Source organism: Mycolicibacterium helvum, assembly GCF_010731895.1.
Lineage (GTDB): Bacteria > Actinomycetota > Actinomycetes > Mycobacteriales > Mycobacteriaceae > Mycobacterium > Mycobacterium helvum.
Window position 1 is genome coordinate 1,260,523 of sequence record NZ_AP022596.1, and the last position, 230,686, is coordinate 1,491,208.

A 230,686-nucleotide genomic window follows, 5' to 3' on the forward strand; every position below is an offset into this window, starting at 1 on the left:
ATGGCTGTGCGCGCCAAGTTCTTCGACGACTACTTCATCTCGTCGACCGACCGCGGGATCCGGCAGGCGGTGATCCTGGCATCGGGCTTGGACGCACGCGCCTACCGGCTGCCATGGCCGGCAGGCACGACGGTGTACGAGATAGACCAGCCCCAGGTGATCGAATTCAAGACCAGCGTGCTCGAGGATCTCGGCGCCCAGCCCACCGCACAACGCCACACCATCGGCATCGACCTGCGCGAGGACTGGCCCGCAGCGTTGCGTGCAGCCGGTTTCGACGTGACAGCACCCACCGCATGGGTGGCCGAAGGACTGTTGGTGTACCTGCCGCCCGAGGCACAGGACCAGCTGTTCGACACCATCACTTCGCTGAGTGCGCCCGGCAGCGCCGTAGCCACCGAATACGTGCCCGGCATCATGGATTTCGACCCCGCGAAGGCCACCGAGATGACGGCCAAGGCCCGTGATCAGGGCCTGGATCTCGATATGGGGTCGCTGGTCTATCCCGGCCCACGCAGCCACGTGATCGATTACCTGGACAGCAAGGGCTGGGATGTCACCGGCACCCCCGGCGATGAGCTATTCCGGCGCCTCGGCCTGCCCGCGTCCCCCGAACACGACGACAACGACCCGTTCGGCGAAATCGTCTACGTCAGTGCCACTCTGGATTGAACCCCAGCCACAACAGGCTGGTGCCGCTCAGCGCCCGCTGACCCTGATCCAGTAATCCGCTGACCGACTGCCCGAGCAACGCCGTGACGGCATCGGGCAACGACGCAGCCGCAGGCTGCGAAGAGGGTTTGGGGCGCAAGAAGTCCCGCAATGACGAACCGGGATAACTGGCCAGGTCGACCTCGGCGTCGACGTCGATTCCGGCGAGCACCTTGGCCCGCCGCACCGCCGTCCTCAGCCCACCGAGTTCGTCCACCAGCCCACGCTCCAGAGCATCGGCACCTGTCCACACCCGGCCACGGGCCACCGCGTCGACCGCCTCGACCGACATGTGCCGCGCCTCGGCCACCCGCTGGACGAAGTCGCTATAGAACAGGTCAGCCTCGGCCTCCACCAGAGCCTGCTGCTCTGGGGTGAACGGCGCGTTGACCGACCACGCATCGGCGTTGTCGTTGGTCCGCACACTGTCCGACCCGACCCCGAGTCGCTCTTTGAGTTCACGAGCCACCAGCTTGCCGGTCAGCACGCCAATGGAGCCGGTGATGGTGCCCGGGTTGGCGACGATGGCATCGGCCCCCATCGCGATGTAGTAGCCGCCCGAAGCCGCCACCGCACCCATCGAGGCGACGACGGGCTTGCCCTTGGCGCGCACCCGCGTCACTTCCCGCCAAATGGTCTCCGATCCGGTTACCGACCCGCCTGGACTGTCCACCCGCACCACCACAGCGGCCACATCGTCATCGGAAGCGACCTGCCGCAGCGCGGCACCGATGGTGTCGCCGCCGGCACTGGAGCGCCCGAACGGAAGCCCCTGCGGGCCGCCGCGGCCGCTGACGATCGACCCCGCGACCGTGACCACCGCGATCCTCGGGCGCTTCTTGCGACCCGGGACGGACGGCAGCGGCGGCATGGGCGCACTCTTGCGAACCTGCGCGTAGCGGGACAGGAACAGCCGCGGCGGAGCGTTGTCGTCGGAGTCGGCGTCACCGGTCTCGGGTGTAACACCTTCCGGAGGGCACGACCCGGGAATAGATTGAGTGCCAGTCAGTTCGGCGATGCGACCGTAGGCCTCGTCACGGAATCCGATGCGGTCGACCAAGTGGCCGGCGATCGCGTCGTCGCGCAGCAGCGGCGCGCGGTTGGCCAGTTCGTCGACGGCCGCGACCTCGATATGCCTCGACTCGGCGATGGCCTGCCACACCTGGCTGTGCAGGCTGGCGATCAGCCGGGCATCGGCCTCGCGGTGGGCGTCGGTGTAGTGGTCCTGGGTGAACATGTTGACCGCCGACTTGTATTCGCCGCGGGCGACGAACTGGGCCTCGATGCCGGCTTTGCCCAGTGCATCGCGCAGGAACAGCGCATTGGTGGCGAACCCGATCAGGCCGACGGTGCCTGTGGGCTGCATCCACACTTCGGAGAATGCCGAGGCCAGGTAATAGGACAGCGTGCCCGGGTAGGTCTCGGCCCAGGCCAGCGACGGCTTCGCCTCGGTGAACGCGGCGATGGCTGCCCGCAACTCCTGTACCGCGCCGGGCGGTGCTGCCGAAAGCTGGACGCGCGCAATCAGTCCGGCGACCCGCGGATCCTCGGCGGCGCGATGGATCGCAGCGACGGCATCGCGCAGCAGCATCGTCCGGCCGCCACCGGTGATGAAGGTCAGCGGGTCGAACCCGCTGACCTCCGGCGGAACGGCCTGCAGGTCGAGCTCCAGGACGCAGCCATCGGGCACTCCGTGATGCCGGGCGGTGTCGATGCGGCGCAGCGCGTCGCGGATGTCGTCGGCGCCCGGGACGGCGGGCAGAAAGGCGAACATACCGTCGAGGCTACCGGCGCTGGGAGCGGCGCCGGCCGGCACGCTCGTACGGTGGAGGGGTGAGGTACTCCATCTCGATACCGCAATTCGACGTCGACGGCTTCGACGGCGAGGCGCTGCGAAGCTACCTGGTCCGTGCCGAGGAGCTCGGCTTCGAGGGCGGCTGGACGCTGGAGCAGGTGATCGGGCCTGCGCCGTTGATCGCTCCGCTGGAGCTGCTGTCCTGGGCCGCGGCGGGCACCACGACACTGCGGCTGGGGGTGGCGGTGCTGATCACCTCCCTGCACGACCCGCTACAGCTGGCCTCCTCGATCACCGCGGTGGACCGGCTCAGCCACGGCCGCCTCGAGCTCGGCGTCGCACCCGGTGGCGGACGGCGTCAATTCCAAGCCTTCGGCGTCGACCCCGACACCTTCATCAGCAGCTTCACCGAGGGCCTGCAGTTGATGAAGGCGGCGTGGTCCGATGATCCGCGGGTTACCTTTCACGGCCGATTCCGCCATGTCGACGATCTGCCGATCTCACCCAAGCCGGTGCAGCGGCCACACCCGCCGATCTGGTTCGGCGCCAACGCTCCTCGCGCGATCGCCCGGGCAGTCCGGCACGGCGATGCATTCATGGGCGCGGGATCGTCGACAACGGAGAACTTCGCGACGGCGGTACAGACATTGCGCACCGAGCTGGCCGCGCAGGACAAGGATCCGGCGACATTCCGGGTCGGCAAGCGGGTGTACCTGATCGTCGACGATGACAGCGCCACGGCACGGGAGCGGGTGCTCGCGGGGCTGCGCCGGATCTACGGGACGATGCCGGGGGTGGACGCGGTCCCCGTCTCAGGCACCCCGGCAGAGGTTGTCCGCGGGCTGCGTGAGGTGATCGACGCGGGCGCGCAGACTCTGCTGCTGAACCCGACCGGTGCGAACGTCGCCGAGGATCGCGAGCAGATGGAACGCCTTGCCGCCGAAGTGATTCCGCAACTGAGTTAGCAACGAAAAAGGCCCCCTGACACGCAGTGCGTGCGGGGACCTCTTTCTTGAGTACTAGCTCAGAGCTCGGTGGCCGAACCGCCTGCGGCGGTGATGGCCTCGCGGGCGCTGCCGCTGAACTTGTGAGCGGTGACGTCGATCTTGGCGGTCAGCTTGCCATCGCCGAGCACCTTGACGAGCACGTTCTTGCGAACCAGGCCCTTGTCCACCAGTTCATCGACACCGACGGTGCCGCCCTGCGGGAAGGCCTTGTTGATGTCGCCGACGTTGACGACGGCGTACTCGGTGCGGAACCGGTTACGGAAACCCTTGAGCTTGGGCAGCCGCATGTGGATCGGCATCTGCCCGCCCTCGAAGGTCACCGGCACGTTCTTGCGGGCCTTGGTGCCCTTGGTGCCACGACCGGCCGTCTTACCCTTGGAGCCCTCACCGCGACCGACGCGAGTCTTCGCGGTCTTGGAGCCGGGAGCCGGCTTCAGGTCGTGCAGCTTGATGACGCTCATGATTTTGCCTCAACCGCTTCTACTTCGACGAGGTGGTGCACGGCGTTGATCAGGCCGCGCGTCTGCGGCGTGTCCTCGCGAACCACCGACTGGCGAATCTTCTTCAGCCCCAGGGTCCGCAGGCTCTCACGCTGCTTCCAGCGGGCACCGACGATGCCGCGCACCTGGGTGATCTTCAGGTCTGCCATGGTTATGCGCTTCCTTCACGCGCGGCTGCAGCAGCCAGCGCATCGCTTTCCCGACGCGCGCGCAGCATTCCGGCCGGCGCAACATCTTCGATCGGCAGCCCGCGACGGGCGGCCACCTCTTCGGGACGCTGCAGCAGCTTCAGCGCGGCAACGGTGGCATGCACCACGTTGATCGCGTTGTCACTGCCCAGCGACTTGGCCAGAACGTCGTGCACGCCAGCGCATTCCAGCACGGCACGGCACGCGCCACCGGCGATGACGCCGGTACCGGGGCTGGCCGGACGCAGCATCACGACACCGGCCGCAGCTTCGCCCTGCACGGGATGGGTGACGGTGCCACCGATCAGCGGGACGCGGAAGAAGTTCTTGCGCGCTTCCTCCACACCCTTGGCGATCGCGGCCGGAACCTCTTTGGCCTTGCCGTAGCCGACGCCGACCAGTCCGTTGCCGTCGCCGACGATCACCAGTGCGGTGAAGCTGAACCGACGACCACCCTTGACCACCTTGGAAACACGGTTGATCGTGACAACGCGCTCCAGGTAATTGCTCTTCTCGCCGCCATCGCGACCGCCGCGGCCGCCACGGTCTCCACGATCGTCGCGGCGGCCTCGGCCACCGCGATCGTCACGTCCGCCGCGCTGCACGTCGGTCCGGGTGCCGGCCGAGGGTGCGCCGGTATCCGGCGCTGCGCTCTGCTCCGACATCATGCGGTCCTTCCGTTGTAAGTCATTAGAATTTCAGTCCGTTCTCGCGGGCGGCATCGGCCAGCGCCGCGATCCGGCCGCCGTAGGTGTTGCCACCGCGGTCGAACACGACAGCGTCGACACCGGCGGCCTTGGCGCGCTCGGCGATCAGCTGACCGACCCGCACGCTGTGCGCCTTCTTGTCGCCCTCGACCGCACGGACGTCGGCCTCGATGGACGAGGCCGCGGCGACCGTAATGCCTTCGGCGTCATTGACCAGCTGCACGTGGATGTGCCGCGAGGAGCGGTTGACCACGAGGCGCGGCCGCTCGGCGGTGCCGACGACCTTCTTGCGCAGCCGGTTGTGCCGACGGAGGCGCGAAACCCGGCGCGCGGCCGAGACACTCGTACCGACCGGAGTGCGATCGGTGGCTGCCTTCTGTGCTTGAGCCATGGCTTACTTACCTGTCTTTCCGACCTTGCGGCGGATCTGCTCACCCTCGTAGCGCACACCCTTGCCCTTGTACGGGTCCGGGCGACGCAGCCGACGGATGTTGGCCGAGATCTGGCCGACCTTCTGCTTGTCGATACCCGTGACCGAGAACTTGGTGGGCGTCTCCACCGCGAAGGTGATGCCCTCCGGAGCCTCGATGATCACGGGATGGCTGAACCCGAGCGCGAACTCGAGGTTGCTGCCCTTGAGCTGCACGCGGTAACCGACGCCGAAGATCTCCATCTTGGTGGTGTAGCCCTCGGTCACACCGGTCACCAAGTTGGACACCAACGTGCGCGACAACCCGTGCAGCGAGCGGCTGCGCCGCTCGTCGTCGGGCCGGCTGACCACGATGGCGCCGTCGTCGTTGCGCGCTACGGAGATCGGCTCAGCGATCGCCAGTTGCAGCGTGCCCTTGGGGCCCTTGACCGACACGTTCTGGCCGTCGATCGTCACATCTACACCGGCGGGAATCGCCACCGGCTGCTTTCCAATGCGTGACATGTTTAAGTCTCCCTCACCACACGTAAGCGAGGACTTCGCCGCCCACGCCCTGTCGGGACGCCTGGCGGTCGGTCAGCAGGCCGGAGGATGTGGAGATGATCGCCACACCCAGGCCGCCGAGCACTCGCGGAAGATTGGTGGATTTCGCGTACACCCGCAGACCGGGCTTGGACACCCGGCGCAACCCGGCGAGACTGCGCTCGCGGTTGGGGCCGTACTTGAGTGAAACAACCAGCGACTTGCCGACCCGAGCATCCTCGGTCCGGAAATCGTTGATGTAGCCCTCGCGCTTGAGGATCTCGGCGATATTCGCCTTGATCTTGCTGTGCGGCAGGGTCACCTCGTCGTGATACGCCGAATTGGCGTTGCGCAGACGTGTCAAGAAGTCTGCGATCGGGTCCGTCATGGTCATGACTGGGCCTGTCTACCTTCCTCGCAGCGGTTCCCACTCGGGTCGATTCCCTTGGGGGCCTGCTGCGCACCTGTTCTGTAGGGGTCTGTTACCAGCTGGACTTTTGCACGCCGGGCAGTTCGCCGGCATGCGCCATCTCACGCAAGCAGATACGGCACAGGCCGAACTTGCGGTACACGGCATGGGGACGCCCGCACCTGTTGCAGCGGGTGTAGCCCCGCACGGCGAACTTCGGCTTCTTGTTGGCCTTGTTGACCAGTGCCTTCTTTGCCATCTGCTCAGTTCTCCTTGAAGGGGAAGCCCAGCGCGCGCAGCAGCGCTCGACCTTCGTCGTCGTTCGTCGCCGAAGTGACGACCGTGATGTCCATGCCGCGGGGCCGGTCGATCGAGTCCACGTCGATCTCGTGGAACACCGACTGCTCGGAGAGCCCGAAGGTGTAGTTGCCGTGGCCATCGAACTGCTTGGGGCTCAGACCGCGGAAGTCGCGGATACGCGGCAGCGCGATCGACACCAGCCGGTCGAGGAACTCCCACATGCGGTCGCCGCGCAGGGTCACCCGCGCGCCGATCGGCATGCCCTCGCGCAGCTTGAACTGCGCGATCGACTTGCGGGCCTTGCGAATCTCGGGCTTCTGGCCGGTGATCAGCGCGAGGTCGTTGACCGCGCCGTTGATCAGCTTGGCGTCGCGGGCGGCGTCACCGACACCCATGTTGACCACGACCTTGACCACGCCGGGGATCTGCATGACGTTGGCGTAGTTGAACTCGTTGTTGAGCGCCGCCTTGATCTCTTCGCGGTAGCGCTGCTTCAGCCGGGGCTGAACCTTCTCTGCGGTTGTCATCGTCAGACGTCCTTGCCGTTGCGCTTGGAAATGCGAACCCGCTTGCCGGATTCGGAATCCACGCGGTAGCCGATGCGGGTCGGGTTGCCGTCGGAGTCGACGACCATCACGTTGGAGACGTGGATCGGTGCCTCCTGCGTGACGATGCCGCCCGAGGACGCGCCACGCTCGTTGGCCGACTGCGCGGTGTGCTTCTTGATGCGGTTAACGCCCTCGACGAGCACCCGGTTACGGGTCGGGAAGGCCTGCAGGACCTTGCCCTTGGCGCCCTTGTCCTTGCCGGCAACGACCAGCACGGTGTCGCCCTTCTTGACCTTCATTTACAACACCTCCGGTGCCAGCGAGACGATCTTCATGAAGCGCTTTTCGCGCAGTTCACGGCCGACCGGGCCGAAGATGCGGGTGCCACGCGGATCGTTGTCGTTCTTGATGATGACGGCGGCGTTCTCGTCGAACTTGATGTAGCTGCCGTCTGCCCGGCGGCGCTCCTTGACGGTGCGCACGACGACGGCCTTGACCACGTCACCGCGCTTGACGTTGCCACCGGGGATGGCGTCCTTGACGGTCGCCACAATCACATCGCCGATACCGGCGTAGCGCCGCGACGAGCCACCCAGAACACGGATGCACAAGATCTCCTTGGCGCCCGTGTTGTCGGCGACCTTGAGCCGCGATTCCTGCTGAATCACTAGATCTCCTCGACCTGGTTACTGTGTGCACGGCAGATACCGACCTGACGTGCGCGGTCTTTGTCACCTAAAGAGCACGCAGGGTTTTCTCACGTGGAGATAACCGAGGTCTGCCCTAGGCAACCCCTAAATACTAGGTGACGAGCGGAAAAGCTCCAAATCCTCGCACTTCTCCCGCCTCGCCGAGGCTGCAGTTATCGACCCAGAGAGCGATGCACAGTCAAGTGGTGAGTGCATTGTTTAGGTGGCTGGGCGGGGATCAGGAGTCCACCACGCACCGGAAGCCGATGTGGGTGGTCGAGCTGTCCTGCGACTGTGGCGAACGGGCGGCCGGCCGGTACCGGTGGCAATACTCCGGGGCGCAGAGATGCGACCCGCCCTTGAGGGTCTGGTTCACCGCCGGATCAGGTTTGGTGGACGGCGGGCAGCACGAATTCTGCTCGCCCAGCACGTGGTGAGAAGAAAACTGCGTGGTGGTCCACTCCCAGACATTGCCGATCATGTCGAGCAACCCATAGCCATTCGGCGGGAAAATCCCGACCGGCGAGGTCCCCACCCAGCCCAGTGCGCCGTCGTTGCGATAGGGAAAGCGCCCCTGCCAGGTGTTGGCCATCAACGCTCCCCCGGGCTTCTGATCGTCGCCCCAGGCGTAGGCGGTGGTGCTGTTCGCCCGGGCCGCGTACTCCCACTCGGCCTCGGTCGGCAGCCGCCGGCCCGCCCAGCGGGCATACGCGAGCGCGTCGGGATAGGCCACCTGGACGACGGGGTGATCCGGCTTGTCGGCGATGTCGCTGCCGGCCCCGAACGGTGCACGCCAGCACGCACCCGGCGCCCAGTCCCACCACTGCCGCCAGTCCTGCAGGTTCACCGGGCCAGGCGTCGGCCGGAACACCAGCGCTCCGGGTTGCAGATCAGCCTCGGCGACACCCGGATACAGCGCCGGATCGAGTGGGCACTCGGCGATCGTGACATAGCCGGTGGCGGCGACGAACTCGGCGAACTGGGCATTGGTCACCGGGTGCCGCTCAATGCCGAAGGCGCCGACGGTCGCGGTGTGGATCGGCGCTTCTTCGGGATAGAAGCTGGTCGACCCCATCCGGAACGACCCGCCGGGCACCTCGACAAGCTCGGTGAGCATGGACTCAGGGTATGACGATGCTGAATTCGTCGGTCAGCACCGACGCGGCCGCGTCGAATCCGGGAGTCCCCGACGGCGCCTCCACGTGCACCGCGACCAGATAGCTCCCGGCGTTGGTCCAGATATGGGCGATCCGGTCCTGATATTCGAGTGATTCGTCGGGATCCCTGGCCCAGGTACCCATCAGCTTCTGCCCGCTGAAACCGCAGAAGTCGCCGGGCAGCAGGCTCAGCGTGCTGATCGGATACCTGGCCATCACGTCATCCCCATAGCGCGTGAACGCGGCGCTCGGGTCCAGCGGGGTCGACACGATGGTGACCTCGGCGACCATGTCATCCGGTCCGGACAACAAAGCGCCGACATCACCGGTGCCCGGTGTCGACGACCATCCCGGTGGCACTTGGACTCTGATCTTGGGGGCCGCGGGATCCGCAACGGTGGCCACCGCTGTCGGTCCCGGTTGGTCGGTCCGGCACACAGCGGCATCTGGCGGAATGGGAGCGCGGGTGGTTTCCAGCACGCCCGGCTCCGAGGACTCTGGTGTGTCGGTGACCCTGGCCGACGTCGAGTTGGGCGCCACGCTGGCCGGCGATGCCGAAGCTTGCACCTTCACCGCTGTTCCGTCGCTGTTGCGCGCACACGCGGCAACGCCCGGGACGGCCAGCATCACAACCGCCGCAGCGGCGCACACCAGCCGAGTCACCCCACCAGTATGACGTGGGGGTCAGTCTCTGGCGAAGGCCGCCGCGAGTTGCCGCTCCGCGTCGACATACGGATTGCCCGACACATCGACGACCACCCGGGCGATGGTTCCCCCGCTGAAGTCGAATGGTGCCGCGTAGGCGTTGGACACCGCCTGGCCGAGATTGCGCCCTACGCTGACCCCGCCGCCGGCCAATCCGAACGTGAACGGATGGGCTTTGACGCCGGCCAAGGTGGCCACCGCGGTTCCGTCGACATAGAGGGTGACATCGCCCAGCGGTGTGTGACTGCCGTCGACCGTGCCGGTTCGGGCGTAGGCCGCTCCCAGGATGTGCTCACCCAGCGGCACCGGGTCAGGGGCGATCACTCGCTGTTCGTCTTCGCCGAAGAAGTTGTAGACGAACTGCAGCCTGCCATCGGCGACGAACAAGACGTATCCACCGTGACCCGCACCCTGTTTGAGCAGCACGCCCGCTACATCCGGGTTGTCGATGGTCACTTCGGCCAGCACCGAGAACGAGCGGCCGCTGATCGACACGCACGCACCCATCGCCACCGGCGCGGTGTGTGGGTAGTAGACGTAGCTGGGCCGGTCGCCGGCCAACGACGGGCGGGTGCGGGACACCATCTCGAACACATTGAGATCGGAAAGCGGTAGGCCGTTGTACTTTTCCGCCTCGGCGAACCACAGCTTCTGCAACTCGGCGAGCTTCTCGGGGTGCTCGCCGGCAACATCGTGACACTGACTGCGGTCCTTCTCGATGTTGTACAGCTCCCAGCGGTCGGCATCGAAGTGCGACCAGCCCGACGGCGCGGCGGGATGCACCGTGCTGGCGAACCAACCCTTGTGCCAGATCCCGCGGGTGCCCAGCATCGTGTAGAACTGCGTCTCCTTGCCGGTGTCGGCAGTCGAATCATCCAGTGCCGCCTTGAAACTCACCCCGTCGAGCGGCTTCTGCGCGATACCCTTGACGGCCTGCGGCGCATCGATGCCCAACAGTTCGTAGATCGTCGGGGTGATGTCAGCGACGTTGACGTAGTTATCGCGGACCTCACCGTGCGCCGCAATTCCGTTGGGCCAGGAGATGATCGCGGTGTCGGCGATGCCACCTTCGTGGGAGGCGTAACGCTTGTAGAGTTTGTATGGCGTGTTGAACGCCATCGCCCACCCGATCGGATAGTGGTTATACGTTGCGGGAGAACCTAATTCGTCGAAGAACGGCATACTCTCCTCGACGGTATCCACGTAGCCGTTGAAGAACTTGCCCTCGTTGACCGAGCCATTGGGCCCGCCCTCGCCGCTGGCACCGTTATCGGAAATCACCACGACGATGGTGTTGTCCAGCTGCCCGGACTCCTCCAGATAGTCGAGCACCCGGCCGATCTGAGCATCGGTGTAGGAGAGGAACCCGGCGAACACCTCGGCCATCCGGGAGAACAGACTCTTCTCTTCGTCAGTGAGCGAGTCCCACGGGCGCACGGTGTCCTGCTCGGGCCACGGCTCGCCGTTGGGTCCGGTGACATCGCCGTACGGGTTCACCCCGGACAGTTCGGTGTCGGGGGGGACGATCCCGAGTTTCTTCTGGTTCTCCAGGACGATCTCGCGGTAGCGCTCGTAGCCCATGTCGAACGAACCGGCGTACCGGTCGGCCCATTCCTTGAACACGTGGTGCGGCGCGTGGCCCGCACCCGGGCACAGATAGGTGAACCACGGCTTTTCCGGCGCCACCATCGTGGAGTCGCGGATGAATTCGATTGCCTTGTCCGCCAAGTCCTTCGAGAGGTGATACCCCTGCTCCGGGGTGGCCGGCGGCTCCACCGGGTGGCCGTCGTAGACCAGCTCGGGATACCACTGGTCGGTCTCCCCGCCCATGAATCCATAGAACCGCTCGAAACCGCGGGACAGCGGCCAGTGCCGCCGGGTCGCCGCGAGGTTGGACTCCTCGATCGGGGTGAGGTGCCACTTGCCAACGCAATAGGTGTTGTACCCGCGCTCGGCGAGCACCTCCGAAATCAATGCGGTGTCATCGGGAATCCGGCCGTTGATACCGGGGAAACCCTCGGTGAACTCTTCGACCATGGCCATACCGACCGTGGTGGCATTGCGGCCGGTGAGCAACGACGCCCTGGTCGGGGAACACAGTGCGGTGGTGTGGAACTGCGAGAGCCGAACACCCCGCTCGGCGAGCCGTGTCATCGCCGGCATCGATACCAGCCCACCGAAGCAATCCCAGGTCGCGATGCCGATGTCGTCCCACACCAGGTAGAGCACATTGGGTGCGCCGTCCGGGGCCTTGGGTGCGGCGTAGGGCCCCCAATCCGGCTCGGAATCGCGAATATCCAGGGCGATCTTGCCGTTGAACTCCGTGGTCATACGCGTTCCCCAATCCTCGAGACTGCCGCTGCGATGCCGAGCAGACACAGACTCCCATGCGGCGAACCGGTTTCGGGTGATTCCACGTCTGCTCTGGGCGAATTCGTAGGACTGAGGCAAGACAAAAGCACGCCACGGCATAAGAGCCGCGGCGTGCGTTTGTCTCAGAACGAAGTGTTACTTGGCCTGCTCGAGGACGTCGACGAGACGCCAGCGCTTGGTGGCCGACAGCGGACGGGTCTCCATGAGGGAGACGCGGTCGCCGACACCGGCAACACCGTTCTCGTCGTGCGCCTTGACCTTGGTGGTCGTGCGGATGATCTTCCCGTACTTGGGGTGCTTCACCCGCGACTCGAGCTCGACGACGATCGTCTTCTGCATCTTGTCGCTGACCACGTAGCCGATCACCGTCTTACGACGGCCGCGCGCGGTCTCCGTGCGCGGAGTGTGGTCGGGACCGGCCTCTTTTTTAGTGTCATCTGCCATTTTACGATTCCTCACCAGCGGGTCCGGCGGCCAGACCCAATTCACGTTCGCGCAGCACGGTATAGATGCGCGCAATCTCCTGACGCACGGTGCGGAGCCGGCGATTGTTGTCCAACTGGCCAGTGGCCATCTGGAAGCGCAGGTTGAACAGCTCTTCCTTGGACTCCCGCAGCTTGTCGGTCAACTCTTCGTCGGTGAGTTCACGCAGTTCACCGGCGCTGACGCCTACGGCCATCAGAACTGCTCCTCTCGGGTCACGATGCGTGCCTTGATCGGCAACTTGTGGATCGCGCGAGTCAGAGCTTCCCTGGCGATCTTCTCGTCGGGGTAGCTCAGCTCGAACAGCACGCGGCCGGGCTTGACGTTGGACACCCACCATTCCGGTGAGCCCTTGCCAGAACCCATGCGGGTTTCCGCGGGCTTCTTGGTCAGCGGACGGTCCGGGAAGATGTTGATCCACACCTTGCCGCCACGCTTGATGTGCCGGTTGATGGCGATACGAGCGGACTCGATCTGCCGGTTGGTGACGTAAGCGTGCTCCAGTGCCTGGATGCCGTAGTCACCGAAAGTCACCGACGTACCACCGCTGGCGATACCACGCTGCCTGGGGTGGTGTTGCTTGCGGTGCTTGACTTTACGGGGAATCAACATGATTTAGCTCTCCGTGCTTTCAGCGGCGGGCTCGATAGCGGGAGCCTCCGCCGTGACGGGTACTGCCGATTCGGCGGTCTCTTCACTGGCAGCGCGGCCGGCCTCGGTGCTCGTCGCGGTGGTGCCCGATGCACCGCTGCGGCGCGGGCGGGTGCCCGTCGGACGCTCGCGGCGCGGACGGTCGGCGGCGGGTGCGGCGGCGGTCAGCTCACGCTTGCCACCGACGATGTCGCCCTTGTAGATCCAGACCTTCACGCCGATGCGGCCGAAGGTGGTCTTGGCTTCGTAGAGCCCGTAGTCGATGTCGGCGCGCAGGGTGTGCAGCGGCACGCGGCCTTCGCGGTAGAACTCCGACCGGCTCATCTCGGCGCCGCCGAGGCGACCCGAGCACTGCACGCGGATGCCCTTGACGTTGGGCTGGCGCATGGCCGACTGGATGGCCTTGCGCATCGCGCGACGGAACGCCACACGGTTGCTCAACTGCTCGGCGACACCCTGGGCGACCAGCTGAGCCTGGCTCTCGGGATTCTTCACCTCGAGGATGTTCAGCTGAACCTGCTTGCCGGTCAGCTTCTCCAGGTCGGTGCGGATGCGGTCGGCCTCGGTGCCACGACGGCCGATCACGATGCCCGGACGCGCGGTGTGGATGTCAACGCGGACCCGGTCACGGGTGCGCTCGATCTCCACGTCGGCGATGCCGGCGCGCTCGAGACCGGTGGCCAGCAGGCGCCGGATCGCCACGTCTTCCTTGACGTAGTCGGCGTACTGCTTGTCGGCGTACCACCGGGACTTCCAGTCGGTGGTGATACCGAGCCGGAAGCCGTGGGGGTTGATTTTCTGGCCCACTACTCCGAGCCCTCCTTCGTCTGTTCGGCCGTCGCCTTGGTGGCGGCTGCCTTCTTGGCCGGAGCCTTCTTGGCCGGAGCTGTCGCAGCAGCCTTGCTGCCCTGCGCCCGCCGCGAGCGAGCTGCACTCGCCGAGCCCGACGCACGCTCGTTGCGAGGCGGACGGCTCTCGACGATCACGGTGATGTGGCTGGTGCGCTTGCGGATTCGGTATGCGCGACCCTGCGCGCGGGGCCGGATGCGCTTGGCGGTCGGCCCCTCATCGGCCATGACCGTCGCGACCACCAGGGTCGACGGGTCCAGGCCCGAGTTGTTCTGCGCGTTGGCGGCAGCCGAGGCGATCACCTTGGCCAGCGGCTCGCTGGCCTGCTGTGGCGCCCAGCGCAGGATGTCCAGCGCTTCTTCAACCGACTTGCCGCGCACCAGGTTGATCACCCGGCGCGCCTTGCTCGCCGAGATCCCCACGTATTTCGCCACAGCGGTGGCCGAGGGGAATTCAGTCGTCGTCGTCATCGCCGCTTACTCTTCCGGTCGTCCTTGATGTGACCCTTGAATGTGCGCGTCGGGGCGAACTCGCCCAGCTTGTGACCGACCATCGCCTCGGTGACGAACACCGGCACATGCTTGCGACCGTCGTGAACGGCGAAGGTGTGACCGATGAAGTCCGGGATGATGGTCGAACGACGCGACCAGGTCTTGATGACCTGCTTGGTGTTCTTCTCGTTCTGAACGTCGACCTTCTTGAGCAGATGGCCGTCGACGAACGGACCCTTCTTAAGGCTGCGTGGCATTCTCTACTCCTGCCTAGCGCTTCTTGCCGGTGCGCCGGCGACGGACGATGAGCTTGTCGCTCGGCTTGTTGGGCTTGCGGGTGCGGCCCTCGGGCTTGCCCCACGGGCTGACCGGGTGGCGACCACCGGAGGTCTTCCCCTCGCCACCACCGTGCGGGTGGTCGACTGGGTTCATCACGACACCGCGGACGGTGGGGCGCTTGCCCTTCCACCGCATACGGCCGGCCTTGCCCCAGTTGATGTTGGCCTGCTCGGCATTGCCGACCTCGCCGACGGAGGCGCGGCAGCGCACGTCGACCCGGCGGATTTCACCCGAAGGCATGCGCAGGGAGGCGTAGGTGCCTTCCTTGCCCAGCAGCTGGATGCTCGAGCCGGCCGAGCGGGCCAGCTTGGCGCCGCCGCCGGGACGCAGCTCGACGGCGTGGATCACGGTACCGGCCGGGATGTTGCGCAGCGGCAGGTTATTACCGGGCTTGATATCGGCGTTGGGGCCGGACTCCACGGTGTCGCCCTGCGAAAGACCCTGCGGCGCAATGATGTAGCGCTTCTCGCCGTCCAGGTAGTGCAGCAGCGCGATGTTGGCGGTGCGGTTCGGGTCGTACTCGATGTGTGCGACCTTGGCGTTGACGCCGTCCTTGTCGTTGCGACGGAAGTCGATCACCCGGTAGGCACGCTTGTGCCCGCCGCCCTTGTGGCGGGTGGTGATTCGGCCGTGCGCGTTACGACCGCCGGTTCCGTGCAGCGGACGGATCAGCGACTTCTCCGGAGTCGAGCGAGTGATCTCGGAGAAATCGGAGACGCTGGCACCGCGGCGACCGGGGGTCGTCGGCTTGTACTTGCGAATTCCCATTATCTATTCCTGAGTTCTATTCGTTGCCGGACTACGCCGGTGCTCCGAAGAGGTCGATCGGCTTGCTGCCGGGGGCCAGGGTCACGATCGCGCGCTTGGTGCTCTTGCGCTGTCCGTAGCCGACGCGGGTGCGCTTGCGCTTGCCCTGCCGGTTCAGCGTATTCACCGAGTCGACCTTCACTTTGAAGATCTTCTCGATGGCGATCTTGATCTGCGTCTTGTTCGAGCCGGGTGCGACGACGAACGTGTAGACGTTGTCTTCGATCAGTCCATAGGACTTCTCGGAGATGACCGGGGCCAGGATGATGTCGCGGGGATCAGTGATGGTCGCCATCAGGCCGAAACCTCCTCGTCCTGTTTGGTGTTCGAGCTGATGTAGGCATCCAGCGCTTCCACGCTGAACACCACGTCGTCAGCGTTGAGCACGTCGTAGGTGTTGAGCTGATCCGGCGAGATCACGTGCACACCAGGAAGGTTGCGCACGCTCTTCGCGCCGACCTCATCGCTACGGCCGATCACGACGAGCACCTTGCGGCGGTCGGTCAGCGCGCCCAGGAACGCCTTAGCGCTCTTGGTCGACGGGGTCTGGCCGCTGAGCAGCTCGGTCACCGCGTGAATCCGCTCGTTGCGAGCCCGGTCCGACAGCGCACCGCGCAGGGCGGCGGCGATCATCTTCTTGGGCGTGCGCTGGCTGTAGTCACGCGGCTGCGGGCCGTGGACGACGCCACCGCCGGTGAACTGCGGAGCGCGGGTCGAACCCTGACGGGCGCGACCGGTGCCCTTCTGCCGGTACGGCTTCTTGCCGCCGCCGGAGACCTGAGCGCGAGTCTTGGTGGCGTGCGTGCCCTGACGCTTTGCGGCCAGCTGCGCATTCACCACCTGGTGCATCAACGCGATGTTGGGTTCCACGTCGAACAGGGCAGCCGGTAGTTCCACCGTGCCGTCCTTCTTGCCGTCCGGAGTACGAACGTCAATCTTGAGAGTCACTTCTCACCTCGTTTGACTGCCGTGCGAACCACCACGAGCCCGCCGTTGCGCCCGGGAACCGCGCCCTTGATCAACAGCACGCCGTTCTCGGCATCGACCTTGTGCACCACCAGGTTCTGCGTGGTGACGCGGTCGCTACCCATCCGGCCCGACATCCGGGTGCCTTTGAAAACGCGGCCCGGGGTGGCGCAGCCGCCGATCGAACCCGGCCGACGGTGCACTGCCTGGGCACCGTGGCTGGCGCCCTGGCCCTTGAAGCCGTGTCGCTTCATCGTGCCGGCGAAGCCCTTGCCCTTGGAGGTGCCGGTGACGTCGACGTAGGCGCCGTCGGCGAAGATCTCCGCCGTCAGCTCCTGACCGACCTCGTACTCGGCAGCGGCGGCCTCGTCGTCGAGACGAAGCTCGGCCAGATGCCGGCGCGGGTTGATCCCGGCGGCGGCGTACTGACCGGTGACTGGCTTGTTCACCTTGCGGGGGCTGATCTCGCCGTAGGCCAGCTGCACGGCGCTGTAGCCGTCACGCTCGGGCGTGCGGATGCGGGTCACCACATTGGGTCCGGCCTTGACGACCGTGACAGGGACGACGCGGTTGTTCTCGTCGAACACCTGTGTCATGCCCAGCTTGGTGCCCAAAATGCCTTTTCTAGCCATTTCTTTCGGGTCTCCTACTGGATGTTGACGTCGACGCTCGCCGGAAGATCGATGCGCATGAGTGCGTCAACGGTCTTCGGCGTCGGGTCGAGGATGTCGATGAGTCGCTTGTGTGTGCGCATCTCGAAGTGCTCCCGCGAGTCCTTGTACTTGTGCGGGGAGCGGATGACGCAGTACACGTTCTTTTCCGTCGGCAGCGGCACTGGACCAACTACGCTCGCGCCGGTACGGGTGACCGTCTCCACGATCTTGCGCGCCGAGGCATCAATGGCCTCGTGGTCGTAGGCCTTGAGCCTGATGCGGATCTTTTGTCCCGCCACGCTTCTCCTACCTTCATTCCTGCTCGGTCCCGTAACGGGACACGGTGGTCATGCGCTCTCGCCCGAAGGCGTCGCGCTGGCTGTTGCCGCCGCTCTTTACCTGTCCTGGTGCTCCGGCCCCCGCGGTCGGGTGTGTCGCCCTAACGCAGCCCCGAAGGCGCGGTGAAAAACCGTCGCGCTCCGAGGTTGGGACCGGACGCGCCCGTTTGGGCGCCGGTCGTATACCTTGGGCGGCACCGCTCCCAATGGGGGCGAACCCGGCTCAAGGCAACCCGAACAGTATGCCTCAGATGTGAGCCTTATCCAAATCCCTGCACTGCCTGCTCAGCGGGGTTCCGAGTCCGGAATAGAGCCACCGAGACAGCGAGGTACCAGACCGCGGTCGACAGCACCGGCAAGAAGGTGGTGAGCAGGTTTCCCTCGATGGAGAACAAGCCGGTGCGAAAGAAGACGCTGGTTGTTCCCGCGAGGTTGATCACCGCGGCCGAGATCGCCAGCCAGGCAGTCCACCTGGGCAGCACCGGTTCGCCGATCACGCAGGCTGCATAGGCGAGTGCCGCGGCAGCGACGATGAAGCCCTGCAGTGAGAGCAGGGCGAGACTGAAGTCGTAGCCGACGGTACGCACTGCCGAGGCCGATAACTGGTCGGCCGCCGCTGCCGTGACGATACGGATGGACATCGAGACGATTGACAGAGCGGCCACCGCCGCGATGCAGACCAAGAGCAGGTCGCCCAGGTGGTGCCCGTTCGACGCCCGGTAGAGCACGCGCCGCACGACGACCGCGAACCACAACAGCAATGCGGTGGCGAGAGCGTAGAGCCAACCCTGGGCGATCACAGCGCCCTGGTGGTCAATGAAGAAGCTCTGTATCGCCTTGTTGGTCGCGTTCCACGCTGGGGGCATACCGGTCAGAGTCGCCGCAACGAAGGATGCGACGACATACGCGACTCCGGCGGCGCCTCCCGACCTATTCCAGTGAACGTCGTGCATGTTTCCCCCCGATGTTTGGCCTCATCAGCACGGTACGGCTGGTCCTCGAGACGGTTAACGTTATTGCAGACAGACTCGTGACAGTCACTGCCATATCGGCATAGCATGCCGATATGTATCGAGTGATTCAGTGGGCAACTGGCGGCGTGGGCAAAGCAGCAATCCAAGGGGTGCTGCGTCACCCCGAACTCGAGCTCGTCGGCTGCTGGGTGCACAGCGCCGACAAAAACGGCCGCGATGTCGGTGACGTGATCGGCGAAGCCCCGATCGGGGTCGCAGCCACGACCGACATCGACGAACTGCTGGCACTGGACGCCGACTGCGTCATGTACTCCCCTCTGCTGCCCGACGATCAGGTCGTCGCCAAGATCCTGCGTTCGGGCAAGAACGTGGTGACTCCCGTCGGCTGGGTCTACCCGGACCGGGAGAACCCAGGAGTCCAAGCCCTCGAAGAGGCGTGCGCGGCGGGCAACGCCACGCTGCACGGCTCCGGGATCCACCCGGGCGGCATCACCGAGCGCTTCCCGCTGATGATCTCCGCGCTGACGTCGGCGATCACCCATGTACGGGCCGAGGAGTTCTCCGACATCCGCACCTACAACGCGCCGCTGGTGGTGCGCGAGGTCATGGGATTCGGCCTGACTCCAGAACAGGCGATGAGCGGACCCATGGCAGCCCTGCTGGAGGCCGGGTTCAAACAGTCCGTGCGGATGGTCGCCGACCAATTGGGCTTCCGCGTGGAGCCGCGCATCCGGTCCACCCAGGAGGTGGCTGTCGCCGTCACCGGAACCGACGAACTCGTCGTTCCGATGGAGGCGGGAACAGTGGCCGCCCGCCGGTTCAAGTGGCAGGCCATCGTCGACGACAAGCCGGTCGTCACCGCCGCGGTCAACTGGTTGATGTGCGAGGTGGAGCTGGATCCGCCATGGACGATCGGCGAGAAGGGTGAGCGCTTCGAGGTGGAGGTCACCGGTGATCCCGACGTTTTGCTGACGTTCAAAGGGCTGCAACCCGAGACGGTCGCCCAAGGCCTGGAGCGCAACCCTGGTGTGGTGGTGACCGCCAACCACTGCATCAGCGCCATCCCCCTTGTCTGCGCGGCCGGCCCGGGCATCAAGACGTATCTGGACCTGCCGATGATCACCGGCCGGGCCGCCCCCGACCTGGCCAAGTGAACCATGGAACCCCTTGGTGACCTTCGGTTTTCGCATTTGGTAGTCGGGGTCAGCGACATGGACCGGGCGCTGCAGTTCTACCGCGGGTTACTCGGGATGGATGTCGTGTTCGACCAGATGATGGCCGGTGACCCGTTCGATCATGCACTGGGTGGCGCCGCCGGAAATCAGGGCCGGGTGGTGGGCGGCCTGATCGGCGGGGTGATGCTGGAATTGCTGTCACTGGGAGCCGAGGCCCGGCCGGCCAGAAGGTCCATCGTCGGCAACCAGAACATCTCGCTGTCGGTCACCGACCTCGACGACACCTACCGGCGGGTTCAGGAAGCGGGCTATCAGCCCGACCAGACGCCGTTCGAGATCGCCGGGGTGCGAATGTTCTTCGTCAAGGATCCCGACGGTACTGCCGTGGAGTTCATCGAATTCTGCGGTACCACGCGAACATCGGAGGAACTGCATCGTGGCCACGCACATTGACCAGAGCTACTGGCATTCCCGGTCACTGGCCGGCCTGCGGGTGATCGTGACCGGCGCCGCACGTGGCGTGGGCAAGGGCGTGACCGCGGCCCTTCTCGAGCGCGGCGCCGCAGTGCTGATGGTCGATCGCGATCCGGCGGTGGCCGAGGTCGCTGAGAGTTTCGGCGCTGACGGGCGGGCCGCGCCACTGGTGACCGACTTGTGTGATCGCTCCAGCTACCGACATATCGTCGATGAGGCAGTGCAGGTGCTGGGTGGCATCGACGCGTTGATCAACAACGCCATCGCCACCAATGAACCGAAGCCGTTCACCGACATCACCGGAGAGGACTTCGACCTTGTCTTCGACACCGGACCGCGGGCCACGTTGTTTCTGATGCAGGCGGCTTATCCGGTGCTCAAGGCGGGTGGCGGCGGGTCCATCGTGAACTTCGGCTCCGGATCCGGCACCGCTGGCCAGAAGACGTTCGGCGCCTACGCCGGGGCCAAGGAGGCGATCCGCGGAATCTCCAAAGTCGCTGCCCTGGAATGGGGTCGCGACAATATCCGGGTGAATGTGGTGTGCCCCTTCGCCCAATCCGACGGCGTCGCAGGCTGGAGCGAGGAGTTTCCCGACGTCTACAACAAGATCGTCAAGGGCATCCCGCTGCGGCGGATCGGCGACACGCATGCCGATATCGGACCGATGGTGGCCTTCCTGGTCAGTCCCGACGCGTCGTACCTGACCGCACAGACCATTCATGTCGACGGCGGTATGGGAATGTACCGGTGAGCAGCCCGCCCGCAGAACGTCCACCGACACTGCGTGACCGACAGCGTGCGCAGGTGCGCGCCGACATCCACGCGGCGGCGTATCGGCTATTCGCCGCACGAGGATTCGGCAACGTCACCACCGACGACATCGCGGCCGAGGCATCGGTGTCGCCGCGGACATTCTTCCGGCACGTGGCCACCAAGGAGGACCTGCTCTTGGGCGCGGTCCAACGCGGGAACGCCGCGATCGCATCCTTGCTGGCGCGTCGCCCGACCAGTGAGCCACCCGACGTCGCACTGGCTGCCGCGATCGTGAGCCGAGTCGGCTCCTTCGACGATGTCGACCTCGAGAACTGGCGCGCGGCCATCCTGACCGCACCTGAACTGCTCGACCGGGCAACCCTGTTGTCCGCCGCCGACCGCGACCAGATGATTGAGTTGGTGGCCACCCGAATGGGTGTGCAACCGGCACAGGACAGCCGGCCCGGGCTGCTGGTTCAACTATCTTTTGCGGCAGCAGATTTCGCGTTCCAGCGGTGGGTCCGGGGGCGCGGCGCCCAGCGTGGGCCGTTGGCGTCCGATGTCGCCGAGGCACTGGCCGTCGTCGAGGGTCCCCGCTGGAGCAGCTAGCGCGCGCCCTTCAACGTGGCCCAGAACTGGCATTGGTGGCGCACGCTGAAATCTTCGGTGATCGTCAACTGCCCGGTTTCCAACGACATCCGCTTGCCGTCGGCGCCCATCTGTGGCCAGTCCGGCAGTCCAGACACCGCGGGCGTGCCGTTCTTCACGAATTGACTCCAGTACGCGACCATCTGGTCGGAAAGCTCGCGTTGCGCAGGGTTGAGCGGCGGGGCACCACCGACGTCGAACAAGTACCGCAGCTCCAGTGAATGGCTGGCGCCCACCGGGAAGGGGACCGCTCGCAACGGGTCCGGGGCCGGTGCCGTTCTGTCGTTGAACTCGTAGGCGTACACCTGGTCGGTGTGCGCCAGACCGGACGCGATTCTGTCTGCCGGACAGGCGAATAGGCTATCGGTCACCGCCGCGGAGTAGGCCAGGCCTTCATTGCCGCTATACCGGTCGAGCGGGTAGTGCTCGGCTACCGCGGTAGCGTCGGAACCGAAAGCGTGGGACAGCAGCTTCGGATAGGGCGGCAAACCGTGGCCTTTCAGATACTGAATTGCCGTGAACATCGCGAATTCGTCGCCGTTGCTGCCGATCAGCACGGGGATCTTGGGCACCCGACTCAGCGCGACATCGGCCATCGGGTCGACGGGAAGCCGGTCGGTTCCGGTGACCGGCCCGGTGAGTTCGTCGGGACCGAATCTGACATACAGCGGGCCGCGCTGTAATTTCGGGGTGGGCAAGGAACGTAGGCAGGCCGCGATCGCGTCGGGTTCGGGTTCTGTGCAGCCGGCACTGGTCGCGTATTCGGCACTGACCCGCGTTGCGGTGGCTCGATCGGCTTGGGCCTGACACGGACCGCTCTGCAGGATCGCGGCTCGGAACAATCCGGCAGAATCGGGCGCGACCAGGTGGTCGCACACGGACATCGCGCCCGCCGACTCCCCTGCGATGGTGACTTTGGTTGGGTCGCCGCCGAATTCGGCGATGTTGTCCCGGACCCATCGCAGTGCGGCCTGCTGGTCAGCCAATCCGTAGTTGCCGATGTTGCCGTCCGGGCTCAGCGCCGGATGCGCGAGGAACCCCAGTGCACCCAGCCGGTAGTTGACGGTGACGACGACGATGTCGCCCTGGGTCGCCATCCAGCGGGCATCGTAGATATCGGCGCTGCCGTTGAGGAAGCCGCCGCCGTGAATCCACACCATCACCGGTTTCTGGCTCGACCGGCTCGCGCCGTCGGGGGTCCAGACATTGAGGTTCAGGCAGTCCTCACCAGTGGGGCGGCCGTAGTCGGGATCGACGCTGGTGTCCTGAATGCAGCGCAGGCCAGGTTTGGTGGCATCACGCACTCCGGGCCACGGTGCGGCCGGTTGCGGTGGCTGCCAGCGCAGCGGGCCCACCGGCGCGGCGGCATACGGAATCCCGTCGAACACCCGGTAGCCGGGGGCCACGACACCGCGCACTGCACCCGTCGCCGTCTGCACCACCGCGGGCCCGGGTTGTCCGACCGGGGCCGGTTGCGGGTGCGTCTCGCTGGCGCCCTTGCTGCATCCGATGAGCACGGCCAGTGTGAGCAACAGGCCGAGTGCGGTCCGCAAGCAGTGGCCACTCGATCGGTCTCGCACGACATCCGAGCCTACGCGGACACCCGGCTGAGGCATGACCTGGGAATTAGCCGAAAAACCTGCGACTTGGCCCAATCGTGACGGAAACTCGCAACCTGACACCCGTCAAGTTTTTGGTTGCACGCAGCGAGGAGACCCGATGACAACCCGGATCGTCGACAAGGCGGCACGCGTTCTGGCCAGCCCGCTGGGCTACACCGATGAGAAGCGGCTGCACGACTCCCTCGCCCATCTGCGGGCGAATGTTCCGGTGTCGTGGGTCGAGGCGCAGGGGTACCGGCCGTTCTGGGCGATCACCAAGCATGCCGACATCATGGACATCGAACGCCAGAACGACCTGTTCACCAATGATCCGCGTCCGCTGCTGGCGATCGCCGAGGCCGACGATGCGCTGCGCGCACAACTGGAAGCCGGGATCGGCCTGCGCACGCTGATCCACATGGACGATCCGCACCACCGCGACATGCGCAAGATTGGTGCCGACTGGTTCCGTCCGAAAGCCATGCGCGCCTTGAAGGTCCGTTGTGACGAGCTAGCCAAGATCTATGTCGACAAGATGCTCGAGCAGGGTCCCGAGCTGGACTTCGTCCAAGAGATCGCGGTCAAGTATCCGCTCTACATCATCCTGACGCTGCTGGGCCTGCCGGAATCCGACTTCCCCCGGATGCTCAAACTCACCCAGGAGATGTTCGGCGGTGACGACGAAGACTTCCAACGCGGCGGCAAGACCGACGACATGCTGGCGGTATTACTGGACTTCTTCAACTACTTCAACACGTTGACCGCCTCGCGCCGGGAGCACCCCACCGAGGATCTCAGTTCGGCGATCGCCAACGCCACCATCGACGGTCAGCCGCTGTCCGCTATGGACACCGCCTCCTACTACGTGATCGTCGCCAGCGCCGGCCACGACACCACCAGCGCCGGAATCGCCGGCGGGCTCTTGGAATTGGTGCGCAACCCCGGCGAACTGCAGCGGCTGAAGAACGACCCCGGCCTGATGGGCACCGCGGTCGAAGAGATGATCCGCTGCGTGGTTCCTGTCAAGGAATTCATGCGCACCGCCCAAGCCGACACCGAAGTCCGCGGCGTCCCGATCGCCAAGGGCGAATCGGTTCTGCTGTCCTATGTTTCAGCCAACCGAGACGAAGACGTGTTCGACGATCCGATGCGTTTCGACGTCGGCCGCGACCCCAACAAACACCTGTCCTTCGGCTACGGCGTGCACTTCTGCCTGGGCGCTGCCCTGGCCCGCATGGAAATGCACAGCTTCTTCTCCGAACTCATCCCCCGCATCAACAGCATCGAACTGGCCGGCGAGCCCGAGCTGATGGCCACCACCTTCGTCGGCGGCCTCAAACGCCTGCCGATTCGCTACTCGCTGAAGTGATTTCGCCGACCCGGTGCACGGCCAGAAAGCCGTCCACCGCGGCGCGCGCACATTCGCGATAGTCAAAATCGGCCAACGTACTGATTCGCCCGGCGACCAGCGGGCCGATCAGCAACATGATGGCTTGCGCGCGATCTACGTCGCCGAGTTCGCGTTGCGCATCGGGGCTGTCGAAGATCGCGTCGAACGGAGCCCCGTACTGCTGGGCGACCCGTTCGCGCAGGGTGCGCACCTCGGGGCTGTCGGTGTCCTCGGTCCGGCCGGGCAAGTGCTCCATATCCGGACCCAGCGCCAGCCAGTAGGTGGCCGTCAACAGCACCGGTGTCTCGAAGATGAGGTCCGCCTGCGCCTGCATCAGTGCGACGAGGCGCTCCCGCAGCGATCCCGACTCCGGCGGCATCGGCGCGGGCGGGATCAGGCTGTGGAATGCGGCTGCCAGCAGATCATTGCCGCTGGGGAAATGCCGGTAGAGGGTCGCCCTGGCGACGTTGGCGCCCCGCGTGACCGCGTCCACGGTGACCGCACTGGGACCGCCCGTGCGCAGCAATGCCGTTGCCGCGTCAAGTAACCGGGCACGTGAACGCGCGGGTCTTGGATCGCTGCGTCGGCCCGTCATCGCCCCGTTCCCTTTCAGAGGTTTCCCAAGGTCTAGTCATCTTCGCCTTGTCCGGCCCGACTAGGGTACCGATTGGCTCTGCTGCCGAGAAAAGGCCGCTCAGTCGATGAATTCGGCGGCGCGGTGCCCGATCATCGCGATCGTCGCATGCGGACCGCGGCCGGTGATGCGGGGCAGCACCGAGCCGTCCACCACCCACAGGTTCTCGATCCCCCGCACCCGGCAGCGCGGGTCGACAACCGCGTGTTCGTCGCTGTCGGTGCCCATCGGGGCGGTGCCACACAGATGCTGCGACGTCGACCACATCGGGTCGCCGAGTTCAGTTGTACCACCAAGTATTTCCGCCGCGAGCGCGTAGCCGCGCCGTAGCGCGGCAACGTCCTCGGGAGCGCAATCGTAGCGGTGTTCGATCCGCGGCGGTACCGCCGGATCGGCTGACACCAGTGTCAGGCGGCCATGGGCCCGCGGTGCCATCAGCGCCACGCCCAGATGGGGCCAGTCGGGGTGACCGAGCGTGCCGTCACCGACCATCGCGATGAACCCACCGGTGTAGGGCCGGATCTCGACATCGTCGGCCACCAGCACCACTTCGAGTACGGGACGATGGGGGGCGACGGTCCACGTGGTGGACAGCACCCACTCGGGGTGATCGGAAGTTCGCTGCCCCACCGGCAGATCGGCCGTCACTGCGACGCCCGCGCTGCCCAGGACTGCGGCCGGCCCGATGCCGGACAGCATCAGCAGGTGCGCCGAGGAGATGGCACCCGCTGACAGCACGACACGGTCGGCCTCGAGGACGGCCGGTCCGTTCGGTCCGAGAGTCTCGACGCCCACTACCCGGGCGCCGTCGATCCGCAGGCGCAGCACCCGCGTGTGGGTCAGCACGGTCACGTTGGACCGGGCGGCGGCGGGTTCCAGGAACGCCGCACCGGGGCCGGCGCGGACACCGTCGACAATGTTCAGCGGCACCGCCCCGATTCCGGGAGGGGCATTCTCCCCGATCGGTTCAGCGTTGAGATCAGGTATCCAGTGCAGGCCGGCCACGCGGGCGGCATCGACGAAAGATGCCGTACTGCCGACGAATTCGTGAGTGCGCCGGATCGCGATCGGACCACCGTCGGCCCGATCCGGGAAGTCGAGGTCGGTCTCGATTGCCCGGTAGTGCGCCTGGACCTCCGACCAAGACCAGCCGGGAACGGCCGGACCGTCGAAGTCAGCGGTCAACGCCCGACAGAAGTACCCGCCGTTGACCGCACCGGACCCGCCAACTGTCATTCCCCGCACGATGTCGGCGCCGCGCTGCGGTTCGGTGGTCAGCTCCGTCCGGTAGCGCTGGACCAGCGGGCTAGCCGCCCCGATCGGTAACTGCAGACCGTTGTGAGTGAGCTCGCGAACTCCGGGCTCGTCGGGGCCCGAACCGGCTTCGACGACGGTGACCTGACGGGCAGGATCGACCGAGAGGCGTTCGGCGAGAACCGATCCGGCACTACCGGCACCGACGATCAGAACGTCGCTGTGCCTGACGTAATCACCCACCGAGTCAGGTTTTGATCTGCGGCCTCAGTGGCCGCAACGTACGCTCGCGGACTACACCCGTCCACAGGCCGGCACCATAGGCCAGATCGTCGAGACGTTTGAGTAGCAGGTAGGCGAACAGGCCGATCGGTTTGCCCTCGACGTCACTGTTGCGATTACGGATGATCCAGTCCTGCACTCCGTCGAGCACCGCGGCCACCAGGATCGCGTGCCGACACCGGCGCGAGAGCACGGCAGCCACCAGCGCCAGCGGCCAATAGTGCCGACAGACCGCCGCCGACAGCTGTAGGGCGGCGGCGCCGATGCCACGCAGAGCCAGGATCACCACCTCGGAGATCGAGGCGTCGGTGTTCTTCATCGCCTTGGCGGTCCGGCGGGCGGTCACCCCGGCGAACACCAGCGAGGCGGTATAGCCCGAGGCCGACCCCAGCGCAATCAGCAACCACACCAGCAGGCTCCATGCGGAGATCACCACCGGCGCCGTCTTGTCCGGGTGGCGGATCGACAGCGGAGCGGCCGACGTTCCGTAGAAGGCCTTGCGGCCCAACCACTCTCGGATCTGGGTGCGGTGCTCGTGGGCGACCAGCGCAATCGGCTCGTAGCGCAGCCGGGAGCCGGACTCGATGAGTCGCCAGCACAGGTCGACATCCTCGCCGGACAGCAGAGTCTCGTCGAAGCCACCCAATTCCAGCAGCGCCGCCCGCCGGCAGATGATCGCCGCACTCGGCACGTAGGACACCGGGCCGTAGGGCATCACCGGAGCCTCCCGTCCACCGAGGTCCAGCGACGACCGAACCGCTTCGTAGCGGGCGATCAGTTGATCGCTGTGGCCGAGTCCCACGATGCGCGGTGCGACCAGGGCCGCGGCCGGATCACAGAAGTGGCCGAGCAATGCCTCAAGCCAGCCCCGTCGCGGCACGACATCGGAGTCCAGGAAAGCGACGAAATCTGTTGTGCAGGAGGCAAGCCCGGTATTGCGCGCTGCCGCCGGCCCTTTGCTGCGCTGGTGACGCAGAATCTCGACATCGCAGCGCGCGCCGGCGAAGTCACTGGGTTGCACCGGTGTTTGCGAGCCGTCGTCGACGACGATCACGCGCAGACCGCGCAACGACATTACCAGGCGGTAGAGCCCAAACGGGTTGTCGCGTACCGGGATCACGACGGTGACGTCGCGGTGCGACGGGCCACCCGCCGGGCGCGGGTGCGCGACAGTAGCGTCGAGCAGGGCGCGGGCCAGCTGGGCGCTCACGGCATCGCGGACCTCGAGGCGGCCACCGTCGAGCAGGGTCTGTGCGGACGGCGCGAGTCGCAGCAGTCGGGTCGGTGAGCCGCCGAGCAGAGCCGAGCCCTCGGCGAGCGTGCGCACTCGCCGGTCGACCTGCACGGCGAACCCGTCAGGCAGCCGGGGCTGGGTCATGTCAGCATCCCGTCAGCGGCCGGGCGCCACCGATCGATGCGACGCGAACACTCCGCGACCATCTGCTCGAAGATGCGCGCACCCTCCATCGGAGTCGCCGTCGTCGGGTCACCCAACACGCCCACCTCACTCACCGCAGCAACCCCCCCGTGACGCAGCTGCGGCAAAAGGGTAGCCAGAGGTTCCCTGTTCCCGCTACACCAGGCGTCGGTCTGCACGTCCTCCGGCGAAATATGTAGCAATACAGATGTTTCCGTGTGGCCAGCATGGGCATCGCCGCCCTCGGCGACACACGGGCACCAGGTGGCGTCGCGGCCCTCGGTCCGCAGCCGGCGCACCGCCGCACGCAGCGCCTCCAGGTTGCCGCCGTGTCCGTTGACGAACACCAGCCGACGAGCCCAGCCACAGGCCGAGCGCCCGTACTCGACGAGGACGGCCGTCAACGCCTCGGTGCCGATCGACACCGTTCCGGCGAAGCCCTCATGCTCACCGGAGGCGCCATAGGCGATCGCGGGTGCAAGCAGATACTGATCAGGATCGGAACGGTTGAGGTCCTCGGTGGCGGTGCGGGCCACCGCAGTGGCGATGCGGGTGTCGGTGTCCAGCGGTAGATGCGGACCGTGCTGCTCGGTCGACCCCACCGGGATCAAGATCGTGGGTGAGGTGCCGCGGAGTTGACTCGATGTCGAGTTGCCCAACTCGCCCCGGAATGCCACGCGGTGATGGTAGGCCGAATTCACCTGCCGTGCGCCAATTGTTCGAGGAGAAGACAGACTTCTTTCGTATTCGGGACCGACGGACCCACCCTGAGCGTTTACCGCCGTCCCGTCCGTCACGCCAGCACCACAACCTCGCTTACGTCGGGGTCAGCGCACGCCTTACTTCGGCACTCCGAGCGCCCGGACGAAGCCGTCCGGCATCAAAATGTCCTCGGCGGTCAGGTCGTGGATCGACGCCTTCCCCAGCCCGCGTAGAGCCGAGTCGATGCCCCCGGTCAAGATGTCGAGGACGTTCTCCACGCCGGCCTGCCCGTTAGCCGCCAGGCCCCACAGGTAGGCCCGGCCGATCATCACCGCGCGGGCACCCAGTGCCAGCGCCTTGATTACGTCGCTGCCGCGGCGCACACCGCCATCCAGAAGCACCTCGACCTGGTCGCCGACGGCCGCCGAGATGGCGGGCAGAGCACGGATCGAGGCGGGCGTACCGTCGAGGTTGTTGCCGCCGTGGTTGGACACCGAGATCGCTGAAACACCGGCATCGACAGCACGTTTGGCGTCGTCAATGCGCATGACGCCCTTGAGCATGAACGGTCCGCCCCACAGCTCACGCAGCCAGGCGATGTCCTCCCAGGTGGGTGGCGGGGTCCCCATCCACTGGCCGTAGGCATCGAAGAACGGCGGGCCCGCCTCGCCCTTGGCCGCCTGGTTCGGTACCGCCAGCGCCGGCGGACGCAGGGTCTTGGCCCACTGCAGGAACCACCGCGGCCTGGTCACGGCCTCGGGGCTCATCTTGATCATGGTCTTGAGATCCATCTTCTCCGGGATCTTCGGACTGCCCCAGTCGCGTCCGTGGCTGAAGCTCCAGTCGGTGGTCACGATGAGACCGACCGCCCCGGCCGCGCGGGCCCGCTCGGCGCGGGCCGCGATAGCGTCCCGGTCGCCCAGCCAGTAAATCTGGAAGAACGTCTTCGGGTTCGCCGCGACGACCTCTTCGATCGGCTTGCTGGCAAACGAGGACAATCCCATCGCGGTATTGCGGGCGGCGGCCGCGCGCGCCACAGCGACCTCACCGTCGGGGTGTACGGCCTGCACGCCAGTCGGGGAGATCAGGACGGGGAGCGAAACGTCTTGCCCCATCACAGTTGTTGCCATATCCCGCTTTTCGAGGGCACCGATGACGTGCGGCGCAAAACCGAGCTCGTTGAAGGCCTCGTTGTTGCCGTTGACGGTGAGCCCCTTCTCACTGCCACCGATGAGTGCACCGTACGCAGATTTGGGAAGTCGCTTCTTCGCACGTTCCTGCGCGATGGCGACCGTTTCGAACCAGGTGTCGCGTGCCATGACTAGATCGGACTTTCGTTGCAGGGCTTAGCCGGTGGGCGGGTGGACAAGGTCAGCATGATCGGCTTGCCACGGGAATGGTCGGCGCTGGGCCGGGGCTTGTCCCGCTCGGCGGCCAGGGCGGGCGTCCCGTAGCCTTCGACGCATTCGGGGTCGGGGCCGTCCAGCGGCAGACCGGTGAAGAACTTCGCGGCCATGCAGCCGCCCCGGCATGCGTCGTAGTGCCCGCAGCTGCCGCAGGCGCCGGCCGACTGCGGCTCGCGCAATTCGCGGAAGAGTGGCGAATACTTCCACACGTTATCGAAACCGCCGTCGCGCACCACATTTCCAGCCAGGAACCGGTCGTGGATGGCGAACGGGCAGGCGTAGACGTCACCGACGGGGTCGATCAAACACACCACCCGGCCGGCGCCGCACATGTTCAGGCCCGCCAGCGCACCGGGGGCACCCAGACCGGAGAGATGGAAGAACGAGTCACCGGTGAGCACACCCTCACCCCTGGCCACCAGCCAGTCGTAGAGCGTCACCTGTTGTTCGGGGGTGGGATGCAGTTCGTCCCAGACGTCGGCTCCGCGACCGGAGGGGCGCAGCCGGGTGATGCGCAGGGTGGCGCCGTACTGGTCGGCGAGGTCCTTGAAGTCGTCGAGCTGGTCGACGTTGTGGCGGGTGACGACCACCGAGATCTTGGCATCTTTGAAGCCGGCTGCGGCCAGGTTCTCCAGCGCGCGGGTGGCCATCTCGAAGGAGCCCGGTCCGCGGACGGCGTCGTTGACCTCGGCGGTGGCGCCATCCAATGAGATCTGTACGTCGACGTAATCGCTGGCCGCCAGCCGTGCCGCCACCTCCGGGGTGATGCGCACGCCGTTGGTAGAGAACTTGACGCCGACGTGATGGGCGGTCGCGTAGTCGACCAGCTCCCAAAAGTCCGGTCGCACAGTGGGTTCGCCGCCACCGATATTGACATAGAAGACCTGCATGCGCTCGAGCTCGTCGATGATGTCCATGCACTCAGCCGTGGACAGCTCGCGGGGATCGCGCTTGCCCGAGGAGGAAAGGCAGTGCACGCACGCCAGGTTGCAGGCGTAGGTCAGCTCCCAGGTCAGGCAGATCGGCGCGTCGAGGCCGCTCTCGAACTGCTCGATCAACCGGGGTACCGGTGCCACCGAAGTCATTGGGAATCCTTGCAGATCAACATGTTCGAGGTCACCAGCACGCTCAACGCATGCAGATAGGGCGCCTCGTCGGGCTCGTCGACCCCGGCGGCCCGCAGAGCGGAGCGCGCGTCGGGGTGTTCGGACAGCGAGTTCACGACGGCCAGGATGGTGCGGTTCTTCAAGAACGACAGCTTCCTGGTGCCGAAGTGGTACAGCAGTGCGCCGAATGGTTCCGGGCGCACGGCCACCTGCGGATGTAGGCGCCAGCTGAGTGCCGGGTCGAAGTCCGACCCGGCCACAGCTGGATCGCCCACAGCGTGGGCGGGCACGGTCAGTAGACCCCGCACATCCCGTCGATGGAGACCTCTTCGACCAGCGTCTCGGTCACCAATTCGGTTTCGGTCTCACTTGTGTGGCTCGGCTCCATGAAAAGCACCCTTTCGTCGGCCAGGTTCTCGACAATTGTGATCGAGGTCGCAAGAATATGGCATCGAGTGCCGAAAAGGAAGGGGTGGGTCGATGACAAGTGGTTCTGTGGGTTCAGGTGGGGCCCGCGTGGGCCGGCGCCGATCCACCACTCAGGACCACATCACCGACGTCGCGCTCGACCTGTTCGCGAACTACGGGTTCGGTTCGGTGAGCGTCGACGACGTGGCCCAGGCATCGGGCATCGCGCGACGCACGCTGTTCCGCTACTACCCGTCGAAGAACGCGATTCCCTGGGGCGACTTCGACGCCCATTTGCAGCACTTCCGCGACCTGTTCGACGCGTTGGACGAGGACGAACCCATCAGCGCTGGGCTGCGCTCAGCCTTGCTGGCGTTCAACACTTTCGACGAGTCGGAAACCGAACGACACCGTCAGCGGATGCGGGTGATCCTGCAGACCGCCGAACTGCAAGCCCACTCGATGACCATGTACGCAGGCTGGCGCGGTGTCGTGGCGGACTTCGTGGCCGCACGCACCGGCGGTGCGCCCGGTGACCTGGTCCCCCAATCGGTCGCCTGGCTGATGCTCGGCGTCGCCCTGTCGGCCTACGAGTACTGGCTGGCCAACGAGGCGGTGTCGCTACCGGAGGCGCTCGGCGACGCCTTCGACGTCGTCGCGCACGGACTCGACGACCTCGGCGGCCGCTGACCCGCGTGCCGACCGCCGGAGCCGACGCACCCGCGAGAAAATTTCCCACCCCGAACCCGTCGGAGTTCGGCCCCACTCCACGACGATAAGGGTGTGAGCGCGCCTCCGGACCACACCGATGCCCCGCGCCGGCTGCTGGAGCTATACGACGATGCACTACCGGTCGTCTACGGCTACTTCATTCGGCGGTGCGGCGATCGGGCCACCGCGGAGGACCTCACCTCGGAGACGTTCCTAGCCGCGGTGGACGCCGCCCGGCGCACGCAGCCACCGCCCGTTGCGGTGCCCTGGCTACTCGGGGTGGCCCGGCACAAGCTCGCCGACCACTACCGGCGTCGCGCGGATCGGTCGTCGGTGCCCATGGCCGACATACCCGAACCCGACGCCAACGATGGCTGGGACGCCCAGCTGGATCGCCTCGTCGCCGAAAGCGTGCTGGCCCGGCTGCCCGAGGCGCATCGCACTGTGCTGGCGCTGCGCTACATGGACGACTGTTCGGTTCCGGAGTGCGCGGAGCTGATCGGCCGCACCGTGCACGCCACCGAGGCCCTGCTGGTCCGCGCCCGGCGCGCATTCCGAAAGCACTACCCGGAAGGAGGTGTCTCATGACCGATCCGTTGTCCGTCCTGAACGCCGAAGACCCTCCGGTACAACCGGATCCGGCATTCGCGGCGCAGCTGCGTGCCCGCCTGGAATCAGCGTTGTCATTGCCCGCAGGATCGGAAGGAGTTGTGATGAGTGGAACCACAGCGGCGGTCAGGCAACTGCAGAACCCGCACGACACGGCTGTCGCCGATTCACCGCGCCCGGCCGCCCTGCCTTATCTGACCGTTGCCGACGCCCGCTCCGCGATCGACTGGTATCGCGACGCGTTCGGGGCGCAGCTGATCGACGAACCGATCGAGATGGACGACGGGCGGATCGGGCACGCCGAACTCGCGCTGGCCGGTGGAGTGCTGTACCTGGCCGACGAGTTCATCGAACTGGGGCTCCGGGCGCCGGCAACGGATGCGACGTCGGTCAGCCTCATGATTGCGGTGGCCGACACCGACGCCGCGTTGGCCCGCGCCCGCGGGCGCGGCGTGCGGGTCGAGCGTGAACCGCACGAGGCGCACGGCGCCCGGACCGCGACGATCCGCGACCCGTTCGGCCACCGCTGGATGCTCAGCGGCCCGGCGCGTGAACCGATCCGTGCCGGCGACATCGGCTATGTCAGCGTGTGGACTCCAGACCCTGCCCGCACAGCCGCGTTCAACGCCCAGGTGCTGGGTTGGACCTACGACGACACCGGCCGCGAAGTCACCAACATCGTTGAGAGAATCGACATTTCGGCATCCGACCACAGCACTGTGTTTTGCTGCTACGCGGTGGCCGACCTGGCTGCGGCGCGGACGATGATCACCGCGGCGGGTGGCCGGGTCGGCGCGACGCGCCAGTTCATCGTGGGTGACGGTGTCGAGGCAATCGATCCCGCCGGTAACCCGTTCGGGGTGTACATGCCCGACCCGGGGCAGCGCCGTCCGCAGCTCAACGGAGCCGGACCCGGTGAGCTGTCCTACGTCACCTATCAGGTCGGCGACTCGGCGGCGTTCCGCGAGTTCTACGGACGACTGCTGGACTGGACATTCGAACCCGGCCGGGTCGAGGACGGCTGGCAGGTGCTCGGCAGCCACCCGATGGGCGGTGTCGCAGGCGGGTCGCAGCGGCCGGCCACCGTGCCGATGTGGACGGTGTCCGATATCGACGCCGCGGTAACCCGCGTCCGCCAGGCCGGCGGAACCGTGATCACCGAGCCAATCCGGCAGCCTTACGGCCTGATGGCCGAGTGCTCCGACGACCAGGGCAGCCGGTTCTACCTCGGCGAGTTCTAAGGGCCGCTAGCCCAGCACGTCGGCGATCGGTGCGCCGGCCGCGATCTTGGCGCGGGTCTTCATGACCTTGCCCGGCATACCGCCGCCGACCACCCCGGCCACCACACCGTCGCGCTCGTAGAATGCCAGGAACTTGCGACCGTCGTCCTCGACGATGTGCACGACGTCGGTGGCCTCGGGCTCGCCCAGGCACTGGATCTTCACGTCGTATTGATCGCTCCAGAAGTACGGCACCACGATCACCGACGGCGGCTCCAAGCCCAGCATCGACGGCACGATGACCCGGGCTTGCTCGGCGACATTGCTCCAATGCTCAACGCGGGCTTGATGTCCGGTGGCATCCCGCCAGGACGCGACATCACCGAGCGCCCAGACATTGGCCGCACTGGTGCGTCCCGCCGCATCACATACGACGCCGTTGTCGACCGCCACCCCGCTGCCCTCCAGCCAGTCGGTGGCCGGGCGTGACCCGATGCCGACCACGACCAGATCGGCCACGAGCTCGGTGCCGTCGGACAACACCACGCCGGCCACGTGGCCGTTCTCGCCGCGAACCTCGGCCACTCCGACGCCGGTGCGGACGTCCACACCCTCGGCGCGATGCAGCCGGGTCACCAGGTTTCCGACCTGCTCGCCCAGCACCGAGGCCAGCGGCGCCGGCTGCGGCTCCACCAGAACCACGTCGACGCCGAGCTTTCGCAGGCTCGCCGCGACCTCACAGCCGATGAAGCCGGCACCAATGATCACGGCGTGGCGAGCCGACGCGGCGTGGGTGCGCAGCGCCAGCGCTTCGTCGAAGGTCCGCAGCACCCGGATGCCCTCCAGGTCGGGAAACGACGGAATGCGCTTGGGCACCAAACCCGTCGCGATCACCAGCTCGTCGTAGCCCAGCACCGCGCCATCGGCCAGGGTCACTGTCTGGGCGGCGGTGTCCAGCGAGGCGACCGCACTGCCCAACCGCAGGGTGATGTTGTTCTCGGTATAGAACTCGGCGGGCTTGAGCGTGACATCGTCCAGGTCGGCGTGCAGCACGTCCTTCGACAGCGGCGGACGGTCGTAGGGCAGGTGCGCCTCGTCGCTGACGATGGTGACCGCTCCGGTGTACTCCGACTTGCGCAACTGTTCGGCAGCCCTGGTGGCGGCCAATCCGCCGCCCACGATGACTACACCCTGCTGCGCGCTCATATCGCTCGTGCTCACGTGGTGTTCTTACACGATCGCCGCCGAGAAGTGCGCGCCAGCCTGCCGTAGCAACCGCTGGGCTGAGCCGGTTAGGCCGGTGACCGGTCGATCAGATCGGACAGCACCACGATGCTCTCGCTTCGTTCGATGTCGGCGCTGGAGCGGATCCGCTCCAGCGCTGCTTCCAAGTGGCGCATGTCGCGGGCCAGCACATGCAGGATGGCGTCCGCGGTACCCGTGACGGTGGCGGCACTAATGATCTCGGGAATGTCAATCCAGGCCGCGCGCAACTGATCCGGCGCGATCGTGCCGTGGCAATACACCTGAACGTAGGCCTCGGTGTTCCAGCCCAGCGCGCTGCGGTCGATGACTGTGGTGAAGCCGCGGATCACCCCGTTGTCCAGCATCCGGTCGACCCGGCGTTTGACCGCTGGCGCCGACAAATTCACCCGCGCTCCAATCTCGGCGAAGGTAGCCCGTGCATGCTGGGTGAGCTCGGCGAGGATGCGCTCGTCGGTGTCGTCCAGCCGATCCATCCTTAGCGCTCCGATCTGTGGTTAATAAATCACCGCCATGCTGGCCGTGACGCAAGAAATCGATTATAGACACGCAATAGAGGTCGATTGATTGCGTCAGGAAGGGCTTCTATCGTTATTTCATGACGATATCCCCAGATGTCGCCGCCGCGTCAACGAGGACACTGCGCAGCCAGCGACTTCGGCACTACGCCATGACCCCGCCCACGTTTTTTGCCGTCGAGTACGCCATCAACCCGTGGATGGACACCAGCACCCCGGTCGACGCCGAACGCGCCATCACCCAGTGGGAGAACCTGCGGGACACGTACCGCCGCCTCGGCCATACCGTCGACGTCGTCGAACCGGCCCCCGGCCTGCCGGACATGGTCTACGCCGCCAACGCCGGACTGATCGTCAACGGCACAGCGATCGTCGCCCGGTTCAAACACGCCGAGCGGCACGGTGAATCGGTTGCCTACTCGGCCTGGATGCGCGAGCAGGGACACGACCCCGTCGCCACCCGCCACGTCAACGAGGGGCAAGGCGACCTGCTGGTCATCGGAACAACGATCCTGGCCGGCACAGGTTTTCGCACTCAACCGCAGGCGCATGCCGAGGTGGCCGCTATCACCGGCATGCCGGTCATCTCCCTGGAGCTCGTCGATCCGCGCTTCTACCACCTCGATACCGCGCTGACAGTGCTCGACGACACCACGATCGCCTACTACCCGCCGGCCTTCACCGCCGCTGCCCGTGGCCGGCTGCGCGAGCTCTTCCCCGACGCCATCGAAGTCGCGAGCACCGACGCCTACGCCTTGGGGCTCAACGCAGTGTCCGACGGCAAGCACGTCGTCTTCCCCACCCAGGCGAGCGGCTTCGCAAAGCAGCTTTATGACGCTGGCTTCCACCCCATCGGCGTCGACCTCTCCGAGCTGCTCAAGGGCGGCGGCTCGGTGAAATGCTGCACGCTGGAGGTGTTTACATGACCATGGCCGACACCGTTACCGGAGCAACCGGGTCAACCACAGCGGCCATCGCGCTCGACAACACCTACGCCGCGCACAACTATTCGCCGCTTCCGGTGGTGGCAGCCAGCGCCCGTGGAGTGTGGATAACCGACGTAGAAGGGCAGCGCTACCTGGACTGCCTGGCCGCCTATTCGGCCGTCAACTTCGGCCACCACAATGACGAGATCGTCGCCGCCGCCCATCGCCAGCTCGAATCGCTGACCCTGGTCAGCCGGGCGTTCCACTCCGATCAGCTCGGCCCGTTCTGCGCCGCGCTGGCCGGGCTGTGTGCCAAAGACATGGTGCTGCCGATGAACAGCGGCGCCGAGGCGGTGGAAAGCGGTCTCAAGGTCGCCCGCAAGTGGGGCACCGACGTCAAGGGCGTCCCCCACGGCATGGCCAACATCATCGTGGCCGACAACAACTTCCACGGCCGCACCATCAGCATCGTCAGCTTCTCCTCCGATGTCAGCGCCCGTGGCGGATTCGGGCCATTCACACCGGGATTCCGCTCCGTACCATTCGGTGACGCCGACGCGGTCGCCGCCGCCATCGACGAAAACACGGTCGCGGTTCTGATCGAGCCGATCCAGGGTGAGGCTGGGATCGTCGTCCCGCCCGACGATTACCTGCCACGGCTGCGCCAGCTGTGCACGCAGCGCAATGTGTTGCTGATCGCCGACGAGATCCAGTCCGGTCTGGCCCGCACCGGTCATACCTTCGCCTGTGACCACTGGGGCGTAGTGCCCGATGTCTATCTGCTCGGCAAGGCCCTCGGCGGCGGTGTCGTTCCGCTGTCGGCGGTCGTGGCCAACCGTGACATCCTCGAGGTGCTCCGCCCAGGTGAGCATGGTTCGACGTTCGGCGGCAACCCGCTGGCCGCAGCCATCGGATCCACCGTGATCGATATTCTGCGGCGCGGCGAATTCCAGTCCCGCTCAGCCGAACTCGGGCTTCATCTACACGCGCGACTACGCTCGCTGATCGGCCATGGGGTACTCGCGGTGCGCGGCATGGGACTGTGGGCCGGCGTCGACATCGACACTCGCCTGGGGACCGGTAAACAACTCAGCATCGCGCTGGCAGAACGCGGCGTGCTGGTCAAAGACACCCACGGCTCCACCCTGCGATTCGCTCCACCGCTGGTGATCACCGCCGAGGAGATCGACTGGGCGGTTGCGCAGTTCGCGAGCGTGCTGGCCGGGGCAGGATCATAATCGGCTAATCTCGCCCGACCGCAGGAGGCGCACATGCCGGCACCGCCGATCAACCTCACCGAGCAGATGTTGCGCCGACGGCCCGTCCTCGGCGCCCCTGTCGCACACGGCGCCACCGATCACCTGAAACGAACTATCGGCACGTTCCAACTGACCATGTTCGGCGTGGGCGCCACCGTAGGCACCGGCATCTTTTTCGTGCTCTCCGAGGCGGTGCCCAAGGCCGGCCCCGGTGTCGTCGTCTCGTTCATCATCGCCGGCATCGCTGCGGGCCTGGCCGCGATCTGTTATGCCGAACTGGCCTCGGCGGTCCCAGTATCGGGCTCGACCTATTCCTACGCCTACACCACGCTCGGCGAGGTCGTGGCGATGGGAGTGGCCGCCTGTCTGCTGCTCGAATACGGCGTATCGACCGCCGCGGTTGCCGTCGGCTGGAGTCAGTACGTCAACAAGCTGCTCGACAACTTCTTCGGACATCATCTGCCGGAAGCGATTTCAGCAGCACCCTGGGACAGCACGCCCGGGATCGTCAACCTGCCGGCAGTCGTGCTTGTCGTACTGTGTGCACTGCTCCTGATCCGCGGGGCCAGCGAATCGGCCGCCGTCAACACGATCATGGTCCTGATCAAGCTCGGCGTGTTGGTGATGTTCGCGGTGATCGCGTTCACCGCGTTCGACGTCGACAAATTCGCCGACTTCGCCCCACTGGGCGCCAGCGGAATCGGGGCGGCCGCCGGAACGATCTTCTTCTCCTACATCGGTCTGGACGCGGTCTCCACCGCCGGCGACGAAGTGAAGAACCCGCAGAAGACCATGCCCCGCGCCATTCTCGCCGCGTTGATCACCGTTACTGCGGTATACATCCTGGTCACCATCGCAGCCCTCGGCGCCCAGAACTGGACCGACTTCGAGGGGCAGGAAGCCGGCCTGGCCACCATCCTGGACACCGTCACCGGCGCCCAATACTGGGGCACGGTTCTAGCCGCCGGTGCGGTGATCTCGATTTTCTCGGTCACCCTGGTGACGCTGTACGGGCAGACCCGCATCCTGTTTGCCATGGGCCGCGACGGGCTGCTGCCGTCGATGTTCGCGAAGGTCAACACGCGCAGCATGACACCGGTCAACAACACCATCATCGTGGCGATCGTGGTGGGCATCCTCGCCGGCGTCGTCCCACTGCAGTACCTGGCCGACATGGTGTCGATCGGAACCCTGGTCGCCTTCATCGTGGTCTCGGTCGGCGTGGTCCTGCTTCGGGTGCGTGAACCGGACCTGCCCCGCGGCTTCAAGGTGCCCGGCTACCCGGTGACCCCGGTGCTGTCAGTCCTGGCCTGCGGCTACATTCTGTACAGCCTGCCGCCGGTCACCTGGATTGCGTTCTCGGGCTGGGTCGCGGTGGTGCTGGTGTTCTACTTCGTCTGGGGCCGGCACCACAGTGCACTCAACCGCCGCGACGACGACGTGATCGACAGTGCCACAACAGGAGTCGACGTCGTCAAGCCGCCACAGGATCCGTCATGACGGTCGTCGTCGGCTACCTCGCCGGCAAGAGCGGAACATCCCCGCTGATCCTTGCGGTCGGCGCGGCGCGCGCACTGCACACATCGCTGACCGTGGCGACCGTCGTACCCAAGCCGTGGACCACACCGTCCCCGGCCCGCATCGATGCCGAATATGCCGCCTGGGCAGACCAACTCGCCGCGGATTCCGCCACCGAAGCGCAACGCTATCTGGCCCCGCTGTCCCGGGGCGTCGACGTCGCCTACCACAGCCACGCCCACCGGTCGGTGTCCGGTGGGCTGGTCGAAGTGGTCGAAGAACTCGACGCCGAGCTGTTAGTGCTGGGCTCGTCGGCCAACGGCCAGCTCGGCCAGGTGGTCGTCGGATCGACCGCCGACCGGCTGCTGCACTCGGCTCCCGTCCCGGTGGCCATCGCCCCGCGCGGCTATCGGGCGGGGCGCACCCCGGTGCTGAGCCGGATCACGTGCGCGTACCCCGGCACGCCGGAGTCGGTGGACGTGGTCAAACGGGTCGCCGAGCTCGCCGAACAGTTCAAGGTGCCGCTCCGGGTGATCACCTTCGCGGTGCGAGGCCGCACCATGTATCCACCGGAAGTCGGTCTGCACGCCGAAGATTCGATCTTGGCTGCCTGGGAGACGCAAGCCCGCGGGGCGCTCGCCCAACTGCGGGCCGACGGTGTCGTAGGTGAGAACACCCTGCTACAGGTGGTCAGCGGGAACGGCTGGGATCAGGCACTGGACGCCGCCGACTGGGAGGACGGCGAGGTGTTGGCGCTGGGCACCTCCCCGCGCGGTGACATCGCGCGGGTATTCCTGGGGTCACGCGGATCAAAGATCATGCGGCACAGCCCCGTTCCGGTGCTGGTGCTACCCGGCTAGTAGCTAGTACTTCATCACCCCGCGGTCGACGTTGATCTGCGAGCCGGACAGCGTGGCGGAATTGTCGCCGGCCAGCCAGACCACCACATCAGCGACCTCGTCGACGTGCATGAAGTCGGTGAGCTTGCCGCTCGCGCCCTGGCCGGTCGGGAGATAGGGCATCGGCGAGAAGCCATGCAGGAAACTGGGGTGCGCGGCGAAAACGCCCATCATGGCGTCGTTTTCGGTCATCGGGGTGGCCACCGAGTAGGGATGGATGGAGTTGACCCGGATGCCGTACTCGCCGGCTTCCAGGGCAAGAGAATTCGTCAGGGCGGTCAGGCCGTGCTTGGAGGCGGCGTAGTGGCTGTTTCCGGGGGTGGCCTTCACTCCGGCAGACGAGCTCACCACGATGATGGAACCGCCGTTGCCTGCCTCGATCATCGCCGGGACGACGGCGCGCAATGTGCGCCAGGTGCCGGTGAGGTTCACGTCGATGACGGTGTTCCACTGTTCGTCGGTCAGCTCCCACAACCGGCCCCAGGACAGTACGCCGGCGTTGGCGACCAGGATGTCGAGCCGCCCGAACTGTTCGACACCATCGGCGACCAGCTGGCGGACCGCGGCGTCGTCACGGATGTCGACTTCGCGGGCCAGCGCCTTGCGGCCCTGCGCCTCGACCAACCGCACCGTCTCGCGGAGGTCCTCAGGGGTGGTTCCCGGGTAAGGAATGGTGTCACTGACCGGCGCGCAGATGTCGGAGATGATGACGTCGGCACCCTCACGGGCCAGCCGGACGGCATGGGCGCGCCCTTGGCCGCGGGCGGCCCCGGTCACGAATGCCACTCGTCCTTCAAGCGTCCCCGACGATGTTGTCATCAATGGTCCTTTCGATCAGCTCCAGCCAGGCTAGCAAGCCAACTGAAACGTGTTCTAGGAACCACCGGAGGCGGTATGGAAGCGTGCTCAGTAGTCGACGTGGTCTCGGATGATCGGACAGGTCATGCAGTGGCCACCGCCGCGACCGCGACCCAGCTCGGCACCCACGATCGTGATCACTTCGACCCCAGCATTGCGCAACAGCGAATTGGTGTGGGTGTTGCGGTCATAGGCGAACACCACCCCCGGTTCGACGGCCACCAGGTTGTTGCCGCTATCCCACTGCTGACGCTCAGAGTCATAGGCGGTGCCTCCGGTCTCGACCACGCGAAGCGCACCGACACCCAGAGCCGATGAGACGACCTCGACGAACGGCTTGGTCTCCTCGATGACGTCGAGCCCCGGCGCCGAGTCGCTGGGCACCAACGTGAAAGTCTGGATGTTGTCCACGATCTCGGGGTAGATCGTCACCACGTCGCGATCGGCGAACGTGAACACCGTATCCAGGTGCATGGCCGCGCGCAGCTTGGGCATGCCCGCCACAACCACCTTCTCGGCCGCACCACTGGCGAACAGGGTGGCCGCCACCTGGGTGATGGCTTGGCGCGACGTACGTTCGCTCATGCCGATCAGCACCACACCGTTGCCCGGCACCAGCACATCGCCACCCTCGATAGTGGCCATCCCCCAAGACTTCTCGGGATCACCCCACCACACCGTGGAGCCAACGAAGTCGGGATGGAACTGGTAGATGGCCTTCATCAGCAGCGTCTCGTCGTGGCGGGCCGGCCAGAACAGCGGATTGAGCGTCACGCCGGAGTAGATCCAGCACGTGGTGTCACGGGTATAGAGCGTGTTCGGCAGCGGCGGCATCAGGTATTCGGTGATTCCGGCGTGCTCGCGGGCCAGGGCGCGGTAACCCTTGCCGAGGTCGGCGGGCAGGTCGCGGGTGGACAGCCCGCCGATCAGGAATTCGGTGAGCCGCCGGGCAGCCAGCTCGCCGAGGAAGTTCCTAGTCTCGTCGACAAGCCCCAGCCCCACTTCGTTGGCGACGATCTTGCGGTCGAGCAGCCAGGTGCGAGCTTCCGGAATATCCATCGTCTCGGCAAGGAGGTCGTGCAGCTCGACCACGTCGACACCACGGTCGCGCATCTTGGCGATGAAATCGAAGTGGTCGCGCCGGGCGTTCTGCACCCACAGCACGTCATCGAAGAGGAGATCGTCACAGTTAGTCGGCGTCAGACGCTCGTGGGCCAAACCCGGCGAGCACACCAGAACCTTGCGCAGCGTTCCGACTTCGGAATGCACGCCGTACGACACGGACGCTGACGTCATCGGCACCCGGCCTACTAGAGGTTGGCGAGGATCTGCTGCCGCTTGGCGGTGTATTCAGCCTCGGTGATCGACCCCGTTGCGCGCAACGTCTCGAGCTCCTGCAGCCGCTGCGCCGTGGAGGCTTCCGGCATCGGCGGCATCGGCGGCGGCACATACGCTGGTGCAGCGGCCGGCGGCGGTGCGGCGGGAGCGGCGGCGGGCTGGCCCACGGCGGACCGGCGGACCACGGCCATCACCTGCTGACGCACAGCGGGATTGGACCGGATGTCGATGGTCCCGGTCATCGGAACGTTGTTGGCCCGCAGGATCTGCAGGATCTCCATCAGCGGCCCAGCCTGACCCCGTAGGTCGTAGGTCTTGTTGTCCTCGGCCAAAGTGAACTGCGCAGGCACCACACCGGCGATCAAAGCGCTTGCATTCCAATCGATTTCATACTTCTGGGTGCCCGGCTCGACGAGGGCCACCAACTTGTGGGCATTGAGGATCTGCATGCGGGTCGGGCTGGATGCCATGGTCTCCTGAGTGTCGAACCCTTGATATCCGGGCACCTCGAAATGCAGGTTCACCTTGATCATCTGCTGGTCGTTGACGAACCAGGAAGTGTCCGAGATCCCGGTGATCTGGACCAGCACCAGAACACCTCGCTGAGTGAGTTCGTCATGTCGGGCCGCCGATTTCACACCGGCGTTGGTCAGCCACAGAGCGACCAGCACGTCGCCGGCGGTGATCAGCAGACCAACCCAGAACATCCACCCGATATACGGCCGCGCGAACGGACCGAGGGCGAAGTACACGATGAGGAAGATCGGCCCGACCAGGCCGCCGAAAAGCAGCACCGTCAATTGCGCTTTGAGATACCGCACCAACATTTGCGATGTCCCTTCTCGGCCAGCAATGTGGGACTCAGACTAGCCGCAAGACATCAACTTTCCGACGACTTGCCGAACCCTGGGAAAACGCTGCCAGTGCGCGGCTCAGGGGGCCTGCGACAGACCGTCGAGGCCAGGTACTGCGGGATCGGATGCGCCACGAAGTACCGGCGCCGGCAGGTGGTGTCGAACAACGAAAAGCGGCGCCCACCGGAAAGGTGAGCGCCGCTTTTGCGGTACTAGATCAGATCACTTGTGGATCTTGGTGACCCGGCCGGCGCCGACGGTGCGGCCACCTTCGCGGATCGCGAAACGCAGGCCCTCGTCCATGGCCACGGGCTGGATCAGCTTGACGGAGATGTCGGTGTTGTCACCGGGCATCACCATCTCGGTGCCCTCGGGGAGGGTCACAACGCCGGTCACGTCCGTGGTGCGGAAGTAGAACTGCGGACGGTAGTTGTTGAAGAACGGCGTGTGCCGACCGCCCTCGTCCTTGGACAGGATGTAGACGCTGCCGTCGAACTCGGTGTGCGGGGTGGTGGTGCCGGGCTTCACGACGACCTGACCACGCTCGACGTCCTCGCGCTTGACGCCACGAACCAGCAGACCGACGTTGTCGCCGGCCTGGCCCTGGTCCAGCAGCTTGCGGAACATCTCGACACCGGTGACCGTGGTCTTCGTGACGGTCGGCTTGATGCCGACGATCTCGACTTCCTCGTTCACGTTGATCACGCCACGCTCGACACGACCGGTGACCACGGTGCCGCGGCCGGTGATCGTGAAGACATCCTCGACGGGCATCAGGAACGGCTTGTCGGTGTCGCGGACCGGGTCCGGGATCGACGCGTCGACAGCGTCCATCAGGTCCTCGACGGACTTGACCCAGGTCGGGTCGCCCTCGAGGGCCTTAAGCGCGGACACCTTGATGACCGGCGCTTCCTCGTCGAACTCCTGAGCGGCCAGCAGTTCGCGGACCTCCAGCTCGACGAGCTCCAGGAGCTCCTCGTCGTCGACCATGTCGGCCTTGTTCAGCGCCACCAGGATGTAGGGGACGCCAACCTGGCGGGCCAGCAGGACGTGCTCACGGGTCTGCGGCATCGGACCGTCGGTGGCGGCAACCACCAGAATTGCGCCGTCCATCTGGGCGGCACCAGTGATCATGTTCTTGATGTAGTCAGCGTGGCCGGGGGCGTCAACGTGCGCGTAGTGACGCTTCTCGGTCTGGTACTCCACGTGGGAGATGTTGATGGTGATACCGCGCTGACGCTCCTCGGGCGCATTGTCGATCTGGTCGAATGCGCGCGACTCGTTCAGCGTCGGGTACTTGTCGTGCAGCACCTTGGTGATTGCTGCAGTCAGCGTGGTCTTGCCGTGGTCAACGTGACCGATGGTCCCGATGTTGACGTGCGGCTTCGTCCGCTCGAACTTCGCCTTCGCCACTTCTGTGTCCTCCTGGACTTGTTGTTGCTTGGTTTAGCAGATGTTCTGGATGAAAATTGTGTTCAGTTGTGTAGCCAGAGCGACGGATTACTGACCCGTCGCCTTCGCGATGATCTCCTTCGACACGTTCGCCGGAACTTCGGCGTACGAGTCGAACACCATGGAGTAGTTAGCCCGGCCCTGCGTCCTCGACCGGAGGTCGCCGACATAGCCGAACATCTCCGACAACGGCACCTGCGCCTTGACGACGCGCGCACCGCTGCGCTCTTCCATGGCCTGGATCTGACCACGGCGGGAGTTCAGGTCGCCGATCACGTCACCCATGTAGTCCTCGGGGGTGGTGACCTCGACGGCCATGATCGGTTCCAGGATGGCCGGCTGCGCTTGCGCGGCAGCCTTCTTCAGCACCTGAGAGCCGGCGATCTTGAACGCCATTTCCGAGGAGTCGACGTCGTGGTACGCACCGTCGAGCAGGATCAGCTTCAGGTTCACCAGCGGGTAGCCGGCCAGCACGCCGTACTGCATGGCGTCCTGCGCACCGGCATCCACCGACGGGATGTACTCGCGCGGGATGCGGCCACCGGTGACCTTGTTCTCGAACTCGTAGGTCGCGCCGTCTTCGCCGACGAACGGCTCGATGGCGACAAGGACCTTCGCGAACTGGCCGGAACCACCGGTCTGCTTCTTGTGGGTGAACTCGACCTTGTCGACGGCCCGCTTGATGGTCTCCTTGTAGGCGACCTGCGGCTTGCCGACGTTTGCCTCGACCTTGAACTCGCGGCGCATGCGGTCGACCAGGATGTCCAGGTGGAGCTCGCCCATGCCACCGATGATGGTCTGGCCGGTCTCGTGGTCCTGGTTGACCTTGAACGTCGGGTCTTCCTCGGCCAGCTTCTGGATGGCCAGGGACAGCTTCTCCTGGTCACTCTTGGTCTTAGGCTCGATGGCGACCTGGATGACGGGATCCGGGAACGTCATCGACTCCAGCACGACCTGGTCATTCAGATCACTCAGGGTGTCACCGGTGGTGGTGTCCTTGAGGCCGATCACCGCGTAGATATGGCCGGCGGACGCCGTCTCGACTGGATTCTCCTTGTTGGAGTGCATCTGGAACAGCTTGCCCAGCCGCTCCTTCTTGCCCTTGGTCGAGTTGATGACCTGCGCGCCGGAGTCAACCTTGCCCGAGTACACCCGGACGTAGGTCAGCTTGCCGAAGAACGGGTGCGTGGCAACCTTGAACGCCAGCCCGGAGAACGGCTCGGCCGCCGACGGCTTGCGCAAGACGATCTCGTCTTCCTTGCCCGGGCGGTGGCCTTCGGCGGCCGCGACGTCCAGCGGGGTCGGCAGGTAGTCGATGACCGCGTCGAGCATGGGCTGCACGCCCTTGTTCTTGAACGCGGAACCGCACAGCACCGGGTAGCCGGCGCTGGTGACGGTCAGCTTGCGCAGACCGGCCTTGATCTCGTCGATCGTGAGCTCTTCGCCACCCAGGTACTTTTCCATCAGGTCGTCGTCGGTCTCGGCGATGGCCTCGATCATCGCGGTGCGGTACTCCTCGGCCTTCTCCTGCAGGTCGGCCGGGATGTCGACGACGTCGTACTTCTCACCGAGCTTCGTCTCGCCGCGCCAGACCTTGGCCTTCATCTCAACCAGGTCGACAACGCCCTCGAAGTCACCTTCGGAACCGATCGGCAGCTGGATCGGGACCACGTTCGCGCCGAGGCGATCCTTCATGGTCTGCACCGAGAAGTAGAAGTCAGCGCCCAGCTTGTCCATCTTGTTGACGAAGCAGATGCGCGGGACGTCGTACTTGTCGGCCTGACGCCAGACCTGCTCGGACTGCGGCTCCACACCTTCCTTGCCGTCGAAAACGGCGACGGCACCGTCGAGCACGCGCAGCGAGCGCTCTACCTCGACGGTGAAGTCGACGTGGCCGGGGGTGTCGATGATGTTGATCTGGTTGTCGTTCCAGAAGCAGGTGGTCGCAGCCGAGGTGATGGTGATACCCCGCTCTTGCTCCTGCTCCATCCAGTCCATCGTGGCAGCACCGTCGTGCACCTCACCGATCTTGTACGAGATACCGGTGTAGAAGAGGATGCGCTCGGTCGTCGTCGTCTTGCCGGCATCGATGTGCGCCATGATGCCGATGTTGCGGACCTTGTTCAGGTCAGTCAGCACGTCCTGTGCCACGGCTAAATTCCCACTCTTTCGGTTCTCAGTTCGGTGTCTTCAGTGCGCCCAGCTACCGCAACGTTGCGGCCCCACGGGCGAGAAATCACCAGCGGTAATGCGCGAAGGCCCGGTTCGCCTCGGCCATCTTGTGGGTGTCCTCACGCCGCTTGACAGCGGCACCCAGGCCATTGCTGGCATCGAGGATCTCGTTGGCCAGCCGCTCGATCATGGTCTTCTCGCGGCGCGCCTTGGAAAAGCTGACCAGCCAGCGCAGTGCCAACGTGGTGGAGCGATCGGGGCGAACCTCGACGGGCACCTGGTAGGTGGCGCCACCGACGCGGCGGCTGCGCACCTCGAGGGCGGGCTTGACGTTGTCGAGCGCCCGCTTGAGGGTGACGACCGGATCGGTGCCGGTCTTGTCACGGGCCTGCTCCAGCGCCCCGTAGACGATGCGCTCGGCCAGCGACTTCTTGCCGTCCAGCAGCACCTTGTTGACCAACTGGGTGACCAGTTGCGACCCGTAGACCGGATCGTTGACCAGCGGACGCTTCGGCGCGGGACCCTTGCGCGGCATTAGCTCTTCTCCTTCTTCGCGCCGTAGCGGCTGCGTGCCTGCTTGCGGTTCTTGACACCCTGGGTGTCCAGCGAGCCGCGGATGATCTTGTAGCGCACACCCGGCAGGTCCTTCACACGACCGCCGCGCACCAGCACCATCGAGTGCTCCTGCAGGTTGTGGCCTTCGCCCGGGATGTAGGCGGTGACCTCAACCCCCGTGGTCAGCTTCACGCGAGCGACCTTCCGAAGCGCCGAGTTCGGCTTCTTCGGGGTGGTGGTGTACACGCGAGTGCACACGCCACGGCGCTGCGGGCTGCCCTTGAGGGCCGCGGTCTTGACCTTCGCGACCTTGTCGCGGCGACCCTTGCGGACCAGCTGCTGAATGGTTGGCATCTACCGGCTTTCTATCTCTCGTCCGTCTTTCGGCGGTTTTCAAGTCTCTGTACTGCTGTTTTCGCCCCGCCGCGTACCCCGCTGCCGGGCGTGTCGCACGCACTGCGCACCAGGTAAATCCGATGCATACTGGACATGCGAATTGGCCCGGCGTGCGCGCACGCGTCTCCGCTTGCGCCCCTATCGGCCAGGCACGAGCTTCCACGATACCAGGCGCGGGACGCCCCTCCAAACTCGGTGCGCAGCGCCTTACTGCAGGTCAACGCCGCAATGTCGGCGTCGGTTCCCGACGGCCCAGTTATCGGGCACTGGGACGCCGCTCAATTACCGGCTTAGCCGAGCGCGCTATTGCGGCTGGCCATGCCCGTCGCCAACCGCAGCACCATGTCGGAAAACACCGCGTCGGTGTCCACGTTATCCATCACGCCGGTCATCTCCAGCAGTACGAACCCATGCAGCGCTGCCCAGAACTCCAGCGCAGAGTAGAACGCGTCGGTGCCGTCCAGGCCGTAGGAGGTCAGCACCTCGATCACCGGCGCCGCGGCTGCGTGCGACGCGGCGGTGAACTCGGGGTCATCGCCGCCCAGCGGTATGCGGGTGAATGCCGAGTACCGGCCTGGGTGGTGGTGGGCATAGCTGCGGTAGGCGCTGGCCATCGCCATCACGGCGTCGTCGCGGGTGCGGCCCTGCCCGACCGCGGACAGCATCTGCAAGATGTCGTCGATGACGTGCATTCGGACGGTCCGGCGCAGGTCGTCCAGGCTGTGCACGTGGTTGTACAGCGACGGGCCCTTGGTGCCCAGCTGCGTGGCCAGGGCGTTGATCGTCAATCCGTCCCAGCCCTCGCGATCCAGGAACGTCAGGGCCGCATTGACGATAACGTCGCGACTGAGTTTGGCTGACCTCGTTGCCGGCCGACCGCCGGGGCGCGACCGACCGCCCGCCGAGTCCGGTTCCGGCTGAAATGTCATCACAAGCCCTTCAATGGTGGATCGACGAAACTCTAGTGGACCGATGGGCAGCGCCGTGGGCATCAACGGTGGAAAGCACGACAGCCCGACAACCGGGCATGGGCCCGGTGCCGTCGCTCGACGCTCGGGCGGCTCCGGCGCGGTAGCCCGTGACCACCCAGGGGTCGTCTAACACGCTGATCGCCGATAACGTCGTCAACGACATCACGGTGTACGCCTGGGACCACACAGTCCCGTACCAGAGTGGCGATCCTCTCGTCCTCGACCGTGGTCGAGAGTTAGGAATGACGAACCGGATCGACCGCGTTCCGGCCCAGGAACCCCGAAGGACGTACTCCGATGCACTCCCCCACCCTCATCGCCGGCATCGGTGTGCTCGCCGCCCTTGCCTTGGCGGGTTGCGGATCCACCAGTAACGAGACCAACTCCCCGACGGCCACGGCCGGGAAGTCCGGGGCTCAGGTGGAAGTAGGCAACACCATCAACTACGGCTCGTTCGGCACCACCGCCGAAATCGACTGCGCCGACGGCAAGTCACTTAACGTCGGCGGCTCGAACAACACCCTCACGGTCAAGGGCTCGTGCGCATCGGTGAACATCGGCGGCGCCGACAACAAGATCAACTTCGAGAAGATCGACAAGGAACTCTCCGTCGTCGGCCTCAACAACACCATCACGTATAAGGGCGAGCCGAAGGTGAACAACCTCGGTTCGGGCAATACTCTCAACAAGAGCTGAGCAAGGCGGTCGGGGCTGGGCGAGCCTATGCCATTCGCCCAATTGCGTGAACGGGGTCACCCGCAGACGAGAGCTAGGACGACTGAAATGAGCGAACTCCGCGGGCGTGACAAATTAATCCACGGATATCTGAACCTGCTCGAGGCCTCACTAACGGGAATGCTATTTGACGACGACCCCTGCGATAAATGGTCTGGTGGTTCATTTGATCGAAACACGCGACTTTTGGGCCGGGATTGGCCGTCGATATCGTTCTCCATGATTGGGGGCGTCCGTATGCGGAATCTTCGTTACGCATGCGAGACAGTGCTTCTGGACGGTATCGAGGGTGATCTCATCGAGACCGGAGTATGGCGCGGAGGGGCATGCATTCTCATGAAGGGCGTTCTCGATTGCTACGGCGAGAAAGCCCGGCGCGTCTTTGTTGCAGATAGTTTCGCCGGACTTCCGCAGCCAGACCCAGAGCAGTTTCCCCATGACGCAGGCGACCTGCACCATACTTATACCGCACTTGAGGTATCGAAGAGTGACGTCGAGGACAATTTCCGCCGCTTCGGTCTCCTGGACGACAATGTCGTGTTTCTTGAGGGTTGGTTCAAGGACACGTTGCCCAGCGCCCCGATCGATCGCTTAGCGGTATTGCGACTCGACGGTGACATGTACGAGTCGACAATAGAAGCGCTCGACGCGCTGTACCACAAGGTTTCGTATGGTGGTTTCGTAATCGTGGACGACTACTTCCTGCCACCGTGCGCTCAGGCAATCCACGATTTCCGCGGTCGCCATGGAATCACTGCGCCGATATTGCCTATCGATGGATGTGGCACCTACTGGCGTGTCGACCACAAGCCGATTCGATAAGGGCACCGACGTCCTTGCAAACTCCGAACCCTGAGAGACCAAACAGGTTGGGACGGTAGCGATTTCGATCCACGACTGAATGGCACGGGATGGCGCGACGTGGCTCAGTCAGGGCCCGCCGGCAAGATGGGTTTCAGGATCTCGGCTTGGCTGCGAGCAGAGAAAATCCGATGGCCCCGCTCAGCCAGTTCGCGGCGGGCCTTCTCGTCGCCAAGCAGCTCGACGCAGCGATCCACCAGTCCGTCATACTCCGCGAAGGCGACACCACTCTCTAAGCCGCGTTCCTGCGCCAGATCAGCACTGCGTTCCGAGACAACCGCACGTTTGTTCGCGAGCAGGTAGGAAACTCGTACGATTTCGAAAACCTTCGCCTGAAAATAATGGATGTTAATAACGATTTTTGACCGGGCAATCCACGCATCCCGGTCTGCGCCGTAAATTCCAAAGATCGATTCAACACGGAAGCCCCGGGCCCGCAGCTCCTCGAGAACAGCAAACCGGCGGTCGTTCATGGAACCGTAGAAGAGCACATCGACGTCCTCGGGCCCGGGTGCAATTCGGGCCAGCTGGGGGACGTATCCGATCGGAACGTGAACGGGCCGGGGCACTCCCCAAGCGGCGAGCCGTTCGATGTTGACCTCGCTATAGTCCCAAACCGGGTACCGCCGGAATGTTTCGAGCAGCGCAGGGGTCATCCATCCCGAGTCGCTATCCACTTGTTCGAGGTTGTACAGGATGGAATTAGTAGGCGGCTCAATCCCGAACCTATCCAGGAGGTTGGATCCGAGCACAATGGTGCAGCGGTCGATGAGATCAAGACGATCCGTCAGGATGCAGTCATAGCCCAGCGCCAGCAGTGCGCAGTGCAGCCCCTCAGCAACCTCGGCAAATGCTGCACTGTGCGCGTAGCCGGGAGCGGACACCACCGCGACGGCAAATCTCATAGGGTGCAACGTAACAGAGCACACTAGCCACCCCATTCCTATTCGGTCGGCCCATAGGAGTGCCGTTGTTGTGCTACTTCGAGTGCTGTGTTCCCGGTGAATGAGGCCATCCAGTTTCGAGTCCTGCGACCCAATGTCGTAGTTGGAAGTGGCATTCCGCCGAGGACGTCGTGCTCAGGCTGCGCCGTGCCGTGAGTTGGCCAGCGATGGCGCGCATGGCTCTCAGCCCTTCCGTTTTCGGGCGAAGGTCGGTTCCGCCGCCGCCGCGGTACCGCGACACCTAAACGTCGCGCCTCTGTCAGCGTGTTTCGGCGGGATTGCACGAGGCTCCTCGGCATCGGGATCGGAGTGCGCTTCCAGGCCCCTACGGGCCAACGCGACGTGTCTGACCAGCCAGCGCACGGCGGATGCTGTCAGCCAGGTGGGCGCTCAGTAGGACAGAACCGCGACAGCACAGAACGCATCAGGTCATCCGCAAGCGATAGCGAACGCGAACGCGTTGGCCAATGCGATCTTCGAACAACTGAGAATCTCCATAACCGTCAACACCGACCTCCCTCCCATGGCATGCGCACTCCGATACAGTTCGACCTGCTACACCAATCGACCCAACCTGCGGGCCTGAAAAGAAAGCTGGCGACGCCGCCGAACCGGGGCTCATCAGACTCGCCAGGGCAGATTCAGTGAGTAAGAATTGAGCGATCGTGACACCCACAGTGTTCGTCATTGGCACCAGACCGGAAGCCATTAAGGTCATCCCCGTCTATCTCGCCTTTCAGCGGGCGGGTATTCCCAGCCTCATCTGCTCCACTGGACAGCATAATGACCTCGTCGATGACATCTATTCCCTCTTCGATGTCGCCCCTGATATCAGGCTTTCCATCATGAAGCCGGGCCAAAGCCTCTCATACATCACTGAATCGGTTCTGCAGGAGACGCAGAAGTACTTTCAACAGATAAAGCCTTCAATGGTCATCGTCCAAGGTGATACCGCCTCGGCGATGTCGGCCGCACTCTCGGCCTTTTATTGCAAAATTCCCGTAGGACACATCGAAGCCGGACTTCGTACTCACGACATCTATGCTCCATTCCCAGAAGAGGCCAATCGGCAGATCATCTCGCGAATCGCAGAATTCCATTTCGCCCCCACCGATACGTCCGCGGCCAACCTCAGAGCGGAAGGTATCCCCGCCGACAGGATCTTTGTCACAGGAAATACCATTGTCGACGCGCTCTACACCATTGTCGATAGACTTAACCAGGGAGCGGTGACCCCTTCGGATAAGGTCCGTCAGACGATGGATAGGCTCAAGCAGGAAGGGAAATTCACTTTCCTCCTCACCGCACATCGCCGGGAGTCCTTCGATGGCGGACTACACACCATCCTCAAGACGATCAAGGATTACCTTGACGCCCATCCGGACGTCGTAGTGCTCTTTCCCGTACACCCAAATCCGGTAATCTCCGCCACCATCCACGATGTCTTCGGAGATCACCCGGGCCGGCTCATGCTCTTCCCTCCCGTGCCGTATCACGATTTGGTGTACCTCCTCTCGCACGTCGATGGCGTCCTGACCGACTCTGGCGGTATCCAAGAAGAGGCTGTGAGCTTGCATCGCCCGACCCTCGTACTGCGTAATGAAACTGATCGGCCCGAAGCCATAGAAAAGCGCCTTGCAGTTCTTGTAGGTACCGATCCCGCTAAAATCATCCGGGGACTGGATGAGATCCTTGCGCAGCCCTCCCCACCAGATAACTCCGCGAAACAATCCGTCTACGGCGATGGCCGTGCGTCTGAGCGGATCGCCGCCATCATCCAAGGCAGCACGCGAGGACGTAGAAAGCGTATTCTGGTGGGTTCGCCTATCCGGCAAACGCCCGACATCTTGATTGAATTCCTTCGCTCCCTTGAGGAAGTAGACAAGATTTCCTTTGACTTCGACTATCATTTTGTCGACGACAACACTGACTTGAATTCCAGCAAAATTCTGAGCAATTTTGAGGACGTTCATGACGGGCACTGCTACATCGCAAGGCCGGAAGAAACGCAGGAATCTGCATACGATTCCACTAACGAGGTAACCCATAATTGGTCCGATGATGCGATCTGGAAAGTAGCAAGATTTAAAGACGGCATGATCGAACATGCCATTAATCAAGGGTACGATTACCTCTTCCTGATCGATTCCGACCTCGTGTTGCAACCCGGCACTCTCGAGCAATTGATCGCCGATAAAAAAGGAATCGTCTTCAACGTCTACTGGACCTCTTGGCAACCCAACACAGTCGAAATGCCTCAGGTGTGGGTGCAAGACGAGTACAACTTCTTCGATAGAAGCACAAAGCACAGCCCTTCCGCTGAAGAGCAATCGGCCGCCTATGCTAATTTTGCGACGACCCTGAGAACCCCCGGCGTTTATGAGGTGGGGGGCGGTGGCGCCTGCACGCTGATCGACCGCGAGACCCTAGTCAAGGGGGTCTCGTTCAAGCGGATACCAAACATCTCGTTCTGGGGTGAGGATCGCCATTTCTGCGTCCGCGCTGTCGCTTTGGGAGTACCCCTCTACGTCGATACCCACTATCCGGCTTATCACATCTATCGCTCCACCGACCTCGAAGGCATCGCGGCCTTCAAGCGAAACAGCGTGGAGCCTCAAGCCTCGAAGCCCCTACCGCCTTGAAGAGTCAACGAGACGAAAGATCGGGGACAAGTGAAACTCGGCGATAAAGAATTCAACGTGCGCAAATTCTCGTTTTTCTCGAACGAAGATCCCTACGACATGAGATTTGGACACTTGATCTGCTGGTCGCGGATCTATGAGTATCCGTTTGTGCTTTCCGAAATGCGCAGTCTTGGCGGGAGCGATCTTGTAGTCCACAACTGCTGCTGGGGCTTCACCGATATCCACCTTGTTTTCAAGACATGGCTCGACATCGAATATCCGGGCACCATCCATTCCGACATCCGCCCCTCAACGCTTTGGAACACCGCGGTCTGGAATGTCGCAAACGAGCCCACCGAAGCCTACGTCGGCCGGTTCGACGTCGTCATCAACATCTCGACGCTCGAGGAAGTAAATGCCGACCATATCGAGGTCATGAAAAATCACCTCGCCCAGCTACGCAAGGGCGGCAGATTTATCTGCACATTCGATTTCCCCGGCCTTCAGCTCGACCGCATCGAGGCTTTCCTCGGGGCAAAGATCACTGAGGTGCCGTCGCGCGTCAGCCCATTGAATTCGCGGCTTCCCAACACGTCGCTCGGCCTGCCCGACGGATTCACCTGCGGCTACCTCGTGATCGAGCGGACCGCTTGACGTGGTCGGCGACAGCTGGGAAGCCCGCCGGTGACCTGAGTCAGAATCATCCGCAGTTATTCAGTCTCCAACTTCTCGACCGCAAGCCTCAAATTGTCGGCGAGCCGCTGATCGTCGGGCTCAATCTCAAGTGCTGTCGCGGCATAGTCGCGGGACCGCTCGTAGAGCCCCAACCAATAGCAGGCAATGGCACCCAGATCATGTGGACTGGCGCCCCAACACACCTCGTCCCTTAGGTACCCGCTCACATCGTCAGTTATTGCCAGCGTCTTCTCTACCATTGACATAACCAGTGACCAGTCTTTCCTGAGATAGGCAAGGATGGCCATCGCATAAAACGGCTCTCGAGACTGTGGGCATTCGGCAACGGCCCGATAGAGCCAGACTTCTGCCTGCATCCCTTCACCCTTGGCTTGGTAGCTTCTGGAGATGAAACGCATTGCTGCACAACGTTCCACATCCCACGTCGCCGCCGGCAGCCTTAGATAATCGTTGAGCGTTGATATGCACTCATCGTTCATGCCGTAGTACATATATTCACGCCCGAGCCAGAATATTGTCCTGCCGTCCTCGGGGTTTTCCTCCGCGGAAAGTTCCAAGAGCGGTAGGTACTGGCTCCGCGCCTTTGTTGCGTCCGGATAGTGATGGAGCACCATTCCGTCAACCCACGGGACAGAATGGGGATCGGGACCGTCGTATTGCAGGATTTCGTGCACCGGATGCACCCAACGAAAATGTTTGCGCCGGTGTATCTTCTCCATCGGGAATTGTTGCTCGGCAGATCCATCGGCACGATGGTTCCACACAAAGAGATACCGGGCGTAAGTGGTTTCTGGTTCCCAGGCCGCTTCCAGAGCTTTGCGCCACCCAGGCTCGAAAACCTCATCCAAATCATTGGACACGCAGATGTCGACATCCTCTGGAATATGACTCATAGCAATGTTACGGGCGGTATCAAATCGCCAAGGCGTTACGATTTCCTGGTAAACCCTCGCACCACGGCTACGAAGTTTCTCGACCGTCGAATCAGTAGAACCAGTGTCTAGGACTACGACGATGTCGGCTTCGTCGACGGCGTCCATCCAGCGGTCGACAAATTTCTCTTCATTCTTGCAAATTGCATAGACGCAAACCTTGTAACGGCTCAAGCGCGGATCCTTTGCACTCTCTCAGTCAAGCCCGGTTTGTATGGAACGGCTGCGCCCCGAGGATCTCCGAGAAGGCTCAGGGATCCTGCTTGACGGCGATAATTTCAGCGAGGGTGGCCGTGGTGCGGTTGTAGTCGTTGATCCGCTTCATGTCATACATCGCGGGGCCGGTGGCGGGGGTGGTTGTGAGGGTGTAACGACCGGTGTCTGGGTAGCTGCGGACAATGCTCTGGAGTGCAGATTGGTTATCGAGTTTGGTGGCGTCGTCCAGGTTGAGGCCGACCTGGTACAGGGCGGGTTCGGTATCGAGGATGGCGGTCAGTCGGCCGACGAGAGGTTCGGGGGCGAAGAACTGCCAGCCTTGATCAAGGTGCAGCCAGAATCGGCCTTCAATGGCGTTGTGGATTTGTGTGGGTTCGATGCTGCGGTCTGGGCTGATTTCCAGGAACGGATAGTGCTCGGCGAGCCACCTGCGGTCGGCCGTGTCGAGGCCGGTGTCGATTAGCAGGAAGCGGCCGATCCGGTCGATGTCGCTGCAGCAGTTGAGGAATGAGTTGAGGGTGAGTTCAACTTGGGAGCGATCGCGACCGGCGATGAAGGTCACTGTGACCTCAGAGTCGGGGGACCCTTGGGTCAGGCTGTGCGCCAAAGTCTTTGGGTAAGTCCTGCTGATTTCGAGCATTGTGGGCACGGCGAAGTTACGGTTGAGGACGACTCGGCTCCTGGTGACGTCGTTGAGGTCGTCGCTGGCCAGCAACCGTTGGCAAGCCCTGAATGACTCCTCATGCTTACCCAGCCAAGATGCGCAGATTGCGAGCTCATCGATGGCCGTGACGGAATAGACGCGGCCGCGAACGAACAGGATGTCGGTAGGCAGCGGGATCTGAGCGGCCTCTTTGGCGAAGAAATAGCCCAACTGCCATTCCCGGTTGGAGCGGTAGTGAGTGGCGATAGCGCACAGCGGTTCGGCGCGGACGGGCCGGTAAGCCCATGCTTTGAGGTACGCGTCTTGGACGAGAGGCCAGGGTTCACCGAGTGCGGCCGTGCATTCGGCGACACGGAGGAGGGAGCAAAAGACTTCTTCGGGCCAGCCGCCCATCTCGGCTCGCCGCGCATACCATTGGCGGGCTGAACGGAGATCGCCGTAGTCACGGTAGCTTTGGGCTAGATAGAACACCGACCGATCGTCGTCGGGATTGCGGTGCACCTCGGCCAGCAGTAATTCGGCGTCCCTCAGGTATTTATCGGGGTCCTGGCTGCGCGCACCGACCGTGCGTGCTTGGATCCAGAAGTCCCCTGGCAGTAGCTCCTCGGTGCAGGGCGTGTCGCACGTGACGTATTCGTGTACCACCCCCACCCAGCGCCACGGTAGCCCGTCGCGGAATAGGTGTCTCCGCTGATAGACCAGGTCGCCGTACTTGATGGGGACCTTATAGCTGTCGGCCGTCATGTTGCTCAGGTCTGGCGTGCCAAAGAGAACGTCGTCGGCATCCATGGTCAATATGTAGTCGGCGTGGCCTTGGGCGAGTTGAACTGCTTCAGTACGGTTGGCGCCGAAGTTGCGCCACGGCCGCTCGTGTAGGAGCCCAGGGATACCTCGATCGGCAAAGTATTCGCGGATGAGGTCCTGGGTACCGTCATCGGACCCGGTATCGACAATCACCCAGGTCGTGATGAATGGCGCGATCGAATCGAACAATTCACGGATGACATGTGATTCGTTACGCACGATCATGTTCAAACAGATCGTCGGAGTCTTAGTCATCTTTCCCCGCCTAGGCAACCAGACCACACTCAATAGCAAACTCATGCTACAAGGCCATCAGATCCAAGACCCCCGTCATCCCACAATTTCACTGCGCGACAGCAGATGTGGACCCACGGCATCGTCCCTCCCGATCGACTTAATGAGCATCTGTACAAATGCGAGTCGCGGTTGCGCGACCACGATCGACACGGCCGGCTCAGTCTTATCTGAGGACAGCGCAGCGATGCGGCCATCAGCCGGAACTTTGCGATCGTTCAGAGTCGTTGGAGTGCAGGCTGGACGGATACGAGATGAGATCTTGCCGCTGCATCAGGCTCCCCGAGCAGCGCGGCCAGGACAAGTACGCGTACGGGATGCTTGGGCATGTCGAAATGACGAGCCATCAACGGACTGGCCCTGCTTTTTGCGGTTGAGTTCAACAACTTGCGGCCTTGCGGTACTGGAACCGCACGCGGGCCACGCCGCGTAGCCTATGCGGAAAGTGCAGTTGGACTTTGCAGGTAACTAGGCCACGAGTGGAGCAGAGATAACAACGGATAGCGATCTGGCTTCCAATGACGTCATGGCGCCGGAACCGATATCGCTTCAGCCGCGTCACCTTCTGATGTTGTTTGTGATCGCGCTGGCCGGGCTCTACCTACTGGTATTCCTGACCGGCGACAGGCAGCCCACGCCCAAGCTTGGTATTGACCTCGTCGGCGGGACTCGAGTCACCCTGACGACGCGCACCCTCGATGGCAGTTCGCCCACCCATATTGCTCTCAGGCAGGCCCAGCAGATCATCGGTTCACGTGTAAATGGCCTTGGCGTTGCGGGCTCAGAAGTGGTGATCGACGGTGACAACCTAGTGATCACGGTCCCAGGCGATGACGGCAGTGCGGTCCGGAACCTGGGCCAGACTGCCCGCCTTTACATTCGGCCGGTGATCGGGCAGCCCACCCCCGCAGAGATCGCGTCGAAGCCATCTCCCAGCAGTCTGCCGGCGGCAGCCTCCCAAAAAGACAACCTAACCGCACGAATCGAATTCGAGAAAGAACTGCGTCAGAGCACTGATCCGAACATTCAGCAGTCGGCGGTGCAGTACATGGTCAGTCGATGCGGCCAAGAGGACGTGCTCGCGGGTCGTGACGATCCGAATTTGCCCCTGGTGGCATGTTCGGTCGACCACACAACGGTCTACGTTTTGGACAAGTCCATGATCAGTGGCGACCAGATCACCGATGCGAGTGCCTCACTCAACCAGGATATCTGGGCGTATGCCATCAATCTGGCATTCAACCCCGAGGCGACTGATACGTGGGCCACCTTCACCACAAACAACGTGGGCAAGTTGGCAGCGTTCACACTCGACTCGCAGGTTGTCAGCGCTCCACAGATCCGCGTGCCGATCACTAATGGTCGTACCCAGATCGATAGTGGCAAACCAGGTTTCACGGCCGACTCGGCCAAACAATTCGCCGACATCCTCAAGTACGGCTCGCTACCACTGTCCTTTCAGACTTCAGAGGCTGAAACCGTTTCAGCCACATTGGGGTTGACTTCCCTGCGCGCCGGGTTGATCGCAGGCGCGATCGGGCTGGCGCTCGTGCTCGTTTACTCGCTCTTGTATTACCGGTGGCTCGGCTTACTGATGGTGTTGTCGCTCGTTGCCTCCGGCGCCATGGTGTTCGGAATCTTGGTGCTGTTGGGCAGATACATCAACTACAGCCTCGACTTGGCCGGTATCGCCGGTTTGATCATCGGTATCGGCACGACAGCCGATTCATTCGTGGTTCTCTTTGAACGAATCAAAGACCAGACACGCAGGGGCGGCACCACTTTCTGGGAGGCCGTGCCGCGTGGCTGGATTCGAGCCCGCAAAACGATATTGTCAGGCAACGCGGTTACGTTCCTTGCCGCCGTGGTGCTCTACATCCTGGCGGTAGGTCAGGTGAAAGGCTTCGCTTTCACGCTCGGCCTGACAACGGTTCTTGACGTCGTCGTGGTGTCGATGGTTACGGCACCGCTGATGCTGATCGCTTCGAAGTCTGAACCGTTCCGGGTTTGATGCCGGCTTTGCGTTTGGGGATCACCGACTGGAATGTCTGGCGGCAAGCGCAGTGGGTGCAATCACATTCTTGAGGCGGGTCGTAGTGGACGCCGCCGCAACCGGCCAGATCCGCACACCGACATCAGACCGTAGCTCCGTTGTTGTTCTGAACCTCAGATGCCGAGATACATTCCTGCCGAACCGTTTCGGGGCCTAGGACGATGTGAACGGGCATTGGGTCGCATCCAGTGGCGCACGAATCCGTGCGAGCCAGCGGTATCGGCGTGAGGTCTTGCCGGCGGCATTGACCGCCTAAACCTCAGAGAGCGTGCCAGTGCTAGCGGCTACGCGGATAGGCAAACCACGCCAGCTGGATCACGGCCTTCCCTGCGCGACAGGCGATCACAGTTGGTTACCTCCAGCAGGTGCTGGAGGTAACCAACTGAGTGATCACGGTATCGCGCCGGTCGCGCCGGTCGCGCCGGTCGCGCCGGTCGCGCCGGTCGCGCCGGTCGCGCCGGTAGCACCGGTTCCGCCCGTCGCCCCGGTTCCGCCCGTCGCCCCGGTCTCGCCGGTCGCCCCGGTTCCGCCCGTCGCCCCGGTTCCGCCCGTCGCACCCGTACCGCCCGTCGCACCCGTATCGCCCGTCGCCCCGGTCTCGCCGGTAGCACCGGTTCCGCCGGTAGCACCGGTTCCGCCCGTCGCACCCGTACCGCCCGTCGCACCCGTACCGCCCGTGGCACCGGTCTCGCCGGTAGCCCCGGTTCCGCCCGTGGCACCGGTTCCGCCCGTCGCACCCGTACCGCCCGTCGCACCCGTACCGCCCGTGGCACCGGTCTCGCCGGTAGCCCCGGTTCCGCCCGTGGCACCGGTTCCGCCCGTCGCACCCGTACCGCCCGTCGCCCCGGTCTCGCCGGTAGCACCGGTTCCGCCCGTCGCACCCGTACCGCCCGTCGCCCCGGTTCCGCCCGTGGCACCGGTTCCGCCCGTGGCACCGGTTCCGCCCGTCGCACCCGTACCGCCCGTCGCACCCGTACCGCCCGTGGCACCGGTCTCGCCGGTAGCACCGGTTCCGCCCGTCGCCCCGGTCTCGCCGGTAGCCCCGGTTCCGCCCGTCGCACCCGTACCGCCCGTCGCCCCGGTTCCGCCGGTAGCACCGGTTCCGCCCGTCGCACCCGTACCGCCCGTCGCACCCGTACCGCCCGTCGCCCCGGTCTCGCCGGTAGCCCCGGTTCCGCCTGTCGCACCCGTACCGCCCGTCGCCCCGGTTCCGCCGGTAGCACCGGTTCCGCCCGTCGCACCCGTACCGCCCGTCGCACCCGTACCGCCCGTCGCCCCGGTCTCGCCGGTAGCCCCGGTTCCGCCCGTCGCACCCGTACCGCCCGTCGCCCCGGTTCCGCCCGTGGCACCCGTACCGCCCGTCGCCCCGGTTCCGCCCGTCGCACCCGTACCGCCCGTCGCCCCGGTCTCGCCGGTAGCACCGGTTCCGCCCGTCGCCCCGGTTCCGCCCGTCGCCCCGGTTCCGCCCGTGGCACCCGTACCGCCCGTGGCACCGGTTCCGCCCGTGGCACCCGTTCCGCCCGTCGCACCGGTCTCGCCGGTAGCACCGGTTCCGCCCGTCGCACCAGTCTCACCAGTAGCACCCGTCGAGCCGGTCGCACCCGTCGAGCCGGTCGCACCCGTCGAGCCGGTCGCACCCGTCGAGCCGGTCGCACCCGTGGAACCCGTGGCACCCGTGGAACCCGTGGCACCCGTCGCACCCGTCGAGCCGGTCGCACCCGTGGCACCCGTCGAGCCGGTCGCACCCGTCGAGCCGGTCGCACCCGTGGAACCCGTGGCACCCGTCGCGCCCGTGGCACCCGTCGCGCCCGTAGCACCCGTCGGGCCGGCAGGTGCGGGGGCACCGGTATTACCAGTCGCGCCCGTGAATCCGCCTGGGCCTGTAGTGCCTCGGCCACCGTCGGCGCCAGCGCCACCGGGCCGTCCGAACACTCCACCGCGACCGCTAGCACCCCCCTGACCGCCCGATCCGCCTGCACCGGGGAGGCCGGGCGCGCCGCCGTCAGCCCCAACCGGTCCGCCATCACCACCGGCACCGCCGTTGCCGGCCGCACCGCCAGTTCCACCGCTGCCGCCATTGCCGCCGCGGCCGCCGCTGCCAAAGAAGTTCAATACTCCGACGTTGCCGCCAGCCCCGCCATTGCCGCCCGGGTTGCCTGGGTTGCCGTTGCCGCCGACACCGCCGCCACCACCGCCACCACCGTCGTAGCCATTTGCGCCGTTGGCACCTGTCGAGCCAGCCGTGCCGGCTGCGCCTGAACCACCGTTCCCGCCCTTGCCACCGTTGCCTAGGAGCAGGCCGCCATCACCGCCCCTGCCGCCATCGCCGCCACCGGCACCGCCGGCACCACCGGTCCCACCGTTGCCGATCCAGCGTGTCCCACCGCCAGCACCGCCATCGGCTCCACCACTTCCACCGGCACCGCCAGCACCACCGTTACCGATCGTGCCTGCCGCACCGCCGGCGCCACCAGCGCCACCGGTGCCGCCGCTACCACCAGCGCCCCCCGCACCACCATTGCTTATGACAGCCAGGAGACCGGCGGAACCACCACGTCCGCCGGCGCCACCAGCGCCGTCGCCCGCTCCGGCACCGCCGGCACCACCCTTGCCGCCGGTACCCCACAGCGACAGGAACCCCGTGTTTCCGCCGGCGCCACCAGCGCCGCCAGCGTCGCCGAGCGTGGTCGCCGCACCGCCGGCACCGCCCGCGCCACCACTGCCGAGGAACAACCCCCCACGACCGCCAGCACCACCGGTGCCGCCGGCGGTTAGGGCCGACCCGCCCGCACCGCCGTGACCAAACCAGCCCGCCGATCCACCGTTGCCCCCGTTATAGCCATTTCCGCCGTTCCCGATCAACCCGCCCCAGCCACCGTTGCAGGAGCCGGTCGTGCAGGTAGTGGAAGTCCAGGAGTAGCCATTGCCAAGCAAAATGCCTGCATTGGGGTTGTCGGCAGTCCCATTCCCAATGAAGATCCGGATGAAGGCCGAAATCGGGTCGGAAGCGGTCGCCGAAGCCGAAGCCGAGCGAGAGGCCACGGCCGCCGTTGAGGCCACCGCCGACGTCAAGGGATCGACCGGATCACTGCTGGTCGTACTCGGCGCCGCCACAGGCTTCGCCGTAGCTCCCTTGCCCCCCAATTCCCGCCGGGACACCGCCAACGCCGCCCACATCAACGGCTCGGCCCCCGGCAGGTCTTTACCGCCGAGCCCCAACCACGACAACAACCCGTTGTTCGCCGCCAACGATTTCGGCACCTCAGCCGCGGCCGGCGGCGAGGACACCATCACCGGCGCAGAGTCGCTCTCAGAGCCCGATCCCGAACCTGCGCCAGCAGATACCGAATCCAATGAGTTCGGCGTCGATGTGCCTGCATTCTCAAGAACGGACCCCGTGCCCTTATCGCCGCTGGTGCCCCGCCCACTCTGCCCGCGCGGTGCGGTGGAAGCCGAGGAGCTGTTCGAGCTCGAGCCCGCGGATGTGCGTCCCGATGAGGTACTTCCGGAACCGGGATTCGAACCCGCCGAGCCGCCCGGCTTATCCGCCCGCCGCGGCCCTCGTGCGTCTCCATGTCCCGAGCTGCCCGAACCCGCTGAGCCAGCCCCAGAGCCCGACGATCCACCCGAACCCGACGGATCGGCAAGAACTACGGGAACACCCACTATTGCGGCACCCACACCCAGCGCCACGGCCAACGCCCCCACGCGACCCACAAAGGTAGCTGCGCTGCTGACCGGTGCCATCCGGCGCGCCCGCCGGGAAAGCCTGGGCTCAGGCCCGCAGTCGACTGGGCGGGCTTGCGCCGCATCCAACTTCACAGGCGTTGGTCGCAACGATTTCGAGTCAGACACTATGCACTCCTTAGCGTCAACATTGCGAGCCCCCGCCCACACCGGATGAAGTACAACACGGCCGAAACTTGAACGCCAGCGTTTTCGCAATTACAAAGTGTTGCTGCCTCCGCACGACTGGTCGATGTAGCTTGCCCCCTCTAAGTCGACCGTCGGAATGCTTTGGTGGCCTTAACTGACTCAGCGGTCGATGTCCCGCAGTGGTCGGGTAGCGGTATCGCTTCATCGGATCGCTCGAGGCCGAACTCGTTTACCAGCAAAGCGCAACGTGACGCTAGCTAATTCAAGATCATAATTCGGGGTTGGAATTCAAGATCATCTAAGCCCATCGAGACAGTGCCGTTTGCGCACGAACGCCCGCCACGGACGCGTTCCTCGATGTCTCGACTCGAAAGCAACTTAGGAATGCCGAGACGATCAAACTCGACGCGCGGATTTGGCTAACAAGGCAGTATTCGGCCAGAAGCTCACGACAAAAGACCCAGGCAGGCTAAGCGCGATCGAAACCGATTTTCGAGTGACACCTGTTTGAGGAGACCGAAGCAAGCGGCTAATCATCCAATCGCGCGCTGCTTTGGGCATGTCCCGCAATTGATACGACGCAATCGACCGCGGTGTTAATTCATGACCCGACCCGGCTAGTGCGCATGGGGAACCTGTTCGCAAGGTGACCGATCTGAATAAATTGGACTCGTCCACAATAACAATCAAGATCAATAACCCGTGGTCGATACGTCCAGGATTTGCAATTTTACGGTCGCCCTTAAATCGACGATGCCGCGAAATCTCACCGAGAAGTCTCGGTATCACTGGGCATGGTCCCGATGGGTGACTTCACCCAGCAGCCGCACGTCCCCCGGCGCGATTTCATACGCTCGAACACTCACGATTACGGGTACCTACCCGCGGCCCACAGCGACTGCCACATCCAGCACGACCCGACGGACACACCGCCACGCCATAGGCCACTAGCTGGCACTAAGCCGATGCAGCAGGCGGAGCTGGGGCGGGCTGACCTGCTTCTAGCGCTACGCTCACCCAGTCTTCACATGGGGGTACTGCACTATTTCTGGTCGCCCCATATTCGTGACTATTGCACAGACAAGTCGCCCTGCTCAGATCGCACATTGAGATGAGTCAATTGACATTTACCCGCACATGAAGTTCAGCGGCGCAACGAACCGTCGGCGCCGTCTTGGCTGCGATATACGGCGATGTCGGGGAAACCGTAGAAGAGACGAGGCGGGTAATCTAGTCATTGCACTGATCAAGGTCGATGCGGGATATCCTACCTTCTGCTAACCGATGATCCCGGTGGCAAGTTTGACGTTTCTAGGGCAATCCACACAATGGGTCTTTACGCTCTTATTTGCACTGAGCTAAGAGCTGACACCATGCCGTCATTAAGCTCGCTCAACACTCCTCGTCATTGACACGACCAAAGCAATTCTGCTGGACTTTATCTACCAATTTCCAAAAGGTCAATGCAGAGCTCTGGGTAGAGGATTCCAGTTGGAACCGTGCTTGATTCGCCCACCAAGTAATGCTGGGAGCTGTCGCTCCTGCATTATGCGACCAGCTTGCGAGCCAGCCTTAGATTCCCGCCACGGGGTTACCCACCTACGGCCGGACGCAGCGCTGATTACAGCGTCTACTTGAGGGCCAACCGTGCGGACATGTGGCGCCGATAAAACTGTTTGCGCTAGGGATCCCGACGCCGGGCAGTTGGCGTGCTGCACCGATTTATCGATCTTGAAAACTTGCTGGGATTCCGCGCTATGGTCCTGGATATCAGGCGAACGCCACCCACTCCGGATTTTGATCATGATGTTTGCTGAGCGCAAGGCCAGACCACCGCCGATCGGTAACGGTCAGGCGATTTGGTGCACTGCATCGCACAATTGGCGAGCGCTGGGTCGACGAGGTCAAAAACCGCGGTTGATCAGCGTGTTCAACCGTTTCTTGCATGACAATCCGCGCTTCACCGAGATCCTCAACAACGTCGATCTAGAAGCAGCATGCTGGTCATATGCGAAGCAGGACAACGGAGTTGGGCGTGACCAGCAAAGCCATCCCGATCGCCGCGAGAACCGTCGTGTCGCGCTCGAGGCGATTCTTCGGTGCGCATGACGCCGCAGGCCGGACTCGACGAAGTCGGTTGCTTCCCACGTTGACCGTTCGGGCTCCGCGTCAAGACCGCAAGTAAGTGGCCCCACCTGAAGTCCGTCGACCACACGCGCCGCGCAGCCCCCCCCCAGAGCCCCACCGCGACTGCTCGGCAACTCCCCCGACGGGAATAGTTACAGCCCAGGACCATCCAGGCTTTCGGAAATCCCAGGTGTTCCGGGATGCTTCAATCTAGGCAGCTGGTTTTTCCCTCGCTAGGCGCGACGCTACCGGTACCTTGCAGGGGTGGCACGAGCTACGCGACATCAGATTTGGCGGACATTTTTCGCCGTGCTGGCGGTCGTGTCCGTCTTGGCCACGGTTACGCCTTACTTGCTTCGGCTGACATCGTCGCTAGAAATGCAGCGTAGAAGCGCCACCTCGGTCACTCCGACGACCACCACACCGGTGGTGACCATCAAACCGCTGTCAGTCCGTCCGGTGGTCAGAAGCTCCGCCACCACGCCGACAGAATGCCCGGTGACCACCCAGACCCCATCAAATCAGCCGATACAGGCGTGCGACATCGCCAAGACAGCGGTTTACGAACTCGCACCCGAGGCGCTGAACGTAGATTTGACGAACGTAGGCTCTTTCCGTAATCCCGTCTCCGGTGTCGAGTTGGTGCAGATATCCCTGACTCCGGAATCGGCGAAGCGGTTTGGCCAATTCACTGCAAGCCAAGTGGGCCAACAGGTTTCCTTCGTCCGCGGCGGAACAGTGGTATGGGCCGCCAAAATTTCCGCACCGCTAGAAGGTCAGGTGGTGCAACTGTTCGGCGGGCTGACACCCGAACAAGCCGAGCAAATGGCCCTCATGCTGCGCGACAGCAGCTGAACCAGCAAGGGGCTACGCGGGACGCGGACGCGTCGAACCAGACGGGCGGCGGATCAGTTTCCGGTTGTCTGAAGCTGCTGGGCGGCATCGAGTTCGGCCAGCCGGTCGGCACAGAAATCGCGATTGGCGCTTATCCTGTTCCGGTCTTCATCGGGAAGGCAATCCTTGGTCAGCAACCACTCGAAAATGGCCAACGCCTGGTCGTTCCTGCCGATCCACGATGCGCACACAGCCAGTTCGTCCAGCGCACTCCAGGCATAAACCTCAGCGTGGATGAACAGCACGTCGAGTTCGGGTAACGGAATTCTGGCCGCTTGCTCGGCGAACAAGTAGCCCAGGTGGTAGCGCTCCTCGGTGCGGTAATGGTGGGCGATTGCGAAAAGCGGTTCTGCACGCGTGGGCCGGCACTCCCACGCCCGTAGGTACGCGTCCTGTACCTCCTGCCATGGGGCTCCCAGGTGTGCCAATGTCTCGGCCAACCGGAATAGCGAGAAGTAAATCTCCTCGACAAAGCCTGACGTCTCCTCCGCACGGCGCGCGTACCAGTAGCGTGCGGTGTTGTAATCGCCCAGATCGAAGCAGGATTGGGCCAAATAAAACATGGAGCGAACGTCACTGGGATCGCGTTCAACCTCGGCTAGCAGCAGATCGCGGTCCCGTTCATACTTCTTCGGATCGAGATTGCGGCTGCCCAAACGACGCGATTCAAGGTGGTATTCGCCGTGCAGTCGATCTTCGACATACGGCTCGTCACACGTTGCGTACTCATGAACGACACCGACATAGCGCCATGGCAGACCGTCGCGGAACAACTGCGGGCGCCAGTAGCGGAAGTGCGTTCCGTAGGACAGGGCATACACACCGGCAGTGAGACCGTCGAAGTCGGGTGTACCGAAGACCATGTCGTCGGCATCAATGACCCAGATATAGTCCCCGCGGCCCTGAGCAAGGGCGAGTGCTTCAGAACGATTGTGGCCGAAGTTCTTCCACGGCCGCTCGTATAGCTCACCCGGAATGCCAAGACCGGCCATGTGGGCACGGACCACGTCCTGGGTTCCGTCCTCGGAACCGGTGTCGACGATTACCCAGGAGCTGATAAAAGGGGCGACCGCGTTGAGAACTTCGCGTACAACGTGCGCCTCGTCGCGGACGATCATATTGAGACAGATTGCTGGGCGTCCGTTTCCAGATGCGGGCGCCGCCGTGTCACCTGAATCATGGCTGGGCATGTTCGCACCTCCTTCTACGGATTTGAACCCCGCAAACTCGGGGGGAACGTCCACCTGGTCGTGATGCGCTTGTCCACCATACTGGGGAATATCGGGCACTAGCGCGTTTCCACAGGTGTGCACTGGCCCGCCCGTCCATAGCGACCTGGAGACTAGGCATTCCCACCGTGCCGGCCGGCGCCCTGGGCGAACCGCTGTGCTCCGGCAAGCGATTCGACGGCCACCCGCGACAGACTGGCGAACTCGAAGTCCATGGCCTCAGCCTCGGACTGCCCCCATTGGTTGAGCATCGACAGTCGATCCGAACGCAGACACAGCTGGGGTAGCTGGGCTAACTCGGCGGCCAGTTCCTCGGCGGCCTGACGGGCCTGCCCGGTGGGGACCACCCGGTTGGCCAAACCGATCGCGAGCGCCTCGTCGGCGTCGACGGCGCGGCCGGTCAGGATCAGGTCCATCGCCCGGCTGTGTCCGATGAGCCGCGGCAGCCGCACCGTGCCGCCATCGATCAGGGGCACGCCCCACCGTCGGCAGAACACCCCGAACACCGCGTCTTGTTCGACGACCCGCAGGTCACACCACAACGCCAACTCGAGACCGCCGGCCACGGCATAGCCGCTCACCGCGGCGATGACCGGTTTGGACAACACCATGCGGCTGGGACCCATGGGCCCGGGGCCCGTTCGATGGGTGGGGTTACCCTCGGATGTACCGATCGCCTTGAGATCGGCTCCGGCGCAGAAGGTTCCGTGATCGCCCCAGAGCACCGCCACCGACGCGGACTCGTCATTGTCGAATTCCTCGAAAGCGCGGAACAACGCCAACGCCGTGGGGCCGTCGACGGCATTGCGAGCCTGGGGGCGGTCCAGGATCACTGTCGTCACTGCGCCGTTGCGCTCTACCCGAACCGATTCCCCGATCGCTGCGCTGCTGCCCACCGAACCACTCATTTCGCCTCCACCAGTCGCCCCTCGTCCCGCCGCGCGCCCAGTTCGGCGGCGAAGTCTGCGTAGGCCTTTCGAAGTTCGACGCCTGGCCAGTGCGTCGGCAGCAGTTCGGTGGGCAGCACCGGATCGGTGAGGAGGTGTCGCACCATGCCGGCGGCCGCGCGGAACCGTCCCGGAACGTCCCGGGCTGCTGCCATATCGTCCAGCAGCCGATCTCCGGTGTGCGCCCAGTCGGGCAGATCCCACAAGCGCCGGGTCAGCTCGGCCGGGTCGTCGTCACGCGCGCTCAGCACCCGTACCCGTTCGACGACCTCGGCGGGCAGCTCGTCGTCGAGGTTGTCCGGCCGCAGCCAGAGACCTTCCCTGAGTTCCCCGAACCGCTTGATCTGTAAGGTGTTTCGCAGCGCGGCGCGCACTCGGGCATCCATGCCGACCGCGGTGATGGCCAACGTGATCCAACTGCCGTCCCAGTCGCGGGTGCGCGGATAGAGCGCATCATCCTGACGGCGCTGGCGGTTGAGCAGCCGGTCGGAGAGCCGGTAGCCGTCGTCGGAGCGCACCAGGTCACCGGCCGCCACCATCCGGGTCAGCGCCACCCGCAGGGTCTGTTCGCGGATGCCGAAATCCGAGGTGAGTTGCAGCAGTTCCGCCGAGGTGGCCCACGCCGGATGTGCACCGAGCAATACGCTGAGCACCACCGAACGGGCGGTCATCTTTGCCAGCGATTGCGGCACGCTCACACTCCCGAGGCACGGCGCCCGTGGTCACCGAACGGCTCGTCGCGGTGGCGAACCGCCTCCCGGAAGCCATGCTCGCGGGCGTCCGCCACGAACGCGTGCCCCTCCGGCGTGTGCCGGGCGATCCCGTCGAACACTGTGCTGACCATCCGACTGGTCGCCACGCCCTGCTGATACAGCGCGCTGTTCATCGCCAGCTTCACCATGATCAACTGGTTGACCGGCACGGCCGCGATGCGCTCGACGAGCCGCTCGGTGCGCTCGTCGAGATCGGCCGGTTCGGGTGCCTCGATCGCCAGACCCCACTCGGCAGCCTGCGCACCGGTGATGCAATCCCCGGTCAGCAGAAGGCGTTTGGCCCGCTGATCCCCCAGACGATGCGCCCACAACCCGGCCGCGGGAACACCCCACACCCGGGTCGGCGGATAGCCGATCTTGGCGTCGGAGGCGGCGATCACCTGGTCGGCGTGCAACGCGATATCGGTGCCGCCCGCCACGCAGTAGCCGTGGATCTTGACCACGGTTGGCTTGTCAGCATGCATCAGGCTGGCGAAGCCCCGCACGAAACGGCTCATCATCTGATAGTCGATCATCGGATCCCACGGCCGATCGGCCTTGTGGTTGACCGCCTGCGTCTTGCCGTCGAGCACGGTGCCCTGCCGGTCCCCGCCGCCCGCCGACGACGAGCCGTCGGCGTAGGCCCCCAGGTCGAACCCGGCGCAGAATCCTTCGCCGCGGCCCGACACCAAGATGACGTGCACGTTGGGGTCCAGGTCGGCCCGCTCGACCAGCGCCGCCAACTCCAGCGGAGTGTCGGCAACGATCGCGTTGCCCTTGTCCGGGCGGTTGAAGGTGATGCGGGCGACTCGATCGGTGACCTCGTAGGTCATCGTGTTGAGTTCAATCATCCCTTCACCAGGCAGCGTTCGAGGATCGGCGCGAGATCGAGCCCGGCCGGCAGCGTACCGAACGCTCCACCCCAGTTGCCGCCCATCCGGGTGGCCAGGAACGCCTCGGCAACCGCGGGGTGGCCGTGGCGGACCAGCAGAGAACCTTGCAGCGCCAACGCGATGTCCTCGGTGACCTTGCGCGCCCGGTATTCGATCGCGTCGAACTCCCCTAGCTCCGCACGCAACTCGGCGACATGGGTGTCCAGCCGAACATCCTGACCGGCGCTGATGGCCAGTTCATCGAACAGCACATCGACACATTCTGGCCGGGTTGCCATGGCACGCAACGTGTCCAGTGCGCTGACGTTGCCCGAGCCTTCCCAGATGCCCATCAGCGGCGCCTCCCGGTAGAGCCGGGGCATGCCGGACTCCTCGGCATAGCCGTTGCCGCCCAGGCATTCCATCGCCTCGCCGGCGTGCGGGGTGGCCCGCTTGCACACCCAGTACTTGGCGGCAGCCAAGCCGATGCGGCGCAGCAGTGTCTCCCGTTCGTCACCGCGGACAGCGGCGTCGGTGGCCCCGGCCATCCGCATCGCGATGACGGTGGCCGCCTCGGCTTCGACGGCGAGGTCGGCCAGCACGTTGCGCATCAACGGCTGGTCGATCAGATAGGCGCCGAACGCCTTTCGATGCTGGGCGTGGTGCACGGCGCGGGTCAGCCCGCTACGCATGCTGGTGGCGCTGCCCAGCGTGCAGTCCAGCCGGGTGAGGTTGACCATCTCGATGATGGTGGACACCCCGCGGCCCTCGTCGCCGACCAGCCACGCGATGGCATCGTCGTATTCGACCTCACTGGAGGCATTGGCGTGGTTGCCAAGCTTGTCCTTCAAGCGCTGCAAGAACATTCGGTTACGGGTGCCGTCGGGAAGCACGCGCGGCAGCATGAAACAGCTGAGCCCGCCAGGAGCCTGAGCCAATACCAGGAAGATGTCACTCATCGCCGCGGAGGTGAACCACTTGTGGCCGGTGATGCGGTAGCTACCGTCTCCGTTGGGGACAGCCTGTGTGGTGCCGGCCCGGACGTCGGAGCCCCCCTGCTTCTCGGTCATCGACATGCCCGCCGTGATGCCGACCTTGGTACTGGGTACCTTCAGCTCCGGGTCGTACTGGCGGCTGGTCAGCAGCGGCTCGTAGACCTTGGCGAGGTCGGGGTTGTGGCGCAGCGCGGGCACCACGGCATAGGTCATCGAGATCGGGCACACGTGGCCGGGCTCGGGAGTCCACGCGCCCATCTTGGCCGCCCGCACCACGTGGGCGCCCGGACGGTCGTCGGCCCATGGGGCTGCGTGCAGCCCGTGGGCGATGGCCGTGCGCATCAGCTCGTGGTAGGCGGGGTCGTACTCGATCTCGTCAACGCGATAGCCGTACCGATCGTGGGTGTGCAGGATCGGCTGGTTGCGGTCCGCCAGATCTCCCCAGCGCTGAGCCTGCGCGCCACCCGAGAGCGCGCCGATCTCGGTGACCTCATCGAGGCCCCATTGGCCGCCCTCGCGGATGAGAGCCTCGATCAGCACCGGTGAATTCGCCGGGTTGTGGTCCACCAGCGGTGGAACCTGGTTGGTGACGACATGCGTATCCGACATGACACCACTGTTACACTTTTCTGACAACCGCACAAGATGCGTAATATGGCAGGCTTGGTGGGGTGAATCCGAACTCTGTTGTCCACGCTGCAGCGCTGTGGCTCGAGCACGAGCCGGTGCCCGCCGACCAGACCGTCGACGGCGACCCGCACACCGGGATCGCCGAACTCGACGTATTCGGCGGGCTCCAAGTCGGGGTGTGGGAGATGACACCCGGAGTGATGCGCGACGTGGAAGCCGAGGAACTGTTCGTGGTGCTCTCCGGAGCGGCCACCGTCGAGTTCGACGACGACAGCCCGGCACTGACGCTGGGTGCCGGCGACGTGGCGCGCCTGACGAAAGGCGCCAGGACGGTGTGGACGGTGACGGAGACGCTGCGGAAGGTGTACCTCACCTAGATCCGGCGGGCAGGAGCGAAGCGACCCGGGGAAACTAACCCGGGTGCGCGGCGAAGAAGTCCCACATCCGCTGGGTGGCGAACGACGGCCAGTCGTGCCCACCACCGGCCACGGTGATGAGCTCGACGCTGCGCCCGCCAGGGCACGACGCCACCGACGTCGTCAACGCCGCCTCGACGGTCGTGGTCGGCGGCTGGCATTGATCCACAGCACGCCAGAACGCGTTGACTTCAGACGGTGGCGGGGTCTTGATCGGGACAGCGGTCCCAGGCTCGCCGTCGTAACGAATCAGCCGGTCATCGGTGCCGTGGATGTGCAACACGGATATCGGGCGCGGTGCCGGACAGGCCTCGAGCTCGGTCGCCGCGTCAGGCCCGATGGCCGCGAAAACCGCACTGTCGCAAGCTAATTTGTAGGCCATCATGCCGCCGTTGCTGATTCCGGCGGCATAGATGCGGGCCGGGTCGATGCCGACGTTGTCAACGACCTCGCGGACCGCGGCGGTGATGAAGCCGACGTCATCGACGCCATCGCTGCTGGCACGTCCGCAGCAACCACCGACGTTCCACGATCGGCCCACTCCATCGGGGTAGGCGACCACAAACTTGGCGGAGTCGGCGAGCTGATTCCAGCCGTATTCCTGCTCTGCCTGCGCCGCGCTGCCCGTCCAGCCGTGCAGCATCACGACCAGCGGTGCCGCGCGCGGCAGGCCGGCGGGAATGTACAGCCGATAGCCGCGATCGATGCCCCCGACAGTGATCTTGTGCACGCTATCGCCCGGTGTGAACGCGGTCGCGGCCGCTCCCGACGGTGCACAGGCCGAGATCAGCACAACAGCCCCCAACAACGCGATTCGGCGGGCCCACATGGCTAGCTCACGTGTTCGCGGAGGAAGGCGATGTCATCCTTGCGGCCCTCGTCGGCCGTCTCACAGATCACCGGAGCACCGGCGGCCTGCACGACAGCCACGAGAAGCTGCGGATCGATCTGTCCCGTACCGAAATTGGCGTGTCGGTCCGCACCGGAGCCCTTTGCGTCACGGGAATCGTTGCAGTGCACCAGATCGATGCGCCCAGTGATGCCTTTGATGCGCTCGACCGCGTCGATCAGCTCCTCGCCGGCTGCCCAGGCGTGGCAGGTGTCGAGACAGAACCCGACGCCGGTGTCGCCGATGCGCTCCCAAAGCCGGGCGATGGTGTCGAAGTGACGCGCCATCGCGTGATCGCCGCCGGCGGTGTTCTCCAGATACACCGGCATGTCGGTCTCCAGCGCCGCCAGAGCCTTCACCCAGCGTTCGAAGCCGGCCTCCATGTCGTTGTCGTCGGCATGACCGCCGTGCACGATCACTGCCGTCGCGTCGATCTCGCTGGCGGCGTCGCAGCTGTCCTGCAGAATCTTGCGCGATGGGATGCGAACGCGATTGTTGGCCGAAGCCACGTTGATCAGGTACGGCGCATGCACATACAGCGGGATGGCCGACGCTTTGAGTGTTCCGGCGTCCTCGCGGGGCTGGGGCTTCTTCCAGCTCTGCGGGTTGCCGAGGAAAAACTGCGCCACCTCGGCGCCGTCGGCAGCAGCGGCCGCCAGCGGATCGTCGGTGTGGACATGAGAACCGATCAGCACGGACCCGAGTCTATGCGCGGCCACCAGTACCGCGCACGGCCGTCATCGCCGCCAGAACAGGTGATGGGTCACCCCACTAGGGCTGGGCACCACCTCATGGTGGAACCGGTCGTCGAGCTCGTCGGGTGATTCCCACAGGCGCGACCCGGCGCCGATTTCCACGTCAGCGACCGCCACGTGAAGGGCGTCGACCAGACCCGCGTCGAGGAATTGCCTGACGGTGCCCGCACCGCCCCCGAGCCGGACATCCTTGCCGGCCGCGGCCGCCTTCGCCTCATCCAGGACATCGGCCGGGTCACCGTTGACGAAGTGGAACGTCGTGTCTGACAGTCGCAGTGGCGGGCGGTCGTGATGTGTCATGACGAACACCGGCGTGTGGAACGGTGGCTCGTCGCCCCACCATCCCTGCCACTCGGGGTGGTCCTGCCAGGGACCGCGGTACGGGCTGAACTTGTTCCGGCCCATGATCTCCGCACCGACGTTGTTGGTGAAGTCGCGGGTGAAGTAGTCGTCGAGGCCGCGAGTTCCGCCGGGCTCGCGGCGGCCCACCCAGCTCGCCGTCGCGCCGACCCACGCGAATAGGGCAGGTTGATCGGCGTCGCCGAACGGACGCTCGAAACACTGGTTGAGCCCCGCCCCGAACCCGTCGCGCGACAGCATGAAGTTGTGGACTCTGAGTAATTGGGCCACGCATTCCTCCTCGGCGGCTTGGACCTACAACAGATAGACCTCAACCGTCGGCCGAACTCATCGCACACGAAAAAGCCCCCGAGACGAATCCCGGGGGCCTTCTCATGACTAGCTAGCGGTAGTCGCTGTAGCCGTAATCGTCCAGCGGCACCGCAGCACCGGTGGCCTGGCCGAAGTCCGGGCTGTAGTACTGATCCTCGTAGGACGGGATCGTGTACGCCGCAGCCCGAGCTTCTTCGGTCGGCTGCACCTGAATGTTGCGGTAGCGGCTGATACCGGTACCGGCCGGGATCAGCTTGCCGATGATCACGTTCTCCTTCAGACCATTCAGCCTGTCGCTGCGGCAGTTGATCGCCGCATCGGTCAGCACGCGAGTGGTCTCCTGGAACGACGCCGCCGACAGCCACGAATCGGTGGCCAGCGACGCCTTGGTGATACCCATCAGCACCGGACGGCCGGCCGCGGGCTCGCTGCCCTCGGCAACCACCCGACGGTTCTCCGACTCGAACTCGCCACGTTCGGTCAGCGAGCCGGGCAGGAACTCCGTCGCACCCGAATCGATGATCGTGACGCGACGCAGCATCTGCCGGACGATGACCTCGATGTGCTTGTCGTGGATCGACACACCCTGCGCCCGATACACCTCCTGCACCTCTTTGACCAGGTGGATCTGCACCTTGCGCGGGCCCTCGATACGGAGCACCTCGTGCGGGTCGGCCGAGCCCTCCAGGAGCTGCTGGCCCACCTCGACGTGGTCACCGTTGACAAGCAGCCGCTCGCTGCCGTCGTCGTGCTTGAACACCTTCAACCGCTGACGCTTGGAGAGCTTGTCGTACACGACCTCCTCGCTCCCGTCGTCGGGAACGATGGTGATCTTGTAGAACTTGTCGGTCTCCTCCAGCTGTACCCGCCCGGCGACATCGGCGATCGGTGCGCGGTTCCGCGGAACACGTGCCTCGAACAGCTCCTGCACACGGGGCAGACCACCGACGATGTCGGCGCCACCGGTAACACCACCCTGGTGGAAGGTACGCATGGTCAGCTGCGTGCCGGGCTCACCGATGGACTGTGCGGCCACGATGCCGACAGCCTCGCCGATGTCCACCAGCTTGCCGGTGGCCATCGAACGGCCGTAGCACATCGCGCACACGCCCGATCCGCTGGTGCAGGTGAGCACCGAGCGAACCTTGACCGAGGTGATGCCGGCGTCCAGCAGAGCGTCGATCGCCGGATCGCCGAGGTCGTGTCCGGCCACGACGATCACGTTGCCCTTCTCGTCGACCGCGTCAGCGGCCAGCGTGCGGGCGTACGCCGAGGTCTCGACGTGCGGATCCCGGATCAGCGCGTCACCCTGCAACTCGGCGAGTTCGACGATGATGCCGCGCTCGGTGCCGCAGTCGTGCTCGCGCACGATGACGTCCTGGCTCACGTCCACCAGACGACGGGTCAGGTAACCCGAGTCGGCGGTACGAAGCGCGGTGTCCGCCAGGCCCTTTCGAGCGCCGTGGGTGTTGATGAAGTACTCCAGCACCGTCAGGCCCTCACGGAACGAGGACTTGATCGGGCGCGGGATGAACTCACCCTTCGGGTTGGTCACCAGACCCTTCATGCCGGCCAGCGTCCGGGTCTGGGTGAAGTTACCCGTCGCACCGGAATCCACGATCGTGATGATCGGGTTGTCCTGCGGGTAATGCGCCCGCAGCGCCTGACCGACCTCTTCGGTGGCTTCCTTCCAGAGCTCAACCAGGGCGTCGTTGCGCTCCTGCTTGTTCAACGCGCCGCGCTGGTACTTCTTTTCGATCGCGTCGGCTTCGCCTTCGTAGCGCTCGAGGATGTCCGCCTTCTCCGGCGGCACGATGACGTCGGCCATCGACACGGTGACACCCGAACGGGTGGCCCAGTAGAAGCCGGCATCCTTGAGCTTGTCGACGGTCTGCGCGACGACGATCATCGGGTAGCGCTCGGCCAGATCGTTGATGATCCGGGCCTGGACCTTCTTGTGCATCTGCTCGTTGACGAACGGATACCCCTGCGGCAGAAGCTCGTTGAAGAGCACCCGGCCCAGCGTGGTCTCGGCGGTCCAGGCATTGCCCGGGCGCCAGCCGTTCTCGCCGAACAGTTCGTTCTCGACCTCATGCGGCGGACGCAGCTGCGTCAGGCGCACCTTGATCTGAGCCCGAACCGACAGCGAACCGCGATCCAGCGCCATGATGGCCTCGGCCGGCGAGCTGTACACGCCGGTCTCCGGGACATCCTTGGCCGCCGCCGTGTGCTCACCCGTGTCGCCGGGAACCAGCGTGGTCAGGAAGAACAGACCGGTCACCATGTCCAGACGCGGCATGGCCAGCGGCTTACCCGACGCCGGCGACAGGATGTTGTTGCTCGACAGCATGAGGATGCGGGCCTCGGCCTGCGCCTCGGCGCTCAGCGGCAGGTGGACCGCCATCTGGTCGCCGTCGAAGTCGGCGTTGAACGCCTCACACACCAGCGGGTGCAGCTGAATGGCCTTGCCCTCCACCAGCTGCGGCTCGAAGGCCTGGATGCCGAGGCGGTGCAGCGTAGGTGCACGGTTCAGCAGCACCGGGTGCTCGGCGATGACCTCTTCGAGGACATCCCACACCTGGGGACGCTGGCGCTCCACCATCCGCTTGGCGCTCTTGATGTTCTGCGCGTGGTTCAGGTCGACGAGACGCTTCATCACGAACGGCTTGAACAGCTCGAGTGCCATCAGCTTGGGCAGACCGCACTGGTGCAGCTTGAGCTGCGGGCCGACCACGATGACCGAACGGCCCGAGTAGTCGACGCGCTTGCCGAGCAGGTTCTGACGGAACCGGCCCTGCTTGCCCTTGAGCAGATCGGACAGCGACTTGAGCGGACGGTTGCCCGGCCCGGTGACCGGACGGCCTCGACGGCCGTTGTCGAACAGCGCGTCCACCGACTCCTGAAGCATGCGCTTCTCGTTGTTGACGATGATCTCGGGCGCACCGAGGTCGATCAGTCGCTTGAGGCGGTTGTTGCGGTTGATCACGCGGCGGTACAGGTCGTTGAGATCGGAGGTCGCGAAGCGGCCGCCGTCCAACTGGACCATCGGGCGCAGCTCCGGTGGGATCACCGGCACCGCGTCGAGCACCATGCCCATCGGCGAGTTGCGATTCGTCTGGAACGCCGCGACGACCTTCAGTCGCTTGAGCGCACGCAGCTTCTTCTGGCCCTTGCCATTCTTGATGGTGTCGCGCAGGCTCTCGGCCTCGGCGTCGATGTCGAAGGTCTCGATGAGCTTCTGGATCGACTCTGCGCCCATCGAGCCCTGGAAGTACTCGCCGTAGCGGTCGACCAGCTCGCGGTAGAGGTTCTCATCGACGATGAGCTGCTTGACGGCCAGCTTGGTGAAGGTCGTCCAGATCTCGTCAAGCCGGTCCAGCTCACGCTGGGTCCGGTCGCGCAGCTGACGCATCTCGCGCTCGCCACCGTCGCGCACCTTGCGGCGCACGTCGGACTTGGCGCCCTCGGCCTCCAGCTCGGCCAGGTCGGCCTCGAGCTTCTGGGCGCGAGCCTCCAGGTCGGAGTCACGCTGATCGGCGACAGCCTTCTTCTCCACCTCCATCTCGGCTTCGAGAGTGGAGAGCTCGTTGTGACGCATCTCGGTATCGACCGCGGTGATCACGTAGGCGGCGAAGTAGATGATCTTCTCAAGATCCTTCGGCGCCAGGTCCAGCAGATAGCCCAAGCGCGACGGGACGCCCTTGAAGTACCAGATGTGCGTGACCGGTGCGGCCAGCTCGATGTGGCCCATCCGCTCGCGGCGCACCTTGGCGCGAGTGACCTCGACGCCGCAGCGCTCGCAGATGATGCCCTTGAAGCGGACACGCTTGTACTTGCCGCAGTAGCACTCCCAGTCGCGAGTCGGTCCGAAGATCTTCTCGCAGAACAGGCCGTCCTTCTCAGGCTTGAGCGTGCGGTAGTTGATGGTCTCCGGCTTCTTGACCTCACCGAAGGACCAGGTGCGGATGTCGTCCGCGGTCGCGAGACCGATCCGGAGTTCATCGAAGAAGTTGACGTCTAGCACGTAACTCCCTTTCCCCTTTCGGGATTTGTAGCCAATAACACTTAGCGCCCGCGGCGGTGCCGCGAATTAGGCGAGGTCTTCGACGGAGGCAGATTCGTTGCGCGACAAGTTGATTCCCAGGTTCGCAGCAGCGCGCTCCAGGTCCTCATCGTCACCGTCACGCATCTCGATTGCCGCGCCGTCCGAAGACAGCACCTCAACGTTCAAGCACAGCGACTGCAGCTCCTTGAGCAGCACCTTGAACGACTCCGGAATGCCCGGCTCGGGGATGTTCTCGCCCTTGACGATCGCCTCGTAGACCTTGACCCGGCCGACGGTGTCGTCGGACTTGATGGTCAAGAGCTCCTGCAGCGTGTACGCCGCGCCGTAGGCCTGCATGGCCCAGCACTCCATCTCACCGAACCGCTGACCACCGAACTGCGCCTTACCGCCCAGCGGCTGCTGGGTGATCATCGAGTACGGACCGGTCGAGCGGGCGTGGATCTTGTCGTCCACCAAGTGGTGCAGCTTGAGGATGTACATGTAGCCGACCGTCACCGGGTACGGGAACGGTTCGCCGCTGCGGCCGTCGTAGAGCACGGCCTTGCCGTCACCGTTGACCAGAACTTCACCGTCACGGTTGGGCAGCGTCGAGCTCAGCAGACCTTGCAGCTCCTCTTCACGAGCACCGTCGAACACCGGCGTGGAGACGATGCTGTCCGGCTCCGACGAGAGCATGTCCTGCGGCAGGTTGGCCGCCCAGTCGGGCGTCCCGCCGACGACATCGATGTTCCAGCCGGCCTTGGCCACCCACCCGAGGTGGGTCTCCAGGATCTGGCCGATGTTCATCCGTCGCGGCACACCGTGGGTGTTCAGGATGATGTCCACCGGGGTGCCGTCCGGGAGGAACGGCATGTCTTCGATGGGCAGGATCTTGCCGATAACGCCCTTGTTGCCGTGGCGGCCGGCGAGCTTGTCACCGTCGGAGATCTTGCGCTTCTGGGCTACGTAAACGCGGACCAGCTCGTTGACACCGGCGGGCAGCTCGTCGTCATCCTCGCGGGAGAACACGCGGATACCGATGACCTTGCCGGACTCACCGTGCGGCACCTTGAGCGACGTGTCGCGAACCTCGCGGGCCTTCTCACCGAAGATGGCGCGCAGCAGGCGCTCCTCCGGGGTCAGCTCGGTCTCGCCCTTCGGGGTGACCTTGCCGACCAGGATGTCGCCATCGCGGACCTCGGCGCCGATGCGGATGATGCCGCGCTCGTCGAGATCGGCCAGCACCTCATCGGAGACGTTCGGGATGTCCCGGGTGATCTCCTCGGCGCCCAGCTTGGTGTCGCGGGCATCGATCTCGTGCTCTTCGATGTGAATCGAGGTGAGCACGTCCTCCTCAACCAGGCGGCTGGAGAGGATGATCGCGTCCTCGTAGTTGTGGCCTTCCCACGGCATGATCGCGACGAGCAGGTTCTTGCCCAGCGCCATCTCACCGTTCTCGGTGCACGGCCCGTCGGCGAGAACCTGACCCGACTCGACGCGCTGCCCGGCGTCCACGATCGGACGCTGGTTGGCGCACGTGCCGTGGTTGGAGCGGGCGAACTTGCGCATCCGGTAGGTGTGCCGGGTGCCGTCGTCGGCCATCACGGTGATGTAGTCGGCGGAGACCTCTTCGACCACACCGGACTTCTCGGTCACGACCACGTCGCCGGCGTCGATCGCCGCACGCAGCTCCATGCCGGTGCCCACCAGGGGTGCCTCGCTACGCACCAGCGGAACCGCCTGGCGCTGCATGTTGGCACCCATCAGGGCACGGTTGGCGTCGTCGTGCTCGAGGAACGGGATCATCGCCGTCGCGACCGACACCATCTGGCGCGGCGAGACGTCCATGTAGTCGACATCGGCCGGCGTGACGTTCTCGACCTCGCCACCCTTACGACGAACCAGGATCCGATCTTCGGTGAAGCGGTTGTTGGCGTCGATCGGCGAGTTGGCCTGCGCCACGACGTGGCGGTCCTCCTCGTCGGCGGTCAGGTAGTGGATGTCATCGGTGACGACACCCTCGACGACCTTGCGGTACGGCGTCTCGATGAAGCCGAACGGGTTGACCCGTGCGTACACCGACAGCGAACCGATCAGACCGATGTTCGGACCCTCAGGGGTCTCGATCGGGCACATCCGGCCGTAGTGGCTGGAGTGCACGTCGCGGACCTCGAGGCCGGCACGCTCACGAGACAGACCACCCGGGCCCAGTGCCGACAGGCGGCGCTTGTGGGTCAGACCCGACAGCGGGTTGTTCTGGTCCATGAACTGCGACAGCTGGCTGGTACCGAAGAACTCCTTGATCGCCGCCACAACGGGGCGGATGTTGATCAGGGTCTGCGGCGTGATCGCCTCGACGTCCTGAGTGGTCATCCGCTCGCGGACGACGCGCTCCATGCGGGACAGGCCAACCCGGATCTGGTTCTGGATCAGCTCGCCGACGGTACGCAGGCGACGGTTACCGAAGTGGTCGATGTCGTCGACCTCGACCGGGACTTCAACACCGCCAGGCGCCGTCATCGTGGTCTGGCCCTCGTGCAGACGCACCAGGTACTCGATGGTCGCGACGATGTCCTCTTCGGTCAGCGTCGAGCTGGTGATCGGCTGGCCCGCGTTGAGGCCCAGCTTCTTGTTGACCTTGTAGCGACCCACCCGGGCCAGGTCATAGCGCTTGTCCTTGAAGAACAGGTTCTCCAGCAGGGTCTGCGCGGACTCCTTGGTCGGCGGTTCGCCCGGGCGCAGCTTGCGGTAGATATCCAGCAAAGCCTCGTCGGTGCCGGCGGTGTTGTCCTTCTCCAGCGTCGACATCATGATCTCGGAGAAACCGAAGCGCTCGCGGATCTGCTCGTTGGTCCAGCCGAGCGCCTTGAGCAGCACGGTGACCGGCTGACGGCGCTTGCGGTCGATGCGCACACCCACGGTGTCGCGCTTGTCGACGTCGAACTCCAGCCATGCACCGCGACCGGGGATCACCTTGACGCTGTGCAGCGTCTTCTCGGTGGACTTGTCGATGGTGTCGTCGAAGTACACACCCGGCGAGCGGACCAGCTGGCTCACCACGACACGCTCGGTGCCGTTGATGATGAAGGTGCCCTTCTCGGTCATCATCGGGAAGTCACCCATGAAGACCGTCTGGCTCTTGATCTCGCCGGTGTTGTTGTTGATGAACTCGGCCGTGACGAACAGCGGGGCCGCGTACGTCATGTCCTTGTCTTTGCACTCGTCGACCGGAGCCTTGACCTCGTCGAAACGCGGGTCGGAGAAGCTCAGCGACATCGAGCCCGAGAAGTCCTCGATCGGGGACAGCTCGGTGAGGACCTCTTCGAGGCCACCCACCGGGTTGACGTCACCACGCGCCTCAGCGATTGCGCGCCAGCGCGGCGAGCCGATCAACCACTCGAACGACTCCGTTTGGACGTCGAGCAGGCCGGGTACCTCAAGAGGCTCGCGCAGCTTGGCGAACGAAATTCGTTTTGGTGCTCCGGGGACGGAGTTAGAAGTAGTAGTCGTTTTGCTCTGGCTAGAGACTGCCAAGATGCATCCTTCCAGCACCTAATGCGACAACCGGACGTGTCCGAGGGTCGCGATATCTGCATCGGTTCGGCTGGCCTACTCGAGGCCCGGGCCTGTCCCCGACGCACGCGACACGCAGATAGGTCTCTGAGCTGGAGTGTCTTAGCTCAGACTTGAGGACCGGCGATGTCAGGTGCAGGTTGAGGTGGGCAGGATGCAGCCAGCGCAACGTCCAACAATAGCGGAGAACGGCGCATTCCTCAACAAGCGGGTGCCGGGCAGGCTGGCGCTGGCTGGCGAACTAGCTACCCATGCACACATGCTGGTCAACAGACTGGACCGTTTGGACCTTTCCGTCAAGGGAAACGCCGTCTTTAATGTGGAAAATACCCGCTGGGAGGCTTAGGCGCTGACCGTGGACGGGAACTGGCGGGTGGTCGGCGGCGCGGGGAGCGTGATGGCCCCGGCGCGGCCCATGACGATCGGCTGGCTCGGGACGTAGGTCCCGTCATTCGGGCTGCCATAGATGCCGTAGAGCGGATCGGTCGGCCCGTGGCCGGCATAGATGTCATTGATCCAGCCAGCGGCGAAGGTGCGCACCGCTTGTTTGGCTCCGGGCGGGGACGGCTTGACGATGATCGCGCTGGCAAGCTCGCCCAGCCACGCGAACCAGTTGTCACCCTGTATGACGTCGGTGTGTGAGCCGTTGTCGATCTGGACGCCGTAGAACTGATCGCCGTAGAAGGCCTGCATCAGTTTGGTGGCCACCCCGTAGGCGTTCCAGGGCTGGGGCGGAGCGGCGATCTGATAGTCCGGGATGCCGGCCGCCTGCAGCGCGGTCAGCGAATCAGTGAACAACGGATCCTGGGAGACGCCGTCGAACATCACCACACCGAGTAGGTTGTCGACCTGATCGGTTTGGGTGATCAGCGCCCCGACCGCAGTAGCGAAGTTCCCGCCCGCCGAGTGGCCGGTGAGCAGGAAATCCGTCGGGAGAGTGCCCCGAAGGCCCGCGGCATTGGCGCTGACATTCAGCGCCGAGCGGCTGCCTTGGAACATCTGTGCCACCGCTTCGCGCATCTGCTCCCCGCCGAGGTAGCAGCCTGGGCAGAACGGGGTGTCGAACCAGAAGATGTCCGGCACCACGACAATGCTGTTGGTCTCCTGGGCCAACTGCTGGGCCATGTCGCCGTACCAGTCGTTGAAGCCGAGGAAGCCGTGCTGCAGCCAGATGACGCCGTTGGCCTGCACGGTGCCGTCGGCCTGGGTCGGGAAGTACCAGTTGGCCGGGGCGGCGTAGCCGTTCGGGCCGCAGGGGATGTCCAGCACCGCGGAGCCGGTCCTCACCCCGGTGACGCCGTTGCCGACCCGAACCACGGGGGTGTTCGGGTCCAGGCCGTTGTCTCCACTGTTGACGGCCGGCGGAAGCTGGAATCCGAATAATCCGCCGACGGCGTCGATCACCCCTTTGACGATCCGGTCCACGAACGACAGCTGGTTGGCTTGCGCGGCCGGCAGCCCGATGGCGGCGGTGGGACCCATGATGATCTGCTGGTTGGATGCGGCGTAGAGGCCGTATTGCGGGGCATCGGGCGTCGCGCCGACGTACATGTCGTTGATCCAGCCGTTGCTCAACGTATAGACGGCGGCGGTGTTTCCGGCCGGCACAGCCCTGGTCACCAACTGCAGGACGATGTCGAAGATGGGGTTGACACCCAGCATGGAGTCGACGTGCGACCCGCCCTGCAGAACGACGCCGACGAAGTTGCCGGGCAGGGTCGCTGCGAGCACGTTGGTGGTCGCGCCGAACAGATTCCAACTCTGCGCCGGGGCGGCTATTTGGTAGATCGGCTTGCCCGCTGCGGCCAGCGCGGCCACCTGGTCGGCGAACGATCCGTCCAGCGCGCCGTTGGAGACGCCGTCGAACATCACCACGCCGACCAGGTCGGCGGGGTTGTACTGGGCATCGTCACCGCTGAGGTAGTCAGCGGCGACCGTAGCGGCGAACCCGCCGCCGGCGGAATGCCCTGCCAGCACGAAACGCTCCGGCAGCGCGGCACCGGTGAAGCCCGCGGCGAGTGCGCTACTCAGCAGCGTCGAGCGGTCCGGCCCGAGCAAGGCGGCCGCATCCTGCTCGGTTACCGCGCAGGTGAGGCAACCACCCGAGAAGGTGAACGGGATGGACGAGAGGGTGGGGGCCACGACGATGCTGTTGGTCTGCTGTGCCAGATCCATGGCCAGCGCCGAGTAAAAGGTATTGGTGGCGCCGAACCCGTGCTGCAGCCAGATGACACCTTGGGCGTCCACACTGCCGTCGGCCTGGGTCGGGAAGTACCAGTCGGCGGCGACGGTGTTGCCGATGAAGGCCCCGGGGATCTTCAGCCGGGAATGGCCGACCAGCACACCGGTCACACCGTTGGTCGGCGTTCCGGGCAACAGGACAGCTGACGTGGTGGCCGGCGCCGTCGGCGTCGTGGCGACTGCCGCGGCCTGGGTACGCGGTGCGATACCAAGACCGGACATCAGGTTGAGCACCGCGGCGGTGAGCGAACCGGATGCGGGAGCCGCAGTGGACGCGGATACGACGGTCGGGCTGCCGACCGAGGCGGTGATCTGGTCCGTTCGGACCTGAACGGCAGCGGCCGCCGCCGCCCGCCGGGACCTGCCGACCCCAGAGGTGGCCGGGACGCTGTCCGGTGTCGCGCTCACTGTTCCTGCGGCAGCATCGGGAACAGCGGTATCGGGGGCGACCGTGGCCGCGTCCCGGGCCCGCTGCTGGTCCGCGGCGCCCACTTTCTGGCGGCTCTGTGTCGTCTGTCCATTGCTTTGCCGGTCAAGCGTCGAGTGCGACGATCGCCCGCCGGACTTCGTGATGTCGGCGGGGGCGCCGGCCGTCCCTCGTGACACCCGGCTGCCGGCGCCGGTCGCCGTCGCACTCGCCGCCGCCGAAGCCGAAGCCGACGACGCGTGCTGGTTGCCGGAACCGCCGTTGTTGGCGTCGGCATGGGCCGCTCCGGCCCCTGTCACAAGCGCAGCGCCGAGCGCGAAAATCGCCGCACCGGTGCCTAACCAGACCTGCCGTCGCATCATCGCTGGCGTCACCGGGTTATCAGGCCGCGATGGCCGCTGTCGCGGCGGCAGGGTGGGTCGGCTGGACAATCGCGGCGGTCGAGCGCGGCGCGCCGCCGAATATCAGCGGCATGATGATGTCGGTCCACTTCTTCATCAGCTTCTCGATCGGTCCGAGCTGGCTGGCCAGCGGTGTGGGCAGCACCACCGCGGCGGCGTGGCCCATGATGATCGGCTGACCGGCGCTGCCGTAGATGCCGTACTGCGGGGCATCGGGGCCGGCGCCGACGTAGAAGTCGTTGATCCAGCCGGTGCTCAGCGTGTACACCGCTTGGGTATTACCGGCCGGCGAGCGCTTGGTAACCAGCTGCGCGAAGAAGTCCACAATCGGGTTACTGCCCAGCATCGAGTCGACGTGCGAGCCATTGACCAGGACGACGCCGTCGAACTGGCCCGGGCGCAGTGCCAGCAGCTCGTCGGTGGTAGTCCCGAAGGTGTTCCATATCTGGGCCGGCGCCGCGATCTGATAGACGGGGATGTCGAGGGTGTCCAGGCTGGCGATCGCCCGCGGCAGCGTGCCGTTCATGTTGACGCCGTCGTACATCACCACACCGAGCAGGTGGTTGACGTCTCCGGGTTGAAGATCGTCCACGTAGTAGCCGCCCACCGACGACGCGAACCCGCCGCCGGCGGAATGCCCGGCCAGAATGAAGTCCTCCGGCAGCGCCCCCTGGTAGCCGGCCTGGTTGGCGCTGATCGTCAATGCCGCGCGGCTGCCGAGGAACATGCTTGCGGCGGCTTTCTGCATCGACGTCCCATAGAGGGTGCAACCGCCACAGGTCAGCTGCGGGAAGGACGGCAGCGTAGGCACCACCACGATGGAGTTGGTGTCCTGGGCCAGCGTGGTGGCCAGCGCTGAGTAGTACGACTTATTGGCCAGGAAACCGTGCTGCAACCAGATGACCCCGTTGGCCTGCACCGAACCGTCGGCCTGGGTCGGGAAGTACCAGTCGGCAGGTGCGTTGAAGCCCCCGCTGACCGGGATCGTCAGCGTCGAGTGCCCGACCTTCACGCCGGTCACGCCGTTGGTGGCCGGCGGGGTGACCACCGACTCGGCCGCGCTCGACGAAGCCGCGGCGGGTCGCGCGCTGGTGCCGGTCGACGGCGCGGCCGCCGTCACAGGAGCCGTAGTCGTACCCGTGACACCGACGACGGACAGCACGTCGGCCAAGACCTTGGCTGGGGTGTTCGCAGCGCGCCGGGCAACGGCCGGCTGGGTGGCCGTGGCGGTCGATCTCGGGGTGCTCACCCTGGAGACGACGGCGGCGGGTGCGACACGGTTTCGACCCGTCGCGGCCGCGGCCGGCGACGAGCTGTTCGACGACGATTGCGAGGTGGACGTCCCTGAATGTTGGGCGCTGCCCCCGGTGTCGGCCGCCGCGGTGCCACTACCGGTCAGCAGGGCCGCGCCGATGCCGGCGAAGACGGCTACCGTCCCCCACCAGATCCGCCGGTCGCGTAACACCCAGCCTCCTCGTCGACGATCGCGCAAACGCTATCGGAGTGAGGGGTTGCTCGAACCCGTTTTTCCTCGAATAGGGACAGCTACATCAGCGAACAATCACAAAAGTTGCTGACGCACTGCGAATTTGGGCGGGTGAGCGCCCGTCCGTCACGGCCCCGAGGTCGGTTAGCTTCCGTCTTCGCCGGCGAAGGTGTGGGTGGGTAGCTTGTGGGTGCCTTCGAGGTCGTCGCGGATGGCTTCCTGGGCGGCTGGGGGCAGGGTGTGCAGGATCTGGCGGACGCGTTCTTGGCGGCGGCGCACAGCGTCACGTTCGGGGATACCAGGGGTGACCGTCAACTGCGGGGGCACACCCACGATTTCTTCGACACCACCATCATGATGACCGGCATCGACCATGGCCTGCTCCTCGGCCATGGTGGCCTCGTCCTTCTCCTCCGACATCCCGATCGGACCGATCCGGCGGCCGTTGAGGAACTGCCGCACCACCGGCTCATCAGAGGTCAACAACACCTCCCGCGGACCGAACATCACCAAATGCTTACGGAACAACATCCCGATGTTGTCGGGCACCGTACGAGCAATGTTGATGTTGTGCGTCACGATCAAAATCGTGCAATCGATCTGAGCATTGATATCAATCAACAACTGCGACAGATACGCCGTCCGCACCGGGTCCAGACCCGAGTCGGGCTCATCACACAAAATGATCTGCGGATCCAGCACCAACGACCGCGCCAACCCGGCCCGCTTACGCATACCACCAGAAATCTCACCAGGGAACTTGTTCTCATCCCCACCCAAACCCACCATGTCGAGCTTTTCCATCACGATCTGGCGGATCTCGGATTCCTTCTTCTTCGTATGCTCACGAAGCGGGAACGCGGTGTTATCGAACAGGTTCATCGACCCGAACAACGCACCATCCTGGAACATCACCCCGAACAGGGTGCGGATCTCGTAAAGCTCCTTGGCCGAGCACTCGATGATGTTGGTGCCATCAACGATGATCTTGCCCCGCTCCGGGCGCAACAAACCGATCAACGACTTCAAAAACACCGACTTACCCGTACCCGAAGGCCCCAACAACACACTGACCTCACCAGCGGGGATATCAAAGGTGACGTCCTCCCAGATCCGCTGGGAACCAAACGACTTCGTCAACCCCTCGACCTGAATACCAATACCCACGCCAGATCCTTCCGCGCCCACACTGGTCGGCCATCGCCGCGATGGCCTGTGGTTTGAGTCACTGTAGCGCACACCTATTGGCGCCAGTGAGTTTGTCTACCGAGCTGTGATCGGTGATCCCGACACCTCGTTGGCACCTCGTTGCCTGCATGGGGCCGGAATGACAAAATCCCCCGCGGGCCACGAGGGCCCGCGGGGGATTTCTGTGCAGAAAGACCTACTTGACGGTGACCGTCGCGCCGGCGGCCTCGAGCTTGGCCTTGGCGTCGTCGGCGGCGTCCTTGTTGACCTTCTCGAGCAGCGGCTTGGGAGCGCCGTCGACGAGGTCCTTGGCTTCCTTCAGACCCAGGCCGGAGACGATCTCGCGGACAACCTTGATGACGCCGATCTTCTTCTCGCCGGCACCCTCAAGGATGACGTCGAATTCCGACTGCTCCTCAGCGGCCTCGGCCGGGGCACCGGCGGCGGGGCCGGCAGCCGCAACGGCGACCGGAGCGGCGGCGGTGACGTCGAAGGTCTCCTCGAACTGCTTCACGAACTCAGAGAGCTCCAGCAGGGTCATTTCCTTGAACGCGTCGAGCAGTTCGTCGGTGGACAGCTTTGCCATGGTGATTCCTTATCTCGATATCTGGTGGTGGTTGGTATCAGGCGGCGGACTCTTCGCCAGCCTTCTTCTCTTGCAGAGCTGCGGCCAGGCGGGCGACCTGGGACGCGGGCGCCACGAACAGCGCCGCGGCCTGGGACTGCTTCGCCTTCATTGCGCCGGCCAGCTTGGACAGCAGCACCTCGCGCGACTCGAGATCAGCGATCTTCTCGACGTCGGAGACGGACAGCGCGCGACCGTCCATATAGCCGCCCTTGATGACCAGGGCCTTGTTTTCCTTGGCGAACTTCTTGATCGCCTTGGCAGCGTCGACGGGCTCGCCCTTGATGAACGCGATGGCGGTCGGTCCGGCGAACAGTTCGTCGAGGCCCTCGACACCGGCCTCGGACGCCGCACGCTTCACCAAGGTGTTCTTGGCGACGGTGTAGGTCGTCTCTTTGCCCAGTGACCTGCGCAGCTCGGCAAGGTTGGACACCGTCAGGCCGCGGTACTCGGTGACGACGGTGGCCGTCGCCTCCTTGAAACTCTCGGCGATGTCGGCGACCGCGGTGGCCTTGTCAGCCTTGGCCATGCTTGCCTCCTCGTGATGGTTGGGATGTCCACCACCGACGGGCGCAAAGGGCCGGAAATCACGAACGCCCCGACACAGGACAGGTCGGGGCGCAGAAGAATACTGTTACCTCGTCCTCCTGCGTGGGCCGCCGGGATAAACCCGGACCTTCAACCGATTGCTCGGTGACCGACGGTCTTCGGTGGAACTGGCCAAGGATAGCGTGCGCTCCGACTGAACTCCTAATTCAGCCGCGCAACAGGGCGGCCGCTCCGACCAGCCCGGCCTCGCCGCCCAGAGCCGCGGGCACCACCCGGAGCCCAGACAAGAAGTCCAGTCGGGCATAGTTCGTCAGCTCCGCCCGCAGCGGGTCGAATAACAGCGGACCGGCCTGGGCCACGCCACCGCCGATGACGACGAGGTCCAGGTCGCAGACGGCGCCCACCGACGCGATCATCGCCGCGATCGCGCGCGCCCCACGGTGAAATGCCCGCAGCGCGGTGGCATTTCCAGACGCAGCCGCATCGGCAAGTTCCTTGGCGTCGGCGCCCGCCCAGCCCTGGGTCCGCGCCCAGGCGGCCAGGTGCGGCCCACTGGCGATTGCCTCAACGCAGCCGCGGGCACCGCAGACACACGCCGGCCCGTCGGGGTCGACGATGACGTGCCCGACGTGGCCGGCGTTGCCCGTCCGCCCGTGATACGGCGCACCTTCCAGGACCAGTCCGCCACCGATGCCGGTCGACACCACCATGCCGAGCAGGAACGCCGCGCCTTGTCCGGCTCCGCGCCAGTGTTCCCCGAGCGTCATGCACAGCCCGTCACCGGCCAGCCGCACCGGCACGCCGGGGACGGCGGCAGCCACTCGCTCACGAACGGGGAAGTCGCGCCACGCGGGAATGTTGACCGGGCTGGTGGTTCCGCCGGGTAGGTGGATAGGGCCTGCCGAGGAGACCCCGACGCCGTCGACCGTGCCCCCGGCCGCGGTAAGGGCGTCGGTGATCGCCCGCTGGGCGGCAGCCCACACTTGTTCGGGGTCGTCGCTGTGCGGGGTGGGCTGGCGGGTCTCGTACTGCAGCCGCCCGTCGGCGTCGACGAGCCCGGCGGCGATCTTGGTGCCGCCGATGTCCAGGGCCAGGATGCGGTTCGCCGTCATCAGTGTTTGTGGGTGTTGTCGGGCTGGCGTGGGTCGCCGGGATGCTCGTAGCCGGGCGCCAGCCACACCAGGTCGGCGCGGCGCTGGTCGAGCCACAATCGGAACCGGTGACGCCGGGCGGCCCCGCGAAGATGAGCGACGATCAACGGCCGCACCTCAGCCAAATCCGGCTCGGAAGCCACCCGCCAGCCACCCGCGCCCGCAAAACGGAGGAAGCGGCGCGGGTTGCGCGCGTGGAAGTCGACGACGGTGTCGTCGTCGATGTCCACCCCGCTGGTGACGTGGGCGAACACGGCCCGGGCAACCGGGTCGGCCAACACCGCCGCCGCGATGCTGCCGATCTCCAATCGTGCCGTCGGCTCGGGCAGCAGGTCGTCCTCGCTCGGCGTCTCCGCGGTGACGGTGACGCCGAGAGTTTCCGCCTCCCGGGCCACCAGTTTCTCGGCCACCATGAGCTGGGTGAGCCAGCGCCGCAATTGACGGCCCTCGCTCGTGTGTGGTCGGGGCAGTGCCGCGACCTGCGGCGCCGCCCGCAGCGCCGCCTCGCGGGCGTCAACCTCGCCGACGTCCACGCTCACCCCGGCGACGGTGGCCGCGACGGTCATCGGACCGTCACCGCCACGGCCGGGGTGTACAGCAGCCGGCCTGCGCAGCCGACTCGAATCAGCGCCCACCACCGTCCTGGCTTCAGCCAGGGTGGCGGGGCGATGTCGAAGGCCACCTCGACGGTCGACCGGGCACTGACAACCGCTCCGCACGCCGACGGCCCGATCCACTCCCACGTTCCCCACGGACTGATGAGGTGTGCCTCCAGTGCCAGGTCGGCGTGGGCTGCGCTGCCGACGGTGACGGCAACGCGGGCACGCTCCCCGGGTGCGACGACGACCTCGGTGGGCTCGGTGACCAAGCGCACCAGCGGCTGATCCGGCGTGCCGACCGAGACCACGCACACATCCTCGACGGGTTGCCGCCACGCCGCGGGCACGTCCCCGGTCAGGGTGAGCTGCGCGCGGACCGGATAGTCCCCGGGCGATGCGACGGGCGGCACGCTGACGACGATCTCGGCTTCGCGGTGGTGCCCGGTGGGCAATTCGAACGACAGCACGTCGGGGTCGACCGTCCAGCCGCGCGGGCCACGCAGCCGCACCTCCCCGACCAGCGTCGCGTCGCTGCAGTCGCTGGCCGCGGTCATTCGCAGCCGCAGCCGGTCACCGGGTTGCGCGGTGACGGCCTCGGGATGCAGATGGGCCACGGCAGGCAAGCCGCCCAGCGGCGCTGGGCCGCGGTTGTGCAGCCAGTAGCGGGCGTATAGCGGCTGGGCGTTCTCGGCCTCGGGTGCCAGGGCCGCGCCGTCGGCATCGAGCACGGCATGGGAGTCGAGCCGGGCCAGCAGGGTCGCGATCTGGTACCCGTGCAGCCGCAGCGGCGGCTCACCGTTACCCCGCGCAGTCTCCAGCAGGTCGGCCGACACCACCGCCGAGACCCTGCCCACGTCGGAGGAGATGTTGACTTCGGTTGTGGTTCCCCGGGTTTCGACCAGCCGGATAGTGACGTCCTCGGGGTCTACCGCGGCGGAGCTACCGGTGGCGGTGGGATTACCGCCAATCTTGAGCGCCGCGAGGCTGACCGCGCCGGCAGGTTCGATACGCAGCAGAGACCCGTCGGGGGCCAGCGCGCCGCTGCCTTCGCCGGCCACGACGCATACCATCGGGTGGTTGAATTCCGCACTGCGGGAGGTTATTTCAGCATCTCGCCAGTCACCTCCTCCCGATATCAGTGCGAAGTCGAAGGTGTGGGTCCAGTGCTGCAGCTGGAAGTTCGACCCGTCCGGCGTCTTGCGTTGCGGCGGATCGATCCACACGCCAGACGGCCAGCCGGTGCAGGAGCGCATCAGTGAGCTGTGCAACGTCTGATCGGGTTCGACAGCGAAGCCGGGGACGCCGCGGTTGAGCAGGGCGACGGTATGCGATTCGAACTCGCCCATGCCTGACGGTGCATCCTGGGTGACGTCGATCTGCGCGTCGTCGAGGTCTTCAGCCAGAGCGCTGACAGCGTCAACCAGCCCGTCGACCCGGCGGCCGGCGACGATGAGTACCGGCAAGGCGAGCACGTCACGCAAGTCGGCGTCGGGCTGCCATATTTCGGCCAGCGGGCGGGTGGCGGGCACCCATACCCGCGCCTGCCCGGTGGCCGCGAGCTGGCGGTGCAGTTCTGCGGTGTAGGCGTGGTCGGCGGAAGCCAACACCGCGGCGGTGAAGGCGTTGTCGTCGGGACCGCCCAACGCAATTCGGGCGTCGGGCAGGTTGGAGTCGACGTCGAGATGGCCGTAGCGCGGGTGCTGGGCGCTACTGCACGTAGCGGTCACCCCGGCCCGTACCAACGCCACCATCAGTTCGCGGGCGCTAGGGGTGTCCTCGGCCGGCACCACGACCTCGGCCACCGACACCGCCCGGACGCCCGACCCGACATGGATCCGTGCCGCCGAGGACAGTCCGAACCAACCGTGCGCCGGGTTGTCCAGTGTCCATGGGTGTTCGGCGGAGTCGACTGCGTGGCCCTCGCCTGAGGCATGGTCGTGCAGCAGTCCGAACCCACGTCCGATGACGGCGTCGCCGACCTCGCTGACCGGCAGCGCCCCGGGGATCGGGCAGGGCCAGCGCAGCCGAAGTAGCCGGTCGGCACCGGTGAACTCGTCGATGGTGGTGCTGGTGTCCACCCGGTCGATGCCGTGCCACAGGGTCAGCACCTGGGTGTAGCGCAGTAGCTCGCCGATGTGGCCGGTCACGATCAACCGCTCGCCCAGTGGGCTGCGGAACGCCTGGACCGAATCCGCTTGGGCTGCACTCGAACACGTCACCGGTCCGGTCGGCAGCAGATGCCACGGCCCCTCCCCCGCCTTCGGGTGGGCCGGATATTCGTCGTAGACGGCCAGCTCGTTGCCGACCCGGCCGTCGGCGATCAATTCACGATCGCCCGACAACTCGACCAGGGAATCCACCGCGCCGCCGCGCGCGGGGTCCACCCGTAGCCGGTGATACTCGTTGGCGATCGCAACCCCGTCGACGGCCTGCCACCCGGTGGGACCATCGGCCGCCACCAGCCGGTAGCTGCGCCAGCCCAGCGAGTCGACGCCCTCGGCGAGCCAGCTCACCAGATGACCGTCGTCGGACACCACCGCGGGGCTGGTCACACCGTCCGCATCGAGCACCGAAACTCCCGGACCAATGGGCGCCGCCAACTTTGCGGTCACGATATCGGTTCTCTTGTGTGCCAACGGGTTCCACACCACCACCGATCCAGGCTCTGCCGCCGCGGCCCGCGACAGCAGTTGCAGTGCACTCGACCGCGCGCCCGAGCCGAGCTCCCACGCGTCGCGCCAACTGGTCAACAAGTCGAGGTACACCTGGTCGGATTCCGATCCGGTGATGCCGTCGTGGTGAGCGCCGTACGCCAGCTGAACCCATGCCTTGGCCAGCGCTGCCTCCGGGTAATGCGCCCCGGTGAGCAAGGCCGCGAACACCGCGAATCGTTCGGCACCGAGCACCGCGTCCTCGGCGGCGCGGTTGGCCTGCTTGGTGTCGATATAGGAGACGTCCTTGCCGGTGTAGATCGGGTTCATGTCGCGGGTCTGCGGTGACGGCGCCAGTCCGCGTTGCGACGTTTCGTCGCGCACGGCGGCAAAGAACTCCGCCGGTAGCGCGCAGACGAACCGCGGCCAGCAATACCGGGTGTTCCAGTCCCGGTGGATCTCGGTGACCCAGGCGTTGGGCGGGGTATAGTCGGTGCCGACCGGCAGCAGCACGTTGCGGGTCAGCGCCACCGATTTCAGCTCCGAGAACAGCTGATACGTGGCCTGCTCGGCGTCGGCCAGCGATGCCGCGGAATCCATCCACCAGCCGGCCGAGTAGTGCGCCGGCATGTAGTGGGTCAGCAGGCCGAGCCCTGACGGGGCGATCCACTCGAATTCGCTGCGGAATTGCATGCGCCTCGGGTCACCGTTGTCGGCCATCGGCCCCCACTGGTGGTGCGGCCCGCGGGCCCACGAACTCGACGTCAGGCCCGCATCGGCGGCCATCCCGGGGAACTGCGGATCGTGGCCGAACACGTCGAGCTGCCAGGCGGTGGCGGGGTCGGCACCCAAGACGTCACGCTGGAAGCCGACGCCGTGCACGAAGTTGCGGATCGCGGTCTCCGCACCGACCAGGTTGGTGTTGGGCTCGTTGTAGGTACCGCCCATCACCTCCACTCGCCCGTCTGCGATGAACCGACGCAGATCGGCGCGGTCCTCGGGGTGGGTGTCGAAATAGGGTTTGAGGTAGTCGACTTCAGCGAGCACGAACTTGTAATCCGGGTCGCGGCGGGCCATCTCGAGGTGGGCGGCCACCAACGCAAACCCGTTGTTCTGCCGGGCCCGCCCGGGCGGGTCCTCGGTCCACAGACTGGTGTAGGCACCCTGGGTGTTCCACCACACCGGGTCGTAGTGGAAGTGGCTGATCATGTACATCGTCCAGCCCGGCTCGGCGACGACGAACTCGAATGGGAAGTCCGCGCCAACGCGGGCCGTCCGCCGCTGGCCGGGCACAGCCTGCTCGACGCGCACCGGAATCTCGACGACTCCGTCGCCGGGTGTCAACGCAACGTCGTCGGATTGCAGCCCGTCGCCGAAGACCCGCACGGTGTCCGCTTCGCCGGCGCCGCCGTAGCCGATTCGGACCACCTGCAGTGGCGCATCGGGCGGGCCGACGAAGAGCTCCGTCGACTCCGCGGAGGTAACCCGCACGCCAGCAATGTACGGCCCAGCGATCGCTCACCGGAGCGACACGTCGATGACGAGCGGGCGATGATCGGAGATCGGCAGAGCAGGTGTGCACACGTCGGTGGCCACCAAGTCGTCATGGTCGATGAGGATGTGGTCGAGCTGACGGTCCGGATAGTGCAGCGGAAACGTCGGCGCGGCTGCCAACGGACGCAGCCCGGTGCGCCGGCCCCGGGCGGGCGCCGACATGTTCAGGTCGCCCATCAACACCCGCGGCCCAGGCAGGCCGCGCAGATCACGGATGAGCCGCTTGAGCTGCACATGGTTCCAGCCGGGCACGAACGACAGGTGCGTGTTGGCCACGGTCATCACTCCGAGCGGGGTATCGAGCTGAACCGCCATTGCCGCTCGGGGCTCCTCATGGAGGATCTGCACCCGACGGGCGCCAGGCAGGTACACCGGTAACGGCACGGGGATTCGGGGCAGCCGCAGCTCCTGCCACGAGATCGCCGGATATCTCGACAGCAGGGCGATCCCGTACGCGGCGGTGCCCGGTTGTTCGGCGCCGGTGGCGGCCATCCACGTCGCCCCCGGGGTGCCGGCGATGGCGGCTACGAATCGATGCGAGACGGCGTCCATCGCCGCCGCGGCGATCGCGGTGAGATCAGCCAGCGACGAGCGCGGCTGGCCGACGTCAACCTCCTGCAGCGCCAGAACATCGACATCCAGGCGACGAATGCACGCCGATAATCGCTCCAGACTCACCTGGCCGTCGTCCACGCTGCGCCCGTGCAAGATGTTGAAGGTGGCCATGCGCATGGGTACTGGGTACCCGTGTCGGCTCCGGGTCACCGCCTGACGGCGGCAGCCAGTAGCGCCGACATCGCGAGCGCACCGTCGGCGACCTCCTCGGGTTCGAGCACCTCGAAGGCAACCCCTGGCATGGCCAGATACAGCACCAGCGTCTTCGGGTCATCCGTCCCGGCGGCGACGACGCAGGTGTCGGGTCCGTCATCCTCGATGCTCACCGACGTCAGTGAAAAATGCTGGGCTATAACAGTTTTGGCGGCATGATAACGAACCCTGGCGACGTAGCGGTACGGCGAGGTGGTGATGGCACGCCGGACGTAGGCGGCGGCGTCGGGCGCCGGCCGGGCGGTGAAGGTGGTTCCCCTCGCACGTACCTGCGCCATCCGGTCCAGCCGCAGGCTGCGCCAGTCGTCGCGGTCGCGGTCGTAGGTCAGCAGATACCACCGCCGCCCGGTGGTGACCATTTGATACGGCTCGAGGCGGCGGCTGGTCGGTGAGCCGGCCCGGTCGACGTAGTCCACGTCGACGTGCTCGCGGTCGCGGCAGGCCCGCGCCAGCGTCATCAGGACCTCGGGATCCACTGGCGAGTCCGCCTCGAGTGCCAGCGTGACCGTGGCGTCGTGCACGGCCGCGACCTGCGAGCGCAGTCGCGCGGGCATCACCTGGTCCATTTTGGTCAGGGCGCGCAGTGCGGCCTCGCCGACGCCTGCGACGCTGCCCCCGGCGGCGAGGCGCAGGCATACCGCCATCGCGACGGCCTCGTCGGCGTCGAGGAGCAACGGCGGCAGCGCGGCACCGGCGCCGAGCTGATAGCCGCCGCCGTGGCCGGTGCTGGCGTGGACGGGGTAACCGAGTTCACGTAGCCGTTCGACGTCGCGGCGCACGCTGCGGGTGGTCACGCCGAGCCGTTCGGAGAGCTCCTTGCCCGACCAGACCCGCCGCGATTGCAACAGGCCGAGCAGTTGCAGCACCCGGCTCGTCGTCGGTGACATGACGTCAGTGTCGCGCATTCTGCGGACAGAAACTGTCCGCAACTCATGAAAGCCTTCGGATATGACCTGGACAGCCCGGAGTGCCGATCAGCTGGATTGGCATTGGCGCAACGTCCTGCGGCCCGGTCTGGCCGGCCTGACCGACGACGAGTACTTCGGGGAGCCGGTGAATGGATGTTGGACGGTGCACCGCGATGGCGCCGTGCGGGCCGGCCGAGGGCCTTATGCCGACTGCGCGCTGTCTGAGGTCAGAAGTGCACATCAGCCGTGAAGTCATCCAGCACGGGGCCGAAATCGCTTGTCTGCGTGATCTATACATCCATCAGTAGAGAGAAGGACCATCATGCCCACCCTTGCCCCACCTGTCCGCGACGAGCGGGAGGCCTTGCGCGAGTTCCTCGCCTACCAGCAGAGCGCGTTCGTCGCCGTCACCTACGGACTGACCGACGAGCAAGCCCGGTCCACCCCGACGGTCAGCACGCTGTCGATCGGCGGACTGATCAAACACGTGACCGGGGTGCAGCGCGACTGGATGGGGCGAGTCGCCGCGGCACCGCACGAGCCACCGGCCGACGACCGCCCGTTCGAGGAACGGGCCGCGGAGTATCAGGACGAATACGTGATGCGGCCCGACGAGACATTAGCGCAGCTCCTGGACGCATTGACCACCCAAAACGCTGCTTCGTTACGGCTGGTGGAGACTGCCGATCTGGACGCCGCGGTGCCCGTGCCACGCGATGCGCCGTGGTTCCCCAGCGATGTCGACGCGTGGTCGGTGCGATGGGTGTTCGCACACCTGCTCACCGAGCTGGCCCGGCACGCCGGTCACGCCGACATCATCCGCGAAAGCCTAGATGGTGCAACCATGTACGAGCTTGTCGCGGCGGCCGAGGGCATGGAACCGCAACCGTGGCTGACGCCGTGGCAACCTAAAACGTGAGGTGAACACGCCGTTGTGACCGGCATCGCTGCGGCACCGGAAAATTGGTGGTATGTATCGCCGGTTTGGCACACTTCAAGAATGAATTCGACCAAACACCGCGAAGTAGCCAAGCTCGATCGCGTTCCGTTGCCGGTCGAGGCCGCCCGTATGGGCACGACCGGCTGGCAGCTCACCCGCACCGGCGCCCGCGTGCTCAGCACGCTGCCCGGGCGTGGGCGCTGGCAGGAGAAGGTCATCAAGCAAATTCCACAGACCTTCTCCGACCTCGGCCCCACCTATGTCAAGTTCGGTCAGATCATCGCGTCCAGCCCGGGTGCATTTGGCGAAGGGCTGAGCCGGGAGTTCCGCAGTCTTCTCGACGCGGTACCGCCCGCCGACACCGCCGAGGTACACAAGCTGCTCAAGCAGGAGCTCGGTGGCGACCCGGCCGACCTGTTCGCCACGTTCGAGGAGGAGCCGTTCGCATCGGCCTCGATCGCCCAGGTGCACTTCGCCACCCTGCACACCGGTGAGGACGTCGTCGTCAAGATCCAGCGGCCGGGTATCCGCCGCCGGGTGGCCGCCGACCTGCAGATCCTGAAGCGCTTCGCCCAGCTCGTCGAGCTGGCCAAGCTGGGACGGCGACTGTCCGCCCAGGACGTGGTCGCCGACTTCTCCGACAACCTCGCCGAAGAGCTCGACTTCCGCATCGAAGCGCAGTCCATGGAGGCCTGGGTATCGGGTCTGCATGGTTCCCCGCTGGGCCGCAACATCCGGGTGCCACACGTGCACTGGGAGTTCACCAGCGAGCGGGTGCTGACCATGGAGCGGGTGCGCGGGGTGCGTATCGACGATGTCAAGGCAATCCGCACGAAGGGGTTCGACGGCACCGAGCTGGTCAAGGCGCTGCTGTTCTCCACCTTCGAGGGTGGCCTGCGCCACGGGCTGTTCCACGGCGATCTGCACGCCGGCAACCTGCTGGTCGACGACGACGGCCGCATCGTGTTCCTGGACTTCGGCATCATGGGCCGCATCGATCCGCGTACCCGCTGGCTGCTGCGCGAGCTGGTCTACGCGCTGCTGGTCAAGAAAGACCACGCCTCCGCAGGCAAGATCGTGGTGCTGCTGGGCGCGGTGGGCACCACCAAGCCCGAGCAGCAGGCCGCCAAGGACCTCGAGGCATTTGCCGCCCCGCTGACGCTGAAGACGCTCGGGGACATGTCGTACGCCGATATCGGCAAACAGCTTTCGACGCTGGCCGACGCCTACGACGTAAAACTGCCGCGCGAGCTGGTGCTGATCGGCAAACAGTTCCTCTACGTCGAGCGCTACATGAAACTGCTGGCACCGAAGTGGCAGATGATGAACGACCCCCAATTCTCCGGGTACTTCGCCAATTTCATGGTCGAGGTCAGCCGCGAGCACCAGAGCGACGTCGAGGTCTGATGGAGATTCGTACCGGCACGGCAAGAGTCCCCTGGGGGCAGAAGCGCAGCGACCCGGGGCAAGCGCAAGAAGATCTCGAGATCTACTTCGAGGACATGGGCAACCCCGGCGACCCGCCGGTTCTGCTTGTCATGGGGCTCGGCGCTCAGCTTCTGTTGTGGCGCAATGGGTTCTGCGAGAAGCTGGTCGACCAGGGTTATCGCGTGATTCGCTACGACAACCGCGACGTGGGGTTGTCCTCCAAACTGCACGGCCTGCGCGCCGGCGGCGGGCTGGTCCCCAACCTGGTGCGCTCCTATCTCGGGCGCCCCAGTCCGTCCGTCTACAAACTGGAGGATATGGCCGACGACGCCGCGGCGTTGCTCGATCATCTCGGGCTCGACCGTGCGCACGTGGTCGGGGCGTCGATGGGCGGGATGATCGCGCAGATCTTCGCCGCACGGCACAGCCGCCGAACGAACGCTTTGGGAATCATCTTCTCGTCCAACAACTCTGCGTGGTTGCCGCCTCCGGCGCCGCGGGCGCTGCTGTCCCTGATCACCGGCCCGTCGCCCAACTCGCCACGCGAGGTGATCATCGAGAACTCGATCCGGGTCGGCAAGATCATCGGCAGCCCGGGCTATCCGATATCCGAGGAGAAGGCGCGCGCCGATGCCATCGAGGCATACGAGCGGGCGCACTACCCGCAGGGCATCGCACGGCACTTCGGCGCCGTACTCGGCAGCGGCAGCCTGAAGCGCTACGACCGGCAGATCAGCGCACCCACCGTGGTCATCCACGGCCGCGCCGACAAGCTGATGCGCCCATCCGGCGGACGCTCGATCGCATCGGCTATCCCGAATGCCCGACTGGTGCTATTCGACGGGATGGCGCATGACCTGCCCGAAGCGCTGTGGGACGACATTGTGGGTGAGCTCAAGACCACGTTTGCCGAGGTCAGCTAGCTAATTACGGTGCGCCGTGAACTCGCCGACTCACACTTGTCGGGGCTAGCATCGGGTGTGCACACGCGGTGATCGCCAGTCTCGGGGGGATACGTGGTTGCTGCCTCAAGCATTCAGATGCGAAAGGCACACCGGCATGGCCAAACGACTACAACCTCATTTCGAAGACGTACAAGCCCACTACGACTTGTCCGACGATTTCTTCCGGCTTTTCCTCGATCCGACCCAGACCTACAGCTGCGCGTACTTCGAACGCGATGACATGACTTTGGAACAGGCCCAGATCGCCAAGATCGACCTCGCGCTGGGCAAATTGGGCCTTCAGCCGGGCATGACTTTGCTGGATATCGGCTGTGGATGGGGCGCCACCATGATGCGCGCCCTGGAGAAGCACGACGTCAATGTCATCGGCCTGACGCTGTCGAAAAACCAGCGCGATCATGTCGAGCGGATCTTCGAAACAACCGCCAGCCCCCGGGACAAGCGCGTCGAGCTCGAAGGCTGGGAGCAGTTCGACGAGCCGGTCGACCGGATCGTATCGATCGGTGCCTTCGAGCATTTCGGCTTCGACCGCTACGACGACTTCTTCGCGATGGCCCACCGGGTGCTACCCGACGACGGGGTGATGCTGCTGCACACGATCACGTCGTTCACGTTTGACCAAATGGCGCAGCGGAAGGTCCCGCTCACGTTCGAGGCGGCACGGTTCGCGAAGTTCATGCTCACCGAGATCTTCCCGGGTGGCCGGCTGCCGACGGTGGAAAAGGTCGAAGACCATTCGAGCAGAGCCGGCTTCACGCTGACGCGTGTCCAGTCGTTGCAACCGCACTACGCGCGCACACTGGATTGTTGGGCGGCGGCGCTGGAAGCCAACCGCGACAAGGCCATCGAGGTGCAGTCCGAGGAGGTGTATGAGCGGTACATGAAGTACCTCACCGGCTGTGCGCGTGGATTCCGGGTCGGATACATCGACGTCGATCAGTTCACGCTCGAGAAGCAGCCGAAGGACACGCACCGTTAACGCACTGCTTGACGGCCGTTCCGATGGGCCGAGACGGTATGGTCCAGATCACATAGTGCATACTGGCGCGCAAACCCATTCGCGGGGGCAGTGGAGTAGTTCGATCAGAAAAATCAGGAAGGCTTAACACTCATGCCCGAGGCAACCGAGACCAAGGACATGCGGCCCCATTTCGAAGAGATCCAGGCGCATTACGACCTTTCAGACGACTTCTTCGGCGTGTTCCAGGACCCGACACGCAAGTACAGCTGCGCATACTTCACCGGACCGAATGCCACCCTCTCCGAAGCCCAGATCGCCAATGTCGACCAGCACCTGGACCGCTTGGACCTCAAGCCCGGCATGACCCTGCTCGAGGTGGGCTGCGGTTGGGGCCTGACGCTGCAGCGCGCGATGGAGAAGTACGACGTCAATGTGATCGGCTTGACGCTGTCGAAGAACCAGAAGGCCTACTGCGAGCAGCTGCTGGGCAAGATCGACACGACGCGCACGTTCGATGTTCGGCTGGAAGGTTGGGAGCAGTTCCACACCCCCGTCGACCGCATTGTGTCGATTGAGGCTATCGAGCACTTCGGCTTCGAGCGCTTCGATGACTTCTTCAAGAACTCCTTCGACATCCTGCCCGACGACGGCCGGATGACCATCCAGAGCAGCTGCGGCTACCACCCCGACGACCTGGCCGCCCGTGGCAAGAAGCTGACATTCGAATTGGCCCGCTTCGCCAAGTTCATGGTCGACGTGATCTTCCCCGGCGGCCGTATCCCGAGCACCAAGATGTTGGTCCAGCACGGCGAGAAGGCCGGGTTCGTCGTACCTGAGCCGCTGTCCCTGCGCAATCACTACATCAAGACCCTCGGCATCTGGGCAGCGCGGCTGGAATGGCACAAGGACGAGGCCATTGCGGCCGCGGGCATCGAGAGCTACGACAACTACATGCGGTACCTGACCGGCTGCCAGTACTACTACGTCGACGAGGCGATCGACGTGAGCCTGGTGACCTATCTCAAGCCGGGTGCGGCCGCCTAGTCCGCGCCACCAGACGCACAGTCCCCCGCCACGCCAAAGCGTGGCGGGGGATTTCATGTCCGCCGACCCATGTCGGATCAAGCGGGCGCCGTTCGTCGGACAGGTAGAGAGTTCAACCAGCGGATCACGCGGGCCAAAAATAAGATCTGCCAAGCGAGTATCCCGCTACCAGTGCCGCCACGGGAACTGCGGGGAGAGCGCACGCCGCACGTACTGTCGTGCATCTCCTCGGTGCTCACCGATGGGTAGTGGTCGTCGGCCGGCCAGCGAACTGTGCGCGCTGATGCCCGCGGAGTTGGCGGTCCATGCGGTGCATGCACTTGTGTTGCTTCATGATTCACGTTGATCAACCCGAACGGATACAGCCGGTGAATCGGTGCCATAGGAGGAGCAGGACCGGCGCAGCGAAGCCGTCGATTGGTATCGGAAGGCGATGGAACTCAACGGCTCTGAACCCGGGCGAGTATTTCTCCGTCGGCGAATCGCCGACTACGGCGGCTGACCGCGAGTTAGTGTCGGGGTCATGGCAGTTGGCCGGCTCGCTGATCCGAATTGCACACTCGGCACCGATCCCCGATCGGATCCGCGGATGGTGGCGGCATTCGCCCCGATCGGTCTGGCCGACCCGTTTCCTGATGCACCGCTGACGGTCGACTCGCCGTTGGCGGATCGGTTGGCATATGCGGCGGCCGCCGAGGAAGCTGTCGGCGGCGTGCTCAACGCGTTCGCGTCGGCCGCTCCTGCTCCCGACGGAGTCACCACGACGACGGTGACGATTCCCGGTAACGACGGCAACGAGATCACGCTGTTCGTCAGCCGCCCGGACCGGGCCCACGGCCCGTTGCCTGCGGTGGTGCATTTCCACGGCGGGGCGATGGCAATCGCCAGTGCCGGGGATCCCGCGTACCGGCATATCCGGGAGAGCCTGGCGGCCACCGGCCTGGTGGCGGTTGGGGTGGAGTTCCGCAATTCCGGTGGTCGGCTCGGCGCACATCCGTACCCAGCGGGGTTGAACGACTGCGCGGCCGCCACCCGGTGGGTGCACGCCAACGCCGCCGATCTCGGGGTGAGCCATCTGATCGTCGCCGGCGAGTCCGGTGGCGGAAACCTGACGCTGACCGTCACACACAAGGCCAAACGCGAAGGGTGGCTCAGCGAGATCGCTGGGGCATACGCCCAGTGCCCCTACATCTCCAATCGCTGGCTGGACTATCCCGATGAACTGCCGTCGTTGCGGGAGAACGACGGCTACTTCATCAGCTGCCAGCAGGCCGCGTTGCTGGGCTCGATCTACGACCCGAGCGAGACACATAACGAGGATCCGACCTGCTGGGCGGGGCTGGCCAGCCACGACGACCTGGTTGGCCTGCCGCCCCACGTGATCTCGGTGAACGAACTCGATCCCCTGCGGGACGAGGGCCTCGCCCACTACCGCCGGCTGCTCGCTGCGGGAGTTCCCGCGGCAGGGCGGATCGTGGTCGGCACGTGTCATGGCGGGGACTTGCTGTTCCCGGCGTTGATGCCGGAGGTTTTTGCGGCCTCAGTGCGTGACGTCAGCGGTTTCGCGCACTCGGTGGGTTGTTATTAAGAGCCATTAAATGCCCTGCATCCCAGCGTCGACCGATTCGGTGCAGCCGAGGGTCTTATCGATATCAAATTTCGAGGCGAGCAGGCAAGGAAAAACGTCCGCCGATCAGCACCGTTTCGGTTGACAGGGGGTAGCACCTCTGCGAGTATTGGCTCAACCCGTTATGGGATCTTGACCACACTTTTGGGGGGTAGTTATGTCGGTCATCGCTACAAAACTTCAGACCACCGCTGGTGCCGCGATCATCGCGGCCGCAGCTGTGATGACGCCGGCCGTTGCTCACGCAGCGCCAAGCCTGGCTTCGTTCTCCGAGGGAATCGGCAACTCCGCCGAGCTCCTCATCGACCCGGTGGTCATCGTGGCCACCCCCGGTGCGCACAAGAGTGCCGCGGCGAGCGTGACGGCCAACTCGACGCCGCCCGCCCAGGTCATCCAGACATTCATCTCAGGGTTTGTTGACGCAGCCCAGAGCGCCGTCAAGGCAGGCGTCCAGTATTTCGGGACGTGGGTCTACGGCGGTCTCGCGTTCACCGGCCTGGCGTTCTCGTTGGCGGGTCAGATCCTTCCCGGCCCGATCGGCGACGCCTTCACCAACGTCGGCACCGGATTCGACAACGCAGCCACCAACGTCGCCAAGGCCATCAAGATCGGCCCGTACTCCACTTCGGCCTAATCAGTCAAAAGAAACGGCTCGTCAGTTGTTGCCAATCAGCAGCTGGCGGGTCGTTTTTTGTTGGCCAACTGTCGCGGTTGATCTTCAAATGCTGACCGCACTGGATATGGGAATTAATTGAGTGAAATTCTTTTCGCGGCGACGGTTCAACGACGACCCGGACGATGACGATGAAGTTGTGACCCACGACGGTGATGACGAGGAACAGCGCTGGTTCAAGCGCCGCGAGGTCGTTTGGGCCGCGCTGGGAGTTTTGGCCATCGTCATTGTGTTCGGGGGTTGGCTCGGTTTGCGCGCGCAAACCGCGAAATCGAGCCTTGAGCAAGCTCGCAGCAGTGCACAGCAGGCCAAAGACGCACTCCTGCAGGGAAATACGAAGGATGCATCGCGCTTTGCAGCCGATGCGCAATCACATGCCAAGGCGGCCCGCGACGCGACGCATTCGCTGCCGTGGGACATCGTCTCCGTCGTGCCATGGTTGGGCAGCCCGTTCAAGACTGGGCAACAGATCTCCGATGTGGTGCTCGGCCTGGCCGCCGACGTTCTGAAACCCGTCGCGGATGCGGGCTCGACTGTCGCGCCGGATCAGTTGCTTGCCAACGGCCGGCTGGACGTGGCAGCGCTTCGCCGGGAAGAGCCAACGCTGACCAAGATCGCGGCAGACGCGGCGCGCCTCGATGCTGCCGCACAGGCCATTTCAGAACCGAGTTACCTCGCCGCGGTCAGCGGAGCCCGATCACAGCTTCAAGCGCAAGCGTCTGACATTTCACGACTGCTGGGCAACACGGCCCTCGCCGCGCGGCTGGCACCGTCGATGCTGGGCGCCGATGGCCCTCGCAGCTATTTCATGGCTTTCCAGACCAACGCCGAAGCCCGAGGTACCGGAGGGCTGCTCGGCGGGTTTGGGATCCTCCGGTTCGACGACGGCAAACCGAGCGTCGACAATCTTGGAGCGAATACCGAACTAGACAAGGCTTTCACTCCGTTCTCGGTTAACCCAGAATTCGACGAGCAGTATGGGTTTACCAATCCCACCACTGATTACCGCAATAGCAATCAGAGCTCGCACTTTCCGTACGCGGCGCAAATTTGGAAGTCGATGTGGGCGCAACAGACCGGGATGAATGTCGATGGAGTCATCTCCATCGATCCAATCGCTCTGAGCTACATCCTCGGCGCCACCGGAGCGATCACGTTGCCGGACGGCGAGATGGTGACCAAGGACAACGTCGTCGAATTGACCGAGTCAACGGTATATAGCCGCTTTCCGACTGATCAAGCTGCACGAAAGCGCTATCTGCAAGAGATTGCCACCGAGGTGGTCAAGAAGATCACCAAGCCGGTGGAATCACCGCGAAAGCTGCTCAACGCCTTGGGGCGAGCAGTCAGCGAGCGCCGAATCGCGGTGTGGACCTCGTCGCCGACCGATCAGGAGCTGCTGGAAGAAACGCCGCTGGCGCACGTCATTCCCGACGATCCGGCGCCATACGCGGAAGTCGTCGTCAATAATCTCGGCGGCAACAAAATGGACTATTACCTCGATCGACAGATCGAATACGTGGCCGACGGCTGTGATGGCGACAAGCGCACGTCGACCGTGACGATCCGACTGACCAACACACTCAAGGACGTGGACGGGTTACCGGACTACGTCGCAGGGCGGCTGGGCTTTTTCCCCAATATCTCCGGGGAGATCCCCAAGGGGACGATGCTCACCTCAGTCCGCCTCCTGACCACCAAGGGCGCGGACGTCATCAGCGTTCTCGCCAACGGCAAAAGGACCCGGGTCTTCGGATCGACGGAACGTGGACACCCGAGCTTCGAATCTCAGGTGGCCATACCGCCGGGTCAGACGATCGAATTGATCTTCCGACTCATCGAACCGATCACTTCCGGAGCGGCACGAGTTCCGATTCAGCCGCTGGCGGACAATGCCACTGCGAAGGTCTCGGTGCCCACATGTACTCGATAGGCCGCGCTCAACCCGCCGGGGTCGGCATTGCCCCCGCCATCGCGGTGCCTGTGTGTCCAGGATGAGTTGCGGCGCCTCAACAGGGGTACTTAGCCAAGCGTTGCAATCTGAATGCTGGGCCCGGACTTGATAGATGGAAGCTCAAGAACCGTAGCCCGGCAGATTGCGACATGGGAGCGGGCGGGGAATGACAGGAGGGGACCGCTGTGAATCTGCAGGAATTCGCCAGAGTGCTGCGCACTCGATGGGTCACCGTGGTCTTGACGATCATCATTGCGGTTTTGGGTGCAATCGCGGTCAACCTCTTCACGACCCCGCTGTACCAGGCTTCGACGCGGCTCTTCGTATCAACGACGGCTGGCGCGTCGGTGACCGAGATTTACCAGGGCAATCTGTTCTCTCAACAACGAGTCAAGTCGTACGCCGAGCTGGTCACGGGAGAAACGTTGGCACAGCGCACAATCGACAAACTGGGCCTGGATATGAGCGCAGGCACGCTGCAGGCAAAGGTTACGGCGACCACTGAAGCTGACACGGTCCTGATCGATGTCGCCGTTCTCGACGAGTCGCCACTTCGTGCCCGCGACATTGCCAACACCCTCTCCGACGAATTCGTCTCCCTGGTGCGCGATTTGGAGACACCGGAGAAGGGGGGTACGCCCAACGCGCGCGTTGTCGTTGAACAGCGCGCATCGCTTCCCCACCAGCCTGTAGTCCCCAAGACCGCGCGCAATCTTGCGGTCGGACTCGCATTCGGCACGCTGTTAGGTGTGGGTCTTGCTGTTCTGCGCGACATGCTGGATAACACCATCAAGACCCAACAAACCCTTGAAACGGTCACCGGCACCGGCGTCGTGGGCTACATCCCCCTCGACAAGGAGCTACGAAAGACACCGGCGATAGCGTTCGATGCGGAAAACTCGGGAGTGGCCGAAGCCTTTCGTAAACTGAGGACCAACCTGCAGTTCCTTGCCGTCGACAACCCGCCTCGCCTGATCGTGATCACCAGCTCCTCGCCGAGTGAAGGTAAGTCGACGACGGCAATAAACATTGCCCTCGCGCTGGCCGAGGCCGAGCACAACGTATTGCTGATCGACGGCGACATGCGTCGTCCGCGCTTGGCCAAGTACCTCGACCTAGTTGGATCGGTGGGGTTCAGCACGGTACTCAGTGGCGGCGCACCACTGGCCGAGGTGCTGCAGAAAACACGCTTTCCCCGCCTGACCGTTCTGACCGCCGGACCTACTCCGCCGAATCCGAGCGAGCTCCTTGCGTCAATGGCGGCTAAGAACTTACTGGGCGAAGTCCGTGCGCAATTCGACTACGTCATCGTCGATACGTCGCCGCTGCTCGCTGTCACAGACGGGGCAATCCTGGCCGCGAACGCAGATGGTGCGCTGGTTGTCGCGCGCTTCGGACACACCAAGCGCGAGCAACTCACCCACGCAATTGGAAGCCTGAATGATGTTGGCGCCGCGGTACTCGGCGCAGTGTTCACGATGATGCCGACCCGTGGCGGCTCGGCGTACAGCTACAACTACTACAACTACGGCCAGGGTTATGGCGACAAGGACCAGAATCAAGGTTCCGGACGGGAGTCTGCATCCGGAGGTTTGACGGGCGAATCCGCGGGCAAGACTTCCACGGCGGGCAAATCGGCAGTAAATAAGCACGCAAACAAGGAAACGGGGGCGTCCCACCGCGCAGAAAGCGGCCATGCTTCTGAGAACTAGCTGTGCAACACCTGCGTGGCCGAGTTATTATGCGGCGACTCCCCCACGCTATAGCTAATATCTCCACGTCAGACTCGACACGTTTCAGCTCGAGTGGCGCCGCCAAGGGGGTTCGCAACGTTGGGCGGACGGGTCTCCGCTGAGTTGTCGCGGCCAGCAGTCTTCGGTTTCCCATGTGCGGGATAGCCGGTATTCGTCGGATCGATGGTGCACCGGTCGACCGAGAGGCGCTGTCGTCCATGGCGCAGCTGTTGCGTCATCGTGGTCCGGATGCAACGGGCATTTGGTTTGATGGCACTATCGGAGTAGCGCATACACGTCTTTCGATCATCGACGTGGACGGCTCCTCACAGCCAATGGCCAGCGTCAACGGACGGCTACATCTCGTGTTCAATGGCGAGATTCTCAATTACCGTGAGCTGCGGAGCGGTCTGTCATACCCGTTCCAAACAAAGGGTGACACAGAGGTCCTGCTTGCGCTCTACGAGAAGTACGGCCCGGCCTCAGTGGAGAAGCTGCGCGGCCAATTTGCGTACGCAATCTTGGATTCCGACAGCCAAGAAATTCACCTGTTCCGTGATCGCATCGGAATTCTGCCGCTCTACTACTACTCCGACGAGCATCAGTTCGCTTTCGCCTCGGAAATCAAGGCCCTGCTGCCGCTTATCCAGTCGCCCACGGTTGACGACGACAGCCTCCACGATTATCTGGCGCATCGAGCGGTCCCGAGTCCACACACCATGATCAAGGGTGTCCGTAAGCTGCCGCAAGGCCATCACCTGGTTGTCAAGCCTGACGGCAGCTGCCGCTTGTCGGCCTACTGGCAGCTCGCTCCCCAATCCTCGCCCCGGAACGGGCTCACCGCGCTCGATGCCGTTGGATTGGTCGACAAGACGCTGAAAACGGCGGTGCACGAGTCGCTCGTCGCGGATGTTCCTGTCGGCGTGTATCTGTCTGGCGGCGTCGACAGCAGCTTGCTGACAGCAATGAGCAGAACTGAGCATCCCGATCAGGTATTGCATACCTTTGGCGCGTCGTTTGATGACCCGCGATACGACGAGAGCCCTTGGGCTCGCAAGGTTGCCGACGCCTTCAGCACCACTCACCACGAAGTGGTCGTCACTGCCGATGACTTCATGGACAATTGGGCTCGCCTGAGCTGGTACCGGGACGGTCCCCTGTCGGAGCCGGCCGACGTCGCGATCTTTCGACTTGCGCAATTGGCACGGGAACACGTCAAAGTCGTACTCAGCGGTGAGGGCAGCGACGAACTTTTCGGGGGCTATCCCAAATATGGCTACGCCAATGCGACGCGCTGGCTCGGCTCCGTCCCCTCATCGGCACTACTCGGTCGACTCGAAAAGTCCTTGCCCGCCAGCAAGTCTCGAATGCGGATCGCGGTTCGTGCGCTGGCGGAGAGCAGCTATGAGGAGCGGCTCAGGGGCTGGTTCGCGCCGTTCACCGTTGCCGAACGCGATCGGCTGATAGGTCGGCTATCTCCACGCAGTGCGCCGAGTGCCTACACCCGCGGTCGCGGTGACGCGTTGCGGCGCATGCTGTACGCCGACGCCTCGGTCTGGCTCGCAGACAACTTGCTCGAACGGGGCGACCGCATGTCTATGGCGGCGTCATTGGAGACTCGGCCGCCGTTTCTCGACCACCGTCTCGTCGAGGTCGCATTCGACCTGCCCAGTTCCTTCAAGGTGCGCCACGGAGTGTCCAAGTGGGTGCTTAAAGAAGTGGCTCGACGCTACCTGCCTGCCGACATCGTCGACCGGCCCAAGGTCGGATTCAAAGTCCCGTTGGATCGTTGGTTCCGGCAAGGACTGAGAGACATGGCAGTTGACCTACTCACCGGACCGTCTTCCTATGTCGGGAACAATCTCCACGGCGAGATGGTGACCGGACTTCTCGATTCTCATATGCGCGGCGAGCGGGACGAAGAAGCGAGAATTTGGACTCTGCTGTCGCTTGAAGTCTGGCACCGCGAACTTTCTCGGCATCTTTAGCGCCGCGTCACCGATCCGAGCGGGATATCCCTAGCCTCGTCTGTTCATGTCCTAAGCCATCTGAACAGCCGTCGCAGCGACGCAGAACTCCGAGCTGTGAGCGGATAGTAGATGGCCATAAAGCCGGCAACACCACCCAGGAACAAGACGGTCCGCGGAAACCAATGCTGCGCGATGTGGTGTTCCAGGTAGTTTGTACCGAAGCCGATTACCGTCCCGGCAAAGACTCCGGCGCCCAGCGCAATCCCGTAACCGCGAATGACACGATTCGACAGCTTGAACTCCAATTTCCGGTGCAGGCTCCGCAAACGCAACGGAAGATCCACGCCATACGCCAGACTAACGGCCCCAGCTATCCCGAACAGCGCATACTGGGGCGGTAAAACCACACTCGCAACCGAGGCTCCCGCAATCCAGACAATTCCGATAATCGCCGCGCTCAGGAGAGGCGTCTTCGCATCATGCGCCGCGTAGAAAGGACGAATAAGTAACTCATGTAGCGCATGGGGAACGAGCCCCACAGCCAGCACCGTTAGGATTAATCCGATGAAATGGGCGGCACTGCGACTCGTCTCCCCGCGGGTGAATAGGAGTTCAGTACCCAGTGGGCCCAGACAGATGAAGATCGCCGCCACTGGAACGAGGAGAGCGCCTGTAGCGAGGATGCCCTCGTTGAGTTCTTTCGACGCGGATTCGTGATCGCCGTCCGAGTAATGTTTGGACAATCGCTGCAATAACACGTTCGCCAAACTCACGGCCGCGATAGCCGACGCAACAATTGAGAGCGTCTGGGCATAGAAGAAAGCGGTGTAGCCCCGCCCTTCGTAGCCAACAGTCTTTGCCGCACTGCCCGCCTGCGTCGAGAGTGCGGCGGTCACGAGATTGGCACCCTGGTAGCACGCAATGGCTGCGACGGTAAGAAGACCCGTGATTGCCGTCGCCCGAAGGCCCAGACCGCGAAGCTGGAAACGAGACCGTAATCGAAATCCCGCGCGCCGAAGGAAAAGCAACAGAAGTACCGACTGGAGCGCGGAACCGAGAAGCGTAGATCCTCCCAGGAGTGCGATCTCCCAGGCGTTCATTGAGCCTGGCGAGTTCGCTTCTACCGTGCCGACTACGACGATCGGAATACAAGCAAAAATGATCACAGCGCTGTTGACCGTCGGCATCCATGCGACGGCGGTAAATCGACCGCGCGCATACATGAGCTGCGAACCAACGCTAAACAGCGCATAGAAGAAGACCTGAGGGACACACCATAATGTGAGCTGCAGCCCCAACGACGACTGCGCCTCTCCCCAAGATGAGCCACCCATCAACTGAATGAGGCTTGGGCTGAGCAGAAGCAAGAGTGCTGTCACGATGACGCCGAACACGGCGCCAGCGAAGATCAAGAAGCTCCCGTACTCTTCGCCGCGCGCCCCTGAGATTCGAGCCTGACGCATGAGCTGTGGAACGAAGACGAACGCGATCGTCCCGCCGCCAAGGAGAGTGAATATCTGGCTCGGGACTTGATTGGCGATGTTGTAGGAGTCCGCCACAAGACCAGTGCCGATGGCTGAGGCAAGGGCGAGATTTCGCGCAAATCCGATGCCAGTCGAGCACAGGGTGGCCGCTGAGGCCGCGAACGACGTCTTGCCGACCCCCGAAGAATCAGGGTCGCCGGCCGTCAAGAACTTCTCTTCCCTGCATCGCCGCCAGACAAGGCACTACTGGACCGGTTCGCAATGCGCCAGACGAAGACGGATCGAGCACATGCGAAAGACGGCGCAACCCGCATAATCGGTCGGGCAAGCATTGATCAATCCAATTCCCCTCCCGGCAAGGCGCATCCAATGTGATGCGCCAAGTCATCGGCCTCCTGAGTGTAGCCATCGAGCCTGAGGCGGCCTGGACTGGGCGTTCTGGTCGCCGATCGGTGATTAGTCAGACCGACTACAGGTTCCAAGTGCACGGATACGAAAGCAACACCGGTTGGCGGGCTCTAAAGTCAGTTGTCGCACAGCGGGTCTGGAGGTCAGGTGCTTCCGCGAGGTGACGGGCATTAGAGTCCCGGTGGGTAAGGGGGAATTAGTGGCGACGATACCGAGGACGCCGGCGCCCGCGCTCGGCCGAGAGCAGCCGCGCGGTCACATCCGCCGACCGATTGGTCGGTGCACGGCGAAGCGCGACGCAACTCCAACTGGTGGCGCCCCGCGGGCACGGCCATTGCGCCCCGGTGCTCATACCCACAGAGAGAATCGATGACCGATGCCGACCCACCGCAGGTATCCGATCGGCCCGCTGGCCAAGCGCACCATCAAGTCAGCGCTGGCATCTGCCGGGATCGGGGTGACACGATACGAAACACTGGAGAAACTCAGATCCGCTCAGAACGCACAGCGGGATATCGAGTTCCTCAGGACAATGTTCAATCCGGACACTGCCGCCCACGCAGCACCGCACCTTTACCACGCATTGGAGTGCTTACCGAATTCGAGATCACAATTTCGGCAAGACCTCTTCGTACTATCGCAATTGGATTTCAAGACCAACGGGTACTTCGTTGAATTTGGAGCAACGAATGGTATCGAGCTGTCCAATACATACTTGTTGGAGAAGGAGTTTCAGTGGACTGGAATACTGGCCGAGCCGGCACAAAGTTGGCAGAAGGCGCTGAAACGGAACCGAACCGCGCATATCGAAACCAGCTGCGTTTGGAAGGACTCGAATAGCACGCTCACCTTCAACGAGGTTGAGAATGCCGGGCTCTCGACCATCAGCGATTACAGCGACATCGACCTGCACCAGGATGCGAGAAAGCAAGGCAGGCAATATAGCGTCAATACGATCTCCTTACTGGACCTGCTGACAAAGTACAAAGCGCCAGAGGTGATCGATTACCTATCAATTGACACTGAAGGAAGCGAGTTCGCAATACTGGACAGCTTCGATTTCTCGAAGTATCGCTTCCGGATCATCACTTGCGAACACAATTACACACCGATGCGCGACGCAATCTTTGAACTTCTCACCAACAACGGCTATAGCCGGGTCTTTCCGGATGTTTCATTCAATGATGATTGGTACGTTTCCCGCCTCCCATGACCGCGAAACCCAGAGCCGCGGCTGACGCCCGCCCTGTCGTACTCGTCAACCATCTTGTAGAACCACCCGAGCAGGTCACCGGTATCACGCGATATGCGTTTGGGCTGTTGGAGGCGCTGATCCGCCGCAATGACACGCGACTCGTTCTAGCGACGACATGGACGCGGACGCAGTTGCCTCGTGCGATTGCCGCGGGCGTTGAAACGGTTGTCACCCTGCCGCACATTGCATCGACGCCAGTCAACAATCTCCGGCAGCGCAGGGAAGTCGGCAAAATCGCGCGCCGGCACAACGCCGATGTCGTCTACGCAATGAACCCGACATGCCCGCCGGTGCGCGGCATTCCGTCGGTCATCACCGTTCACGACTTCTACTACGAACAACTGCCCGAGTCCTACAAGCGTCGTAATCGGCTCTGGTGGAAAATATTCTTCACCGACGCTGCGCGGCGCGCGGCAGCCATCGCGTTTGTCTCGAACAGCACCGCCGCCGACGCCATTCGGCTGCACCCAACGGTGAAAGGCAAGGCTCACGTCGTCCCCGGAGCCGGCGTGCTGCAGCACTCGCCGACCACCTTGCCAACCAGCTTGGCCGGGCCCCCCTATGTTCTGCTGCTCGGCAACGTCACGCCCAATAAGAACATTGGCTTCGCAGTCGAAGCCCTGCGCCTTCTCGCAAAGCAGGGACGGCCAGTGCGCGCCCTGCACGTCGGCCGTGATCTGACGGGCGACTTGGCCGATGCGCTTTCCGATGATGGCGCAAAGCTCCTCCAGTCATTGGGCGGTGTAGATGATGCGGACCTCGACGCGTTGTTACGCAATGCCGCCGCGCTGGTGCAGCCCTCTCGATACGAAGGATTCGGAATCCCCATCATCGAGGCGCAGGAGCGCGGCGTTCCAGTCATCGCCAGCGATATCGCGGTGTTCCGCGAAGTCGCCGGCGATGGTGGCACTCTGGTGTGCCTCGACGACGTCCGCCCATTGGCTGAAGCTTTACACGCCATAACGACGGATGAGGCTCTTCGTTCGCAACTCTCAGCGAAGGCGCGCGCGAACAGCGCTCGCTTCACGTGGGACAAGTCGGCGGCGGCAGCAGCAGCGCTGATCAATCAACTCGCTGCGGCCGCCGATTCCTAAAAAAATCGGCGCGAATCGCAAAGGTCCCGCTAACGCCCTATGGCTCCGCGATACTGTTCGAGCAGTTCCGAATCGGAAAGCACAGTTGCGCTCTTCGTCCCAAGAAAATACAACCCACTCGCGCCGTCCAAAGACGCAGGCCTATCAATGGTCAGATAGTCAACATACTTCAGCCAGAATGACGTGAATGCCGCCAGTACAGACAGCATCTGACGAATCGGTCTACGGTTACTCAGGCTCATCAGGAAGTATTTATACGACCACGCCAAGGCCGTCCCGGTACCACTGACCGCGCCACTTGAATGCTCGTCGAATCGACGAAACAGCCGCCGATGGCCCAAATGGGTGAACCGAAGAAAATCATATCGTCCACCATGCACCTGTTGCATGAACGGGGTTTCCGCATAAATGACACCACCGTTTCTCAGGACACGGTGAATTTCTTCCACGATCTTGTGAGGATCAAGCACGTGTTCAAGTACTGCTTGAGCAATGACGCCGTCGAACGACTCCTCGCGAAACGGGATGCTATGACCGTCGAGGATAATGCCAGTACGCGGACCGAAAGCGACGTCCGACTCCACGAATTCAATATCTGCGTGCACAGACAGCGGTTCCATGCCCGCACCGAGGATGCTACCGCCAAGAATTAGCACGCGCGGGGTGGGCGAGGATGCCAACAGGAGGTTGGCAAACCTATCGTAATTATCCCGGGCCTTCAGATTTACCCCGATCGCCGGGATCAAGCGGCGTATCCACTCGACGATCGGCGCGCGGGTGGAGAATGTTGTATCGCGCCTCGCCACGAAATCACTCAGGCTGAAGACACTGTTTTCTTCATCAATCAAAACAGGAATGCCGTCGACGATGGGAAAAGCTCTGCCACAATTTGGATCGCTGCATTCCAGCTTGCTGACTTCGAGTGACAATGGCGCTCTGCAGCATGGGCAGGCAAGCCGCGTGATTGTCTCTTCGGTCAAATTTCGGCAGACGGTCGATTGAGGGTTCAAACCGCTCAAGTTCCTTCCGTTATACCTACGGCTAGCTGTACGGATATTACGCGCTTCTCATTGATCTGCAATGGCCGCTGCAGCCGCAGCAGCCGCCCGACCCACGATTGTCGTTCGAGGGGCCTGGCACTTGGTCACAGCAACTGCGGCGCGCTTCACGCCCGTCAGTTTTGTCCGCCCCCTAGGGTGGGGGTCGAAGGCGCGATGCTGGCAACTCGCTCTACCTGGCGGCCTTGCGATCGGCAGCATCAGCATTTTCTGTGCGTCGAGCGTGTGGCGTAGAACAGAATGGCCTTGGCTTGGTACCGACGTTTGACCACTTGGAGCTCATAGATCAGATGACGTCATCACTACAGTGGTACGTACGCCGGTTCCGGACTATGCAAGCGAGAGAACTACTCTGGCGTTCCCACCGGGCCGCACTCGCGTCGCTCCCTTCTCGTTCAGCCGATTCGGTCACGCCCCGGCTCGCGTCCGGGTCTCGGCAAGAGGACTGGGATAGTGCACAAGCATCATTCCGTGCAGCTACCAACCGTCCGGTGCTGCTGGACCGTGAACGTGCTGAATCGATTGCAGCCAATCACCGCGAGCATGTGTCGACCTTGCTCGCCGCGGCGGATGCAGCTACTAACTTGTCCTTCCAGTTCTTTGGCTATCCCCGAGTGCAGTTGGTACATCCGGTCGACTGGAACCATGACCCCATCTCCGATCTACGTTGGCCCAGCAACGCCTCGCGCCGCTTCGCGCGCCAAAAGCTTGCGAGCGACGTCAAGTGGATTTGGGAGCTCAATCGGCTGCAGCATCTACCGCTGCTGGCTCAAGCATGGCTTTTCACCGGTGACGCACGCTACAGCACAGCCGCCTTCGACCAATTAGATAGTTGGATTGACCAGAACCCGACCGGTCAGGGCATCGCCTGGTGCGGAGCGTTCGAAGCAGGAATCCGCGCAATCTCCATTGCCATTGCTCTACAGGGCCTCCGCGAAGCACCCGAGCTCACCCCCGAGCGATTTCAGCGCATCGTCGGCGTTCTCGGCGCGAGCGCGAACCGATGTTGGCACGGCCGTTCGCTCTTCAGCTCAGCCAACAACCACCTGATCGGCGAAATGGCCGGGCTCGCAGTGGTTGCCATGATGTTTCCGGAGTTTCGCGATGCGAAGCGTTGGGAGCGTCAAGCGATCCAAACGCTATCGGCAGAGGCACCTAAACAGCTGCTGGCCGACGGTGCGGGATCCGAACAGGCCATCTCGTACCAGATGTTCACCGTGGAATTGCTACATCTCGTGGCGGTTCTGGCAGCCGAACGTGGTGACGACGGCGCACCGGATCCGATCGTTGAAGCAATCGAGCGCAGCTCGTTTTTCCTGGCCTCCCTGATCGAGGGGGGCGACCCCGCCCCACGCTATGGTGACGACGACGGCGGATTCGCGCTCCGACTCGGAGTGCAACCGGTTCGCACCATCAGGGACCACTTGGGTATCGTCGCCGGGTCCGGCTGGGGTCCCGGGGGTGCCACCGCAAGTTGCGACAATCTTGATGCGCAGTGGTATCGCGCTGCTTCCCGCTCCGCATCAAACCCGTTGTCGCCAAGACATTCTGAGCTGGCGGTGGAAGGAGCTAGCTTTGTTGCGCCGCACGGGGGGCTGGCGGTGCTTCGGGATTCAGCTATCAGAACGATGATGGATATCGGACCACTCGGCTATCTCTCGATCGCGGCGCACGGCCACGCCGACGCGCTGGCGGTGACCGTGAGCGCGGACGGCGAAGACATCATCAGCGATCCGGGTACCGGTAGCTATCATGGCCACGCTGACTGGCGCGCCGTCATGCGCGGAACACGTGCGCACTCAACAGTTTGCGTCGACGGCCAAGACCAATCGGTCTCCGGAGGCCCGTTTCTGTGGTCAGAGCATGCGCGGGTCACCATCCGCGGAATCAGCCTCGAAAACGGTGTCGTGGACGCCCAACACGATGGATATAAACGCCTCGCCGGGGGCGTGGTTCATCGGCGCTGGCTTATCTCCCCACCGGGAGAACGCGCTCGGCTGGTGGTTGATCTGCTGACGGGAACGGGTCGGCACACCTGCTCGCAGAACTGGCCGCTGCACCCGGCTATCGATGTCGAGACGAATCGTGCCGGCCATCTGTTGAGCCGTCGGGGTGCACCCGTAATGCAACTGCTCTACGCGGCGTCCGCCGCCACGTTCATCGACGGTGTCTTTGGCGATAGTGAGAGAAACTGGGGCTGGTGGTCCGACCGATTGGAGCGCCGCACCCCGACATGGTGGTTGAGCGCTTCCTGCGATACGGATTTGCCGTTGGCGATGGTGACGCTCATGACCCCGACCGACGGGATCGTCACAGAAGGCCTGTCAGTTCAGATGAGCGAAGGCCTCCTCGAGATCGGGTGGGAAGAAGACGGCCGCGCCCGCTCCACCACTGTGTCCACCGATGGGGGCGCGGCGGTTTCGATGTCGAGCTAGGTTGATGTTTGATAGGAGTACGCGGATCTTCGGGAACCATCCCGGACAAGAGTGTGCACAGCCATGAAACATCAACCCGCTCAACGAGGATCGGTCATGCCACTTATCTATCTCGTCGTCGGTGCACGGCCAAACTTCATGAAGATCGCGCCTATCGTGCGCGCCATTGCGGCGCGAGATGACCTCGTTTATAGGATCGTTCATACCGGCCAGCATTACGACCGGGAGATGAACGACATCTTCTTCGAAGAGTTGGACATCCCTGAACCGGATGTGTTCATGGCCGCGGGCGGCGGCTCACATTCGGAGCAAACCGCAAAGATCATGGTCGCCTTCGAAAAGTACTGCGAGGCAGAACGGCCCGACGCTGTTGTGGTCGTCGGTGACGTCAATTCCACACTGGCCTGCTCGATCGTGGCGAAGAAGCTCCTCATCCCGGTGGCACACGTGGAAGCCGGATTGAGGAGCGGCGATATGACGATGCCGGAAGAGATCAATCGTCTGGTCACAGACAGCATCTCGGACTGGTTCTTCGTGACCGAGCCAAGTGGCGTCGAGCATCTCAAACGCGAGGGAAAGGCGGAGTCGGCGATCCATTACGTCGGGCACGTGATGGTGGACAACGTCCTCTATCAAGCCGACAAGCTCAGCCGCACGGATACGGACCATTTTGCGGCCGCGGCGTTCAAGCGGCAGGCTACGCTCAACGGAGGTCGTTATGGCGTCGTCACGCTGCACCGGCCGAGCAACGTTGACGACATCGAAACGATGACCAAGATAGCGGGGGCTTTAACGGAAATAGCGGATAGCCTGCCGCTCATCTTTCCCGTCCATCCGCGCACGCAGAACAACCTCGCCAAGTTCGGCATCGACTTGGGGCCCAACATCACGCTCGTCAAACCACAGGGGTACATGCCGTTTCTCTACCTATGGAAAGACGCTGCCGTGGTGTTGACCGACAGCGGCGGCCTTCAGGAGGAGACGACCGCACTGGGCGTACCCTGCGTCACGATCCGGGAGAACACCGAGCGTCCAGTGACCGTGGACGAGGGTTCGAATGTCCTCGCCGGCACCGAACCGGCTCGCATCGTCCACGAAGCGCGAAAAGTACTGCAGGGACAGGGCAAGAGAGGCCGGCGGCCGCTGCTATGGGATGGCATGGCGGCGCAGAGAATCGTTGAGATCCTGGCCAGAGAGCTCAGCTAGGCGCCCTGGGTGTGCACATCAAGACACGGCCGGCCGGCCTACTTGATGCAGACGACCACGCACTCGCCGCAATACCTCTTCAGGCGGGGAAAGACAGTTAGCAGGAGATCGTCGGCCTTTTTCAAGAGGTACATCAAGGCGCGGACGGGACGCCGGTGCATATGTCCTTGGAAGACCCGCTTGCTCATGAACAGCAAGCTCATCAGCTCGACGTCAACCCGAGAGAAGCCGTCACAAAACTCCTCGATGTCCGACATCTGCAGGATGACATCGCCCAATGCTTCCTTGCCGCGCATCGTGATCGATCGCCCAAAGTTCACCACCGGGTTTGCGTAGAGCGTCTCGGTGATCACGAGTTTTCCACCCGGCTTGAGGACCCGCATGACCTCACTCTTGACGTTCGGGTACTTGATCGCGTGGTGCAGCACCTCATGCAGCAGCACGATGTCGAAATGACCATCGGGGTAGTCCATCTTTTGTGCATTCTGGACTGAGAAATGGCATCGATCGGCGACTCCATTGACCTCGGCCAATGCTTTTGCCCGCTCGACCCCGACCGGCGACAAATCGAATCCGTACGCGGTGGCGCCCTTCAGAGCTAGCAGCACCGAATACTTGCCGTTGCCACATCCGATGTCCAGCACCGTTTTTCCCGCCAGATCGTCGAGACCTACCGCATCGAGCGCTTTGCGCGTCCGGTGGCCCCGGTCGACTCGGCGGCCCGGCTTGTAGCAGTAGTCCTCGTAGGCCAGCGCCTCATCGACGTCGATGACGTGTGCCACGCTGTCCGCATATTCTTTGTCGTGTTCCTCGCGCTCAATCTTTTCCCATTCTTCGGTACTCAAATTGGCCATCGAATCAGGCATCGCCATGACATTCCCCTTTGCATCCGCACTTGTCGTCGGGTTCAACCCTCAAGCGGTCGGCCACATTGCCCACGACGGTTCATCAAGTCGTCGGGACGGCCCCGCGAATGAAGATCTCCCCCTCATGCACGCCCCCTCAGCGCGCGGTAACCACGCCACCAGGATCATCCCATACCGGCCCGCGCAAGGGCAGAGGATGAACGACGTTCTTCCGCCCCCACCTGAATGCAGACCATGAGCGTCCTCCGGGCGGGCACAAACCAAGGACCAGGACGCCGTTTACATCACCTCCGAACCGCGTAGAGTTCTGCGTGACGAAGGCGAGCAGGGGGGCAGCCAGTGTTTTCCAATGGCGGTGTACCGCACCATGTCGATGAGATTCGGGCGACGGATCCGTCGTGAGCACCCGGATCGAAATGATGGGTTGTCAGATCGACAACCTCTCGATGGAAGAGACGCTGCAGACCATCGAGGGCTTCATTGAGAGTGGCCGCCCCCAACAACACGTCGTAGTCAATGTCGACAAGTTGGTGAAGGCGAACCGCGACGCCGACCTTCGCCGCATCATCAACGAGTGCGCCCTCATCAATGCCGACGGCATGCCCGTCGTGTGGGCATCGCGGCTCCTTGGCAAAGGACTCAGTGAGCGCGTCGCCGGCATCGATCTCTTCGAGTCATTGATGGCACGCTCAGCAGACAAGGGGTGGCGGGTATATCTGCTTGGCGCGCGGGAAGAAGTCGTCTCCGAGGTGGAACGCCTCTACCAGAACAAGTACCCCGGCCTCGTGATTGCGGGCTATCGCAACGGATACTGGAAGTCAGACGCGGAAGAAGCCCAGATCGTCGAACAGATCAAGGCGGCCCGCACCGACATCCTCTTCGTCGCTATCAGCTCACCGAAGAAGGAACAGTTTCTCGGCCGACATCAGGCAGAGATGAAGGTTCCCTTCGCCATGGGAGTGGGCGGCACGTTTGACGTCGCGGCCGGGAAAGTGAAGCGGGCACCACTGTGGATGCAGAAATCCGGACTCGAGTGGTTCTTCCGCTTCTTGCAGGAACCACGCCGTATGTTCAGACGCTACTTCATCGATGACACCGCCTTCCTGTGGCTGTTCGCCAAGGAAGCCGCGTCATCGGTGTTCAAGGTCCGTTCTTCTTAGGTTAGGGAATGTCCGTAACTGTTGCAGTCATCGGCCTCGGCTACGTAGGCCTGCCCCTTGTTGTTGAGTTCGGCAAGCATTGGCGCACAATCGGTTTCGATATTGCGACAAATCGCGTGGAATCATGCCAGCAAGGTTTCGATCCATCCCGCGAGATTCCGGATGCTGATATGCGTGCAGCGGTGCACGCCGAGTACTCGAGCGACCCCGCGGTGCTTTCGGAGGCAGACGTCATCATCGTCGCGGTCCCGACGCCAGTAGATGAAGCGCACCGGCCCGACCTCGGCCCGCTGATCAGTGCCAGCAACGTCGTCGGCGCAAACATGAAAACCGGCACCATCGTGGTCTTCGAATCTACCGTGTTTCCGGGAGCTACCGAGGAAGTCTGCATCCCGGTGCTAGAGCGGGCGTCAGGCATGCGATGGAAGCAAGGCTTCTTCGTCGGGTACTCCCCCGAGCGCATCAACCCCGGCGATCGTGAGCACATGCTGACGAACGTGATCAAAGTGGTGTCGGGTGACACCCCAGAGACCCTCGAGAAGGTGGCCGCGCTCTACGAGCACATCGTGGAGCCGGGGGTGCACCGATGCTCGAATATCAAAGCGGCAGAAGCGTGCAAGGTAATCGAGAATACTCAGCGAGACCTCAACATCGCGCTGATGAACGAGCTCGCGATCATCTTCGACAAAGTGGGCATCGACACTTCGGAGGTGCTGCGCGCCGCCGGCACGAAATGGAACTTCCTTTCTTTCAGCCCTGGACTGGTCGGCGGGCACTGCATTGGGGTCGACCCGTACTACCTCACGCACAAGGCGGAAATGCTCGGATATCTGCCGCAAGTGATACAGGCCGGCCGCCGAATCAATGACGGCATGGGCAAATACATCGCCGAGCAGACCGTCAAGAACATGATTGCCAGCGGCAGCTACGTCAAAGGCGCGCGCGCGATAGTCCTTGGTCTCACCTTCAAAGAGAATTGCGCGGACCTGCGCAATAGCAAAGTGGCTGATGTGATCAACGAACTCAAGAGCTACGGCGTAGAAGTGTTCGCGCACGACCCATGGGCCGACGCGCAGGAAGCGATGCACGAGTACGGCGTGCGCCTGTTCGAATGGGACGAACTGCCGCGCGCCGATGCAATCGTAGCGGCGGTGCCCCACCGTGAAATCGTCTCGCTGTCGTTGGAAGACATCCAGAAGAAGCTGATCCGTGGTGGCTGTTTTATCGATGTCAAAGCCCGCTTTGATGACGAAGCCCTTACCGCGGCGGGCATCCGTGTCTGGCGGCTCTAGAGGCACCGGTGAAGGCATTCAATAGACAGCGGACCGGTTCTGTGCGCGCGCCACACACAAACCACCGCGCCCTGTGGATATCGACCAGCACGGATAGCCGCGGCGGCATTTCCACCTTTGTCCGCGATATGCAAACCACACAACTCTGGAAGACCTGGCATATACGCCATATCGCGACACATCGAAATGGCAGCATCACTGACCGCATCGCAACATTCGCGGTAGGTTTGGTTCAAGCCATCTATGAACTACTCGCGCACCGGCCCCAAATTGTGCACATACACGTATCGGCCAAGGGCAGCTTTGCACGCAAATGCGTCATCAGTTGGATGTGCTATGGGCTGAGAGTGCCCGTTGTGCTGCATGTCCACGGATCGAACTTCGACGAGTTTTTCGACCAAGCGTCGCCGGCTGTGAAGGCACTGATCCGTGGGACGCTCGAACACGCCGACGTGGTCATCGGGCTAGGGAGGACGTGGACCACTCGCCTTCAAATCATGGCTCCGCGAGCCAGGGTTGAAGCGGCGACATGCGCCGTACGGCCAGACCAGCCAGTCGGGCAGGTGGCCGGCGGCCCCGTGAACTGTGTGTTCCTCGGCGAGGTGGGTGAGCGAAAAGGAACGTTTGTCCTATTAGAGGCCTGGGCCAAGGCGCTTGAGCACACCGCAGTCGAGGCCACCCTGACGATCGCGGGCGATGGTGATACGGCGCGGGCTCGCTCGCTCGTCGCTGATCTCGGACTCGCATCAACAGTGGAAGTCGTTGGGTGGCTGTCCTCGTCGGCGGTCTCTCAACTGCTGAAACGATCGCATGTTCTCGTCCTCCCTTCGCGCAACGAAGGCACGCCCATCGCGATCCTCGAGGCTATGGCGTCCGGCCTTTGTGTCGTCGCAAGCGACGTCGGCGGCATTCCCGAACTTCTTGCCGACACCGGGGTGATGGTCAAGCCGGACGATGTGGCTGGCATCGCAGAAGCCCTGACACACGTGATCGATGACCATCAGACGAGATCCCTGCTGGGAACGCGGGCATTGTCCCGGGTGAAATCCACATTCGATCTCGATGCGTTGGCATCGCGCTTAGATTCGCTCTACCGATCGATCTTGGGCGCAGAATGCGGTGAAACAGTTGACGCTGACAGCGCAGACCCAACCCGGCGAAGTTAGCTACGACGTCCGGAACTGTGGACCAACGAATACGCGTTAGCCGTGGCAGTCACATCGGTAATTGGCATCATCGCGCAGTAGATAAGTGGAGCAACAAAAGCTAGAAGCGCTGGATTCACGTCAAGTGCGTTGTATCCGGCGATGGTGACGAAGAACGCCACCATTCCGGCGGCCACACCGGGCCGCGATCGCTTGAGCGCAATGCCGATCATTATGCCCAATCCGATCAAGGATAATAACGAAGCCGGAATTCCTATCGAGATGATAAGTTGCAGAACTGAGTTCTCGAGGCGCCCGATGCGTATTGAGCTTGCATAGTGTTGCGCATACACCACATACGAAGTGCCTGGGCCATATCCAACCAGCGGATGATCTGTGATGAGATCCAGCGCTTTGCGAAGGATGTCGGAGCGGTACTCGGCAGAGCCGAGGCCCTCGGACGAGTCACTCCGACGTGCCAACAGTGGAGAGAAAGCGACAACTGAAATGAGGCCGCCCGCCAGGAACAGCGAGCCCCATCGACTCCGCTTCCCTTGCGCGACAGCCCGACTACTGGCTCGAACAGCGAACAAACCGACCACGGCGGCGATTCCAATGGCGAAAACACTGGATCGTGAAACCGACAGGATCACCGCGACGAGTGCGCCAAAGGCGCCGGCCCACTGCCACCACAGACGTTTATCGCCGCCGGGAAACAAACACGCGACCAAGGTGACACTGGCCGCCGTCGACATGGTGAGCGGGTGCCCGAGACTGGCTCGAGCCCGGAAAGTTGACCAGGTCTGGCTGCTGATGTCGTAGCGAATCAAACTCGCCCACGGATTGAAATCGAGGAAGAATTCGGCCGCGGACAGCAGCCCGAGGAAAATGCCTATGCCCGCGAAGGCCCACAACAATCCGGGCCAGATGTCCTCTGTCGCTATCTGGCCCAGAATCGCCGGCGCGACGACGCACAGCGTCAGTACAGCCACCCAAGCCATCGTCAGGTCGGTACGTCCGCTGCCAAGTGCTGAGACAAAGAGCAGCAAGAAAAGCGGCGGAATGATCAGCCAACCCCGAAGGGGCACCCGGAGCAACAAAGCCCGCTGGCCCACCGCCAGTCTGATCGCCCAGATCGCGATGACGAGCACTGCCGGGGAGAAGTACTTGGACAGCGGGGTCGGGATGGTCATCACTGAAACCGGGAGCAGCACGACGAGCCATAAAGCCATTGGCGGCAGCGAGTTACGTGGGAGCACACACGCGCCGACCAGTGCGCTTACAAACATGATTGGCACCGACGAAGAAAACGCGCCGTAGGTCGCAAGTGACAGAAGGACAATCAGAACCAAAAGGGCAGGCACTGACCGCTCTGACGGTTCCGTCGGTCGTTCAGCGCTGCCGATCTTCGACGTCATCGGTCACGATCCTCCCACCCCGGTCGAGCATTGGCCGCGCCGCTCAGGGCCACCGGGTCTACGGTAGTTCCGCTGCGTGTGAGTTGGAAGCCGGATGGTTGATGTCCCAACCGGTCCACACCGGAACCGCGCGGCGCTGGCCGGACACGCATACCGACAGTAAGGAATTGCTCTTGCGGCTGCTATTTGTCTGCACCGGCAATATTTGTCGATCACCAGTCGCCGAACGACTCGCCACGGCGTACGCTGCCAGACTTGAGCTGGCCGACTTCCAGGCAACCAGTGCCGGAACGCGAGCGGTCATCGGCCACCCCATCCACGCCGACGCGGTCACAGTGCTGGAAAAGCTGGGTGGCGATGGGGCCGACTTCGCTGCGCGACAGCTGACACCCAGAATTGCGCTGGAAGCCGATCTTGTATTGACGATGACCAAAGCGCATCGTGACCGAGTTCTCGAAGGCGCCCCACGCCAACTCAACAGGACCTTCACGCTCTCGGAGGCGGCGCGGCTCGCGACCGAGTTCGATGCACGGGACGTTGGCGACCTAGCGGCCCTTCGTTCGCACGTGTCCACGCATGAAGTGTCCGACATCGCCGACCCCATTGGCCGCAGCCCCGACTTCTTTGCGGCTATCGGATCCCAAATCGCCGGTTTGCTGCCCCCGATAATCGAGCTTTGCTGGCGCTCGTCACTTCCTTAGATCACCTAGCTCGCCGCCAGGTCAGCCCCGGTCCGGCCTGGACGGCCCGGCTGCCAAGGGGCCAGGGGCTATTCCCCAACGGACCTAGCGCTGCCATGCTTATGATGGTCTCGGGTGGATAACGTTCCTGCGGGGAAGCGAACGTTTTTTGGGGGGGAAATGACTGCGGTAAGCGATCCGCTGGTAAGCAGAGGCATAGTTGCGCCAGTAGCTCAGCCGCGGGTATGGCAGCGCTCATATGCGCGTCGGTTGGTCGTGCTCGACGTGGTGGGTGTGCTCTTCGCCGTCGGCCTTGCCCAGTGGGTGCGCTTCGGTGGATTCCCTGGAGCAGGCCAAGCGTTCAGATACTCCAATTACCTCTTTTTGTCCGTCGCCATCGCTGCCAGCTGGTTAATCGTTCTGTCCATCAACCACTCTCGCTCGCCGCGCGTAGTCGGTTCCGGTGCTGAGGAGTACCGGCGCGTCTGGGTCGGCACCCTCACCGTGTTCGGCGGAGTTGCGATCATCTCCATGCTGTTCAAGCTGGAGATTGCCCGCGGCTACCTCATGATTGCGCTTCCCGCCGGCCTCGTCTTCCTCGTTGTGTTCCGATGGCTCGCACGGCAGGTGGTGGTCCGGGCTCGTCGGCGCCATGGCCGCTGCATCACTCGGGTCATGGTGGTGGGCAATGCTCCGGCGGTGCGCGACCTCACCAAGTCGCTGGTAGGCGAACCCGGCTCCGAGTACGAGGTAGTCGGAGCGTGCATCCCTGGTCACGCCGATAGGCGAGGCATCCTGGTGCCGGGCGTCGGGATGATCCCGACCTTCGGCGATGAGTCCAATGTCGTAGGCGCAGTGACTGTGACCAACAGTCATGCGGTGGCCGTCACCGCAACGGAGCGGCTCGACGGTCGTGGGTTCCGCAACCTGTCCTGGGAACTAGAGAAACTCAATATCGATCTGATGGTGGCGCCGGGCGTTGTCGACGTCGCGGGACCCCGTCTGCTGATGCGCCCGGTCGCGGGACTTCCCCTGATCCACGTCGAGAAGCCTCAATACCATGGGGCGAAGCGCTTCCAGAAGCGACTGTTCGACATCCTCTTCTCCAGCATGGTGTTGTTCTGCGGACTCCCCGTCCTGATCGCTATCGCCATCGCGATCAAACTGTCCAGCAGGGGCCCGGTGTTCTATCGCCAGGAACGGATCGGCCTTGATGGTCAGCCCTTTGAGATGATCAAGTTCCGCACCATGGTCGATGGCGCGGACACGATGCTCAACAATCTCCTCGCGCAGAACGAGTGCGATGGCGGTGTCCTCTTCAAGATCCGCAGCGACCCACGCGTCACGCCCGTCGGGCGCTTTCTGCGCAAGTACAGCCTTGACGAGCTACCGCAGTTCATCAACGTATTCAAGCGGGACATGAGCGTTGTTGGCCCGCGACCTCCGCTGGCCAGCGAAGTCAAGAGTTACGACGACTATGCCAGGCGCCGGCTGCTCGTGCGTCCCGGGATCACCGGCCTATGGCAGGTCAGCGGCCGCTCGGATTTGTCCTGGGAGGATTCGGTTCGCCTCGACATGTTCTATGTCGAGAACTGGTCGACGATCGCAGACCTGCTGATCGCCGTGAAAACGGTCAAAGCAGTTTTGAGTCACGCCGGCGCATACTGACCGGTCATCACGGCGCTGACCGCGGTGACTGACGGCTCAGACCATCGCAGCGTTCGGGCGGCCATCCACATTGCGGAAGTTCCGCAGCCAACGAACAACACCTAACCGCGCCGACCCGACTGGTAGCGTGCCATCCAACCGCGGCACACTGGGAGGGCTGCCTTCTCTTGTCACGCAGCATCCGTGTCGGCCTCCTGACGGCATTCACCGTCGTCACTCTCCTGCTTGCCATCCTCGCCCTGATCGCGCGCACCCAGCCGATTTCGAATGTTCAGAACCTGGTTCTCGCGGTGGGTGCACCATATGTGTCACTGGCCGCGCTCGCGGGTTTGGTCGCGGCCGCGTCGTGCCGCCAACGCGCGTTGTCGATACTCGCCATCGTGGTGCTGGTGGCCACTCTCGCGGTCCAGGTCTCGTGGTATTACCTTGGCAGAACGACCGATGTTGGTGCCTACCAAGATATTCGGCTGCTCTCTTTGAACCTCCGGAAAGGTCGGGCGGATCCAGACTTTGTCGTCCGCCTGGCCAACGACAGCGCAGACGCGGTGACGGTCACAGAATTGACGCCAGAAGCAGTACCGCGCTTTATTCGAGCTGGCATAGAAAACCAGTTCCCTTATTCACAGCTCCTCGCAAATCCTGACGCCGGGGAGACTGGCATATGGAGTCGATACCCGCTGTCCCCACTGTCGGAATCGCGGCACCGCGGTGTCAGCATTCCCGCAGCCCGGTTGCAGATCCCCGGTCTGCGCTTCGAGCCGCTGGTGGCCAGTGTGCACGTTTACTCCCCGGTGGCGGGAGAAACGAACACGGTCGACGAGTGGCGAGGCGCAATGGCCGGCGCGAAGGTGCAATTGGACAACTTCGCCCGGACCGCTGGGGCGGCGGCGGTGATCGTCGGTGGGGACTACAACAGCACTCCGGACATGCGGCAGTTCCGAGATCTGCTGACCAACGGTTACCGCGATGCGGTCGAACAGAGCGGGTCTGGCTTCGCACCGACATTTCCGTCCAACAGGAAATTTCCACCGGTGATCACCATCGATCACGTGCTCACACGGAACGCGACAGCGTCGTCAGTGCGGACCATCGAGGTCCCGGGTTCGGATCACCGGGCCTTGCTCACCACAGTCCGGGTGCCGGTCGACCCGACCGCGTCCTGAAACCACAAGTGGCCACCTACTCCAGTAGGTGGCCACTCGTATCAGAAACTTACTGCTGCTCCTCGGTGAAGTTCCGGATGACGGCCGGGTCGACCGGGATGCCCGGGCCTGTGGTCGTCGACACGGTGACCTTCTTCAAGTAGCGGCCCTTGGAGGACGACGGCTTGGCCCGCAGCACCTCATCGAGTGCGGCGCCGTAATTCTCGGCCAGCTTCTTCTCGTCGAACGATGCCTTGCCGATCACGAAGTGCAGGTTGGCCTGCTTGTCGACGCGGAAGTTGATCTTGCCGCCCTTGATGTCGGTGACCGCCTTGGCCACGTCAGGGGTGACGGTGCCGGTCTTGGGGTTCGGCATCAGACCGCGCGGGCCCAGCACGCGGGCGATACGACCCACCTTGGCCATCTGGTCGGGCGTGGCGATCGCGGCGTCGAAGTCCAGGAAGCCGCCCTGGATCTTTTCGATCAGGTCGTCGCTGCCCACAACATCGGCGCCAGCGGCCAGCGCGGCCTCGGCCTTCTCGCCCACCGCGAACACCGCCACGCGGGCGGTCTTACCCGTGCCGTTGGGCAGGTTGACCGTGCCGCGGACCATCTGGTCGGCCTTGCGCGGGTCGACGCCGAGCCGGATCGCCACCTCGACGGTCGCGTCCTGCTTCTTCGACGAGGTCTCCTTGGCGAGCTTGGCCGCCTCGAGCGGGGTGTAGAGCTTGGTGCGGTCCACCTTCTCGGCGGCTTCGCGATATGCCTTGCTGGTCTTGCTCATTGGTTAGTCCAATCTGTTTCGTTGGAGTCGCGGTTGACGGGCCGAAGCGAGCCCTCCCGCGGCGTGCTGTCTACTCGACGGTGATGCCCATCGACCGGGCAGTGCCAGCGATGATCTTGGCGGCCTGGTCGATGTCGTTGGCGTTGAGATCTTCCTTCTTGGTCTCGGCGATCTCGCGCACCTGATCCCAGCTGATCTTCGCCACCTTGGTCTTGTGCGGCTCGGCCGAACCCTTCTGGATACCGGCGGCTTTGAGCAGCAGGCGGGCAGCGGGCGGCGTCTTCAGCGCGAAGGTGAAGCTGCGATCCTCGTAGACGCTGATCTCGACGGGGATGACGTTGCCGCGCTGGTTCTCAGTCGCGGCGTTGTACGCCTTGCAGAACTCCATGATGTTGACGCCGTGCTGGCCGAGCGCAGGGCCGACCGGCGGGGCGGGGTTGGCCTGCCCGGCCTGGATCTGCAGCTTGATCAGCCCGACGACCTTTTTCTTCTTCGGGGCCATGCGGGGTTGTTTCCTTTCTAGCGATCGCGAAAAGCGATCAGATCTTGGCGACCTGGGTGAAGGTCAGTTCGACGGGTGTCTCGCGGCCGAAGATGGACACCAGCACCTTGAGCTTCTGCTGTTCGGCGTTGACCTCGCTGATCGATGCCGGCAACGTCGCGAACGGTCCGTCCATGACGGTGACCGACTCGCCGACCTCGAAGTCCACCAGAATCTCCGGGCGTTCCAGCGTGGCTTCCGACGAGGCGGCGGCGGCGGTGGACGCGGCCTTGCCGGGCTTCTTCGCGGCGCCCTGCGGCAGCAGGAACTTGACCACGTCATCGAGCGCCAGCGACGTCGGTCGCGACGTCGCGCCGACGAACCCCGTCACACCTGGGGTGTTGCGCACCGCGGCCCACGAGTCGTCGGTCAGGTCCATCCGGACCAGGATGTAGCCCGGCAGCACCTTGCGATTGACCTGCTTGCGCTGGCCGTTCTTGATCTCGGTGACCTCTTCGGTGGGCACCTCCACCTGGAAGATGTAGTCGCCGACGTCGAGGTTCTGCACGCGGGTCTCGAGGTTGGCCTTCACCTTGTTCTCGTAACCGGCGTAGGAGTGAATGACGTACCAGTCACCCGGCTTGCTGCGCAGCTCCGCCTTGAGCGCGGCGGCCGGATCGAGTTCCTCCTCGGCAGCCTCGCTGGCGGCTTGCGTCGCGTCAGCGTCAGGCGCCGCCTCGAGCTCAGGTGTGGTTTCCTCGATGTCCGACTCGACCGCCGAGGCGGCGTCGTCGATGACATCGATGGCCTCACCCGTGGGCGTATCGCCTTCGGGGGTTGTCACGGTAGTCAGTCCTCTCTAAAAACGTCAGCGTTGGGCTAGCCGAACACCCACAGCACCAGCTTGGCCAGGCCCAGGTCGACCCCGCCGATCAGGGCCACCATGAAGGCCAGGAACAGCAGGACCACGGTGGTGTAGCTGACCATTTGCTTGCGGTTCGGCCAGATCACCTTGCGCAGTTCGGCGACGACCTGCTTGAGGTAGTTCCACACGAACAGGATCGGGTTGCGCGAGGGCCCGGACTTCGCCTTTTTGGCCTTCTTGGACTTCTTGGTGGACTTGTCCTTCTCGACGCCGAGTTCCTCAGCGGTCGATTCGGCTTCTTCCGGCTCAGCCAGCGCGGTGGCGCCGGCACGCCGGGACCGCTTGCCAGTGGGGCGCGAGGGCCGGGACACGACGACGGTCTGCCCGCCGGTGTCCTCGTTGCCATCCAGTCCGGCGTCGCCTGCGGCGTCAGCACTGTCGCGCTCGTCGCTCACCGCATGCTCCTTTGTGTCGAGTGTCTGGGCTGAGTACCCCAACCCGGTGTGCACCCTCCAGTGTCCACCATGTTCCAAACCAGTCTTATTCAGTTATTGCAGGGGCGACAGGACTTGAACCTGCAACCTGCGGTTTTGGAGACCGCTGCTCTGCCAGTTGAGCTACGCCCCTCTGTCTTATTGCGACACTCCTCACCTTCGCAAGCTCAGGATCGTCGTTGCCGCTGCAACGGAGTGCTCCCACATAGCTCGCGCGCTCCCCGTTCGGTCAACCCGAACCGACGGACAGCGCGCTTATCTGGGAAAACCCCGAGGTCCGAGTGTACAACGGCACATCGGGCAGGTGTTAATCCGTCGTCAGTCGTGACTGACCGGTTTGCGCAGCACCTGCCCGGTCTCGGGATCCCAGCCCGCCGAAATCGAGTTGTCGCCCTCGTGACCCATCAACGTGGTGAAGGACTCCATCACGGTCTCGCCGTGTTGGTCGATCAGGACGTTGCGGGTGGTGACGATGTCGGCGCCGAAGCGCTCCTCGACCGACTCGATGTACATGGTGCCTTGCAGGGCGTCGCCCTCGACAATCGGCCGGTAGTACTTGAACCTCTGATCCACCTGCACGATCTGCATGGTCTTCAGGCCGACGTCCACGTGCTGGAAAAAGTGCCGCTGGATCATCACCGCGAAGATCGACATGAACGTCAGCGGCGCCACCACACCGGGGTGGCCCAGTTCTGCGGCAGCCTTTTCGTCCATCGATGCCGGGGCGGCGGACTTCACCGCGTTCGAATACTGGCGAATCTGCTCACGGCCCACCACGAAGGTGTCCGGGTACTTCCAGACCATTCCGAGGATATCGATCTTGAGTGCCACCGCTACGCCAACTTCGCTATCGCCACGGCGCGACCAAAGATCTTCTTCCCACCGGTGGTGGCAACCAGTGCGATCGTCACCGACTTGCTCTCGGGGTCGGTCGACTTCACCTTGCCGCTGAACACGATTTCGGCGCCGACGCCGTCGTTGGGCACGGGCACGATGGCCGTGAAGCGCACGTTGAACTCGGTCACCGCGCCGGGGTCGCCCACCCAGGTGGTGACGAAGCCGCCGCCAAGGCCCATCGTCAGCATGCCGTGGGCGATCGCCGTGTCCAGGCCGATTTGCTTGGCGATTTCGTCGTCCCAGTGGATCGGGTTGAGGTCGCCGGACACGCCGGCGTAGTTGACCAGGTCGGCACGGGTCAAGGTGATGACCTGTTCAGGGAGCTCCTCGCCCACCTTGACCGAACTGAACTCACGCAGTGCCATCGTTGAAGCCACTCTCTCCGTCTCACTCACGACGCCGAGCAAGCGCCGCGTAGGTCTCCCGTGCTATCGGCCGCCGGTAGGCGGCCGACACATCAGCGCGACTCTTTGTGCGGCTGGTGCTGGCCGCAGTTCGGGCAGAACTTCTTCAGCTCGAGGCGGTCAGGGTCGTTGCGACGGTTCTTCTTGGTGATGTAGTTACGGTGCTTGCACACCTCGCAGGCCAAAGTGATCTTCGGCCGCACGTCGGTACTGGAGGCCACGTCCGTTGCCTTCTTTCACGTTCTCGTTTGCATGTACTACCTGTAGCGGTGGGGAGGCTCGATCTCCCGACCTCACGATTATGAGTCGTGCGCTCTAACCAGCTGAGCTACACCGCCCCGATAGGCACTTGCGAAACTCCGCGCCCAGAGGTCAGCCGAGAGATCCGAGTGTCCACCGAGCCCCCTAACGGAATCGAACCGTTGACCTTTTCCTTACCATGGAAACGCTCTACCGACTGAGCTAAGGGGGCCTGACCCTCGACGCAACATTCAGCGCGGCGTGGGCCTTAAAGAGGGTACAGCCTGCGGCTGGGCTCAGCCAAACCGCTCGTCGTGGTGGGGAAATGACCCGCAGGCCGCGGCGGGCGCCGCTGGTCGAACGCCTACTGTTGGTTCATGGCATCGACGGACCGCCTCTACTTCCGGCAGTTGCTCGCCGGCCGCGATTTCGCCGCCGGCGACATGATGGCGCAGCAGATGCGCAATTTCGCCTATCTGATCGGCGACCGGGAGACCGGCGACGCCGTGGTCGTCGACCCGGCCTACGCCTCCGGCGATCTGGTCGACATCCTCGAGGCCGACGGCATGCACCTGTCCGGGGTGCTGGTCACCCACCACCACCCCGACCACGTCGGGGGATCGATGATGGGCTACACGCTGACGGGCCTGGCCGAGCTGCTCGAGCGGGTCGAGGTGCCGGTCCACGTCAATACCCACGAAGCGCTGTGGGTCTCTCGGGTGACCGACATCCCGATGAGCAGCCTGACCACCCACGAGCACGGCGACAAGGTCGACGTCGGCGCCATCGAGATCGAGTTGCTGCACACACCCGGCCACACACCGGGCAGCCAGTGCTTCCTGCTCGACGGTCGCCTGGTCGCCGGGGACACCCTGTTCCTGGATGGTTGCGGCCGTACCGATTTCCCCGGCGGCGACGTCGACGAGATGTTCCGCAGCCTGCAGCAGCTGGCCGCGCTGTCCGATGATCCGACGGTGTTCCCCGGGCACTGGTACTCCATCGAGCCCAGCGCCACCCTGTCAGAAGTCAAGCGCTCCAACTACGTCTACAAGGTTTCCACCCTGGACCAGTGGCGCTCGCTCATGGGGGCCTGACCCCAGTTCCGTTGACAGCCAGGACTTTTCGGCATGTCCAACGGAGTCGCGGGCGGGCGGATCATGGGCGGCCAGTCCGCGGGGACCGACGCCGCTACGGGGCGGTTGCAGGTCCTCCTTGGCAACCGAAACTTCGTTACGTAACGTCGGTACGAAAATAGGCGCTGCGACGAAGGAGCATCCATGAGTGGATCGGTCAGCTACCGCAAGGACGACGCGATCGCCGTCCTCACGATGGACGACGGCAAGGTCAACGTGCTGAGTCCGGCCTTGTTGGCCGAGATCAACGAAAACCTGGACCGCGCCATCGCCGAGGATGCCGGTGCGGTGGTGATCGCCGGCAACGAGCGGGTGTTCAGCGGTGGCTTCGACCTGAAGGTCTTCCGCTCCGGTGATATCCAGGCCTCCATCGACATGCTGCGGGGTGGGTTCAATCTGTCCCACCGGCTGCTGTCGTTCCCGAAGCCCGTCGTCGCGGCGATCACCGGCCACGCGATCGCCATGGGGTCGTTCCTGGCCTGCAGCACCGACCATCGAATTTGTGGTCCCACCTACAACTTTCAGGCCAACGAAGTGGCGATCGGAATGGTGCTGCCCTACCCCGCACTGGAGATCATGCGGCTTCGGCTCACCCCCTCGGCTTATCAGCAGGCGGTTGGGCTGGCCAAGAATTTCCTCGGCGATACCGCGCTGGCCGGCGGCTGGGTGGACGAGATCGTCCTGAACGACATGGTGCTCTCGCGTGCCGAAGAAGCTGCCCGCGAGTTGGCCACTCTCAACGCCAGCGCGCACCTGGCCTGCAAGATGCGTGCCCGCCAGGCCACCCTGGACGCCATGCGAGCCGGTATCGACGACATCGGCTCCGAGTTCGGGCTGTCCTAGTCCGTGCCCAGGGTCAAGCAGCGCACTCCCGAGCTGCGCGACCGCGTGGTCGACGTGGCAGTGAGCACGCTGTGCGAAGACGGCATGTCCGGCTTCACCACCCGGCGGGTGGCCGAACGTGCCGGCACGTCGGTGCCCGCGGTCTACGAGCTGTTCTCCGACAAAGACGGGCTGCTGCGGGCGGTGTTCTTCGAGGGGTTCCGCCGACTGGGCGCTGAGCTCGTCGCAACTGCCGAGACCACAGATGCACTGGCCGACCTGCGGGCGGTGATCCCGGTGTTCCGCCGGTTCTGCCTGGACTATCCACCCCTGGCTCGGGTGATGTTCAGCCGGCCGTTCCAGGACCTGGACCCCGATCCCGATCAACTGGCGGCAGCGCCGACGGTGCGGGAGATCCTCGTCGGCAAGGTGCAGCGCTGCATCGACGCCGGTTTACTCTGCGGGGATCCGGTCGACATCGCCCACGTATTGCTGGCTCTGGCACAGGGTTTGGCGGTGCAGGAAGCCGGGCGGTGGCTGGGCACGTCGGCGGATTCGGTGAACCGGCGCTGGGATGTCGGGGTGCAAGCGGTGCTTGCCGGCTTCCGCGCCTGAGTGCTCAGGACTTCTTGCTCGGGATCACGATGATGACGATGAGCGTCAGGATCGAAAAGAACAGGCCGAGAATGCCCCAGCCGAACGGATTTCGCCCTTTGGCACCGGCAATGACGGCACAGACGACCGCGGCGATGATGCTGCCAATGGCTACGAAAATGCCCTTGATGCCGCGCAGGATGAACCCTGCGGCCTCGATGTTGTCGCTGGCCGCCAGCACGACGCTGTGCAACATTGCTGCCTCCTTGGTCGGGGTCCGCGTCTGGTTTCCCGTTCCGGGCGCAAACTAACCACCCCGTCAGCTCAGGCTTGCCCACACCCATCGGTCAATCCGGTCGGCCACGGCCTCCCAGCCGCGCTCGAGCATCATGTTGTGGCCCATACCGGGAAACATCACCGGCTCGGTGCGATACGCCCGTGCGGTCGCGGCGACTTCACCAGGGGTGAAGAACCCGTCCAGTTCGGCGCCGAGCACCAGCACCGGGGCGGTGACCAGCTTGGGCCGGGCAAGGTGGCGGTAGAGCAGATCTCGGTACAGCACCCGGGCACTCTCTGGCCCCAGCCGCGATGTGCAGGCTTCGACGATCTCGTCAGGCGTGGCGGAATGGTAGAAGGTGGCGCGTGAAACACCTGGTGCGGCAAAGAAATCCAGCGGCCGACTGAACGACCGGGTGCGCATCGACTGGCGCCAGTGCCGGCGGGCGACCCGCACCGTCGCGGGAGCGATGCCGGTCGGGGGTGCCGAGGCGACCAGCACAGCGGCGGGTGCGGCGTGCACGGCCAGGTACTTCTGCACCACGAAGCCGCCCATCGAGTGTCCGATCACCACCGGCGGCACCGGCAAACGATCAGCGACCGTACTCACGTCGCGGACGTAGTCGAAGACGCTGCACTCGTTGATCGGCGCCGGCGACGAGCTGCCGCCGTGGCCGCGCAGGTTCAGCGCCAGCGCGTGGTAGCCGCGGTCGGCGAAGTAGTCCAGAAAATGGTCGTCCCAGCACCATGCCCCGTGAAAGGCGCCGTGCACGAACAACAGCGGTGTGGCGTGGGCGGCCGTGGCCCCGCCCTTGTCGATCACCTCCAACACAGCGGCTCACCCTATCCGTGGCGTTGTCGTTTGGTGGGCGAACGCGGCGGTAACCCTCGTTGATGATCTGGCTTTCGAGGCCAGCCGGCACATGCTGAACACGTGGTCTCAGCTAGCGGCCACGTAATCCCATCCGGACCGGGTGCCCGGGTACCGTGCGGCCCATGGGACGCGTCGAGGGCAAGGTCGCCCTGATCACCGGTGCCGCGCGCGGGATGGGCGCTTCCCATGCCCGGTTGCTGGCCAGCGAAGGCGCCTTGGTGGTTCTCGCCGACGTCGTCGACGAGGAGGGTGCGGCCACGGCCGCTGCGATCGGCGATGCCGCACGCTACATCCACCTCGACGTCTCGGACCCTGACGACTGGTCAGCGGCGGTCGCGCTGACTCTGCGCGAGTTCGGCACCCTCACTGTCCTGGTGAACAATGCCGGCATCGTCTACCGGCGCACGTTGAAGAACCTCGAACCCGAACGTTGGCAGCGGGTTATCGACGTCAACCTCACCGGCACCATGCTCGGCATCAAATCGGTGATCGAGCCGATGACCGATGCGGGCGGCGGCTCGATCATCAATATGTCGTCGATCCAGGCCATGCGCGGCACACCGGGAAACCACGGCTACGTCGCATCCAAGTGGGCCATCCGCGGGCTGACCAAATCGGCCGCACTTGAACTGGCCGCCAGCAACATTCGGGTGAACTCACTGCACCCGGGGATGATCCGCACACCGATGACCGCCCACATGCCCGACGATCTGGTGGCCGCACCGATGGGGCGCCTCGGTGAGCCCCACGAGGTATCGACATTCGTGCTGTTCCTGGCCAGCGACGAGTCGTCTTATGCCACCGGGTCGGAGTTCGTGATGGACGGCGGCTTGATCACCGACGTACCGCATCGCCTGCCGTAGCCGGACTATCCCCACTCGAACGGGCGATCCAGCGCGATGGTCCGTTCCGCCTTGGGATACCACCCCTGCGGCGCATGCTGGCTGGTGTGCAGATAGCACTGCACCCGCACCTCGGGACTACCGGGGGTGAACGTCAGCAATCGACTGATCGGCAGTGTGGTACGCGGCATGTGGTGGCGGCTCAACGACGCGACATTCAAAAACCACGTGCCCCAGCGGCGCTCGATGTGAGTCTTGCCGCCATGGGAGTCATCGGGATTGGTGTGCGTGTGCCCGGCGAGCCACATCTGCACCCGGCCGGGCCGAGCGACCAGGAAGTCTTCGAACGCGGCCGAATCCGGCTTGCTGCCAACCCAGTACAAGTATGACGCGCCTTGGGGTGTGCCTTTACCGAAGGGCCGATGGTAGTGCTCCTCCCACTCCCCTGCCGCATTCTTGCGCACCCCCTCCCATTCGCCGGATGCCACCGTGGTGTTCTTCAGCACGTAGTGATGCACCGCGATGACGATGGCATCCGGGTTGTCGTCGACCATCGCGGTGAACCAGTCGAACGTCTCAGCGCTGACGACCCCGCCGGGGTTACCGCCGAGCGTGCCTCGCCCGACGGTCTGGGTGGGCTCATTGCGGTCGCTCATCATCAGGAACAACAGGTTGCCGACCCGGAACGAGTAGCGCTCCCAGGTGCCCTCGACGCCGTACCGTCGTGCGGCGGGGTCGACACCGGAAAACTCGGTGTGCTCGCCGAGCGGATCGATCCACTTCTGCCACCACCAGGCCTCTGACTCGGAGAGGCCGCTGCGATCGTGATTCCCGCTCACGCTGTAGACGTCCTCACGACGGTGGGTTCGCAGCGCCGCGAATTGCTTTCGCACCTCTTGGCCCTCAGTATCGTCGGGCAGGCTGTGGTGGGCGCCGGACATGTCACCGACGTCGATGGCGATATCCCAGTCGAACGAGGGGCCACCCTCTGCGCCGCCGAACTCCGATTGCGAGATCGCCTCGGCGAGGCTGCTTCGGCCGAACTGCTTGTCGGTGCCGACGTGCGCGTCGCCGAATGCCCAGAGGCGAAACGCAGTCGACGTGTCCGTTGCCGTCACGAATCGAACTCCTTTGTCGTTATTACGAATGCGCCGCGTCCACCAGACCCCAGCGACGCCGAATCACCCTGTCCAGCGCGGTGAACAGGGCGTCGATGACGATCCCCAGGATGAGGATGACGATCATGATCGCGATCGCCGCGGGCATATCGGTCAGGTTCTGGGCGTTCTCCAGCAGTACACCGATCGAGGCGGTGTTGGTGACGATCACCACCAACTCACCCGACATCAGGCTGCGCCAGGCGAATGCCCAACCCTGCTTGAGTCCCGCGACGAACATCGGCAACGAGGCCGGCAGGATCAGATGCCGGTAAAGCGCGATTCCACGCAGACCCATGCTCTTGGCGGATCGCAACAGTAGCGGCGGGATGTGGTCAGAACCGGCGATGACGCCGGTCGCGATCGCCGGCGCCGTGCCGATCACGATGACGAACAGAATCGCCGATGTGGTGATCCCGAAGAAGATGATGGCAAACGGGAACCACGCTATTGCCGGCATGGTTTGCAGACCGGTGATGATCGGGCCGAACGCCGCACGCAGCAATCGATTCCGCGACACCGCAACACCGAGCGCGGTCCCGATCAACAGAGCCAGCCCAAACCCGGCCAGGGCTCTGCCCATCGTGGTCCAGATGGCCTGCCACAACACCGGGTGTTGGGCCTGAATCCACAACTCGGTCAACACGGTGGCCGGGCTGGGCAGGATGAAGGACGGCTTCCAGCCGCTGAGGTACACCAGCTGCCACGCCACAAGGACCGTCGCGATGCCGAGGAGCGGTGCCCACACGGATCGCCCGGCGCGAGACGAGCTGCGTGCCGGACGCTGCCTCGGCCGCCGCAGGAGCTCAGTGCCTACCATCGCCACCCTCCACCGCATAAAGTCGATCGGTGATGACCGCAGCCAACTCGGCCACCTGGGTCGAGTTGGACCTGCGCGGCCGCTCGGCCGGAACGGGCACCTCTGCAATGACGCGCCCGGGTCTGCTGCTCAGCACTACCACCCGATCCCCCAGCCGCACAGCCTCATTGACGTTGTGCGTCACGAACAGGACGGTGAGACCACATTCGGCGGCGATCCGTTCGAGTTCGGTGTGCAGATGATCGCGAGTGATCGCGTCGAGCGCGCCGAACGGTTCATCCATCAACAAGGTGTCGGCATCCTGAGCCAGTGCCCGAGCCAGCGCCACCCGCTGGCGCATGCCGCCGGAAAGCTGATGCGGACGGGCATCGGCGAACTCGCTGAGTCGGACCGTCTGTAGCAGCTCGGCAACCCGCTCGCGGCGTTGCCGCTTGGGCACGCCGCGAGCCCGAAGCGGCACTTCGATGTTCCGTGCCGCTGTCAGCCAGGGGAACAGCGCCGGCTCCTGAAACATCAGCGCCGGCCTACGGGTACCGCTGTGCACCTCGCCCGAAGAGGCCTCGTCCAGGCCGGCGACCAAGGACAAAAGTGTGCTCTTGCCGCAACCTGATGCGCCCACGATGCAGACGAATTCACCGACGGCCGCCGTCAGGGAGATGCCCTCGAGTGCCGTCACGACCGATCGGCCTTGCCGGAAACTCTTCGATACCTCGGTCAGACGGACCGCGACCTCAGCCTGCGCGTTCGATTCGGTCAACGTCGTGCACGCGACGGTGGTCATGCATCGACCTGTGGCTTACCGGACCCCTTCAGAATGTCGTTCAGCAAGTGCAGGTCGAAAATGCCGTCGAGGCTGAGCGGATCGAGGAGTCCCACCGAAACCGCCTTGTGCACTTGATCGTTCAGCGACGCGGCACCAGGGTCATTGGTGAACGTCGTTTCCTGGAACGACGCGCTCAGCACGTCGGGCTCCAGCCCCTTACCGAGCGCGCCGGCCAGGGCCGCATTCGCCGCCTGCGCGGCCGCATCGGGATTCTCGTGAATGAAATCGTTGGCCTCGACCTGCCCCTTCAACAAGCCACTCACCACGTCGGGGTGAGCCTGCAGGAATTCCTGCCGCACCACCAGAATGGTGATCGTGCCGGGGTCCGACCACAGCGGTACGCCGCCGGCCTTCACCAACTGGACGTCATAGGGCGCTGACTCGATCGCGCCGTCGATCTGATTGGCGGTAAAAGCCGGGATGATCGCCGACTCCGGCTTGGTGGGTTTGATGAAGACGTCACCGCCACCCTGCGGGTTGGTCTGTAGACCGTTCTCCTTGAGCCAGCTGCGCAGACTCACGTCCTGTGTCCCGCCCAGTGCCGGGTCGGCGAGAGTCTTGCCCCGCAGATCCTGCGCATTCTGGATGCCTGGCTTCACGACGAGAGTCGTTCCACCAGAGGCAGATCCGGAGACGATCTTGATGGCCGTCCCATTCGACTTCTGCCACGCGTTGAACGCCGGGTTGGGCCCAACGTAGGCCGCGTCGAGCTGGCCGGCTAACAACGCGGTCGCCTCCTCGGTGCCCTGGCCGAACGCCTTGGCGTCCAGGGTGACGTCGGGGCCCAGGTTCTTGGCGAACAACCCCTTGTCGATGCCGACCAGGGCCGAGGCATGGGTGACGCGGGTCAGGTAACCCAGGCGCAACGTGACCTTCTGGGCGGAATTGGTCGACGGGGTGGACTGTCCGCATCCGGACAGGGTGGCGGCGAGCACGACGAGTGCCAGCGCCGCCCGAGAAATGAACATGCGCCGAGGCATGGCGTCTCCTTGGGGGTCAACAAGTCTGAAAGGCGTCACGGCAGGTAGAAGCCGGAGTGAAACGGTGGTGGCAGTGCAGGATCAGGGCGTCAGCGGGCGGTCAGGTGCGCGCCGGACATGCCGCGGCAATGACACGCTGCAGATCGATGTGCAGCCGCCGGGTGAGATGACATCGCAGAGCGGGTGTCATCCCAGTTCCCGATCTGCCCGACAGACGAACAGCGGGCTGGTCCAGATCTGATGGCCGTCGGCCTGGCGGGCGCGCAGATAGACCGCGCTGTCGGCGTCGGGCAAGTCGAGCAGCAGGCGGCCGTTCGCGTTGACGGGCAGACCCGCCGGCTCGGCGATACGTTCCACCCGCATTGTCAAGTTCAGACCACCGACGGCGATATCGTGGTGCCCTTTTCGGATCAGGTCTTCGCCGCTGATGGTCAGCGCCGCATCGAGGTTGTCCTCGATCACCGTGGTGAACAGATCCAGCCGGGCCTGCGCCAACGTCGAAAGGCGCAGCACCACACCGATATCGCTGCCGTAGGTGGCGGTGTTCCAGGTAAGACCGTCGCCTGCGGCGTCGAAGCGCTGCTCGGGATGCAACGCCGCCCAGGGCGTCACGTCCTCAACCTCGGCTCCGGTCACCCGCACGCGTCCGGTCCAGGTCGCCCAGCGGTAGCGATCGCGATGGCGAGCCCCGCCCCAACGAATCCGGACCAGGTTGTCGGCCAGCCCGATCTCGGCCTGAAAGTCGCGCCGCCACAGCCGCCCACTGGTGTCGCGGATTTCGAGCTCTTCCCAGCCGGTGGTGCCGTAGAGGGCATAGTCGACCGCTAATTCGTCTGCCTCAGCAGTGAATTCGTCGCCCATCCAATGGTCGCCGGAACGCAAGAGCGCAACCGAGCGTGACCCTGTCGTTGCCCACGTTCGCCGGCTTCGCAGCGCACGGCCGACGTCGCCTCTGGTCAGTTCGGTGGCCAGTACCCCGGTGAGTCCGCCGTGCCCGCCGAAGATGTTCGCACCCGGGCTGCCGCCGCCCGGGCGGCCGCGGTGCTCGTCGCTGGCGGCGCTGGCGCCCAGCCGAAGGCCCCGGGACAGTGCGTCCTCGAAGAACCAGGGGCTGGATCCCCATGTCGAGTGCACCTCGATCAGGCGCTCCAGATCGGGGTGGTGCCAATCCAGAACGGCCCGCCGCCCGCCTACGTGCGGGATCAGCAGATAGGACTCGGGGTCGTGGTCGTAGGCAGCGTAGAGCCGAGTGATCGGCCATGCTTGCGGCACAATGTCTTTGCTCGCCATGCCCTGATGCCATTCCAGGGATCGCGCTAACGTGGTGTCCTCGCCGAGGAACACCACGTTGTGGTCGCCACCCACCCCGGCGGTGCCGCACCACTCCACGCCGGGGTAGCAGACGAACCGGCCGTCGTCGGTCGCCTCGCGGCAGGCGGAGACCACATCGGCCCACGCCTCGTCGGTGATCTGGAAGTCGTTGGCGGTATAGCCCAGCACGTCCAGCGCACCCACATCCCGGCCGAACCGCAAGTTCCAGTCGGTGTTCTGCGTGCCGACCGTATCGTTCGAATGTACGTGGAGGTCACTGAAAAATGCTCGTGGTGAGGGGAATTCGTCGATGACGTCCAGATGGCAGGTGTCGGCCAGCCGTCCGCCACCCTCGATGTCGGCGACCACGTTGATGGTGGCCGATTCGGCGGGAACCGACAGCGTGGTGGCGGCCCAGCCCGTCGTGGGCGTCCCGGCACGTGCCACCGTCACGCCGGCGACGGACGCGTGAAGACGCGCCTTGACGTCGCGGCAGACGTTGCCCCACCGATCCTGAAGGTGGGCCCGCAGTGCCGCGGCGGATGCGTCGGCACGAACGAGCCGCGGGCCGTGCGCGACGAGGCGCTCGGGGTCGCCGGGGACGACCGCGAGCCGGCATGACCCGGCGTGTGCCATTCGCGACGTGCCCAGTGGGTCGATGAAGAGGTGAACTTCGAACTCGTCCTCGACGAACGTCTGTACGCGGGTGCCCGGCCCGCCGAATGTGCGGTCGCCGAGCCGTATTTCGATGACGTCACCGGGCCGCAGATACCCGTCGACAGCATGGATGAGCAACGACTTCTGGAAGGGCCGCTCGCCGCCTTTGACGTCATAGCGGATAGCGAGACGCTGCACCGTAGCCGTGCCCTGCTCGGACGCACCGCCGGCTCGTGACCGGTGCAGCAGCCGTGCGGTGGCATAGTCGCGCCCGTGTGGGTCCGTTGTCTGCAGGTCCCAGTCCGAGTAATAGCGGAAGCACAGCTTGAGCCAGCCGCTGTCGGCGATGCCCGAGCGCCCCACGGTATAGGTGAAGACCAGCTCTTCGGTCGATCCCGCGACGACGGCGTCGGTGTCGCAGGACAACTGGCCCAGGAACGGGATCGCATCGAGCTCACGGTTGACCCGCTCGGCGACAACCGGATCCGAGCAGTCGTTGCCCTGAGCCGGAGACTGCGGGCGCACCGAGACACGCGCCAGGGGCGCGTCGAGGGAAACCGGGACGGACACGTCGCCAATTCTCACCTCACCTGCACCTACCAGTCCAGTTCATAGATATGATGCGATTAATCATCGAAAGTGATCTCTCATCCATGAACCTTCAGCAGTTGCGCTACGTCGTGGCCCTGGCCGAGACCCAGAGCTTCACCAAGGCCGCCGAGAGCGCCTTCGTCGTCCAGTCGGCTTTGAGTCAGCAGATCCGCAAGCTCGAAGACGAACTCGGCGTCTCGTTGTTCGAACGCACCACGCGATCGGTGTCGTTGACACCGGCCGGTGAGGCCTTGCTGCCGGTGGTCCATCAGGTACTGGCCGGGGTCGACAAGATCATGGTCGACGCCCAGGCACTCAGCGGCACCATCGGTGGCCGGTTGACCGTCGGGATGATGGAAGTGCCCACCGAGAGCCTGGACGTCGCCGCCCTCATGGCGACCTTCCATGCGCGCTACCCCGATGTCAGCGTGACCCTGCGCAGCGGCGGCAGCGATCTGCTGATCGACGCAATCCGCGACCGCAAGCTCGACGTCGCGATCGTCGGCTCGAACGTATCGGGCGCCGGGGATCGGCTCACCCACACCGAGTTGTTCAGTGAGCCACTCGTTGCCGTACTGCCAGCCGCTCACCCGCTTGCCGCCAAGTCGTCGCTGGCGCTCGCCCAACTGGCCGACCTTCCGTTCATCGACTTCCCACCCGGGTACGGCCTTCGTCACGAGACCGACCGGGGATTCACCGGCGTGCCGAGGCGAGTCGCATTCGAAGTCACCCGGGTCGACGAGGTGATCCAGTTCGTCCGAAAAGATCTCGGCGTCGCGTTGTTGCCCGAATCGGTGGCCACCTCCCGTGCGGGCGGCGATCCGAGACTGGCGCTACGTCAGGTGGTAGGCGCCAATCTGCATCGACAGGTCAATCTGGTCGCGCCTAAGAGTACGGTTCGCTCCGCAGCCTGCCAGGCCTTCGTCCGGTGCGTGGAAGACCATGTCAAGCGCACCGACCGGTAGCAATCTGTCGGCCCAGCTTTCCGCTCAAGACGATCAGAACTACGTCCATTGACTCAGGAGTGGCGCAATACCCGCCGAATCAGCAGTATCGGCTGGTCCGGCACCCTTCCAACCGGCGCAATGCCACCGGCCGGCAGTCGTGCACGGCGCACCCGGCTGGCGACCGTATACAGCGGCTTTACCGTGTCTGGCGGGAGATGTTCGTCAGGCAGGAGGGTGCGATGGCCGACGCCGAACCGGTGCCGATCCGCCGGGCACGGGCCGATCAGGCTCGACTGGTCGCCGATGTCCTGCGCCAGCAAATACATGTTGGCGGCTATCCGCAAGGCCTACCGACCGAGGCCGAACTGTCGGCCGAGTTCGGGGTGTCGCGCAACGCCATTCGTGAGGCGCTGACCACGCTGAAAGACGAAGGGCTCATCGACCGCGGCCCCAAAGTCGGTACCCAGGTTGCGATCCGCAAATACGACCACGGCCTGGATGCGCTCGTCGGGTTGAAAGAGACGTTCAAGAGCTACGGCGAGGTCCGCAACGAAGTGCGCGCGGCGATGTTGGTGGCCGCACCACCGGCAGTCGCACGCCGCCTCGATCTGCCGCCGGGCGCGCAGGTGTTGTTCATCGAACGGCTGCGATTTCTCGGCGATCTTCCGCTCAGTTTGGACAAGACCTACCTGGCACCCGACATCGGAGCCGACATCCTCGGACGCCCGTTGGAGACCAACGACATTTTCGCGCTGCTCGAAGAGGTGACCGGCCGACGCCTGGGATCGGCAAGCCTGGCCGTGGAGGCGGTTCCGGCCGACGCGCACTCGGCCGCCATCCTGCAGGTGCCAGAGGGTGCGGCGGTGTTGTTGTTGGAGCGACTGACCCACCTCGACGACGGCAGGCCCGTCGACCTGGAGTACATCCGCATGCGCGGGGACCGAATCACACTGCGCGGCAATCTCATCAGGGAGCTTTCATGACTTTGATCAATCAACGGGCCGACGTCCCGGTCACCATCGATGAGTCGCTGTGCATCGACGGGTGCACGCTCTGCGTGGACATCTGCCCGCTGGACTCGTTGGCCATCAACCCCGACAACGGCAAGGCCTACATGCATGTCGACGAGTGTTGGTACTGCGGTCCATGCGCAGCCCGCTGTCCCACCGGTGCCGTCACCGTCAACATGCCCTATCTCATCCGCTGAAACGCCCTGATTCCCGGAGCCATTCATGAAACACCGCTTTGCGGTCGCGCTGGCGGCTGCCCTCGTCACGGTCACCGCCGGCTGCTCACTGGACTCAAAACCACAAGCGGCCGGCGAGGTCAACGTCGTCATCGGATACCAGTCCAAAACCATCAATACCGTCACCGCGGGTGCCTTGTTGAAGGCTAAGGGCTTCCTGGAGAAGCGCCTCGACGACATCACCAAACGGACGAACGTCAAGTACACAGTGCAGTGGCAGGATTACGACACCGGCGCCCCGATCACCGCACAGATGCTGGCCGAGAAGATCGACATCGGGTCGATGGGCGATTACCCGCTGTTGATCAACGGCTCCAAGACCCAAGCCAACGAACGCGCCAAGACCGAGCTGGTGTCAGTCACCGGCTACAACGCCAAGGGCGCGCTGAATATGGTTGTGGTCAATCCGAATTCGACCGCTCAAAGCCTGAACGATCTGCGTGGGCAGAAAGTGTCGGCGTCTGTCGGCTCGGCCGGGCACGGCACCCTCGTCCGGGCACTTGCCAAGGCCGGTATCGACCCGAAAACCGGGGTGGAGGTGCTCAACCAGCAGCCGCAGATTGGTGCATCGGCCCTGGAATCCGGTCAGGTGCAGGCGCTTGCGCAGTTCGTCGCTTGGCCTGGCCTGCTGGCCTTCCAGAACAAAGCGCGACTGCTGTTCGACGGCGCCGAACTGAACGTACCGACCTTCCACGGCGTGGTCGTTCGGCGCGACTACGCCGGCCAGCATCCCGAGGTGCTCGACGCATTCCTGCAGGCCCAGCTGGATGCCACCGACTTCCTGCATGAGAAGCCACTGGAAGCCGCGCAGCTGGTCGCCCAAGGAAGTGGATTACCGCAGGAGGTGGTGTACCTCTACAACGGGCCCGGCGGCGCGGTGTCATTCGATACCACGATCAAACCGTCACTGGTCGATGCACTGAAAAGCGATGTGCCGTACCTGAAGTCGATCGGCGACTTCGCTGATCTCAACATCGGCCGGTTCGTCAATGCCGACCCGCTACGCAAGGCGTTCGCCGAGCGGAACCTCGACTACAACAAGGCCGTTGCCCTCACCACCAACCCGCTACCGGTCAGCGGTCAGGACCCGGTGTGCAATGTTGCGGTCACCGACCCCGCGCTGGCCGGTGAACTGTGGATCGACGGGCAGGCCGCCACACAGCCCGCGGCCAACCCCAGCTGCCTGTTGCGGGCGCTTCGCGAGGCCAGCGCCAAGGGCCAGAGGGTGATTGCGGCCTATATTCCCGACACCGAGTTGGGCACCCGATGGTTCGCCGACCGTTCGGTATGGGTGCAATCCCCCGCCGCCGGCAACGCCTACTTGCCGTTCGACACCGATGCCGGCGCTCAGCGTTATATCGCCGCCCATCCCGGCGCCGCAGTCGTGGACTATCAGGCGGCCCTCGCGGGTGCGGTGTGACCACCGAACCCGCGGTGCTTGCCGGTCCCGTCACCGTCAGCGGTGGCATCAGCGCCGCGCCGACGGGCGGCCCGATTCGGCACCGACCGTGGCGGTCGTGGGCCGTGCGGATCGCATCGGTTACCGCCGCGGTCGGGCTGTGGCAGCTCCTGACCGCCAACCACGTCCGGTTCTGGTTGCGCTTCGACACGCTGCCGACAGTGACCGAGATCGTCAACACCTTCACTAAACGGGTTGCCGTGCAGGAGTACTGGCTGGACCTCGGACAGTCGCTGATCAGGATCCTGACCGGCTTCGCGCTCGCTGCGGTGGTCGGAGTGGTGACCGGCATTCTGCTGGGGCGCTCCAACGCATTCGCCAACGTTTTCGGGCCGCTCACCGAACTCGCCCGCCCCATCCCGGCGATCGCGATCGTCCCGGTGGCGATACTGCTGTTCCCCAGCGACGAGGCAGGGATCGTCTTCATCACCTTCCTGGCCGCGTTCTTTCCGATCATGGTGAGCACCCGGCATGCGGTGCGGGCCCTGCCGACGATCTGGGAGGAGTCGGTGCGCACCCTCGGTGGCAGCCGCTGGGACGTGTTGGTCCGGGTGGTGCTACCCGGCATCCTGCCCGGCGTCTTCGGCGGGTTGTCAGTCGGCATCGGTGTGGCGTGGATCTGCGTCATCTCCGCCGAGATGATCTCCGGGCGCCTGGGCGTCGGGTACCGAACCTGGCAGGCCTATACCGTGCTGGCCTATCCCGAGGTGTTCGTCGGCATCATCACCATCGGCATCCTCGGCTTCACCACCTCCGCGGCCGTTGAGGTGCTCGGTCGCCGGGTCACCCGGTGGCTGCCCCGCGGCGAGGAGAAGACGCGATGACGCTCACCGCCCCGGTCACGGGGATGGTGTTGCAGCTCAACAACCTTGTGCTCAGCTATGGCGGCTCACCGGTGATCAACCGCCTCGACCTGAATGTGCGTCCCAGCGAGATCCTGGTCCTGACCGGACCGTCCGGGTGTGGCAAGTCCACCGTACTGCGGGCACTGGCCGGGCTTCTTCGACCGGACGCCGGCGAGATACTCGCCGACCGGGTGCCCGTGCGCACCACCTCCCGCGAGCGGGCATTGGTGTTCCAGGACAACGCTTTGCTGCCCTGGCGCACCGTGCAAGCCAATGTCGAACTGGCTCTCAAGCTGGCCGGCGTTCCACGCGCCGGGCGCCGCGAGGAGGCGCTGCGCTGGATCGCTGACGTCGGATTGGCCGGCTTCGAGCGTTACCTGCCCAAGAGCCTGTCCGGCGGTATGCGGCAGCGGGTGCAGCTCGCGCGTGGCCTTGCCGGCGCACCACGGGCGGTCATGATGGACGAACCGTTCGGAGCGTTGGACACCCAGACCAGGGCCAGCATGCAGCGGCTGCTGATCGACACCTGGCGCGCACACCCGACCACCGTCGTCTTCGTGACCCACGACGTCGACGAGGCACTGCTCATCGGCGACCGCATCGCTGTGCTCGGGCGAGCGGGTCAGCCGCTGCGCGCCCTGCTCGACGTTCCCACCCCACGCGATGCCTTCGCCGACCGCAGTGCGTTGCGCTCAGAAGTCATTGCCGCACTGGATACTCCGGAGTTCCCCTGATGCAGATTCCTGATCTGGCCGACACCACCCGCCTGGACTGTGACGTCCTCGTCATCGGCGGCGGCACTGCCGGCACGATGGCGGCGTTGACGGCCGCCGAGAACGGCGCCAGGGTGCTGCTGTTGGAGAAGGCGCACGTCCGTCATTCCGGTGCGCTGGCGATGGGGATGGACGGCGTCAACAATGCCGTCATCCCGGGCAAGGCCGAGCCCGAGGACTACGTCGCCGAGATCACCCGCGCCAACGACGGAATCGTCAACCAGCGCACCATCTACCAGACCGCGACCCGCGGCTTTGCGATGGTGCAGCGACTCGAGCGCTACGGCGTGAAGTTCGAGAAGGACGAGCACGGCGAGTACGCGGTACGCCGCGTGCACCGATCCGGGTCCTACGTCTTGCCGATGCCCGAAGGTAAGGACGTCAAGAAGGCGCTCTACCGGGTGTTGAGGCAGAAGTCCATGCGCGAGCGGATCCGCATCGAGAACAGGTTGATGCCGGTGCGGGTGCTCACCGCGAACGGCCGGGCGGTGGGGGCCGCGGCGCTGAACTCCCGCACCGGCGAGTTCGTCGCCGTCGCCGCCAAGGCGGTGATCCTGGCGACCGGAGCCTGTGGCCGGCTCGGCCTGCCGGCATCGGGTTATCTGTATGGCACATACGAGAATCCGACCAATGCCGGTGACGGCTATGCGATGGCCTATCACGCCGGAGCCGAGCTGTCCGGCATCGAGTGCTTCCAAATCAATCCGCTCATCAAGGACTACAACGGCCCGGCGTGTGCCTACGTCGCCAATCCGTTCGGGGGCTACCAGGTCAACGCCAACGGCGACCGGTTCGTCGACTCCGACTACTGGTCCGGTCAGATGATGGCCGAGGTCAAACGGGAGGTCGAATCCGCCCGCGGACCGATCTATCTCAAGGTCAGTCACTTGCCGGACGAGACGCTGACGGCGTTGGAGAACATCCTGCACACCACGGAGCGGCCGACTCGCGGCACCTTCCACGCCAATCGTGGGCACGACTATCGAACACACGATATCGAGATGCACATCTCCGAGATCGGTTTGTGCAGCGGCCATTCCGCATCCGGGGTGTGGGTCGACGAGCATGCCCGCACCACTGTCCCCGGCCTGTACGCCGCCGGGGACCTGGCGTGCGTTCCGCACAACTACATGATCGGGGCTTTCGTCTACGGCGATCTCGCCGGCGAGCACGCCGCCGACACCCTCGCCGCTCTCGAAGCGCCGAAAGAGCTTCCCGCCGAACAGATCCGCGCGGCGTATGAGCTGGCCTACCGGCCATTGCAGCATCCCGATGGGCCGCCGCAACCGCAGGTGGAGTACAAGCTGCGGCGTTTCGTCAACGACTATGTGGCGCCGCCGAAGACGGCGACGAAGCTGGCGATCGCCGTCGACACCTTCGAGCGGATGCAGGACGAGATCGAGCAGATCGGCGCCCGGACGCCGCACGAGTTGATGCGGGCGGTAGAGGTGTCCTTCATCCGGGACTGCGCGGAGATGGCCGCCAGGTCCTCGCTGACCCGGACCGAATCCCGGTGGGGGCTGTATCACGATCGCTCTGACATACCCGATCGTGACGACGTGAACTGGCGCTATCACTTGAATCTCCGTAAGGGCCCGGACGGGTCGATGGAGTTCTTCAAGCGGCCGGTCGCCGAGTATTTCGTCCCGGTGCCTGGCCTCGACGATTTGCCCACCGGCGGAACACAAGCCATCCCGGTCGCCCAGCCGACGATCGTCCGCGACCGGCAGTCGGCGCCGGCGCCGGCGGCCGCGGTGGCCGGACCGCCCGTGCAGCCGCCGTCACCGCGCATCGCCGCGGTGTTGGCGCTGGAATCGCCCGCACTGGAGGACCTCGCCGAGTTCCTGACTGACCCCGACGCGGCCGTGCGGCGCACCGCCGTCGTGGCGCTCACCGAACACCTCTGCGACGGCTATGCCGACGCGCTGTATGCCGCACTGGACGATGCCGACAGTGGTGTGCGCCGGGCCGCCGCCGACGGGGTGCGCGAGCTCGTCGAGGTAGTGCCCAATCCGATTGCCGGGCAACCACTGTTGTCGTCGACGGACCCGCTGGTGCGCAGTGCGGCGTTGTACCTGCTCAGTTTCCGGCGCGTCGGCGATGTTGGCAGATTCCGCGCCGCGCTCGCCGACCCCGACCACCGGGTACGGATCGAGGCGGTGCGCGCGCTGGTGTCCGTCGACGATGCCGACGGGGTGGCATCGGCCGCTGACGACGAGAACCGGGAGGTGCGGATCGCCGTCGCCAACGGATTGGGCACCTTGGCGAGCGGCCCCAACGCGGTCCGGGCACTGATCGGCGACCGCGATCCCCTGGTCCGCGCTGCCGCCCTGGCGGCGCTGGGTGAGATCGGTGACGGCGACACCGATCTGGCGCTCATCGAGCGAGCCTTGGGCGACACGGCGTGGCAGATCCGGGTGGGGGCCGTTCGCGCGTTGTCCGGCACAGGCGAGGCGGCGGTGGCGTTGCTGTCCCGCGCATTGATCGACCCACACCTCGACGTGCGCAAGGCGGCCGTGCTGGGGTTGACCCGGTGGGTCTCACAACCAGCGGCCCACGATGCGCTGCTGGGGGCGTTGGACGATACCGACGCCGACGTCCGCGCGTATGCCCGGCAGGCGCTGGCCCGACGTGCCGAGTTCGCCGGCCTGGTGGACTAGGGCCAAACACACATCGGCGGGGACCATGCGGTCCCCGCCGATCTTGTGTCAGGTCTACGGGTCAGAAGCCCATGTGGTGATCGGCCTGGTTGTGCGACGTGAGGTCGGTGCTCGCCTGGGTGTGCGAGGCCGAGCTGTCGTGGCTGGTGTCGTACAGCGAGTGACTCGAGTAGTCCGTGCTCGCGTGCGCTGACTGGTCGTCCACCGAGTGATCCGGCGTCGCGGCGGCCGCCGCGTGGCTCGACGAGTCGATCGCCGCGTGCTGGTCGACTGTGGCCGAGTCGTGCGTGGTGCCGACCGAGCTTGTGCCCCCGGCGTTCGCGCTGCCCTGTGAGGTGGTGATCACCGAGCCGCCGTTGGACCCGGAACTCACCGAACCGCCTGCGGCAGTGGAGCCACCGGTGTGGATGACGCTGCCCTGCGACGGACTGACCGCCGAACCCTGTGTTGTCGTCGACGCGGTGGTGCTCGCTCCGGTATTGACCGCACCGTGGCCGCCGAGGGCCGCGGAGTCGTGGCCGAGGATGTCGGCCTGACCGCCGAAGCTGTTCTGGAAGGAGCTGTTTCCGCCGGCCGTCACATGATCAGCCGATGCCCCACCGCTCGCCGAACCCGCCGCCTGGACGGAGTTGTGGAGATTCAGGTTCGCCGCATCGTGGTTGAGGAAGCTGGTGTTGCCTCCGCCGGATGCACTGGCCCCACCGTGGATGCCGGTGCCGCCGACGATGCTGGTGCCGCCGGCCATCCCGGTGTGGCCGCCCGCATTGGCCTCCACAGCCGAGGCCGCCTCGGCGTTGGTGTGCCCGCCAACCGATCCGCCGGCGTTGGCGTTGGCGTTTCCACCAAACACGCCGCCGAGGTTGGTCTGCCCACCGAACGCCCCACCGAGGTTGGTCTGGCCGCCAAACCCGCCACCGAGGTTGCTCTGGCCACCGAGCGCCGCACCATCGTCGTGCAGGAAGCTCACGGCCGCCGTGTTGCTCGCGGCCGCCTGCGCACTGGCGGTCACCCCGCCGAGCGGGCTGGCCAGCGACGCCGCCGTCGTGCTGCCCACCGCGGTGTTGCCGGCCGCGGTGAGGCCGCCGCCACCCAGGCCGATCGCTCCGCCGCCTCCGGCTGCGGTTTGGTTGCCGATACTGGCCCCACCGAGCGGGCTGTTGAAACCGACGTTGGACGTGCTGTTGAAGTTCGCGTTTTCCTGCGCGCCCAGGCCAGTTCCGACGTTGGCCGCGCCGCCGCCACCAGCAGTTGCCGAGCCGCTGAGCGCGGCGCGCCGTTCGGCGTCGACTTCGTTGGTGTCGACGGCACGAGCCCGGTCGTTCACATGCGCGCCTGCACCGAACTGGCTGCCGCCGCCGGCCGCGAAACCGCTACCCGCGTTGGCGCCGCCCGCAAACTGGCCGCCACCCTGCGCGCCGAAACCGCTGTGCCCGTTGACGTTGGAGCCGCCGCCGAAGCCGGTGCCCACACCAATCCCGCTGTGGCCACCCACTTCTGCGTTGCCACCAAGCTCGGCGCCGAACCCGGAGTTGAATCCGCCACCGAGCTCGGCACCACCGCCGGCACCGAGACCGGTGCCAAAGCCGGTGCCCAGACCAACCCCAGTCTGACCACCCAGCTCAGCGCCGGCGCCCACTTCGGCACCCGCGTTGAAACCCAAGCCCATCTCGGCACCGAAGCCGGTCTCGAATCCACCGCCGAGCCCAGCGCCACCGCCGGCACCAATGCCAGTGCCGATCCCGGTGCCCAAGCCGGTGCCGAGGCCTACTCCACTCTGGCCACCCAGCTCAGCGCCGCCGCCGAGCTCAGCACCCATTCCGGCGTGGAAGCCCGCCTGCATCTCGACGCTCATCCCAGCCTGGAAGCCGGCGCCCATCTCGGCACCCAGCCCCGACTGAAAGCCGCCGCCAAGCCCGGTACCGAGGCCGACTCCGGACCCCAGGCCGATTCCACTCTCGCCGCCCAGGCCGGCGCCGCCGCCGAGCTCAGCACCGAGTCCGGCGCCGATGCTCTCGCCCAGGCCAACGCCGATGCCGTTGCCCACTGCGGCAGCCAGGCTCGAACCACCGTCGACGCCGAGATCCAATGCCTGGTCGCTGACCACGCCAGCGGCCGCAGCCGGGGCCGCAAGGAGATTCGGCGCAACGCCTTCCGCCGGCGCGAAGCCGTACTGGTTGGAGAGCGCCTGCGCCAGACCGGAGACCGGGTCCCCGCCGACGAGTTCGAGTCCTGGAACGGCCGAGGCCGCGACGGACTGGATTTGCTCAGGGCTGACCCCGGCCAGTCCCGCGTTCTGCAGCGCAGCGTTGGGATCCGCGACGTAGTTCTGCGCGGCGGATTCGTTGTTGAACAGGTCAAGGATGAATTGGAGCAGGTTGTCCATTGGAGTTCCTTCCGGTGATTACTCATCACGGTATGAAGATCACGCGCACCCCGAAATGGGGCCCGGTCCCCTACCCGATACAGGTAGTACCGGGATATCCCAGCAATCCCCATTAGGGGATTAGGGGATCGCTAGGGCGTGCACCGCGCGTCTTGCAGAACACCAGCAATAGGATCGGTATCGATACTGTTCACAGGGCCAAACATGAGCAACCGCAAATTGTGAACTGATTCACAACTGTTACCGGTAAATTGACATGCAGGTAATTATCAGCAAATCGCCCGAGGCCTTACTTTGCACGTCGGACGGCATTCCGGGGCCAGCCCGGGAACGCCGCGGACCCACTCGTTGGGCCGGAGCCAGCGCGTGAAAGGACCCGCTACGCGGTGTGGCGATGCGCGTGGTCGGGATGGTCTGCCAACCAGCGCCGCTCGACCCGCATCACCCGTTGGTGCTCGGCCATGATCAGCAGTGCACCCACGATCAATAGGCCTGCGGCCACCGAGCCCAACATCATCAACAGCTCGTGGTGGTTGTACGCAAGCGCCGCGACGATGCCGGCCAGGCCCACCACACCCAGAGCAATGAAGAACAGTCCGGGGAGCCACAGCGTGTCGATGAACGACTCACCGGCGTGCGGTTGCGTTGTTCGGGAATGATCCACCGGGTCGCGATATGCACCCTTCATCGCGTCTCCCTTCCCTTCAGAGACGCTTCCCAGGCTACGCCTGTTGTGAGCCAGATCACAGCGGGCCGGAGCTCAGGGCTTGGGGGTGAGTGCGCTGCCCTTCAGCCATTCGCCCCACGGCAGGGTCCAGTCACCGTTCTGCCAGATCTTCAGTCCTGGCCCTCCGGTGTTCTTGACCTCGACCACGTCACCGGGCTGCGAGAAGTCGTAGAACCACGACGCGTTCTCGCTGTTGAGGTTCAGACAGCCGTGCGAGACGTTGGTATTGCCCTGAGCCCAGGTCGTCGCGTTGAGCTGATGAAGATAGATGCCGTCGGTGCTGATCCTGGTGGCGTAGGGGATCTTCAGCTTGTAGCCCATCGAGGAATCCACCGGCAGTCCGTATGTCGACGAATCCATGGTCACCGATTCGGCCTTGTCGATCACCGTGTACACCCCAGGCGGTGTCCAGAACGAAAAGTCCCGTCCCGCGATGGTTTCGTAACCGCCCTTGCCCATCGACGTGGGCATGGCCCGAACCAGCTTGCCGTTGTCGAACACGCTGACCGTCTTGGTGGTGTCGTCGGCGATAGAGACGTGCGCATCGCCAATCGTGAAGGTGGACTTGGCATTTTCGTTGCCGTAAAGCCCGTCGCCGAGCCGCAGTCCGAAGATATTGGCGGCCACGGAAACCGTCGTGCCCGGCGCGTAGTACTTCGCCGGTCGCCAGTGCGCGGTCTTGTCATCCACCCAGTACCACGATCCCTGCACCGGCGGGTTGGTGGTCACCACCAGGTTGCGTTCGGCGGTGGCCTTGTCGATGATCCGCTCGTCGAACCGGGCCGCGATGATTGTGCCGATGCCATAACGCATGTCCTGGTGGATCGGCAGACCGCCGGGCGTCTCGAGGTAGACCTGGGTGAGGTTGTCCGGTGTCGCAGTCGTGAAGGTGGTAGTCCGCGCCAGCGGCACACCGCTGGCTCCTTGGCTGGCGACCTGCATCGTGTAGGTGCGCCCGTACTTGAGCGGCACGGTCGGCTGCCACGACGTCCCGTCCGGCGAGAGCGCCCCGGCCAGGGTGTTGCCGTACTCATCGACCAGCGAGACGTTGGTCAGGCTGCCGCCGACAACCTGGGCGGACACCCGGCTCAGCGGGTTCAGATCGGACGAGCCGTTCGCCGGTGCGATGCCCAGCAGTGGCGGCTTCGGCGGCGCGGGCGGCAACTGTACCTCCGCGGTGGCGGTGGCCGTTTTGCAACCGTCGCGGCAGCCGGGCAGTCCGGCGACGTCACTGCCCAGGACGCCAAGGAGCAACACCCCCACAACCAGGCAGGCCGTGCGCGCACGACGGGAAAAGACCACCTAAATCACTCCACGACTAGTCGACGATGAGTTGCCGGCGTCACCATTGACGCCTGAGATCATAGACGGCCGGGGGGCCGTCTCGTCACTGGAAGAAGACCGGCGCGGCCGCCACCAGCAGCAAACTTCCAATCATTAGCGGAAATTAACTTTCCCGGCGACATCTCAGTGCAGCGCACTGCCTTTGAGCCACTCGGCCCACGGCAGCGTCCAGTCGCCGTTGTCTGTCAGCTTCAGCGGCGGGCCGCCGGTGTTGCGGACCTCGACGACGTCACCGGGCACGGAGAAGTCGTAGAACCACGCCGCGTTCTCGCTACTGAGGTTCAGACACCCGTGTGAGGTGTCGGTGTTGCCCTGCGCCCACACGGTCGCGTTCAGCTGGTGCAGGTAGATGCCGTCGGGGCTGATACGGGTGGCATAAGGGATGGTCTCGCGGTAGCCCAGTCGTGAGTTGATGGGCAGGCCATAGGTGGACGAGTCCATGATCACCGGATTGGCCTTGTCCATCACTGTGTAGACGCCGGGCGGCGTCCAGAACGTCAGCGTCTGGCCGTCGATCGTCTCCGAGCCACCCCGGCCCATCGAGGTCGGCATGGTGCGCACCAACGTGCCGTTGTCGAACACGCTGACCTGCTTGGTGTTGTCGTCGGCGATGGAGACGTGCGCGTCTGCGATGGTGAAAGTCGCCGTGGAGTCCTCTTCGCCGTAGAGCCCCTCACCAAGCGGAACACCGTAGACATCGGCGTGCACTGTCACCGAAGTTCCTGGGGCGTAGTACTTTTCCGGGCGCCAATGGGCATTCTGGTCGTCGACCCAGTACCACGCTCCGCGCACCGGCGGGTTGGTGGTGACCGAGAGGCGTTTCTCGGCGGCCGCCCGGTCAGCGATGGGCTCGTCAAAGTGCGCGACGACGACGGTGCCGATTCCGAACCGGCCGCCATCCAGCGGATGCCCGCCCGGTGTCGTCAGGTACACCTCGCTCTGGTCGCTGGGCACGAGGGTCTGGAAGGTCGACGACATCGTGGAAGGGATGCCGCCGGGGCCTCGGGCTTCGACCGTCAACGTGTAAGCGCGTCCGTAGCCCAGCGCCACGGTCGGCTTCCAGGTCTTGAAGTCGGGGGTGACGACGCCCGGCACGGGCTTGTCGGCGTCGTTGACCATCGTGACGTGGGTGAGCATGCCGCTCGTGGCCACGACGGTGATCCCGCCGAGCGGGTCGACGTCGGTGGCACCGTCGGCGGGCGTGAGCGTGACGGCGGCTGGGTCCCTCGAGGGCGCCGGCCGTGGGTCACGCGCGGCGGCCTCGGTGCGGCAATTCTCAGGGCAACGCGGAGCCGTGGAGATGACGACACCGCCGAGCACAGCCAGCACCGCCAGAACGATGCCGAGGCACGCCCCTTGGGCACGACGACTAAAGCTCAACTGTTACTCCATGACTAAAAGGTCGGCCACTGTTGCCGGGATACCGATGATCAATCGGGCCCTTGAAGCATAGACGTACCGACTCCGCGCCGCGTTCTGGCAAAGGCGCGTGCCGCGTCACAACATGGACAAGACTCGAGCACATGACCGAACCCGGTGCTGCCCGTGTCGCGGTGTATCTCGACTTCGACAACATCGTCATCTCCCGCTACGACCAGGTCAACGGCCGCAACTCTTTTCAGCGCGAGAAGGCCAAGGGACTTGAGGCGGCGAAGCTCGCCCGCGCTCGTGTCGACGTGGGCGCGATCCTGGACTTCGCCTCGTCGTTCGGCACGGTGGTGCTCACCCGGGCATACGCCGACTGGTCTGCCGACGTGAACGCTGAATACCGCGAACAACTGGTGGGCCGGGCGGTGGATCTGGTGCAGCTGTTCCCCGCGGCGGCCTACGGCAAGAACGCCGCCGACATCCGGCTGGCCGTCGACGCCGTCGAGGACATGTTCCGGCTGCCCGACCTCACCCATGTGGTGATCGTGGCCGGCGACTCCGACTACATTCCGCTCGCGCAGCGCTGCAAGCGCCTGGGCCGCTACGTCGTGGGCATCGGGGTGGCTGGGTCGTCGAGCCGGTCCCTGGCGGCGGCCTGCGACGAGTTCGTTATCTACGACTCCCTGCCCGGCGTGCCGGTGGCCGAACCGGCCACCGCCGAGGAACCGGCGACGCGGACCAAACGCACGAAATCCGCCGAAGCCGAGGCGCCCGACCCGCAGGCCGCGGCCACCGCGCTGCTGAAGCGGGCACTGCAGATCGGCCTGGACAAGGACGACGTCGACTGGCTGCACAATTCGGCGGTCAAGGCGCAGATGAAGCGGATGGACCCGTCGTTTTCGGAGAAGGCGTTGGGCTTCAAGTCGTTCAGTGACTTCCTGCGCTCGCGCACCGATGTCGTGGAACTCGACGAGAGCTCCACCACCCGGATGGTCAAGCTGCGTTAGCGGCGGGCACCAGCGCAGCGACTGGACCGCCGCCGTCGCCCAAAGACTCGTCCAGTGTCCACAGGTCGGCCAGAATCGATTGGCCGGAAAGACGTTTCACGAAGATCCGCAGTCAGTCACCGATCTCGCGATCACACCGCAGGCGTATCCGCCGTTGGCGCCCCCCGGGCCAGCAGCCACGCCTGGCCGTCACCTTCGCCCGCGGCAACCGCCCGCAGACCCGCGAACGCGACGTCGAGTTCCCCCGCCGCGGCACGGAAAAACCCCGGCCGCGCACCGACCTCGCTCAGCACACTGATCGCCAGCAATCCGCTCGGCCTCAACCGGTTCACGATCGCCGGGTACAGCTGTGGGTCGCGAAATCGATGACACAGGATCACGTCGACCGGTGGCCCCGGCGGCAGGCCGTCGTCGAGATCGGCGACGGAGAATCGGCATCGGTCGCTGACCCCGTGACGATGCGCCAACTCGTGCGCCTGTTCGATCGCGACGGCCGATACGTCGACACCCCACACGGTCAGGCCGCGCTCGGCCAGCCAGACTGATGCCGAACCGGCCCCGCAGGCCAGATCCAGCGCATGTCCGGCGACCGGGATCTCGGCCACGTACTGCGCAAACACCTGGGGCAAGCCGGGTGGGCCGCTGACCCTGCCTGCGTATTCCCGGTCCCAGCGGACGCGATCGGTGTCGGCCACGTCACCACGCTAGACGTGAAACAAGGCACGGATGTACTGCTATGCTGGGTCCAACGTTGGCGTCGCTAATGCGTCGCCAGCACGTCGTGGAACACCTTCACTTCACCGGCACTTCCGGAATTCCGGAAACCGAGTTCAGCTGATTGTGCCTCCAAGCACACAGTCTCGCGGCGATCGATTTTGCCCCCCGGCAATCTCGCCACATATTCAATGCCCGAAAGGCACCATGCAAACCGAATCAACCTTTGCCGACCTTGGCGTGCCCGCACCAGTGGTGCGCGCCCTGTCCGACAAGGGCATTACCCAACCCTTCCCGATCCAGATCTCGACCCTGCCGGACACCTTGGCCGGCCGCGATGTGCTGGGCCGCGGCAAGACCGGCAGCGGCAAGACGCTGGCGTTCGCCATTCCGCTGATCAGCAGGCTGGCCGGCACCACGCGACGTGCGTCACGACCCTCGGGTCTGGTGCTGGCGCCCACCCGCGAGCTGGCCACCCAGATCACCGCGGCGCTGCAGCCGATGGCTGACGCCACCGGCCTTCGGATCACCACCATCTTCGGCGGAGTGCCGCAGAACAAGCAGGTCAGGGCCTTGCAGTCCGGCGTCGACATCGTCGTCGCCTGCCCGGGGCGCCTTGAAGACCTGATGCGCCAGCGCCTGATCACCCTCGACGCCGTCGAGATCACCGTGATCGACGAGGCCGACCACATGGCCGACCTGGGCTTCCTGCCCGGTGTCACCCGGATCCTGGCGGCCACCCCCGCCGGCGGGCAGCGCTTGCTGTTCTCGGCGACGCTGGACAACGGCGTCGACAAGCTGGTCACCCGGTTCCTGCGTAACGAGGTGTCACACGCGGTCGACTCCGACCAGTCGCCGGTGGCCGACATGACCCATCACGTGTTCCACGTGGCCAGCGTCGACGCCAAGAAGCAACTGGTGCACACGTTGGCCTCTGGAACCGGGCGTCGAATCCTGTTCCTGCGCACCAAACATCACGCCCGCAAGCTGGCCAAGCAGCTGACCGAGGCCGGAATCCCGTCAGTTGACTTGCACGGCAACCTTTCTCAGCCGGCACGCGACCGCAACCTGGCGGCATTCTCCGCCGGCACGGCGCGGGTGCTGGTCGCCACCGACATCGCCGCTCGCGGCGTCCACGTCGATGACGTGGAGCTGGTGGTGCACATCGATCCACCCGCCGAGCACAAGGCATACCTGCACCGCTCGGGCCGTACCGCACGCGCGGGCCGGGCCGGCGACGTGGTGACCGTGGTGCTGCCCGAGCAGCGCCGCGATACTCAGGCCTTGCTGCGCAAGGCTGGTATCAACGTTGCGCCCCAACAGGTTTCGGCCGACTCGGCGGAAGTTCACGCCCTGGTCGGTGAGGTCGCTCCTTACCAGCAGCCGGCAGTCGTTCCGGCCGCCGCGCCGCAACGCCGCTCCCCCGCTCAGGGCCGCCCTCCTCGTGGTGGGCAGTCCGGTGGCGGTCAGCGCGGTGGCGGTCAGCGCAGCGGTGGTCAGCGTGGCGGTGGCCAGCGCAGTAGCGGCCAGCACAACGGTAGTCAGCATGGCGGTGGCCAACCCGGCCGTCGTCGCTCCAGCCGGCCGAGCTCGGCGGTTGGCACGAAATAGATTTCGTCCCGGCGATCCCGCCGGAACGAAGCATTGGATGCCTTCGGACATCCAACTGAAGAAAGAAGAAAGACAGATGGCACAGGGAACTGTGAAATGGTTCAACGGCGAAAAGGGCTTCGGCTTCATCGCTCCCGACAGTGGCGATCAGGATCTGTTCGTCCATTACTCGGAAATCCAGGGCAGCGGCTTCAAGTCGCTCGAGGAGAACCAGCGTGTCCAGTTCGAGGTAGGACAGGGGCCCAAGGGCCCCCAGGCGACGCAAGTCTCCGCGGTCTGATCGAACCCCATACCACAACCAAGGGCTGGTACGGCAATGCCGTACCAGCCCTTGGCTTTTGGTCAGTTTTTGGAAACGTTGGCGGCCGGGGCCGCCTGAGTACGGGCCATCGAGGACGCGCTTTGCGCCCGTGCGGCACGTATTACTTCATCAGCCACCGCATACTCCGGGACATCGTGGTCATCACCGATGAGCGGCATGGTGGCCGCGCGGCGCATCACCATCCGCCCGAGTGCTTGGGTTGTCGTGTGCGGGATCACCAGCAGCCGCGCACATCCGTTCTTGCCGACGATGACCATGATGCGCTGACGGCTGTCGTTCCACCGCATAGCACGCATCGCGGTCGCAAAATGGGCGTCCAGAATCGGCGCCGCCGCCGTCGACGACCAGTTGATATCGATGTCGATGATTTCGCCGAGTGGCGTGTGCAGCACGTCGATGAGGTCGGGCAGTTCACTGGCCAGCGAGCCGGTGCGCGGCCACCAGGCTCCGTCGATGTCACCGCCGAGAACATCGTTGAGGCTGAGCCGAACCGGGCTGGCTCTGCGGCGCGGCCCGCGCATGCCGTTCACGAGATTGCCGCTGCCGAAACGAATTGATCCATGGGCGTTCCTCACGCAGCGGGGTGGTCGATCCGCGGACATCGTGCGAAACGGACCGTCCGCCAGCGTACTCCGTGCGTCGCATCCGTCGCTGGCGTATCTCACTTCGGTGGCGCGACGAGGTCCTTGATTGTCGTGCAGACCGAGGTGAGGGTGCGCTCGTCGCGAGTGGACAAGGTCAGCACGAACGCGCCCTGGATCAGGGCCAGCACCGCATCGGCGAGATCCTCGCTGGGCCGGTCGTCGCGGATGTCGCCGCGTTGCTGACCCGCCGCGAGCAGCGTTGAGAGCCGCGTCTTCCACATCCCGATCTGCCTGGCCAGCTGTGGCCGGAAGTAGTCCGAGGCCGCGCCCATCTCGGTGGAGAACTTCCCCGTCAGGCATGCGGTCTGGAAACCGGAGTTGATGAAGACCTGCGACATGTCCTTGAAGTAGCCGGTCAGCTGATCGACGGTCGACAGGTCGGTCCGGGCGAACCACGTCGTGAACAGCTCACCCTGGAACCGGATGTAGCGGTCCAGGACCGCTTGGGCGAAGGCGTCCTTGGACCCGAAGTGGTGATAGAAGGACCCCTTGGGAACGCCGGCCTGCGCCAGTACGGCGTCGATCGTGGTCCCGTGGAAGCCGTTTTCGTAGAACAGCTTGATCCCAGCGCGCAGCAGCCGCTCCTTGTGCGGGAGGACCGCCTCCTGGGTTGCCATTCGAACCGCCTTCGATAAGTGCTGCTGAGGTGCGCTTTTCCACTATAGGGCGGTTTCGCCGACCACTAGACCGAGTGGACTAGACCACATCGTCTAGACGATGCCGTCTAGACGATCTAGTCTAGCGCGCAGGGGTCAAGCGAACGGAGGACCATCCATGAGCACCACGGACACGCCCGGACACGGGGATATTGGAGTTCGGCTCGCGACCTGGGTACCGGTGCGGTGATGGTCGCCATCGGATCCGGCGGTCTGTCGCCGGCACGCTTCCTGAGCCGGGCCGTGGCGTGGCTGCGCGCACCCGCGTTCGCCGAGCGCGACGGTGAAACCCGGGACAAGAGAAAGCACTACCCGCCACAGCGGGCCAGCTTCGTCGAGCAGGCGTCGATGTCCCGGGAGATGTACCGGCTCTAGCCTTCAGCGCCGAAACTGCAGTTGTTTACGCCGCTGCTCACGAAATGCGTTCAACAAGTGCCGTCTCGGCGGGGCGCTCTAGCCGATCGACACCAGTTGATCGATGGAGTCCCTGGGCAGATCGCCGTCAACGATCGCCATGACCGTCAGTGCGTGCAGCGTGATGGCACCCTTGTGGTTGTCCAAGAACGCGATGTCCGCGGCGTCACGACCGGTGGCAATCCGCACCAACGACTGCCGTGGCGCCAGCAGCGTCCCGTCGACCACTCGCCACTGCCCGTTCACATAGGCCTCGGCAACAGCATGGAAGTCCATCGGGAACAGACCCGGCGCGTACACCGACACCACGCGGGCCGGCACGTTGACCGCTCGCAGAAGTGCGACCACCAGGTGCGCGAAGTCACGACATACGCCTGCGCCGGCCAGCAAGGTGTCCACCGCTCCATCGATCGGATCACTGGAGCCCGGAACGTAATTCAATCGGGTGCCCACCCAGACCGACACCTTCTCCAGCAGCTCCTCGGAGTCGAGGTAGTTCCCGAATTCCGTTGCGGCGAAGCCATAGAACTTGTCGGCCTCGGCGTACCGACTGGGACGCAGGTACATTGACATGTCGTACTCGGTGACCGGCGCTGGGCCGGTCCGGCCCGTGATCGTCGCCTCGTAGGCGACCCTCAGGTAGCCCACCGGGACATCGAGTTTGTGGATACGGTTGCCGTGCGTGCCGCTGATCTCCAGTGCCGGGATCGGGTATCCGTCCAACACGAACGACAACGCTTCGGACACCGAAGTGCCCGGATGCGGCGCGACAGCGATCTGGAACTCCAAGGTCGTCGGGCCGGTGATCTCCACATCGAGGGCCGCGCCCACTTCGCGCCTCATTCGCGCAGCGCCGACAACAGCTCGCGCATCGGAACAGTCGCGAAACCGATCGCGGCGTCGCCAAACCCGTAGGGCAGCACCACGGTGTCGGCATGTACGAGTGCGCCGCAGGAGTAGACCACGTTGGGAACGTACCCGTTCTGCTCGTCGACTGCAGGACTCAGCAGCGGCTCGTGCAAGCGGCCCAGCACTTTCGTCGGGTCATCGAGATCGAGCAGCACCGCGCCTATCCGGTAGGTGTGCATTGGGCCGACGCCGTGGGTGAGCACCAGCCATCCGGTATTGGTCTCTATCGGTGAACCACAGTTGCCCAGTTGCAGCACTTCCCAGGGGGCAATTGAGCGCTGGAAGGGTTGCGAGTCCGTCCACACGAACGGGCGATCCGAGTACGTGATCGAATTCGACTCACGGTCGGCCCTCGACAGAGCGGCGTATCGGCCATCGATACGACGGGGAAACAACGCCAGGCCCTTATTCGCCGATGCGTCCCCAACCATCGGGGTCGAGGTGAATGACCGGAAGTCGGCCGTCGTGAGTAGCTGCTGGCTAATGCGCGATCCGCTGTAGGCGGTGTACGTGCCGTAGAAGGTCGTCGAGTCGTCATCGTCGACGAAGCGAACGAATCGGGCGTCTTCCATGCCGAGCGACTCCGCCTCGGTCGCGGGCCACAGGACTCGTTCGGAAAGCGGTATCCGGTGTGCGAACTCGACCGAGTAGCTCCTGTCGGCGATCGCCCGAATCTCGGAAATCGTCTCGAACGCACGCCCACGCGTACTCGAGTGGGCCTCGAGCAGGATCAGTCGACGTTCCAGCTCGGCTCGGCTGAACCGCTCACCGAGCGCATCAAAGACGTAGTTAGCCGCCTCCCCCGCATCATCGAGCCGGCTAAGTTCGCTGCGGAAGGCTTCGGCATCGAGGAGAGTCGGCATCGCCGTTCCGACGGTGGCGAGCGCCGCTGGAGGATCGATCCTGGGCTGCCCCCACTCGTCGATCACGCCGGTTCTGAACCCGATCGACGACCGGTGGCCTTCACCGATGCCCCGCACGCTCATCACGAATCGCAAGCTGCCGGCAGCTGTCCCGGTTTGGTCCCAGTGCGCCACGATGCTCGGGTTGCACACTGCAGCCCCTTCGATCGCGTACTCGCCGGTGAACGCGGCACCCAGCAACAACATTCGGGCATCAGATACTCGCGCGCCGGGGCGCAACCGGTCGGAGAGTTCGCGCGCATGCCGGCGGAAGACATCGCCCAGGCTGCGGTGTCGGCTGTCGAACCGGGTGATGACATCGTCCAACGACGCCAGGACCTCGTCTTCACTCAACGCGAGAATGCGGGTCAGCACCGCGCCCGCCCGCGAGTCGTGTTGCTCGAAGCCCTCCTGCCCGGGGATGAAGAGCCGGGTGACGACCCGTGACGGATCGGCCGTCAGCCGCACTGAAGAGCGCTTGGCGAGGCCGGATGTTATCGACGTCATCTCTCTAGCGCGTGCTGCAGCGTCGAGATCACGGCCAGCGCCGACTCCGCACTTTGATTGCGGTTAAGGCCGTCGGCTTGCAATCCGTCGAATCCGCCGCCGGTGTCGTTGGCACCGGAGAACCAGGAAGCGGCAATACGCACTCCGTCATTCCATCTCGCAGCGGGGTCAGCGGCAACGACCCGAGCGCCATGATGGTTCGTCATCTGCAGCAGCTGACCGAAGACCGAATCGGCATATCGCCACTCATACCAAGGCCGACCTCTTGGCGCGAAGGCGTTGTGCCATAAGCAGATATTCCTTGGCGACCACCGACCAGGCCATCGTGGGCGCCACGAGGCGGGCCCTGGACGCCATGTGTCCAGCCAGCCGTGGCTGCGTCAGTGTCATGTGCAGAGCCGACCGCAGCGCATCCGTATCATCGTGCGGCACTACGATCCCGGTACCATCACCCAGCAGTTCGACGGCGTGCGGGAACGCGGTTGCCACCGTCGGTCGCCCATTGGCAATCGCGTCGACCAGAACGCCCGAGGTGACTTGGTCGGTGGAGTCGTACGGTAAGACCACCACCGCGGCGGACTGCACCATCGCAGCAAGTGCCGGGGCGTCACGGTAGGCGGGATCGAAACTCACCGAATCCGCGACGCCGCGGGATTTCGCCCGTTCCCGAAGGGAATCAAGGTAGACGTCACCGTCAGCGGCGAGAACCTTTGGATGCGTGCGGCCGGCAACCAGGTAACGCGGGCGCCCAGGAAGCTCACTGAGCGAGTCCATGACGTCGATGACCCGCTCAATGCCCTTGCCCGGCCCCAACAGGCCCCAGGTCAACAAGGTGGGGCGCCCTGAACGCTTCACCTGGACATTGGCCGTCACAGTTGCCCCGTGCGGGATCGTGGTGACCTTTCGCCGGTCGATGTCGTAGCCCTGACACAGCCGCGCATGGGCAGCCGCGGTCATCACAACAATCTGATCAACCTCTTCGGCGATTGTTTCCATAACCCAACGCTGTTGTGGCGTAGGTTCTTTGAGTACCGTGTGCGCAACAACGATCGCCGGCACCCGTAGTCCGCGGACGATGTCCACGACCTCGTCTCCGTCGGCTCCGCCATAGATGCCGTATTCGTGTTGCACAATCACGATGTCAGATCGATTAAGCAGTTCCACGGCGGCCGCCACCGATGCCGGCACGCCGTTGATCAACTCCCCGACCACCTCGACGTTATCGCTGGGCACTCCGTCGGCGATCCGAACGACATCGACGGCAGCGTTGTTGGCGCGCAGTCCTTCGGACAGGGCGGCGCTGAACGTCGCCAGCCCACATCGGGTCGGCGGAAAGGTACTGAGAATTCCGATGCTGGGGACGCGGGACACCCTGCGATACGGAACAGCAGCAGGCGTCAGCGATGAAAGGACGGACAGAAAATTCAAGGTGATCCCGTTTAGCGGTTGTCACCGACGTGCCCGGCATGAGCGATTGCTCGGCAAGTTCAGCGGCGGACGGCTGACTTATTCCGGACTGGCTGGGTTTCCAACAACATCGACGTTACACCCCCGGACCAGCGGGTGCGCGGGCGAGGGCGCGGCGCTACGCCCGGTCCGTCCGCGAATAAGTCGGACAGCACAGGGCGGCGTTCCCGCACTGCGCTGAACGCGGTTCCCTCGCGCAGGACAACGTACTGAAGCTGCTCGATGTCCTCGACGACAGCGGCACCGGACGACAACGCCTCCACCACATCGTCGGGCGCGGCCCGAAACAGCGCCACCCCGACACCATTTGCCCTCGGCATCACGCGAGCCGCGAATCCTGCAACCTCCGTGAGTGATTCAGCTAGTGACTGACCGCCTACGACCAGACCTGCCAGATCGCCGATGCCCGCGCGCAGGGTCGTACTGTGACATCGCTTTTGCCACTGCGAACTTCCCGACGGGCATTCGCGCGTACAGTCGCTGATACCGGGACCGTCGACAGGCCCCCTATCGAAGGGCCGCACATGGCAGACAAATCCCCTCGCCAGTCAATGACGAAGAAAGCCGGCAAGTCTCTGAAAGAGAAACGCGCGGACAAGCGGGCCAAATCCGACGGCGCGAGCACGGACCACGTGCTGAACATCAAGCATCGCTGAGCGAGTCTCTCCGCCGGTCTCTTTGATTTGCACTGGCAAACAACAACTTTCGGACGATCTGCCGAGCACCTTCCATAGCCGCTCATTTCGGCGCGAATGCGAGTAGGCTCGGCTGATCGGCGGTGTTTCCGCGCGCGAACACAGATGGCGCGCTCGCCGACGATCCTGGCCGGGTTCACGGCCGCAGACAGGAGCGTCCTAATGACGCAACCAGAACCTCGCCCATCAGTCGGCTGGCACGAGCCGCCACCGCAACACACGCCGCGCTTGCGGCTGAAACCAAAAGGTCCCATGACAGGCCGTGTTGACGGGGCTTGGTGGCCACATAGCGAAGACCTCGAGGCGGAGGTTCCAGACCTGCTCGCCGTGTTGTCGGTTCGCCTCGGCCCCATCAGCTATGTCCTTTACAAGCTGACTGAGTGGGTGAAGGCCGCCAGGAAGATGCCGATCGGCAGACGATTTGTCCGCCTCGGCGGCTATCAGCGGCAGCCCAGCAACACCGTCGAGATCCAGGGTCTGGGCGGCAGGAAGATCGTCCTGCTGGTCGTGCCCGCCGCGACAGATCCCGATCGGGCCCACGCCATCATGATGGCCGCCGCGGCTCCCGAGAACACCTCCACGGTCGACGAACTACTGGCAGTGGGCCACGGCGGCTAGGTGAGTGCGCCGACCGCTGTCCACCGATCGGTGGACAGCGATGTCAGCCACCAAGTTCGGCTGGCCGGCGGATACCCGCACCATCTGCTGATGGTGACGATTGCCACATGGAAACACTCGAGGGAATCCGCACTCGCGCTCGTCGGGTTGCGCTCGCCAGCTATGTCGGCTCGGCGATCGAGTACTACGACTTCTTCATCTACGGGACCGCAGCCGCCCTGGTGTTTCCCGTGGTCTTCTTTCCACACCTGAGCCCGCTGACGGCCACAATCGCCTCCCTGGGCACATTCGCCGCGGCGTTCCTGTCCCGACCGCTCGGCGCGGCGGTGTTCGGCCACTTCGGCGACCGCATCGGACGCAAGAACACGCTGGTGTTCACGCTGGTGATCATGGGCGCCTGCAGTGTCGGTGTCGGCCTCATCCCGAGCACCGACACCATCGGGGTGGCCGCCCCGCTGCTGCTGATCACGATGCGGCTGTTGCAGGGCTTCGCCGTCGGCGGCGAGTGGGCCGGTGCCGCGCTGATGAGCGCCGAGCAGGCCCCGCGTGGCCGGCGTGGCTACTTCTGCATGTTCACCCAGCTGGGCCTCGGCACCGCGCTGGTGTTGGCCAACCTCGTGTTTCTCGGGGTGCATAGCGCCTTCGGCGAAGCCGATCATGCTTTCCTGCAATGGGGTTGGCGGATCCCGTTCCTGCTCAGCGCGGTCCTGCTGGCCGTCGCACTCTACATTCGGATGCACGTCGAGGAGAGCCCGGTGTTCGCCGAGTCGGCCGCCAAAGGGCCCGCTGGAGTCCCGATCGCCGAGGCGGTACGCACCCAGGGCCGTGAGGTCGTCCTGGCTGCCGGCGCCGTCGTCGCCATGTTCATGCTCGCCTTTCAGGCTGGCACCTATTTCCCCAATTACGCTGCTACGCAGCTACATTACGACGAGGACCTGATCCTGCTCGTCGGCGTGATCGGCGGCCTGTGCTCGATCGTGTTCGTCGCCGCCTCGGCGACACTCAGTGACACCTACGGCCGCCGGCGCGTGCTGGCCCTGGGCTCTGCGCTGGCCCTGCCCTGGACCCTGATCCTGTTCCCGCTTGTCCAATCCGGTGACCCCGTCCGTTACGGCATCGCCATCATCGGCACCTACGCGATCATCGGAATCATGATGGGGCCCTTGGCCGCATTCATCCCGGAGATCTTCGCCACCCGCTACCGCTACACCGGTGCCGGACTGTCCTACAACATCGGCGGCATCCTCGGCGGCGCCCTGCCTCCGGTGCTCTCCCCGATGCTGCTGTGCTCCTCCGGTAGCTGGGCGATCACCGCGATGATGGCCGGGTTCACGATGGTGAGCTTGGTCAGCATCCTGCTGCTGAGCGAGACCCATGACATCCTGGACTTGTGAGCACCTGGGACGACAGCAGCGATAGCGGCGACTACAGCGTCGAAGACGACAACCAGCTACAACCCGAGGACACCCTGGTCGACCGAGGCGTCGACGACATCCTCGACGAGGGGATCTCACCGCCGGAGCGACCGTATGCACGCACGAACCTCGATCACCCGGGCCCGGAAACCCTCGACGAGCTGCTGGCCGAGGAGGAACCCGACCCGGTGGCCCGGCTGGGCAATGTGCTCGACGAGCTGAGCGGAGACGATTCCGAAGACGAGTCGGACTTCCCCGAGGACGACGAAGTCGGCCGGGCACGTTCGGGCCGGCTGGTGGCCACCAACGAGGGTTCCGGCGAGGACGACGACTCCGAGCTGTTCGCCGCCGATGTGGGCATCGACGGTGGCGCGGCATCGGCCGAGGAAGCCGCCATGCATGTCATCGACGACGAGGACTAGCGCAGGGCGCCGTTGATCACCGGCTTGTCGATCACACCCTTCTCGACGCCCCAGATCGTGGCGATGGTGCGGTACTCCCCCGTCTCGATCAGATGCTGCAGTGCCAGCTGCAGTGGCTGGGCCAGGCCCGAATCCTTGGCCACCGGCCAGCCGTAGGGCGCGGAGTCGAATACCGTGCCTGCGGCCTCGAGCTGTCCGCCGCTGGTCTTGATGGCGAACCCGGTGACGGGTAAATCGGCCGACATCGCGTCGATCTCGCCGGCCGTCAACGCGGTGTTGAGGTCGTCCTGGCGGGTGTAGGTCACCTTCTTGATCGGCGGCTTGCCGGCGGCCACACACGCGGCGCTCTTGGCGGGCAGCTCCTCGGCCTCCTGCAAAGAGGGATAGGCCACACCGACTTTGAGCCCGCAGGCGTTCTCGGGGTCGATCGCCACCCCGGGGCGCTGTGCCCACAGGGTGCCGGCCTGGAAGTAGGTGACGAAGTCGGCGGCCGCTTCGCGTTCCTTGGTGTCGGTGAACGAGGACATTCCGAGGTTGAAGTCGCCCGCGCGCACCGATGGAATGATCGCCTCGAACGCGGTCTGGCGGTATTCCGGTGTCAGCCCAAGAGTGCGGGCGACCGCATTCATCAGATCGACATCGAACCCGACGATCTTGCCGTCGGCATCGATGAATTCGTTTGGTGCATAAGGGATGTTGACACCGACGATCAGCCGTCCGGAGTCCCGGATCTTGTTCGGCACGGTCGTCGCGATCGACGGCACCGCGCCCAACGCCGGCGGCGTCGGCTCCGAGCTGGACGCGGTTCCGGCCAGACTGGTCGCACCGCTGGACCGGTCGTCTGACGCTTGCCACTGCCAGGCGCCGACCCCCGCGGCGGCCACCAGCAGCATCGCGCCCCCCACCGCGAACAGCGTCCGCCGGCGGTGTGGCCGGGGTGCCGCGGCCAGCGAGTGCCGCCCTGAACCACCGACTTTGCGCACCCGCGTGGTCAACGCCTGGCGAGCGGCCGCGGCCAGGTCGCCAGCGCTGCGGTATCGCTCGGCAGGTTTCTTGGCCATGCCCTTGGCGATGATGTCGTCGAATGCCGCCAGCCTCGGATCTTTATCGGACGGGCGCGGGGCCGGCGTGGTCATGTGCCCGGCGATCTGCTGTTCCAGGCTGTCGTTGGGGTAGGGCCGGGTCCCGGTGAGGCACTCGTAGAGCACGCAGGTCAGGCCGTAGACGTCGGATCGCAGATCGGCCTGGCCACCACTGAACCGTTCGGGGGCCATGTAAGCCAACGTCCCCAACGTGCTTCCGGCCGTCGTCAACCCCGCCTCGCTCGCGGTTCGGGCCAGGCCGAAGTCGATGAGGTAGGCGAAGTCACGAGCGGTGATCAAGATGTTGGATGGCTTGACGTCGCGGTGGATCAGGCCGGCCGCGTGGGCGGCGTCCAGAGCGGCGGCGACCTGCTCGACGACATCGACGGCGGACGGCGGCAGCAACGGCTTTCCGGCATCGGACAGCACCGCGTCCAGGGTGCGGCCGTCGATCAGGCGCATATCCAGGTACAGCCGGCCGTCGATTTCGCCAAACCCGTGGATGGGGACGACGTGCGGTTCGTTGAGGGCGGCCACCGCTTGGGCTTCCCGCCTGAAACGTTGCTGGAAGATGACGTCCTCGGCCAGTCGGTGCGGGAGCACCTTGAGGGCGACCACGCGGTCGGTCTTGGTGTCGTAGGCGCGGTAGACCTCGCCCATGCCGCCGCGACCTATCAACTCCTGCAGCTGATAGTGCCCAAATGGTGTCGCATCCACCAGCCACTCCTCGGCAGCGCCCGACCGTCGATTGAAGCTACCTCACCTTTGCCAGAGATACCGCCGTCTGCGGGACAAAAACACAGGTCAGGTTATGGCCTGCGAGTCTTCGACCGGGAATGCCTCCGCGCGGTACGGTCGATGTGGCTGACCCACCAGCTACTCGGAAACGTCACGGCGGCGATCTGAACTCCCCGCTGCACGGGCACCGCTGCCCGACGTAAGCCGACCTGTTTTTCCGGCGCCTATTTCCGGGCGCGTGGCCCAACAAGCGCTGCTCTCCCACGGCACTCGCAGCAGTCCCCTTTAGCCACAACATCGCAGGTCACGCCGGTGCGCGGCCTGCAGAAGGAAGACTCGATGAGCCAGTTCACCGAGACTATGTTCCGAAACGCCCGGTGGAGCATGAAAGGCATGACCACAGGCGAACCCGAGGCCCCCGTGCGGCATACCTGGGCTGAGGTGCACGCACGCGCCTGCCGGATTGCCGGTGGCCTGGCGGCGGCCGGCGTTGGCCACGGGGATGCCGTTGCCGTGCTCGCCGGTCTTCCCGTCGACATCGCACCCACCGCGCAGGGCGTCTGGATTCGGGGCGCCAGTGTCACCATGCTGCACCAGCCCACACCACGCACCGACCTGCTGCGCTGGGCGGAGGAGACCGCCACGGTACTCGACACGATCGATGCCAAAGCCGTCGTCGTCGGCGAACCGTTCCTACCGGCCGCGCCGCTTCTCGTCGAGCGGGGGATGCGGGTGGTGATCGCGGACGAACTGCTGCGGGCCGACCCGGTGCGTCCCGTCGACACCTGCGGCGATGACCTCGCCCTGATGCAGCTGACCTCGGGTTCGACCGGCTCGCCGAAGGCAGTTCAGATCACCCACGCCAACGTCGTGGCGAACGCTGAAGCGATGTTCGTCGGCGCGAAGGTCGACGTCGAATCCGATGTGATCGTCAGCTGGTTGCCCTGCTTCCACGACATGGGCATGACCGGCTTCCTGACCGTGCCGATGTACTTCGGCGTCGAGCTCGTCAAGATCACCCCGATGGACTTTCTCCGCGATAACTTGTTGTGGGTCAAGCTGATTGACAAGTACAAGGCCACGATGACCGCGGCGCCCAACTTTGCCTACAACCTGTTGGCGAAGAGGCTCCGCCTGGCGACACCGGGCGATTTCGACCTGTCGTCCCTGCGGTGGGCGCTCTCAGGTGCCGAACAGGTCGATCCCGCCGACGTCGAGGATCTGTGTGTGGCCGGTGCCCCCCACGGGCTACAACCCGAGGCGATCCTGCCCGCCTACGGCATGGCCGAGACAACCGTTGCGGCGTCCTTTTCCACCTGTGGCGCAGGCATGACCGTCGACGAGATCGACGCCGACCTCCTGGCTGTCCTGCACCGCGCGGTGCCGGCGACGCGGGGGAACACCAGGCGGCTGGTGACGCTCGGTCGCCTGCTGAACGGACTGGAGGCGCGCATCGTCGACGAAGACGGTGGCGTGCTGAGCGCGCGAGGCGTTGGCGTGATCCAACTCCGCGGCGAGCCCGTCACGCCCGGCTACACCACGGTCGCCGGGTTCATCTCGGCGCAGGACGAACAGGGTTGGTACGACACCGGCGACCTCGGCTACGTCACCGAGAAGGACGAGATCGTGGTCTGCGGCCGGCTCAAGGACGTCATCATCATGGCCGGGCGCAACATCTATCCCACCGATATCGAACGCGCCGCCGCGCGCGTCGACGGAGTGCGGCCGGGCTGCGCGGTGGCTGTCCGACTCGATGCCGGGCATTCCCGCGAATCGTTCGCAGTTGCGGTGGAGTCCAAGGCGTTCAACGATCACGAGGAGGTGCGCCGAATCGAGCACCAGGTGGTCCACGAGGTGGTGGTCGAGGTCAACGCCCGGCCGCGCAACGTGGTGGTCTTGGCACCAGGAATCATCCCGAAGACCCCGTCGGGCAAGTTGCGGCGCGCTCACGCGTTGGCACTGGTCACCTGACGGTGGCGAGTAAATTGATCACACAGGGGTCTCCCCGTCTCCACCCGTAGTACCCGGGAGAAGAGATGATGGACGATTACGACGCGCAGCCCGACCGCAAGCCGCCCCCGGAACCGGAGCTCTCGCCCGCCCAGCTCGAGGCCGACGAGCTGGACCTGAACGCCGGGCTCAGCGGCTTGGCAGGCATTGTCGCCGACGCCCGCAGTATCGACGAAATACTGGGCCAGGTAGCACAATTCGCCGTGCAGGCGATACCGGGCGCCGACGGTGCCGGCGTCACGCTGATCCATCCCCGCGGCACCGACTCGGCCGGCGAGGAGTTGGGAATTCAGGCGTGGTCGGTGACTGCGGAGTTCATTCAGGTCATCGACACCTTGCAATACCAGAAGCTCAACGAGGGGCCGTGCATCACCTGCATTCAGTCCAGACGGCCGGTAGTCAGTGGTTCATTGGGCAGTGACCGCCGCTGGCCCCGTTTCGGTGGATCGGTGGCGCGGATGGGTGTGCACTCCGTGCTGGCCCTGCCACTGACCGTCGGTGAGCGTGTCGTCGGTTCGATCAACTCCTACGCCCACGCCCGCGACGCGTTCACCGAGCATGCTGTCCTATTGGGCAGCCAATTCGCCGGGCCCGCAGCGGTATCGGTCTACAACACGCAACTGCTGGCCAGTACTCAACTGCGCACGACGCAACTGCAACAGGCCTTGCGCAGCCGCGCGGTGATCGACCAGGCGATCGGCATCATCCGCAGTCGTTCCGGCGGCACCGCCCAAGATGCGTTCGAACGTCTCACCCGGATCAGTCAGCGGGAGCACATCAAACTGGCTGATGTGGCCGAGCAGATGGTCGACGAGGCGGTCCGGCGGGCGCGGGCACGTCAATCATGACGACGCCGCACCGGTGGTCCTTTGGCCAGTTCCTTCAGTGACCTGATCAACTCCGGGCGGGTATATCGGTCCCTCATCAACCGCCGCGCAACATCGGTCAGGTGCTCGCCGCGCGTCCAGCTGTAGGTACGGAGCAGGCGGAATGCCTCATCCATCGACACACCGAGCACCTCGCTGACAAACCCCTTGGCCTGCTCGACGAAAACGCGACCGATGAGAGTCGACCGCAGCGGTGACACCACCGTGGCGAGGGTGGGTGGATGTTCCTGCAGGACAGCCACACACGCGATGTGGGCGAGGGTCTGGGCGACCAGTAGATCCGCCTCGCTGAGTCCACCGGGCCGGGTATCGAACAAATTGAGCGCCCCCAGCACGACGCCGGCGGCACGCATCGGCAGAGCTTGCACTGCCGCGAATCCGGCGTCGGTCGCGGCCGGGGCGAACCGCGGCCACCGATCGACTTGAGCAGAAAGGTCGGCGACCAGAACCGGCTCACCCGTCCGGTAGCACTCGATACAGGGCCCTTCCTCGGCCTGCAACTGAAACAGCTCGATATCGCGCGTCTGCTCGGAGGTGGCGGCCACCAGATGTAGTCGGTGCAGCGGATCGGCGAGGAGGAATCCGGCCGAAGCGACGTCGAGCAGCTCGGCACAGCGTTCGGTCAGTTCCGTCAGCAGGTCCACGACGTCGAAGTCATCGAGCAGGCTGTCGACCAGTGATACCACCGCGCTCATTACGCGAGTTTCGCGAAGGTCATCGCTCACCATGGCTTGCCTCCCGGCCTCGATGTGCGTGCGCATCTGTCGTCGCTCATCGGTCGGTCTCCAGTCTCAGCCGCCGGTCGATGATGTCGCGGGCGACTTCGGTGGCGCTGCGACCGGTGGCGTAGGCGTGTGCACGCAGCCGCACCAGCGCCTCGGTCGGATCGACATCCAATTGCGCCACCAACATTCCGGTTGCCTGGCTGACCTCGGCCCGGCTCAACGTGCACAGCTCCGCCCACGCGTTGCTGGCGGGATCGTCGACGGCCGCTTGCAGGTCACCAACCAGCAAATCCAACACCGGGATACCGGCCAGCTCTGCCGCGGCTGCCGCACCCGCGAGCTGTTCGCCTGCCAGCGGACCCGGCTGAGCCCGGAACAGGTCGAGGGCGCCGACGTACTCGCCGGCCGCCAGTACCGGCATGGCGAAGACACCCCTGATCCGATGCTCCAGCATCGCCCGTCCGTAACTGGGCCAGCGCGCTTCCCCTGGGTGGGCGAGATCGACCACGGCCACCGGAGCCCGCAGGGTGACCGCTTCCAGGCACGGCCCTTCGCCATAGGTGAATTGCAATTCGTCATATGTCCGTGCCGAAGTACCGCTGGAGCCCAGCGTTCCCGCATTCGCGCCGTCGAAAACAAGCGAGATCGCCGCTGCATCGATGTCGAGCAGCAGCACGCACGCTTCACACAGCCGGTCGGCGGCTTGCACTCCACGCTGGCCGTCGACGGCCGCAATGAGCTCGTCCTGGATCGTCAAAGCCGGCCGGACCAGATGTGGAAGGCTGGTGCAGCGCGCAATAGTTCCGCAGCCATACCACCACCCTCCCCTAGTCGGTGCACTATTGCTCGGGTTTGACCAAGCCCGGCGGCATCGCGTCACTCGCGCGGGGCGGGTAGGCTTCAATGGCTGGCACCAGCAGCCAGCCCGAATCGGCGCCCCACTTCCGCGGCTCCGCGAGCAACCGCTCACAGTCGGGCACATCCTCGAATACCGTTGCCACCCAAGCATGCAACGGCCGCCCCTCCATGGACTCATCATCGCCATCACAGACGTCGCAGAGTATGCCCACCTCAGCCGCCGCGACCTCGACGCACTCGCGGCCGCACTCGATGCGATCCGGACCGAGGTCGAGGCTTCCCGCGGTGCACGCGACGCCGCCTACATTCGCCGAACGATCATGTTCCAACGCGCACTGGATGCCGGCGCACGCCTATTGATCTTCGGCAGCCGATCCCGGCGGGGCTGGGCGCTGGGCGTGGTGTCGCTGGCCGTGGCCAAGAGCATCGAGAACATGGAGATCAGCCACAACGTTGTTCATGGGCAATGGGATTGGATGAACGATCCCGAGATCCACTCGAGCACCTGGGAGTGGGATATGGCCGGGCTCACGTCGCAGTGGCGGTACTCGCACAATTATCGCCACCATGTGTTCGCCAACGTCGTCGGTGTCGACGATGACCTCGGCTTCGGCATCATGCGGGTGACCCGCGACGTCGCGTGGCGACCGCGGAATCTGATGCAGCCGTTGCGCAACGTACTGTTGGCCGTCATCTTCGAATGGGGCATCGCGCTGCACGGTCTGCACTCCGAGCATGAGCGCGCGGTGAGCCCCGACGAGCGCAACGCTCAAACGCGAGCCTTCAAAGCCAAGATCAAGCGCCAGGTCATCAAGGACTACCTTTTGATCCCGGCGCTGAACGGAACCCGCTGGCGGCGCGCTTTGACAGCCAATGCCGCAGCCAACGTGCTGCGCAACCTCTGGGCCTACGCGGTGATCTTCTGCGGGCATTTCCCCGACGGCGTCGCGACATTCACGGCCGATGCCATCCAGCAGGAAAGCAAGGCCGAATGGTATCTGCGCCAGATGTTGGGCAGCGCCAACTTCCGGGCCGGGCGGGTACTGGCATTTCTGAGCGGAAACCTGTGCTACCAGATCGAACACCACTTGTTCCCGGATCTTCCGAGCAACCGCTATGCCGCTATCGCCGTCCAGGTGCGCGCGCTATGCGAGACCTACCGGCTGCCGTACACGACGGGACCGCTTCTAGGCCAGTTCCTCCAGACCCAGCGCAGCATCCTGAGGTTGGCACTGCCGGACCACTTCTTGAAGCCAGCCCCCAGCCAGCTGGTCGGTCGAACCTAGCCCGGCAATCTCACCGCCCCTTGGCCGATGTGCCACGCGAAATCGACGTCCAGCCCGAGCTGACGACGGCGGTAAGGTCGTCCACCCACGCAGCGTCCAGTGGTGCGTCGTGCCGAATGATGATGCGGAATATCGCGCTGCCGACCACGATCTCGGCGAGCAGCGGGAGGTCCCCATCGTCGCCACCCGGATCGGGCTGCTGGTCCAGTCTGGTCCGGAAGGTGGCGAGACTGCCGGCGAACCGAGAGATCATCCTGGCGTGCACATCCGGATCAGCGACCGTGTCGGCGATCAACGCAGGCAGGGCGGCCCGGACTTCCGGGCGGTCGAACATGGTGCGTGTCGCCTCCACGAGCGCTCGGATGTCCTCTTCGACCTCACCGGACGCACTCGGCATGGCCATGACTTCGGCCGGCAAGATCGCTTCGTGCACTAGCTGTGCCTTGCCCGACCAGCGCCGATAGATGGCTGCGGTGGTAGTGCCGGCGCGGGCCGCGATGGCCGACAGCGACAGCGCCGAGTAGCCCGTCTCCAGGAGTAGCTCACGGGTGGCGTCAATGATCGCGGCATCGATCTTGCCGTCGCGAGGCCGGCCCGCAGACGACCGGGCAGGTCCCTTGTCATCCCCGGGCCGATCTGTTCTCATGATTAAAATATAACCCGCATCGTATCGTTATTGGGAGAGCCTGTTGATCCTCAGTCCACTCGACGAGTACCCCATCCACCAGGCACCGGTGCCGATCAGTGCCCCGGAGACTTCGGATCGCAACTTCTACGATCGCTCGTACTTCAATGTGCTTGAGCGCGACGGTCGTTTCATGGCGCTGACCGGTATCGGCTATTACCCGCGACTGGGCGTCAAAGACGCCTACCTGCTCATCCGGCGCGGCGACCTACAGACCGCCGTTCGTTTCAGTGACGCGATCGACGGTGACCGTCTCAACCAGAACGTCAACGGCTACCGGCTCGACGTCATCGAACCCCTCCAGGAACTGCATCTGACCGTCGCCGAAACCGAAGGCATCTCGGCCGATCTGCGGTGGCGCGGGCTGTTCCCGGCCGCGTTGGAGCATCCGCATTCCATGCACTCAGAACGCCGGGTGACGTTACAGGCCTGCCGTTTTGCCCAACTTGGCACCTGGGAGGGGTGGATCGACGTCGACGGCGACCGGCTGAACGTCACACCCGACACCTCGGTGGGCAGCCGCGACCGGTCGTGGGGGATCCGGCCCATCGGCGAGCCGGAGCCGGCCGGCCGGCCGGACACCGCTTTCGGTGGAATGTGGTGGCTGTATCTGCCACTGGCCTTTCCTGACTACCAGATTTTCCTGATCATCCAGGAGGACCCGGACGGGCATCGCAGCCTTTATGACTGCTCTCGACGGTGGCCGGACGGCAGGGTGGAACAGCTCGACGGCGTGCGCGTGACGATTCACTACACTCCTGGCACCCGGATCCCGTACGGCGCGCACATCGAGATGATGACCCGGGACGGAAGTCGACTGCAGCTCGACGTCGATTCGACGTTGTTCGCGCCCATCGCTTTTGGATCTGGATACGGCGGGGACTCATCCTGGGCGCACGGGACGTGGAAGGGTGGGCCGTCCGCTGACCGCGTTTCCTACGATCTGACCGATCCCGATGTGCTGGCCCGAGCTCCGTTCAGTTTGATCGACCATGTCGGTCGAGCCGTCTGCACCGAGCCTGATGGCAGCACGCAGCACGGGGCGGGGTTGTTCGAGCATGCCGTCATCGGTCCGCACCACCCGTCGGGCTTCAACGACTGGACCGACGTGCTCGCGGTGGCGACACCATGAAGGTGATGACAGCGCTGTTCGACCCGAATGGCGCGGTAGAACGGGCGGCACTGCTGCGCGAAGCCGGGGCGTCGGGAGTCTTCACTTTCGAGGGGCCACGAGAGGTCTTCACCCCGCTGGTGCTGGCCTCGACGGTCAAGGGCCTGGATTTGATGACCAATGTGGCGATTGCGCTGCCGCGCAACCCGATACAGCTGGCACATCAGGCAAATGATCTTCAAGAGATCTCCCAGGGGCGGTTCATCCTCGGTCTCGGGACGCAGATTCGCGCGCAGATCGAGAAACGCTACGGCGCCGAGTTCGACCACCCGGTGGCCCGCATCAAGGAGATGGTCGGCGCGCTGCGGGCAATCTTCGAAACCTGGAACACCGGCGAGCGGCTCGACTTTCGCGGTGAGTTCTTCCGGCACACGTTGATGACGCCGACGTTCAACCCCGGGCCGAACCCGTTCGGGCCGCCGCCGATCTATCTCGGGGCGCTGGGGCCGCGAATGACCAGGGCCACAGCCGAAGTGGCCGACGGCCTGCTGGTGATGCCGTTCGGGTCGAAGCGGTTTCTGCACGAGAAGACCATGCCCGCTGTGCGCGAGGGACTGGCGGCCGCTGGACGAGACGCCGACGGCTTCGCGGTGGTACCCGAGATCATCGTTTCGGTTGGTGAGGATCACACGTCGACGCGAATGCTCCTGGCGTTCTACGGCTCCACTCCCGCCTACCGGCCGGTGTTGGATGCGCACGGCTGGGGCGACCTGCAACCCGAACTGAACGCCATGTCCAAGCAGGGCCGATGGCAGGAGATGGCCACCCTGATCGATGACGAGATGCTGCACACGATCGCCGCCTGTGGCACACCGGCCGAGGTGGCCGCGCACATCCGCGATCGCGTGGACGGCGTTTCGGATCGGATCTGTCTCTATCAACCCGGGCCCATCGCGGTGGAGTCGCTGGCCGAGATCATCGACGCGTTGGGCTGAGGGATGCACACCACCACCATTGAGTTCGACGAGATCACCGACGACCGGTACGGCGGCAAGGCGCTCGGACTGGCCGAGCTGTCCCGTCTTGGGCTCTCTGTCCCAACGGGTTTCGTCATCGCACGTGCCACTTCGCTGCCCCTTTCGGACGCGGTCACAGACCGCTTCATGAAGATGCAGGCGGCGGGCGCGTCGCCGGTCGCCGTCAGATCCTCGGCGACCGGCGAGGACGGAGCCGAGCACTCCTTCGCCGGGCAGTACGACACCGTGCTCGGGGTGGATTCTCTCGAGGGGTTCGCCGCAGCCGTCCGCCAATGCGTTGCCTCCGTCAGCTCCGAGCGAGCCTCCGCCTACGGCGGCCACGATGCCGGCCCGGGTGCGGTCACCATGCATGTGGTCGTCCAACAGATGGTCGAGGCGCGCGCGGCCGGAGTGGTCTTCACCGCGGACCCCGCGACCGGCCGCAGGGATCTCATGGTGATCGACGCCATCGCCGGGCTCGGCGAAGCACTCGTCGACGGGTCGGGTATCTCTGACCATCTCGTGTTGACGCCAGACGGCGGCCAGGCGGTACGAGAGGTCGGCGACGTCCCCGTTCTCTCCGACGAGGAGATCGCGCAGATCCGCGCCGGGGCGCTGCGCGCCGCCCGGCACTGGGGTAAGCCGATGGATCTGGAATGGGCGATCGACAACGGCGGGCAGCTGCGGTGGCTGCAGGCCCGGCCGATCACCACGCTGCCGGGGGACCTCAACGAGATGGACACTCCGGTGGCCGGCCCTTCGCACGTCTACACCCGATGCAACATCGGGGAGATGATGCCGGGGGCGTTCTGTCCGCTGACCGCATCGGTGTCGGGACATGCGATCGACTACGCCATGCAGATGACCCAAGTGGTGGCGCGGGCGCAGGACAGCTACGACACGCAATGGCTTCAAGTGGGCTACTTCTACGGGCACATGTTCTTGAACATGACCGAAGGGACGGCTCTGAGTTCGGGCATTCTGGGCAACTCGTTGGAGCAGTTTTCCATGTCGATCTGCGGTCGGGTGGTCGATGAGCTGGCGGCCAAACCGCCAAAGCCCTTTGTTTCCAGGCTGATCAACACGGTCCTACTGACGTCTTATTCGCTGTTCGCGGGGCCGGCGATCCGGCGACTCGGCGAACAGATCGCCGCGTTCCCCGTCCCCACCTCCCGCGACGCCAACAGTGTTCTGCAGCAGCTGGAGTCGGGCGTGGATCTGTACTGTCACGTCACACTGGTTCACGTCCGGTCCTCGTCCCGAGCGGCGGTGGGCGCGAACGTGCTCGAGAGTTACCTGGTGCGCAGGGCGGCCAAGGATGGCCGCGACGAGAACGCGGCTCAAGCGCAGGCCGCTCGGCTCATGGCGGGTGCCGCCGAGGTCGAGAGCGCAATGATGGTCGACGAACTACACGCGGTGGTGCGGGAGATCGCCGCCGATGACGCCGCCGCCGAGCGGTTCCTCGCCGCGGCGCCGGCGGATGCGCTGGTCGGGGTTCGGAACGCGGACAGCCGTGCCGGGGTGGCACTGCGGAAGTTCCTGATTCACCACGGACACCGCGGGTATCGCGAACTGTGCATGCGCGACCCCGCGTGGGCCGAGGACGCCGAGGGCCTGGGTTCGATGATGCAGGTCATGGTGCAGTCAGCCCGTGACTGTCCGCGCGCGGTTCCACCGCGCGACATTGTCGAGGCACCCGGGTCGCGGACGGTCCGGCTGCTGGCACGCCTTGCCCAGGGCGGCGCTCGTGGACGTGAGGAGACCAAATCGAAGATGGCGTTGATGGCGCATCGCCTCAAACTCGGATACCGTCACCTCGGTGAGGTGCTAGCCGAGTCCGGCCGCATCCCTGACGCCGATCTGGTCTTCTTCTTCGATCGCGCAGAATTGGCCACAGTGGTGGGCGACTCGGATATCGCAGCCACCGCTGACCTCGTGCGGCGTGCGCGGCAGCGCCGAGACGCGCTGCCGTTCCAACAGTCGCTGGAGTTCGACGATGTCTCAGTCGGACGGCCGGCGCCCATCATCGCTCGACCTGTGAGTGGCCTCGACGGCGATCAGATCGTGGGGCGCCCGGCAAGCCGTGGAACGGCGGACGGTATTGTGCGCGTGGCGAAGTCGATCCAGGATGCGCGCGAGGTGCGACATGGGGAGATACTCGTCGCGCCCGTAACTGACGTGGGCTGGACTCCGTACTTCACCGTGATCGCCGCACTGGTCACCGATATCGGAAGTTCGGTATCCCACGGCGCGGTCGTGGCGCGGGAGTACGGACTTCCCTGCGTGGTGAACACGTTGGTGGCCACCCAGGTGCTCAAGACCGGCGATCGCGTCCGGGTGGACGGCGACAAAGGGCTGATCACTCGGTTGAGCACCGGAGCCGCGGAACTCTAGTGGCCGCAGGCACGGTGATAGCGTGCGGTCAGATCCGGCTCTGGCGGAAACCGCGTAGACCAGCAAAGCGAAGCTGACCGTCTGACCGGGCTCGTGTCATCACGGTTCGCGGTCACCCGGCATCCGCCGTTCACCCCCTGCAGGCCCGACCAAAATTATGTTAATGAATATTCTCCATTCTGTTGACGGTTGGAGCGGCAGCGCCCTACGGTGACCACAAGTGGGGGACGTCGATATCGCGAGTTTCGGACTCGACGCAACGATGGGCTAGCGCAAGCTCTATCGCTTGCGTCGGCTCTTACGCTCGCCAAAGTGCATGGGGTTCACCATATTTGGCACACAGATGACATGGCCAGTCCGTGACGCTAGCTGACCCGGAGCCATCCGCGGTCGCTGCCGACACCCCCGGCGGGGTACAGGTCATCGAGAACTGGACCGCCGGATATGTGAAGCGACATCCGCTCGCTTCCCTCACGACCGTCGGTGACCAGTTCGTTCTCGGGGTGAGAACGTTGCAGTACTTGCTGGTGGATCTGGTCACCGGCCGCTTCCCGTTCAAGGAGTTCGTCCGTCAGGGCGCCTTCATGGCCGGGACGGCCGTCGTGCCGACCGTGCTGGTGGCACTGCCGGTCGGGGTGACCTTGTCGATTCAGTTCGCCCTGCTCGCCGGCCAGGTGGGCGCCACCTCCCTGGCGGGTGCGGCCAGCGGTCTGGCCGTGATCCGACAAGCCGCGTCCCTGGTGGCGGCCATCCTGATGGCCGCCGCCGTCGGCTCCGCCATCACCGCCGATCTGGGCTCGCGCACGATGCGCGAAGAGATCGACGCCATGGAGGTGATGGGGGTTTCGGTGATCCGCCGCCTCGTCGTCCCGCGGTTCGCCGCGGCGATCATGATCGGCGTCGCGCTCACCGGAGTGGTGTGCTTCGTCGGGTTCCTGGCCAGCTACCTGTTCAACGTCTACTTCCAGAACGGCGCCCCCGGCAGCTTCGTGGCGACCTTCGCCGCGTTCACCACACCGGGCGATATGGTGCTGGCGCTACTCAAGGCGGTGATCTTCGGCGCCATCGTCGCAGTGGTGTCCAGCCAGAAGGGCTTGGCCACCCAGGGCGGCCCGACCGGGGTGGCCAACTCGGTCAATGCCGCTGTCGTCGAATCGATCCTGATCCTGATGATCGTCAACGTCGTCATCAGCCAGCTCTACAACATGCTGTTCCCCAGGGTGGGGCTGTGAGGTGACTGCGTCGACGTATAGCCCGTTCCGGGTCCCGTGGATCCGGTTCACTCGAGCGCTGTCCTCGCCGGTTATTCGGCTGGGCCACATTTTGGTCTTCTTCATCCGTGCGGTGGCCGCGGTGCCGATCGTGTTGCGCCACTACCGAACCGAATTCGCCCGGCTGCTGTCCGATATCGCCTGGGGCAACGGCTCACTCGTGGTCGGCGGCGGCACCGCCGGGGTCGCGCTGGTCCTCGGTGTGACGGTCGGCGCGATCGTCGGCATCGAGGGCTACAACTTCTTGAACCTGCTCGGCCTGGGACCGGCCACCGGGATCATCTCGTCGTTGGTGAACACCAGGGAGCTGGCGCCGATAGCGGCCTCGCTGGCGTTCGCGACACAGGGCGGCTGCCGATTCACCGCCCAACTGGGATCCATGCGGATCGCCGAAGAGATCGACGCCCTGGACTCGTTGGCGATCCGGCCCATCCCCTATCTGGTCACCACCCGGCTGATGGCCTCGGTCGTCGCCGTGATCCCGCTCTACGTCCTGTGTTTGGCAGTGAGCTACCTGACCACCCAGATCGTCGTCGAGGTCATCAGCGGCGGATCGAATGGGGCGTATCTGCACTACTTCACGCTGATGCTGTCTGGCACCGACGTCTTGTACTCGCTGCTGAAGGCGGTCGTCTTCGTCTGGATCGCCTCGACGATCCAGTGCTACTACGGCTTCTACGCCAGCGGCGGACCCGAGGGAGTCGGTATCGCCGCCGGGCACGCCATGCGGGCGGCGATCACGGTGACGATCATCGTGAACATGCTCATGACCATGGCGCTGTGGAGCGTCGCCGCCGGAGCGAGATTCGGCGGATAGATGGCGAATTCGTTTGACCTGGACGGGCGCGGCCCCTCGGACCGGCAGCTGCTCTTCTGCGGGCTGGGCGTGCTGCTGGTGGCGTCGCTGGTGACCACGCTGCTGCTGGCCAAGTCCAACGGCAAGCTCGACAACTACGTCCGGGTGATCGCCGACCTGCTCAATGTCGGCGACGGGTTGCCGCAGAAGTCGGACGTGAAATACCACGGCGTGCTGGTCGGCTCCGTCGACAGCGTGATCCCCGCCGCGAACGGCCATCCCAATTACGTGCACATCGACTTGCATCCCGAATACGCCGGCTCCATACCGGCTTCGGTGACCGCTCGGGTCGTTCCCTCCAATGTGTTCGCGGTGTCAGCGGTGCAGCTGGTCGCCAACGGGGCCGGTCCGGCGATCCGCGCCGGCGAGCACATCCCCGAAGACACCGCCCTACCCACCGTGTTGTTCCAGACCACCATCAGCAAGCTGCGCGACGTGCTGGCCGCCACCGGTCGCGGACGCGAGGACCGCAGCGTGGGAATCCTGGCCGCCGTCAACACCGCCACCGAGAACCGCCGCGGCACGCTGCTCGCCAGCGGCGCCCAGCTCAACCGGCTGCTCGACCAGCTCAACTCGATCGTCAGCACCGACGAGGGGCCCTCTACGGTGTCCGCGCTGATCGACGCCACACACGGATTGGCCTCCACCGCACCCGATCTGGTGGACGCCCTGCACCAGGCGGTCGAACCGATGCAGGTGCTGGCCGAAAAGCGCTCGGCCCTGACCACGTTGCTCACCGGCGGCGCGCACACCGTGGGTACCACCCATACCGCGGTCGACAACCACATCGACCAGCTCACCGGTATCACCACCCACCTGACTCCGGTGCTGGGCAGCCTCGCGATGAACGCAGGGAAGTTCGTCCCGGCGTTCACGAAGCTGAACGAGTTGTCCCGCAAGTTCTTCGACGAGGTGTGGATACCCGAGCTGGATACCGCCAACATGCGCGTCAATCTGTCGTTGACGCCGAGCTATTCCTACACCCGTGCCGACTGCCCCCGCTATGGCCAGCTGTTGGGGCCCAGTTGCTACACCGCACCGGAGATCGTGGTGCGGCCCGACCTGCCCGAGATGCTGCTTCCGCAGAACTACCAGCCGCCCAAGGATCTGGCCCCGACACCGGGCACCGTCGTAGGACCGAATGGCAACCTCGTCGCCGTCGGCCCGCCACTGATCAACCCCAACCCCAACCTGACCGACCCGAATCCCCCTGTGCCACCATGGCTCTCCCCCGCACCACGGGTGCCGGGCACTGCCGATCCCGCGGACGCGCCGCCATCACCGGCGCCCGCGGCGCCACTGCCCGCCGAAGCGCCCGGAGGGTCCCGATGAAATTTCGCGCCCCACTGATCGGGCTGTCCCTGTTCATGGTCGTGGCCATAACGCTGACCTGGCTGGTCTATGTCACCCTGCGCCGCGATGTGGCCGGCCCCACCACCCCGTATGCCGCGATGTTCACCGACGTCTACGGACTGCGCGAAGGTGACGACGTCCGGATGGCCGGCGTGCGGGTCGGGCGGGTCGAAAAGATCGAGCTGAGCGGCAAATTGGCCAAGGTGTCGTTCGTCGTCCAGAACGACCAGCACCTGTTCGGCAACACCGTGGCGTCGGTGACCTACCAGAACATCGTCGGCCAACGCTATCTGGGGTTGGCCCTGGGTAAGACGGGCGACCCGGGACTACTGGCCCCACACACCACCATCCCGGTCGAGCGCACCGATCCGTCATTCGACGTCGGCACGCTGCTCAACGGTTACGAACCCCTGTTTTCCGTTCTCAACCCTCGCGACGCCGACAACCTGACCAAGGGCGTCATCCAATCATTGCAGGGCGATAACGCCTCGATCGTGGATCTGGTCAGCCAAACCTCCACCCTCACCGACACATTCGCCGGACGAGACCAAACGCTGGGCACTGTCATCACCCAGCTGAACACGGTGACGGGAAACCTCGCCACCCAGAACAAGAACCTCGACCAGGTGCTCTCCCAAACCAGCAAGGTCATGTCGGACTTCAACGCACGGCGCCCCGAGCTGGTGGACTCGACCGGCACCATGGCGAGGGTGATCCGCCAGCTCTCGACCATCTCCGACACCGTCGATCCTCAGTTGAACGACATGATCACCCGCCAGCCCGGTTTCACCGGGCACCTGGTCACCATCGAACCGCAGCTGGCGTTCACCGGTGACAACCTGCCGCTCATGCTCAAAGGACTGGCCCGGATCACCAACGAAGGCGCGTTCGGCAACGCGTACCCCTGCGATTTGAACCTCACCGGCTTCTTCCCCGGCCTCAACGATGTGGTGCCGATCATCGTCGACCACGCGACCCCGGGCAACAATGCCACCTACACTCCCCGATGCAGGAACATGGCCAATGGCTAAGCGCCGGCTGGAAAGCTACAACAAGACCTGGCTCGGTCTGATCGCCGTGGCCGTGGTCGGCGTCACCGTCGGGGCGATGCTGATTGCCAACGCCGCCAACATCGGTCATCGGCACTACACCGCGAAGTTCCTCCAAGCCGCGGCGCTGCAGACGGGGAACCCGATCACGATCGGCGGCATCCAGGTCGGCAAGGTCACCAGCATGAAGCTGGCCGGCGACCACGTCGAGGCCGGCCTCGAGGTGCGTGACGACGTCGTGCTGGGCAAGAACTCGCGGGCGGTGATCAAGGTCGCCACCATCCTGGGCTCCCGCTATCTGGCGCTGGAGCCCGAAGACGGTGGGACGCTGCCCGATAACACCTTCGACTTGGCGCACACCGAGGTGCCCTACGACCTGCAGGCCGCGCTGGCCGATGTGACCACCACCTACGAACAGGTCGACACCGACGCATTCGCGAAGTCGCTGGGGATCCTGGGCACGCAGATGCAGGGCCTGCCCGCCGTGGTGCCGCAGGCCATGCGGAACATCCAAACCCTGTCGACGGTGATCGCCGATCGCCGCGATCAGCTGGGTGCCCTGCTGAAGAGCACCGACACGGTGAGCAGCACCCTGGAACGTCAGCACGCCAACATCGCCGCGATGATCAATCAGGGGCAGGAGCTGATCGGCCGGTTCGTCGAGCGTAGTGCCACCTTCCACGCGATGATGGCGGCGCTGACCAATCTGGTGAACACGTTGAGCACCACGGTGGTGACCAATAGGGGCGAGCTGGACCAGACCATCAAGAATCTGCGCCAGCTGTCCGACCTGCTCGCCCAGCATGACGATCTGCTGCGCAGCACCCTGCAGGCCGGCCCGGTGGCATTGCGCGGTTTTGCGAACGCGAGCGGCACCGGCAACGCGTTCGATTTCAACACCCCGAACGGTCTGGTCATCGACTCCTGGATGTGCGCGATCAGCGGGCGGGCCAAGCAGTTCGGCATGGTCCAGTACTACAAGGACTGCAAGTGAACGCGCGGGCCAGACTGCTGGCGGTCGCGACAGTGATCACGGTGGTCGTGGCATCGGTGGTCACCGTCGCGTGGGTGTACGTCAAGTCGAGCACCGATCACATCACGTTGACCGCGCAATTCGACAGCGCGGCAGGACTTTATGTCGACAACACGGTCGCTGTGCTGGGCATGCCGGTCGGCAAGGTCACTGCGATCACCCCCAAGAGCGGCTACGTCGAGGTCCAGTTCACCGTCGACCGCGACGTGAAGATCCCCGCGGACGCCCAGGCGGTGACGATAACGACCTCGATCCTGACCGACCGCCAGATCGAGCTCACCCCGCCGTATCGGGGTGGCCCGACACTGGCGGACCATGACACCATCGGGCTGTCCCGGACCAAGACACCGGTCGAGTTCGCCCGCGTGCTCGGTGTGTTGGACAAGATCTCGACCTCGCTCAAGGGTGACGGCAACGGCAACGGGCCGGTCGCCGACGTCGTCAACTCGGGTGCGGCGATCGCCGACGGCAATGGCGAGAAGATCAAAAGTGCGCTGGGTGAGCTGTCGGATGCGTTGCGCCTGTCCGCCGACGGCGGTACGCAGACTCGGGATCAGCTGACCACGATCGTGCGTAACCTCAGCTCGCTGTTGCAGGCCGCCGCCGACAACGACGCAAAGCTGCGTGACTTCGGCACCACCGTGCGTCAGCTGAGCCAGATCGTCAACGACGAGGACTTCGGCAGCGGCACCACCGGCAAGACGATGAACACCCTGCTGACCCAGGTCGGTGACTTCCTGGAGAAGAACCGCGACAACATCAAAGCTGTTGTCAGCAATGGCAGTACGACGGCCAACACGCTCGTGGACCGTCAGCGCGATCTCAAGGAGTTCATCGACGTCGCCCCGCTGACGCTGGACAACCTCTACAACGTCGTCGACCAGCGCAACGGCGCGGCACGGGCCCGGGTGCTCACCGATCGGGTGTTGTTCGACAACCAGGCCACCAAGGAGATCTGCAACATGATGGGCTTGCGCCAGCTGGGGTGCAGCACCGGCACATTGCAGGACTTCGGACCGGACTTCGGCTTGACGTATGTCCTTGACGGCATGGCCGCGATGGGGCAGAAATGAAGCGCGCCATAGCGATCCTGGTCGTCGCGGTCGGCGCCACGGCGTGCTCGTCGAACGGGTTGTCCAGCCTGCCATTGCCTGCGCCGACCGTCGGCAGTGGCGGGTACCGGCTGACCGTGGTGTTCTCCAACGCGCTGAACCTGCCCGCCAACGCCAAGGTGAAACTCGCCGGCGCCGACGTCGGTCAGATGGAAACCATGGTGGCGCGCAACTACACCGCGGTCACCACGATCCGGATCATGGACGGGGTCCGGCTACCACAGGGCAGCACGGTCGAATTGCGTTCGGCCACCCCACTGGGCGATGTGTTCATCGCGCTGAAACCACCGGCAGCCGCCTCCGCAACCACACCGCTGTTGAAGGACGGCGACACCATCGGACTTGATTCCACGACGGCGGCGGCCACAGTGGAATCGGTGCTCAGCGCGGCGGCGGTGATGGTCAACGGCGGCGCCGTGCGCAATCTCACCAACGTCATCAACGGCATGGGCAAGGCGACCGGCGACCAGGGCCAGGCATTCGGGGACATCATCGCCAAGACCAACGGAACGCTGTCCAAGCTGGTGTCGCGCTCGGACCAGATCTCTGTGGCCCTCACCGAGACATCGCGATTGGCCACCGCTCTCGACGCCAAGAACCAGGCGCTGGCCGAGGTGATGGCCGCAGCGGGGCCCGCCACCGACACGCTGGCCGCCAACGCCGACACCGTCGCCGACGTCGTACAGCAGGTCGGTGACACCAGCAAGCAGCTGGAAAAGTTCCCGTCGATCGCGGGCACCGACACCAGCGGGCGCAGTGTGATCGCCGACGCCAACACCATCGCGCGATCGTGGAATGACTTGGTCTTGGCTCCGGATGCGAATCTGGCCGCGCTGAACCGGTTGATGCCGCCGTTCATCAAAGCCACCGCCAGCAATGCGATTTCGGTGCGGGCAAGCATCGACCGGTTGGTGCTCGGGTCGATCCCCGACGCCGGATTCGGCGGCGACGTCGGATTCCACGGGCCCAAGCGCTACGACTGGGCCCAGATGGCCGGCACGTTCAAGTACACGCTGTGGCGGCTACAGCAACGCGTCGTTGGGCAGGGCCCCGGCGTTGCTCAGGTTCCGGTGCTGCCCAGCCCGACTGACCCCGGCGCGCTGATCGTCGCGCCACCTGCCGGGCCGCCCGCATCGGAGCCACCGCCATGATCGACAAGGCTGCCGATCAGCTGGTGCGAGTGGTCGGGTTCGGGCATCGACACCGATTGTGGTTGTCGACAGCGGGTTTGGTGCTGACGCTGGTGATCGCGGCGGCCTATGTGTTGGTCGGCGCGCTGCGGGTGACGCCGTTCGACTCGGCGTATCGGGTGACGGTCGAGCTGCCGGAATCCGGCGGGCTGCTGCCCAATCAGGACGTCACGCTCCGCGGCGTGGCGATCGGACGGGTGCAGTCGCTGGCGATCACGCCCGACGGCGTCGCCGCGGTGGCCACGGTGCGTTCGGATGTCCGGATTCCGGCGGCGAGTCCGGTGCGGGTGTCGGGACTGTCCCCCGCCGGTGAGCAGTACATCGAGTTCACGCCGGAGTCCGATGCCGGACCGTACCTGCAGGACGGCAGCGTCATCGCGCAGACCAAGACGTCGGTGCCGGTCAGCCTGGCGCAGCTGTTGGCCAACGCCGACGGGATGTTGCGGCAAGTCGATCCGGCCAAGCTGGAGCTGATCAAGAAAGAGCTCAGCCTGACCAGTCAGGGCCCGCAGAAGCTGGCCGACATCATCGACGGCGGCACATTCCTGTTGTCCACGCTGGATTCGGTTCTGCCGCAGACCACGAGCATTCTGCGGACCAGCCGGGTCGTGCTGACGATGGCCGCCGACAAGAACCCGGGCATCAAGGTTGCCACCGGAAACCTCAGCCGCACGTTCACCGGGGTCGGCAAGATGCTCGACGGGTATCGCCGGTTCACCGACCAGACGCCGCAAACCCTTTCTGCCGCAGACAATCTGTTCACCGACAACTCCGACCCGATGGTGGGGCTGCTGACCAGCATGGCCACCGCGTCGCAGCTGTTGTATGTGCGGGTGCCGGCCCTCAACGCGCTGTTCCCGGACTACCGCGGGTCGCTGCTCGATGCGCTGGGCAGCATCATGCACGACAACGGTTTGTGGGCGACCGCCGACATCTACCCGCGCTACGCGTGCGATTACGGGACTCCGCGGCCGCCGGCGTCGTCGGCCGACTACCCCGAGCCCTACCTGTACACCTACTGCCGCGACGACGATCCCGCGGTGCTGATTCGCGGCGCCAAGAACGCACCGCGGCCGGCCGGCGACGACACCGCCGGTCCCCCGCCCGGCGCCGACCTGGGCCAGACCACCGACCCGACACCCAAGGGCCGCTACACCATTCCGACCCCCTATGGCGGCCCGGTGCTGCCGATCGAACCGCCGAGCTGAAGGAGATTACGGTGACCGTTACCAGTGAGACCGAGGTTGAGGCTGAGGTCGCGGCTGACGCTGAGGCTGAGGCTGCCGATGCACCCGAAACCAAGACCGAGGCTGCGGTCGAGGAACCCTCGCCCCGGCAGTGGCCGCGGCTGATCCGTCGTGGCCTGGTGTGGGCGTTGGTCGTCGGTTTGCTTGGGGCTTGCGGGTTCCTTGGCTGGCAGGTGTGGCAGGAGCGGGAGATCTCTGCGGCTTCGCGGGACGCACAGCAGGCTGCCGTGCACTACGCGCAGGTGCTGACGAGCATCGACTCGAACAACGTGGATCAGAACTTCGCCGAGGTGCTCAACGGCGCCACCGGCGAATTCAAGGACATGTACTCGCAATCCAGCGCACAGCTGCGCCAGCTGTTGGTGGACAACAAGGCCACCGCTCGGGGCGTGGTGATCGATTCGGCAGTGAAGTCGGCGTCGAAGAACCAGGTCGTCGTGCTGCTGTTCGTCGACCAGACGGTGGCCAACAAGGCCGCGCCAGATCCACGCATCGACCGCAGCCGGGTGAAGATGACCATGGACAAGGTCGACGGCGCCTGGCGGGCAAGCAAAGTCGAACTTCCCTGATTCGTATGCGATTCCGTCTATTTGGGGCTCTCGCGGTGGCAGCGCTGATCACCGCGCCGGTAGCCGATGCCTCGGCCCCCGATTTCTGCGGGAGCCTGGGAGCCGACTGGGACGGCCAGTACTGCCACACCTCGGTGCTCTCGGAACGCAAGGCGGTCCGCGACATCAAGGTGGCCGTCCCCGGGGATCTGATCGACAACCCGGTGACCGGTCCGACCATCCGGGATTATCTGACCCAGTTGGTCAACAACTGGCGAAGCGTCGGCGTGCACATGGTGGCCGACAGCTTCGGCGAGGAGAACTTCCAGATCCTGCAGCGCGGTGACGTGCTGAGTGTCGTGTTCCACGAGGACTATCACGCCGATGGCCCCAAGCCCAACAACGCTTTTCGCACGTTCACCTGGGACATGGCCCGCGGCATCCGGCTGGGGCTGGCCGATGTGCTGAAGCCCGGTGTGGACTTCAGCGCGATCGCCTCGCTGGGGCAGCCCTTCATCGAAGACGCGCTGAATCAGGCGCCGCCGGCCCATCAGCCGGGCAGCTACCCGTTCGTGGTGGATCGGTGGGGGCCCGACAAGGTGTATTCCGGCGGATACAAGGCGTGGGCGCTGGCCGGCGACGAGCTGATCCTGTACATGCCGGACTATCCGGTGGCGCACGATACGCCGCTCAACTACACCCCGGGCATCATGCAGTGGTCGATGGATGGCGGCACCGTACAGGCGCACATCCCGTTGGCTGCACTGAGTTCGGTTCTGCGGCCGCAGTACGGCGGGGCGTGATCTAGCGTGGAGTCTGTGTCAGATGGCGAACCCGCCATTCGGCGGCGGCCCAAGGACCGCAAGGCGCAGATCGCGCGTGCGTCGGCCGATGCGTTCGGATCGCAGGGCTATCACGCGGTCAGCATGGAGGACATCGCCGCGCGGGTCGGCATCACGCCGGCGGCGCTGTATCGGCACTCCCCCAGCAAGTACGACTTGTTCCGCGACGCCGTGCTGGGCCTTGGCCAGCTGCTGGTCGACGCCACCGCGTTCGCCGACGACCGCGCCGGCGAAGACCCGGCAGTGACGTTGCGGGCGTTGATATCTGCGTTGGTCGACACCACGATCGCCTGCCGCACGGCGGGCGGACTGTACCGGTGGGAGGCGCGTTATCTGCGTGACCCCGATCGTGCCGTTCTGGTCGATCAGCTCAAGGTGGTGAACCGCCGGCTGCAGGTTCCGCTGGCCCAGCTGCGGCCAAAACTGACGCCGTCTCAGTTGCGGACGCTGTTGACGGCCACGCTCAGCGTGATCGGCAGCATCACCGATCATTCCAATCCGCTTGCGGCCGGCGAGATCCGCGCGTGTCTGGCCACCATGGCGGCGGATCTGCTGGCCGCTGATGTGCCGACGAGTAGGCGCCGCACCGGCGTGCCGCGGGAAGCCGTCAGCGCCGGAGCCGAGGCTGGGATGTATGAGCATGTGCTCTACGAAGCGGTGCGGCTGTTCTACGAGAACGGCTACCGCAACACGAGCATGGAGGACATCGCGTCCGCGGTCGGTATCCAGGCGTCCGGGTTGTACCGGTTGTTTCCGGGTAAGGCCGACATCCTGGCACTGGCCTATCGGCGGGCGGCTGATCGGCATTCCAGTGACACCGTCGATGCGCTCTCCCGCACCGCCGATCCGGAAGCGGCACTGGAGGAGCTGATCGATGACTACCTTGGCCGGGTGATGGAGTCGCCGGATCTGCCGTACGTGTATTACACGGAGCGGCAGAATGTTCCGGAGGCGGATCTGCGGGTGCTGGAGACCATCGAGCATTCGACGTTGGATGCGTGGGCGCGCCTGGTGACGGCGGCACGGCCCGAGATGAAGATCGGCGCCGCCCGGTATGCGGTGGCCGCCGCGTTCTCTCTGACAGTGGACTTCGGCCGGCTCTTCAGTCGCGATTCCAGCACCGACTCGGTTGCCACGATCCGGCGGCTGATGGAGGTCACGCTGCTGGGCCGGCCGGTGCGGCGGCGTCGATAGGCGTTTCGCCGAACGTGGGGGTTGTCGTCGATTACTCGCCACGTCGTCAACGACAACCCACACTCTCGATGCACCTGTGGATGGGTGTATTCGTGTGACAGGCGAGTCCCGCAAGGTAGGGGCGTGCACGACGGGCCGTTCGTTGGGACGACGGCGATCGCGAGCGGACTGGTCACCGACTACCAGCTGCGCACCCGCTATCGCGCCGTGTACCGCAACGTCTACTTGGCCAATGAGTTGTCGTTGACGGCATCACGACGAGCACAGGCGGCATGGCTGTTCGCCGGCCCCGACGTCGTTCTGGCCGGGATATCGGCGGCTGCGATCCACGGCGCCAAGTGGTTGGACGGCACCGCGTCAGCGGAGATCATTCGCGCCGATCGCCATGGACCGCCGGGCATCCTCGCGCGCTCGTATGCAATCGCGGATGACCAGGTGTGCACGCGGCGGGGTATCCGAGTCACCACTGCGGCGCGCACCGCGTTCGATATCGGACGCAGTCTCCCCCGGGACAAAGCCGTCCCACTGCTCGACGCGCTGATGAACGCCACCCGTCTCAAGCCCAACTCCGTCTTGGCCATCGCTGACGCGAGTCCCGGCGTGCGAGGAGTCCGTCGGCTAAGGGCCGCCATGAAACTGGCTGATGGCGGTGCCGAATCACCGCGCGAGACGCGGGTCCGTCTGCTATTGATCGGCGCGGGCCTGCCGGCGCCAGAGACGCAGATCGAGTTCTTCGACGACTACGGCGATGTCGTGATCCGCGTCGACATGGGCTGGCGGAGATGGAAAGTCGCAGTCGAATACGACGGCATACAGCATTGGGCCGATGGCAGGCAGCGGTCCTGGGATATCGATCGCATCGCCATTCTGGAGTCACAAGGGTGGGCGGTGGTTCGGGTCAGCGCTGACATGCTGGGGCGGTCTGAGGTGATCATTGCGCGCGTCACGGCGAAGCTGCGCGCTGCTGGCTGCCCCGTCTGACGCCGAGCGTGGGAGATATCGGTGGTGAAGGGTCGATCTGTCAACGACCGTCCGCACGCTCGACGGTCGCTACCAGACGCGGATGTAGTCGATCAGCATGTTCGCCGGGTAGCTGCCGCCCCTGGGATCGCCGCCGCCGGAGCCCGCGACCGCGAGGTCGAACACCGGAAACATTTGGTAGCCAGGGTCATTGAACTGCCAGTCTGGAAGGGTGTGCGCCGGAACGTTGTAGTAGGGCGCGGCGCCGTCGGTGTAGTCCTTCCAGAACCGCATACCGGCGTCGTCCCATTGCAGGCGCCAGGTGTGCCAGGCGCTGTCGACGGCGATGCGCTCGCTGACGTGCTCGCCGCCGTTGAGCTTGGCGTGGATGGCAGTTGCAGGACCCCAGTTGCCGTTGCCGTACCACTCCAAGACGTCGACCTCGCCGCCGTTGACGGGGCTCTCGTTGGACAGGTACCAGGCGGGCCAGCAGCCGGCGGTGAGGCAGTCCAGTTTCATCCGGGCTTCCCAGGTGTGGCCGATACCGCCGTTCCATTTCCCGAAGATCTTGCCGCTGTAGTAGGTGGGGCCGTCCTTGGCGGCGTGGAACACCAGGTTGGAGTTGCCGTCGAGGTAGACGTTGCGGCGGTCGTCGCGGTATTGCCCGACGTTCTCGGGCAGCTCCCAGAACGTCGGGTCCTCCATCGATTCGCGGGCCAGCGCGGTGGTCCACTTCGAGGGGTCGGGGGCCGAGCCGGCCGGGCCGTCGAACTCGTCGTGGAAAAGGTAGTTCGCGGGTGCCGGTGCCGCCGGTGCGGGTGTGGTGGGTGTGGCGGTGGCCTCGGGGAGTCTCGTGGCTGCTGCCAGGAGGCCGAGCCCCGCTGTCATGAGCATATGGCGTCGGTCCATGACCCCATACAAGCCGGATCGAGCTGCGGGCCGCAACCTTGGAGTCAGCTGGATGGGCAATGACCTGGCATTATGCCTATCACGGTCGTACGGTGGGTCCGTGGCAGAACAGACAGCGGCGATCACGACGGCGCCTCCGCCGGACGCGATCATGCGGGCCGTCAACCCGCTCATGCGATATCTGTTACGCACCCCATTCGCCGGCGGGCTGCGTAAGCAATTCATGGTGCTGAGCTTCAAGGGACGCAAGACGGGGCGTGAGTTCACCGTGCCGGTCAGCGCGCACCACATCGACGGCGACCTGTACGCGTTGATCGGGAGTGTGTGGAAGCTGAACTTCCGCGGCGGGGCTTCCGCTGGGGTGTTGTACGAGGGCACGTCGCGGGTGATGCGGGGCGAGCTCGTCGAGGACCGCGCGCTGACGGCTGATCTGTTCCATCGGTGCGCTCTTGCGTACGGGGCGAGGCGGGCGCAGCGGATGATGGGGCTGAAGTTTCGGGATGACCGGATGCCGACGCTGGCGGAGTTCACCGAGGCGGTCGACGTGGAAAAGCTGGCGGCTATTCGTTTTACGGTGGCTTAGGCCCCCGCGCACACCTGCGAGTCGCGGATCGTGGTGCCGTACACGTTGGCGGTGGCGATGTTGGCGTTGATCTGGCCGGACGGCAACTTGCGCTTCATCTTGTCGCTGATCTGGGTGAGCTGATACCACAGGTGGAACATCGAATCCCCGTTGTAGACAGGCGAATACTCGCTCTGGTCGGGGTAGTTCACGATGAACAGGGTGTGCCCGCGGGGGTCGAGGAATGCGGCGGACTGGTCCAGGTTGGCGATGATCGTATCGGCGGCTTGCTGCACACCCGGTGCGGTCCAGACGTCGTGGCGTTGGTCGAGGAAGTGCTGGAAGCCGAGGACCTGGCTCATGAGCGTGTCATATTGGGCGTTGAACCACTGACAGGATTCGCGCATCGCGGTCACCTGTTCGGAGGTCACCCGGTTCTGCCACAGGTTGTACGGATAGACGGTGGTGTTGGGCTGCCAATCCGAGGCGTACGGGGTGAACACCGGTAATGATGGTGTGGGGTTGTCGGCGTGGGCGATTGGTGTTGCGGTCACTGCTGCGGTGAGGAGCAGCGCCGCTGCAGATCGGGCCCAGGTGCGCATGGGCAATTCTGTCGCGTGACAACAAGCGTTGTCCAGGGGCCGCTAGGGACTCTGAAGGGCACAAGGGCCCTAGCGCTGGCTGTCATGGGCGATCCATCGTGGGTGATGGGCTCGGTCAAACACTGGCTGGTGATGGACAGCGGGCGCGACTCGGCTCGCGCGCCGTTCACCACGCGGATCGCCGGTGCGGGGCGGCATCTGCCCGCCACGCATCTGAGCACCGACGAGCTCATGTCAACGACCCGGCATGAGACCCATATCGATCTCGAGAAGCTGACGGGTATCCACGAGCGGCGGGTATCGGTCGGCGACGAGGACTCCTACACGCTGGCGATCTCCGCCGCGCGGGACTGCCTGGCCCACGCGGATCGGTCTGCGGAGTCCATCGATGCCGTAATCAGCTGCAGCATCACCAAGTTTCACGACGGGCTGACGCAGTGGCTCGAACCGACGATGAGCGGCGCGGTCGCCGAGGCGATCGGCGCCCGCACGGCGATGACATTCGACGTGTCCAACGCCTGCGCGGGGATGCTGACCGGCGTCACCATCGCCAACAACTGGATCCGCCAAGGCAACATCGAGCGGGTGCTGGTGGTCAGCGGCGAGTACATCTCTCAACTCGGACGCAATGCGGCACAACATATCCGCACCATCATGAGCAACGAACTGGCGTCGCTGACCCTCGGTGACGCCGGCGCGGCGCTGCTGCTGGAGCGGGCTCCGGCCGGGTCGGCGGGCATCAGCTTGGCCGGATTCACCACGGTCGCCGACCACAGTCGGCTGTGCCTGGCCTATCCGAAGGGGGATGCGCCCGCGGCGCGGATGTTCACCGACTCCAGGGCCATCCAGCGCGTGGCGATCGCCGACACCCCGCTGCTGCTACACGAGGTGCTGGAGGCGGCGGGCATCGCGCTGCACGATATCGACCATGTGATCACCCACCAGACGTCGGCCCGCGCGATCCGCAAGGGCATGACGGAGATCGTCGCCGAGTTCGGCGAAGGGCCTGGCCACGACGCCGTCATCACCGTCGACCGCTACGGCAACACCGCGTCGACCACCCATACGGTGGCGCTCATCGAGGAGCTGGACGCCGGCCGGATCCGGCCGGGGGAAACGATCGCGCTGATTGCGTTGGCGTCGGGCCTGGAGATCGGCGTCATGCTACTGACGCTGGACGAGGAACTGGTTGGGGCCTATGGGCACGGTGATTGATCGGCTCGAGGTGGTCCACGGTGGCTGGCGTGCCCGGCATAGCGGTCTGCGCCTTGCCGTGTTGGCAGCCAAGAGGTGCCTGCGCGCGGCGGATTGCGATCCCGACGATCTGGACCTGCTGGTGAATGCGGGCATCTACCGGGACCGGAATCTGGGCGAGCCGGCGCTGGCGGCGTTGATCCAGGAGGACATCGGCGCCAATAGCGAGGACCCGCACGCCGGCGCGCACGGCACGTTCTCCTTCGATGTGGCCAACGGAACGTGCGGCGTGTTGACCGGGTTGCAGATCGTGGACGGATTCCTGCGCTCACGCACGATCGAGCGTGCGCTGGTGGTGGCCAGTGATGCCGATCCCGGGCACGGGATGAGTGAGCATTTTCCGTTCACCGCCGCCGGTGGCGCCGTGTTGTGCCGGTGGAGCGACGACGATTACGGCCTCGGCCGGTTTCACTGGATCAATCACCGCGATGGTGGTGAATCCTTCAGCGCCACTGTGGGATTGCACGACGCCCACAATGTTCTGCGGTTCCAGCGCTCGGAGTCGATGGACCAGCGGTTCGCGGAGGCCGCCGCCGAAGCCGCGCACGAATGCCTGCGCGAGTCCGGCCTGTCGCCAGCCGACGTCGACGTGATTGTCGCGGCGCCCGCGCAGCCGGGATACCGTGCGGCACTGGCGTATCTGCTCGGTGTTCCGCTGGAACGGGTGACGGTGGCCGGTGATGAGCACCTGCACACTGCGGCGCTGGTGGCCGCCTTCGGTGACGGACTTGCCCCGGGTGCGCGGGCGCTGATCGTCGCCGCGGGTGCCGGGGTGACCGCCGGGGCGGCGGTTTATCGCGAACCTGCTTAGGCGTTAGGCAGGCGGCGGGGTGCCGATGAGGACGGCGGTCATGCGGTAGCCGTCGGGGCCGGCTTTCCACGCGTGGTCGACGCCGTTCATGACGACCATGTCACCGGCTTCAAGTTGGTGGACACCGTCGTCGAGGATGAGGTCGACGCTGCCGCTGAGCACGGTCTCGAAGTCGATGGTGTCGGTGTGGTGCATCGGAGTCTCGGTGTTCGGACCTTGGTCGATGACCATCCAGCGGGCGTGGCCGGGCTCGAGGAACTGGTCAATGAGGTCAGCGTTGCCGTGCGGGCGGGCCGGCGGCGGACTCTGCGTGGTGGCGTAAGGCAGGGCAATGGCGAAACCGGGTGCGACTGAATTGATTTCGACCTCATCGTTGCTGACGACGCAGGACTTGCCGTCAGCGTCGACTCCGGTGATGAACAGTCGCATGGGGTTTGGCCTTTCGGTCGTGGTGGCGGTCTACTGGGGGACTTCGGTCTTGGGCTCGGGCTCCAGCGCGCTCTGGTGGCCGGCGGCACCGAAGACTGCAACGGCCACCGCGCCCGCGACCGCGCCGACGAACCCGAGGACGACCACCCAGCCCATGCCGGGCCGGGCGCTGTCGCCGAGGAACACCACGCCGATGACGCCGGGCACGACGGTCTCGCCGACGACGAGGGCGGCGGTGGCGCCGTTGACGGAGCCGAGTTGTAGCGCCACGGTGTGCAGGTAGAAGCCGCCGATGCCGGCGATGACGATGGTCCACGCGGCCGGGTCGGCGACGATGACCCAGGGCTGGAAGTGGTCGACACCGTGGAGAATCCGGACGCCGATCGCGAGCATGCCGAACAGCACGCCGGCGATCAGGCCGGCCATGATCGCACTACGCGACCCGAGGACGCGGATGAGCGCAATCCCGCCGAGCAGGATGAGCACCGACACCGCCAGCACGACCCAGTGGATAAACCGGTCCGGATTGTCATGGTGGCCGCGTTCACCGGCGCCGATGCCGAGGACGAACAGCGAGGCGATGACCGCGGTGATGGCGATCCAGTCCCGGGTGTGCAGGCGGATGCCGAGGACGGCGATGCCGAGCACGGCGGTGACGACGAGGTTGGCGCTGATGATGGTCTGGGACAGGAAGAGCGGAATGAGGCGGGCGGAGACTGCACTACCCACGAAGCCGATGACATCCAGGACCATGCCGACGATGAACGCGGCGGTGAGCGCGGCCGCGATGGTCGAGAGGAGGGTCGGGCCGCCGGTCGCGGTGACGTATCCGGTGGCGCCGCGGTCGCGGGCGGCGGCCGCCGATCGGCGCGCCCCGTAGGCCTGCAGCACCGAGGAGACTCCGTAGCCGAAGCACGCCAGCAGTGCTGCCGCGACGCCGATCATCATTGGTCGAGGTTAGCGGCATTCACTGGCTTCGCGGGAAGCATGGGCTCCCTCGCCACATTCCGTTGATCCATTCGACGGTGGTCCGTATCGGCGATCTTGTCCTGGTGGTACGTCAAACTATTGGCGATTCGCCTGGGACACCATGGACCTACACGGATGCCTCTCGGATGGCTATCCGGCTTCTGCGGACGCACTGCCCAAGCCACGTAGGCGTTGAATCGACTTCCTAAGCCGCATAGGCAGATTCGACTACGTAAGGTCATTGAATCTTGTCGTGCTTGGCAAGGTTGTGGCGAGCGCACATCAACTGAATATTCTCCGCGACGAGCGATGACCCACCGCGCGAGTACGGAATGATGTGGTCGAAGTGCAGGTTGTCGGCGCTCCCGCACTCAACGCACTTCCCCGCGTCACGCTTCCATACGGCGAGCTTCACGTCACTCGGGATCAGCCGGTTCTGCTCCAGCCGCGGCTCCCTTGAGTCGATGACCGGCGTTGCATCAGCATCCACTTCGAGCCGAAATTTGAACACTAACCGGCCCTGGGACTCTTCGCGCCAGGCATCAACGAGGCGGAACGTGCCGTTGAAGGTCCAAATGCCCGTCCGCATCTTCTCGTACACCCGCACCCGTTCAGGCCGCGCACCGAGATCGCGGTGTTGAGCTGCAGCTTGCGCGAATTGACCATTCTGAGTCAGCTTGCCACCAGGTGTCCGTTCAGGCTGGTCGACCGTCTTCGGGTCAGGACCTCCTTGCTTCCTCGGCAAGTTGTGGCCCTCGTAGATGAGGACGCGGCCGTCCTCTTCGACCCGATCGTCATATGGCGCGCCAGGCCTGCGGCTCATCAAGATGATGCTGCGTCTACCTGCACACCCAAAGTTCATCCCCTGCTGGAGGCTGGCGTCCTCTTCTTGACACATCTCGCGGTAGGAGATCACTTCGTCGGGCACCAGCACATGCAGGATCGTAGGTGAGATCGTCGTCGCCGCGCGCGATTCTGGGCAGCCGAACCAAGGGGCTTCCGCGCGGCGCCAAGGCAAGAGGACCAAGTTGCAGCCCCTTGGTCGTCCGCCGACACCAACCCCCTACGCAGGCACCAACGTAATCGGAATCTGCGTCTGCCCCGGCCGGGTCATCTGGCAGTTCCCTTGCTGAATCTCCATCACCTGACCCTGCAAGGTCTGCGAGTTCCAGGTGAAGACCATCGCGCCCTTGGTCTTAGACCTATCGGGGCACACCGGCACCTGACCAACGATCCTCATCATCCAGGTGTGCATACCTTGGTAGACGGCTTTGCCTTCGATCAGCGGTGACGTCACGTTGGCCAGACAGCCCGGCTCGATCGTGTTGCACAGGTTCGAGATGGTCCAGGTGTCGATCAGTGTGTTCGGGCCCTTCACATCGAAGGTGCCGCTGAGCAGATCGTCGGACGCAGACGCCACCGGGGCGGCGGCCAGCACAAGCCCGCACACCATCGCCCCCGCTGCAACGACATGACCAGCGCGCATGACACAACCCCTTACCCACGGTCGACGGTTGTCAACAGTATGCAGACAATGTACGAAGCGGCAGCTTGAGCTCTCGACGCTACCCACGCAAACCCTCTGCGACCCGACCTGTTCAGCACCTTTATCGCCGCCGCCTGGGCTAGCGTTAGCCGATCACTATGGGTGCCGACCACGACCTCGAAACCGCCCGCGACGCGTACTCCCGCGGCGACTGGCGCACCGCCTACGACCACTTCACCGCGGCCCAGAGCACCAAAGAACTGACCACCGACGACCTGTCCTGCTACGGCATGGCGGCCTGGCGGCTGGGCCACGGCCGGCACTCCATGCAGCTCTCTGAGCAGGCGTTCAACCGGCTCAGCGCCGCCAACGACACCCGCGCCGCCGCGATGAAGGCCGTCGAGGTCGCCCTGCAGTGGTTCAACGGCGGCGACCTGACCATCACCCGCGTCTGGATCAACCGCGCCCGCCGCCTGCATGACAAGCAACCCGACGACCAGGTCCTGGCCTACCTGCTCTACCTGGACTCCCTCGTCGCCATCGACGAGGGCCGAAACGACGTCGCCGCCGCCCTCGTCGAGCAGCTTCACGAGGTCACCACGAGACTCAACGACCCCGGCTTCACCGCCCTCTTCTCGACGGCCAGCGGCGTCACGATGCTGCCGTTTGCCCGCACCACCGAAGCCTTCGCCCAACTCGACGAGGCGATGATGCCGGTGCTGGCCGACCAGGTCCCGGTCGACTGGGCCGGTGACATCTACTGCGCCGTCATCTACGAATGCCATCGCCTGGCCGACCTCAACCGCATGAAGACCTGGTTCGACGCCATGGAAGTCTGGCGCAAAGGCCCGCAGGTCTCGGCCTCCTGGTACGGCACCACCTGCGAGGTCCACAAGATGGACCTACACAGCGCGACCAAGGACTACCACCAGGTGGAGCAGCGCCTACTCGACGCGATCGCGGCGCTCGGCGACTTCCCCGGAACCACGGGCAAGGGCTACTACGAACTCGGCGAGATCCGTCGCCGCAAAGGCGATATCGACGGTGCCCGCGCCGCCTTCGCCACCGCACGCGACCACAACAAAGACCCCCAACCCGGCGAAGCCCTGCTGCGCTGCCAGCTCGGTGAGGACGCCGCCGCCGCGACCGACCTGCGGCTGCGGATCGACGCCGAGAACGACGACATCAACCGCACCCGGCTGCTGCCCGCCGCCGTCGAAATCGCGCTGGCCCGAAACAAAGTCGACGAGGCCGACCAGTACTGCACCGAATTAGAAACCGGTGCAGAGAAATTCGACTCCCCCGGCTTCCGCGCCTGGGCCCGCCACGCCCGCGGCGCCGTGCTCGTCAAGCAGGGCCGCGAAGCCGACGCCCTGCCCGTCTTACAAGACGCACTAAAGCGCTACCGCAACACCCAGTGCCGCTACGAGATGGCCCAGGTCTACGAGTGGATGGCGCTGGCCCGCCAGGGCACCGGCGACAAGGCGGGCGCGGTCACCGACGCTGCCAACGCGCAGGCCATCTTCCAGCAGCTCGGCGCGGTGCCCAGCCAGGCGGCGCCAACCGAGGCAGCGCCCGGCGGCCTGACCAAACGCGAGCTCGAGGTGCTGGCCGGTATCGCCGCCGGCGCCTCCAACCGCGACGTCGCCAAGCAGTTGTTCATCAGCGAGAAGACGGTCGGGCGGCACCTGGCCAACATCTACGTCAAGCTCGGCGTCTCCTCGCGCACCGCCGCAGCGGCCTGGGCCCACGACAACAAGGTGCGGCCGAGCGCGCCTACATCATTTGCACCATAGCCTGCCTGCACAAACGCACCTTTCTCCCGATGCCGCGGGGCGCCTGCGCGCCATACGTTCAATCCATGAGCCACCGCTGGCTCGCGCTGGGCGTGCTCAGCCTGGGCGTGCTACTCATCGGAGTCGACGGCACCGTGCTGGCCGTCGCGACACCGATGATCTCCAAGGATCTCGGCGCTTCGGCCACCCAACTCCTCTGGATCGGCGACATCTACTCGTTCGTGCTCGCCGGACTGCTGATCACGATGGGCAGCCTCGGCGACCGCACCGGACACAAGACGTTGTTACTCTGCAGCGCAACCGCTTTCGCCATCGCCTCGCTGGCCACGGCCTACGCACCGACCGCCGAGCTGCTGATCGCCGCGCGCGCACTTCTCGGTATCGCGGGTGCCAGCCTGGCGCCGTCGACCCTAGCCTTGATCCGGGGCCTGTTTTCCAGCGCGCGGGAACGGTCTGTGGCGATGGGCATTTGGGCGTCCGTGTTCGCCGCGGGAACCGCGCTGGGCCCGGTCATCGGCGGCGCGCTGTTGGAGCACTTCTGGTGGGGCTCGGTGTTCCTGATCAACGTGCCGATGATCGTGGCGCTGGTCGCGGGCGGCATCATGCTGCTTCCCGAACTGCGCAACCCGATCCCGGGGCCATGGGATCTGGCCGGCGTCGGGTTGTCCCTGGCCGGCATGCTCGGCCTGGTCTACGCCGCCAAGCAGGGCGCCGCCCACGGGCTGCACGCCGATATCGTCGTGGCCGGACTGGTCGGTGCCGCGGCACTGGTCCTGTTCGTGCGACGCCAGTTGACCACACCGCACCCGCTGATCGACGTCCGGTTGTTCGCCAATCGGCGGTTCTCGGGTGTGGTCGTCACCAATTCGCTTACGGTGCTGGGCCCTTCGTCGGTGCTCTACTTCCTGTCGCAGTACTTGCAGCTGGTTCAGGGGTACAGCCCGCTGCAGGCCGGACTGGCCGAACTGCCCGCCGCGGTGGCAGCGATGACGTTCGGTGTGCTCGCCGGTGTCGCCGTGCGGTACTGGTCGCAACGCGCGGTCCTCACCACCGCGCTGGTATGGATCGGCGCCGCGCTGGGATCGCTGACGGCGCTGAGCCCGTCCACCACCTACCCGCAAATCGGCATCGCCCTGTTTGCGATCGGCGCCGGGCTCGGGGTGGCCTTCGCGATCGCCAACGACGTCGTCATCACCAGCGTGCCGCCGCAGAACGCCGGTGCCGCGGCCGGGATCTCGGAGACCGCCTACGAGCTGGCCACCGGACTGGGGATCGCGCTACTGGGCAGCGTGATCGCCGGCGTGTGCCGGCACGTGGCGCAGGTGCCCGACACCCACCCGTTCGCGGCAGCAGTGACGGCCGACCACCCTGCCTTCACCAGCGGCCTGGCCCTCGCCGCGGGAATCGGTTCGGCCCTGCTGCTGACATCGGCGCTGGCGGTCTGGGTATTGCTCAAGCCGCTGCCCCACTGGCAGCCCCTGCCTTATGGTTGCCTCAACTCTGAGGAAGGCTCGGTGCCGGGATGACCGCTGAATCGACCGACGAGGAACTCCGACATTCCGGGTACCAGCCGGAGCTGAAACGCACCCTCGGCGGGTTTCAGGTGTTCGCGATCTCATTCGCGTTCATCTCGGTGGTCGTCGGCATCTTCGCGACCTACGGTGCTGTGCTCAATTATTCAGGGCCGGTGGGGATCTGGTTGTGGGTCATCGCCGCCATCGGCCAAATACTGGTGGCGCTGGTGGTCGCACAGTTCGCCGCCCGTATCGCGCTCAGCGGCTCGTCCTATCAGTGGGCGTCGCGACTGGCGAACCCGAAAGTCGGCTGGCTGTTCGGCTGGTTGACGTTCTGGTTCCTGGCCATCGCGGTGGCGGCGATGGACAACGCACTGGCCAGCCAAGCGCTCATGCCACTGTTCGGGATCGCACCCGACGAGGACGTCGCCCGGCTGATCACGTTGGCGCTGTTGCTGACTCAGGCGGTGCTCGTCATCGCCTCCACCCGGTTGCTCGGCATAGTGACGTCCGCCGCGGTGGGACTCGAGCTGGCGATCCTGGCGGTGTTGGTGGTCGGCCTCGGCGCCGTCATGGCGTTCTCACACACCGGCACCGTCGGCAACCTCATCTCGCGCGGCGTCGCGGCCGACGCACCCAACTACTTCGCGATCGGCGGCCCGCTGATGGCCGGCATGATCATGGGCCTGGTGACGCTCGTCGGCTTCGACTCCGCGGCGAATCTGGCTGAGGAGGCCAAGGATCCGTTTCGGAGCGTCCCGCGCGCCATCGTCTCGTCGGTGGCGGCCTCGGCGGTGTTGGGGCTGCTGTTCGTCGTCATCCTCACATTGGCGATCAAGGACATCACCCGGGTGACGACCAGCGGATCGCCGGTGGCCACCATCATCGGCGACCAGCTCGGTCCGGTGATGGAGCGAGTTCTGTTGACGGGCATCGTGTTCGCGATGTTCGGCGCGGGGATGGTGATGATCGCCGCGTGCTCGCGCCAAGCGTTCGCGATGGCGCGCGATTCCCGCTTCCCCGGCCACACGCTGTTCCGCCGCGTCAGCCCGCGCACTCGGACGCCGGTGGCCGCCACCATCCTGATTCTGGTGATCGGGGTCGTGCTGATGGTCGCGCTGCCCGGCGCCGCACTACTGCAGCTGATCGTCGCGTCGACCATCCTGCCCGCCCTGCTGTACGGCGGGATCGTTGTGCTCTACCTCTGTGTACGCAAACGCCTGGAAGCCAAAGAGGGCAGCTTCAGCCTCGGCCGTTTCGAGTTGCCGGTGGCCTACACCGCGCTGATCTGGGTGGCCTTCTCCATCTTCGTCCTGGTATCCCCCAGTGAGGCAAGGATTCCCGGCCTCATCGTGTTGGGTTTGATCCTGGTCGGTGGCCTGTACTTCGCCGCGATGCTGGTCTTCAACCGCGAAGCACTGGAGACCGAACCGGGCGAACCCGGCGCGTTCTAGGCGGCGGCCCCGGCAGAGAGTAGGCTGCACAACTATTAGGTCGGGGGCTGGCACAGTCAACTGGTTGCGACGGCCCCCCTTGGGATCGAGGCGACGGCCATGCGTAAAGTTCCGTGCTACCTAACGTTGGGACTGATCTCCGTCATGGGGCCAGGCACCCTCATTTCCGCAACGCCCGCCGCTGCGGACTGCACGAATGCCGGTGCGGCGACGGTGTGCGCCCAGGGTGAAGTGCGCGGCGGCGGGCCAACCGCACCGATTGCCGGGCCTGCCTACCCAGGTTATTGCGCCGACCCGTGGTACTGCGACGACGGCTGGAATCTTGATCTCTCCCTTCGCCCGAACCCGGGGCCGGGGCCTAGCCCCAGGCCCCCCAGGCCAGGCCCCCGCAACTAAGCGCGCCCCGTCCATCCCTCATCGTGAAGGAGTCACGTCCATGTTGATCCGCAGCTTGATCGGCGCAGGCATCATCGCCAGCACAACCCTCCTCGGCAGTGCGGCCACCGCTGCCGCCGATGAACCGAACTGCACGGCAGGCGATCTCACTCAGGTCCTGTCCGGCGTCAATGCCGGGATGTCGGTATACCTGTTCACCCATCCCGACGTGAACGCTTTCTTCACCAGCCTCAAGGGCAAGTCCCGGGATGAGATGAGCACTGCGGTGTCCAACTACCTGCAGGCCAATCCCGAGATCCGAGACCAGATCAAGGCCGTCAGGCAGCCGGCCGCCGACTTCCGGTCGCGCTGCGATGCGCCGATGCCCGACGATATGGGCCCGATGAGCTAGGCGCTCCGACCAAAGACTCCCGGCTGTTGTCGCTAAGGGGCGGGCACCCACCAGGTGCCCGCCCCTTAGCCGACGTCCCTAGTTCTTCTGAGCCCGCTTGCTTCCCGCGGTTCCAGCCTTGCTGCCGCTATCGCCGGTCTTGGCCTTCGTTGCGGGAGCCTTGCTGCTCTGGCCGGCAGTCGCTTGCGCCCCACCGATGCGGAAGTTGTTGATCGCGATGCCGGGGCCAGTCTTGGTGACGGATTGCCCGTTCGCGAAGATAGTTCCGGCAAGGGCCAGCGGTCCCGGGCCGGCCTCCACGGTGTTGGTGCCGCCGAGCACGTTGAACCCGGCCGTGTAGTTGCCGCCCGCACCGCCGGCGGTCACCTTGTTGCCGCCGCTCAAGGCGTTGGCCACAAAGTTCCAGTTACTGCCGGCGCCGCCGACGGTCAACACGTTGTTACTGCCGATGAAGTTGAACACCGAGTTCTGATATCCGCCTTGCGAAATCAGCTTGTTGTTGGTGCCGCCCAGGATATTAGTTGCGGAGTTGTAGATGCCGGCCGCGATGGTCACGACGTTGCCGGTGCCGAACCAATTCTGCGCCGTATTGCCGTAGCCGCCGCCTGTCGTCGTCACCTTATTGCCGCTGCCAAACAAGTTGCGGACCACGTTTCCATAGCCGTTCGTGACCGAGACGGTGTTGCCATTGCCGAGAATGTTGCGAGCCCAGTTCGCGTAGCCGCCGATGGTCTCGACCGTGTTGTTGCTGCCCAAGATGTTGCTCGCGGTGTTGACCAGGCTGCCGATTGTCTTGACCTCGTTGCCGTCACCCAGGATGTTGGTGGCCCAGTTGAAGATGCCGCCCTGGGCAGTGACGTTGTTGCCGTTGCCGAAAAGGTTGGTGGCCAAGTTGATGATCGACCCCGCCGACGAGGAACCGGATTCGACGACGTTGTTACGGCCACCCCAGTTCGAGGCGATGTCGAGCAGGCCGTTCGCGACCACCCTCATGCTGTTCGAATTCCCGGCAGTGCCGGTGCCGAAGAGATTGAGGGCGATATTGCCGCCACCGCCGGTGCCACCGGCAACCACACTGCTGCTTGTGGCCCCCGCGTTAGGGGTTGTGACGTTCAGAGCGATATTGAACCCGAGGTTGCCCAGGAATCCCGAACCTGCAGTGGTGGCAGAGCCATTCGGGCCGAGCTGCGTAGCAATGCCGAACAATCCGTTGGCCGTCGCAGCCGATCCATTGCCGACCGCTGTCGCGAAGGTGAACGCATCTCCGGTGGTGGCCGAGGAATTGGTGCCGACAGCGAAGGCCCCGCCGAACAACCCGCTGGCATGAGCGGTCGCGCCGTTACCCAATGCGATGGCGATACTCAACGGCGTGCTGGTGCAGGAGGCACTGTTCCCGATACCGAAGAAGGACGCGCAGCTCGCGTTCGCGGTGGGAGCCGAGCCCAAGGCGGCGCCGGCGAGCAGCCCGGTCGCGGTGGCGCCCGCAGCCAGGACGCCGGTAATCGCGCCACGAGACTTTGCGGATGTAATCATGATGCTTCCCCTGTCACACCTAGATCGCTCTTGATGAATTTGCTGTCGTGCAGCCGTAAGTATGGCTGACTACCCGGCGCTTGATGCAAATTTCGCCTCACGCAGCAGGCACCGGCAACAGCAGGAACGAGGTGCCGGTCGGGATGCTGGCGGCCGCCGCGCCGCCACCTGTTGCGCCGAACAGCTGCGCCGCCCCGGCCGCGAAGCCGAAGAACAGCGCCGCCGCCACGCCGGCCAACTGGCCCACGGCGAACGCGACCGGGTTGTCGCCGAGCAGTGCGCCGATCCCTTGGCCGATTGCCTGGCCGAGCGCGATTTGCAGCGCCTGGCTCTTCACGACCTGCGCAACCACGGTGTTCACCAGCTCAGTCGCGGACGTTCCGTTGAGGATGTCGCCGGCCAGGCTGCCGATCAGATCCTGAGCGGCCGGGTTGGACAACAACGCGTCCACCGCCACCTTCGTCACCTGAGTTGCTGCCGGCGCGAACGCCGAGTTGTTGAGCGGTGTCCGCTCAAGGAGATTGGCGACGACGCCCTGCGCCACTTCGCTGACCACGTTTCGCACGGCGGGGGCCTTCAGCACACCTTTCAGCGCATCCGGGACCGTGGCATTGAACGCGGCCACCACGGTGGGATCGGCCGCCAGGGACTGCAGGCCGTCCTGCACAGCGCCGGTGAAGGACGCTCCGGCCAGCAGCGCGGTGACGATCTGGTCGGCGGTGGTGGACAGCGCCGCAGCCACCCCGGCCTGGCCGAGGAAGCTGGTGATCACTGCGCCGGCTGTCGCGGCCAATTGAGCCGCGGACGTCGGATCGGCCAGGGTGCTCACCACCGTCGGCCCGTACGTGGGTCCGAGCAACTCGCTGAGGAACGCGCGGACAGCGGTGTTACCGGCGACATCATTGACCAGACCCGTCACGGTCGACGCCAGCGCGGAGACCACGTCGGAATTGGTGACCAGCGAGTACACCGCACTGCCGGTGGCCGGGCCCAGGGCCGATCGGAACGCCGAATCCGCAACCAGTCCTTGCCAGGCGACGTCCAGCGCGTCAATCCAGTTGGTGCCGGCCAAAACTCCGGTACCGAACTGGGTGATGGCATCGGCCACCGCGGCGGCGACACCCGGCGTGCCCAACAGGTTCGTGACCGCCGCGCCGGCCACTGTGGCCAGCCCCTGCATCGCCTTGGTATTGCTCAGCAGGCCCTGTACGGCGTTGCCCACCGCGTTACCCAGGCCTTCGGCAGCGGCGCCCCCACCCAACGCTTCCGAGACCCAGCCGCCGGCGAGGCCACCGAGCCAGGTAGACACAGCCGAACCGGTGGTGAGATCGATCACGGCTTGGGACGTGGCGGCGGCCAGCGCGGCCCGAACCGTCGCGTCGCTCAAGAACGTGGCGATCTCGCCCGAGGAATTAGCGGCGATCGACTTGAGGTAAGTCGCCAGGGGCGCAATATCATTGGCGTTCAGGCCGGCCGTGATCGCGGTGTACTGGTATTCCGTCGGGCGCACCGCACCCGCGATCACATCGAGAGCACTCTGCACGCCGGTATTGCCCAACGTGTTGCGGATCAAGTTGGCCGCGGCGTCGCCGACGACGGTGCCCACTGTGTCGGGAACCCCAAAGTATGCGCCCAGCGCGTTCGAGACCTTCGTCGAAACAAATTGCAGGATTGCGTCATTCGCGGCCAGCCGAGCAACTTCGGCACCAACCGCGCCATTGCTCAACAGGTCCTGAATGCCATCGGCGACGATCGGCGCCAACTGGTCGGCGATGGGCTTCAACCCGGGCAGACGGGTGTCGATGAAGTTCTGCACCGCGGCGTTGAGGGCCGGGCCGGCCGTGGCGGAGGCCGCCAGCGGCGCAATATTGGTATCACTGGCGCCGGGAACCAAAGCGGTGGTCCCACTGGTGATTCCACGGCTAGGAACGTCGATCAACCGCACTGACCCGGCGATCTTCTCACGACGAGTCACCGCCAGCGCCGCCCAGGACAGCGGCTCGGTCACCGGAGCCAGCGGATCGTTGCCTGTGCCCAGCTGAGAAAGCGGTACCCGGCTGGCGACCGTGAGCGCACCGGAGGGCTTGGCTACGACACGGTTGGCCGGCTTGGCCGCATTCCGGGGAGCCGGCTTGCCGGCAGACGAGGTCGTCTTGCCCGAATTCCCCACACCGGTGTCAGCGTCGGCCACCGCCGGCAGGGCGAGGATCACCCCGCCAACGCCAAGAGCGATGGCCAAAGCCCCGACTCGTCCGATGTTGTAGCGACCCTGCTGCCCCATGGCACCCACCCCGACGTTGACGTGCAAGTAATTTGCTAGGGGTATAGCACACGGCGCCGGTGACGCACACGTGTACGGGCGGAGTTGGGAACGAAAACTTGTTAACTGCCGCGCCGACGCTGGTCCTGGCCCACCGCTTCGGCTAAGCGTCCGCAATAGGGGTTTAGGTTCACAGTAATCGGGCACAGCTGACTTAGGCACGCACTGTGGGCGTCCACACGATCTGCTTAGGTCCCGTCGGTCCAACCCTGTGGCCGGCGGGATCGTATCGGGTAATCCGCCCCCGCCGGGCGTACCCTCGGCCTATGCCTGCACCAAGCAGCCGGCAGTTAGCCCGGACGCTGGGCGACCTCGCGGTGAGAATGCAAGCCCAGACGGGCACCGGCGAGACCTTGCACATCATCGTCGAGGCAGCCGCAGACATCGTGCCCGGGGCACGCTGGGTGGGCATCTCGATGATCGAAGGCCGCAAAGTGGTGGCCAAAGCTCCCACCGACCCTATCGCGGCAAAACTCGACGAGCTGCAGAACGAGCTTGGCGACGGGCCTTGCCTGACCGCCTTGCGTGAGCACCACACCGTGCATATCGAGGACATGTCGACCGAAACCCGCTGGCCTGAATTCTCCCGGCAGGCAATAGCATTAGGTGCCCATAGTCTGCTGTCGTTTCAATTGTTCGTCGAATCAGAGAATCTCGGCGCGATGAACCTCTACGGCGCACAGGCCGGCTGCTTTTCGGAGGAGTCATTCGAAGTCGGTGCGGTGGTCGCCCAGCACGCGGCGGTGGCGATGTTCGGCGCGGCCGCGGCAAACCAGTTCCAGTCGGCACTCGCCAGCCGCGACGTCATCGGCCAAGCCAAAGGCATTTTGATGCAACGCAACAATGTGAACGGTGGGCAAGCCTTCGCGATGCTGACCCGCGCCTCGGCGGACACGAATATCAAGCTTGTCGACGTGGCCCGCTGGCTTGTTGCGGAACACGAATCAGGCCTGCAGTGAACTCCGCGGTTCGGCTGCTTTAGCCGCGCGGGACGAGATCCAACAACGCCGCCAGGATACTTGCGCGCTGCTCGTGATCAGCCACCACGGACCGGGCCGCGTCGGTCAAATGCCGAGGATGGGATTGCGCATACCGGCGCAGTAAGCCGAATGCCTCTTCCATGGAGACACCGAGGCGTTCGCTCACGAATCCCGTGGCTTGGTCGACAACCACGCGATCGGTCAGCGCCGCGCGCAGCGACGGGATGACGGTGGTCGGCGACGGGGAGTTTTCTTGCAGGATGGCCACGGACGCCACGTGCACCAGCGTGTGTGCGACTAACAGGTCGGCGTCACCAAGCGATCCAACTTGAGTGCCGAACAGCCCGAGAGTCCCCAGCACGGTGCCGGCGGCACGCATGGGAACCGCGTGCACCGACAGGAACCCGGCAGCTGTGGCAGCGGCAACGAAGCGCGGCCAACGCGCTTTCTGCGCTTCGAGATTGGGCGCCGACACCGGTTGGCCGGTCTTGAAACAGTCCAGGCAGGGGCCCTCGACGGCCTGGAGTTGAAAGACCTCGAGATCGTGCGAGCGCTTGGAGGTCGCGGCCATCAACTGAAGGTCTTGGCGCGGCCCCGCCAGCAGCAGGCCCGCGGCGCGAACGTCGAGAAGCCGCGCGCATTGTTCGGTGAGATCGGTGAGCAGTTCGACGATGTCGAAATCGTCGAGCAGGCTGTCGACAAGGGTGACGACCGCTCCCAGCACGCGCGTTTCCCTGGGTGTGTCCATCATTGCCCACTCTCATCACTCTGCGGTGGTAGCCACGGCAGAACCTGGTCTGGCGACGACCTATCCATCAGTCTGCCTCCAACGACAAGCGGCGGTCGATGATGTCGCGAGCAATACCCGTGGCGCTGCGACCCGACGCATAGGCGTGCGCCCGTAACCGAGCAAGGGCCGAAGCGGCGGTGAGGTTCAGCTGAGCCATGAGTATGCCGGTGGCCTGGCTGACTTCGGATCGCGACAACGCATTCAGATCCGCCCACGCGTTGCTCGTCGGATCTGAGAACCCGGTCTGGAGATCTTTACTCAGCAGGTCCAGCAGCGGCAGTTGGACCAGCTCCGCGGCGAGCACCATGCCCGCGATCTGGTCACCGGAAAGGTCGCCAGGCACGGTACGGAACAAATCCAGCGCCCCGATGTATTCACCCGCGACCGCGACCGGGACCGCGTACACGCCGCGGATATGGTGCGCGATCATCATCGGTCCGTACGCTGGCCATCGTTGTTCGCTAACGTCGGCGAGGTCGGCGACCATCACCGGCGCGCGGTGAGCGACTGCGTCCAGGCACGGCCCCTCACCCACAACGAACTGCATCTCGTCATAGACCCGCGCCCGCGCATCGCTGGCGCCGACCGTACCGACGTTGACACCATCAAAAACTAGTGACAATGCCGCCGCATCGACATCAATCAGGTCGACGCACGCTTCGCATAGGCGGTCGGCGGCTTTGACACCGCGGGCATCACCCAGTGCGTCGAGGAGCCGCTGCTCGATGTTCGACATTGGTGACCGCCTCCATGGCCCTGCCCTTCGTGGATGTGGATATGCCGAACTGCGGCCGAGTATCCATGCGGCAAAAGCGAAACCGGGCCTATCCGGCCGCTGCCAGCGTGGACTCACTGGCATTGCTGCGCACCGTCTCGAGCGCCTTGGCAAGGATGCGCGAGACATGCATCTGCGAGCAGCCGATACGTTCGGCGATTTGGGTTTGGCTCAGGTTCTCGAAGAATCGAAGGGTGAGAACGGTTCGCTGCCGCTCGGGCAACGCGGCGATCAGGGGTCGGACCGTTTCAATATCGAGAACCTTCTCCAGGTTGAGGTCGACGACGCCGATCGCGTGACTGACCGGTCGGTCGTCGTCGCCTCCTGCCGGCATATCGGTGGATATTGTCGAGTAGTGAGCGCCACCGATCGTCGCATCAACGACGAGCTCGCGCGCCAGACCGAGATAATCGGCGATTTCCACGATCGTTGGCGCTCGCCCGAGCCGTTGGGATAGCACTTCGGCCGCACTAATCAGTTGGGGTTGAACATCTTTGATCTTTCGGGGCACCTTGATCGCCCACGTGTGGTCCCGGAAGTGGCGGCGGACCTCGCCCAACATAGTCGGCACGGCGAAAGACAAGAAGTCCGCCCCGTTGTCGACATCGAAGCGGTTGACGGCGCTGACCAAGCCGGCCCGGGCAGCCTGCACAAGGTCGTCGAAGGGTTCGCCCCGGCCCCTGTACCGGCGCGCGATGTGATCGGCAAGCTTCAGGCTGTGTTCGAAGATTTCGTCGCGTTGGCGCTGGAACGGCGGCGACCCCTGCTCGAGCGATTGGAGGTGGCGGAACATCTCGTTCAATTCCGAGTAGTCCGCAGTCGATTTGGGCATCAGCAGGTTCCTTTGTCGTTAGCTTCACGTAAAGGAGTTCGCGGCCCGAATCTGAACCTGCTTGTACCCCCACTACCCTACCCCTCGACCGAGGAAACATGTGCGCGAACAGGAATCCAACCCCGCCGGGTTTGCCCCGATGACAGGATCGAACAGTGCCGCGAAAGGAAGACTCGATGACTACACGGTTGGTGGTGGAACGTAACGACCTGCGCGCCTTCCACTGGGCGGACTCACCGACGAATTCTGTGGACGACGGCGAGGTGCGGCTGCGCATCGACGCCTTCGCGCTGACGTCGAACAACATCACCTACGCGGCCCTTGGCGACGCGATGGCTTACTGGCAGTTCTTCCCGACCAGTGATCCCGGAACTGGCCACGTTCCGGTATGGGGTTTCGCCTCCGTCGTCGAATCACGTTGCGCTGGAGTCGAAGTCGGAGAACGCTTCTACGGCTACTGGCCGATTGGCGACGACGTCGTGCTGCAGGCCGAGGGAGTCCACCCCGCTGGTTTCACCGATGGCGCCGAGCACCGGCGCGCCCTGCATCCGATCTACAACCACTACGTGCGGTGCAGTGCCGATCCGGGCTACGCGGCCCACCGCGAGGCGCAACAGGCGTTGCTTCGCCCCCTGTTCGCCACGGCATTCCTGATCGACGACTTCCTTGCCGACAACGGGTTCTTCGGCGCCACGACGGTGGTGCTGTCCAGTGCGTCGAGCAAGACGGCCTACGGCACCGCGTTCTGCCTGGCGCAGCGACGCGCCACCGCCGACGCGGTCACCGTCGTCGGGCTCACGTCACCAGCCAACGCCGCATTCACCCGCGCGCTCGGCTGTTACGACGAGGTGCTGTGCTACGACGACGTCGCAACGGCACTGCCCGAGGTGGAGTCGGTCTACGTCGACTTCAGCGGAGACCCCGCGGTGCGCGCCGCGGTGCATCGCAGGCTCGGCGATCGGCTCGCGTACAGCTGCTTGGTGGGTGCCACGCATTGGGATGCCCTCGGCGGTGGCGACGAATTGCCCGGTCCCGCACCGGTGTTGTTCTTCGCACCCGACCAGGCCGGCAAACGGATCGCGCAGTGGGGCCCGGCCGGATTTCAGGAGCGGATGGCGGCCGCGTGGACGGCGTTCATGGAGCCCGTCACCAATGCCGAGCACCCCTGGCTGACGGTGGTGAGGCGACAAGGCAGAGATGCCGTCGAGCAGAGCTATACCGCGCTGTTGGACGGGACCGTGCCCGCCGCCGAGGGCCACATTCTGTCGGTGTGAACCGGGGTCGGCAGCGCGCGGCCAGAGCCCACCACCGCACGAAGAAGCCAAAGCACGAGATTTTGCCACGTTTCCTGATAATTTCTCAGGAAACGGATCTTCGGGGGGAAGGCAGCGGTATGACCGTGGCAGTTGGCGCGACGACATGGACCGTAAGGTCCCGCAATCGGCTGCGGAATGGGTGCGCTGCGGCCGTCGCTGCCGCCGTCGTGGCGGCGGGAGCGGGAACGGCTCTGCCAAGTGCGCCGCACGTCGGCAGGGTTGCGTATTTGGAGGCCACTCTCGCCGCTTCAGTGATATCAACGGTCGCTTCAGTTCCGAGCCCGCTGGATCGAATTCCCTTGCGGCAGCGAAAACCCCGACCGCAAGCGCGGCACCGGATTCCGCCGAGCAAGTCCTCCAAGGAATAGTCATCGCCGGAGCCGGATTACTGTTGGCCCCGATCTGGTACGTCGGCTTTCCGGTCACGATTCCGCTGAGCGCAGTGATTCCGGTCTTGTTTTGGCAGCTCACCGACCGACAAGTTATCCCAGAGGCCGTGGCCTTCGTGGCGGCGTTCACCGCACTCATCTACGCGGTCGCACCGCCAGCGTTGATCGTCGGGGGCCTTTTGGTCATGTTGTCGGCATTGCTGCCGAAGGCCACTACCCAACCCGCGGCCGCGACGAAGGCGAAGGCGAAGGCAGTCGCCGCCGCCACGCAGTCCGGCGAGGCCCCAGCCTCGACGGCCCACTCTGGCCGCGACGTCGCAGGGCCCCGCCGCCAGTCCGACACCGTCACCCGCACCCGGGTCCAACCCGCCGCAGCCGCCGTTCCGAAGGCAACCCACGGCAGCGACCAAAATCCAGGAACGTCGAAGAAGTCATCCACGAGCAAGCGAGCAGTCGGCGGCAGCGGACGAGATCGCTAGCCCCTTAAACGCGATCAGGCCCGGTGAATACCGGGCCTGAACAACGTGGCAGGTACAGGATTCGAACCTGTGTAGGCTTTCGCCGACGGATTTACAGTCCGAAACGCGTTGTAAATCGGTGCGTCACCGTGTTAACCGAGTCCGGCGCCAGCCGCGGCGAGAAACCCGTCCTGACCTCGGGAAAGTGTTCAGCGGTGTAACACCGTGTCACGTCACGTTAAGCGGAGCTGGACGCCGTCAGGGGGCACGAGTTGTGCACATCCCGTGCACAACTGGCGGGAACACGGGGCAACCGACCAGCAAACTCTCCAATCGCCACCGGACCCTTGCCCATGATTTGACGGTGCCGTAACCTCCCTGCTCACAGGAAATTGACAGGGGGAGGCTCTGGTGGGCGGCACCATCAAGCAGGCGAGAGCAGCGATGCACCGACATCCGTTGGTCACCGCCTGGCTGATCATCGCGTACGGGCTGACCATTCTCATCGCCGCCGTCGTGCTATTCCCCGGCGACTGGTGGCCGTGGACCTGGCTGGCCACCCTGTGGTCACCGGACAGCTGGTCTCTCCTGTCATGGCTGGACTAGCCCGCGCTCTCGTTACGGTTGTCGCTGCAGGCCTCGCCCTAGCCTCACCGGCCGCTGCGTTGCCTAGCCCCAAACCCGAGCCGCCTCACATCCCCTTCACCAAGGACATCCGGGTGGCTCACACCATGGCCCCGCCGCCGCCCGCACCGACGTTCATGCTCAACGACTTCGACCGATACTTCATCGCGAAGATGCAGTCGCACGGCTGGGTTGTCGTCAACGTGGCGACCTTCGTGTCGAATGCACGCTCCGTATGCGGAATGTTTCGAGACGGCGCAGACGCCGCCTTCGTCAACAGTCGGCTCGTCAACGAGGTCGGAATGAACATGGGTGATGCGTTGATGTTCTCCTCAACAGCGATGCTGACCTACCCGGACTGCCCATGATTACGCGGACAATCACCCTCGCAGCAGCTGCAGCCCTGGTATTCGCAGCGCCGGCCGCCGCTGAACCGGCGACGTTTGACCCGCACACCCCGAACTTGATGGCCGGTTGGTGCCCCGGTGGGGGTACCGGCTACACCACGCAGCTCGTCGGCTGGTGCGACGGGAAACCCTACGACGACGGCACGAAATGGCACTACGAAGTGTCCCGTGGCGGCTTCAAACTGTGGTGCGTGCTCGACGGCGGTAGCCCCGTGATCCCCACTCCGGCAGGTCCTGGTGGCTGTGGTGGTGCGTGGCCGGGTTGGCCCTGACTCCAGGCTGACCTTCGGAACCGGCGGCGACGACGCGCCCACACCATCGGGTCCTCATTCGGCCCGGGTCTCCCGGAGCAGCCGGGTGGCGACGAGCTCGGCGCCGTCTCGGCTGCTGATGGTTTCCGCTTGGACACGGATCGTGGCGGCGTCCTCAGCTGCGCGTGCCCGCAGGTCGGAGATGGCGCCGTCCTTGTGGCTCAACATCTCCCGATGCAGCGACCTTGGGACGAGCCACCCTTTCGCGACGGAGATGCCGGCCAGCACCACCACAGTGACTACGCCGATGTTGTTCCACAGTGTGGGGTTGAGCAGGTTCACCGTTTCGTGGCGTTGGCGATGGCCTGCTCGACCTTGCCGACCAGATCGTCTCCAAGGCCGAGCACATCGGTTGCCGCCTGGGTGACCTTCTGCAGGTCCGCGTTCGCGGACGCCGCGTTCTGCACAACCGCGGGCAGGGCGGCAATGACCTGATCCACCGGAGATGGCTGCTCAGGTGCAGGCTTGTGGTCCTTGTTCGGGGTGCCGAACACGCCACCGCCAGCAGTCAATCCCGCCCCGAGCGCGATCAGCCACTGACCGAAATCCAGCACCGACAGATCGACGCCATGCGCGAGTCCGCCAGCTGTGCTGACAGTGGTCACGCCGAACGCCACGAGAGCTTTGGCCACAGTGGCCGGGGTGTAAGTCGTCACGCTGGGATTCGCTTCAACTGAGCTTGGATCTCGGCGACGGTCTTGCCGCTGATGTCGGCCAGCAGCCACTGCGCGTACGCGATGCTGTCCTGGTCCCGCGCCGTCACGGGGTCGCCGTTACCCGCGGCCACCAGGGCGATCTTGTCGATGTCGGCCTTGATGCCTGCCCGTGCACGCGCGATGGTGTCGGCCTGGTGCCCGAACTTGGCGGCGGCCTGGACGAGCTGCCGCGTGTACTTCGGCGGCTCGCCGGGGGTCTTGAACATCGATGTTGATGGCAGTAGATCGTCGGATGCCATGAGTGCCTCCCACTCGCCGAGGTCGGGTGCCTGGTTGGCCAGTCGGTTGTAGAGCTGTTGAGCCTCGGCCATGCGGTCGTCGTAACGGCCGCGGTATTGCTTTGCGGGCTGCGGGATTTCAGCGGCGCACCAGCCCGGTGTGTGGGCGGTGCTGTTGTAGTCGAAGCGCACGAGCCGGTCGTAGAACAGCCCCGATGAGCTGGTGGGGTTCATGCAGGTGGCGGCGTCTCCCCACCACCAGCCGTTCGCGCCCATGACGACCTGCTGCTGGCACGGGCCGACCGAGTAGCTGTCGTAGCCGACTGCGTTGTGCGGGATCTGCATCGACGCAGGGACTTTCGGGTTGGCGTAGATCTTGAGGTTCGACTCGACGAGCCCGACCGACAAGGCGATGACGATGCCGCGCGGGGTGATGTTGCGGCGGCGGTCCTCGGCGATGAACGCGAGCGCGACCTGGTCGAACGACGGCACCGGGTCTGAGGTGTTGGGCGGGGCCGGTGAGGGCGATGACGTCGCCACGTTGGCGTAGCAGTAGCCCTTCGGCGGAATCAGCGACGCAGCGTTCTCGAGATGGAGATGAAGCAGGGGCACGTCGTACGCAACGTGGCCGGCTTGGTCGACCGGCCGGCCGCCGATCCGAAGCCGCCCAACCACTCACTGAGGCGGAAGGTGGAGATCCTCGAAGCACACATCGCTGGCGACCGGTACGCGATCGCATGGATGCTCGGCCTCAGTGGTCTGCGGCGCGGCGAGATCGCCGGCATGCGGTGGGCCGACGTCGACCTCGACTCCGAGACGCTGACCGTCGCGCACACCCGACTCCGATACGGCACCAACCTAGTGGAGAGCACACCGAAATCGCGGGCCGGCGGTCGCGAGCTGCCGCTGCCCCCGCACCTGGTGGCCGAGTTCAAAGCCGCCCGCCGAATCCAGGCAGCCGATCGGCTGCGGCTCGGCGCCGACTACCAGCCGAGCGGGTACGTCGTCGTCGACGAGTCCGGGGCCGCACTCAGCCCCCACGCCCTCACCTCGCGCTGGGCCCGGATGCTCAAGGCGGCCGGGGTCCGCCACGTCCGGCTGCACGACCGCCCGGCACACCTGCGGCACCCTGATGCACCTGAAGAACGTGCCGACCGCGCTGATCTCTCAGGGCTCGGCCACGCGTCGAAGGCCTTCACACTGCAGACCTACGTGAACCCCCACCGCAGCGCTCTGGACGTCGCGGCAAAGAGCTTCGCGACCAAGATGCGCGACCTCTCCTAGCGCTCCCTCGCGCGCCCTCCCCCGCACGGGCAAACGCCGGCAACCGCTCTCGGCGGTGTGTTCGATGACAGCTACGCCGAGTTGTGGTCGAGTTGTGCACTTCTGTGCACTTTTCGGGATTTCCCGATCCTCGACCCAACGCCAAAATAGGCTCCAACCTCGGTGGCAGGTACAGGATTCGAACCTGTGTAGGCTTTCGCCGACGGATTTACAGTCCGCTCCCATTGGCCGCTCGGGCAACCTGCCTGGGTGCGCCGCGCCGGGGATCCGGTTTGGTGCGACTAGCAGGGTACAACGAGGATGTACCTCAACTACAAACCGGCCGATCACGTCAGGGAAGGGGACGAGTCCAATGGCGGATTCATCGTTCGACATCGTGAGCAAGGTCGACCGTCAAGAGGTCGACAACGCGCTGAACCAGGCAGCCAAGGAACTGAGCACCCGGTTCGACTTCCGCGGCACCGACACCACCATCGCCTGGAAGGGCGACGAGGCCATCGAGATCGTCAGCTCCACCGAGGAGCGGGTCAAGGCCGCCGTCGATGTCTTCAAGGAGAAGCTGATTCGCCGCGACATCTCCATGAAGGCCTTCGATGCCGGAGAACCGCAGGCCAGCGGCAAAACCTACAAGGTCAGCGGCGGCCTGAAGCAGGGCATCGACCAGGAGAACGCGAAGAAGATCAACAAGCTGATCCGCGACGACGGCCCCAAGGGAGTCAAGACCCAGGTCCAGGGTGACGAGATCCGGGTGAGCTCCAAGAAGCGCGACGACCTGCAGGCCGTCATCGCTCTGCTCAAGGGCGCCGACCTGGACGTCGCGCTGCAGTTCGTCAACTACCGGTAGGTCTCTCGCCCGGCGGCCCGCCAGTGCTTACTGTGGTGACCATCACTACACGCACGAAGCGAGGACCGCGATGACCGCCACCCCGGACACCGAGCCGGTACCCGCCGAGCAGGACGGCGGCTCGTACGACGTCGTGATCATCGGCGCCGGGTTCTCCGGGCTTGGCGCGGCCTACCGGATCGCCGAACGCAACCCCGGAACCCGCTACGTCGTCCTCGAGCGTCGCGAGCGCATCGGCGGCACGTGGGACCTATTCCGCTACCCCGGCGTCCGCTCGGACAGCAGCATCTTCTCGCTGTCCTGGCCGTGGGAACCGTGGACGCGCAAGGAAGGCGTCGCCGACGGCGACCACATCCGTGAGTACATGGAGGACACCGCCCACAAACGCGGCATCTACCCGCACATCCACTTCACCACCCACGTGCAGTCCGCCGACTGGGATTCGACCACCGACACCTGGACCGTCCATACCAAGGACGGCGCGACTGGAGCTTTGGCGACCTACCGCGGCCGCTTCCTGTTCTTCGGGTCCGGCTACTACAACTACGACGAGGGCTACACCCCCGACTTCCCCGGGTTGGAGACGTTCAAGGGCACGGTCGTGCATCCGCAGTTCTGGCCCGACGACCTCGACTGCACCGGCAAGAAGATGATCGTCATCGGTAGCGGGGCCACCGCCGTCTCGCTGATTCCGGCGCTGGCGCAGACGGCGGCCAAGGTGACCATGCTGCAGCGTTCACCGACCTATCTGCTGGCCGGCTCACGGGTCAACCCGCTCATCGAACTTGTCCGAAAGTTCACCCCGCGCAAGATTTCTCACGCGTTCGCGCGCTACTTTGCGGTGGCGTTCGAAAGCGTCGTCTGGTTCTTGGCCCGGACTGCCCCTGGGCTGGCCAGAAACATCATCCGGGCGCAGAACGTGAAGGAACTGCCCGCGGGCTACCCGGTCGATGTGCATTTCAAGCCGCGCTACAACGTGTGGGATCAGCGGCTGTGCCTGGTGGCCGACGGTGACTTGTTCGAGGCCATCAAGAGTGGCCGCGCCGAGGTGGTCACCGACCATATCGACCACTTCGACGAAACCGGTATCACGCTGAAGTCCGGTCAACACCTGGATGCCGACATCATCGTCACGGCCACCGGCTTGCAGCTGCACGCCCTCGGCGGCGTGCGAATCACGCTGGACGGCAACGAGATCAAGCCACAGGAGCGGTTCTCCTACAAGGCACACATGCTCGAGGACGTGCCCAACCTGATCTGGTGCATCGGCTACACCAACGCGTCGTGGACGCTGCGCGCCGACATGACCGCGCGCGCCGCGGCAAAGTTGATCGCGCACATGAAGTCTCACGGCTACACGCACGCCTTCCCGCACTTGGGCGGCGAGCCGATCGCCGAGAAGCCAGCCTGGGACATTCAGGCCGGTTACGTGCTGCGCAACGCGCACGCGCTACCCAAATCGGGCCTCAAACGACCATGGGTGGTGCGGCAGAACTACCTCGCCGATGCCTTCGACCACCACTTCATCGACAAGGTCGACGAGAACATGACGTTCGGACGGGTGGCCAACCCGGCGCGCGTGACGGGTTAGGTGGCGCCGCCAAGGTGAAGTGACGGTCTGTCCCTCGGTTGATATCACTGGTGGCACGCCCGAACGACTCTCCGTCGACCTCGACGCCCTGACCCAGTCCGCAACGAACGTCACCGGCCACGGTGACGACCTACAGGCCAGCCAGACCGGCGCCAGCACCCGCATCTCCGCTGCCACAGGAGGCTGGCGAGGCACCTCTGCCCAAGCCCTGGCCAACCGGATGGCCAAGTGGAACATCCGTACCACCGAGCTCGTCACCGCTGTTGGCGAGCACGCCCAGAGCCTGCACACCTGTGCCACCGTATTCGCTGCCAACGAACAGGCCAACAGCCAGAATCTGCGAGACGTCGCATCCCAGTTGCCGAACTCCACATGAACACCGGGGTAGTCGCAATACCCTGAACGCCATGACGTCTGATCGCCGCGAACCCAAAGTTGTCGTCCTCGGTGGCGGATCCTGGGGTACCACCGTCGCATCCATCTGCGCCCGCCGCGGCCCGACGCTGCAGTGGGTACGCTCGGAGGAGACCGCCAAGGACATCAACGAGAACCACCGCAATTCCCGCTATCTGGGTGATGACGTCGAACTCTCGGAAACCTTGCGCGCGACCACCGACTTCACCGAGGCCGCCAGCTGTGCCGACGTCGTCGTCATGGGCGTGCCCTCGCATGGCTTCCGTGGCGTGCTCGCCGAGCTGAGCAAGGAACTACGCCCCTGGGTACCCGTCGTCAGCCTGGTCAAGGGCCTCGAACAAGGCACCAACATGCGGATGAGCCAGGTCATCGACGAAGTTCTGCCCGGCCACCCGGCCGGCATCCTCGCAGGCCCCAACATCGCGCGTGAGGTCGCCGACGGCTACGCCGCCGCAGCCGTGCTGGCCATGCCGGATCAGCATTTGGCCGCCAACCTCGCGAAGATGTTCCGCACCAAGCGGTTCCGCGTCTACACCACCGACGATGTCGTCGGCGTCGAGATCGCCGGCGCGCTGAAGAACGTCTACGCCATCGCCGTCGGGATGGGCTACTCGCTGGGCATCGGCGAAAATACCCGGGCGCTGGTGATGGCCCGCGCCGTACGGGAGATGTCGCGACTCGGCGAGGCCATCGGCGGCCACCGCGACACCTTCTCCGGGCTGGCCGGCATGGGCGACCTCATCGTCACCTGTACCTCCAAGCGCAGCCGCAACCGCCACGTCGGTGAAGAACTGGGCTCAGGCAAGACCATTGAGGAAATCATCTCCTCGATGAATCAGGTCGCCGAAGGCGTCAAGGCCGCCAGCGTGATCATGGAGTTCGCCGAGAAGTACGGACTGAACATGCCGATCGCCCGGGAAGTCGATGCCGTGGTCAATCACGGCGCCAACGTCGAGCAGGCCTACCGCGGCCTGATGGCCGAGAAGCCCGGCCACGAGGTCAACGACTCACACTTCTAAGCCTCGACTCTGCAATGACCGCATTCATTCTGCGGTGAGCGCCCATCCGCGCCCGGATCACGCGCTCACCGCAAGAATCGATGTGGTGTGCCGGGCTCAGCTCGGGAACGACGGCATGAACGGGTTGGTGTTCTTCGGGCGATCCAGCATCGGGCTGGGTCCCGAGGTGAACGTGGCCCCCGGGCCGACGACGAAGCCGACCTGATCGTGGTTGTTCACGCAGGCGACCGTGCCGCCACCGTCGACGCCGCAGCTGATATCGCGAAAGCTCAGCCGCGTGTTCGGCGGCAATGGCTTGACGTCACCGGCAGCGGCGTAGATCGACGCGCCCGTGCTGGAGAATCCCGGCTCGCCGGAGGGGCCAGCACTCACCAGATTCGCGCCGCCGGGCGCACCGGGTAGCGCGCCGCTGCAGCCGTAGCTGCCGTTGCCCTTATCCAGAACGCAGGTAACACCGGGTGGACCAGCGAACGCGTACCAGTTGCCGCCCATCGCCGTGTACGCCACCGGGCTCACCGGCGTGTAGGCGTTGACGTTGGGAAGGACGGGGGCCGGAGCCGGATCAGGGTCGGCCGAGGCCACACCCGGTACACCGATCGCAGCTGCGCCCGCAGCGCTCACCAGGCCGATCAGGATTCTGCTCAGCATCACCACACCCTACGTAAGCGCCGCTCGCGGCGCAGCCTGCACACTTGCCTCATCCATCGACCCGACCGCCCTGATTCGTTACGTGTCGACCCATTCCGACCGGCACATTCGCATCAGTTCGGGCCGGCCGCGACCTACACTTAAAGGATTCCAATTGGGACCCGGAGAGGCCGTTCGGTGCGCAGGCACGTGAGGAGGCCGCTGCGCGGAGGCGCGGCGGTGGTAAGCCTCGCCCTCACAACCATGGTCCTGGCCGCCACGCATCCGCAGGCCGTCAGCACGCCCGTCGTCGGCCTGGCCGCGATGGTCTTCCACAACACCGCCACCAACCCGGTCGGTGACGCCATGGTCCGAATCTTCGACTACCAGGCGTTGCAGACCGACCCCGACAACGGGGTGCTGTCCATCGGCGGCGGCTCCGACGACGCCGCCACCCTCGCCGAACTCCTCAACTCGACCGATCCGTCGAACGACGTGTTTCACATCAACTACGAATTCGATGCCCGGGCAAAAGTTCAGATCCTGACCGTCTTCACCGACGGCAACGCGCTGGCCAAGCGCGTCGACAAACGGCCCGTCGACCAAGCCGGTGGTGTCACCTGCACTGGCGCCATGGTCTGCCACACCGATCCGCGCACCCAGACCACCACCATCACCTACCCGGACGGTGTGGTGGCGGTCGTCGAACGCATTAATGACCTCGCCGCCGTCGCCGCCAGGACGCTCGGCGCGGCCGTGCTCGGCCACCTGAACCCGGCCCCTATTGATCAACCCGCGCCGCAATCCAGCCCGCCGGCATTGGCGCCCAACGACCCCGCTCCCTCGACCGCGCCAGCCCCGGCGGCACCTGCCGACAACACCGGACCGCGCCTCAACGTGGTGCGGCCGGCACCGGACTTCACCCCGGGGCGTTCGGGATCGTCGATCACCTCCCCCGGGGCCAAATCCGACCTGTCCGATGCGACCGGCAAGTTCGTCAACGACGTGCTGACCCAGGTTTCGGACACCGTGAACCGGTTGTTCAACCGGCCCGACGCACCCTCGGGGATCGGCAAAGTGGGTAAGCCGCCGTCGACCGGCGAATAGTGATCGACGCCACCCACCGGGTGTAAAAGTCACCCGATCGGGAAACGCAACGACGGTCCCCGTGCTTGACGCACATCAAACGAGCGCCACGACAAGGCAATTCGCAAAGGACCCATGAACTCCCTGACAACGACATACCTGGCTGCCGGCAAGTGGCACGACTTCTGGGCCGGAAATCTGGGCGAGTGGCTGCGCACCAAGGGCTTGCACATCGTGCTGGTGATCGCCGCCGCCATAGTGGCCACCCGACTCATCCGCTGGATCGCGTCAATGATCGCCCGACGTCTGGACACCGGCCATGAGCTGGTGCGCTCGGAGAGCGCCAAGCACCGTGCCGCAGTCGCCTCCGTGATCTCGTCGGTGGCCATCGCCATTCTCTATGTGGTGGTTTCCGTCGACGTATTCGACCAACTCGGCCTGCCGATCGGCTCGCTGGTCGCGCCGGCGGCAGTCCTCGGCGCCGCACTGGGTTTCGGTGCGCAGCGGATAGTGCAGGACCTGCTCAGCGGGTTCTTCATCATCACCGAGAAGCAGTACGGCTTCGGTGACCTGGTGGCGTTGGCGGTCACCGGATCGTCCGCCGAGGCGCAGGGCACCGTCGAGGACGTCACGCTGCGGGTGACCAAACTCCGCACCAGTGACGGCGAGGTGTTCACCATCCCCAACGGCCAGATCGTCAAGGCGCTGAACCTGTCCAAAGACTGGGCCCGCGCTGTCGTCGACATCCCGGTGCCCGCCAGCGCGGATCTCAACAAGGTCAACGACGTGCTGCACGAAGTCGCGGCGGCCGCGACCACCGACGCACGCCTGGACCAATTGCTGCTGGACGAGCCCTCACTGATGGGCGTGGAGAGCATCAAGCTGGACACCGTCAACCTGAGGATGGTCGCCCGCACCCTGCCGGGCAAGCAGTTCGAGGTCGGCCGGATGCTGAGGTCGATGGTGCTGCGCTCGCTGCGTCAGGCCGGAATCGCCAGCCCCGCCAAACCAACGACGGTCGAGGCGGTGGCCAGCTCGAGCTGACGGGGCTAGTGCCCGGCCATTTTCTCCAGCCGGGCAATCCGATCCGAGATCGGCGGATGCGTGGAGAACAACTTGCCGATCTTCTCGCTGGCGCGGAACGGGCTGGCGATCATCAGGTGCGCCTGGTCGGCCAGCTGCGGCTCGGGCGGCAGCGGCGCGTTCTCCACCCCGCCGCTGATCTTGCGCAGCGCCGAGGCCAGCGCCAACGGGTCACCGGAGAGCTGCGCCCCGGACTCGTCGGCCTGGTACTCCCGCGAGCGGGACACCGCCAACCGGATCAGCGACGCGGCAATCGGCCCGAGCAGCGAAACCAGCAGCAGAGCAAACGGATTGGCACCGCCTTCGCGGTTGCCGCCACCGAACATCCCGGCGAACAACGCGATGTTGGCCAGCGCGGTGATCACCGAGGCCAGCGCACCGGCCACGCACGAGATCAGGATGTCGCGGTTGTAGACGTGTGAGAGTTCGTGGCCGAGCACCGCGCGCAGTTCACGCTCGCTGAGCAGGTCAAGGATTCCGGTCGTCACACAGACCGCGGCGTTGCGCGGGTTACGACCGGTGGCGAAGGCGTTGGGGTTGGCGGTGTCGCTGATGTAGAGCCGCGGCATCGGCTGATGGGCGGTGGTGGCCAACTCCCGCACCATCGAGTAGATCTGCGGGGCCTGCACCTCGGTGATCGGCTGGGCGTGCATCGCGCGCAGTGCCAGCTTGTCGGAGTTGAAGTACACGTAGACGTTCATGCCGATGGCGAACACCAGGGCCAGGAACATGACGTTGCGACCGAACAGCGATCCGATGAAGACGATCAGCGTCGACATTCCGACAAGCAGCATGAACGTCTTGAACGTGTTGGCGGTCGGATGCCAAGTCATGTATTCCTCCTCCGAGCAAACGCACTCTCTGCGGAGATTAACGCTTCGAACCGACTGCGAGGTTCCGCGAATCGCTCAGCCGTGGCGGTTGATTGTGTAGTCCATCAGTGAGGCCAGTGCCCGACGGCCCGGCCCGTCGGGCAACCCGGCCAGCTCCTCACCGGCCTGTTCGGCATACCGCTGGACAGTGGCCTTGGCTTTGGCGATGCCGTCTCCGGAGCGCAGCAGCGCCAGTGCCTCGGCCAGTGCTTCGTCGTCGTCGATCGGGCCTTTCACCAGTTCGCGCAGCCGGTCGGCGTCGCGTCCGGTCTCATTCAAGGCATACAGCACCGGCAGCGTGTGCACGCCTTCCCGCAGGTCGGTGCCCGGTAGCTTGCCCGACTCGTCGGGGTCACTGTCGATGTCGATGATGTCGTCGGAGATTTGGAATGCGGTGCCGACGATGCCGCCGAGCCGGCTCAGCCGCTCGACCTGATCCTCGGTGGCGCCGGCGAAGGTGGCGCCGAACTGGCCCGACGCCGCGATCAGGCAGGCGGTCTTCTCGTAGACCACCTTCAGGTAATGCTCGACCGGATCCACACCCGCGGTGTTGCCCTTGGTCTCCCGCATCTGGCCCGTCACCAGCTGGGCGAACGTCTCGGCGATGATGCGGACCGCGTCCGGGCCGAGCCGGCTCACCAGTCGCGACGCCGTCGCGAACAGGTAGTCGCCGGCCAGGATCGCGATGTTGTTGCCCCATCGGGCGTTGGCGCTGGGCGCCCCGCGGCGCATCTGTGCCTCGTCCATCACGTCGTCGTGATACAGCGTCGCCAGGTGCACCAGCTCGATCACCGCGCCGGCCACCGTCACCTGCCAGGCGTCCGGATCGGGGCCGATCTGCGCGGAGAGCACCGTGAACAGCGGCCGGAACCGCTTACCGCCGGCCTCGAAGAGATGCACGACCGCCTCGGTCATCAGCTCGTCGCCGCCGCGCAGTTCCGTGCTCATCAGCTCTTCGACACGGCCCACCCCGTCGCGGACACTCTTGGCGAACGCGGGGTCCCCGAAGTCCACCCCTGCTACCACCGTCGCCGGAGTACTCACCCTGCCAACATACTGGGAGATATGGACAGGCATGCCACCGGACGGCGAGCAGGAGCGCAGCGACCGGGGATCGATGTGGTCGTCGTCGGGGCCGGACCAGCCGGTTCGGCGGCCGCCGCCTGGGCTGCCCGGCACGGCCACGACGTGCTCGTCATCGACGCCGCTGAGTTTCCCCGCGACAAACCCTGCGGCGACGGGCTGACCCCGCGCGCGGTGCTGGAGCTGCAGCGTCTCGGGCTCGGCGACTGGCTCGACGGCCACATCCGCCATCACGGGCTGCGCCTGTCGGGGTTCGGCGCTGACGTCGAAGTGCCCTGGCCCGGTCCGTCGTTCCCCTCTGGTGGCTCGGCCGTGCCCCGCACCGAACTCGACGACCGGATTCGCAAGGTCGCCGAGGACGCCGGGGCGTCGATGCTGCTCGGCGTGAAAGCCGTTGACGTGTCTGTTGATTCACGCGGACTGGTGGATGCGGTGATCCTGGCCGACGGGTCGCGGGTGGCGTGCCGCTGGGTGATCGTGGCCGACGGGGCACGCTCCCCGTTCGGTCGGGTGCTGGGCCGGCAATGGCATCAGGAGACCGTGTACGGGGTGGCCGCGCGCGGGTACCTGGCCTCGCCGCGGTCCTCGGAGCCGTGGATTTCCTCAGACCTGGAACTGCGTTCGCCCGCCGGCGGTGCCGGCAATCGAGCCGGAGCCGGGCAGGTGTTGCCCGGGTACGGCTGGATCTTCCCGCTGGGCAACGGCGAGGTGAACATCGGCGTGGGCGCGCTGGCCACGGCGAAGCGGCCCGCCGATATGGCGCTGCGACCGCTGATCAAGCACTACACCGACCTGAAACGGGCGGCGTGGGGGTTCGAGGGCACGCCGCGGGCGGTGTCCTCGGCCCTGTTGCCGATGGGTGGAGCGGTCTCCGGGGTGGCGGGGCCCAACTGGGTGCTCATCGGGGACGCCGCGGCGTGTGTA

The 230,686-nt window shown here is 64.8% G+C and carries 222 protein-coding genes, 5 tRNA genes and 3 pseudogenes (2 of these 230 running past the window's edge); 104 read left to right on the top strand and 126 right to left on the bottom strand.

All coding sequences use genetic code 11. The features are described from left to right. On the top strand, positions 1 to 672 hold the 3' portion of the coding sequence (locus G6N38_RS05695) for a class I SAM-dependent methyltransferase (RefSeq protein WP_163746648.1). Its footprint begins 243 nt before the window's first position; the window shows 672 of its 915 coding nt (coding positions 244–915); its start codon lies off the left edge, out of view; its stop codon occupies positions 670 to 672. On the opposite strand, the gene sppA is transcribed toward G6N38_RS05695, so the two are convergent. Next, a complete protein-coding gene (sppA, locus tag G6N38_RS05700) occupies positions 653 to 2,485 on the bottom strand; it encodes a signal peptide peptidase SppA (RefSeq protein WP_163746649.1) in 1,833 nt (610 codons plus the stop codon). The two genes, G6N38_RS05695 and sppA, sit on opposite strands and share 20 nt — an antisense overlap. 59 nt (positions 2,486 to 2,544) lie before the next feature. Between sppA and G6N38_RS05705 the strand changes: the two genes are divergently transcribed. Then, a complete protein-coding gene (locus G6N38_RS05705) occupies positions 2,545 to 3,471 on the top strand; it encodes an LLM class flavin-dependent oxidoreductase (protein WP_163746650.1) in 927 nt (308 codons plus the stop codon). Between the two features lie 59 nt (positions 3,472 to 3,530). On the opposite strand, the gene rplO is transcribed toward G6N38_RS05705, so the two are convergent. From rplO to G6N38_RS05830, 25 genes are all read right to left on the bottom strand, one after another. Next, complete coding sequence (gene rplO / locus G6N38_RS05710) at positions 3,531 to 3,974, bottom strand: 50S ribosomal protein L15 (protein ID WP_163746651.1); 444 nt, start codon at positions 3,972 to 3,974, stop codon at positions 3,531 to 3,533. Continuing rightward, complete coding sequence (gene rpmD / locus G6N38_RS05715) at positions 3,971 to 4,162, bottom strand: 50S ribosomal protein L30 (RefSeq protein ID WP_163746652.1); 192 nt, start codon at positions 4,160 to 4,162, stop codon at positions 3,971 to 3,973. The genes rplO and rpmD overlap by 4 nt, the downstream gene beginning before the upstream one ends. A gap of 2 nt (positions 4,163 to 4,164) precedes the next feature. Further along, entirely contained in the window at positions 4,165 to 4,869 is a 705-nt protein-coding gene (rpsE, locus tag G6N38_RS05720) for a 30S ribosomal protein S5 (protein WP_246227728.1), read from the bottom strand. Between the two features lie 22 nt (positions 4,870 to 4,891). After that, positions 4,892 to 5,299, bottom strand: a complete 408-nt coding sequence (gene rplR / locus G6N38_RS05725) for a 50S ribosomal protein L18 (RefSeq protein ID WP_163746653.1) — start codon at positions 5,297 to 5,299, stop codon at positions 4,892 to 4,894. Between the two features lie 3 nt (positions 5,300 to 5,302). Then, positions 5,303 to 5,842, bottom strand: a complete 540-nt coding sequence (gene rplF, locus G6N38_RS05730; RefSeq protein ID WP_163746654.1) for a 50S ribosomal protein L6 — start codon at positions 5,840 to 5,842, stop codon at positions 5,303 to 5,305. 13 nt (positions 5,843 to 5,855) lie between these two features. Next, positions 5,856 to 6,254, bottom strand: a complete 399-nt coding sequence (gene rpsH / locus G6N38_RS05735) for a 30S ribosomal protein S8 (protein WP_163746655.1) — start codon at positions 6,252 to 6,254, stop codon at positions 5,856 to 5,858. 88 nt (positions 6,255 to 6,342) lie between these two features. Then, on the bottom strand, positions 6,343 to 6,528 hold the full coding sequence (locus tag G6N38_RS05740) for a type Z 30S ribosomal protein S14 (protein WP_083736047.1): 186 nt from the start codon (positions 6,526 to 6,528) through the stop codon (positions 6,343 to 6,345). A 4-nt stretch (positions 6,529 to 6,532) separates the two neighbouring features. Then, positions 6,533 to 7,096, bottom strand: a complete 564-nt coding sequence (gene rplE, locus G6N38_RS05745) for a 50S ribosomal protein L5 (RefSeq protein WP_163746656.1) — start codon at positions 7,094 to 7,096, stop codon at positions 6,533 to 6,535. 2 nt (positions 7,097 to 7,098) lie between these two features. Continuing rightward, complete coding sequence (gene rplX / locus G6N38_RS05750) at positions 7,099 to 7,416, bottom strand: 50S ribosomal protein L24 (protein WP_163746657.1); 318 nt, start codon at positions 7,414 to 7,416, stop codon at positions 7,099 to 7,101. Then, positions 7,417 to 7,785, bottom strand: coding sequence for a 50S ribosomal protein L14 (gene rplN, locus G6N38_RS05755; protein WP_014814254.1), 369 nt, complete (start codon positions 7,783 to 7,785; stop codon positions 7,417 to 7,419). It lies immediately after the preceding gene. 259 nt (positions 7,786 to 8,044) lie between these two features. Next, entirely contained in the window at positions 8,045 to 8,923 is an 879-nt protein-coding gene (locus G6N38_RS05760) for a formylglycine-generating enzyme family protein (protein WP_163746658.1), read from the bottom strand. 4 nt (positions 8,924 to 8,927) lie between these two features. Further along, positions 8,928 to 9,626 (bottom strand): hypothetical protein, encoded by a 699-nt coding sequence (locus G6N38_RS05765; RefSeq protein ID WP_163746659.1) that lies wholly within the window; start codon positions 9,624 to 9,626, stop codon positions 8,928 to 8,930. Between the two features lie 21 nt (positions 9,627 to 9,647). Next, positions 9,648 to 11,999 (bottom strand): arylsulfatase, encoded by a 2,352-nt coding sequence (locus G6N38_RS05770; RefSeq protein ID WP_163746660.1) that lies wholly within the window; start codon positions 11,997 to 11,999, stop codon positions 9,648 to 9,650. A gap of 177 nt (positions 12,000 to 12,176) precedes the next feature. Continuing rightward, positions 12,177 to 12,485: a 30S ribosomal protein S17 gene (rpsQ, locus tag G6N38_RS05775; protein WP_163746661.1), complete on the bottom strand. Its 309-nt coding sequence runs from the start codon at positions 12,483 to 12,485 to the stop codon at positions 12,177 to 12,179. Position 12,486: 1 nt separating this feature from the next. After that, positions 12,487 to 12,720: a 50S ribosomal protein L29 gene (gene rpmC, locus G6N38_RS05780; protein ID WP_083120599.1), complete on the bottom strand. Its 234-nt coding sequence runs from the start codon at positions 12,718 to 12,720 to the stop codon at positions 12,487 to 12,489. Then, positions 12,720 to 13,136 carry a 50S ribosomal protein L16 gene (rplP, locus tag G6N38_RS05785; RefSeq protein WP_094482954.1) on the bottom strand — a complete coding sequence of 139 codons (417 nt, stop codon included), beginning with the start codon at positions 13,134 to 13,136 and terminating at the stop codon, positions 12,720 to 12,722. The genes rpmC and rplP overlap by 1 nt, the downstream gene beginning before the upstream one ends. A gap of 3 nt (positions 13,137 to 13,139) precedes the next feature. Beyond that, positions 13,140 to 13,982 carry a 30S ribosomal protein S3 gene (gene rpsC, locus G6N38_RS05790; RefSeq protein WP_163746662.1) on the bottom strand — a complete coding sequence of 281 codons (843 nt, stop codon included), beginning with the start codon at positions 13,980 to 13,982 and terminating at the stop codon, positions 13,140 to 13,142. Beyond that, positions 13,982 to 14,494, bottom strand: coding sequence for a 50S ribosomal protein L22 (gene rplV / locus G6N38_RS05795; RefSeq protein WP_163746663.1), 513 nt, complete (start codon positions 14,492 to 14,494; stop codon positions 13,982 to 13,984). The genes rpsC and rplV overlap by 1 nt, the downstream gene beginning before the upstream one ends. Beyond that, complete coding sequence (gene rpsS / locus G6N38_RS05800; RefSeq protein ID WP_047329106.1) at positions 14,491 to 14,772, bottom strand: 30S ribosomal protein S19; 282 nt, start codon at positions 14,770 to 14,772, stop codon at positions 14,491 to 14,493. The genes rplV and rpsS overlap by 4 nt, the downstream gene beginning before the upstream one ends. Before the next feature lie 13 nt (positions 14,773 to 14,785). Beyond that, a complete protein-coding gene (gene rplB / locus G6N38_RS05805) occupies positions 14,786 to 15,622 on the bottom strand; it encodes a 50S ribosomal protein L2 (protein ID WP_163746664.1) in 837 nt (278 codons plus the stop codon). Positions 15,623 to 15,653: 31 nt separating this feature from the next. Then, entirely contained in the window at positions 15,654 to 15,956 is a 303-nt protein-coding gene (gene rplW / locus G6N38_RS05810; RefSeq protein WP_108053294.1) for a 50S ribosomal protein L23, read from the bottom strand. Next, on the bottom strand, positions 15,956 to 16,609 hold the full coding sequence (gene rplD / locus G6N38_RS05815) for a 50S ribosomal protein L4 (protein ID WP_163746665.1): 654 nt from the start codon (positions 16,607 to 16,609) through the stop codon (positions 15,956 to 15,958). The genes rplW and rplD overlap by 1 nt, the downstream gene beginning before the upstream one ends. Further along, on the bottom strand, positions 16,606 to 17,259 hold the full coding sequence (gene rplC / locus G6N38_RS05820) for a 50S ribosomal protein L3 (protein WP_094482960.1): 654 nt from the start codon (positions 17,257 to 17,259) through the stop codon (positions 16,606 to 16,608). Before rplC ends, rplD begins: the two co-directional genes overlap by 4 nt. 14 nt (positions 17,260 to 17,273) lie before the next feature. Further along, positions 17,274 to 17,579, bottom strand: a complete 306-nt coding sequence (gene rpsJ, locus G6N38_RS05825; RefSeq protein WP_003883485.1) for a 30S ribosomal protein S10 — start codon at positions 17,577 to 17,579, stop codon at positions 17,274 to 17,276. A gap of 299 nt (positions 17,580 to 17,878) precedes the next feature. After that, positions 17,879 to 18,484: a hypothetical protein gene (locus tag G6N38_RS05830; protein WP_163746666.1), complete on the bottom strand. Its 606-nt coding sequence runs from the start codon at positions 18,482 to 18,484 to the stop codon at positions 17,879 to 17,881. A 200-nt stretch (positions 18,485 to 18,684) separates the two neighbouring features. On the opposite strand from G6N38_RS05830, the gene G6N38_RS05835 reads away from it, so the two are divergent. Genes G6N38_RS05835 through G6N38_RS05850 form a run of 4 tightly spaced genes read left to right on the top strand, consistent with a single transcriptional unit; the run spans position 18,685 to position 21,603 of the window. Continuing rightward, entirely contained in the window at positions 18,685 to 19,746 is a 1,062-nt protein-coding gene (locus tag G6N38_RS05835) for an NAD(P)H-dependent amine dehydrogenase family protein (protein ID WP_163746667.1), read from the top strand. Positions 19,747 to 19,803: 57 nt separating this feature from the next. Next, positions 19,804 to 20,220: a VOC family protein gene (locus G6N38_RS05840; protein WP_246227731.1), complete on the top strand. Its 417-nt coding sequence runs from the start codon at positions 19,804 to 19,806 to the stop codon at positions 20,218 to 20,220. After that, the gene (locus G6N38_RS05845; protein ID WP_163746669.1) at positions 20,204 to 20,992 is read left to right on the top strand and encodes an SDR family NAD(P)-dependent oxidoreductase; all 789 of its coding nucleotides are present in this window, start codon (positions 20,204 to 20,206) and stop codon (positions 20,990 to 20,992) included. Before G6N38_RS05840 ends, G6N38_RS05845 begins: the two co-directional genes overlap by 17 nt. Further along, positions 20,989 to 21,603 carry a TetR family transcriptional regulator gene (locus G6N38_RS05850; protein ID WP_163746670.1) on the top strand — a complete coding sequence of 205 codons (615 nt, stop codon included), beginning with the start codon at positions 20,989 to 20,991 and terminating at the stop codon, positions 21,601 to 21,603. The genes G6N38_RS05845 and G6N38_RS05850 overlap by 4 nt, the downstream gene beginning before the upstream one ends. Here the strand turns inward: G6N38_RS05850 and G6N38_RS05855 are convergent. After that, on the bottom strand, positions 21,600 to 23,258 hold the full coding sequence (locus tag G6N38_RS05855; protein ID WP_163746671.1) for a carboxylesterase/lipase family protein: 1,659 nt from the start codon (positions 23,256 to 23,258) through the stop codon (positions 21,600 to 21,602). The genes G6N38_RS05850 and G6N38_RS05855 overlap by 4 nt on opposite strands. Before the next feature lie 103 nt (positions 23,259 to 23,361). On the opposite strand from G6N38_RS05855, the gene G6N38_RS05860 reads away from it, so the two are divergent. After that, on the top strand, positions 23,362 to 24,612 hold the full coding sequence (locus G6N38_RS05860; RefSeq protein ID WP_163746672.1) for a cytochrome P450: 1,251 nt from the start codon (positions 23,362 to 23,364) through the stop codon (positions 24,610 to 24,612). Here the strand turns inward: G6N38_RS05860 and G6N38_RS05865 are convergent. The 8 genes from G6N38_RS05865 to mftA form a co-directional block, all read right to left on the bottom strand. Next, positions 24,578 to 25,228: a TetR/AcrR family transcriptional regulator gene (locus G6N38_RS05865; protein ID WP_163746673.1), complete on the bottom strand. Its 651-nt coding sequence runs from the start codon at positions 25,226 to 25,228 to the stop codon at positions 24,578 to 24,580. The genes G6N38_RS05860 and G6N38_RS05865 overlap by 35 nt on opposite strands. Positions 25,229 to 25,327: 99 nt before the next feature. Continuing rightward, the gene (mftG, locus tag G6N38_RS05870; protein WP_163746674.1) at positions 25,328 to 26,764 is read right to left on the bottom strand and encodes a mycofactocin dehydrogenase MftG; all 1,437 of its coding nucleotides are present in this window, start codon (positions 26,762 to 26,764) and stop codon (positions 25,328 to 25,330) included. A gap of 4 nt (positions 26,765 to 26,768) precedes the next feature. Beyond that, on the bottom strand, positions 26,769 to 28,181 hold the full coding sequence (gene mftF / locus G6N38_RS05875) for a mycofactocin biosynthesis glycosyltransferase MftF (protein WP_163746675.1): 1,413 nt from the start codon (positions 28,179 to 28,181) through the stop codon (positions 26,769 to 26,771). Continuing rightward, complete coding sequence (gene mftE / locus G6N38_RS05880; RefSeq protein ID WP_163746676.1) at positions 28,178 to 28,921, bottom strand: mycofactocin biosynthesis peptidyl-dipeptidase MftE; 744 nt, start codon at positions 28,919 to 28,921, stop codon at positions 28,178 to 28,180. Before mftE ends, mftF begins: the two co-directional genes overlap by 4 nt. 138 nt (positions 28,922 to 29,059) lie before the next feature. Next, positions 29,060 to 30,241, bottom strand: a complete 1,182-nt coding sequence (gene mftD / locus G6N38_RS05885) for a pre-mycofactocin synthase MftD (RefSeq protein WP_163746677.1) — start codon at positions 30,239 to 30,241, stop codon at positions 29,060 to 29,062. Between the two features lie 2 nt (positions 30,242 to 30,243). After that, complete coding sequence (gene mftC, locus G6N38_RS05890) at positions 30,244 to 31,413, bottom strand: mycofactocin radical SAM maturase (RefSeq protein WP_163746678.1); 1,170 nt, start codon at positions 31,411 to 31,413, stop codon at positions 30,244 to 30,246. Beyond that, a complete protein-coding gene (gene mftB, locus G6N38_RS05895; protein ID WP_197748119.1) occupies positions 31,410 to 31,742 on the bottom strand; it encodes a mycofactocin biosynthesis chaperone MftB in 333 nt (110 codons plus the stop codon). The genes mftC and mftB overlap by 4 nt, the downstream gene beginning before the upstream one ends. After that, positions 31,727 to 31,822 carry a mycofactocin precursor MftA gene (mftA, locus tag G6N38_RS05900; protein WP_163697390.1) on the bottom strand — a complete coding sequence of 32 codons (96 nt, stop codon included), beginning with the start codon at positions 31,820 to 31,822 and terminating at the stop codon, positions 31,727 to 31,729. The genes mftB and mftA overlap by 16 nt, the downstream gene beginning before the upstream one ends. Positions 31,823 to 31,914: 92 nt before the next feature. On the opposite strand from mftA, the gene mftR reads away from it, so the two are divergent. The 3 genes from mftR to G6N38_RS05915 all read left to right on the top strand — a co-directional run bounded on the left by mftR (position 31,915) and on the right by G6N38_RS05915 (position 34,403). Continuing rightward, positions 31,915 to 32,532, top strand: coding sequence for a mycofactocin system transcriptional regulator MftR (mftR, locus tag G6N38_RS05905; RefSeq protein ID WP_163746679.1), 618 nt, complete (start codon positions 31,915 to 31,917; stop codon positions 32,530 to 32,532). Positions 32,533 to 32,625: 93 nt separating this feature from the next. Further along, positions 32,626 to 33,141, top strand: a complete 516-nt coding sequence (locus G6N38_RS05910) for an RNA polymerase sigma factor (protein WP_163746680.1) — start codon at positions 32,626 to 32,628, stop codon at positions 33,139 to 33,141. After that, on the top strand, positions 33,138 to 34,403 hold the full coding sequence (locus tag G6N38_RS05915) for a VOC family protein (RefSeq protein ID WP_163746681.1): 1,266 nt from the start codon (positions 33,138 to 33,140) through the stop codon (positions 34,401 to 34,403). The genes G6N38_RS05910 and G6N38_RS05915 overlap by 4 nt, the downstream gene beginning before the upstream one ends. Before the next feature lie 6 nt (positions 34,404 to 34,409). Here the strand turns inward: G6N38_RS05915 and G6N38_RS05920 are convergent, their stop codons facing one another. Beyond that, positions 34,410 to 35,588 (bottom strand): NAD(P)/FAD-dependent oxidoreductase, encoded by a 1,179-nt coding sequence (locus G6N38_RS05920; RefSeq protein ID WP_163751827.1) that lies wholly within the window; start codon positions 35,586 to 35,588, stop codon positions 34,410 to 34,412. A gap of 86 nt (positions 35,589 to 35,674) precedes the next feature. Further along, positions 35,675 to 36,121 carry an Rv2324 family transcriptional regulator gene (locus tag G6N38_RS05925; RefSeq protein WP_163746682.1) on the bottom strand — a complete coding sequence of 149 codons (447 nt, stop codon included), beginning with the start codon at positions 36,119 to 36,121 and terminating at the stop codon, positions 35,675 to 35,677. Positions 36,122 to 36,243: 122 nt separating this feature from the next. Between G6N38_RS05925 and ddaH the strand changes: the two genes are divergently transcribed. From ddaH to G6N38_RS05945, 4 genes are read left to right on the top strand one after another with little or no spacing between them, the layout of a single operon-like run. Further along, on the top strand, positions 36,244 to 37,089 hold the full coding sequence (gene ddaH, locus G6N38_RS05930; RefSeq protein ID WP_170314152.1) for a dimethylargininase: 846 nt from the start codon (positions 36,244 to 36,246) through the stop codon (positions 37,087 to 37,089). Then, the gene (rocD, locus tag G6N38_RS05935; RefSeq protein ID WP_163746683.1) at positions 37,086 to 38,327 is read left to right on the top strand and encodes an ornithine--oxo-acid transaminase; all 1,242 of its coding nucleotides are present in this window, start codon (positions 37,086 to 37,088) and stop codon (positions 38,325 to 38,327) included. The genes ddaH and rocD overlap by 4 nt, the downstream gene beginning before the upstream one ends. A gap of 33 nt (positions 38,328 to 38,360) precedes the next feature. Continuing rightward, entirely contained in the window at positions 38,361 to 39,848 is a 1,488-nt protein-coding gene (locus G6N38_RS05940) for an amino acid permease (RefSeq protein WP_163746684.1), read from the top strand. Continuing rightward, entirely contained in the window at positions 39,845 to 40,726 is an 882-nt protein-coding gene (locus G6N38_RS05945) for a universal stress protein (protein ID WP_163746685.1), read from the top strand. Before G6N38_RS05940 ends, G6N38_RS05945 begins: the two co-directional genes overlap by 4 nt. Positions 40,727 to 40,729: 3 nt before the next feature. Here the strand turns inward: G6N38_RS05945 and G6N38_RS05950 are convergent, their stop codons facing one another. From G6N38_RS05950 to G6N38_RS05985, 8 genes are all read right to left on the bottom strand, one after another. After that, positions 40,730 to 41,584: a mycofactocin-coupled SDR family oxidoreductase gene (locus tag G6N38_RS05950; RefSeq protein ID WP_163746686.1), complete on the bottom strand. Its 855-nt coding sequence runs from the start codon at positions 41,582 to 41,584 to the stop codon at positions 40,730 to 40,732. Between the two features lie 87 nt (positions 41,585 to 41,671). After that, positions 41,672 to 42,919, bottom strand: a complete 1,248-nt coding sequence (gene arcA / locus G6N38_RS05955) for an arginine deiminase (RefSeq protein ID WP_163746687.1) — start codon at positions 42,917 to 42,919, stop codon at positions 41,672 to 41,674. Positions 42,920 to 42,933: 14 nt separating this feature from the next. After that, positions 42,934 to 43,788, bottom strand: coding sequence for an SHOCT domain-containing protein (locus G6N38_RS05960; protein ID WP_163746688.1), 855 nt, complete (start codon positions 43,786 to 43,788; stop codon positions 42,934 to 42,936). Between the two features lie 249 nt (positions 43,789 to 44,037). Next, positions 44,038 to 45,228, bottom strand: coding sequence for an elongation factor Tu (gene tuf / locus G6N38_RS05965; RefSeq protein ID WP_163746689.1), 1,191 nt, complete (start codon positions 45,226 to 45,228; stop codon positions 44,038 to 44,040). 87 nt (positions 45,229 to 45,315) lie between these two features. After that, complete coding sequence (gene fusA, locus G6N38_RS05970; RefSeq protein ID WP_163746690.1) at positions 45,316 to 47,418, bottom strand: elongation factor G; 2,103 nt, start codon at positions 47,416 to 47,418, stop codon at positions 45,316 to 45,318. A gap of 85 nt (positions 47,419 to 47,503) precedes the next feature. Further along, on the bottom strand, positions 47,504 to 47,974 hold the full coding sequence (gene rpsG / locus G6N38_RS05975) for a 30S ribosomal protein S7 (RefSeq protein WP_003881868.1): 471 nt from the start codon (positions 47,972 to 47,974) through the stop codon (positions 47,504 to 47,506). After that, positions 47,974 to 48,348: a 30S ribosomal protein S12 gene (gene rpsL / locus G6N38_RS05980; protein ID WP_163746691.1), complete on the bottom strand. Its 375-nt coding sequence runs from the start codon at positions 48,346 to 48,348 to the stop codon at positions 47,974 to 47,976. Before rpsL ends, rpsG begins: the two co-directional genes overlap by 1 nt. A gap of 332 nt (positions 48,349 to 48,680) precedes the next feature. Continuing rightward, positions 48,681 to 49,319, bottom strand: a complete 639-nt coding sequence (locus tag G6N38_RS05985) for a TetR/AcrR family transcriptional regulator (RefSeq protein ID WP_163746692.1) — start codon at positions 49,317 to 49,319, stop codon at positions 48,681 to 48,683. A gap of 149 nt (positions 49,320 to 49,468) precedes the next feature. On the opposite strand from G6N38_RS05985, the pseudogene G6N38_RS30600 reads away from it, so the two are divergent. From G6N38_RS30600 to G6N38_RS06000, 3 genes and pseudogenes are all read left to right on the top strand, one after another. Next, positions 49,469 to 49,633: pseudogene (locus G6N38_RS30600) on the top strand (DUF3060 domain-containing protein); the annotation flags it as partial. A gap of 25 nt (positions 49,634 to 49,658) precedes the next feature. Continuing rightward, on the top strand, positions 49,659 to 50,057 hold the full coding sequence (locus G6N38_RS05995; RefSeq protein ID WP_163746694.1) for a DUF3060 domain-containing protein: 399 nt from the start codon (positions 49,659 to 49,661) through the stop codon (positions 50,055 to 50,057). Between the two features lie 87 nt (positions 50,058 to 50,144). Beyond that, positions 50,145 to 50,918, top strand: coding sequence for a TylF/MycF/NovP-related O-methyltransferase (locus G6N38_RS06000; RefSeq protein ID WP_163746695.1), 774 nt, complete (start codon positions 50,145 to 50,147; stop codon positions 50,916 to 50,918). A gap of 104 nt (positions 50,919 to 51,022) precedes the next feature. On the opposite strand, the gene G6N38_RS06005 is transcribed toward G6N38_RS06000, so the two are convergent. Then, on the bottom strand, positions 51,023 to 51,862 hold the full coding sequence (locus tag G6N38_RS06005; protein WP_163746696.1) for a CgeB family protein: 840 nt from the start codon (positions 51,860 to 51,862) through the stop codon (positions 51,023 to 51,025). Positions 51,863 to 52,566: 704 nt separating this feature from the next. On the opposite strand from G6N38_RS06005, the gene wecB (G6N38_RS06010) reads away from it, so the two are divergent. Beyond that, positions 52,567 to 54,543, top strand: a complete 1,977-nt coding sequence (gene wecB / locus G6N38_RS06010) for a non-hydrolyzing UDP-N-acetylglucosamine 2-epimerase (RefSeq protein ID WP_163746697.1) — start codon at positions 52,567 to 52,569, stop codon at positions 54,541 to 54,543. A gap of 30 nt (positions 54,544 to 54,573) precedes the next feature. After that, positions 54,574 to 55,179 (top strand): class I SAM-dependent methyltransferase, encoded by a 606-nt coding sequence (locus G6N38_RS06015; protein ID WP_163746698.1) that lies wholly within the window; start codon positions 54,574 to 54,576, stop codon positions 55,177 to 55,179. A 56-nt stretch (positions 55,180 to 55,235) separates the two neighbouring features. Here G6N38_RS06015 and G6N38_RS06020 read toward each other — a convergent pair whose 3' ends face one another. Further along, positions 55,236 to 56,327 (bottom strand): tetratricopeptide repeat-containing glycosyltransferase, encoded by a 1,092-nt coding sequence (locus tag G6N38_RS06020; protein WP_163746699.1) that lies wholly within the window; start codon positions 56,325 to 56,327, stop codon positions 55,236 to 55,238. 76 nt (positions 56,328 to 56,403) lie between these two features. Continuing rightward, positions 56,404 to 58,092: a tetratricopeptide repeat-containing glycosyltransferase gene (locus G6N38_RS06025; protein WP_163746700.1), complete on the bottom strand. Its 1,689-nt coding sequence runs from the start codon at positions 58,090 to 58,092 to the stop codon at positions 56,404 to 56,406. A gap of 565 nt (positions 58,093 to 58,657) precedes the next feature. Here G6N38_RS06025 and secD point away from each other — a divergent pair. Next, positions 58,658 to 60,124: pseudogene (gene secD / locus G6N38_RS06030) on the top strand (protein translocase subunit SecD); the annotation flags it as partial. 450 nt (positions 60,125 to 60,574) lie between these two features. Here secD and G6N38_RS30975 read toward each other — a convergent pair. After that, on the bottom strand, positions 60,575 to 63,118 hold the full coding sequence (locus tag G6N38_RS30975) for a hypothetical protein (RefSeq protein ID WP_179968485.1): 2,544 nt from the start codon (positions 63,116 to 63,118) through the stop codon (positions 60,575 to 60,577). A 49-nt stretch (positions 63,119 to 63,167) separates the two neighbouring features. Between G6N38_RS30975 and G6N38_RS06040 the strand changes: the two genes are divergently transcribed. The 3 genes from G6N38_RS06040 (at position 63,168) to G6N38_RS06050 (ending at position 67,042) form a co-directional block, all read left to right on the top strand. Beyond that, positions 63,168 to 64,088: a hypothetical protein gene (locus tag G6N38_RS06040; protein ID WP_163746702.1), complete on the top strand. Its 921-nt coding sequence runs from the start codon at positions 63,168 to 63,170 to the stop codon at positions 64,086 to 64,088. A 1,889-nt stretch (positions 64,089 to 65,977) separates the two neighbouring features. Continuing rightward, the gene (locus G6N38_RS06045) at positions 65,978 to 66,169 is read left to right on the top strand and encodes a hypothetical protein (protein WP_163746703.1); all 192 of its coding nucleotides are present in this window, start codon (positions 65,978 to 65,980) and stop codon (positions 66,167 to 66,169) included. Between the two features lie 327 nt (positions 66,170 to 66,496). Then, positions 66,497 to 67,042 (top strand): SecDF P1 head subdomain-containing protein, encoded by a 546-nt coding sequence (locus G6N38_RS06050; protein WP_163746704.1) that lies wholly within the window; start codon positions 66,497 to 66,499, stop codon positions 67,040 to 67,042. 53 nt (positions 67,043 to 67,095) lie between these two features. On the opposite strand, the gene G6N38_RS06055 is transcribed toward G6N38_RS06050, so the two are convergent. The 5 genes from G6N38_RS06055 to G6N38_RS06075 form a co-directional block, all read right to left on the bottom strand. Continuing rightward, positions 67,096 to 68,271: a glycosyltransferase gene (locus G6N38_RS06055; protein ID WP_163746705.1), complete on the bottom strand. Its 1,176-nt coding sequence runs from the start codon at positions 68,269 to 68,271 to the stop codon at positions 67,096 to 67,098. 152 nt (positions 68,272 to 68,423) lie between these two features. Further along, positions 68,424 to 69,218, bottom strand: a complete 795-nt coding sequence (locus tag G6N38_RS06060; RefSeq protein ID WP_407662945.1) for a crotonase/enoyl-CoA hydratase family protein — start codon at positions 69,216 to 69,218, stop codon at positions 68,424 to 68,426. After that, positions 69,215 to 69,928, bottom strand: coding sequence for a PaaX family transcriptional regulator C-terminal domain-containing protein (locus G6N38_RS06065; protein ID WP_163751830.1), 714 nt, complete (start codon positions 69,926 to 69,928; stop codon positions 69,215 to 69,217). Before G6N38_RS06065 ends, G6N38_RS06060 begins: the two co-directional genes overlap by 4 nt. 23 nt (positions 69,929 to 69,951) lie before the next feature. Next, on the bottom strand, positions 69,952 to 70,860 hold the full coding sequence (locus G6N38_RS06070) for a crotonase/enoyl-CoA hydratase family protein (protein ID WP_163746706.1): 909 nt from the start codon (positions 70,858 to 70,860) through the stop codon (positions 69,952 to 69,954). Further along, complete coding sequence (locus G6N38_RS06075) at positions 70,857 to 72,485, bottom strand: acyl-CoA dehydrogenase family protein (RefSeq protein WP_163746707.1); 1,629 nt, start codon at positions 72,483 to 72,485, stop codon at positions 70,857 to 70,859. Before G6N38_RS06075 ends, G6N38_RS06070 begins: the two co-directional genes overlap by 4 nt. A gap of 62 nt (positions 72,486 to 72,547) precedes the next feature. Here G6N38_RS06075 and G6N38_RS06080 point away from each other — a divergent pair, with 62 nt between their 5' ends. Next, positions 72,548 to 72,883, top strand: coding sequence for a cupin domain-containing protein (locus G6N38_RS06080; RefSeq protein ID WP_163746708.1), 336 nt, complete (start codon positions 72,548 to 72,550; stop codon positions 72,881 to 72,883). 34 nt (positions 72,884 to 72,917) lie between these two features. Here the strand turns inward: G6N38_RS06080 and G6N38_RS06085 are convergent, their stop codons facing one another. The 5 genes from G6N38_RS06085 to rpoB all read right to left on the bottom strand — a co-directional run bounded on the left by G6N38_RS06085 (position 72,918) and on the right by rpoB (position 82,835). Next, positions 72,918 to 73,751, bottom strand: coding sequence for a CE1 family esterase (locus G6N38_RS06085; protein WP_163746709.1), 834 nt, complete (start codon positions 73,749 to 73,751; stop codon positions 72,918 to 72,920). A 2-nt stretch (positions 73,752 to 73,753) separates the two neighbouring features. Then, the gene (locus tag G6N38_RS06090; RefSeq protein ID WP_163746710.1) at positions 73,754 to 74,506 is read right to left on the bottom strand and encodes a deoxyribonuclease IV; all 753 of its coding nucleotides are present in this window, start codon (positions 74,504 to 74,506) and stop codon (positions 73,754 to 73,756) included. Positions 74,507 to 74,548: 42 nt separating this feature from the next. Continuing rightward, positions 74,549 to 75,196, bottom strand: a complete 648-nt coding sequence (locus G6N38_RS06095) for a dihydrofolate reductase family protein (RefSeq protein WP_163746711.1) — start codon at positions 75,194 to 75,196, stop codon at positions 74,549 to 74,551. 112 nt (positions 75,197 to 75,308) lie between these two features. Then, entirely contained in the window at positions 75,309 to 79,262 is a 3,954-nt protein-coding gene (locus G6N38_RS06100) for a DNA-directed RNA polymerase subunit beta' (protein WP_163746712.1), read from the bottom strand. Positions 79,263 to 79,328: 66 nt separating this feature from the next. Next, on the bottom strand, positions 79,329 to 82,835 hold the full coding sequence (gene rpoB, locus G6N38_RS06105; RefSeq protein WP_179968486.1) for a DNA-directed RNA polymerase subunit beta: 3,507 nt from the start codon (positions 82,833 to 82,835) through the stop codon (positions 79,329 to 79,331). A gap of 175 nt (positions 82,836 to 83,010) precedes the next feature. Here rpoB and G6N38_RS06110 point away from each other — a divergent pair, with 175 nt between their 5' ends. Next, positions 83,011 to 83,202 carry a hypothetical protein gene (locus G6N38_RS06110; protein WP_163746714.1) on the top strand — a complete coding sequence of 64 codons (192 nt, stop codon included), beginning with the start codon at positions 83,011 to 83,013 and terminating at the stop codon, positions 83,200 to 83,202. Here the strand turns inward: G6N38_RS06110 and G6N38_RS06115 are convergent. From G6N38_RS06115 to G6N38_RS06160, 10 genes are all read right to left on the bottom strand, one after another. Further along, entirely contained in the window at positions 83,199 to 85,823 is a 2,625-nt protein-coding gene (locus G6N38_RS06115) for an alpha/beta hydrolase family protein (protein WP_163746715.1), read from the bottom strand. The two genes, G6N38_RS06110 and G6N38_RS06115, sit on opposite strands and share 4 nt — an antisense overlap. Positions 85,824 to 85,905: 82 nt before the next feature. After that, entirely contained in the window at positions 85,906 to 87,390 is a 1,485-nt protein-coding gene (locus G6N38_RS06120) for an alpha/beta hydrolase (protein ID WP_163746716.1), read from the bottom strand. Positions 87,391 to 87,555: 165 nt separating this feature from the next. After that, the gene (locus G6N38_RS06125; RefSeq protein ID WP_179968487.1) at positions 87,556 to 88,578 is read right to left on the bottom strand and encodes an ABC transporter ATP-binding protein; all 1,023 of its coding nucleotides are present in this window, start codon (positions 88,576 to 88,578) and stop codon (positions 87,556 to 87,558) included. Positions 88,579 to 88,795: 217 nt separating this feature from the next. Then, positions 88,796 to 89,185, bottom strand: coding sequence for a 50S ribosomal protein L7/L12 (gene rplL / locus G6N38_RS06130; protein WP_163746718.1), 390 nt, complete (start codon positions 89,183 to 89,185; stop codon positions 88,796 to 88,798). Positions 89,186 to 89,222: 37 nt separating this feature from the next. Further along, entirely contained in the window at positions 89,223 to 89,753 is a 531-nt protein-coding gene (rplJ, locus tag G6N38_RS06135; protein WP_163746719.1) for a 50S ribosomal protein L10, read from the bottom strand. 226 nt (positions 89,754 to 89,979) lie between these two features. Then, the gene (locus G6N38_RS06140) at positions 89,980 to 90,885 is read right to left on the bottom strand and encodes an ROK family protein (protein ID WP_163746720.1); all 906 of its coding nucleotides are present in this window, start codon (positions 90,883 to 90,885) and stop codon (positions 89,980 to 89,982) included. Next, entirely contained in the window at positions 90,885 to 91,490 is a 606-nt protein-coding gene (locus G6N38_RS06145) for a DUF7158 domain-containing protein (protein WP_163746721.1), read from the bottom strand. Before G6N38_RS06145 ends, G6N38_RS06140 begins: the two co-directional genes overlap by 1 nt. Continuing rightward, complete coding sequence (locus tag G6N38_RS06150; RefSeq protein ID WP_163746722.1) at positions 91,487 to 95,665, bottom strand: glycoside hydrolase family 38 N-terminal domain-containing protein; 4,179 nt, start codon at positions 95,663 to 95,665, stop codon at positions 91,487 to 91,489. The genes G6N38_RS06145 and G6N38_RS06150 overlap by 4 nt, the downstream gene beginning before the upstream one ends. Before the next feature lie 27 nt (positions 95,666 to 95,692). Continuing rightward, complete coding sequence (locus G6N38_RS06155) at positions 95,693 to 96,460, bottom strand: endonuclease/exonuclease/phosphatase family protein (RefSeq protein ID WP_163746723.1); 768 nt, start codon at positions 96,458 to 96,460, stop codon at positions 95,693 to 95,695. Positions 96,461 to 96,489: 29 nt separating this feature from the next. Next, positions 96,490 to 97,443: a helix-turn-helix transcriptional regulator gene (locus G6N38_RS06160; protein WP_163746724.1), complete on the bottom strand. Its 954-nt coding sequence runs from the start codon at positions 97,441 to 97,443 to the stop codon at positions 96,490 to 96,492. Between the two features lie 61 nt (positions 97,444 to 97,504). Between G6N38_RS06160 and G6N38_RS06165 the strand changes: the two are divergent. The 11 genes and pseudogenes from G6N38_RS06165 (at position 97,505) to asnB (ending at position 110,777) form a co-directional block, all read left to right on the top strand. Beyond that, a pseudogene (locus G6N38_RS06165) lies at positions 97,505 to 97,772 on the top strand (hypothetical protein). A gap of 14 nt (positions 97,773 to 97,786) precedes the next feature. Then, positions 97,787 to 98,383, top strand: coding sequence for a DinB family protein (locus G6N38_RS06170; RefSeq protein ID WP_163746725.1), 597 nt, complete (start codon positions 97,787 to 97,789; stop codon positions 98,381 to 98,383). Between the two features lie 81 nt (positions 98,384 to 98,464). Next, positions 98,465 to 99,811, top strand: a complete 1,347-nt coding sequence (locus G6N38_RS06175; RefSeq protein WP_163746726.1) for an ABC1 kinase family protein — start codon at positions 98,465 to 98,467, stop codon at positions 99,809 to 99,811. After that, the gene (locus G6N38_RS06180; protein ID WP_407662946.1) at positions 99,811 to 100,755 is read left to right on the top strand and encodes an alpha/beta fold hydrolase; all 945 of its coding nucleotides are present in this window, start codon (positions 99,811 to 99,813) and stop codon (positions 100,753 to 100,755) included. The genes G6N38_RS06175 and G6N38_RS06180 overlap by 1 nt, the downstream gene beginning before the upstream one ends. Before the next feature lie 136 nt (positions 100,756 to 100,891). Further along, a complete protein-coding gene (locus tag G6N38_RS06185; RefSeq protein WP_163746727.1) occupies positions 100,892 to 101,776 on the top strand; it encodes a cyclopropane mycolic acid synthase family methyltransferase in 885 nt (294 codons plus the stop codon). Between the two features lie 132 nt (positions 101,777 to 101,908). Continuing rightward, positions 101,909 to 102,802 (top strand): cyclopropane mycolic acid synthase family methyltransferase, encoded by an 894-nt coding sequence (locus G6N38_RS06190; RefSeq protein WP_163746728.1) that lies wholly within the window; start codon positions 101,909 to 101,911, stop codon positions 102,800 to 102,802. A 523-nt stretch (positions 102,803 to 103,325) separates the two neighbouring features. Next, positions 103,326 to 104,390, top strand: a complete 1,065-nt coding sequence (locus G6N38_RS06200) for an alpha/beta hydrolase (protein WP_163746729.1) — start codon at positions 103,326 to 103,328, stop codon at positions 104,388 to 104,390. Positions 104,391 to 104,586: 196 nt separating this feature from the next. After that, entirely contained in the window at positions 104,587 to 105,063 is a 477-nt protein-coding gene (locus G6N38_RS06205) for a hypothetical protein (RefSeq protein ID WP_163746730.1), read from the top strand. A 178-nt stretch (positions 105,064 to 105,241) separates the two neighbouring features. Next, the gene (locus tag G6N38_RS06210) at positions 105,242 to 107,035 is read left to right on the top strand and encodes a DUF4012 domain-containing protein (protein WP_246227734.1); all 1,794 of its coding nucleotides are present in this window, start codon (positions 105,242 to 105,244) and stop codon (positions 107,033 to 107,035) included. Positions 107,036 to 107,241: 206 nt separating this feature from the next. Beyond that, positions 107,242 to 108,768: a tyrosine-protein kinase domain-containing protein gene (locus G6N38_RS06215; RefSeq protein WP_163746732.1), complete on the top strand. Its 1,527-nt coding sequence runs from the start codon at positions 107,242 to 107,244 to the stop codon at positions 108,766 to 108,768. Between the two features lie 173 nt (positions 108,769 to 108,941). Continuing rightward, on the top strand, positions 108,942 to 110,777 hold the full coding sequence (gene asnB, locus G6N38_RS06220; RefSeq protein ID WP_163746733.1) for an asparagine synthase (glutamine-hydrolyzing): 1,836 nt from the start codon (positions 108,942 to 108,944) through the stop codon (positions 110,775 to 110,777). A gap of 44 nt (positions 110,778 to 110,821) precedes the next feature. Here the strand turns inward: asnB and murJ are convergent, their stop codons facing one another. Then, positions 110,822 to 112,450, bottom strand: coding sequence for a murein biosynthesis integral membrane protein MurJ (murJ, locus tag G6N38_RS06225; RefSeq protein ID WP_163746734.1), 1,629 nt, complete (start codon positions 112,448 to 112,450; stop codon positions 110,822 to 110,824). Positions 112,451 to 113,027: 577 nt separating this feature from the next. Between murJ and G6N38_RS06230 the strand changes: the two genes are divergently transcribed. Beyond that, positions 113,028 to 113,864 carry an FkbM family methyltransferase gene (locus G6N38_RS06230; RefSeq protein ID WP_163746735.1) on the top strand — a complete coding sequence of 279 codons (837 nt, stop codon included), beginning with the start codon at positions 113,028 to 113,030 and terminating at the stop codon, positions 113,862 to 113,864. Further along, entirely contained in the window at positions 113,861 to 115,000 is a 1,140-nt protein-coding gene (locus G6N38_RS06235; RefSeq protein ID WP_163746736.1) for a glycosyltransferase family 4 protein, read from the top strand. The genes G6N38_RS06230 and G6N38_RS06235 overlap by 4 nt, the downstream gene beginning before the upstream one ends. A 29-nt stretch (positions 115,001 to 115,029) precedes the next feature. Here the strand turns inward: G6N38_RS06235 and G6N38_RS06240 are convergent, their stop codons facing one another. Further along, positions 115,030 to 115,929 (bottom strand): methyltransferase domain-containing protein, encoded by a 900-nt coding sequence (locus tag G6N38_RS06240; RefSeq protein ID WP_197748120.1) that lies wholly within the window; start codon positions 115,927 to 115,929, stop codon positions 115,030 to 115,032. A 620-nt stretch (positions 115,930 to 116,549) separates the two neighbouring features. Between G6N38_RS06240 and G6N38_RS06245 the strand changes: the two genes are divergently transcribed. Beyond that, positions 116,550 to 118,493 (top strand): heparinase II/III family protein, encoded by a 1,944-nt coding sequence (locus G6N38_RS06245; RefSeq protein ID WP_163746737.1) that lies wholly within the window; start codon positions 116,550 to 116,552, stop codon positions 118,491 to 118,493. A gap of 96 nt (positions 118,494 to 118,589) precedes the next feature. Continuing rightward, on the top strand, positions 118,590 to 119,699 hold the full coding sequence (gene wecB / locus G6N38_RS06250; RefSeq protein WP_163751833.1) for a non-hydrolyzing UDP-N-acetylglucosamine 2-epimerase: 1,110 nt from the start codon (positions 118,590 to 118,592) through the stop codon (positions 119,697 to 119,699). A gap of 38 nt (positions 119,700 to 119,737) precedes the next feature. On the opposite strand, the gene G6N38_RS06255 is transcribed toward wecB (G6N38_RS06250), so the two are convergent. Continuing rightward, complete coding sequence (locus tag G6N38_RS06255) at positions 119,738 to 120,571, bottom strand: class I SAM-dependent methyltransferase (protein WP_163746738.1); 834 nt, start codon at positions 120,569 to 120,571, stop codon at positions 119,738 to 119,740. 392 nt (positions 120,572 to 120,963) lie between these two features. Here G6N38_RS06255 and G6N38_RS06260 point away from each other — a divergent pair, with 392 nt between their 5' ends. The 3 genes from G6N38_RS06260 to G6N38_RS06270 are packed head-to-tail and all read left to right on the top strand — an operon-like array spanning position 120,964 to position 124,183. Beyond that, complete coding sequence (locus tag G6N38_RS06260) at positions 120,964 to 121,725, top strand: WecB/TagA/CpsF family glycosyltransferase (protein ID WP_246227736.1); 762 nt, start codon at positions 120,964 to 120,966, stop codon at positions 121,723 to 121,725. An 8-nt stretch (positions 121,726 to 121,733) separates the two neighbouring features. Then, the gene (locus G6N38_RS06265; RefSeq protein ID WP_163746739.1) at positions 121,734 to 123,017 is read left to right on the top strand and encodes a nucleotide sugar dehydrogenase; all 1,284 of its coding nucleotides are present in this window, start codon (positions 121,734 to 121,736) and stop codon (positions 123,015 to 123,017) included. Positions 123,018 to 123,058: 41 nt separating this feature from the next. Next, entirely contained in the window at positions 123,059 to 124,183 is a 1,125-nt protein-coding gene (locus G6N38_RS06270) for a glycosyltransferase family 4 protein (RefSeq protein ID WP_246227738.1), read from the top strand. On the opposite strand, the gene G6N38_RS06275 is transcribed toward G6N38_RS06270, so the two are convergent. After that, positions 124,180 to 125,580 carry an O-antigen ligase family protein gene (locus tag G6N38_RS06275; RefSeq protein WP_163746740.1) on the bottom strand — a complete coding sequence of 467 codons (1,401 nt, stop codon included), beginning with the start codon at positions 125,578 to 125,580 and terminating at the stop codon, positions 124,180 to 124,182. The two genes, G6N38_RS06270 and G6N38_RS06275, sit on opposite strands and share 4 nt — an antisense overlap. Positions 125,581 to 125,753: 173 nt before the next feature. Here G6N38_RS06275 and G6N38_RS06280 point away from each other — a divergent pair, with 173 nt between their 5' ends. From G6N38_RS06280 to G6N38_RS06290, 3 genes are all read left to right on the top strand, one after another. Then, complete coding sequence (locus G6N38_RS06280) at positions 125,754 to 126,281, top strand: arsenate reductase/protein-tyrosine-phosphatase family protein (RefSeq protein ID WP_163751836.1); 528 nt, start codon at positions 125,754 to 125,756, stop codon at positions 126,279 to 126,281. A gap of 159 nt (positions 126,282 to 126,440) precedes the next feature. Continuing rightward, positions 126,441 to 127,928 (top strand): sugar transferase, encoded by a 1,488-nt coding sequence (locus tag G6N38_RS06285; RefSeq protein ID WP_163746741.1) that lies wholly within the window; start codon positions 126,441 to 126,443, stop codon positions 127,926 to 127,928. 167 nt (positions 127,929 to 128,095) lie between these two features. Beyond that, positions 128,096 to 129,091 (top strand): endonuclease/exonuclease/phosphatase family protein, encoded by a 996-nt coding sequence (locus G6N38_RS06290; protein ID WP_163746742.1) that lies wholly within the window; start codon positions 128,096 to 128,098, stop codon positions 129,089 to 129,091. A 49-nt stretch (positions 129,092 to 129,140) separates the two neighbouring features. Here G6N38_RS06290 and rplA read toward each other — a convergent pair whose 3' ends face one another. The 10 genes from rplA to G6N38_RS06340 all read right to left on the bottom strand — a co-directional run bounded on the left by rplA (position 129,141) and on the right by G6N38_RS06340 (position 133,467). Further along, positions 129,141 to 129,854, bottom strand: coding sequence for a 50S ribosomal protein L1 (rplA, locus tag G6N38_RS06295; RefSeq protein ID WP_163746743.1), 714 nt, complete (start codon positions 129,852 to 129,854; stop codon positions 129,141 to 129,143). Positions 129,855 to 129,924: 70 nt separating this feature from the next. Next, entirely contained in the window at positions 129,925 to 130,356 is a 432-nt protein-coding gene (rplK, locus tag G6N38_RS06300) for a 50S ribosomal protein L11 (protein ID WP_163697276.1), read from the bottom strand. 37 nt (positions 130,357 to 130,393) lie between these two features. Continuing rightward, complete coding sequence (gene nusG, locus G6N38_RS06305; protein WP_163746744.1) at positions 130,394 to 131,179, bottom strand: transcription termination/antitermination protein NusG; 786 nt, start codon at positions 131,177 to 131,179, stop codon at positions 130,394 to 130,396. Between the two features lie 35 nt (positions 131,180 to 131,214). Further along, a complete protein-coding gene (gene secE, locus G6N38_RS06310; protein ID WP_163746745.1) occupies positions 131,215 to 131,655 on the bottom strand; it encodes a preprotein translocase subunit SecE in 441 nt (146 codons plus the stop codon). 99 nt (positions 131,656 to 131,754) lie between these two features. Beyond that, positions 131,755 to 131,827: transfer RNA gene (locus tag G6N38_RS06315), tRNA-Trp, on the bottom strand. A gap of 185 nt (positions 131,828 to 132,012) precedes the next feature. Then, entirely contained in the window at positions 132,013 to 132,525 is a 513-nt protein-coding gene (gene hadC / locus G6N38_RS06320; RefSeq protein ID WP_163746746.1) for a (3R)-hydroxyacyl-ACP dehydratase subunit HadC, read from the bottom strand. A 2-nt stretch (positions 132,526 to 132,527) separates the two neighbouring features. Beyond that, complete coding sequence (gene hadB, locus G6N38_RS06325) at positions 132,528 to 132,956, bottom strand: (3R)-hydroxyacyl-ACP dehydratase subunit HadB (protein WP_163751837.1); 429 nt, start codon at positions 132,954 to 132,956, stop codon at positions 132,528 to 132,530. A gap of 92 nt (positions 132,957 to 133,048) precedes the next feature. Further along, positions 133,049 to 133,216 carry a 50S ribosomal protein L33 gene (gene rpmG, locus G6N38_RS06330; RefSeq protein WP_005143733.1) on the bottom strand — a complete coding sequence of 56 codons (168 nt, stop codon included), beginning with the start codon at positions 133,214 to 133,216 and terminating at the stop codon, positions 133,049 to 133,051. A 43-nt stretch (positions 133,217 to 133,259) separates the two neighbouring features. Continuing rightward, positions 133,260 to 133,333: transfer RNA gene (locus G6N38_RS06335), tRNA-Met, on the bottom strand. Between the two features lie 61 nt (positions 133,334 to 133,394). Continuing rightward, a tRNA-Thr gene (locus G6N38_RS06340) sits at positions 133,395 to 133,467 on the bottom strand. Positions 133,468 to 133,612: 145 nt separating this feature from the next. On the opposite strand from G6N38_RS06340, the gene G6N38_RS06345 reads away from it, so the two are divergent. The 3 genes from G6N38_RS06345 to G6N38_RS06355 all read left to right on the top strand — a co-directional run bounded on the left by G6N38_RS06345 (position 133,613) and on the right by G6N38_RS06355 (position 135,805). Beyond that, complete coding sequence (locus tag G6N38_RS06345; protein WP_163746747.1) at positions 133,613 to 134,329, top strand: MBL fold metallo-hydrolase; 717 nt, start codon at positions 133,613 to 133,615, stop codon at positions 134,327 to 134,329. Positions 134,330 to 134,512: 183 nt separating this feature from the next. Beyond that, the gene (locus tag G6N38_RS06350) at positions 134,513 to 135,211 is read left to right on the top strand and encodes a crotonase/enoyl-CoA hydratase family protein (protein ID WP_163746748.1); all 699 of its coding nucleotides are present in this window, start codon (positions 134,513 to 134,515) and stop codon (positions 135,209 to 135,211) included. 3 nt (positions 135,212 to 135,214) lie between these two features. Further along, a complete protein-coding gene (locus G6N38_RS06355; protein ID WP_163746749.1) occupies positions 135,215 to 135,805 on the top strand; it encodes a TetR/AcrR family transcriptional regulator in 591 nt (196 codons plus the stop codon). A gap of 4 nt (positions 135,806 to 135,809) precedes the next feature. Here the strand turns inward: G6N38_RS06355 and G6N38_RS06360 are convergent, their stop codons facing one another. Further along, positions 135,810 to 136,040, bottom strand: coding sequence for a deoxyribodipyrimidine photolyase (locus G6N38_RS06360; protein ID WP_163746750.1), 231 nt, complete (start codon positions 136,038 to 136,040; stop codon positions 135,810 to 135,812). Between the two features lie 63 nt (positions 136,041 to 136,103). Beyond that, complete coding sequence (locus G6N38_RS06365; protein WP_163746751.1) at positions 136,104 to 136,892, bottom strand: alpha/beta hydrolase; 789 nt, start codon at positions 136,890 to 136,892, stop codon at positions 136,104 to 136,106. A gap of 164 nt (positions 136,893 to 137,056) precedes the next feature. Between G6N38_RS06365 and G6N38_RS06370 the strand changes: the two genes are divergently transcribed. Next, positions 137,057 to 137,797, top strand: coding sequence for a glucose 1-dehydrogenase (locus G6N38_RS06370; protein ID WP_163746752.1), 741 nt, complete (start codon positions 137,057 to 137,059; stop codon positions 137,795 to 137,797). A gap of 5 nt (positions 137,798 to 137,802) precedes the next feature. Here G6N38_RS06370 and G6N38_RS06375 read toward each other — a convergent pair whose 3' ends face one another. The 5 genes from G6N38_RS06375 to G6N38_RS06395 all read right to left on the bottom strand — a co-directional run bounded on the left by G6N38_RS06375 (position 137,803) and on the right by G6N38_RS06395 (position 144,094). After that, positions 137,803 to 138,894, bottom strand: a complete 1,092-nt coding sequence (locus G6N38_RS06375) for a metallophosphoesterase (RefSeq protein WP_163746753.1) — start codon at positions 138,892 to 138,894, stop codon at positions 137,803 to 137,805. A gap of 22 nt (positions 138,895 to 138,916) precedes the next feature. Beyond that, the gene (locus G6N38_RS06380; RefSeq protein ID WP_246227744.1) at positions 138,917 to 139,681 is read right to left on the bottom strand and encodes an ABC transporter permease; all 765 of its coding nucleotides are present in this window, start codon (positions 139,679 to 139,681) and stop codon (positions 138,917 to 138,919) included. A 58-nt stretch (positions 139,682 to 139,739) separates the two neighbouring features. Continuing rightward, positions 139,740 to 140,534: an ABC transporter ATP-binding protein gene (locus G6N38_RS06385; protein WP_163746755.1), complete on the bottom strand. Its 795-nt coding sequence runs from the start codon at positions 140,532 to 140,534 to the stop codon at positions 139,740 to 139,742. Continuing rightward, positions 140,531 to 141,556, bottom strand: coding sequence for an ABC transporter substrate-binding protein (locus G6N38_RS06390; RefSeq protein ID WP_163746756.1), 1,026 nt, complete (start codon positions 141,554 to 141,556; stop codon positions 140,531 to 140,533). Before G6N38_RS06390 ends, G6N38_RS06385 begins: the two co-directional genes overlap by 4 nt. 186 nt (positions 141,557 to 141,742) lie before the next feature. Then, complete coding sequence (locus G6N38_RS06395; RefSeq protein ID WP_407662947.1) at positions 141,743 to 144,094, bottom strand: CehA/McbA family metallohydrolase domain-containing protein; 2,352 nt, start codon at positions 144,092 to 144,094, stop codon at positions 141,743 to 141,745. An 83-nt stretch (positions 144,095 to 144,177) separates the two neighbouring features. Here G6N38_RS06395 and G6N38_RS06400 point away from each other — a divergent pair, with 83 nt between their 5' ends. The 7 genes from G6N38_RS06400 (at position 144,178) to G6N38_RS06430 (ending at position 152,045) form a co-directional block, all read left to right on the top strand. After that, entirely contained in the window at positions 144,178 to 145,080 is a 903-nt protein-coding gene (locus G6N38_RS06400; RefSeq protein ID WP_163746757.1) for a LysR family transcriptional regulator, read from the top strand. 221 nt (positions 145,081 to 145,301) lie between these two features. Next, a complete protein-coding gene (locus G6N38_RS06405) occupies positions 145,302 to 146,045 on the top strand; it encodes a GntR family transcriptional regulator (RefSeq protein ID WP_163746758.1) in 744 nt (247 codons plus the stop codon). Continuing rightward, positions 146,042 to 146,269 carry a 4Fe-4S dicluster domain-containing protein gene (locus G6N38_RS06410; RefSeq protein ID WP_163746759.1) on the top strand — a complete coding sequence of 76 codons (228 nt, stop codon included), beginning with the start codon at positions 146,042 to 146,044 and terminating at the stop codon, positions 146,267 to 146,269. Before G6N38_RS06405 ends, G6N38_RS06410 begins: the two co-directional genes overlap by 4 nt. A 25-nt stretch (positions 146,270 to 146,294) precedes the next feature. Next, positions 146,295 to 147,728: an ABC transporter substrate-binding protein gene (locus tag G6N38_RS06415; protein ID WP_163746760.1), complete on the top strand. Its 1,434-nt coding sequence runs from the start codon at positions 146,295 to 146,297 to the stop codon at positions 147,726 to 147,728. A gap of 47 nt (positions 147,729 to 147,775) precedes the next feature. Beyond that, the gene (locus G6N38_RS06420; protein ID WP_246227960.1) at positions 147,776 to 148,591 is read left to right on the top strand and encodes an ABC transporter permease; all 816 of its coding nucleotides are present in this window, start codon (positions 147,776 to 147,778) and stop codon (positions 148,589 to 148,591) included. A 23-nt stretch (positions 148,592 to 148,614) separates the two neighbouring features. Beyond that, positions 148,615 to 149,346, top strand: coding sequence for an ABC transporter ATP-binding protein (locus G6N38_RS06425; RefSeq protein ID WP_179968544.1), 732 nt, complete (start codon positions 148,615 to 148,617; stop codon positions 149,344 to 149,346). Then, the gene (locus G6N38_RS06430) at positions 149,346 to 152,045 is read left to right on the top strand and encodes a fumarate reductase/succinate dehydrogenase flavoprotein subunit (protein ID WP_163746762.1); all 2,700 of its coding nucleotides are present in this window, start codon (positions 149,346 to 149,348) and stop codon (positions 152,043 to 152,045) included. Before G6N38_RS06425 ends, G6N38_RS06430 begins: the two co-directional genes overlap by 1 nt. Before the next feature lie 61 nt (positions 152,046 to 152,106). Here G6N38_RS06430 and G6N38_RS06435 read toward each other — a convergent pair whose 3' ends face one another. The 4 genes from G6N38_RS06435 to G6N38_RS06450 form a co-directional block, all read right to left on the bottom strand. After that, positions 152,107 to 154,428, bottom strand: coding sequence for an IniB N-terminal domain-containing protein (locus G6N38_RS06435; RefSeq protein ID WP_163746763.1), 2,322 nt, complete (start codon positions 154,426 to 154,428; stop codon positions 152,107 to 152,109). A gap of 379 nt (positions 154,429 to 154,807) precedes the next feature. Then, positions 154,808 to 155,116, bottom strand: coding sequence for a protein UsfY (usfY, locus tag G6N38_RS06440; protein ID WP_163746764.1), 309 nt, complete (start codon positions 155,114 to 155,116; stop codon positions 154,808 to 154,810). 72 nt (positions 155,117 to 155,188) lie between these two features. Then, complete coding sequence (locus G6N38_RS06445) at positions 155,189 to 156,457, bottom strand: L,D-transpeptidase (RefSeq protein ID WP_163746765.1); 1,269 nt, start codon at positions 156,455 to 156,457, stop codon at positions 155,189 to 155,191. Between the two features lie 165 nt (positions 156,458 to 156,622). Further along, complete coding sequence (locus G6N38_RS06450; protein WP_163746766.1) at positions 156,623 to 157,879, bottom strand: L,D-transpeptidase; 1,257 nt, start codon at positions 157,877 to 157,879, stop codon at positions 156,623 to 156,625. A 143-nt stretch (positions 157,880 to 158,022) separates the two neighbouring features. On the opposite strand from G6N38_RS06450, the gene G6N38_RS06455 reads away from it, so the two are divergent. After that, entirely contained in the window at positions 158,023 to 158,874 is an 852-nt protein-coding gene (locus G6N38_RS06455; RefSeq protein ID WP_163746767.1) for an NYN domain-containing protein, read from the top strand. 131 nt (positions 158,875 to 159,005) lie between these two features. Here G6N38_RS06455 and G6N38_RS06460 read toward each other — a convergent pair whose 3' ends face one another. Beyond that, entirely contained in the window at positions 159,006 to 159,569 is a 564-nt protein-coding gene (locus G6N38_RS06460; RefSeq protein ID WP_163746768.1) for a class I SAM-dependent methyltransferase, read from the bottom strand. A 226-nt stretch (positions 159,570 to 159,795) separates the two neighbouring features. Here G6N38_RS06460 and G6N38_RS06465 point away from each other — a divergent pair, with 226 nt between their 5' ends. Both G6N38_RS06465 and G6N38_RS06470 read left to right on the top strand, forming a co-directional pair. Next, a complete protein-coding gene (locus G6N38_RS06465; protein ID WP_163746769.1) occupies positions 159,796 to 161,199 on the top strand; it encodes a DEAD/DEAH box helicase in 1,404 nt (467 codons plus the stop codon). Positions 161,200 to 161,275: 76 nt separating this feature from the next. Further along, a complete protein-coding gene (locus G6N38_RS06470) occupies positions 161,276 to 161,479 on the top strand; it encodes a cold-shock protein (RefSeq protein WP_108053573.1) in 204 nt (67 codons plus the stop codon). A gap of 62 nt (positions 161,480 to 161,541) precedes the next feature. Here the strand turns inward: G6N38_RS06470 and G6N38_RS06475 are convergent, their stop codons facing one another. Both G6N38_RS06475 and G6N38_RS06480 read right to left on the bottom strand, forming a co-directional pair. Continuing rightward, positions 161,542 to 162,042 (bottom strand): DUF5994 family protein, encoded by a 501-nt coding sequence (locus G6N38_RS06475; RefSeq protein ID WP_246227746.1) that lies wholly within the window; start codon positions 162,040 to 162,042, stop codon positions 161,542 to 161,544. Between the two features lie 140 nt (positions 162,043 to 162,182). Continuing rightward, positions 162,183 to 162,782, bottom strand: coding sequence for a TetR/AcrR family transcriptional regulator (locus tag G6N38_RS06480; RefSeq protein ID WP_163746771.1), 600 nt, complete (start codon positions 162,780 to 162,782; stop codon positions 162,183 to 162,185). A gap of 228 nt (positions 162,783 to 163,010) precedes the next feature. Between G6N38_RS06480 and G6N38_RS06485 the strand changes: the two genes are divergently transcribed. Beyond that, positions 163,011 to 163,196 (top strand): hypothetical protein, encoded by a 186-nt coding sequence (locus G6N38_RS06485; RefSeq protein WP_163746772.1) that lies wholly within the window; start codon positions 163,011 to 163,013, stop codon positions 163,194 to 163,196. Positions 163,197 to 163,274: 78 nt separating this feature from the next. Here the strand turns inward: G6N38_RS06485 and G6N38_RS06490 are convergent, their stop codons facing one another. From G6N38_RS06490 to G6N38_RS06510, 5 genes are all read right to left on the bottom strand, one after another. Continuing rightward, positions 163,275 to 164,078, bottom strand: coding sequence for a transglutaminase-like domain-containing protein (locus G6N38_RS06490; protein WP_170314154.1), 804 nt, complete (start codon positions 164,076 to 164,078; stop codon positions 163,275 to 163,277). Further along, a complete protein-coding gene (locus G6N38_RS06495; protein ID WP_163746773.1) occupies positions 164,075 to 165,553 on the bottom strand; it encodes a glycoside hydrolase family 130 protein in 1,479 nt (492 codons plus the stop codon). The genes G6N38_RS06490 and G6N38_RS06495 overlap by 4 nt, the downstream gene beginning before the upstream one ends. Next, a complete protein-coding gene (locus G6N38_RS06500) occupies positions 165,550 to 165,759 on the bottom strand; it encodes a hypothetical protein (RefSeq protein ID WP_407662948.1) in 210 nt (69 codons plus the stop codon). Before G6N38_RS06500 ends, G6N38_RS06495 begins: the two co-directional genes overlap by 4 nt. 40 nt (positions 165,760 to 165,799) lie before the next feature. After that, positions 165,800 to 166,924 carry a glycosyltransferase gene (locus tag G6N38_RS06505; protein ID WP_246227748.1) on the bottom strand — a complete coding sequence of 375 codons (1,125 nt, stop codon included), beginning with the start codon at positions 166,922 to 166,924 and terminating at the stop codon, positions 165,800 to 165,802. Positions 166,925 to 167,040: 116 nt separating this feature from the next. Next, on the bottom strand, positions 167,041 to 167,316 hold the full coding sequence (locus tag G6N38_RS06510) for a hypothetical protein (protein WP_163746774.1): 276 nt from the start codon (positions 167,314 to 167,316) through the stop codon (positions 167,041 to 167,043). A gap of 228 nt (positions 167,317 to 167,544) precedes the next feature. On the opposite strand from G6N38_RS06510, the gene G6N38_RS30980 reads away from it, so the two are divergent. The 4 genes from G6N38_RS30980 (at position 167,545) to G6N38_RS06525 (ending at position 170,170) form a co-directional block, all read left to right on the top strand. Beyond that, a complete protein-coding gene (locus tag G6N38_RS30980; protein ID WP_281357896.1) occupies positions 167,545 to 167,676 on the top strand; it encodes a hypothetical protein in 132 nt (43 codons plus the stop codon). Between the two features lie 201 nt (positions 167,677 to 167,877). Beyond that, a complete protein-coding gene (locus G6N38_RS06515) occupies positions 167,878 to 168,333 on the top strand; it encodes a DUF5994 family protein (protein ID WP_163746775.1) in 456 nt (151 codons plus the stop codon). Positions 168,334 to 168,440: 107 nt separating this feature from the next. Continuing rightward, entirely contained in the window at positions 168,441 to 169,727 is a 1,287-nt protein-coding gene (locus G6N38_RS06520) for an MFS transporter (RefSeq protein WP_163746776.1), read from the top strand. Next, positions 169,724 to 170,170 (top strand): DUF5709 domain-containing protein, encoded by a 447-nt coding sequence (locus tag G6N38_RS06525; RefSeq protein WP_163746777.1) that lies wholly within the window; start codon positions 169,724 to 169,726, stop codon positions 170,168 to 170,170. Before G6N38_RS06520 ends, G6N38_RS06525 begins: the two co-directional genes overlap by 4 nt. Here the strand turns inward: G6N38_RS06525 and stpK7 are convergent. Then, positions 170,167 to 171,969 carry a serine/threonine protein kinase StpK7 gene (gene stpK7 / locus G6N38_RS06530; protein ID WP_163746778.1) on the bottom strand — a complete coding sequence of 601 codons (1,803 nt, stop codon included), beginning with the start codon at positions 171,967 to 171,969 and terminating at the stop codon, positions 170,167 to 170,169. The genes G6N38_RS06525 and stpK7 overlap by 4 nt on opposite strands. A gap of 360 nt (positions 171,970 to 172,329) precedes the next feature. Here stpK7 and G6N38_RS06535 point away from each other — a divergent pair, with 360 nt between their 5' ends. Then, positions 172,330 to 173,961 (top strand): fatty acyl-AMP ligase, encoded by a 1,632-nt coding sequence (locus G6N38_RS06535; protein ID WP_163746779.1) that lies wholly within the window; start codon positions 172,330 to 172,332, stop codon positions 173,959 to 173,961. 68 nt (positions 173,962 to 174,029) lie between these two features. After that, on the top strand, positions 174,030 to 174,848 hold the full coding sequence (locus tag G6N38_RS06540) for a GAF and ANTAR domain-containing protein (protein WP_163751842.1): 819 nt from the start codon (positions 174,030 to 174,032) through the stop codon (positions 174,846 to 174,848). On the opposite strand, the gene G6N38_RS06545 is transcribed toward G6N38_RS06540, so the two are convergent. The 3 genes from G6N38_RS06545 to G6N38_RS06555 form a co-directional block, all read right to left on the bottom strand. Continuing rightward, positions 174,839 to 175,612 carry a GAF and ANTAR domain-containing protein gene (locus tag G6N38_RS06545; protein WP_163751843.1) on the bottom strand — a complete coding sequence of 258 codons (774 nt, stop codon included), beginning with the start codon at positions 175,610 to 175,612 and terminating at the stop codon, positions 174,839 to 174,841. The genes G6N38_RS06540 and G6N38_RS06545 overlap by 10 nt on opposite strands. 46 nt (positions 175,613 to 175,658) lie before the next feature. Further along, positions 175,659 to 176,369: a GAF and ANTAR domain-containing protein gene (locus G6N38_RS06550; RefSeq protein ID WP_163746780.1), complete on the bottom strand. Its 711-nt coding sequence runs from the start codon at positions 176,367 to 176,369 to the stop codon at positions 175,659 to 175,661. An 82-nt stretch (positions 176,370 to 176,451) separates the two neighbouring features. After that, entirely contained in the window at positions 176,452 to 176,613 is a 162-nt protein-coding gene (locus tag G6N38_RS06555) for a hypothetical protein (protein ID WP_163746781.1), read from the bottom strand. A 36-nt stretch (positions 176,614 to 176,649) separates the two neighbouring features. Here G6N38_RS06555 and G6N38_RS06560 point away from each other — a divergent pair, with 36 nt between their 5' ends. Continuing rightward, entirely contained in the window at positions 176,650 to 177,756 is a 1,107-nt protein-coding gene (locus G6N38_RS06560; protein ID WP_163751844.1) for a fatty acid desaturase family protein, read from the top strand. Between the two features lie 10 nt (positions 177,757 to 177,766). On the opposite strand, the gene G6N38_RS06565 is transcribed toward G6N38_RS06560, so the two are convergent. Next, the gene (locus G6N38_RS06565; RefSeq protein WP_163746782.1) at positions 177,767 to 178,402 is read right to left on the bottom strand and encodes a TetR/AcrR family transcriptional regulator; all 636 of its coding nucleotides are present in this window, start codon (positions 178,400 to 178,402) and stop codon (positions 177,767 to 177,769) included. Between the two features lie 43 nt (positions 178,403 to 178,445). Between G6N38_RS06565 and G6N38_RS06570 the strand changes: the two genes are divergently transcribed. From G6N38_RS06570 to G6N38_RS06640, 15 genes are all read left to right on the top strand, one after another. Further along, positions 178,446 to 179,573, top strand: coding sequence for an Rv3169 family protein (locus G6N38_RS06570; RefSeq protein WP_163746783.1), 1,128 nt, complete (start codon positions 178,446 to 178,448; stop codon positions 179,571 to 179,573). Next, positions 179,570 to 180,547, top strand: coding sequence for a TIGR03617 family F420-dependent LLM class oxidoreductase (locus tag G6N38_RS06575; RefSeq protein WP_163746784.1), 978 nt, complete (start codon positions 179,570 to 179,572; stop codon positions 180,545 to 180,547). Before G6N38_RS06570 ends, G6N38_RS06575 begins: the two co-directional genes overlap by 4 nt. A gap of 3 nt (positions 180,548 to 180,550) precedes the next feature. Beyond that, a complete protein-coding gene (locus tag G6N38_RS06580; protein WP_163746785.1) occupies positions 180,551 to 182,962 on the top strand; it encodes a PEP/pyruvate-binding domain-containing protein in 2,412 nt (803 codons plus the stop codon). 359 nt (positions 182,963 to 183,321) lie between these two features. Further along, the gene (locus G6N38_RS06585) at positions 183,322 to 184,194 is read left to right on the top strand and encodes an MlaE family ABC transporter permease (protein ID WP_163746786.1); all 873 of its coding nucleotides are present in this window, start codon (positions 183,322 to 183,324) and stop codon (positions 184,192 to 184,194) included. Between the two features lies 1 nt (position 184,195). Next, entirely contained in the window at positions 184,196 to 185,050 is an 855-nt protein-coding gene (locus tag G6N38_RS06590) for an MlaE family ABC transporter permease (protein ID WP_163746787.1), read from the top strand. Beyond that, positions 185,051 to 186,421 carry an MlaD family protein gene (locus tag G6N38_RS06595; RefSeq protein ID WP_163746788.1) on the top strand — a complete coding sequence of 457 codons (1,371 nt, stop codon included), beginning with the start codon at positions 185,051 to 185,053 and terminating at the stop codon, positions 186,419 to 186,421. Beyond that, a complete protein-coding gene (locus G6N38_RS06600; protein ID WP_163746789.1) occupies positions 186,418 to 187,473 on the top strand; it encodes an MlaD family protein in 1,056 nt (351 codons plus the stop codon). The genes G6N38_RS06595 and G6N38_RS06600 overlap by 4 nt, the downstream gene beginning before the upstream one ends. Then, positions 187,466 to 188,485 (top strand): MCE family protein, encoded by a 1,020-nt coding sequence (locus G6N38_RS06605; RefSeq protein WP_163746790.1) that lies wholly within the window; start codon positions 187,466 to 187,468, stop codon positions 188,483 to 188,485. The genes G6N38_RS06600 and G6N38_RS06605 overlap by 8 nt, the downstream gene beginning before the upstream one ends. Beyond that, the gene (locus G6N38_RS06610) at positions 188,482 to 189,597 is read left to right on the top strand and encodes an MCE family protein (protein WP_163746791.1); all 1,116 of its coding nucleotides are present in this window, start codon (positions 188,482 to 188,484) and stop codon (positions 189,595 to 189,597) included. Before G6N38_RS06605 ends, G6N38_RS06610 begins: the two co-directional genes overlap by 4 nt. Then, entirely contained in the window at positions 189,594 to 190,787 is a 1,194-nt protein-coding gene (locus tag G6N38_RS06615) for an MlaD family protein (RefSeq protein WP_163746792.1), read from the top strand. The genes G6N38_RS06610 and G6N38_RS06615 overlap by 4 nt, the downstream gene beginning before the upstream one ends. Next, entirely contained in the window at positions 190,784 to 192,034 is a 1,251-nt protein-coding gene (locus G6N38_RS06620; RefSeq protein ID WP_163746793.1) for an MlaD family protein, read from the top strand. The genes G6N38_RS06615 and G6N38_RS06620 overlap by 4 nt, the downstream gene beginning before the upstream one ends. 5 nt (positions 192,035 to 192,039) lie before the next feature. Beyond that, complete coding sequence (locus tag G6N38_RS06625; protein WP_407662976.1) at positions 192,040 to 192,642, top strand: Rv1363c family protein; 603 nt, start codon at positions 192,040 to 192,042, stop codon at positions 192,640 to 192,642. A 5-nt stretch (positions 192,643 to 192,647) separates the two neighbouring features. Continuing rightward, positions 192,648 to 193,424, top strand: coding sequence for a mannan-binding lectin (locus tag G6N38_RS06630; protein ID WP_163746795.1), 777 nt, complete (start codon positions 192,648 to 192,650; stop codon positions 193,422 to 193,424). Between the two features lie 36 nt (positions 193,425 to 193,460). Further along, a complete protein-coding gene (locus G6N38_RS06635) occupies positions 193,461 to 194,657 on the top strand; it encodes a TetR/AcrR family transcriptional regulator (protein WP_163751845.1) in 1,197 nt (398 codons plus the stop codon). Between the two features lie 123 nt (positions 194,658 to 194,780). Further along, complete coding sequence (locus G6N38_RS06640) at positions 194,781 to 195,638, top strand: endonuclease domain-containing protein (RefSeq protein ID WP_163746796.1); 858 nt, start codon at positions 194,781 to 194,783, stop codon at positions 195,636 to 195,638. 69 nt (positions 195,639 to 195,707) lie between these two features. Here the strand turns inward: G6N38_RS06640 and G6N38_RS06645 are convergent, their stop codons facing one another. Beyond that, the gene (locus G6N38_RS06645; protein WP_163751846.1) at positions 195,708 to 196,511 is read right to left on the bottom strand and encodes a glycoside hydrolase family 16 protein; all 804 of its coding nucleotides are present in this window, start codon (positions 196,509 to 196,511) and stop codon (positions 195,708 to 195,710) included. Between the two features lie 115 nt (positions 196,512 to 196,626). Between G6N38_RS06645 and G6N38_RS06650 the strand changes: the two genes are divergently transcribed. Then, positions 196,627 to 197,109: a hypothetical protein gene (locus tag G6N38_RS06650; protein ID WP_163746797.1), complete on the top strand. Its 483-nt coding sequence runs from the start codon at positions 196,627 to 196,629 to the stop codon at positions 197,107 to 197,109. On the opposite strand, the gene G6N38_RS06655 is transcribed toward G6N38_RS06650, so the two are convergent. Beyond that, positions 197,106 to 197,690 carry a hypothetical protein gene (locus G6N38_RS06655; protein ID WP_163746798.1) on the bottom strand — a complete coding sequence of 195 codons (585 nt, stop codon included), beginning with the start codon at positions 197,688 to 197,690 and terminating at the stop codon, positions 197,106 to 197,108. The two genes, G6N38_RS06650 and G6N38_RS06655, sit on opposite strands and share 4 nt — an antisense overlap. Before the next feature lie 84 nt (positions 197,691 to 197,774). Here G6N38_RS06655 and G6N38_RS06660 point away from each other — a divergent pair, with 84 nt between their 5' ends. After that, positions 197,775 to 198,905, top strand: coding sequence for a 3-oxoacyl-ACP synthase III family protein (locus tag G6N38_RS06660; RefSeq protein WP_407662949.1), 1,131 nt, complete (start codon positions 197,775 to 197,777; stop codon positions 198,903 to 198,905). Further along, positions 198,889 to 199,755 (top strand): 3-oxoacyl-[acyl-carrier-protein] synthase III C-terminal domain-containing protein, encoded by an 867-nt coding sequence (locus G6N38_RS06665; RefSeq protein ID WP_163746799.1) that lies wholly within the window; start codon positions 198,889 to 198,891, stop codon positions 199,753 to 199,755. The genes G6N38_RS06660 and G6N38_RS06665 overlap by 17 nt, the downstream gene beginning before the upstream one ends. Positions 199,756 to 199,758: 3 nt before the next feature. Here the strand turns inward: G6N38_RS06665 and G6N38_RS06670 are convergent, their stop codons facing one another. The 4 genes from G6N38_RS06670 to G6N38_RS06685 form a co-directional block, all read right to left on the bottom strand. Next, entirely contained in the window at positions 199,759 to 200,184 is a 426-nt protein-coding gene (locus G6N38_RS06670) for a cupin domain-containing protein (RefSeq protein WP_163746800.1), read from the bottom strand. A 30-nt stretch (positions 200,185 to 200,214) separates the two neighbouring features. Continuing rightward, on the bottom strand, positions 200,215 to 201,132 hold the full coding sequence (locus G6N38_RS06675; RefSeq protein WP_163746801.1) for a DMT family protein: 918 nt from the start codon (positions 201,130 to 201,132) through the stop codon (positions 200,215 to 200,217). A 259-nt stretch (positions 201,133 to 201,391) separates the two neighbouring features. Beyond that, a complete protein-coding gene (locus G6N38_RS06680) occupies positions 201,392 to 202,087 on the bottom strand; it encodes an HNH endonuclease (protein ID WP_246227751.1) in 696 nt (231 codons plus the stop codon). Between the two features lie 129 nt (positions 202,088 to 202,216). After that, entirely contained in the window at positions 202,217 to 202,639 is a 423-nt protein-coding gene (locus G6N38_RS06685) for a hypothetical protein (RefSeq protein ID WP_163746802.1), read from the bottom strand. Between the two features lie 158 nt (positions 202,640 to 202,797). On the opposite strand from G6N38_RS06685, the gene G6N38_RS06690 reads away from it, so the two are divergent. The 4 genes from G6N38_RS06690 to G6N38_RS06705 all read left to right on the top strand — a co-directional run bounded on the left by G6N38_RS06690 (position 202,798) and on the right by G6N38_RS06705 (position 208,190). Then, positions 202,798 to 204,435: a LuxR family transcriptional regulator gene (locus G6N38_RS06690; protein ID WP_163746803.1), complete on the top strand. Its 1,638-nt coding sequence runs from the start codon at positions 202,798 to 202,800 to the stop codon at positions 204,433 to 204,435. Positions 204,436 to 204,500: 65 nt separating this feature from the next. After that, complete coding sequence (locus tag G6N38_RS06695) at positions 204,501 to 205,961, top strand: MFS transporter (RefSeq protein ID WP_163746804.1); 1,461 nt, start codon at positions 204,501 to 204,503, stop codon at positions 205,959 to 205,961. After that, on the top strand, positions 205,958 to 207,403 hold the full coding sequence (locus tag G6N38_RS06700) for an APC family permease (RefSeq protein WP_163746805.1): 1,446 nt from the start codon (positions 205,958 to 205,960) through the stop codon (positions 207,401 to 207,403). The genes G6N38_RS06695 and G6N38_RS06700 overlap by 4 nt, the downstream gene beginning before the upstream one ends. Positions 207,404 to 207,839: 436 nt before the next feature. Further along, complete coding sequence (locus G6N38_RS06705; protein WP_163746806.1) at positions 207,840 to 208,190, top strand: heme-binding protein; 351 nt, start codon at positions 207,840 to 207,842, stop codon at positions 208,188 to 208,190. 78 nt (positions 208,191 to 208,268) lie between these two features. Here the strand turns inward: G6N38_RS06705 and G6N38_RS06710 are convergent, their stop codons facing one another. Then, a complete protein-coding gene (locus G6N38_RS06710) occupies positions 208,269 to 209,723 on the bottom strand; it encodes a beta strand repeat-containing protein (RefSeq protein ID WP_163746807.1) in 1,455 nt (484 codons plus the stop codon). Between the two features lie 97 nt (positions 209,724 to 209,820). Continuing rightward, positions 209,821 to 212,004, bottom strand: coding sequence for a hypothetical protein (locus tag G6N38_RS06715; protein WP_163746808.1), 2,184 nt, complete (start codon positions 212,002 to 212,004; stop codon positions 209,821 to 209,823). A gap of 392 nt (positions 212,005 to 212,396) precedes the next feature. On the opposite strand from G6N38_RS06715, the gene G6N38_RS06720 reads away from it, so the two are divergent. Then, positions 212,397 to 213,002, top strand: coding sequence for a GAF and ANTAR domain-containing protein (locus G6N38_RS06720; RefSeq protein ID WP_246227756.1), 606 nt, complete (start codon positions 212,397 to 212,399; stop codon positions 213,000 to 213,002). Positions 213,003 to 213,021: 19 nt separating this feature from the next. On the opposite strand, the gene G6N38_RS06725 is transcribed toward G6N38_RS06720, so the two are convergent. From G6N38_RS06725 to G6N38_RS06735, 3 genes are all read right to left on the bottom strand, one after another. Beyond that, positions 213,022 to 213,774 (bottom strand): GAF and ANTAR domain-containing protein, encoded by a 753-nt coding sequence (locus tag G6N38_RS06725; RefSeq protein ID WP_163746809.1) that lies wholly within the window; start codon positions 213,772 to 213,774, stop codon positions 213,022 to 213,024. A 64-nt stretch (positions 213,775 to 213,838) separates the two neighbouring features. Further along, on the bottom strand, positions 213,839 to 214,549 hold the full coding sequence (locus G6N38_RS06730) for a GAF domain-containing protein (RefSeq protein ID WP_163746810.1): 711 nt from the start codon (positions 214,547 to 214,549) through the stop codon (positions 213,839 to 213,841). Between the two features lie 88 nt (positions 214,550 to 214,637). Continuing rightward, positions 214,638 to 215,420 (bottom strand): SigB/SigF/SigG family RNA polymerase sigma factor, encoded by a 783-nt coding sequence (locus tag G6N38_RS06735; RefSeq protein WP_163746811.1) that lies wholly within the window; start codon positions 215,418 to 215,420, stop codon positions 214,638 to 214,640. A gap of 176 nt (positions 215,421 to 215,596) precedes the next feature. Here G6N38_RS06735 and G6N38_RS06740 point away from each other — a divergent pair, with 176 nt between their 5' ends. Together G6N38_RS06740 and G6N38_RS06745 are read left to right on the top strand one after the other, a co-directional pair. After that, positions 215,597 to 216,694 (top strand): DUF2855 family protein, encoded by a 1,098-nt coding sequence (locus tag G6N38_RS06740; protein WP_170314155.1) that lies wholly within the window; start codon positions 215,597 to 215,599, stop codon positions 216,692 to 216,694. 433 nt (positions 216,695 to 217,127) lie between these two features. Beyond that, positions 217,128 to 217,604 carry a hypothetical protein gene (locus G6N38_RS06745; protein WP_163746812.1) on the top strand — a complete coding sequence of 159 codons (477 nt, stop codon included), beginning with the start codon at positions 217,128 to 217,130 and terminating at the stop codon, positions 217,602 to 217,604. Positions 217,605 to 217,650: 46 nt separating this feature from the next. Here G6N38_RS06745 and G6N38_RS06750 read toward each other — a convergent pair. Then, positions 217,651 to 217,757: transfer RNA gene (locus G6N38_RS06750), tRNA-Tyr, on the bottom strand. 237 nt (positions 217,758 to 217,994) lie between these two features. On the opposite strand from G6N38_RS06750, the gene G6N38_RS06755 reads away from it, so the two are divergent. The 3 genes from G6N38_RS06755 to G6N38_RS06765 all read left to right on the top strand — a co-directional run bounded on the left by G6N38_RS06755 (position 217,995) and on the right by G6N38_RS06765 (position 218,886). Continuing rightward, a complete protein-coding gene (locus G6N38_RS06755) occupies positions 217,995 to 218,189 on the top strand; it encodes a hypothetical protein (protein ID WP_163746813.1) in 195 nt (64 codons plus the stop codon). A 113-nt stretch (positions 218,190 to 218,302) separates the two neighbouring features. After that, positions 218,303 to 218,575, top strand: a complete 273-nt coding sequence (locus tag G6N38_RS06760) for a DUF732 domain-containing protein (RefSeq protein WP_220101382.1) — start codon at positions 218,303 to 218,305, stop codon at positions 218,573 to 218,575. Then, positions 218,572 to 218,886, top strand: a complete 315-nt coding sequence (locus G6N38_RS06765; protein ID WP_163746815.1) for a hypothetical protein — start codon at positions 218,572 to 218,574, stop codon at positions 218,884 to 218,886. The genes G6N38_RS06760 and G6N38_RS06765 overlap by 4 nt, the downstream gene beginning before the upstream one ends. Before the next feature lie 54 nt (positions 218,887 to 218,940). Here the strand turns inward: G6N38_RS06765 and G6N38_RS06770 are convergent, their stop codons facing one another. From G6N38_RS06770 to G6N38_RS06780, 3 genes are read right to left on the bottom strand one after another with little or no spacing between them, the layout of a single operon-like run. Then, complete coding sequence (locus G6N38_RS06770; protein ID WP_163746816.1) at positions 218,941 to 219,207, bottom strand: hypothetical protein; 267 nt, start codon at positions 219,205 to 219,207, stop codon at positions 218,941 to 218,943. Beyond that, complete coding sequence (locus tag G6N38_RS06775; RefSeq protein ID WP_163746817.1) at positions 219,204 to 219,581, bottom strand: hypothetical protein; 378 nt, start codon at positions 219,579 to 219,581, stop codon at positions 219,204 to 219,206. Before G6N38_RS06775 ends, G6N38_RS06770 begins: the two co-directional genes overlap by 4 nt. Beyond that, positions 219,578 to 220,471, bottom strand: a complete 894-nt coding sequence (locus tag G6N38_RS06780) for a hypothetical protein (RefSeq protein WP_163746818.1) — start codon at positions 220,469 to 220,471, stop codon at positions 219,578 to 219,580. The genes G6N38_RS06775 and G6N38_RS06780 overlap by 4 nt, the downstream gene beginning before the upstream one ends. Between G6N38_RS06780 and G6N38_RS06785 the strand changes: the two genes are divergently transcribed. After that, positions 220,451 to 221,143 carry a site-specific integrase gene (locus G6N38_RS06785; RefSeq protein ID WP_163746819.1) on the top strand — a complete coding sequence of 231 codons (693 nt, stop codon included), beginning with the start codon at positions 220,451 to 220,453 and terminating at the stop codon, positions 221,141 to 221,143. The genes G6N38_RS06780 and G6N38_RS06785 overlap by 21 nt on opposite strands. Before the next feature lie 163 nt (positions 221,144 to 221,306). Here G6N38_RS06785 and G6N38_RS06790 read toward each other — a convergent pair. Further along, positions 221,307 to 221,389: transfer RNA gene (locus tag G6N38_RS06790), tRNA-Tyr, on the bottom strand. A gap of 106 nt (positions 221,390 to 221,495) precedes the next feature. On the opposite strand from G6N38_RS06790, the gene G6N38_RS06795 reads away from it, so the two are divergent. The 4 genes from G6N38_RS06795 (at position 221,496) to G6N38_RS06810 (ending at position 225,011) form a co-directional block, all read left to right on the top strand. Continuing rightward, positions 221,496 to 221,987 carry a YajQ family cyclic di-GMP-binding protein gene (locus tag G6N38_RS06795; protein ID WP_163746820.1) on the top strand — a complete coding sequence of 164 codons (492 nt, stop codon included), beginning with the start codon at positions 221,496 to 221,498 and terminating at the stop codon, positions 221,985 to 221,987. Positions 221,988 to 222,057: 70 nt separating this feature from the next. Continuing rightward, the gene (locus G6N38_RS06800) at positions 222,058 to 223,578 is read left to right on the top strand and encodes a flavin-containing monooxygenase (RefSeq protein ID WP_163746821.1); all 1,521 of its coding nucleotides are present in this window, start codon (positions 222,058 to 222,060) and stop codon (positions 223,576 to 223,578) included. Positions 223,579 to 223,597: 19 nt separating this feature from the next. Then, positions 223,598 to 223,954 (top strand): WXG100 family type VII secretion target, encoded by a 357-nt coding sequence (locus G6N38_RS06805; protein ID WP_163746822.1) that lies wholly within the window; start codon positions 223,598 to 223,600, stop codon positions 223,952 to 223,954. Between the two features lie 31 nt (positions 223,955 to 223,985). Then, the gene (locus G6N38_RS06810) at positions 223,986 to 225,011 is read left to right on the top strand and encodes an NAD(P)H-dependent glycerol-3-phosphate dehydrogenase (protein WP_163746823.1); all 1,026 of its coding nucleotides are present in this window, start codon (positions 223,986 to 223,988) and stop codon (positions 225,009 to 225,011) included. Positions 225,012 to 225,107: 96 nt separating this feature from the next. On the opposite strand, the gene G6N38_RS06815 is transcribed toward G6N38_RS06810, so the two are convergent. After that, positions 225,108 to 225,659: a hypothetical protein gene (locus G6N38_RS06815; protein ID WP_163746824.1), complete on the bottom strand. Its 552-nt coding sequence runs from the start codon at positions 225,657 to 225,659 to the stop codon at positions 225,108 to 225,110. Between the two features lie 189 nt (positions 225,660 to 225,848). Here G6N38_RS06815 and G6N38_RS06820 point away from each other — a divergent pair, with 189 nt between their 5' ends. Together G6N38_RS06820 and G6N38_RS06825 are read left to right on the top strand one after the other, a co-directional pair. Then, complete coding sequence (locus G6N38_RS06820) at positions 225,849 to 226,745, top strand: hypothetical protein (RefSeq protein ID WP_163746825.1); 897 nt, start codon at positions 225,849 to 225,851, stop codon at positions 226,743 to 226,745. 114 nt (positions 226,746 to 226,859) lie between these two features. Beyond that, the gene (locus G6N38_RS06825) at positions 226,860 to 227,768 is read left to right on the top strand and encodes a mechanosensitive ion channel family protein (RefSeq protein WP_163746826.1); all 909 of its coding nucleotides are present in this window, start codon (positions 226,860 to 226,862) and stop codon (positions 227,766 to 227,768) included. Positions 227,769 to 227,773: 5 nt separating this feature from the next. Here G6N38_RS06825 and htpX read toward each other — a convergent pair whose 3' ends face one another. Both htpX and grcC1 read right to left on the bottom strand, forming a co-directional pair. After that, on the bottom strand, positions 227,774 to 228,640 hold the full coding sequence (gene htpX, locus G6N38_RS06830; protein ID WP_163746827.1) for a zinc metalloprotease HtpX: 867 nt from the start codon (positions 228,638 to 228,640) through the stop codon (positions 227,774 to 227,776). Between the two features lie 75 nt (positions 228,641 to 228,715). Continuing rightward, positions 228,716 to 229,723: a nonaprenyl/(2E,6E)-farnesyl/geranylgeranyl diphosphat synthase gene (gene grcC1, locus G6N38_RS06835; RefSeq protein WP_163746828.1), complete on the bottom strand. Its 1,008-nt coding sequence runs from the start codon at positions 229,721 to 229,723 to the stop codon at positions 228,716 to 228,718. Between the two features lie 21 nt (positions 229,724 to 229,744). Here grcC1 and menJ point away from each other — a divergent pair, with 21 nt between their 5' ends. Then, a protein-coding gene (menJ, locus tag G6N38_RS06840) for a menaquinone reductase MenJ (RefSeq protein ID WP_163746829.1) crosses the window boundary here: on the top strand, positions 229,745 to 230,686 show its 5' portion. It continues 342 nt past the right edge of the window; the window shows 942 of its 1,284 coding nt (coding positions 1–942); the start codon lies at positions 229,745 to 229,747; its stop codon lies off the right edge, out of view.

Coding starts and splice junctions, on each gene's coding strand:
- G6N38_RS06520 (WP_163746776.1), top strand. CDS start 168,441: ATGGAAACACTCGAGGGAATCCGCACTCGCGCTCGTCGGGTTGCGCTC.
- G6N38_RS06800 (WP_163746821.1), top strand. CDS start 222,058: ATGACCGCCACCCCGGACACCGAGCCGGTACCCGCCGAGCAGGACGGC.
- rplV (WP_163746663.1), bottom strand. CDS start 14,494: ATGACGACGACGACTGAATTCCCCTCGGCCACCGCTGTGGCGAAATAC.
- G6N38_RS06145 (WP_163746721.1), bottom strand. CDS start 91,490: ATGACCGTCGCGGCCACCGTCGCCGGGGTGAGCGTGGACGTCGGCGAG.
- G6N38_RS06255 (WP_163746738.1), bottom strand. CDS start 120,571: ATGGCGATGCCTGATTCGATGGCCAATTTGAGTACCGAAGAATGGGAA.
- G6N38_RS06235 (WP_163746736.1), top strand. CDS start 113,861: ATGACCGCGAAACCCAGAGCCGCGGCTGACGCCCGCCCTGTCGTACTC.
- G6N38_RS06435 (WP_163746763.1), bottom strand. CDS start 154,428: ATGGACAACCTGCTCCAATTCATCCTTGACCTGTTCAACAACGAATCC.
- G6N38_RS05945 (WP_163746685.1), top strand. CDS start 39,845: ATGACGGTCGTCGTCGGCTACCTCGCCGGCAAGAGCGGAACATCCCCG.
- G6N38_RS06410 (WP_163746759.1), top strand. CDS start 146,042: ATGACTTTGATCAATCAACGGGCCGACGTCCCGGTCACCATCGATGAG.
- G6N38_RS06615 (WP_163746792.1), top strand. CDS start 189,594: ATGAAGCGCGCCATAGCGATCCTGGTCGTCGCGGTCGGCGCCACGGCG.
- rplK (WP_163697276.1), bottom strand. CDS start 130,356: ATGGCCCCGAAGAAGAAAAAGGTCGTCGGGCTGATCAAGCTGCAGATC.
- G6N38_RS06360 (WP_163746750.1), bottom strand. CDS start 136,040: ATGTTGCACAGCGTCGTGCTGGCGGCCAGCGACAACATCGAGGCCGCA.
- G6N38_RS06065 (WP_163751830.1), bottom strand. CDS start 69,928: ATGACCGCCCGTTCGGTGGTGCTCAGCGTATTGCTCGGTGCACATCCG.
- G6N38_RS06725 (WP_163746809.1), bottom strand. CDS start 213,774: ATGATGGACACACCCAGGGAAACGCGCGTGCTGGGAGCGGTCGTCACC.
- G6N38_RS06565 (WP_163746782.1), bottom strand. CDS start 178,402: ATGAGAACAGATCGGCCCGGGGATGACAAGGGACCTGCCCGGTCGTCT.
- G6N38_RS06485 (WP_163746772.1), top strand. CDS start 163,011: ATGGTCGCCATCGGATCCGGCGGTCTGTCGCCGGCACGCTTCCTGAGC.
- G6N38_RS06495 (WP_163746773.1), bottom strand. CDS start 165,553: ATGACGTCGATAACATCCGGCCTCGCCAAGCGCTCTTCAGTGCGGCTG.
- htpX (WP_163746827.1), bottom strand. CDS start 228,640: ATGACTTGGCATCCGACCGCCAACACGTTCAAGACGTTCATGCTGCTT.
- G6N38_RS06540 (WP_163751842.1), top strand. CDS start 174,030: ATGGACGATTACGACGCGCAGCCCGACCGCAAGCCGCCCCCGGAACCG.
- rplO (WP_163746651.1), bottom strand. CDS start 3,974: ATGAGCGTCATCAAGCTGCACGACCTGAAGCCGGCTCCCGGCTCCAAG.
- G6N38_RS06620 (WP_163746793.1), top strand. CDS start 190,784: ATGATCGACAAGGCTGCCGATCAGCTGGTGCGAGTGGTCGGGTTCGGG.
- G6N38_RS05740 (WP_083736047.1), bottom strand. CDS start 6,528: ATGGCAAAGAAGGCACTGGTCAACAAGGCCAACAAGAAGCCGAAGTTC.
- G6N38_RS06005 (WP_163746696.1), bottom strand. CDS start 51,862: ATGAGATTTGCCGTCGCGGTGGTGTCCGCTCCCGGCTACGCGCACAGT.
- hadB (WP_163751837.1), bottom strand. CDS start 132,956: ATGGCACTGCGTGAGTTCAGTTCGGTCAAGGTGGGCGAGGAGCTCCCT.
- rpsG (WP_003881868.1), bottom strand. CDS start 47,974: ATGCCGCGCAAGGGTCCCGCGCCGAAGCGTCCGCTGGTCAACGATCCG.
- G6N38_RS06535 (WP_163746779.1), top strand. CDS start 172,330: ATGAGCCAGTTCACCGAGACTATGTTCCGAAACGCCCGGTGGAGCATG.
- G6N38_RS06825 (WP_163746826.1), top strand. CDS start 226,860: ATGAACTCCCTGACAACGACATACCTGGCTGCCGGCAAGTGGCACGAC.
- G6N38_RS06070 (WP_163746706.1), bottom strand. CDS start 70,860: ATGATTGAACTCAACACGATGACCTACGAGGTCACCGATCGAGTCGCC.
- mftR (WP_163746679.1), top strand. CDS start 31,915: ATGACAAGTGGTTCTGTGGGTTCAGGTGGGGCCCGCGTGGGCCGGCGC.
- G6N38_RS06230 (WP_163746735.1), top strand. CDS start 113,028: ATGCCGACCCACCGCAGGTATCCGATCGGCCCGCTGGCCAAGCGCACC.
- mftC (WP_163746678.1), bottom strand. CDS start 31,413: ATGACTTCGGTGGCACCGGTACCCCGGTTGATCGAGCAGTTCGAGAGC.
- G6N38_RS06385 (WP_163746755.1), bottom strand. CDS start 140,534: ATGACCACCGTCGCGTGCACGACGTTGACCGAATCGAACGCGCAGGCT.
- G6N38_RS06405 (WP_163746758.1), top strand. CDS start 145,302: ATGGCCGACGCCGAACCGGTGCCGATCCGCCGGGCACGGGCCGATCAG.
- G6N38_RS06470 (WP_108053573.1), top strand. CDS start 161,276: ATGGCACAGGGAACTGTGAAATGGTTCAACGGCGAAAAGGGCTTCGGC.
- G6N38_RS05925 (WP_163746682.1), bottom strand. CDS start 36,121: ATGGATCGGCTGGACGACACCGACGAGCGCATCCTCGCCGAGCTCACC.
- G6N38_RS06655 (WP_163746798.1), bottom strand. CDS start 197,690: ATGCGCACCTGGGCCCGATCTGCAGCGGCGCTGCTCCTCACCGCAGCA.
- G6N38_RS06730 (WP_163746810.1), bottom strand. CDS start 214,549: ATGTCGAACATCGAGCAGCGGCTCCTCGACGCACTGGGTGATGCCCGC.
- G6N38_RS05995 (WP_163746694.1), top strand. CDS start 49,659: ATGCACTCCCCCACCCTCATCGCCGGCATCGGTGTGCTCGCCGCCCTT.
- arcA (WP_163746687.1), bottom strand. CDS start 42,919: ATGACGTCAGCGTCCGTGTCGTACGGCGTGCATTCCGAAGTCGGAACG.
- rplL (WP_163746718.1), bottom strand. CDS start 89,185: ATGGCAAAGCTGTCCACCGACGAACTGCTCGACGCGTTCAAGGAAATG.
- G6N38_RS06810 (WP_163746823.1), top strand. CDS start 223,986: ATGACGTCTGATCGCCGCGAACCCAAAGTTGTCGTCCTCGGTGGCGGA.
- G6N38_RS06515 (WP_163746775.1), top strand. CDS start 167,878: ATGACGCAACCAGAACCTCGCCCATCAGTCGGCTGGCACGAGCCGCCA.
- mftF (WP_163746675.1), bottom strand. CDS start 28,181: ATGACCCAGCCCCGGCTGCCTGACGGGTTCGCCGTGCAGGTCGACCGG.
- G6N38_RS06630 (WP_163746795.1), top strand. CDS start 192,648: ATGCGATTCCGTCTATTTGGGGCTCTCGCGGTGGCAGCGCTGATCACC.
- G6N38_RS06455 (WP_163746767.1), top strand. CDS start 158,023: ATGACCGAACCCGGTGCTGCCCGTGTCGCGGTGTATCTCGACTTCGAC.
- mftD (WP_163746677.1), bottom strand. CDS start 30,241: ATGGCACGCGACACCTGGTTCGAAACGGTCGCCATCGCGCAGGAACGT.
- G6N38_RS06085 (WP_163746709.1), bottom strand. CDS start 73,751: ATGTGGGCCCGCCGAATCGCGTTGTTGGGGGCTGTTGTGCTGATCTCG.
- G6N38_RS05840 (WP_246227731.1), top strand. CDS start 19,804: ATGGACCGGGCGCTGCAGTTCTACCGCGGGTTACTCGGGATGGATGTC.
- sppA (WP_163746649.1), bottom strand. CDS start 2,485: ATGTTCGCCTTTCTGCCCGCCGTCCCGGGCGCCGACGACATCCGCGAC.
- G6N38_RS05940 (WP_163746684.1), top strand. CDS start 38,361: ATGCCGGCACCGCCGATCAACCTCACCGAGCAGATGTTGCGCCGACGG.
- G6N38_RS06155 (WP_163746723.1), bottom strand. CDS start 96,460: ATGCGCATGGCCACCTTCAACATCTTGCACGGGCGCAGCGTGGACGAC.
- G6N38_RS05960 (WP_163746688.1), bottom strand. CDS start 43,788: ATGTTGGTGCGGTATCTCAAAGCGCAATTGACGGTGCTGCTTTTCGGC.
- G6N38_RS06160 (WP_163746724.1), bottom strand. CDS start 97,443: ATGTCACCGACGACGAGCCGGGTGCTGCAACTGCTCGGCCTGTTGCAA.
- G6N38_RS06475 (WP_246227746.1), bottom strand. CDS start 162,042: ATGCGCGGGCCGCGCCGCAGAGCCAGCCCGGTTCGGCTCAGCCTCAAC.
- G6N38_RS05915 (WP_163746681.1), top strand. CDS start 33,138: ATGACCGATCCGTTGTCCGTCCTGAACGCCGAAGACCCTCCGGTACAA.
- G6N38_RS06060 (WP_407662945.1), bottom strand. CDS start 69,218: ATGAGTGGTTCGGTGGGCAGCAGCGCAGCGATCGGGGAATCGGTTCGG.
- G6N38_RS06735 (WP_163746811.1), bottom strand. CDS start 215,420: ATGCCCAAATCGACTGCGGACTACTCGGAATTGAACGAGATGTTCCGC.
- G6N38_RS06700 (WP_163746805.1), top strand. CDS start 205,958: ATGACCGCTGAATCGACCGACGAGGAACTCCGACATTCCGGGTACCAG.
- rplJ (WP_163746719.1), bottom strand. CDS start 89,753: ATGGCCAAGGCTGACAAGGCCACCGCGGTCGCCGACATCGCCGAGAGT.
- G6N38_RS05835 (WP_163746667.1), top strand. CDS start 18,685: ATGTATCGAGTGATTCAGTGGGCAACTGGCGGCGTGGGCAAAGCAGCA.
- G6N38_RS06400 (WP_163746757.1), top strand. CDS start 144,178: ATGAACCTTCAGCAGTTGCGCTACGTCGTGGCCCTGGCCGAGACCCAG.
- G6N38_RS06345 (WP_163746747.1), top strand. CDS start 133,613: ATGGCATCGACGGACCGCCTCTACTTCCGGCAGTTGCTCGCCGGCCGC.
- G6N38_RS06580 (WP_163746785.1), top strand. CDS start 180,551: ATGCACACCACCACCATTGAGTTCGACGAGATCACCGACGACCGGTAC.
- G6N38_RS06605 (WP_163746790.1), top strand. CDS start 187,466: ATGGCTAAGCGCCGGCTGGAAAGCTACAACAAGACCTGGCTCGGTCTG.
- rplE (WP_163746656.1), bottom strand. CDS start 7,096: ATGACAACCGCAGAGAAGGTTCAGCCCCGGCTGAAGCAGCGCTACCGC.
- G6N38_RS05860 (WP_163746672.1), top strand. CDS start 23,362: ATGACAACCCGGATCGTCGACAAGGCGGCACGCGTTCTGGCCAGCCCG.
- rplW (WP_108053294.1), bottom strand. CDS start 15,956: ATGGCGACCATCACTGATCCCCGCGACATCATCCTGGCCCCGGTCATC.
- G6N38_RS06710 (WP_163746807.1), bottom strand. CDS start 209,723: ATGATTACATCCGCAAAGTCTCGTGGCGCGATTACCGGCGTCCTGGCT.
- G6N38_RS06675 (WP_163746801.1), bottom strand. CDS start 201,132: ATGATGATCGGCGTCGCGGCAGCACTGCTGGCGTGCTTCGGCTACGGA.
- G6N38_RS06425 (WP_179968544.1), top strand. CDS start 148,615: ATGGTGTTGCAGCTCAACAACCTTGTGCTCAGCTATGGCGGCTCACCG.
- G6N38_RS06500 (WP_407662948.1), bottom strand. CDS start 165,759: ATGACGAACCATCATGGCGCTCGGGTCGTTGCCGCTGACCCCGCTGCG.
- G6N38_RS06390 (WP_163746756.1), bottom strand. CDS start 141,556: ATGCCTCGGCGCATGTTCATTTCTCGGGCGGCGCTGGCACTCGTCGTG.
- G6N38_RS06265 (WP_163746739.1), top strand. CDS start 121,734: ATGTCCGTAACTGTTGCAGTCATCGGCCTCGGCTACGTAGGCCTGCCC.
- G6N38_RS06705 (WP_163746806.1), top strand. CDS start 207,840: ATGTTGATCCGCAGCTTGATCGGCGCAGGCATCATCGCCAGCACAACC.
- G6N38_RS06170 (WP_163746725.1), top strand. CDS start 97,787: ATGCCCACCCTTGCCCCACCTGTCCGCGACGAGCGGGAGGCCTTGCGC.
- rplC (WP_094482960.1), bottom strand. CDS start 17,259: ATGGCTAGAAAAGGCATTTTGGGCACCAAGCTGGGCATGACACAGGTG.
- G6N38_RS06670 (WP_163746800.1), bottom strand. CDS start 200,184: ATGCGACTGTTCATCACCGGAGTCGACGCTGACGGCAAGTCCTGCGTC.
- G6N38_RS06185 (WP_163746727.1), top strand. CDS start 100,892: ATGGCCAAACGACTACAACCTCATTTCGAAGACGTACAAGCCCACTAC.
- ddaH (WP_170314152.1), top strand. CDS start 36,244: ATGACGATATCCCCAGATGTCGCCGCCGCGTCAACGAGGACACTGCGC.
- G6N38_RS06205 (WP_163746730.1), top strand. CDS start 104,587: ATGTCGGTCATCGCTACAAAACTTCAGACCACCGCTGGTGCCGCGATC.
- G6N38_RS05855 (WP_163746671.1), bottom strand. CDS start 23,258: ATGCCTCAGCCGGGTGTCCGCGTAGGCTCGGATGTCGTGCGAGACCGA.
- G6N38_RS05950 (WP_163746686.1), bottom strand. CDS start 41,584: ATGACAACATCGTCGGGGACGCTTGAAGGACGAGTGGCATTCGTGACC.
- G6N38_RS06180 (WP_407662946.1), top strand. CDS start 99,811: ATGGAGATTCGTACCGGCACGGCAAGAGTCCCCTGGGGGCAGAAGCGC.
- G6N38_RS05770 (WP_163746660.1), bottom strand. CDS start 11,999: ATGACCACGGAGTTCAACGGCAAGATCGCCCTGGATATTCGCGATTCC.
- G6N38_RS06690 (WP_163746803.1), top strand. CDS start 202,798: ATGGGTGCCGACCACGACCTCGAAACCGCCCGCGACGCGTACTCCCGC.
- G6N38_RS06200 (WP_163746729.1), top strand. CDS start 103,326: ATGGCAGTTGGCCGGCTCGCTGATCCGAATTGCACACTCGGCACCGAT.
- G6N38_RS06370 (WP_163746752.1), top strand. CDS start 137,057: ATGGGACGCGTCGAGGGCAAGGTCGCCCTGATCACCGGTGCCGCGCGC.
- G6N38_RS05920 (WP_163751827.1), bottom strand. CDS start 35,588: ATGAGCGCGCAGCAGGGTGTAGTCATCGTGGGCGGCGGATTGGCCGCC.
- rpsL (WP_163746691.1), bottom strand. CDS start 48,348: ATGCCAACCATTCAGCAGCTGGTCCGCAAGGGTCGCCGCGACAAGGTC.
- G6N38_RS06645 (WP_163751846.1), bottom strand. CDS start 196,511: ATGCTCATGACAGCGGGGCTCGGCCTCCTGGCAGCAGCCACGAGACTC.
- rpsQ (WP_163746661.1), bottom strand. CDS start 12,485: ATGGCAGATGACACTAAAAAAGAGGCCGGTCCCGACCACACTCCGCGC.
- G6N38_RS05865 (WP_163746673.1), bottom strand. CDS start 25,228: ATGACGGGCCGACGCAGCGATCCAAGACCCGCGCGTTCACGTGCCCGG.
- G6N38_RS06285 (WP_163746741.1), top strand. CDS start 126,441: ATGACTGCGGTAAGCGATCCGCTGGTAAGCAGAGGCATAGTTGCGCCA.
- G6N38_RS05760 (WP_163746658.1), bottom strand. CDS start 8,923: ATGCTCACCGAGCTTGTCGAGGTGCCCGGCGGGTCGTTCCGGATGGGG.
- rplF (WP_163746654.1), bottom strand. CDS start 5,842: ATGTCACGCATTGGAAAGCAGCCGGTGGCGATTCCCGCCGGTGTAGAT.
- rpsS (WP_047329106.1), bottom strand. CDS start 14,772: ATGCCACGCAGCCTTAAGAAGGGTCCGTTCGTCGACGGCCATCTGCTC.
- G6N38_RS06715 (WP_163746808.1), bottom strand. CDS start 212,004: ATGGGGCAGCAGGGTCGCTACAACATCGGACGAGTCGGGGCTTTGGCC.
- G6N38_RS06430 (WP_163746762.1), top strand. CDS start 149,346: ATGCAGATTCCTGATCTGGCCGACACCACCCGCCTGGACTGTGACGTC.
- G6N38_RS06190 (WP_163746728.1), top strand. CDS start 101,909: ATGCCCGAGGCAACCGAGACCAAGGACATGCGGCCCCATTTCGAAGAG.
- G6N38_RS06040 (WP_163746702.1), top strand. CDS start 63,168: ATGAAGGCCGAAATCGGGTCGGAAGCGGTCGCCGAAGCCGAAGCCGAG.
- asnB (WP_163746733.1), top strand. CDS start 108,942: ATGTGCGGGATAGCCGGTATTCGTCGGATCGATGGTGCACCGGTCGAC.
- G6N38_RS06275 (WP_163746740.1), bottom strand. CDS start 125,580: ATGACGTCGAAGATCGGCAGCGCTGAACGACCGACGGAACCGTCAGAG.
- G6N38_RS06140 (WP_163746720.1), bottom strand. CDS start 90,885: ATGACGGCGAACCGCATCCTGGCCCTGGACATCGGCGGCACCAAGATC.
- rocD (WP_163746683.1), top strand. CDS start 37,086: ATGACCATGGCCGACACCGTTACCGGAGCAACCGGGTCAACCACAGCG.
- G6N38_RS06685 (WP_163746802.1), bottom strand. CDS start 202,639: ATGCGCGCTGGTCATGTCGTTGCAGCGGGGGCGATGGTGTGCGGGCTT.
- G6N38_RS06785 (WP_163746819.1), top strand. CDS start 220,451: ATGGAGATGAAGCAGGGGCACGTCGTACGCAACGTGGCCGGCTTGGTC.
- G6N38_RS30980 (WP_281357896.1), top strand. CDS start 167,545: ATGGCAGACAAATCCCCTCGCCAGTCAATGACGAAGAAAGCCGGCAAG.
- G6N38_RS06075 (WP_163746707.1), bottom strand. CDS start 72,485: ATGTCGGATACGCATGTCGTCACCAACCAGGTTCCACCGCTGGTGGAC.
- G6N38_RS06490 (WP_170314154.1), bottom strand. CDS start 164,078: ATGAGGCGCGAAGTGGGCGCGGCCCTCGATGTGGAGATCACCGGCCCG.
- G6N38_RS06000 (WP_163746695.1), top strand. CDS start 50,145: ATGAGCGAACTCCGCGGGCGTGACAAATTAATCCACGGATATCTGAAC.
- rpmC (WP_083120599.1), bottom strand. CDS start 12,720: ATGGCCGTAGGCGTCAGCGCCGGTGAACTGCGTGAACTCACCGACGAA.
- G6N38_RS06575 (WP_163746784.1), top strand. CDS start 179,570: ATGAAGGTGATGACAGCGCTGTTCGACCCGAATGGCGCGGTAGAACGG.
- G6N38_RS06415 (WP_163746760.1), top strand. CDS start 146,295: ATGAAACACCGCTTTGCGGTCGCGCTGGCGGCTGCCCTCGTCACGGTC.
- G6N38_RS06480 (WP_163746771.1), bottom strand. CDS start 162,782: ATGGCAACCCAGGAGGCGGTCCTCCCGCACAAGGAGCGGCTGCTGCGC.
- rpsH (WP_163746655.1), bottom strand. CDS start 6,254: ATGACCATGACGGACCCGATCGCAGACTTCTTGACACGTCTGCGCAAC.
- G6N38_RS06795 (WP_163746820.1), top strand. CDS start 221,496: ATGGCGGATTCATCGTTCGACATCGTGAGCAAGGTCGACCGTCAAGAG.
- G6N38_RS06600 (WP_163746789.1), top strand. CDS start 186,418: ATGAAATTTCGCGCCCCACTGATCGGGCTGTCCCTGTTCATGGTCGTG.
- rplB (WP_163746664.1), bottom strand. CDS start 15,622: ATGGGAATTCGCAAGTACAAGCCGACGACCCCCGGTCGCCGCGGTGCC.
- G6N38_RS05985 (WP_163746692.1), bottom strand. CDS start 49,319: ATGACATTTCAGCCGGAACCGGACTCGGCGGGCGGTCGGTCGCGCCCC.
- G6N38_RS06350 (WP_163746748.1), top strand. CDS start 134,513: ATGAGTGGATCGGTCAGCTACCGCAAGGACGACGCGATCGCCGTCCTC.
- G6N38_RS06740 (WP_170314155.1), top strand. CDS start 215,597: ATGACTACACGGTTGGTGGTGGAACGTAACGACCTGCGCGCCTTCCAC.
- G6N38_RS06665 (WP_163746799.1), top strand. CDS start 198,889: ATGGGCACGGTGATTGATCGGCTCGAGGTGGTCCACGGTGGCTGGCGT.
- G6N38_RS06765 (WP_163746815.1), top strand. CDS start 218,572: ATGATTACGCGGACAATCACCCTCGCAGCAGCTGCAGCCCTGGTATTC.
- rplP (WP_094482954.1), bottom strand. CDS start 13,136: ATGTTGATTCCCCGTAAAGTCAAGCACCGCAAGCAACACCACCCCAGG.
- mftA (WP_163697390.1), bottom strand. CDS start 31,822: ATGGAGCCGAGCCACACAAGTGAGACCGAAACCGAATTGGTGACCGAG.
- rplA (WP_163746743.1), bottom strand. CDS start 129,854: ATGAGCAAGACCAGCAAGGCATATCGCGAAGCCGCCGAGAAGGTGGAC.
- G6N38_RS06025 (WP_163746700.1), bottom strand. CDS start 58,092: ATGACTAAGACTCCGACGATCTGTTTGAACATGATCGTGCGTAACGAA.
- G6N38_RS06465 (WP_163746769.1), top strand. CDS start 159,796: ATGCAAACCGAATCAACCTTTGCCGACCTTGGCGTGCCCGCACCAGTG.
- G6N38_RS06815 (WP_163746824.1), bottom strand. CDS start 225,659: ATGCTGAGCAGAATCCTGATCGGCCTGGTGAGCGCTGCGGGCGCAGCT.
- rplX (WP_163746657.1), bottom strand. CDS start 7,416: ATGAAGGTCAAGAAGGGCGACACCGTGCTGGTCGTTGCCGGCAAGGAC.
- usfY (WP_163746764.1), bottom strand. CDS start 155,116: ATGAAGGGTGCATATCGCGACCCGGTGGATCATTCCCGAACAACGCAA.
- G6N38_RS06660 (WP_407662949.1), top strand. CDS start 197,775: ATGGGCGATCCATCGTGGGTGATGGGCTCGGTCAAACACTGGCTGGTG.
- G6N38_RS06110 (WP_163746714.1), top strand. CDS start 83,011: ATGCAGCCAGCGCAACGTCCAACAATAGCGGAGAACGGCGCATTCCTC.
- G6N38_RS05830 (WP_163746666.1), bottom strand. CDS start 18,484: ATGCCCCCAGCGTGGAACGCGACCAACAAGGCGATACAGAGCTTCTTC.
- wecB (WP_163751833.1), top strand. CDS start 118,590: ATGCCACTTATCTATCTCGTCGTCGGTGCACGGCCAAACTTCATGAAG.
- G6N38_RS06695 (WP_163746804.1), top strand. CDS start 204,501: ATGAGCCACCGCTGGCTCGCGCTGGGCGTGCTCAGCCTGGGCGTGCTA.
- rpmD (WP_163746652.1), bottom strand. CDS start 4,162: ATGGCAGACCTGAAGATCACCCAGGTGCGCGGCATCGTCGGTGCCCGC.
- G6N38_RS06175 (WP_163746726.1), top strand. CDS start 98,465: ATGAATTCGACCAAACACCGCGAAGTAGCCAAGCTCGATCGCGTTCCG.
- G6N38_RS06595 (WP_163746788.1), top strand. CDS start 185,051: ATGGCGAATTCGTTTGACCTGGACGGGCGCGGCCCCTCGGACCGGCAG.
- rplR (WP_163746653.1), bottom strand. CDS start 5,299: ATGGCTCAAGCACAGAAGGCAGCCACCGATCGCACTCCGGTCGGTACG.
- G6N38_RS06055 (WP_163746705.1), bottom strand. CDS start 68,271: ATGCCCAGCCATGATTCAGGTGACACGGCGGCGCCCGCATCTGGAAAC.
- rpsE (WP_246227728.1), bottom strand. CDS start 4,869: ATGATGTCGGAGCAGAGCGCAGCGCCGGATACCGGCGCACCCTCGGCC.